Here is a 226,108-nt window from a genome sequence, read left to right as displayed (position 1 = left end):
CGACGTGTACACCACCCCCGGCGGCTGCGACGAGGCCGTGCGGATCTTCCTCGCGCGTGATCTGTCCGAGGCGGAGGGGGAGCGCTTCGCGGCGGAGCACGAGGAGACCGACATGCAGCACGCGCGGGTGCCGGTCGACGAGCTGGTGCGCCTCGTGCTCGCCGGTGACGTGCACAACAACTGCCTGGTCGTCGGGGTGCTCTCCCTGGTGGCCGCGCGCGGCGGGGACGGGCTGGACGCGCTGCGCCCGGCGGACGCGCCCTGGCCGGCCCGCCCGTTCTCCTCCTGAACCCGCGCGGAACCCCATTGGTGTGACCATCGCCTGATCCGATCGGGCGATGTCCCCGTCGTCCCCGCCGCGCTCCGAGCGGAACGTCGCAGAGCGTGAACTAGGCTCTTCAACGCCCGTACCGGAAGATCCGGCGGGCTTGCGCGTGCGGTGTGGGACGGGAGTGTGGCCCGTGACGGATCAGGCGGTGGACACAGGCGGTGCGCGGCTGTCCGCGCCCTCGGCCGACGGGGACCATTTCCTGGGCCGCGCACGGGAGTTGAAGGAGCTGCGCGCCGACATCGAGCGCGCGGGCCTGGACACCATCTCCGGCCGCAAGGCGCCCCGCGCGCGGGTCCTGCTGATCGCCGGGCGCCCCGGTTCCGGCCGCACCACCCTCGCCGCCGAACTGGTCCGCCAGGTCGCGCACCGTTACCCCGACGGGGTGCTGCGCGCCCGGCTCGGCGAGGCCGACGGCACCCCGGTCCCGGTGGAGCGGGCCGCCCGCGAACTGCTGGCCGCGCTGCGGGTGCCCGCCCCGGCCGGCGCCGCCGAGGACGATCTGACCGAGGCCCTGCGCACCGCCCTCGCCGGCCGCCGGGCACTGCTCTTCCTGGACGACGCGGCCGGCGCCGAACAGGTCGACGCGTTGCTCCCGGACGCCCCGGACTGCCTGGTGGTGGCCGTCTCCAAGGGCCCGCTCACCGGCATCGCGGACGTCCGCCCCTGCACCCTGGGCGGCCTCGACACCAAGTCCGCCGTCGAGCTGCTCACCCGCTACACCGGCTCGGTCCGCGTCACCGTCGACCCCCGCTCCGCCGAGAGTCTGGTGGAGGCCTGCCAGGGCCACCCGGCCACCCTGGTGCTGGCCGGCGGCTGGCTCGCCGCCCGCCCCAAGGCCGCCGTCTCCGACCTCGCCAAGCGGATGCACACCTATGGGCAGGACGGCGCGGACGACGCCGACGCCACCCCACTGGCCCGCGTCTTCCGGCTGGTGCACGAGGAGCTGCCCGGCCCCGCCGCCCGGATACTGCGACTGCTCAGCCTGGCCCCGGCCGGCCCGGTCGACGACCACACCGCCTCCGCGCTGGCCGGCTGCTCGGTGGAGGCCGCCCGCGCCACCCTGGACGACTTCGTCGCCCTCGGCCTACTACGGCCGGTGGACTCGCCGCTCGCCGAGTACGAGGTGCCGGGCTGGCTGCACCCGCTGCTGCGCGCCCTGGCCGAGGCCCAGGAACGGCCGGGGGAGCTCCAGCTGGCCCGGGCCCGGATGCTGGAGCGCACGGTACGGCTGCTGCACTCCTGCCGGGCCATCACCGAGACCGACAGCCCGCAGTCCCGCGAGAAGATCCAGGCCCTGCCCCCGGCGGTGCGCTTCGCCGACCCCCGCGCGGCCGCCGAGTGGCTGCGCGTGCGCAGGCCCGCGCTGCTGGCCTCCGCCCGGCTCGCGGTGGCCGACGGAGAACTGGACACCCTGGCGAGGCGGCTGCTGTCGCAGCTGGTCAGGGCCTTCGCGGCGCATGTCGGCACCCAGGCCGCGGCCGCCGACCTGTACGGCGTGCACGGGCTGGTGCTGGATGTCGCGCAGCGGCGCGGGCTGCCCCGGGAGCGGGCCGCGGCGTTGCTGAACCTGGGCGACCTGGACGCCCAGACCGGCCGCACCCGGGACGCGCTGGCCCGCTACCGGGACGCGCTGGACGCCGGACGCGAGGCGAACGACCCGTACGCCACCGGCCGCGCGATGGAATCCGTAGGCGGCGCCCACCAGGAGCTGGGTGACTACGACCGGGCCGCCGACTGGTTCGGGCGGGCGCTAGCCGACCGGCTGGCCCGCGGCGAGCGCACCGAGGCCGCCCGGCTGTACGGCCGGATCGCCACCGCCCACACCTACGCGGGCCGCTACGGCGAGGCGCTGCGGAACTGGCGGGCGGCCTGTGCGGCCTACCGCAAGAGCGGTGAAGTCGCGGCCCACGCAAGGGCGTTGAGCGAGATGGCCCGGGTGCAGGAGTACGCGGGACGGCCGCAGGAATCGCTGCACACCTGCCAGGAGGCGGTGGAGTGGGCGCGGCGCGCGGACGACGTCCGCCTCCAGGCCGCGTTGCAGCTGCGCCTGGCCGACACCGTGGAGCGCCTCGGCGACCCGACGGCGGCCCGCTTGCACCGGGCCACGGCCGGGCGTCTGCTGGGTGAGGAGGGCCCGGAACGGCCATCACAGCAGGACACAAGCCCGGAACAGGACGCGAACGCCTACGAAATCCGAGGTGCATCGTCAGAAGATTGATGCAATGAAAGGCTAGACAGGCGGAACACCTTCATTAAACTGGCTCTGCCGCATGTTCCTGCGGTGTCTCCCGGTATGCCAAGGCATGTCTGGGTACGCCTGTAATGCACCCCCATACCCCTGAGCCAAGGACCGTGATCGACGTGAAGGTCGGCATCCCCCGCGAGGTCAAGAACAACGAGTTCCGGGTGGCCATCACCCCCGCCGGCGTGCACGAGCTGGTGCGCAACGGCCACCAGGTCGTCATCGAGCGGGGCGCCGGCATCGGCTCCTCGATCACGGACGACGAGTACGTGGCCGCCGGTGGCCGGATCCTGGACACCGCCGACGAGGTCTGGGCCGCCGCCGACCTGCTGCTGAAGGTCAAGGAGCCCATCGCGGAGGAGTACCACCGCCTTCGCAAGGACCAGATCCTCTTCACCTACCTGCACCTGGCCGCCTCCAAGGAGTGCACGGACGCCCTGATCGAGTCCGGCACCACGGCCATCGCCTACGAGACGGTCGAGCTGCCCAACCGCTCGCTGCCGCTGCTCGCCCCGATGTCCGAGGTCGCGGGCCGGCTGGCCCCGCAGGTCGGCGCCTACCACCTGATGCGCGCGGGCGGCGGCCGCGGTGTGCTGCCCGGCGGTGTCCCGGGCGTGACCCCGGCCAAGGCCGTGGTCATCGGCGGCGGCGTCTCCGGCTGGAACGCCACCCAGGTCGCCGTCGGCATGGGCTTCGACGTGACCCTGCTCGACCGCGACATCAACAAGCTGCGCGAGGCCGACAAGATCTTCGGCACGAAGGTCAAGGCGATCATGTCCAACGCCTTCGAGCTGGAGAAGGCCGTCCTGGACGCCGACCTGGTCATCGGCGCGGTGCTGATCCCGGGCGCCAAGGCCCCGAAGCTCGTCACCAACGAGCTGGTCGCCCGCATGAAGCCCGGAAGTGTCCTTGTCGACATCGCGATCGACCAGGGCGGCTGCTTCGAGGACTCCCGCCCCACCACGCACGCCGAGCCGACCTTCGAGGTCCACAACTCGGTCTTCTACTGCGTCGCCAACATGCCGGGCGGTGTGCCGAACACCTCCACCAACGCCCTCACCAACGCGACGCTGCCGTACATCGTCTCCCTCGCCAACAACGGCTGGGTCGAGGCGCTGCGCCGCGACGCCGCGCTCGCCAAGGGTCTCAACACCCACGACGGCAAGGTGGTTTACAAGGAGGTCGCCGAGGCCCACGGCCTGGAGCACGTCGAGCTGGCCTCGCTGCTCGGCTGACCTCGGCGACCAGGTGGGTCGCCAAGTCGCTCACCGGCAAAAGGCGATTCGTCAACACGTCTCGTCAACCGCCCACGCCCGGCCGGACCTTGCCCGACAAGGTCCGGCCGGATGTGTGTATGGTCACTTTGCGACTCTCGGTCAACTCGCCTCGAACGTAACCGTTCAACCGATTCGCACCCCGGTGAAACCTGCTGTGCGACGGCCGTACGCCCTTGACAGCGACATGTTTCATTGCCGACACATCCTGCCGGGTCCGGCGGATTGTGTTGCTGCGGACCGCCGACACGCCATAGAGTCGCCAACCGTCGGCATGGTGCCACGCTGACCTTGTCTAGAAGTTTCCTGGTCACCAAGGAGGTAAGACGACTTGTGAATGAGTCGACATTTTCTCCCGGGGGTGGTCAACCAGGAATGCCCGCAGGGGGCCAGGGGCCCGCGGGATTCGAGGCTGTCGGCTCCGTCGCTGTGCGCACCTTCGCAGCCCACCAGAGTCCGGGAGCGCCCATGCCCCGGACAGCACACCAGAGCATGGATGGCCATCACGTGAACGCCATGGCCGGCGACGGAAGTGGCGCGCCCCACAACCACTTCGCCGACTACGACGAACTGCCCGAGGGGCACTTCTACGACCCCGACGCCGAGTACGAGCCCGATCCGGAGTACGCGGCCACGCTCGCGCCCGACGCGGCCCGCCAGCGCCGTGAGCGCATCGGTCCCACCGGACGCCCGCTGCCGTACTTCCCGATCCCGGGCCCGCTGACCGACCACGGCCCCGCGAAGATCATCGCGATGTGCAACCAGAAGGGCGGCGTCGGCAAGACGACGTCGACCATCAACCTGGGTGCCGCGCTCGCGGAGTACGGCCGGCGCGTGCTGCTCGTGGACTTCGACCCGCAGGGCGCGCTGTCGGTGGGTCTCGGCGTCAACCCCATGGAACTCGACCTCACGGTCTACAACCTGCTCATGGAGCGGGGCATGTCCGCGGACGAGGTCCTGCTGAAGACCGCGGTCCCCAACATGGACCTGCTGCCCTCCAACATCGACCTGTCGGCCGCCGAGGTCCAGCTGGTCTCCGAGGTCGCGCGCGAGTCCACGCTCCAGCGGGCGCTCAAGCCGCTGCTGCCCGACTACGACTACATCGTGATCGACTGCCAGCCCTCGCTCGGCCTGCTCACGGTGAACGCGCTGACCGCCGCGCACAAGGTGATCGTGCCGCTGGAGTGCGAGTTCTTCGCGCTGCGCGGTGTCGCGCTGCTGACCGAGACCATCGAGAAGGTCCAGGAACGGCTCAACCCCGAGCTGGAGCTGGACGGCATCCTCGCCACCATGTACGACTCGCGCACGGTGCACAGCCGCGAGGTCCTCGCCCGGGTGGTCGAGGCGTTCGACGACCACGTCTACCACACGGTCATCGGGCGCACGGTCCGCTTCCCGGAGACCACGGTCGCCGGTGAGCCGATCACCACGTACGCCTCCAACTCCGTCGGTGCCGCCGCCTACCGCCAGCTCGCCAGGGAGGTGCTCGCCCGGTGTCACGCCGAGTGAGTCTGCCGGGGGCCGACGAACTCTTCCGTACGACAGGGGGGACGGCGCTGCAGCCGTCGACTCCCCGGCGCGCGGCGGGCGGTGAGGCCCGGGTGCCGGCTCCCGCGCAGGAGAGCGACGACGTGGCCGCCGCCGAGGACGCGCCGCAGGCCGTGCCCGTGCGGAGCGGCGACGGCGAGGGCGTGGAGCACGTGGCTGCGGAAGCGGAGCCCGCCGACGCCGAGTCCCGCGGCCGGCGCCGGCAGTCCGCGGCGGACGGCCCCGCGGCCGCCGCCCAGCCGCGCAAGCGGGGACGGGCGGCCAGCCGCCGGCCCAGCGGGCGCGAGCGGCACGACGAGAAGATCACCGTGTACGTGTCCGCCGAGGAACTGATGGACCTGGAGCACGCGCGGCTGGTGCTCCGGGGCGAGCACGGACTCGCGGTGGACCGCGGGCGCATCGTGCGCGAGGCGGTGGCCGTGGTGCTGGCCGACCTGGAGTCCCGGGGGGACGCGAGCATCCTCGTGCGACGGCTGCGGGGACGTTAGCGGTAGCCTGCGGGGGCCATGACCTCGTTCGACCTCCCCGATCCCGGTACCGCCGGCCGTCGGCGTGCGCTGGGTCGGGGACCGGGCGCCGCGGCGCTCGAAGAGGCCCACGGGACGGTCGTACCGGAAGAACCCCCTGCCGCCGGACCGGAGCCCGGGCCCGGACCGGAGCCCGCGCCCCGACCCGGACCAGGGCCGGGACCCGCGACCGACGAGCCACCCGCGTCCGACGCGACCCCCGACGACGCACCCGACGGCGTCTTCAAGGTCCGCCTCTCCAACTTCGAGGGCCCCTTCGACCTGCTGCTCCAGCTGATCTCCAAGCACAAGCTGGACGTCACCGAGGTCGCCCTGTCGAAGGTGACCGACGAGTTCATGGCGCACATCAGGGCGATGGGCCCGGACTGGGACCTGGACCAGACGACGGAGTTCCTGGTCGTGGCCGCCACCCTGCTCGATCTGAAGGCGGCCCGGCTGCTGCCCGCCGCCGAGGTGGAGGACGAGGCCGACCTCGCGCTGCTGGAGGCGCGGGACCTGCTGTTCGCGCGGCTGCTCCAGTACCGGGCGTACAAGCGGATCGCCGACATCTTCAACGCGCGCGTCGAGGAGGAGGCCCGGCGCCACCCCCGTACCGTCGGTCTGGAGCCCGAGCACGCCGAGCTGCTGCCCGAGGTCGTGATCAGCATCGGCCCCGAGGGGTTCGCCAGGCTCGCGGTCAAGGCGATGCAGCCCAGGCCCAAGCCGCAGGTCTACGTCGACCACATCCACGCCCCGCTGGTCAGCGTGCAGGAGCAGGCGCGGATCGTGGTGGCGCGGCTGCGGGAACTGGGCGAGGCGGGCTTCGGGGCGCTGGTCGAGGACGCCGACGACACCCTGACCGTCGTCGCCCGCTTCCTGGCCCTCCTGGAGCTGTACCGGGAGAAGGCCGTCGCCCTGGAGCAGGAGACGGCCCTCGGCGAGCTGCTGGTCCGCTGGACCGGCGGGGACGGGGACGCGGCCCCGGTGGTCACCGACGAGTTCGACCGGCCACCCCGGCAGACCGAGGAGGAGAAGCAGCCGTGAGCGAGACGACCGAGGCCGCCGCGGGGGACGGCACCGTCGCCGGGCTGGAGCTCAAGCCCGCCCTGGAGGCCGTCCTCATGGTCGTGGACGAGCCCGCGACCGAGGACCAACTCGCCAGGATCCTGGAGCGGCCCAGGCGGCAGATCGCCGACGCGCTGCGCGCGCTGGCCGACGAGTACACCGTGCAGGGCCGCGGCTTCGAGCTGCGCCACGTCGCGGGCGGCTGGCGCTTCTACACCCGCGCCGCCTACGCGCCCGCCGTGGAGCGGCTGGTCCTGGACGGCCAGACCGCCCGGCTCACCCAGGCCGCGCTGGAGACGCTCGCGGTCGTCGCCTACCGCCAGCCGGTCAGCCGCAGCCGGGTCTCCGCCGTGCGCGGGGTGAACTGCGACGGCGTGATGCGGACCCTGCTCCAGCGGGGTCTGGTCGAGGAGGCGGGCGCGGAACCCGAAACAGGTGCGATCCTGTACAGGACGACGAACTACTTCCTGGAGCGGATGGGCCTGCGTGGCCTGGACGAGCTTCCGGAGCTCGCGCCCTTCCTCCCGGAGGCGGAGGCGATCGAGGCCGAGACCCAGGAAGGAGTCCCGTCGTTCGACCCGGACGCGCCCGACGCGCCGGGCGTAGAGGACGCAGACGACTAAGACGGAACTTTGATGCGAAGCAGCGGCAGCGGCAAGAGTGGCGGGCGCGGTAACTACCGCGGCGCCGGCAACAACCGGGACGAGCGGCAGGGGCAGGGCCGTCCCCGCAAGCCCCGCCCCGAGGAGCGCCGCTACGACGTGGGCCCCGGCGCGACCCAGGACGGCCCCAAGTCCGGGCGCGGCGGTGCGGCGCGCGGCGGCGCCAAGGGCGGCCCGAAGCAGCGGCCCCAGCAGGGCGGCCGGACGGCGCCCGCGCGCTCGCGTGAGTACGAGACGCGGGTCGAGGAGCGCAACCGGGAGCGGTACGCGGGCAAGAAGGACGTCAAGCTGCCCAAGACCTTCCCGGGCGCCGAGCAGGAGGGCGAGCGGCTCCAGAAGGTGCTCGCGCGCGCGGGCTACGGCTCCCGGCGCGCCTGCGAGGAGCTGATCGAGCAGGCCCGCGTCGAGGTCAACGGCGAGATCGTCCTGGAGCAGGGCAAGCGGGTCGACCCGGAGAAGGACGAGGTCAAGGTCGACGGCCTGACCGTGGCGACCCAGTCGTACCAGTTCTTCTCGCTGAACAAGCCGGCCGGCGTCGTCTCCACCATGGAGGACCCGGAGGGCCGCCAGTGCCTCGGCGACTACGTCACCAACCGGGAGACCCGGCTCTTCCACGTCGGCCGGCTGGACACCGAGACCGAGGGCGTCATCCTGCTCACCAACCACGGTGAGCTGGCCCACCGCCTCACCCACCCCAAGTACGGCGTGCGCAAGACCTACCTCGCGCACATCGTCGGGCCGATCCCGCGCGACCTCGGCAAGCGCCTGAAGGACGGCATCCAGCTGGAGGACGGCTACGCGCGCGCCGACCACTTCCGGGTGGTGGAGCAGACCGGCAAGAACTACCTGGTCGAGGTGACGCTGCACGAGGGCCGCAAGCACATCGTGCGCCGGATGCTCGCGGAGGCCGGCTTCCCGGTGGACAAGCTGGTGCGCACCGCCTTCGGCCCGATCACCCTGGGCGACCAGAAGTCGGGCTGGCTGCGCCGGTTGTCGAACACCGAGGTCGGCATGCTGATGAAGGAAGTCGATCTGTAGGCGGCACGCCTTGCGTCCGTCCGCCGTCCCCCTTTATTGTCACCATGACGATAAAGGGGGATGATCTTTTATGTCCAAGCGGCCGGCCACCGGAGCGCTCCTCGGCCTCGCCCTCGGGGACGCCCTGGGCTTCCCGACCGAGTTCAACAGGGTGCCGGAAATCATCGCCAAGTGCGGGCCCTGGCGCGGGATGGAGCTGCCTCGGCGCGCCTTCGTCTCCGACGACACCCAGATGACGCTCGCCCTCGGCCGCGGCCTGCGGCGGGCGATGGCGCACGGCCCCCTCACGCCCGCGCGTCTGGAACCCCCGCTGCGCGAGGAGTTCGTGGACTGGTACGAGTCGCCGGACAACAACCGCGCGCCGGGCAACACCTGCCTGACCGCCTGCCGCCTGCTGATGGACGAGGGGCGTGGCTGGCAGGAGGCCAGCCAGGTCGGCTCCAAGGGCTGCGGCGCCAACATGCGCGTCGCCCCGATCGGGCTCGCCCCCGGTCTGAGCGCCGAACAGCGGTCCGGCGCCGCCCAGTTGCAGTCCGGGCTCACCCACGGCCACCCCACCGCGCTGGCCGCCTCCGACCTCACCGCCCACGCGGTCCACCTGCTCGCCCGGGGCACCGAACCGGCCGCGCTGGTCGGGCGGCTGCGTGCCCACGCCCTCGACCGGCGCACCCGCTACGACCACCTCTGGCTCGGCGACCTGTGGACCCGCTCCCAGGACCCCGGCCCCGAGCAGTTCATCGCGCGCGGCTGGGACGAGTGCCTGGCGATCCTGGACCGGATCGAGGCGGCCGTCGCCACCCACTCGCCGGAGACCGACCCGTGCGAGGCCACCGGCGAGGGCTGGATCGCCGAGGAGGCCTTCGCCACCGGGCTGCTGTGCTTCCTGCTCTTCCCCGACGAGCCCCTCACCGCCCTGCGCCGGGCCGCCTGCACCGCCGGCGACTCCGACTCCATCGCCTGCCTCACCGGCGCCTTCGCGGGCGCCTGGCTCGGCGCGGACGCCTGGCCCGCCGACTGGGCCGAGCGGATCGAGTACCGGGAGGACCTGTTGGCACTGGGCACGCTCTGGGACGCTTAGGCCCATGATCGACAACCTCGACATGGATCTCGCGCCCGTCGTCGCCGAACAGCCCGACCCCCTGCTGTTCGCCACCGTCTCCGGGGCCCACCTGTACGGCTTCCCCTCGCAGGACTCGGACGTGGACCTGCGGGGCGTCCACCTGCTGCCCACCGCCGACCTCGTCGGGCTGCGCGAGCCGGAGGAGACCCGGTCGAAGGCATGGGTGCGCTACGGGGTCGAACTGGACCTCGTCACCCACGACCTGCGCAAGTTCGTACGGCTGATGCTGCGCCGCAACGGCTATGTGCTGGAGCAGCTGCTCTCGCCGCTCGTCGTGCACACCGGCGAGGCCCACCGGGAACTGGCCGCCCTCGCGCCGGCCGTGCTCACCAGCCACCACGCCCACCACTACCGGGGGTTCGCGGTCACCCAGTGGCGGCTGTTCGAGAAGACCGGCGAACTCAAGCCGCTGCTCTACACGTTCCGTGTGCTGCTCACCGGCATCCACCTCATGCGCACCGGCGGCATACAGGCCCACCTGCCCACCCTGGCGGCCGAGTGGGACGCGCCCGCGTACGTGCCCGAGCTGATCGCCGCGAAGGCGGAGCGGGAGCACGGGGTGTTCCCCGGGCTCGACCAGGCGCGGGTGGCACAGGACGTGGAGCGGTTGCACCAGGTCCTCGACGAGGCCCAGGCCGCGTCGGTACTGCCGGACGCGGCGGGCGGTCACGAGGCGTTGCACGACTTCGTGGTGCGGATACGGCTGGCCGGCTGAGGGCCGGACGGCCGGGCCGCGGGAAGGACCTGCGAGGCGCGGGTGCGGCCGGTGGCCGGCGGGTCAGGGGCGCGGCGGCGACGCCAGGGCGGAGGCGCGGCGGACCCGGAAGAGGAAGTCCGCCACCCGGGCCTGGTCCGGTTCCGGCGGCAGCGGGGTGCGGCACAGCGCCGCCTCCGCCTCGGCCCCGAGCCGGGCCATCCGCGCCTCCACCTCGGCCCAGGGCACCTCGCCCCGCTTCACGGCCAGCAGCGGCTCGCGGGCGTCGCCCACGTCGATGCGCAGCTCGCCGGTGCGCAGCAGATCGCGGCAACTGATCAGCAGCCGCAGCAGGTGCATGGCGTGCTTCCAGCGCGGGGCGCCCGTCGTGCGCACGTCGGCGTCGAGCTTCCTGCGCTGGCCGAGGGCGTAGCGGGTGAAGGTGCCGTACGCCCTGCGCGAGAGGAACGCGCCGCGCAGGGACAGCAGTTCACGGCCGGTGTCGTCCACCCGCTCCACCAGCGGGGAGTGCAGGCACTCCAGGATGTTCGGGTTGCCCCGCAGCGCCAGCTCGCAGAACCGCTCCAGCTCCCAGGAGAACCGCTCCTCGTCCGGCCCCTCCACATGCGTCGGCGGCTTCTCGAACCGCCAGAACAGGGCGGTGGGCGCGAGGAACACGCCCCGCCGGTCGGTGTCGCTCGCCTCCGTGGCCAGGCCGAAGGCCCGGGAGCCCGTGACACAGGAGTAGACGGTGTGGTCGCGTACCAGGTCCTCGGGCTGCATGCCCGGAGCCTACGCGGCGGTTCAGCCCAGCTGGATCGAGTTTCCCTCGACCTTGATCCGCTTCTCCTCCAGCGGCTTGGTCGCCGGGCCCTCGGCCACCGAACCGTCCGCGATCTTGAACTTGCTGCCGTGGCAGGGGCAGTCGATGGTGCCGTTCTGCACCCGGCTCACCGTGCACCCCATGTGCGTGCACACGGCCGAGAACGCCTTGAACTCGCCCTTCGACGGCTGCGTCACCACGATCTTCCGCTCGTCGAAGACCTTGCCGCCGCCCTCCGGGATGTCGCCGGTGCTCGCCAGCTTCTTCGCGTCGGCCGCCGGGGAGGTGGAGGCGGCCGGGGACGCCGGCCGCGTCGGGGAGGGGCTGTCCGTTCCGTTGCGGGTGTTGTCGGCGGCGGCGCTGGTGCTGCCGCCGTTGTTGCCGCCGCAGCCGGTCGCGAGCGCCGCCGCGCCCGTCGCGATCACCGTGCGCCGCGTCGCGCCCTGGGTCATCTCACCACTCCGTACACATGTCGGGATGCGGATACCGACGCTCCGATGAAAGCGTCGAAACCGGAAGAAACCGGTATGTGCATCGTCTCAGCGATCGGGCGCCCGGCGCTCCGCGGACGCGGGCTGACTACGCTGGACGGGCGAGCACGACAACACCTGTCAGCGAGGAGCGACGCCGTGGCGGTACGAGCGGTCCGGGGGGCCGTCCAGCTGGAGCGGGACGAGGCCGGTCACATGGAGGAGCAGGTCGGCGCCCTGCTCACCGCCGTCCTGGAGCGCAACGGGCTGGTCCCGGACGACCTGATCAGCATCTGGTTCACCGCCACCCCCGATCTGCACAGCGACTTCCCGGCCGCCGCCGCCCGCAAGCTGGGCATCGTCGACGTGCCCCTGATCTGCGCGCAGGAGCTGGACGTCGAGGGCGCCATGCCCCGGGTCGTCCGGATCCTCGCCCATGTCGAGTCGGACCGGCCCCGCGCCGACATCGCCCACGTCTACCTCGGCGCCGCGGCCGCCCTGCGCAAGGACATCGCCCAGTGAGAACCGCACTCGTCATCGGCACCGGCCTGATCGGCACCTCCGCCGCCCTGGCCCTGACCCAGCGCGGGGTCACCGTGCACCTCGCCGACCACGACCCGGAGCACGCCCGGACCGCCGCCGCGCTCGGCGCCGGCACCGACGCGCCTCCCGAGGGCCCCGTCGACCTGGCGATCGTCGCCGCCCCGCCCGCGCACGTGGCCACGGTCCTCGCCGACGCCATGCGCCGCGGACTCGCCCGCGGTTACCTGGACGTGGCCAGCGTCAAGGGCGGCCCCCGCCGGGAGCTGGAGGCGCTCGGCCTGGACCTCACCGCCTACCTCGGCACGCACCCGATGTCCGGCCGGGAGAAGTCCGGGCCGCTGGCCGCCACCGGCGACCTCTTCGAGGGCCGCCCCTGGGTGCTCACCCCCACCCGGGACACCGACACCGAGGTGCTCAACCTCGCCCTGGAACTCGTCTCGCACTGCCGGGCCGTCCCGGTCGTCATGGACGCCGACGCCCACGACCGCGCCGTGGCCCTCGTCTCCCACATGCCCCACCTGGTCTCCAGCATGGTCGCCGCGCGCCTGGAACACGCCGACGAGGCCGCCGTACGGCTGTGCGGACAGGGCATCCGGGACGTGACCCGGATCGCCGCCTCCGACCCGCGCATGTGGATCGACATCCTCTCCGCCAACCCGGGCCCGGTCGCCGACCTGCTCGCCGACGTCGCCGCCGACCTGGACGAGACCGTGACGGCCCTGCGCGCCCTTCAGTCCTGCGACGAGGACAAGCGGCGCGCGGGCAGCGCCGGGGTGGAGAAGCTGCTGCGCCGCGGCAACGCGGGCCAGGTGCGGGTGCCCGGCAAGCACGGCAGCGCGCCGCGGGTCTACGAGACCGTCGTCGTGCTCATCGACGACCAGCCGGGACAGCTGGCGCGGATCTTCGCCGACGCGGGCCGCGCCGGGGTCAACATCGAGGACGTGCGCATCGAGCACGCCACCGGGCAGCAGGCAGGTCTGATGCAGCTCATGGTCGAACCGCACGCGGCCCCGGTGCTCAGCAGCGCGCTGCGCGAGCGGGGCTGGGCGCTGCGGCAGTAGGACGGCGAAGGCGGGCGGTGATGTGCGTCCGGACGAGTGACCCACACCCAGTAACCTTGTGCGGGGCGCTCTCGCACCCCGACCCCCGCTCACCCCGCACACCCAGGAAGGTGCCCTCGTGGAAAACGGCGCCGCCCCGACCGCCAAGCCCGTGATCGTCGCGATCGACGGTCCCTCCGGCACGGGCAAGTCGAGCACGTCGAAGGCCGTGGCCGCGCAGCTCGGCCTGAGCTACCTGGACACCGGGGCCCAGTACCGGGCGATCACCTGGTGGATGGTGAACAACGGCATCGACCTGGCGGACCCCACCGCCGTCGCGGCCGTCGCGGGCAAGGCCGACATCGTCTCCGGCACCGACCCGGAAGCCCCCACCATCACGGTCGACGGGGTGGACGTGGCCGCGGCGATCCGCACCCAGGAGGTCACCTCCAAGGTCAGCGCGGTCAGCGCGGTGCCCGAGGTGCGCGCCCGGATCACCGAGCTCCAGCGCTCGCTGGCGGCCGGCGCCGAGCGGGGCATCGTGGTCGAGGGCCGTGACATCGGTACGACGGTGCTGCCGGACGCCGACCTCAAGATCTTCCTCACCGCCTCCCCGGAGGCCCGCGCCGCCCGCCGCAGCGGCGAGCTGAAGGGCGCGGACCTGCACGCCACCCGCGAGGCGCTGATCAAGCGGGACACCGCCGACTCCAGCCGCAAGACCTCCCCGCTCGCCAAGGCCGACGACGCGGTCGAGGTGGACACCACCGAGCTCACCCTCGCCCAGGTCATCGAGTGCGTCGTCACCCTGGTCGAGGAGAAGCGGACCGGGAAGTGAGCCTGCCCTCCGAAAGAGGTGCCGAGGTCGGGCGGCGCATCGGCGTCGGCCTGATGTACGGCCTGTGGAAGCCGCGGGTGCTCGGCGCCTGGAAGGTGCCCGCCACCGGCCCGGTGATCCTCGCGGTGAACCACTCGCACAACATCGACGGCCCGATGGTCATGGGCGTGGCGCCCCGGCCGACGCACTTCCTGATCAAGAGGGAGGCGTTCGTCGGTCCGCTGGGCGACTTCCTGACCGGCATCGGCCAGCTGAAGGTGGACCGGGCCGCCGCCGACCGCACCGCCATCACCGACGCCCTCGGCGTCCTGGCGGCCGGGGGAGTGCTGGGGATCTTCCCGGAGGGCACCCGGGGCGAGGGCGACTTCGCCTCGCTGCGCGCGGGCCTCGCCTACTTCGCGGTCCGCAGCGGGGCGCCGATCGTGCCGGTGGCCGTCATGGGAAGCTCGGACCGGCCGGGTCGGTTGATAAAGGCGCTGCCTCCGCTGCGCTCCCGGGTCGACGTCGTCTTCGGCGACCCGTTCGACGCGGGCGACGGATCGGGGCGGCGCACGCGCCGGGCGCTGGACGAGGCGACCGAGCGCATCCAGAAGCAGCTCACCGGCCACCTGGAAAACGCCAGGCGCCTGACCGGGCGCCGGGCGACACTTGAGTAGTGGATCAGCCCACCCGGGACCAGCCCGGGGGCCTGTTCCACCGATCACCACGATGAACGACGAGGTACGGACTTCATGAACGACGACATCCAGCCCGACGGCTCGGCCGCGCACGAGTACGAGCACGGGGCTCTCGGCGACGCCGAGTACGCGCAGTTCATGGAGCTCGCCGCGGAAGAGGGCTTCGACATCGAGGACGTCGAGGGCGCCATCGAGGCGGCGGGCCACGGCCCGCTGCCCGTGCTCGCCGTCGTCGGCCGTCCCAATGTCGGCAAGTCGACCCTGGTCAACCGGATCATCGGCCGCCGCGAGGCGGTCGTCGAGGACAAGCCGGGCGTGACCCGCGACCGCGTCACGTACGAGGCCGAGTGGGCGGGCCGCCGCTTCAAGGTGGTCGACACCGGCGGCTGGGAGCAGGACGTCCTCGGCATCGACGCCTCCGTGGCGGCCCAGGCCGAGTACGCGATCGAGGCCGCCGACGCGGTGGTCTTCGTGGTCGACGCCAAGGTCGGCGCGACCGACACCGACGAGGCCGTCGTCCGGCTGCTGCGCAAGGCCGGCAAGCCGGTGGTGCTGTGCGCCAACAAGGTCGACGGCCCGAGCGGCGAGGCCGACGCCGCCTATCTGTGGAACCTGGGCCTCGGCGAGCCCCACCCGGTCTCCGCCCTGCACGGTCGCGGCACCGGCGACATGCTGGACGCCGTCCTGGAGGCGCTGCCCGAGGCGCCCGAGCAGACCTTCGGCACCGCGCTCGGCGGCCCCCGCCGGATCGCGCTCATCGGCCGCCCGAACGTCGGCAAGTCCTCCCTGCTGAACAAGGTGGCCGGCGAGGAGCGCGTCGTCGTCAACGAGCTGGCGGGCACCACCCGCGACCCGGTGGACGAGATCATCGAGCTGGGCGGCGTCACCTGGAAGTTCGTGGACACCGCCGGCATCCGCAAGCGGGTCCACCTCCAGCAGGGCGCCGACTACTACGCCTCGCTGCGCACCGCCGCCGCCGTGGAGAAGGCCGAGGTCGCGGTCGTCCTGATCGACGCCTCCGAGAACATCTCCGTGCAGGACCAGCGGATCGTCACCATGGCCGTCGAGGCGGGCCGCGCGCTGGTCATCGCCTACAACAAGTGGGACACCCTGGACGAGGAGCGCCGCTACTACCTGGAGCGGGAGATCGAGACCGAGCTGGGCCAGGTCGCCTGGGCGCCCCGGGTGAACGTGTCCGCGCGCACCGGCCGCCACATGGAGAAGCTGGTCCCGGCCATCGAGACCGCGCTCGCCGGCTGGGAGACCCGCGTGCCCACCGGCCGGCTCAACGCCTTCCTCGGCGAGCTGGTCGCGGCCCACCCGCACCCGGTCCGGGGCGGCAAGCAGCCGCGCATCCTCTTCGGCACCCAGGCCGGCACCAAGCCGCCGCGCTTCGTGCTCTTCGCCTCGGGCTTCATCGAGGCGGGCTACCGGCGCTTCATCGAGCGCCGGCTGCGCGAGGAGTTCGGCTTCGAGGGCACCCCGATCCACATCTCGGTGCGGGTGCGCGAGAAGCGCGGCACGAAGAAGAAGTAGCGCCGACGGTACGACGTGAAGGGCGGCCCCCGTTCTCGGGGGCCGCCCTTCTTCGTGGGTCCGGCACGCTCATGCGCCCCGGCGCGGTCCCGGCGGCAGCGCGGCGGGCACATGGTGCATCCCGTTGTCCTGCTCGGGCCGTCCGACGGTGCCGACCCGCTGCCACTGCGACTGCTGGCGGGCGTTGTAGGCCCCCGCGCTGTAGGCGCTGTAGGAGCTGCTGAACGAGCCCGCCCGATGGCCGCCGTACGACCATCCCGTCCGGTCCGGCAGACCGAAGGGGACGAACCTCAGCCCCTCCTCCCCGCTGCGGTCGCCCGGCAGCGTGCGAAAGGCCTTGACCCACTCCGCGGAGAGCATGTCGAAGATCGGCGTGGCCGAGGCACCACCCATCCCTTCCTGCCCGGTCCGGGCGGACGGGACGGAGGAGAACGAGGACCGGCGGGGCGAAGTGTCGTATGCGTGCACGTATGTCCAAACGACGGCGCCCCCGAAGAGATGCGGTTTCGTGACCTGCCTTCGGGAGCGCGGTTGGTCAGGTACCCGCGAGCGGCAGCGCCGCCGCCACCAGCCTGCCCTGCGCCGCGGCCCGGTCGAGGGAGTCGCGCAGCAGGTCCTCGCGGGGCTGACGGCCGATCGAGCCCACCGGGGCGGCGAACATCAGCACCTGCTGGTGCTTGTTGGCCGAGGCCCGCCAGCCGTCGGTGACCTGGAGCGGCTGGTGCGCCTGCCACCAGGCCACCGGCTGGCCGCCGTGCGGGCCCGGCTGGAGGACCGCGTGCAGCTGGCCCACCGCCAGCAGCACCGACCAGCCGTGCAGCACCGGCGGTACGGCGGCGATCTCGGTCACCGGCATGAAGCCCTGCTCGATCAGCAGCGGCAGGAAGTCGTCCCCGGTCCCGGTGGTGCCCGGGCGCACGATGGGCGAGGTGGGCTCGACGACCAGCGCGGGGTGCAACTCGCCCTCGATGAGGACGAGTCCGCTGGTCACGCCGAGCACCGCCTGCTCGGGCGCGGACCGCCGCGGCCCGTCGTCGGCGGCCTGCGCGCCGATGGAGCGGACGGCGCCCTGCAACTGCTCCTCGGTGACCTGGACGACCTGCGAGGGCAGGCAGCTGGCGTGGGCGAAGGCGAGGACCGCGGTCTCCTCGCCGACGAACAGGACGGTGCTGGTGCGCTCCTGCTCGGAGTCGCCCGGGGTGCGGCAGGACGTGCAGTCGTAACTGCCCGGGGCGTTCTCTCCGGCGAGCAGCCGGTCGGCTTCTTCGTCGCCGATCTCGGCGCGTACGGCGTCGCTGACGTCGAGCATGCGCGGCACGGGTGGCTCCCTTGGGATGCGTGCTGGACCGGTCGGGTGGCCCCCGGCCGATGAGCCCCAGGGTTCCGGGCTCATGAAGAAGACAACGGGCGTCCTGTGGTGGGAGTCACGCATGGCGGGGCACCGGTTCGAACCAACCCTCGCGCGCGGTCACCCCCGGTGCGGAATCCGCCACTCACGGTCAACTTGGCGCCCGGGCAAGCGACTTGAAGGGGTGAAGTGGGTCACAGGAAGCTGCCGGGCATGGTCGAAAAATCGGTAAATCGGTGTATGTAGTGGGTGGCTGAAAATCGCCGATACCCCGGGTAACGGTCAACTGGCCTGGAAGGACGGTCATTTGGTTGAAGTCCGGCGCCGACTCTCCCTACATTCCTCCGCCGTGTGCAACGAGCACCGCTCGGGTACGTCCGCCACCCGGCACCGGCAGCGCAGCATCGCCGGCACCGGGGGCGCGGGCGGGGCGGGCGCGCGTCACCGCGGTCCTGCGCGGCGAGGCGCGTGCCGTCTGGGGGAGCCCGGGTCGCTGGAAAGGGAATTACATGTCCGAGTGTGCCGATACCACCCGCACCACCGCCCGTGACGACAGCACGCGCCGGGGCCGCACGACGGCCGTACTCGCCGGCGCCGCGCTGCTGGCCCCGCTGGGGCTGCTGGCCGCGACCGGCAACGCCGCCGCCGCGGACAACGGGGTGTGGGACCGCATCGCCCAGTGCGAGAGCGGCGGCAACTGGCACATCAACACCGGCAACGGCTACTACGGCGGGCTCCAGTTCTCCGCCCACACCTGGCGCGCGTACGGCGGCTCCGCGTACGCCTCCACGGCCGACCGGGCCTCCCGGAGCGCGCAGATCGCCGTCGCGACGCGGGTCCAGCAGGCCCAGGGCTGGGGCGCCTGGCCGGTCTGCTCGGGACGCGCGGGAGCGATGGGCTCCGCCCCCTCGCAGGTGAGCGTCGACAAGGGCCCGGCGAAGAAGCCGGCCCCGGCCAGGACGAGGAAGCCGGCCCCGGCCACCACGCCGAAGACCTCGCGGCACCCGTCCCCGTCCCGGGGCACGGGCGGCTACACGGTGCGCGCGGGCGACACGCTGTCCAGGATCGCCGAGCGGCACGGCACGACGTGGCACCGCCTCTACGCCGCGAACAGGTCCGTGATCGGCGCCGACCCGAACGTGATCGTGCCCGGACAGCGTCTGACCCTCTGAGCCGTACGGTGCCGGGACCGGTCCGGTGCCCGGCCCCCGGCCCGACGGCCCGACGGCCCTCCGGTTCCCGCCGGGGGGCCGCGCCGCGTAGCGCCCGCGCGTCATGTGCGGAATCCGTGAAAATCCCCATGCGGTGTCAGCTCCGGTGCCACGGATCGGGATTCCCCGGAATCACGCTCCCGGCCTCTCCGGGTCTTCGCCGCGGAAGTTTCCGGCGGGTAATGGGAAGGGCCGCGGCGACACGAGGGAATTCAGTTCGAATGCCCCGGTGAGCGGTACGGAAACCCCCGAACGTGTGAGGGAGTTCGGCCGGAAGGGACTCCGGAAGCTGTGACAGAAGTGTGACCCTGGTCGGAGGCCGCTCTTACCCGGACGTGCCCGGCTTCCGTCACCGCGCGTCGCGGCCTAGCGTGGCCGCATGGCACCGATTCCCACTCCGCCAGCGGAGCCCCAGGACAGTCCGGACGGGTACGTCGGCCTCGACGCGGCGAGCGCCGAGCGGCTGGCCCGGCAGCGCGGCTGGTCGACCGTGCGGTCGCTGCCGCCGGGCGCGATCATCACCATGGAGTACCGGGCGGGCCGGCTCAACTTCGAGGTGCGTGACGGCCGGGTGGCCCGCGCCTGGAAGGGCTGACGCCCGCGCCCGCGTACGGCGAAGGCCCCGCTCCCGTGAGGGGGCGGGGCCTTCGCCGTGGGGCGGGGGCGGTGTGCGTACCGGACCCGCCGCCGTCCCGGCCGTCAGCCGCCTGTCAGGGGACGGGCCGCCGGCTGGGAGGTGCCGCGGGGTGCCCGGTCGCCGCCCGGCGGGCGGCGGCTGCCCGCCGGGGTGACCGGGCTGCGCTCGGAGCGGGCCGTGTGCGGTCCGGGTGCCAGGTGCACCAGGCCCCGGGAGGCGCGGGTGGAGGAGACCGGCTCGCGGGCCGGCGCGGACTGCTCGGCTTCCGCGCCGCGCGGCGCCTTGAGCAGCACCGGCGCCAGCGGGGCGGCCGGCTCGGGAACGGGCCGGTTGCGCCAGCGGTCGCGCAGGTCGAACAGCCGGGTCTCGGCCTTGGCGATCAGCGGTTCGAACCACGGCAGGGCGAGCAGGATCAGCAGGCCGGCGGCCCAGCCGAGGAGCACGTCGCTGAGCCAGTGCGTACCGAGGTAGACGGTGGTGAGACCGACGCCCAGCGAGGTGATCGCGGAGACCGCGGACAGCCAGCGCCGTGCGCGCGGGGTCGAGGCCAGATAGGCCAGGATGCCCCAGGTCACCACCGCGTTGGCGGTGTGTCCGCTGGGAAATATATCGCCGCCCAGACCCATCTCGTTCGAGCCGATCACGGTCGCGTAGTGCGGACCGAGCCGCCCCATGCCGTACTTGGCGGCGCCGACCGTGGCGTTCAGCAGCAGCAGCGAGGTGGCCAGGGTGAGCAGCGGGCGCAGGGTGTGCTGGCGCCAGGAGCGCCAGCCGAGCCAGGCCGCGACCATCACCGCGGTGGGGCCGCGCTGGCCGAGCACCACGTAGTAGTCGAGGAAGGCGTGGATCTGCGGCCACTGCTGGTACGGCCGGAAGAACATGACCTGCCAGTCGAGCCGGACGAGCCAGGAGGTGGTCACCACGGCCCACACGATCGCCAGGTAGAAGGCGAGGGTCGCGGAGAACAGCACGACCCGGTGCCGGCTCATCACCGGCACATCGATATGGGCCGGCCGTTCCGGCTCCCGGTCCAGCCTGGCGAACACCCGGTCCAGACGCCGGGTGAGGTTCCGTTCGGTACGCACCCAATCGACGTTACAGCGAGTGAGCTGTGTTCCCGGTCGTAACAGCGGCTTTGTGATGACGATGTGATGTGGGAAACCTCTCAAGGGCGGTCGAATTCCGCCGGATTCCGCAATCACGTGAGGCCGCGCTCTGTAATTCCTTTGATCGTGCCGGGTGTTGTTTATATGGCGCTTATAAATGCGTTAACCCGGTCCTGGGTCGCAATTCCCCGGAGCTTCACCGGCCGGTACGCGTCGATCACGGGGGGCCGGAGCCGTTCAGCCAGAACGCCCCGTAGACCGCGGAGATGATCGCCAGCGCCGCCGTGAGCAGGACGGATCGGGAGGTGCGCAGCCGGGCGAGGGCCTCGGCGAGCGGGAGGAGCACCGGGAAGGCGGGCAGCAGCAGCCGGGGCTTGGAGCCGAAGTAGCTCGACGCGCACAGCGCCAGCGCCAGCACGACCCCCGTGTACACCAGCAGTTCGACCGGCTGGCCCCGGCGCACCCCGCTGACGTACAGCCAGAGCAGCAGCGCGACACCGGCGATCAGTCCGACGCCCGCGAGCGCGGACGGGACCGACGTGAACTTGTCGGCCACGAAACACGCGAAGGCGTATCCGCCGTCGAAGCCGTTGCGCCATCCGGCCTGCACGTCCAGATAGCCGAACGGGCCCCTGCCGGTGTGCCCGCCGACCCAGAGCACGTAGCCGGCCGCGCCGAGCGGAGCGATCAGCATCCCGAGGAGGCGACGGAGGGTGAAGGGGGAGGGGACGCGTGTTGACGGTCCCGCGGCGGCGGAAGGGGCGTGCGCCGTTCGCCGCGCGCCGTCCGTGCGCGCCGCGCTTCGCTCCCGCACGAAGGAGATCACGGCCGCGGTCCACACCGCGGCGACCACCGCGCCGCCCACCGGCCGGGTCAGCCCCGCCAGCGCCGCGAGCAGCCCCGCGCTCACCCACCGCCCGGTCAGCAGCGCGTACAGCGCCCAGGCCGCCAGCGCGGTGAACAGCGACTCGCTGTACGCCATCGACTGGACCACCGCGACCGGCAGCACCGCCCACAGCAGCACGGCGCAGACACCGACCCGCCGCCCGTACACGTGCTCGGCGACCGCGTAGATCCCCGCCGCCGCGGCGAGCGAGGCGAGCAGCGACACCACGAGACCAGCGTGCGCGTACGACAGCGGGGTGACCGCGTGCAGGCCCCGCTCCAGCCACGGCAGCAGCGGGAAGAACGCCAGATCGGAGTGGACGTCGCCGTCGGGCAGCCGCACCTGGTAGCCGTAGCCGCCCTCGGCGACCCGCGTGTACCAGAGGGAGTCCCAGCGCGCGGTCAGCAGGGTGAGGGCGCTCTTGCCGCGCGCGGCGCTCCACACCGCCAGCACCACCAGGCCCAGGACGCGGACCGCCGCGTAGCCCACGAGGGCCGGGGCCGCCCGGCGCGGCAGCGGTGCGGGCGGCGGCGGGGCGTGGGGTGCGGCCACGCGCGTCTCGAGATCGGTCACGGGCTCGATTATCGACCGGACGGGGGAACGGACCGGCCGCCGGGGCGCGGTCGAGCGGGCGGGGCGTGGTGCACGACACAGGGGTAGCCTCCCGGGGGTGAGAGGTCCGCCACGTGTGGGCTCGGCGGACTCGCGTAGGCTGACGAGCCATCCCCGTGGACAGCGCGGGCCGGGGACACCACTCCTTCCCGGCCGTACGACAGGCGGTCCCCGTCGCCCCGCTCCACGCGAGGGAACATCTGGGAGGTACGTACATGTCCGGGACGCCCACGGCCGCCCTACGGCCGCGCCGCCGGACGGCCGGGCCCGGTGCCAACCGCTGGGTCGTCCTCGTCGTCCTCTGCGCCAGCCTGCTGCTCGTCGCCCTCGACGCGACCGTGCTGCACGTGGCGGTCCCCGCGGTCACCGAGGACCTGCGGCCCGGCGCCACGGAACTGCTCTGGATCGTCGACGTCTACCCGCTGGTCTGCGCCTCGCTGCTGATCCTCTTCGGCACCCTCGGCGACCGGGTGGGGCGCAGACGCGTCCTGCTGCTCGGCTACGGCCTGTTCGGCGTGGCCTCCGCCGTCGCCGCGACCGCGCACACGGCCGAGGTGCTGATCCTCGCCCGCGCCCTGCTCGGCGTCGGCGGCGCCATGATCATGCCCGCGACCCTGTCGATCCTCCGCCAGGTCTTCCCCGACCGGCGCGAGCGCGCCCTCGCCATCGGCGTGTGGAGCGCGGTCGCCGCCGTCGGCGCGGCGGTCGGCCCGCTGCTCGGCGGCTTTCTGCTGGAGCACTTCTGGTGGGGCTCGGTCTTCCTGATCAACATCCCGCTGATGCTGATCAGCCTTCCGGTCGGGCGGATGCTGCTGCCCGAGTCCCGGGGCACGGCGGACGGCCCCTGGGACGTGACCGGCGCGCTGATGGCGGCGGCCGGCCTGTTCGGCGTCGTCCTCGGCGTCAAGCAGCTCGGCGGCGGCCACGCCCCGGCGAGCCCCTTGACCCTGCTGCCGCTGCCGGTCGGCGCCGCCCTGCTCGTCCTGTTCGTACGGCGCCAGCGGCGGCTGCCGCACCCGCTGGTGGACCTGCGGCTGTTCCGCAGGCCCGCGTTCACCACCGCGGTCGGCTGCATCGTGCTGGCGATGCTCGCGCTGGTCGGCCTGGAGCTGATCGCCGCGCAGTACCTGCAACTGGTCCTCGGTCTGTCGCCGCTCGCCACCGGCCTGCGGCTGCTGCCGCTGACCGTGGCGGCGATGGCGGCGGGCCTGCTGGGCGCGCGGGTGCTGCGCCGGTTCGGACCGCGCCGGATGGTGTGCACCGGCTTCTGTGTGACGGCGGCCGCGGTGCTGACCCTGACCGCGATGGGCCGTGCCGACAACCCGGCGCTGCTGCTGTCCGGCTTCGTGCTGCTCGGCCTCGGCCTGGAGACCACGCTGTTCGGCGCCTACGAGTCGATGCTCAGCGAGGCCCCGGCGGACCGGGCCGGCGGCGCGGCGGCGATCGGCGAGACCTCCTACCAGCTGGGCGCCGGCCTCGGCATCGCGCTCCTCGGCAGCGTGATGAACGCGGCGTACACCCCCCGGCTGCGCGCGGTGCCCGGCGTCTCCGCCGCGGACGCGACCGCCGCCGGGCACTCGCTGGGGGAGGCCTACGACGTCGCGCACCGGCTCGGCGGCGCGGCCGGGTCCGCGCTGCGCCGGGCGGCCCGGGACTCCTTCGTGCACGGGCTGCACGTGACCCTGCTGGTGAGCGCGGGGCTGTTGCTGCTGGGCGCGGTGATGGCGCTGCGGCTGCCGCGGGTCATGCAGTGCGGGGCGGAGGCGGGGCCGGAGCCGGACGACGCCGGGCTGGAGCTGCCCGCCCCGCGCGCCTCGGAGAAGCCGCGGGTCTCCGCCTGACCCCTCTGGACGTACGGGACACTGCGCCGTAACGTCGGCTGCGCCACCATAACTAGCGCTGCTAGTTTTCAGGTGTCGCCGTGTGCCGCAGTGTGCCTGACTGTCCCGGAGGGTGTTCCATGTCCGCGTCCGCGAAGCTGCCCCCGTTCGACGCCGCCGATCCGCTCGGGATCGACGACCTGCTGGACCCGGAGGACCTGGCGATCAGGGACACCGTCCGCGGCTGGGCGGCCGACCGCGTCCTGCCGTACGTCGCCGACTGGTACGAGAAGGGCGAGCTGCCGCGGATCCGGGAACTCGCCCGGGAACTCGGCGGCCTCGGCGCCCTCGGCATGTCCCTGACCGGGTACGGCTGCGCGGGTGCCACGGCCGTGCAGTACGGTCTCGCCTGCCTGGAGCTGGAGGCGGCCGACTCCGGCATCCGCTCGCTGGTCTCCGTGCAGGGTTCCCTCGCCATGTACGCGATCCACCGCTTCGGCAGCGAGGAGCAGAAGCGCGAGTGGCTGCCGCGGATGGCCGCCGGCGAGGTGATCGGCTGCTTCGGCCTGACCGAGCCGGACCACGGTTCCGACCCCGCCTCCATGCGCACCCACGCCAAGCGCGACGGCGCCGACTGGGTGCTCAACGGCCGCAAGATGTGGATCACCAACGGCTCGGTCGCCGGGGTGGCCGTCGTCTGGGCGGGGACCGAGGAGGGCATCCGCGGCTTCGTCGTACCGACCGACACGCCCGGCTTCTCCGCGCCCGAGATCAAGCACAAGTGGTCCCTGCGTGCCTCCGTCACCAGTGAACTCGTCCTGGACGACGTGCGGTTGCCCGCCTCCGCGGTGCTGCCGGAGGTGGTCGGGCTGCGCGGCCCGCTGAGCTGTCTGTCGCACGCCCGCTACGGCATCGTCTGGGGCGCGATGGGCGCCGCGCGCAGCAGCTTCGAGGCGGCCGTGGAGTACGCGAAGACCCGCGAGCAGTTCGGGCGGCCCATCGGCGGCTTCCAGCTGACCCAGGCCAAGCTGGCCGACATGGCGGTGGAACTGCACAAGGGAATCCTGCTCGCCCACCATCTGGGGCGGCGGATGGACGCCGGCCGCCTGCGGCCCGAGCAGGTCAGCTTCGGCAAGCTGAACAACGTCCGCGAGGCCATCGAGATCTGCCGTACGGCGCGCACGATCCTCGGCGCCAACGGGATCTCGCTCGAATACCCGGTGATGCGGCACGCGACCAACCTCGAGTCGGTGCTCACCTACGAGGGCACCGTCGAGATGCACCAGCTGGTGCTGGGCAAGGCGCTCACCGGGATCGACGCGTTCCGGTGAGCCCCCGGGCGGGGCGGGGCCGGTGAGGGCCCCGCCTCAGCTCTGGTTGAAGAAGCCGTCCGAGCGGTGCGCGGACGCGTCACCGCTGATGATCTCCGTGTCGGCCGGGGTCAGCAGGAACACCCGGTTGGAGACCCGGTCGATGGAGCCGCGCAGGCCGAAGATCAGCCCCGCCGCGAAGTCCACGACCCGCTTGGCGTCGCCGGGCTCCATGCCGGTCAGGTTCACGATGACCGGGACCCCCTCCCGGAACAGCTCGCCGATGGCACGGGCGTCCCGGAAGCTGTCCGGGGTGACCGTGGCGATCCGGCGCCCCTTCTCCTGGGCCGTGTCCGTGGCCACCTGCACCCGAGGGTCGGTCACCCAGGCGTCCCTGGACGCGGTGCCCTCGGAGTAGTCGTCGTCGTAATAGCGCTCGTCATCGTTGTCGTCGACGAGGCCGAGCCACGCACTCGCCTTGCGTACCGATCCCATGGACGCCTCCTCTCACAGCGGTCTCTCGTGCTTCCGCACCTTCCCCTATGGTCATCCATGATGCTGACAGCGCGCCAAGTGGATAGTCGCCGCGCGGGGGGTTTGTGACGGTACTGGTGCACAGCCGATCCGTCGAGACACCTTGTCCCCCAAGGGTTGTGACACGTACGGCTGCTGACTGTGAGTGAAATATGATGGTCGGCGGCGGATGGGTGACACGCGGTGCGTCCGGGTGAGACGGCCGCCAAGGTCAACACTCGGGGGGATCGCGGTGTTCGGAATAGTCAGGCCCTGCGCGCACCGGCTCGGGGAGCGCTTCAAGAACGAGTGGATGGCGCACCTGTGCGGGCTCTGCCTCGCGCTGCGCGGCGACCACGGACAGCTGGCGCGGATCGTCACCAACTACGACGGCCTGCTGATATCGGTGTTGACGGAGGCTCAGCTCGGCCGCGTGGAGGGCGGCCGGCGCACCGCCGGGCCCTGCGCCCTGCGCGGGATGCGGACGGCGTCCGTCGCCCAGGGCGAGGGCGCGCGGCTCGCCGCCGCCGTCTCCCTGGTGCTGGCCGCGGCGAAGGTCCGCGACCACGTCGCCGACCGGGACGGGCTGCTGGCCCGCAGGCCCGTGGCCGCCGCCGCCCGCAAGGTCGCGGCGGGCTGGGGGCGGGCCGGAGCGCACAGCGGGGCGGCCGTCGGCTTCGACACCGGCGTCCTGGTGGCCGCCGTCGACCGGCAGCTCGGCATCGAGACCCTGGCCGGGCCCGGCACCCCGATCCTGACGGTCACCGAGCCCACCGAGACGGCCACCGCCGCCGCCTTCGCCCACACCGCGCACCTGGCCGGCCGGCCCGGCAACGCGGTGCCGCTCGCGGAGGCCGGGCGGCTGTTCGGGCGGCTCGCCCACCTGCTGGACGCGGTGGAGGACCAGGCGGCCGACGCCCGCACCGGCGCCTGGAACCCGCTCACCGCCACCGGCACCTCCCGCGACGAGGCCCGGCGGCTCGCCGACGACGCCGTGCACGGCATCCGACTCGCCCTGCGCGACGCCGAGTTCAGCGACGGGAAGCTGGCCCACCTGCTGCTGGTGCACGAGCTGCCGCGATCGGTCGACCGGGCGTTCGGCACGACGTCCTGCGGCCACGCCGCACCCGAGGCCGCCTTCGGTCCGCCGCCCACGGGCCCCTACGCGCCGGGGAAGCCGGGCCCCCAGGGGAACCCGTACGGAAACCCCCAGGGCCGGCCCCCGGGCGACCCGGACGGCGGGCCGCCGCAGGGCCCGGACAAGCGGGGCTTCTGGCTCGGCTGCGCCGCCGCCCTCGGGCTGTGCTGCACCTGCAAGGCGTGCTGCGCCGACGAGTTCGAGGGCCCCTGGTCGCGCAAGCGGCGCGAGGGCTGCTGCTCCGTCTGCTCGGACGTGGACTGCGGCGACTGCAAGGACTGCTGTGACGTCTGCGAGTGCTGCGGCAACTGCTGCAGCTGCTGCGACGGCGACTGCGGGTGCGACTGCTGACCGGTGCTCAGTTCTTGATCTCCGGCGGGGAGATCCGCGACCGGTCGATCGCCGAGCCGGTCGTGCCCCACTTCTTCAGGATCCTGCCGTAGGTGCCGTCGGCGATCAGCCGGTTCACCGCCGCCTGGAAGGCGGGCGCCAGCTCGGTGCCCTTCTTGAAGGCGAAGCCGACGTCCAGGCGGTGGAACTCGTTGAGGAACTTCAGGCCCGGCTGCCGGGCGACGGCATAGCGCAGGCCGTTGATCGTGGACATCACGATGTCGCTGCGGCCCTGCTGCACCGAGGACCAGATCGCGCTCGACTCGGCGTACGTCTGCACCTGGTACGGCTTTTGGCCCGCGTCGGTGCACAGGTGCTTGTTCTCCTCCAGGGTCGCCTCGAACGTCGTCCCCGCGCCGGTCGCCACGTTCAGCCCGCACAGCTGCCGCAGATCGGTGATCTTCGACAGCTTGCTGTCCTTGCGGGTGGCGAAGCCCTGGCCGTCGTTGATGTAGGTGACGAAGTCGATGGTCCTGCGGCGCTCGTCGGTGACCCCGAAGTTGCTCGCGCCGACGTCGTACTTGCCGCTGTCCAGGGCGGGCAGGATCGCCTCGAAACTCGCCTGGTCCACCGTCAGGTCGATGCCGAGGACCTTCGCGACCGCCTTGGTGAAGTCGACGTCCTGGCCGGTCAGCGTCTTGCCGTCGGACAGATAGGTGGTGCCGGGCGGGGTGCCGCCGACGCTGATCGCGACGGTGAGGCGGGTGGTGCCCGCGGGCAGCAGCCTCGCCGCCGCCGGGTCCTTCTTCTCGGCCGACACCACGTCGGTGGTCGGCACCGCGTCCGACTTGGCCGCCACCCCGGAGGCGTCCGCCCCGCCCGTGGTGGCGGAGCCGGCACCGCAGGCGGTGAGGAACAGGGCGGCCGAGGTGATGGCGGCGAAGGGCATGACATATCGATAAATCGGCGTACGCATCGACTGCGGTCTCCTGAGGCGGAAAAGGGCGTGCGAGAGCGCGAGGGGAGGGGAGGAACGCGTGTGAAGGCGGGCTACCGCGGAGAAGGCGCGTGTGAAGGCGGGCTACCGCGGGAGAAAAGCGTGAGGAAAGCGCAGAGCGTGAAGGACGCCCGCCGGACGCGGGCGCACGCAGGGGGTCAGCTCAACAGGAGGAGGACCACACGCGACCGAAGTCGATGTGGGAGCGGGTGACCAGCCACTGCTGTGGATGCATGGGGCAAGTGGAACAGGCATCCGGTTCCGCGTCAACCGGCTTGAGACGTAGCGCTCACAGTGTGGACGCCCTTGACAGTGCGGGCGACCGCTTGCGTACTCTCGGTGCACGGCCCTGCTGAGGGGCTCGGCCGTATCCGCGCCGCCCGGCGGCGCGCCCCGTGTGAAGGCATCACCCGTTCCGACGTTCGACCATCGCGTCACGGAGCCTTCGCATGTCATCCGACACCCTCGCCCAAGCCCCCGCCGCCCCGGAGATACCCGGGCCCGCGGACGTCCCCCGGATCGTGCCCCAGCGCCGCTACGGCCAGTGGACCGCCGCCGCCGTCGTCCTCGTCCTGCTCGCCCTCGCCGTCACCTCCGTCGTCCGCAACCAGGCGTTCCAGTGGGACGTCGTCGCCGCGTACTTCACCACCGGCTCGGTGCTGCGCGGGCTGTGGCTCACGCTGTGGCTGACCGCCGTGGTGATGGTCCTCGGCTTCGCCCTCGGCACCCTGCTCGCCGCCTTCCGGCTGTCCGCCAACCCCGTGCTGCGCGCGGTCGGCTGGGGCTACGTCTGGCTGTTCCGGTCCATCCCGGTGCTGGTGCAGCTGCTGCTGTGGTTCAACATCGGGGCGCTGTACCCGCAGGTGCTCGGCGTGAAGACGGTCAACCTGCTCAGCCCGGTCGCGGTCGCCGTCATCGGGCTCACCCTGCACGAGGCCGCCTACGCCGCCGAGGTCGTCCGCGGCGGCATCCTCTCCGTCGGCCGGGACCAGATCGAGGCCGCCCAGGCGCTCGGCCTGAGCCGGTGGCGCCGCGGGTGGCGGATCGTGCTGCCCCAGGCGATGCGGTCCATCGTGCCGCCCGCCGGCAACATGCTGATCGGCACCCTCAAGGGCACCTCGATCGTCAGCGTCATCGCGGTCAACGACCTGCTGTTCTCGGCCCAGTTGATCTACCACCGCACCTATCAGGTGATCCCGCTGCTGATGGTCGCCACCCTCTGGTACGCGGTCGTCACCACCCTGCTCGGCATCGGCCAGACCTACGTCGAGAAGCACTACGCCCGCGGCACGGAGCAGGCCCGATGAGGCCCCAGCTGGTGATCGTGGGCGCCGGTCCGCGGGGGACCGGCCTCCTCGAACGCATCGCCGCCAACGCCCCCGAGCTGTACGCCGGTTCGGGCCTCGACATCCATCTGGTGGACCCCCACCCGCCGGGCGGCGGGCGCATCTGGCGGCAGGAGCAGTCGCCGCTGCTGTGGATGAACTCGCACGCCGAGGACGTCACCATGTTCACCGACGACACGGTGCGCATGGACGGCCCGGTGCGCGAGGGCCCCACCCTGCACGAGTGGGCCGCACTGGACGGCCGCACCTTCGCCGACCGCCGGATCCAGGGCCGCTATCTGCGCTGGGTGTACGAGCGGGCCCGGGCCGCGCTGCCCCCGGACATCACCGTCCACCACCACCCCACCCGCGCCCTGCGCGTCGGCGGCCCCCGCGACGGGCGCCAGCAGGTCTGGCTGGCGGGCCGGCCCCGCCCGCTCCAGGCCGATCTGGTGGTCCTCGCCCTCGGCCACCTCGACGCCGAACTCGACCCGGAACAGGCCCGGTTGGCCGCCCACGCCCGCACCCACGGCCTGACGCACCTGCCGCCCGACTTCACCGCCGACACCGACCTGTCCGCGCTGCGGCCCGGCGAACCGGTGCTCGTCCGGGGCTTCGGACTGGCCTTCGTGGACCTCATGGTGCTGCTCACCGAGGGCCGCGGCGGCCGGTACGACGGCGACACCTACCTCCCCTCGGGCCGCGAGCCGGTGCTGTACGTCGGCTCGCGGCGCGGGGTGCCGTACCACTCGAAGATCGGCTACGACTGGACCGGCGACCGGCCCCCGCTGCCCCGCTTCCTCGGCCCCGCCGAGACCGACGCCCTGCTGGCCCGGCCGGACGGCTTCGACTTCCGGCGCGATGTGTGGCCGCTGGTGGAGAAGGAGCTGGGCTTCGCCCACTACCACCGGCTGTTCACCGCGCACCCGGAGCGCACGGCCACCGCCTGGGCCGACTTCGAGAAGGGGTACACGGCCGCCGGCGACCCCGCCGAGCTGGCCGCGCTCGTCGCCACCGCCGTCCCCGACCCGGCCGACCGGCTCGACCTCGCCGCGCTCGACCACCCGCTGGCCGGGGTGCGGTACGCCTCGCCGGAGGAGTTCCAGGACGGCCTGCGCGCCCGTGTCGAGGCGGACCTCAGACGGCGTCACGACCCCGCGCACAGCGCGGACCTGGGCGTCTTCCTCGGGCTGCTGTCCGTCTACGGGCAGCTGGTGCGGCTCGGGGACATCGGGCCCTGGTGGCACGGGTTCTTCAGCTTCCTGGCGTCCGGACCGCCCGGCCCCCGGCTGCGGCAGATGCTCGCACTCTCCCGGGCGGGCCTGCTGCGCTTCCTCGGCGCCGACATGACCGTCACCGCCGAGGACGGGGCGTTCCGGGCGGCCAGTCCCACCGTGCCGGGACACTCCGTCACGGCCCGCGCCCTGGTCGAGGCCCGGCTGCCCGCGCCCACCGTGGGCCGCGCCCGCGACCCCCTGCTGCGCGCCCTGCACGCCGACGGTGCCGCCGAGACCCCCGAGGGGCTGCTCCGGGTCGACCCGCGCGACGGCCGCGTCCTCGACGGCGCCGGGCGCCCGCACCCCCGGCGCTTCGCGCTCGGCCCCTACACCGACGCCCGCACCCCCGGCGCCTTCACCCGGCCGCGCACCGGCGGACCCGCCTTCCGGCAGAACGACGCCACCGCCCGGACGGCACTGTCCTTCCTGCGGGCCCGGGCCGGCCACGCCGCCGCCTGAACGCCCTTCACACACAAAGGAATCGATTCATGACCGTCATGGTCGACATCAGGTCGGTGCACAAGAGCTTCGGCTCGCTCGACGTCCTCAAGGGCATCGACCTCCAGGTCCGCACCGGCGAGGTGACCGTCGTGCTCGGGCCCTCCGGCTCCGGCAAGTCCACGCTGCTGCGCACCATCAACCACCTGGAGAAGGCGGACCGGGGCGAGATCACGGTGGACGGCGCGCCGGTCGGTTACCGGCGCACCGGCGACCGGCTGTACGAGCTGCCCGAGCGCGAGGTGCTGCGCCGGCGCACCAAGATCGGCTTCGTCTTCCAGAACTTCCGGCTCTTCCCCCATCTCACCGTCCTGGACAACGTGGTCGAGGCGCCGGTGTCCGCGCTGAAGCGGCCTCGCGCGCAGGCGGTGGCGCTGGCGCACCGGCTGCTCGCCCGGGTGGGGCTGGCGGACAAGTCCGACGCGTACCCCGCGCAGTTGTCCGGCGGGCAGCAGCAACGCGTCGCCATCGCCCGGGCGCTGGCGCTGGAGCCCCGGCTGCTGCTCTTCGACGAGCCGACCTCGGCGCTCGATCCCGAGCTGGTCGGCGAGGTGCTGGACGTCATCCGCGATCTCGCCGCCCAGGGCACCACGATGATCGTCGTCACCCATGAGATCGCGTTCGCGCGGGAGGTCGCCGACACGGTGGTGTTCATGGCCGACGGGCGGATCGTCGAACAGGGGCCGCCCGAGGCGGTGCTGGCCGCACCGCGCGAGGAGCGCACGCGGGCGTTCCTGGCGAAGGTGCTGTGAGGACGGGACCGGCCGGGCGGACGAGCGGGCGGTACCGGCGGGGGATGCTGCATCTGGCCGCCGCCGTCGAGCCGCCCGAGGGCCCCGGCGCCGGGCCGTACGCGGAGCTGGCACGGCTCGCCGAGCACGGCCGGCTGGACTTCGTGACCCTGGGCGACCCGGCCGGGCGGCCCGGGTCCGAGGCGCTGGACCTGCTGGGCCGGGTGGTGCCGGCGACCCGGCGGATCGGGCTGGTGCCCGCCCTCGCCGAACCCTGGCCGGCGCCGGCCGCCCTGGCCGGAGCGGACTGGATCGGCCGGGGCCGGGCCGGCTGGCGGATCGTGGTGCCGCGGGCCGGGGCCCGGCCGCCCGCCCGCCGGGTCGCCGGGCCGGTGTCCCGGCCCCCGCACGGTCACCCCGTCCGCGTGGTCGACGCGGACACGAAGCAGGGCCGGACGGCCGCCGCCCGGTACGCGGACGTGGCCCTGGTGCCCGCCGAGACCCCGGCGCAGGCCGCCGCCGTCTGCGACGAACTGCGGTCGACGGCGACCGCGTCGGGACGCGATCCGGCCGCGCTGCGGGTCCTGGTGAGCCTGCGCGTCGACCTCGGCGGCGGTGAGCAGGCGGCCGAACCGGGGCACGGCGGAGGCGGGCCCCGGCCCAGCCCGATGGGCCCGCTGTACCGGGGCGGGCCGGTCGACCTCGCGGAGCTGGTCGCCGCCTGGCACACCGAGGGGGCCGCCGACGGCTTCCACCTGGTCCCCGTCGAGCCGCGCCGCGATCTGGAACGCCTGGTCAACGGCACGGTGGCGCTGCTCCAGCACCGCGGCCTGTTCCGCACCTTCTATCCCGGCGCCACCCTGCGCGAGCACCTGGGCCTGGCCCGGGGGGAGAACGCCACCCACCGAACCGGCGGACAGAAGGAGGAGATGGCGTGACCACCGGCGCCGCCGACGACGGGAAGCGGCGGCGCCGGAAGCGGGAGGAGTCGGTCACGGCCCCCTGCGGGCCGCTCGCCCTGACCGCCACCCTTGGCCGGAAGACCATCCGGAGGGGCGACTTCCGGACATTCCGGGGAACCGGGTGGCGGACGGTCAGGGTGTTGTGCCGGCGGCCGCCGGGGCCGACGGGCCGCGGGTGCACCGCCGGCCCTTCCACGGGGAGATCCGGCTGGTCGCCGGTGGTGGCCCGGAGGCCGCCGGGCGCGTCCGGCTCGGCAGGGGCGACGGGTGGTGCTGGTCCGCGAGGGCGTCCGGGGGGTGCGGGTCCGCGACTTCGGAGCCGGGACCCGCCGGGCCTTTCGGGGCTTCGAGGCCACCGCGTACGACCCCGGCCGGGCAGTGCCGGGCAGTGCCGGGCGGCTTCGCGGCGTACGACGCGCGGCGCACCGTACGGGTCGGCGACGCGGACGGCCGCGCCCGTGGGTCCGTCCCCGCCGGGGAACCCTCCTTCGCCCCGGGCGGTGTCGGGCGGACGCTGAGGGCGGCGTGCCGGGGGAGGGGCCGCCGTGGGCGGTCCTCGCCGACGCCACCAGCGAAGACGGCGGCTTCCGGTTCCGCTTCCCGTACGTGGACGCGCCGGGCGGCGAGGGCCGTACGACCGCCGGCTCCCCCCGCGCCCGACTCCCGCCCCGCGCCTGCGCCGAGCACGCACCGTGCCCCTTCCCGCCGCCCGGCGACACGCCGGACGTGGCCGTTCGGGCGGGGGAGCGGACGCCGCTTGGGCGCCGGAACGCCACGGCGCGGCGGCCTTTGGGCAAAGGAGGTCTAAAGTCCGACGGCCGAAAGGCACCCTTGTGCCTACCGGGCGTTCGGCCGAATACTCCCGTTCAGCGGTTGTCAGGGACATGTACATCGCAATCCGGTGGCACCCCTGGCTGCGCCTCACCGGGCCCCGACCCCACGCGGGCCCCCTACTTCCCTTGGAGGGAACGAGAAGTGAGGATCAAGCGCACCACTCCCCGCGGCGGTACGGCGAGACGGACCCGGCTGGTCGCCGTGGCCGCGGGCTTCCTGGCCGCGGCCGCGTTCGCCGCCCCCACCGCGAACGCGAGCGAGGCCCACCCGTTCAGCACCGCACAGCTCACCCAGGCGAGCGACTCGGTGATGAAGGCGGACGTCCCCGGCACCGCCTGGGCCGTCGACCCCGCGACCAACCGTGTCGTCGTCACCGTCGACAGCACGGTCTCCCAGGCCGAGATCGCCAAGATCAAGAAGCAGGCCGGCACCGACGCGGGCGCGCTCACCATCAAGCACACGGCCGGCACGTTCAAGCCGCTGATCAGCGGCGGCGACGCCATCTACGGCGGCCAGTACCGCTGTTCGCTCGGCTTCAACGTGCACAGCGGCAGCACGTACTACTTCCTGACCGCCGGACACTGCGGCCAGGTCGCCTCCACCTGGTACAGCAACTCCGGGCACACCACCACGCTGGGCACCAACGTGGGCTACAGCTTCCCGGGCAATGACTTCGCCCTGGTCAAGTACACCAACTCCTCGATCGCGCACCCGAGCGCGGTCGGCAGCCAGACCATCTCCAGCGCGGCCACCCCGAGTGTGGGCCAGACCGTCTACCGGCGCGGCTCCACCACCGGTACGCACAGCGGCAAGGTCACCGCGCTCAACGCCACCGTCAACTACGGCAGCGACGGCATCGTCTCCGGCCTGATCCAGACCACGGTCTGCGCCGAGGGCGGCGACAGCGGCGGCCCGCTGTACAACGGCTCCACGGCCTACGGTCTGACCTCCGGCGGCAGCGGCGACTGCACCTCCGGCGGCACGACCTTCTTCCAGCCGGTCACCGAGGCCCTGAGCTACTACGGCGTCACGCTTCCCTGACCCCCCGCTCCGGCCACGGTCGTGGCGAGCCCCCGCACACATCCGTGTGTGCGGGGGCTTCTTCGTGCCCGGGGCGTGAAGGAAGGGGAAAGGAACAAGCCATGCGCTCCGGTCACGTTGGGGTGAGTGTTACTCGCTCGTAGTGTTTGCGGCGCGAAATTCCCTGGGCGGTGACGGACGGTCAGGCGGGAACAGGTGTACGCAAGCCGTTGCCACGCGCGTCCGGAAGTCGGTCTTGTGTGTCCCCTGTGGGGTTCGGAAGAGTGGGCGCCCGTCAACCAGCCTTCAGGTCGTCGGGTCCCCACAACCCGCATGGCCATCCCCCACAGGAGGACGTGAGTTGAAGCACCGACGCATACCCCGGCGGCGGCTCGTCATGACCGGCGCGGGCATCGCCGCGCTGGCCGTGGCAGGAGTCACCTTGCAGAATGCGAACGCCAGCGAGCCCGCGAAGTCCGTGGCGCAGCCCCGGCCGCTGTCCGCTCCGGCGGCCGCGAACCTGGCCTCCACGCTGAGTTCGCACCTCGGTGGCGGCGCCGCGGGCAGCTACTACGACGCCAAGGCCAAGAGTCTCGTCGTCAACGTGCTCGACGAGACCGCCGCGAAGACCGTCGAGGCCGCGGGCGCCAAGGCCAGAATCGTCGCCCACTCGCTCGCCGAACTCGACGGCGCCCGCGCGACGCTGAAGAAGGACGCGACCATCCCGGGCACGTCCTGGGCCACCGACCCGGTGTCGAACAAGGTGGTCGTCACGGCCGACAAGTCGGTCACCGGCGCGCGCTGGGCCAAGCTGAGCAAGGTGGTCGAGGGGCTCGGCGGCAAGGTCGAACTGAAGCGCTCCCAAACGGAGTTCAAGCCCTTCATCGCCGGCGGCGACGCCATCAACGGCTCCGGCGGCCGCTGCTCGCTCGGCTTCAACGTGGTCAAGGGCGGGCAGCCGTACTTCCTGACCGCCGGGCACTGCACCGCGTCCATCTCCAGCTGGTCGGACGCCGACGGCAACGAGATCGGGCAGAACGCGGAGTCCCACTTCCCGGGCACCGACTACGGTCTGGTCAAGTACACCTCGGGCGCCGACCACCCGAGTGAGGTCGACCTGTACGACGGCTCGACCCAGAAGATCACCGGTGCGGCCGAGGCCACGGTGGGCATGAAGGTCACGCGCAGCGGGTCCACGACCCATGTGCACGACGGCACGGTCACCGGCCTGAACGCCACCGTGAACTACCAGGAGGGCACGGTCGGCGGGCTGATCCAGACCGACGTCTGCGCCGAGCCCGGCGACAGTGGCGGCTCCCTGTTCTCCGGCAGCGAGGCGATCGGTCTGACCTCCGGCGGCAGCGGTGACTGCACCTCCGGCGGCGAGACCTTCTTCCAGCCGGTCACCGCGGCCCTGACGGCCACGGGCACCGAGATCGGCTGACCGTCACCCGGTTCCCCTCCCGACGCCCCGCCCCGGTCTCCCCGGGGCGGGGCGTCGTCGTCTCCGCCCCCGCTCCTCGCGCCGTCCCGTTCCGGCCACCGCTCACTCCTCGCGATTGATCGCCTACTTGTTCGAATGAAGTCGCTGACCGGCGGCGATGGGGTTACAGTATTCGAACGAGCGTACGATGAACGTATCGGATGGAATGGCTGAAAAGGGGTGGGTGTGAGGGAGGTGCGGCATGGCGGGCTTCGCTCATCTGCATGTCGCGTCCGGTTACTCCGCCCGCTATGGCGCCGCGCACCCGGAGCAGCTGGTGCGCAGGGCGGCTGAGCGGGGGGCGGAGGCGCTCGCGCTCACCGACCGGGACACGGTCACCGGCGTCGTCCGATTCGTACGGGCGTGTGCGAAGGAAGGGGTGCGGCCGGTCCTCGGCGTCGATCTCGCGGTGGAGGGGATCGCCCCGCCGCCGCCCGCCCAGCGCCGGCGCACCCCGGCGCGCGGTGGCGCCCACGTGGTCGAGCCGCCGCTGCGGGTCGTGCTGCTCGCCCGGGACCGGGAGGGGTGGGCGCGGCTGTGCCGCATCACCTCGGCCGCCCATGCCGACGCGCTCGGCGGCACGGCCCCCGTGGTGCCGTGGACCGCGCTGCGGGAGCACGGCGGCCCCGGCCTGATCGTCCTGCTCGGCCCGCTCTCGGAGCCGGTGCGGGCGCTGGCGGTGGGCCGGGAGGACGTCGCGGTGCGGCTGCTGGCGCCCTGGCGGGAGATCTTCGGGCGGGAGGTCCGGCTGGAAGCCGTTGCGCAGAAACGTTCGGGCATCGGTCCGGGGTCCCTGCGGCTCGCCGCCCGCACCCTCGCGCTCGCCGACCGCACCGGCACCACCGCCGTCCTGTCCAACGCCGTCCGCTACGCCGACCCCGGCCAGCACCGCCTCGCCGACGTCCTGGACGCCGCCCGGCTGCTGCGGCCCATCGACCGCCGCCGCCTGGACAGCGGGCAGCGCTGGCTCAAGGGCGAGCGGGAGATGACGGTCCTCGCCCGGATGGTCGCCGAGTGCGCCGGAGCCGACGAGCGGCGGGCCCGCCGGCTGCTCGCGGACACCGCCGCCACGGCCGCCGAGTGCACCCTCGACCCCGGCCCCGACCTGGGCCTGGGCACCCCGCACTTCCCGGAGCCCGCCCTGTTCGGCGCCGAACCCGGAGCCGACGGCGCCGCCCGGCTGCTGCGCCGGCGCAGCGAGGAGGGCCTCGCCCGGCGGGGCCTCGACCGGGACCCGGCGGCGCTCGCCCGCCTCGACGAGGAACTCGCCGTGATCTCCCGGCTGCGTTACGACTCGTACTTCCTCGCCGTCGGCCAGGTCGTCGCCGACATCCGGGCGAAGGGCATCCGGGTCGCGGCCCGCGGCTCGGGCGCCGGTTCCCTGGTCTGCCACGCGCTGGGCATCGCCACCGCCAACCCGCTCGACCACCACCTGCTGTTCGAACGCTTCCTCAGCGTGCGCCGGGCCTCGCTGCCCGACATCGACATCGACGTGGAGTCCGCGCGCCGTCTGGAGTGCTACGACGCGATCTTCGAACGGTTCGGCAAGGAGCGGGTGGCGGTCACCGCCATGCCCGAGACCTACCGCGCCCGCCGGGCCCTGCGGGACACCGGCCTCGCCCTCGGCATCGCGCCCGCGGAGGTGGACCGGATCGCCAAGAGCTTCCCGCACCTGCGCGCCGCCGACATCACCGGCGCCCTCGCCGAACTGCCCGAACTGCGCGCGCTGGCGGCCGAGGCGCCCCGGTTCGGGCCCCTGTGGGAACTGGCCGAGGGGCTCGACTCGCTGGTCCACGGCATGGCCATGCACCCCTGCGGTGTGGTCATCAGCGACGCCACCCTGCTGGACCGGCTGCCGGTGCAGCCCACCCCGCAGGGCGACTACCCCATGGCCATGGCCGCGAAGGAGGAGATCGAGGCGCTCGGCAACATCAAGCTCGACGTCCTGGGCGTGCGGATGCAGTCCGCGATGGCCCATGCCGTCGCCGAGATCGAACGGACCACCGGCGAACGCATCGACCTGGACGATCCCGCGCAGGTGCCGCTCGACGACGTCTTCGCGTTCAAGCTGATCCAGGAGAGCCAGACCCTCGGCCTGTTCCAGCTGGAGTCGCCCGGCCAGCAGGACCTGCTGTCCCGGTTGCAGCCGCGCAACCAGCAGGACGTCATCGCCGACATCAGCCTCTTCCGCCCCGGCCCGGTCGCGGGCGGCATGCCCGAGCGGTACATCGCCGCCCGCCACGGCGGCGCGCCGGCGTACGCCCACCCGGACCTGGAGCCGGTGCTCGCCGACACCTACGGCGTGACCATCTGGCACGAGCAGATCATCGAGACGCTGCGGGTGCTGACCGGGTGCGACCGGGCCTTCGCGGAGATCACCCGGCGGGCGCTCGGCGACAAGGAACGGCTGCCCGAGATCAGGGAGTGGTTCCAGCGACGGGCCCGCGCGCGCGGCTACGACGCGGCCGTGCGGGACGAGGTGTGGAAGACCGTCGAGGCCTTCGGGGCGTACGGCTTCTGCCGGGCGCACGCCGTCGCCTTCGCCGTACCGGCCCTGCAGAGCGCCTGGCTCAAGGCGCACCATCCGGCGTTCCTGCTGGCCGGACTGCTCGAACACGACCCCGGGATGTGGCCCAAGCGGGTCCTGGTCTCCGACGCGCGCCGGCGCGGGGTGCCGGTGCTGCCCGTCGACGTCAACCGTTCCCGGGCGCGGCACACCGTGGAGAAGACCGACGGGGGGCAGTGGGGCGTACGGCTCGCGCTGTCCGCCGTGCACGGGATCGGCGAGCAGGAGTGCGCGCGGATCGAGGAGGGACAGCCGTACGGCTCGCTGTCGGACCTCTGGCAGCGGGCCCGGCCCAGCCGGCCGGTCGCCGAGCGCCTCGCGGAGATCGGCGCGCTGGGCTGTCTGCACGACGGCCGGCTCACCCGCCGCGATCTGCTGCTCCAGATCGCCGAGCTCCACCGGGCCGCCCGCGGCCGGTCCGCGGGCACCGGGCAACTCCCCCTGATCGCGGGCGCGGTCGGCGGGGTGGAGCCGAGCGGGCTGCCGGAGATGACCGGGCGCGAGGCGCTCGGCGCCGAGCTGAACAGCCTCGGCATCGACGTCTCCCGGCACCTGATGGAGCACCACCACCGGCTGCTGCGGGAGATCGGCGCGACCGACGCGGCGCACCTGGCCGGGCTGCGGGCCGGGCAGCGGGTGCTCGTGGCGGGGGTGCGGGCCTCGACCCAGACCCCGCCGATCGCCAGCGGCAGACGGATCATCTTCGTCACCCTGGAGGACGGCTCCGGCCTGGTCGACCTGGCGTTCTTCGAGGACTCCCACCCGGCCTGCGCGTACACCGTCTTCCACAGCGGGCTGCTGCTGGTGCGGGGCACGGTCCAGGTGCGCGGCACCCGCCGTACCGTCGTCGGCACCATGGCCTGGGACCTCGACCGGATCGCCGCCGCCCGCCGGGACCACGGCCCCGAGGCCGCGCTCGCCCTCCTCGGCGAGCACCGCCCGCACCCGACGCCCGCCCAGCCGCGGCGCACCCTGGCCAACGGCACCACCGGCGCCCGGCTGCATCCGTACGCCGATCTGCTGCCCGCCGGCAGCCGGTCGGCCGACCTGAAGAAGTTCGGTTACACCAGTCCGGGGAGCGCGGGATGAGCATCCGTCAGCGGCACATCGCCCATCTTCATCTGCACGCCGCGCTGAGCGAGGAGCAGTACGGCGATGTAATCGAACTGGTGTCTGGTATCACGCCCCATGTGCAGGCCGTGCCGCCCGACGCCGTCCAACTGGACCTGACCTCGGCGCTGCGGTACTTCGACCTGTCGCCCTACGACCTGGTCCAGACGACGATGATGCGGCTGAAGGCCCTCTACGGCATCGACAGCAGCGCCGGGCTCGCGGGCAACCGGATGCTGGCGGCCATGGCGGCCGACGCGTCGGCTCCGGGGGAGACCACCTGGGTGCCCGCCGACCGGGCCGCCGAGTGGCTCCACCCGCGCCCGGTCACCGCGCTGCCCGGGATCGGCCGCACCACGGCGGCGACCCTCGGCCGGTACGGCCTGCACCACATCGGCCAGATCGCCGACCTGCCCCCGGCGACCCTGCAACGCCTCCTCGGCACCGGCCAGGCGCGACTGCTGTCCGAACGTGCCCGTGGTCGCGACCCCCGTCCGGTCACCCCGTCGGAACCGGCAGCGCACTTGGTCGCCGACCTTGTGTTCGACCGGGATTGTCTCGACCCGGCACAACAGCATCGAGCGGTACTGGGGCTTGCCGACCGAGTCGGTCAACGTCTGCGCGGTGAAGCCCAGATCACCAGCCGACTTACCCTGACGGCGCGGTACGCCGACCGTAGTTCCACCACGCGCACCCGCACACTGCCGGAACCCACCAATCACTCACCCGTCCTTGCCACGGCAGCGCTGGGACTGCTGACCGCCCTCGGACTGCAGCGAGCACGGGTTCGTTCCTTCGCGATCCGCGCCGACGACCTGCTGTCGGCCGGCACCGCCCACCGCCAGCTCTCCTTGGATCCCGGCGACGACCGTGCCCGCGCCGCTGAAGCCGCCGCGGACCGGGCTCGCCGCCGCTTCGGTTCAGGAGCTGTGCATCCCGCCGCCCTGGCTGGTGATCGCCAGGGCCGGAACCCAGCCCGGAGGTGAGCCGGCTGTCGTGAGTTCGAAGGGATATTGCCGATCTCGGCGAGCATGCTCAGCGGGGCCCGGCCCACTGGGTCAGCTTGGCCGTATGCGGGAGCAAGGGACGGTTGTGACGTAGGCCGTGGTCATCTTTCAGCCAGCAGTGACCTGCTGGGATGTCAGGACTCGGCCGGGAAGTGACATCGCCGCTATCGTGCCTGAGTTGCTTCTGTTGCTCACGGAATCGGCAGGGGCGCGACACAGGGAGTGACAGGGCACTGCTCGCTGACGGTTGGTAGTCCGGGGGAAGGTGTGATGGCCGACAAGGGGGAGGACCCGCAGGCAATTGCCGCTGCGGAGGAAGCGGCGGCCGGTGCGCTTGCCGCGTCCGGTATCGCCCCGATCGCAGGTGTCGGTGCGGCCATGGTCTCGCAGCTGCGTGTCGAGGGCGAGACGCTGGAAACCTTCAAGAACCGAGTGGATGGCCTCCTGACCCGCCTGGAGGAGTCGAAGGCTGCCCCACACAGGATCGCCGGTGGATCCCTGCCGACGGGACGGTTGGGTAACTTCCACGAAGCCGACGCGCTCCATAGTGCTTACAGCAGTGTCCATTCCCAGCTGGAGCACCTGTCGAGGATGCTGGCCTTGCAGATCGAGGGGCTGATGGTCACCGTTGACGCGTCGAAGAGCAACTATCACGACCTCGATGATGACGTTCGCGATCGCCTGCACCGCATCCGTGTCGAGGCGGAGGAGCTGGCTTACGACGAGGCTCGGCTCGGAGTGGATGGGCACAGCAACGGCAAGGCGGAGGGGCCCGACCGGCACAGGCATGGTCCCACGTCGGACTCGCAGGCTGGTGATCTGTGATGTGCGTGATGTCGTGGCAGCACGGCGGGACGTTCTCAACAGGACAGGTGGTGCGGCTCCATGTCTGACTTTGCCGACCGCATGTGGGAGACGGCCGGCCAGGCCCGGTTCCTGGTCCAGGATCCCGAACAATTGTGGGCCATGGTCGAGTCGGCCGACGGGCCGACGGTCAGTGATCTCGGTGTGCTCCTGACGGAGGCGGCCGGGACGATCAAGGAGATCGGTGGCGATCTGCTGACTCACAGCCTGGCAGTCGAGTGGGATGGTGAGGGCGGCGAGGCTTTCCGAACCTGGTGCTACCAGGCCGCACTGGCCACTCTGGGACTGGGCGACTACAGCGAGAATGCGGGCAAGTGGCTGGGGCACGCGGCGGACACGCTGCACGAGGTGAAGCCGCAGCTGGAGATCTTGCGGAACCAGAGTGTCAGCGCGCGCTCGGTCCTGGACTCTCACGCGGCGAAGGCGACTGATGTCGGCAGTCACGGTGGCGGTCCGTCGGACTCCGCGGTGACGAAGGCCAAGACTCGGTTCGCCAACTCCCAGGCGGAGGCAGGCGGCCTGATGATGAAACTCGCCCAGTCGTATACCGCGTCGACGGAGCAGATCAACGCCGTTGAGGCACCGAAGTTTCCGCAGTTGCCGGAGCGGTTTGTGCCAGATTCACGCGGCGGTGAATCCCACATCTCTGCCCCTGCCACTGGCGGCGGGACAAACACGGTGACGCCCGCGCGAGCAGAGGTACCGCGGCGGCAGGAAAACGTCCGCTCCGGCATGAGCGATTCGGGCCAGGTGCCGAGGGCGTCCGTGCCACACCACCTGACAGACGCACATCACCCGGCCGGTCTGCCCGATATCGCACACACACAGCCACGGCCTCATGCGGATCCGACGAACACGGCGATCGACACCGTAAAGAATCTGCCGCCCTCGCCAGCGCCTCCAGCCTCCCCTTCGGCACCGCCCCCCTCGCCAAGCGGCCCGGACGGCCGGCTGCCTTCAGCGCCAGCGCCGCTCCCCCCTGCCCTTGGGGCTGGAACACCGCTCCCGCCAGGCGTTCGGGGCGGAGGCGAGCCTCCCGTGAGCGAGGGCCGACGCCCTCTGGCTACGCCGTCTGGGCCGGGCACATCGACGGATCCGCCTGCCCCAAGGCGTGCATTCGCCGGTCCGTTCGGCCCTGGTGAGACTGGCGGTCAGCCCGGCACCGGGCGCGGGGCCGTCGGTTCCCCCGCCGTTGGGGCCGCCCGTGGCATCACGGGCGGTCGTCCTGTCTCGCCGACTTCAGGACGGCCTGCTGGTGCGATTCCGCGCGGCAACGTCATGGGAGGCACTCCGAACCAGCAGCAGCCTCTCAGGAACCGCGGTGCCGGACCGGGCCACTCTGCCGCAGGGGCCACGCCGGCCCGCGGTGAGAATTCCGCAGGGGAGCGGGAGGGCGCGACAAGAGGGCGCATGCCCGCTTCGTCCAATGGGATCGTCGGCGGCCAACCCGAACCATCGCGAGGGCGTGGCCGGACGGGATTCACCGCGCGCGATGTTCGAGCCGGAGAGGGAACACCCGGAGACGAACGGCTGTCACGCCGAGGTGGAGCACCTGGAGGTGCCTCCACCGCCTCGAAGCGCGAGGACCGGTCCGCTCGCGACAAGCGCTCTGGAAAGGGCCCGACGGAGACATAGGACGAGAAGGATGACCATGCGCAGCCGCAGCAAGCAGGTCGGATGGTGCAGCCGGGCCGCATCCGCAGCCGTCGGGGCCGTGTTGGCGAGCCTCGCCATCACCCCCGCCCACGCAGACACCGTCCGCCAGCGGCAGTGGTACCTCGATGCCATGCACGCCGAGCAGATGTGGAAGACCAGCACGGGCAAGGGAATCACAATTGCCGTGATCGACACCGGCGTCCAGGCAGACATCCCGGACCTGAGTGGTCAGGTCGTCGCGGGCAAGGACTTCTCCAAGCGAGCCGGTGACGAACGCACGGATTACGACGGTCACGGCACCGTCATTGCCACCCTCATCGCCGGCACGGGTGCCAAAGGCGCCACCACGGGCTCGTACGGCCTGGCCCCGGGCACGAGGATCATGCCCATACGAGTCCCGGGCTTCATCGAACGCAACCGCACCGACGGCAATCAGGACGACTTTCCCACCGCAGCGGCGAAGGCCATCCGGTTCGCGGCGGAATCCGATGCCCAGATCATCAACATCTCGGCGGGGAGCACCGCGCAATCTCAGGCGCTGACGGACGCCGTCGCCTACGCGCTTTCCAGAGGCAAGCTGATCTTCGCCGCCGCGGGCAACGACGGCGACACCCTCAACGCACCGCAGTACCCGGCAGCTACACCGGGTGCGGTGGGTGTCGGAGCGATCGACAGAGACGTCAAGGCGACGAAAGAGTCCGAGCACGGCCCCCAGGTCGACCTGGTCGCGCCGGGCGAAGACATTGTTTCCGCCTGTCTCGGCGGAACGGAACTGTGCAATTCACATGGCACCAGCGACGCCACAGCCCTCGCCTCCGCCTCCGCCGCCCTGATCTGGTCCAAACACCCGAACTGGACCAACAACCAAGTCCTGCGGGTCATGCTCGACACCGCGAGCAAACCGACCAGTGGCAAGGAGCGCACCGACTACCTCGGATACGGCGCCATCCGCCCCCGCATCGCGCTGAGCGACCCCGGCGACCCCGGCCCGGCCGACGTCTACCCACTGCCCGACTTCGAGCAAGCGGCATCCAAGGCACCCAACGGGTCGGCCACGGCCTCCGCCAAGGATGACAGCAGCCCATCGCCGACAGCATCCGCGTATGGGAGCGGCGGCTCCGCACTGCCATGGATTCTCGGAGGGGCGGGAGTTGTCGTGGTTGCGGGTGGGGCTTTCGCGGCTGGGGCGGTACGCGGGCGCCGACGTGCGGCGGCGGTAGCCCAGGCTCCCGTAGCCATGCCGCCTGGGCCGGGACAGACGCCGTGGTATGGGGACAGCAACTACGGGGGAAGGCCCTGAGATGGCATGGAACGAGTGGGAGCAACTGAAGGCTGACGCGCTGGCCCGCCGGCAGAACGGGCTGCGGTTGGACAGCGCTGCGGGTGCGGGAGGAAGCGGCGCCGCGGGCGCACCCACAGGACCCTGACCCACGACCCCAGTTACGGCCACATACACGGCGGCTCTGTCATCGTGGACGGTGAGGGAGGCCGGCCCTCGCCGCGGCGGCCCTGGGGCTGCTGGCCTGCCTGGGGCTGCAACGGGCCAGGGTCCGCGCGTTCACCCTGCGCGCCGACGGCCTGCGCCCGGCCGCCGAGGCCTGCCGCCAGCTCTCCCTCGACCCCACCGACCAGCGCGCCCGCGCCGCCGAGGCCGCCGCGGACCGGGCCCGCCGCCGCTTCGGCCCCGACGCGGTCCGCCCGGCCGCCGTGACCCCGGGCCCGGTGCTCCGCCTGTCCCGCGGCGCACGCCCGAGGACGGTCGGCCGGCCGACGGCGGTGTGAACCGCCCCGCGGAGCGGTTCAGTTGGCCCACGGTCGGGGCCTGGGGCGGGTTGCCGGGCGAGGGGGAGACGCGGGCGCCGCGGGAGGGGTCGGCGCGGATCGCGTCCCGGGGGCCGGTGCGGCCCGTCCGGTGACGGGGGGTCAGCCGGCCATGGCCGCCGGAAGTTTTACCCGCGCGTAACTTCACAGTCCGGCTACCCGCTCGTAACTTGACGAATGAACAGCATCCTCGTGATCCGGATCACCGGGACAGGCCGCCGCCGTACCCCTTGACCCGCAAGGAGATCACCCGATGCTGCCCTGGAAGCGCGTGCTCAGACCCCTCGCCGCCCTGTTCCTGTCCGCCGCCGCCGTCACCCTCCCCGCCACGGCCGCGCACGCCGACACCGCCGTCCACACCGGCTGGAACGACTACTCCTGCAAGCCCTCCGCCGCCCACCCCCGCCCCGTCGTCCTGGTGCACGGCACCCTCGGCAACTCGGTCGACAACTGGCTCGGCCTCGCCCCCTACCTGGAGGCCCGCGGATACTGCGTCTTCTCCCTCGACTACGGTCAGCTCCCCGGCGTCCCCGTCTTCCACGGCCTCGGTCCCATCGACCAGTCGGCCGCCCAGCTGTCGGCCTTCGTGGACCAGGTGCGGTCCGCGACCGGCGCCGCCAAGGTCGATCTCGTCGGGCACTCGCAGGGCGGCATGATGCCCCGCTACTACCTGAAGTTCCTCGGTGGCGCGGCCAAGGTCGGCGCGCTCGTCGGCATCGCCCCCGACAACCACGGTGCCACCCTCAGCGGCCTCACCAACCTGCTGCCCTACTTCCCCGGCGCCGAGGACCTGGTCAAGGCCACCACCCCCGGCCTCGCCGACCAGATACCCGGCTCCGCCTTCCTCACCAAGCTCAACGCGGACGGCGACACCGTGCCCGGCGTGCACTACACGGTCATCGCGACCCAGTACGACGAGGTGGCCACGCCCTGGCGCAGCCAGTACCTCAGCGGTTCCGACGTCCGCAACGTGCTGCTCCAGGACCTGTGCCCGCTCGACCTCTCGGAGCACCTGGCGATCGCCCTGACCGACCGGATCGCGTTCCACGAGGTCGCGAACGCCCTCGACCCGGCCCACGCGAGCCCCACCACCTGCGCCTCCGCCGTCGGCTGACGCGGGCGCGCACCGGGGTCAGCCGTCGGGCCACCAGGTGCGTGCGACGTCCTTGCGCACCTCCGGCCGCCCCGCGGGGCGCTCCTCCGCCTCCTCGCGGATGCGGCGGCTGTCCGTCCTCTTCAGGGGCTTGTGCAGGGTCGTACGGCGCATCGGTGCCTCCTTCGGCGACCACCGGGTTCCGTGTCGTCGTTCCGTGGTGTCACGGGGGCGGTCGCTGCTGGTGAGAGTTCCTCATCGATCCGGCACTGTCAGTGGCGTGTGTCACTCTCCGGCCAGGACCGATGAGCGTGAGCACGCAGTGACGACTGCCCCGTCCGTGGACTGGGATGCACAGGCCGCCGGGTTCGACGCCGAACCCGACCACGGCCTGCGCGACCCCGAGGTGCGGGCCGCCTGGGCGGCCCGGCTCCGGTCCTGGCTGCCCGGGCACCCCGCCGACGTGCTCGACCTCGGCTGCGGCACCGGCAGCCTGTCGCTCCTCGCGGCCGGGCAGGGACACCGGGTGACGGCCGTCGACCTCTCCCCGGTGATGGTCGAGCGGGCCCGCGCCAAGCTCGCCGGCCACCGCGCGCGGGTGCTGTGCGGACCCGCCGAGGCCCCGCCGGTGGGACAGCTCCGGTTCGACGTCGTCCTCGTACGGCACGTGCTGTGGGCGCTGCCCGACCCGGCCGGGGCGCTGCGCCACTGGCGGGAGCTGCTGCGCCCGCACGGCCGGTTCGTGCTGGTCGAGGGCGTCTGGGGCACCCTGCACCCCGTCGGCATACCCGCCGGCCGGCTCACCGCGCTGCTCGCGCCGCTGACGGCCGACGTGCGCGTGGAGCGGCTGTCCGGCGACCCGGTGCTCTGGGGCAAGGAGGTGACCGACGAGCGGTACGCGGTGGTGGCGGCCGTGTGAGACGCAAGGGCGAGTCTCAGGCCAGCAGTTCCGCGAAGCCGCCCTCGCGGGCCAGGCGCTCCAGTTCGTCGAGGGCGGCCACGGCCGCCCGCGCCGCCCGCGGGTCCGCCTCGGCCAGCCCGCTCGCCGCGAACTCGTCCTCGTCCAGCCGCCGTACGTCCCCGCCGTCCGCCGAGCGCCACAGGTCCAGGTCCAGGTCCTCCACCACCAGCTCCGCGCCGGTGCGCACCGCGGGCCGGGTGATGTCGCAGTACCAGCCCTTGACGGAGCCGTCCTCGGCGCGCACCTCCTTCACCGCGTACCACCGGTCGCGCCAGTAGTACTCGGTGAACACATCGCCCGGCTCGAATCGGACGAAGCCGAAGTCGCGGACGCCGGAGCCCGCCCAGGGCGCCCGGACCACGATCCGGGTGCCGTCGTCCCCGAGCAGCCCGGCCGGATAACGGATCTTCGTGCGGCCGCCCTTGACCAGGGCGATCGTCAACTCGGTGGCGGTTTCAGGAGAGTTCGCGGACATAGTGGACCTCCGTGGCGCGGATCCGGTAGCCGAGCCACTTGTTGATGGCGATCATGGGGTCGTTGCCGGCGTCGTTGCCCGTGAAGGCCTCGGTGACGCCGGCGGCGCGGGCGCGGTGCAGGGAGTGCAGCTTGGCGAGCTTGGCCAGGCCCCGGCCGCGGTGGGCGCGGGCGGTGCCGGTCATCGCGCTGCAGTAGCGGCCGTCGCCGTCGGTGAACGCCACGCTGAAGGCGACCGGACGGCCGTCGACGCACGCCGTCATGCTCAGCTCGCGGTCCAGCAGGGGGTGGTGCCAGGTCCGGGCGAGCCAGTCCTCGTAGTCCCGGTACTCGTAGGCGATCTCGCCCGGCTCGTCCCGCAGCGTCTCCGCGTCCAGTTCGAACAGCGGGCGCGGATCGTCCGCGAACTCCGCGGCCGCGCGCAGCTCGACGCCCGGCGGTGCGGCCGGGAGCGGCGGGAGCGCGGTGCCCGCCAGGTCCAGGCCCAGGAAGTGCGCGGACCGGCCGGCGCGGTAGCCGTGCCGTTCGGCGAAGGCGCGGTTGCCCGGCTCGTCGAGGACCCAGCTGTACACCTTGGTCGCGCCGATCGCGGCGAGGTACTCCTCGGCCGTGCGCAGCAGCAGCCCGCCCGCGCCGCGGCCCGCGCGGTCCGGGCGGACGTAGACGTTCAGCAGGCCCTGGCCCGGCTCGTCGCTGTCGTACGCCAGCAGCACCTGGGCCGTGCCGGTCACCTCGCCGTCCTCCTCCGCGACCAGCGGGCGGTAGCGGGCGTCGGGATGGGTGTGCAGCGCGTTGTGCCGGACCGAGTCCGGGGTGAAGAGGATGTACGGCAGGGCCAGTCGGCGCACCCGGGCGAAGCCCTCGGTGTCGCCGGGAGCCTCGGGACGCAGGTCACGCACGATCACTGTCATGGGCAGGGACCGTACGGGCAGACGTGCGGGCGTGCCTCTCATTTTTCCGCGGGTGCGGGAGAATCGGGGCCGTGAGCCTGAAGATCCGCATCGATGACAGCGCGCCTCCGTACGAGCAGGTGCGGGCGCAGATTTCCGAGCAGGCCCGGTCGGGGGTGCTGCCGGTGGGGTACCGGCTGCCGACCGTGCGGGGGCTGGCCGAGTCCCTGGGGCTCGCGGTGAACACGGTGGCGAAGGCGTACCGGGCGCTGGAGGGCGACGGGGTGATCGAGACACGGGGGCGCCGCGGCACGTACGTGGCCGCCGCCGGGTCGGCCGCGCAGCGCGAGGCGTCCCTGGCCGCGCAGGCCTACGCCGACCGGGCCCACCGGCTGGGGCTCGGGGAGGACGAGGCGCTGGCGGCGGTACGGGACGCGCTGCGGGCGGCGTACGGGGACTGAAGGCCCCGGCTGCCCACGCCGAAGCCGCCGACTGCCTCACGCCGAGGACGTCGGCCGAGGGCGAGGCGTGCTAGTCGTCCTCCTCGCCGTCCCGGCGCGCGTCCCGCGCCATCGACCACATGCCCATGGACAGCACTCCGAGGACGGCGACCGAGAGCGTCGAGGCGAGCAGCAACTGGACGCGCTCGGTGATGTTCTGCGCCTTCAAGTGGACGACCCCGAAGTCGAGTTCGAAGCTGCCGCCCGGGGTGGCGGACGCGCCGTCGGCGCTCGTGCTTTCAGACATGGGGGCAGCAGACAGGATCGCGGGCAACGCGTCAAATCCACGGATACCGGGGCCTCCGGACGGCACGGAAACCAGGTGCGCGCTACCGGTGTGCCGCCGGCTGCGGCGTCCGTGTCGTCGGCAGGCCCGCCCTTCTCGCCGTCCGTCCGAAGGCCACCGCGTCCGCCACCGCCGCGCCGCCGGGGTCGTTGTTGAAGTAGGCGTACACGTCCTCGCCGTCGGGCCAGGCCGTGGCGATGCGGTCGGCCCAGGTCTCCAGGGAGCGCCGGCCGTAGCGGGGCCAGGGGCGGGCGCGGCCCTGGTGGAAGCGGACGTAGCCCCAGTCGGCGGTGCGCCACAGCGGGGTGACCGGGCGGGCCAGGACGTCCGCCCAGCACAGGGCGGCGCCCCGGGCGGCCAGCACCTCGCGCACCCGCGGTGTCCACCAGGAGTCGTGGCGGGGCTCCACCGCGACCCTCGTACCGGCCGGGAAGCGGGCCAGACAGGCGTCCAGCAGGTCCGGGTCGGCCCGCAGGGTCGGCGGGAGCTGGAGCAGGACGGGGCCGAGGCGGTCACCGAGGCCCGCCGCGTGGGTCATCAGCCGGTGCACCGGCTCCTCGGGGTCCTTCAGCCGCTTGATGTGGGTGAGGAACCGGCTGGCCTTGACCGCGACCACGAAGTCCGGCGGCACCCGCACCCGCCAGGCGGCGAAGGTGTCGTACGACGGCAGCCGGTAGAACGCGTTGTTGATCTCCACCGTCGCGAAGAGGCGGGTGTACTCCTCCAGCCACAGCCGCGCCGGGACCCCGGCCGGATAGACGAGGTCCCGCCAGTCCTTGTACTGCCACCCCGAGGTGCCGACGAACAGGGTCACGCCTTCATCAAAGCACTACAGGTACAGACCCGCGTCCGCGCCGCTGCGGGCGCCCGGCACCGAGGTCGGTGCGGTGCCCCGGCGCAGCGAGAACAGCTCCGCCAGGGTGGCGCCCTCCCGGCCGACGCCCTCCTCGGTGCCGAGCCAGTTCACCGCCTCGTCGCGGGTGAGCGGGCCGACCTCGATACGGGCCAGGCAGCGGCCCGGCCGGACCACGGCGGGGTGCAGCCGCTCCAGGTCCTCGTTGGTGGTGACGCCCACCAGGACGTTGCGGCCCTGGCCGAGCAGGCCGTCGGTGAGGTTCAGCAGCCGGGACAGTGCCTGGCCCGCGGTGTGCCGGGCCTCGCCGCGGATCAGTTCGTCGCAGTCCTCCAGGAGCAGCAGCCGCCAGCGGCCCTTGCCCGTGCCGTCCTCCTCGCCGATCGCGATGTCCATCAGATAGCCGACGTCGGAGAAGAGCCGCTCGGGGTCGAGCACGCAGTCGACCTGGCACCAGTCGCGCCAGGAGCGGGCCAGGGTGCGCAGGGCTGAGGTCTTGCCGGTGCCGGGCGGGCCGTGCAGCAGCAGGAGGCGGCCCGCGATGTCCTCGGGGGTGGTCTTCATCAGCCGGTCCATCGCCTCGGCCACCGGCGCGGTGTAGTTGGGCCGGATCTCGGACCACGTGCCCGCGGAGATCTGCCGGGTGGTGCGGTGCGGGCCGCGGCGCGGGGAGACGTACCAGAACCCCATGGTCACGTTCTCCGGCTGGGGTTCGGGTTCGTCCGCCGCGCCGTCCGTGGCCTGGTCGAGGATGCGCTGGGCCAGTTCGGGGCTGGTCGCGGTCACGGTGACGTCGGCGCCCCGGTTCCAGCGGGAGACCAGCAGGGTCCAGCCGTCGCCCTCGGCGAGGGTGGCGCTGCGGTCGTCGTCCCGGGCGACCCGCAGCACCTGGGCGCCCTCGGGCAGCAGGGTCGCGCCGGAGCGTACGCGGTCGATGTTCGCCGCGTGCGAGTACGGCTGCTCGCCCGTCGCGAAACGGCCGAGGAACAGCGCGTCGACGACGTCGGACGGCGAGTCGGAATCGTCGACGTGGAGCCGGATCGGCAGAGCGTCGTGGGGGTTGGCAGGCATGTCGCCATGATCCGTCACCGATGCCCCGCGCGCACGGCATTTCCACCGCTTGTCCCGGGTGTCCCGAGGATGCGCCGGTCCCTGGAAACCCGTTCCGCCGGAGGCGGCTGACGCCTTGTCACCACACTTGGCATGTACGCGCAATAGGTGAGCGGTAAACCTTTGGCGACGGTCTTATGGAGAGTCAAAAATTCTTGGCATGAACACTTCCAGTCAACGCGCGTAGTTGCTACTCAAGTTGTCGCAGAGTTCCTGCTACTCGGGAGGTTCCATGAGACGTTCCAGACTTGCCGGATTGGTTGCCCCGCTTCTCCTCGCCCTCGGCCTCGGCTTCACGCAGGCGGCGTCGGCGCAGGCGGCCAGCAACAGCGGTGGCTACGTGGCGCTGGGTGACTCCTACGCCTCCGGCGTCGGTGCCGGCAGCTACATCAGTTCCAGCGGTGACTGCGACCGCAGCACCAACGCCGCCGCGTACCTGTGGAACGCCGCGCACAAGCCCGCCTCGTTCGCCTTCAACGCCTGTTCGGGCGCGACGACCGACGATGTGCTGGCCAACCAGCTCGGTTCCCTCAACTCGTCCACCTCGCTGGTGTCCATCAGCATCGGCGGCAACGACGCCGGCTTCGCGGACGTCATGCAGACCTGCGTGCTGAGCTCCGACAGCACCTGTCTGTCCCGGATCTCCACCGCGACCTCGTACATCACCAACACGCTGCCCGGGAAGCTGGACACCGTCTACAACGCCATCCACTCCAAGGCGCCCAACGCCCGTGTGGTCGTGGTCGGTTACCCGCGCTTCTACCTGCTCGGCCAGACCTGCCTCGGCCTGTCCGACACCAAGCGGTCGGCCATCAACAACGCCGCCGACACCCTGGACGGCACCATCCAGTCCCGCGTCCAGGCCCATGGCTTCGTCTTCGGCGACGTCCGCTCCGCCTTCGCCAGCCACGAGATCTGCTCCGGCGACTCCTGGCTGCACAGCCTCAACGTCCTCGACGTCACCGAGTCCTACCACCCCACCGCCGCCGGTCAGTCGGGCGGCTACCTGCCGGCGCTCACCAACGCGGCCGGCTGACCCGAACGGGTGAGCCCCGCACGGGACCGCACCGGGCCCGCCCTTCAGGGTGAACCCGCGGACGGGCCCACGGCATCGATGTGAACTTCCGGAACTTCCCAGGCTCGTCCGCCGCGGCACGGCGAAGCGGCGGACGAGCCCGTGTGCGGTGACAGGGGCGCCGGCCGGGCGGGGCCCCGGCCACCGCGCGGTCCGGGTGCGTGAGATGGCCCACGTTCCACGCTCCCGGCCGGCACCCGCCGCGGCCGGCCCGCCGCCGGGTCCATGGAGTGATCGCTTCCGCATCCCCGGGGGCCGATCGGCGCCCCCGGGGCCCCGCAGGGGCGGCGCCACCCCGGCCGACGCGGGGCGGGCGCCCGACGGGCGTCACGCGCCGTGACCGTCGGGCCCGACGGTCGACCGGGCGCGAGCCGTCGGCCAGCCGGTTGTCCAACTCGCCCTGAAACCGGTCGCATTCGGAGAGTAGCCACCGAGGGTTGATCAACCCCCTTACGGGGAAGGTGAATCCCGTGGGCGAGATACACGTGTGCCCCAGTGGGGAGATAGGGTTACTCTGCCCGGGCCGGGTGGACTCGTACGGGTGGGGAGTGACATGGAACAGATAACAGTGCGCAGCAGGGCCAGGGTCCCTGCGATCACGTGCGGGAGCAGCGCGACCAGTTCGCGCCTCGACCGTCACCTGGCGGTGCTGGGCGGTCCCGCGATACCGCAGCAGAAGACCGTCGAGGCGACCTCGCTGATGCGGGAGCTGACGGCGCGCGACCCCAGGCGGGGGCACAGCGACCGGCGTGCGCGGGTCGGCCGGGTCTCGCTCTTCGCGCCGCTGCGCCGGCTGCGCCGTTCGCTGTTCGGCGGCCACCGAAGCGGCCACTGAGGCCGCCGCGAGGCGGTCGCGGAGCGACCCTCGCCCCGCCACCGGCCCGCCCGCGACAGCCCGATCGGCCCTTGGCCGGTCACTGAACGGTCCCTTTGAGCGCCCACCCGGCGCTCACCGGGCGAACCGGCGGTCCTGGACCCCGTCCAGGGCCCGCGCTCAGGCCGCCACACCGTCCCGGCGCAACGCTGCGATCTCGTCGTCCGTCATCCCCACGGCACGCAGCAGCGCCCCGGTGTGCTGTCCGAGCGCGGGCACGTCGCCCATCCGAGCCTCCTTCCCGCCCGGCAGCGTGACCGGAGGCAGCAGCGCCCGCAACGGCCCCACCGGCGAACCCACCTGACGCCACCGCTCACGGGCCGCCAGCTGCGGATGCTCCGCCAGCTCGCGCAGATCCCGCAGCCGCGCACAGGCGATGCCCGCCTTCTCCAGCCGCGCGACGGCCTCGTCCGCGCCCAGCGCGCCCAGCGCCCGCGCCACCAGGCCGTCCGTCTCCGTCCGGTGCGCGACCCGCGCGGCGTTCGTCGCGAACATCGGATCGGTGCCCAACTCGGGCCGCTCCAGCACCTGTTCGGCCAGCCGGCGCCACTCCCGGTCGTTCTGCACCGACAGCAGCACCCGGCCGCCGTCCGCCGTGGCATAGGCGTCGTACGGGGCGATCACCGCGTGCGCGAGCCCGGTGCGCGCCGGGGGCTCACCGCCGTGCATCGTGTGGTGCAGCGGATGCCCCAGCCACTCGGCCAGCGCCTCCAGCATGGACACCTCCACCGGCCCGCCGCGCCCGGTCACACCCCGCCGCACCAGCGCCGCCAGCACCCCCGAGAACGCGTACATGCCCGCCGCGATGTCCGCCGCCGGGATCCCCGCCTTCACCGGCCGCTCCGGCGTCCCGGTCACCGACACCAGACCCGCCTCGCACTGCACCAGCATGTCGTAGGCCCGCTTGTCCGCGTACGGCCCCGAGGGGCCGTAGCCCGAGATGTCCACGGCGACCAGCCGCGGGTGGGCGGCGCACAGCGTGGCCGCGTCCAGCCCCAGCCGGGCCGCCGCGCCGTGCGCCAGGTTCTGCACGAACACGTCCGCGTCCGCGACCAGCCGCCGTACCACCGCGAGGCCGCGCGGGTCCTTCAGGCCGAGGGCGAGGGACTCCTTGCCGCGGTTGCACCACACGAAGTGCGAGGCGAGCCCGCGCGCCGCCGTGTCGTAGCCCCGCGCGAAGTCGCCCCCGTCCACCCGCTCCACCTTGATGACCCGCGCCCCCAGGTCGGCGAGCTGCCGGGTCGCGAAGGGCGCGGCCACGGCCTGTTCCACGGTGACGACGGTGATGCCCTCCAAGGGCAGCGGCTGCTGGTCCATGGGGTGGATGATCTCCCCTGCCCCGCGGGTTTGTCAGTGCGTCCTCGGTCACTCGCCGCGGCCGTACCGGCGCACCGCGGCCGGCAGGAACACCGCGATCAGCAGGAGGCTCCAGGCGAGCGACCCGGCGACCGGGTGGGCCACCGGCCAGGCGGCGCCGGGCGGCACGGGCGCGTTGCCGAACAGGTCCCGCAGGGCGGTGGTCACCGCGCTGATCGGGTTCCACTCGGCGAGCGTCCGCAGCCAGCCGGGCAGGTGGTCCGTCGGGATGTACGCGTCGGACAGCAGCGGCAGCACGAAGGAGGAGGCGCCGAGCTGTCCGGCCGCGTCCTCGCTGCGGCTGAGCAGTCCCAGGAAGATCCCGGCGCAGGTGCAGGCGAACCGGAAGAGCAGCAGCAGCCCGACCGCGCCGGCCGCGGCGAGCGCCGACCCCTCGATCCGCCAGCCCACGGCGAGCCCCACCAGCAGCAGCGGCACCGTTCCGACGGCCGTCACCACGAGGTCCGCGACCGCCTGTCCGAGCGGTACCGCGGCCCGGCTCACCGGCAGCGACCGGAAGCGGTCCGTCACGCCCCGGTGGGTGTCCGCGGCGGCCTGGAACATGCCGGTCATCAAGCCGCCCGCCGCGGTCGCGACCAGCAACCCCGGCACCAGGAAGGCGCGGTACTCGCGGCCGGGCATCGCGATCGCGCTGCCGAAGACGTAGCCGAAGAACAGCAGCATGTTGACCGGCATCATCTGGGTCAGCACGGCGAGGCCCGGGCTGTTGCGCACCCGGCGCAGCTGCCGTCCCGCCATGGCCAGTCCGTCGTACGCCAACGCGCTCACGCGGCACGCTCCTCGGTCTCGGCGGCCGCTCCGGTCAGCCGCAGGAACACATCGTCCAGGGTGGGCGGGCGCAGACTCGCGTCGAGCAGCGGCACGCCCGCCGCGTCGAGTTCGCGCACCAGGCGGGGCAGGGTGAGCGTCGGGTCGGTGGTGAGGGCGCCCACGCAGCCGCGCGCGTGGTCGAACACCGGCTCGCGGCCGGTGAGCCGGTCCAGCACGGCGGCCGCCCGGTCCAGGGCGGCCCGGTCGGCGACCACGGCCTCGGCGAACGAGCCGATCCGCGCCTTGAGTTCGGCGGGCGAACCGGTGTGCGCGATCCTTCCACGGTCCATCAGGGCGATCTCGTCGGCGAGCTGGTCGGCCTCCTCCAGGTACTGGGTGGTCAGCAGCACCGTCGTGCCCTGTGCCGCGAGTTCGCGCACCGCCTGCCAGATGCCGGCGCGGCCGGCCGGGTCGAGGCCGGTGGTCGGCTCGTCCAGGAAGAGCACCTCGGGGCGGCCGATCAGGCTCGCGGCGAGATCGAGGCGGCGGCGCATGCCGCCCGAGTAGGTGGCGGACCTGCGGTTCGCGGCCTCGGTGAGCCCGAAGCGCTCCAGCAGTTCGTCGGCGCGCGCGGCCGGACCGCGCACCCGGTGCAACCGGGCGAACAGGCGCAGGTTCTCCCGGCCGGTCAGATCGCCGTCGACCGAGGCGTACTGCCCGGTGACCGCGATCCGGCGACGCACCTCGGCGGCCTCGCGGACCAGGTCGTGCCCCGCGATCCGCGCCGACCCGGCGTCCGGTCGCAGCAGGGTGGTCAGCAGGCGCACCGCGGTGGTCTTTCCGGCGCCGTTCGGGCCCAGCAGCCCGCAGACGGTGCCCCGGGCCACCGCCAGATCGAGGCCGCGCAGGGCGGTCACCGCGCCGAAGCGCTTCTCCAGACCTTCACTAAGTACAGCGTACGTAGTTGGCATGGGTCGACCATAGCGCACTCCGTACGGTGTACGTAACTACGATGGTGGCCGAGGTGATGACCGATGGCAGTCCGAGGGGCCGTTCCCGAGGTGATCTGGGCGCGCCCCGAGCGCACCGGGCGGGGGCCGAAGCCGGCGTACACCCGCGACGACATCGCGGCGGCGGCCGTCCGCATCGCCGACGCGCGGGGGCTCGACGCGGTGTCCATGCGGCACGTCGCGGCCGAGCTGGGATGCGGCACGATGTCGCTGTACAACTACGTCCCCCGCAAGGAGGACCTGTACGAGCTGATGGCCGACGCGGCCGCCGCCGAGCACGTCCTGTGGGAGCCGTGCGGCGACTGGCGGGCGGATCTGATGCGGGTGGCGCGCCAGACGCGGGCGCTGATGCACCGGCACCCGTGGCTGCCGCGCCTGATGTCACCGGTCTACGGGTTCAGCCCGCACACCCTGCGCTACCTGGAGCACTGCCTGGCCTGTCTGGAACCCCTGGCGGCCTCCTACGGGACCAAGCTGGAGCTCATCGCCATGGTCAACGGCGTGGTGACGACGTACGTGCGCAACGAACTGGACAGCGCGCAGCGGGTGCGGGCGCTGCCGTGGTCGGAGGAGGAGGAGACCGCGGTGCGGGGGGCCTACCTGGCCCGGCAGGTCGCGTCCGGGGCGTACCCGAGGATGGCGGCGGCGTTCGCGGAGGCCTCGGGGCCGGTGGATCTGGAGGCGGTCTTCGAGCGGGCGCTCGCACGCATCCTGGACGCGTACGAGCCGCGTTAGACCCTCCCCGCCGCCCCGGAACCCCTGCCCGGAGCCGCTACAGCAGGGCGAACTGCCCTTCCGGGCCCTCCTCGGGGAGATCCAGCACCGAGGCGGGCAGGCGGGCGGCCCGCGGCGGCGGCAGGACGCCCGCCCGGCGCAGGTCCGCCGCCGTGATCGCGGACGGCCCCGACTCGGCTCTGAGCGGGCGCAGTTCGGCCAGCAGCGCCAGCACCGTGATCAGCTCCAGCAGCTCCGAGGTCCACGGCTGGGGCCATGTCGCCGGGCCGATCGCCGCCAGTGTGCCGGGGGCGGCCGAAGCCGTGCGCGCGGCGAACCACGCTTCCAGGACGCGGCTGCCGTTCAGCTCGTACTCCCAGGCCGCCGCGGGGACGGGGGAGACGCGGCCCTCGTCCAGGTGGAGGGTCTCCTCCTCGGGGTCGTAGCGCAGGGTCCGGGGGCGCGGCGGCAGGGGCGCGCGGACGTAGGGGCGGCGGCCGCCGGGCAGCTTGGGGCGCTCGCCGTCGCGGCGCATCAGCCAGAGCGTGCGCCGGCCCAGCTCCACACCGGACGACCAGAGCCGCGGATCGTCGGTCAGGGGGACCGTGTGCCCGGAGCGGACGGTGGCGAGAACCCAGGCCAGGAGGTCGAGCGGGGCGACCCGCAGGCCCAGGCGGTCCGACAGGAGGTCCAGCAGGCCGGGGGCCAGGTTGGGTTCCGCGCCCCCGGGGCGGCGGTACAGGGGGTGGACGCGGCCGGTGCGCAGGGTGGGCAGGAGGGAGGCCGCCAGGACCGGGTGCCGCTCGTCGGGGGTCGTCACGGCGAAGACCTGGTGGGCGTCCGCCACGCGCCACAGCTCCGGGCGGGCCGCGTCCAGCAGCCGGTGGTCCGGGATCAGCCACTGCTCGTCGAAGGGGCCCGCGAGGACCCGTACCGGCTCCGCGCAGGGGCCCTCCGCGCGGGCCAGGCGCCGGGTGCCGGCGGCCCGGCCGGGCAACTGGGGCACGGCCGAGTGCAGGGTGCGGGCCCTGGTCGGCTCGAACAGCGCCTCGCGGTCCGGGAGTCCGGCCTTCAGCAGCGCGTCCCAGCGGGCCTTCAGGGAGTCGGGGTCGGGCGCCGTCGGCCAGGCGCGGCCCGGCCGCAGCGGTGCGACGGACCACGGCATGAGGTCCGCCAGCAGCGGAGCGTCGTCGTCGTACGGCACGCTGGGCATCGTACGGGCCGGGGGCACCGGCCGGGTCAGGTGGCGTCCAGGGTCACCGTGAAGGAGAAGCGGTCGCCCCGGTAGTGGATCACCGCCACGTCCAGCACCTGGCCGGCGGTGTCGTAGGTGACGCCCGTGTAGTGCAGGATCGGGCTGAGCAGCGGGACCTGGAGGAGGCGGGCGGTCTCCGGGTCGGCGAGCCGGGCCTCCACGGTGTCCGTGATCCGGGAGATGTCCGCCTTGACGAGGTCCCGCAGCACCTTCGTCATCGGCCAGCGCAGCAGATCGTCCGGGTCGATCCGCGCGGCCAGTTCGGGGCGTACGTGGTTCACCGCGTGGTTGGTCGGCTCGCCGGTCTGCTCGTCGCTGCGCAGCCGGTGGTACGTGGCCACCTCCGTCAGCCCCGGGAAGCAGTCGACGAGCCCGCCCGGCACCGGCGCCGGACCGTGGCTCAGCAGCTTCGTGGTCATCCCGGACTGCTGGGCCACGATGGCGTCCACCGAGCCCAGCAGACGCACCGGGGCGCCGCGCCGGGCATCGGGTTCGATGAACGTGCCGCGCCGCCGGTGCCGGCTGATCAGGCCCTCGTCCTCCAGCTCCTTCAGCGCCTGCCGCATGGTCAGCACGCTCACCCCGTAGTGCTCCGCCAGCCGTTCCTCGGTGGGCAGGCGCAGCGGGTCGGCGGGCGAGCGGCCCAGTATCGAGGCGCGCAGCGACTGCGACACCTGATACCAGAGCGGGAGCTTGCGGTTCAGGACGATCGAGTCCGGGGCGAAGGAGGTCACGCTGATATCCGTACCGTTCGGGAGCAACGGGCGCAACACGCGTGTCACGCGCGGAAGTTGCGCTCCAGGCCGTGCCACACGTCGTCGTAGCGCCGCTGGAGGTGGTCGGCGCGGGCCGCGTGCGGCGTGAGCGTCACCGGCCAGCGGGTCTCGAACATGAAGGCGAGGCCGTCGTCGATCTTCTGCGGCTTCAGCTCGGCCGCGCTGGCCTTGTCGAACGTCTCCCGGTCCGGGCCGTGCGCCGACATCATGTTGTGCAGCGAGCCGCCGCCCGGCACGAAGCCCTCCGCCTTCGCGTCGTAGGCGCCCTCGATCAGGCCCATGTACTCGCTCATCACGTTCCGGTGGAAGTACGGCGGCCGGAAGGTGTCCTCGCCCACCAGCCAGCGCGGCGCGAAGACGACGAAGTCGACGCCGGCCAGGCCGGGGGTGTCCGAGGGGGAGGTCAGGACCGTGAAGATGGAGGGGTCCGGGTGGTCGTAGGAGATGGTGCCGAGCACATTGAAGCGGCGCAGGTCGTAGACGTACGGCACGTGGTTGCCGTGCCACGCCACCACGTCGAGCGGCGAGTGGTCGTACGTCGCCGTCCAGAGGTTGCCGCAGAACTTGTTCACCACCTCCACCGGGCCCTCGGTCTCCTCGTACGCGGCGACCGGTGCGCGGAAGTCCCGTGCGTTGGCGAGGCCGTTGGCGCCGATCGGGCCGAGGTCGGGCAACCGGAACGGGGCGCCGTAGTTCTCGCAGACGTAACCGCGCGCGGAGTCGTCCAGCAGTTCCACCCGGAAGCGCACCCCGCGCGGGACCAGCGCCACGTGCGCGGGCTCCACGTGCAGCCGCCCGAACTCCGTGTGCAGCAGCAGCCCGCCGTGCTCGGGCACGATCAGCAACTCCCCGTCGGCGTCGGAGAAGACGCGCTCCATGGAGGTGTCGGCGTGGTACAGGTGCACGGCCATGCCCGTGCGCTGGGTCGCGTCGCCGTTGCCGCCGAGCGTCCACAGGCCCGCGAGGAAGTCGGTCCCGGCGGCGGGCGCCGGCAGCGGGTTCCAGCGCAGCCGGTTGGGGTCGGGCACGGTCTCGGTGAACGGCGCCGTGCGGATCGACCCGTTGGCGGTCCGGGTGAACGCCGGGTGCGCGGCCGAGGGGCGGATCCGGTACAGCCACGAGCGGCGGTTGTGGGCACGCGGCTCGGTGAACGCCGATCCGCTGAGCTGCTCCGCGTACAGGCCGAGCGGTGCGCGCTGCGGCGCGTTGCGACCCTCGGGCAGCGCGCCCGGCACCGCCTCCGAGGCGTGCTCGTTGCCGAACCCGGTCAGGTACGACAGTCCCTCGGCCGTCTTCCGCGCGTCCCCGCTCATGATCGCCCCCACGCTCCTTCGCGCCACTGAGTGCACCCACTCATTCCTATGCCATACCGTAGGAATACGCGGGGTGCCGCGCAAGGGGGCGGGCCGTCTTCGCTCCCCGATCCGTGCCCTCGTCCCTCCGTCGTGCGCGGGGAACCAGACCTCGGACGGATTCCCGGCCGGGCCCCGGTGTTCTACGCTCCGGGCATGTCGTGGACGAAGGGGACCCGGAGACGGCTCGCCGCGCTCGCGGTGGGCCTCGTGTTCGCAACGGCGGGCTGCGCGGGGGGCGGCACGGCGCACGCGGGCGGGACGAGCGGGGAGGCGGTGTCGCCCTCGCCGGTCGGCAAGGTGCTGTCCGGCACCGACGACGCGGGCCGCCATCTGCGCGAGGCCGGCGGCAAGGACGCCCCCAAGGTCGCCGTGGAGGTCACCCCGGACTCCGCCGACGGCTGGGACGTACGCCTGACCTTCCGCCACTTCCGGGTCTCCACCCCCGGCGCGCGGCCCACCGCGGTGACCGGACGCGGGCTCGCCTGCCTCTTCGTGGACGGCCGGCGCGTCGCCCGGCTGCGCGCCCCCCGCTACCGCCTGCCCGCCCGGCTCGTGCCGCACGGCACGCACCACGTCACGGCCCGGCTGTACGCCGACGACGGCACGGTGTGGGCCGTGCACGGCGAGCCGGTCCAGAGCACCGCCGACATAACGGTGTCGGACACCCGGGCGCCGGCCCCGCCCCGGCCGTCCACCGCGAACACGGCCCCGGTGACCGGCGGCTGAGCGCCCGGGTCCGCGGCCGAGTGGCACCGGAGCGCTTCTCCGTACCCTGGGACGAGGTTCACCGGACCCCGGCGGAAAGGCATCATGAAGCCCGTGCCCCACGCGACCTCGCTCCGCCGCGCCCCCGTCCAGCGGCGCAGCGCCGAACGGCTGGCCAGGATCCTCGACGCCTGCGCCGAACTCCTCGACGAAGTGGGCTACGACGGCCTGAGCACCCGTGCCGTCGCGGTGCGCGCGGGCGTGCCCATCGGCTCCGTCTACCGGTTCTTCGGCAACAAGCGGCAGATGGCCGACGCCCTGGCCCAGCGCAACCTGGAACTGTTCATCGAGCACGTCACGGGGCGGCTGGAGCGGGCCGGGGCGGGGGACTGGCGCGTGGCGATGGACGCCGTCCTGGACGAGTACCTGGCGATGAAGCGCACCGCGCCCGGCTTCTCCCTGGTCGACTTCGGCAACCAGATCCCGGTCGGCGCCCGCCAGACCGAGCCCAACAGCCGGGTCGCGGACCGGCTTTCGGAACTGCTGGCCGGCTATCTCGACCGCACCCCCGACGACGAACTGCGCCGGGCCTTCCTGGTCGCCGTGGAGAGCGCGGACAGCCTCGTCCAACTGGCCTTCCGGCTCGACCCGGAGGGCGACGAGGCGATCATCCACGAGACGCGCGAGCTGCTGCGGGCCTATCTCGGGCGGTTGCTCGACTGAGGGGCGCGCACGGGAGCCCACCGCCACGCCGGCCGGCCGGCGGGGTCGGGCCACGGCGCCCGTGCCTTCCCGTGGCCGCGCAAGCCCGCGCCCGGGAACCGGAGTTGCCGCCCGGCCCTCGTCGGCGCGAGGGGGCGCCCCCGTCGCGGTCGCGCACGGTGTGGTGAGCGGGTACGGCCGGCGCCGCGGCCGTCCCGGCACCCGCTCGGCGCGCGTCGTCACCGCCCCGGCGCCGACACCGGGCGACCGTGCGACGGCGGTCTCCTCGACCCGCCGTTGGCGCGGCGCGGTCCCCGGCGGCGTTCCCGTCGCGCCGCCGTCGGCCTCCCGGCGAGGGCGCCGACGGGCGCGTTGCGCCGCCAGGGGGATATCTGGCGGCGCGCCGGGCGCCGCTGCCGTCGGCCGCCGAGTGCATTGGGCAGAGTCCAGACGAGATCGATTTGTATGAAAATCGTCTGACTCGGAGGAAATGCGCATGCCCACCCGTACATTCCCACGCACCGCCGGTACCCGCGCCGGTGCCACCGTCGTCCTGACCGCACTCGCCGCGGCGGGCGCGTCGTGGGTGGCGGCACCGACCGCCATGGCCCAGGGAGAGAACGGCGACATCAGAGTCCACCGAGTCGGCACCCCCTTCGGCGTCTCGAAGGACGACCCGACCGTGTGCAGGTTCTACCTCGACGCGGTCAACTTCGACGTGCTCCCCGTCATCGCCTACACCATCACCCCCCAGCCCCCGCTGCCCACGGCCGCCACCGTCACCGGCACCATCCAGCTCGCCGGCGGCGCCGGGCACACCGACCCGCTGGGCCTCGCCGACGGCCAGTACCGGATCACCTGGGCCGTGGCCGGCGCGCTCAAGGAGAAGGTCTTCCGGGTCAACTGCCACGAGAACGGCGCCCCGGGCGCGCCCGGCCAGATCGAGGACCACCCGCAGCAACAGCAGCACAACGACGCCTCCTGGGGCCAGGGCGGCGGCGACCACAGCGGCCCGCAGGGCGGGGTGCACGCCGGTGGCGGCGGTCTCATCGACACCGCGGCCGCGTTCTCCCCGGTCGGCGCCGCCGCCGCGGTCGGCCTGGTCGCGGTGGGCTCCGTCGTGTACTTCCGGCTGAACCGCCGGCGGCCCCATGGCGCGGCGTAGGCGCCGACGCAGGCCCTGGTACCGGACCCGCGCCTACCGCCTCACCAGGACGGTCGTGCTCACGGCCGTCCTGGTGACGCTGATCGGCCGGTGCGGGGACGACGGCGCCCCGGACCGCACGGGCGCCGCGGCCGCGGGGGCGCGACCGGCCGGCGCCGACGGGCGGGGCGCGCCGGACACCGCCCGCCCGCTGCCCCGGTCCCGGCCCACCTCCGTGCGCATCCCCTCCCTCGGCATCGACGCCCCGGTCACCGGGGTGCGGCTCGACCGCGACCGGCAGCTGGAGACACCGCCCTTCGACCGGCCGAAGGCCGTCGGCTGGTACGAGGGCGGCGCCACCCCGGGCGAGGCGGGCACCGCGATCGCCGTCGGCCACCGCGACACCCCGACCGGGCCGGCGGTCTTCGCCGCCCTCCCGCAGATCGGACCCGGCAAGCAGATCGAGGCCCGGCGCGCGGACGGCCGCACCGCCGTCTACACCGTCGACCGGGTGCAGGTCTTCGACAAGTCCGGCTTCCCCGACAAGGAGGTGTACGGCCGCTCCCGCCGCCCCGAGTTGCGCGTGCTCACCTGCGGGGGCCTGTACAGCAGGCGTACCGGCTACACGAGCAACGTGGTGGTGTTCGCCCACCTCACCGCGACCCGGTGAGGCCCGCCCCGGTGCGTGTCTGGCGCCGGAAAACTATCGCCGCTAGTTTGGGCGGGGTCCAGTGGGGCGAACGCCGGGAGGAAGCGGTATGAAGGCACACGACGGTCTCTACATCGACGGAGCATGGCGCCCCGCCGGGCACCCGGACGACGTGATCGAGGTCGTGAATCCCGCCGACGAGCAGGTCATCGCCCGGGTCCCGGCCGCCGGCGCCGCGGATGTGGACACCGCCGTGCGCGCGGCCCGCGCCGCCCTGCCCGGCTGGGCCGCCACCCCGCCCGCCGAGCGCGCGGCCCGGCTGTCCGCCCTGCGGGACGTCCTGGCGGCCCGCAAGGACGAGATCGCCGAGACGGTCACCGCCGAACTCGGCGCGCCGCTCGCCTTCTCGCAGGCGGTGCACGCGGGCGTGCCCATCGCGGTCGCCGGGTCCTACGCCGAACTGGCCGCGAGCCGCCCCTTCGAGGAGAAGGTCGGCAACTCCACCGTCCTGCACGAGCCCGTCGGCGTGGTCGGCGCGATCACCCCCTGGAACTACCCGCTCCACCAGATCGTCGCCAAGGTCGCCCCGGCGCTCGCCGCGGGCTGCACCGTGGTCCTCAAGCCCGCCGAGGACACCCCGCTCACCGCCCAGCTGTTCGCCGAGGCGGTGCACGAATCGGGCGTGCCCGCGGGCGTGTTCAACCTGGTCACCGGCCTCGGGCCGGTCGCCGGGCAGGCGCTCGCCGAGCACCCGGACGTGGACCTCGTCTCCTTCACCGGCTCCACCGCGGTCGGCCGCCGGATCGGCGCGCTGGCCGGCGGGGCGGTGAAGCGGGTCGCCCTCGAACTCGGCGGCAAGTCCGCCAATGTGATCCTGCCGAGCGCCGACCTCGCCAGGGCGGTGAACGTCGGCGTCGCCAACGTCATGAACAACTCCGGCCAGACGTGCAGCGCGTGGACCCGGATGCTGGTCCACCGCGACCGCTACGCGCAGGCCGTCGAGCTGGCCGGGGCCGCCGCCGCCAAGTACGGCGACCGCATCGGGCCGGTGGTCAGCGCCAGGCAGCGCGACCGGGTGCGCGGTTACATCGAGAAGGGCGTCGCCGAGGGTGCCCGGCTGGTCGTCGGCGGCCCCGAGTCCCCCCGCGACAAGGGCTACTTCGTCAGCCCGACCGTCTTCGCCGACGTCACACCGGAGATGACGATCGCCCAGGAGGAGATCTTCGGCCCGGTGCTCTGCGTCCTGCCCTACACCGACGAGGAGGACGCCCTGCGCATCGCCAACGGCACGGTGTACGGTCTGGCCGGTGCCGTCTGGGCGGGCGACGAGGCCGAGGCGGTGGCCTTCGCCCGGCGGATGGAGACCGGGCAGGTCGACATCAACGGCGGCCGGTTCAACCCGCTGGCCCCGTTCGGCGGTTACAAGCAGTCCGGGGTCGGCCGGGAACTCGGCAGTCACGGCCTCGACGAGTACCTCCAGACCAAGTCCTTCCAGTTCTGAGGGAGTTCACCCGCCATGGCCGTACGAGCCGCTGTCCTGCCCGCCGTCGGCGCGCCCCTGGAGATAACCGGCATCGAGCTGCCCGACCCGGGCCCCGGCCAGGTCCGGGTCCGCCTCGCGGCCGCCGGGGTGTGCCACTCCGACCTGTCCCTGGCCGACGGCGTGATGCGCGTGCCGGTCCCCGCGGTCCTCGGGCACGAGGGCGCGGGCACGGTGGTCGCCGTGGGCGAGGGCGTCACCCATGTCTCGCCCGGCGCGCCCGTCGTCCTCAACTGGGCGCCGTCCTGCGGAGAATGCCACGCCTGCGGGCTCGGCGAGGTCTGGCTGTGCGCCAACGCCCTCAACGGCTCCGCCGAGGTGTACGCCCGCACCGCCGCCGGCACCGAGCTGCATCCCGGCCTCACCGTGGCCGCGTTCGCCGAGGAGACCGTCGTCCCGGCGGGGGCCGTGCTGCCCCTGCCCGAGGGCGTGCCGCTGACGGACGCCGCGCTCCTCGGCTGCGCCGTGCTCACCGGGTACGGCGCCGTCCACCACAGCGCCCGGGTCCGCCCCGGTGAGACCGTCGCCGTGTTCGGCGCGGGCGGGGTGGGGCTCGCCACCCTCCAGTCGGCGCGGATCGCGGGCGCGGCCCGGATCGTCGCCGTCGACGTCACCCCCGAGAAGGAAGCCCTGGCCCGCGCGGCCGGCGCCACCGACTACGTCCTCGCCTCGGCCGCCACCCCGCGCGAGATCCGCGCGCTCACCGGCGACCAGGGCGTGGACGTCGCCATCGAGTGCGCCGGGCGCGCGGTCAGCATCCGCGCGGCCTGGGAGTCCACCCGGCGGGGCGGCCGCACGACGGTCGTCGGCATCGGCGGCAAGGACCAGCAGGTCACCTTCAACGCCCTGGAACTCTTCCACTGGGGCCGCACGCTCTCCGGCTGCGTCTACGGCAACAGCGATCCGGCCCGTGACCTCCCGGTCCTCGCGGACCACGTCCGTGCGGGCCGGCTGGACCTGTCGGCCCTGGTCACCGAGCGGATCGGCCTGGAGGACATCCCGGCGGCCTTCGAGAACATGCGGGTGGGCAAGGGCGGCCGGGCGCTGGTCGTGTTCTGACCGGCGCGGGCGGCGTACGGGAGTCAGCGCAGCGCGTCCGCCGGGACGCCGAGCAGCGCGGACAGTTCGCGCTCGCCGGTCCCCGTCACCCGGACCGCCCGCTCGCTCCCGATCCGCTCGCACCACCCCGCCTGCAGCGCGTGCCGGCACAGCGCCGCCCCCGCCACCCCCGCCAGGTGGGGCCGGCGCTCGGTCCAGTCGAGGCAGGCCCGGGCCAGCGGGCGGCGCCCGCCGCCGTCCAGCGGGATGCCCGCGGCGGCGAACCACGCCAGCCCCGCCTCCGTCAGCGCGAAACCCGTGTCCTGCCGCAGCAGTCCCCGCGTGGTCAGCGCGTCCGTGAGCGTGATGCCGAGCCGCCCGGCGAGATGGTCGTAACAGGTACGGCCCCGCGCCATCGCGGACCCGGCGCTCGCCTCGCGCAGGGTGCGCACGGGCCGCCCCTGCGCCGGGGGCAGCTGCGCCGCGAGGTCCTCGACCAGCGTCGCCACCCGCGCGTCGGCCAGCCGTACGTACCGGTGCCGGCCCTGCCGCTCCTGCGCGAGCAGCCCGCCCGCGACGAGCTTGCCCAGATGCTCGCTCAGCGTGGAAGGGGCGACCCCGGCGTGCCGGGCCAGCTCGCCCGCCGTCCAGGCCCGGCCGTCCAGCAGCGCCAGCAGACACGCGGCCCGTGTCTCGTCCGCGATCAGAGCGGCCAGTGCCGCGAGCCCGGCCGCCCGGGGATCCTTCGTCCTGCCCATGCCGTCAAGGATGCGCCGGGCACCCTTCGGCCGGCGCCGAAGGGTCCGGGCTACGCGCCCTGCCGGATCAGCTCGTACTGCTGCGCCAGCCCGTCCAGCAGCGCCGTCAGCCCCGTCTCGAACGCCCGCTCGTCGATCTTCTCCTGCTGTTCGGCGAGCAGATGGGCCTGCCCGAGGTGCGGGTAGTCGGCCGGGTCGTACGCGCTGGCGTCGTCCACGAAGCCGCCGGCGAAGGAGCCGAGCGCCGAGCCCATGATGAAGTACCGCATCAGCGCGCCGATGGACGTGGCCTGCGCCGGCGGCCAGCCCGCGTCGACCATCGCGCCGTACGCCGCGTCGGCCACCCGCAGCGCGGCCGGCCGGCGCCCGGGGCCGCGGGCGAGCACCGGGACGATGTTGGGGTGGGCGCGCAGGGCGGCCCGGTAGGAGACGGCCCAGTCGTGCAGCGCGGTCCGCCACGCGCGGCCGTCCTCGAACATCGACAGGTCGACCAGCGCGCTCACCGAGTCGGCGACCGCCTCCAGGATCTCGTCCTTGGTGCGGAAGTGGTTGTACAGCGAGGGCCCGCTCACCCCGAGTTCGGCGGCGAGCCGGCGGGTGGAGACGGCGGCCAGGCCCTCCCGGTCCACGAGCTCCCGGGCCGTCTGGACGATCCGGTCGGTGCTGAGCAGGGGCTTGCGCGGTCGGGCCATGGCGCACATAGTAGGGCTGCGGCTGTAAACTAGCACTGCTAATTTAAATGTGTGGGGTGATCGCGTGGTGAACCTGGAGCTGAGCGAGGAGCAGGCCGCCGTACGGCGGCTCGCGCGGGACTTCGTGGCGCGTGAGATCGCCCCGCACGTGGTCGCCTGGGACCGCGCCGAGGAGGTCGACCGGGGCATCGTGAAGAAGCTCGGCGACGTCGGCTTCCTGGGGCTGACCGTCCCGGAGGAGTACGGCGGCTCCGGCGGCGACCACCTCGCGTACTGCCTGGTCACCGAGGAACTGGGCCGCGGTGACTCCTCGGTGCGCGGCATCGTGTCCGTCTCCCTCGGCCTCGTCGCCAAGACGATCGCCGCCTGGGGGGACGAGGAGCAGAAGCGGCGCTGGCTGCCGGGGCTGACCGCGGGCGAGTACGTCGGCTGCTTCGGCCTCACCGAGCCCGGCACCGGCTCCGACGCGGGCAACCTCACCACCCGGGCGGTGCGCGAGGGGGACGAGTACGTCGTCAACGGCACCAAGATGTTCATCACCAACGGGACGTGGGCGGACGTCGTCCTGCTCTTCGCCCGCTCCACCGACGCCCCCGGCCACAAGGGCGTGAGCGCCTTCCTGGTGCCCACCGACACGCCCGGTCTGAGCCGCCGCGCCATCCACGGCAAGCTCGGCCTGCGCGGCCAGGCCACCGCCGAACTCGTCCTGGAGGACGTGCGCGTGCCCGCCTCCGCGATGCTCGGCCCGGAGGGCAAGGGCTTCTCGGTGGCCATGTCCGCGCTCGCCAAGGGGCGCATGTCGGTCGCGGCGGGCTGTGTCGGCATAGCCCAGGCCGCGCTGGACGCGGCCGTCGCCTACGCGGGGGAGCGCGAGCAGTTCGGCGGCCCGATCGCCCGGCACCAGCTGGTGCAGGAGCTGATCAGCGACATCGCCGTGGACGTGGACGCGGCCCGGCTGCTGACCTGGCGGGTCGCCGATCTGATCGACCGGGGCGAGCCGTTCGCCGTGGAGTCCTCCAAGGCCAAGCTGTTCGCCTCCGAGGCCGCCGTCCGCGCCGCCAACAACGCGCTCCAGGTCTTCGGCGGCTACGGCTACATCGACGAGTACCCGGTGGGCAAACTCCTGCGCGACGCCCGGGTGATGACCCTCTACGAGGGCACCAGCCAGATCCAGAAGCTCCTCATCGGCCGTTCCCTGACCGGGATCTCGGCGTTCTGAGTATCCGGACTGAGTAGCCGAGCGGATGTGGCGCGGGCCACGTCCGCCGATGCTGTCGGTCATGAGTGACACACCGGTCAAGCAGCAGAGCACGGCCGCCTTCTACGGTCAGGCCGTCGCGTCCTTCGCGATCGCCATGGTGGCCACCTCCATCGGCATCTTCCGGCTGAACGCCGACGCCTGGGTGCGGGCCTTCCTGGCCATCGCCGTCCTGTACCTCGTCACCTCCGCCTTCACTCTCGCCAAGGTGATCCGGGACCGGCAGGAGGCCGGGCAGATCGTCAGCCGGGTCGACCAGGCCCGGCTGGACCGGCTGCTCGCGGAGCACGACCCCTTCGCCGAGAAGCTCTGACCCGCCACGGGCCCCTGGGCTGCTGCACTAAGCGCTCGCTCACCGTCGGCGGTATGGTGGTGCTCCTGTCACCGAGAGGGGCTTGTGAAGCGATGAGTACGGCGGAGGAGACGACCGGCGGCGAGGCCGAGCCGTGGGAAGAGGTCACCCCTGACGCGGCCCGGCGGCTGCTGGTCGCCGCCGTGGAGGCCTTCGCCGAGCGCGGCTACCACGCGACGACGACCCGGGACATCGCGGGCCGCGCCGGCATGAGCCCGGCCGCGCTCTACATCCACTACAAGACCAAGGAAGAGCTGCTCCACCGGATCAGCCGCATCGGCCACGACAAGGCGCTGGACATCCTGCGCACGGCGGCCGGCCGCGAGGGCAGCGCCAGGGAGCGGCTGGCCGACGCGGTCAGCTCCTTCGTCCGCTGGCACGCGGGGCGGCGCACCACCGCCCGGGTGGTGCAGTACGAGCTGGACGCCCTCGGCCCCGAGGCCCGCGCGGAGATCCTGGCGCTGCGCCGGCAGGTCGACGCCGAGGTGCGCGGGATCGTCGAGGACGGCGTCGCCGCGGGCGAGTTCGACGTGCTCGACGTCCAGGGCACCACGCTCGCCGTGCTGTCGCTCTGCATCGACGTGGCCCGCTGGTTCAACATCGACGGACCACGGACGCCCGAGCAGGTCGGCGAGCTGTACGCCGACCTGGTGCTGCGGATGGTCGGGGCGAAGTAGGCCGGCGGCTACAGGTAGTACCGCGACACCGACTCCGCGACGCACACCGGCTTGTCCCCGCCCTCGCGCTCCACGCTGAACGCGACGGTCACCTGGACGCCGCCGGTGACGTCCTCGACCCCGGTGATCGTCGCGGTGGCGCGCAGCCGGGAGCCGACGGGCACGGGGGCGGGGAAGCGGACCTTGTTCGTCCCGTAGTTGACGCCCATCTTCACGCCCTCGACCGCCATCAGCTGCGGCCCGAAGAGGGGCAGCAGGGAGAGGGTGAGGTAGCCGTGCGCGATGGTCGTGCCGAACGGCCCGGCGGCGGCCTTCTCCGGATCCACGTGGATCCACTGGTGGTCCCCGGTGGCCTCGGCGAACAGATCGATCCGCTTCTGGTCGACCTCCAGCCAGTTGGTGTACCCCAGCCGCTCGCCCACGGCCGCCTTCAGCTCGGCGGGGGAGGTGAAGATCCTCGGTTCTGCCATGTTCCCGGCCTCTCGCTCGCATTCCTAAGCAACTGCTTAGCATGGTCGGGGGCGGGGACGATGTCAACGGGACGTTCACTAGGCTGTGCGGGGTGCCCCAGATTCCCGAGAAGATCCACGAGCTGACCGTCGGCCAGTTGTCCGCGCGCAGCGGCGCCGCCGTCTCCGCACTGCACTTCTACGAGGCCAAGGGCCTGATCAGCAGCCGCCGCACCAGCGGCAACCAACGGCGCTTCAGCCGTGACACCCTGCGCCGGGTGGCCTTCATCCGCGCGGCCCAGCGGGTCGGCATCCCGCTCGCCACGATCCGCTCGGCGCTCGCCGAGCTGCCGGAGGAGCGGACGCCGACGCGGGAGGACTGGGCGCGGCTGTCGCAGGCGTGGCGCTCCGAACTCGACGAGCGCATCACCCAGCTCAACCGCCTCCGCGACCACCTGACCGACTGCATCGGCTGCGGCTGCCTGTCCCTGGACACCTGTGTGCTGTCCAACCCGGACGACGCCTTCGGGGAGCGGCGCGCGGGCTCGCGGCTGATGACGGAGCGCCCGCGGGGAGTGTGACGGGGACCCGCGCGAGAGGGGGCGGGCCCGGCGCCCCGCGCGGAGGGGGGCGGGCCCCGCGCCCCGCCGGCTCACTCGTACTCCGTGCCGCCCTTGCGGGTCAGGTACGCCGCGCTCACCGCCTTGGCGATCGCCCGGCCCCCGGTCACCGCGCTGTACCGCTCGGTCCGGGGCCGTATCACCACGCCCTCGCGCAGATGCAGCTCCCGCCCGGACACCGTCTCCCGGCCGCTCGCGACCGACAGCACCCGCTCGATGTCGTACGGCCCCTCGTACAGCCGGGGCACCACCGGCAGCTCGCCCTCCAGCAGCGCGGCCGCGTCCAGCCAGCGCACGGCGCCGTCGATCTCGGCGCAGACGTCGAACGCCGCGTAGCCCAGGGTGTCGCGCCGGCCGTCCGCGCCGTACGTCAGGTCCTGCACCCCCGCGCCGTACACCTCGCCGAAGACGCCGACGCGCCGCGCCCCGAGCCGCTCGGCCAGCCGGGCGGCGGCCGCCGCGACGCCGTGTCCGCGCACCGCCCGCCAGTACAGGTTGCGCGGGTCCTCCTTCAGGGCGAGGGACCTGGCGCCGAAACCCTTGGACGAGACGTACACCCGGTCCTGGTCGGCCACGTACGTCAGCAGGCACGCCGAGCCGTGCAGCTTCTCCGTCAGCACCACCGGCTCGCCCGGCGCGAAGACGTCCGGGTGGCGCTGGATGTTCTCGATGTCGACCCAGGGCAGCAGCTCGGGCGCCGGCTCCACCTCGCCGTTCATGGTGGGCGGGACCGGCGGTACCCATTTGGTGATGCCCAGCCGCTCCGCGAAGTCCGTGCCCTCGGCCGCCGCGGCGGCCAGGTCCACCCCGGCGAGCGCCTTCGGCCGGCACACGATCCCCTGCGACAGCTCGCCGCGCAGCCGCACCGCCCTGACCCGGTTCGCGGCGCCGCCCGCCAGCCGCCCGGTCAGCCCCAGCTCCTCGATCAGCCCGTCCGGCAGCACAGCCTGCTCGGGGATGTAGACGGCCGCCTCCCCGGTCCGGAACGCCCCCTTGGCGACCACGGCCCGGTACAGCCCCACCTGGGCCAGCTCCAGCGCGTCCGCGTTCGGATGCTCGTGGACGGTCAGCACCTCGGCGGTCACCCGCAGCGTGGACATGAAAAGCCCCCCGTTCGTCGGTCTCCGGCTCCAACGCCGCCCAGAGTCGCGGACGTCAAACGGGTGGAGCCACCGGATTCCGCGCTGCTACGGTCGCGGGCGCAGCGCATGGGCCACCAACTCCGCGTTGGACGCGGCCCGTTCGCCGTCCGGCAGGTACAGCGTGTCCTCCAGGCCGATGCGGGTGGCCAGTCCGAGGCGGCCGGCCAGCCGGACGAGCGGCCAGGTGCCGCCCTCCTCGCCGTGCAGGAGGACCGGACGGCCGTGGCGGTCGCCCAGTTCCGCCAGCAGCGAGCGGGCCGAGTCCGGTGCCGTGGCCGGGTCCGGGTCCGTCACCTCGGCCAGCACGCGCAGCACCCGCGGGGCGAGCGGAGAGGCGGTGAAGCGGGCCGCGGCACCGGTGCCGGACCAGATGCCCGCCTCGACGGCCACGCCCCGGTCCAGCAGCAGCCGCGCGAGGTCCTCGGCACCCGGCTCGTGCCAGTTGACCGAGGCGAAGTCGGGCAGGAGCGTCCAGGAGCGGACGCGGTCCAGGCGGCGGGCCGGGTCGGGTTCCGCCCAGGCGCCGGTCGTCACGCCGATCGGGACCGGGACGCGGGCGCGCAGCGCCTCGAGGGTCGGGGCGAGGACGCGGGGGGAGAGACTGTCGTGACCGCACGGGGACTTGGGGTGGACATGGATCTCCGTCGCCCCGGCCGCGACGGCGTCCGCGGCGGAACGCGCCATCTCCTCGGGGGACATGGGGACGGCCGTGCCGTCCTGGGGCGTCCGCCGCCCGTTGAGACACACCTGCACCATGACCCGATGGTGCCAGGCCCCACCGACGACCGCCCCACCGGCAAGGGCCCGACGGCCTCCGCGGCAGCGGAGCGCGGGGGTGCGGCATCCCCTGCGCGACCCCCTGATCGAATCCCGTACCGTCAGGCGGAGATCAGCAGTCGGCCCCGCCGGGCGTGGTCCAGCGCGCGCGGGGAGAGCACCGGGAGCGGCACGAGTATCCCGCAGTCCGTGCAGACCGGGCCGGAGGACGGCTCGTGGTCGAGGCCGTACTTCCACACGAGGCGGTCGGCGCCGCACACCGGGCAGCACGACCCCGGCTCCCGCTCCAGCGCGGCGATCAGCCGGCGCAGCACCTCGGCCAGGGGAGCGGAGGGGTGGACCCGCGGGTCGTCGCACCACGCGACGCCGAAGCCGCCCCAGGTCAGCCGGTGCCAGTCGTCCACGCTGCCCGGCCGGCGCAGCCCGTCGTGCTTCTCCCGGCGGCGCCGCTCGGTGAAGCCGGTCTCATAGGCGAGCCAGACGGACCGGGCCTCCTCCAGTTCCTCCAGTGCGGCCACGAGCCGCGCCGGATCGGGGGAGCGGTCCTCGGGTCCGAACCCGGCCCGCGCGCACAGATGGTCCCATGTCGCCCGATGCCCGTAAGGGGCGAACTTCTCCAGGCACTTGCGCAGCGAGTAGCGCCGCAGCGCCAGATCGCAGCCCGGATCGCGTACCTGTCTCGCCAGACTCCGGAAACCGGCCATCGCCCTGCACCTCCGTCACACCTGCACCTGTACTCCGGTCAGTTCGGCGTCGTCGTACGGACGTCGCCTGATAGACGTATCGACAGGCGCTTCGGCTCCATCTCTTCGCGTGGTTCCTCCCGGGGACCTTCCACTGCCCCCGAAAAAGTGACGCATGTTCATCTTCAACTTGGGGGATACCGGCGGTAACGTTCGCGCACCCCACTCGCTAGGAGCCGCCATGCCACGGCGAACCCCACGTATCGCCCTTGACGGAGTGAGAACGTTCCGCCGACTCCCCGGGTTCCTGAAGTCCGCGTCGGTATGCGTACTGATAGCCGGACTTCTCTCCCCGCTCACCCAGACCGCGGCCACAGCCGCCACCGCGGCCGCGTCCAACGACTACTGCGGCGGCCAGTGTTCGGACATCCTGCCGCCGGGCGAGAACGGCAACGCCACCCTCGCGCAGATCCTGCTCAACCAGGCCTTCGGCACCCAGCCCGCGCACGCCGAGGACCAGCTCGGGCCGTACGCCGACCTGGCCACGGGCTACAAGGGACTGTCCGACTCGACCATCAACAGCTTCTTCAACGACGCCTCCTTCGGCGTCCCGTCCGACCAGGTCGCCTCGACCGAGAAGCCGAACGGGCGCGGCGACGTGACGATCGTGCGCGACAAGAAGACCGGTGTGCCGCACATCACCGGCACCACCCGCTACGGCACCGAGTTCGGTGCCGGGTACGCGGCGGCCGAGGACCGGCTGTGGCTGATGGACGTCTTCCGGCACGTCGGCCGGGGCCAGCTGACCTCCTTCGCGGGCGGTGCCGCCGCCAACCAGGGCCTCGAGCAGGAGTTCTACCGCAACGCCCCCTACACCGAGGCCGACCTCCAGGCGCAGATCGACCGGGCGGTGGCCGGCGGCGGCGCCCGCGGCCAGCAGGCCCTCGCCGACGCGAACGCCTACCTGGACGGCATCAACTCCTACATCGACGCCTCCGACAGCGGCCGTTACTTCCCCGGCGAGTACGACCTGACCGGCCACAAGGACGCCGTCACCAACGCCGGCACCATCGACCACTTCAAGATCACCGACCTGGTGGCGCTGGCCTCCGTCATCGGCACCCTCTTCGGCTCGGGCGGCGGCGGCGAGGTCGACAACGCCCTCTCCCTGATGGCCGCCCAGAACAAGTACGGCGTCGAGGAGGGCACCAAGGTCTGGGAGTCCTTCCGCGAGCGCAACGACCCCGAGGCCGTGCTCACCGTCCACGACGGCCAGAGCTTCCCCTACGGCACCAAGCCCGCCACCGCCAAGGGCGAGGCGCTGCCCGACGCCGGCTCGGTGACCCAGGAGCCGCTGGTCTACGACCGCACCGGCAGCGCGGGCACCTCCGCCGCCCGGACCATGTCGCAGACGGCCGCCAAGTCCACGCTCGGCTCCGCCCACCGGGGCATGTCCAACGCCCTCGTGGTGAGCGGCAAGCACACCGCGAGCGGCCATCCGATCGCCGTCTTCGGCCCGCAGACCGGTTACTTCGCCCCGCAGCTGCTGATGCTCCAGGAGATCCAGGGCCCCGGCATCAGCGCCCGCGGCGCCTCCTTCGCGGGCCTGAGCATGTACGTCGAACTCGGCCGCGGCCAGGACTACTCCTGGAGCGCGACCACCTCCGGGCAGGACATCATCGACACCTACGCCGTCGAGCTGTGCCAGGACGACTACCACTACCTGTACCACGGCACCTGCACCGCGATGGACAAGGTGGAGCAGAAGAACTCCTGGTCGCCCACGCTGGCCGACGGCACCGCCGCGGGCTCGTACACCATGCGGGTGTGGCGCACCAAGTACGGACCGGTGGAGTACCGGGCGACGGTCGGCGGCAAGAAGGTCGCCTACACCACCCTGCGCTCCTCCTATCTGCACGAGGTCGACTCCATCATCGGCTTCCAGATGCTGAACGACCCCGGCTACGTCAAGGGCCCCCAGGACTTCCAGAGCGCGACGCAGCACATCAACTTCACCTTCAACTGGTTCTACGCCGACTCCCAGCACACCGCCTACTACAACAGCGGTGACAACCCGGTCCGCGCGGACGGCGTCGACCCCGAGTTCCCGGTGTGGGCGCAGCCCGCGTACGAGTGGCGCGGCTGGGCCCCGGACACCAACACGGCCGACTACACCCCGCCCTCCGCCCACCCCAACTCGATCGACCAGGACTACTACATCTCCTGGAACAACAAGCAGGCCAAGGACTACACCACCGCCTCCTGGGGCGACGGCTCCGTGCACCGCGGCAATCTGCTGGACGACCGGGTCAAGAAGCTGGTCGCGGCCGGCGGGGTGACCCGCACCCAGCTGGTACGGGCCATGGCGTCCGCGGGCGTGAGCGATCTGCGCGCCGAGGACGTGCTGCCCGAACTGCTCCAGGTGATCGGCTCCTCGCCGGTGACCGACTCCACCGCCGCCGGCGCGGTGAGCAAGCTCCAGGCCTGGGTGAGCGCGGGCGCCGGGCGCACCGAGACCTCCGCCGGTTCCAAGACCTACGCCGACGCCGACGCGATCCGCATCCTGGACGCCTGGTGGCCGCTGCTGGTCAAGGCCGAGTTCCAGCCCGGTCTCGGAAGCGATCTGTACAACGCGTTCACCGGCAACCTGTCCGTCGACGAGGCGCCGTCCGCCGGGCACGGCCCGACCGGCTCGCACGCCGGCAGCGCCTTCCAGTACGGCTGGTGGAGCTATGTCGACAAGGACATCCGGTCGGTGCTGGGGAAGAACGTGCAGGGTCCGCTCGCCGAGAAGTACTGCGGCGGCGGGGACCTCGGCGCCTGCCGGGACACCCTGATCAGCACCCTGAAGCAGGCCGCCGGGATGACCGCCGCCCAGGTCTACCCGGGCGACAGCCTCTGCTCGGCGGGCGACCAGTGGTGTGCCGACTCGATCGTCCAGCGCACGCTGGGCGGCATCAAGCACGGCAACATCAGCTGGCAGAACCGGCCGACCTACCAGCAGGTCGTGGAGTACACCGCGCACCGGTGACCCCCGGCCGTCGGACCGGTGCCGGCGGCGGGTCAGGAGACCCGGCCCGCCGCCAGCACCACCCGGGCCAGTTCGGGGTGGAGGATGTCGCTGTGCGCCCCGGCCGGTGGTCCGCCGCGGCGGACCACCGAGGCCGCGTCGATGTTCACGCACCCCGACGCGGGCAGCCCGCCCGCGAGGGCATGGGCCAGATCGAGCGTGACCGTGCCGGGCACCGACTGCACCCCGTCGTGGCCCAGCGCGCCCCAGCGGGGGCCGAGTACGGCCGCGATCTCGTTGCCCAGACAGGACCGGTCGTCCCCCGCCAGCCTCGAGGCCAGCGGGTAGAAGGTGCCGAGGGCCGCGTCGAAGCGGGAGTAGCAGCACACCAGCGGGCCGTCGACGCGTCGCTGCTGGTCCTTCAGCGCCCCCGACCGGTGCGGGTCGTCGGGCAGCCGCTGGGCGAACGCGTAGTGCGAGAAGGCGCCCTCGAACAGCGTCACGGACTTCACCGTGCGCACCGCGGAGGGCAGCCCGCGCAGCGCGAACGACACCAGACGGCCGCCGAAGCTGTGCCCGACCAGGTGCACCCGCACCCCGGGCGCGACCGCCGCCAGCCTGCCCAGCAGCGGCCCGAGCCCATGCTCGCCGATGGTCCCGGCGCGCCCCTTCATCGTGTAGTACGCGGCCTGCCGCAGCAGTTCCTTGGCGCCTTCCCACGGGTTCGGCAGGCCGAACCCCTCGGCGCCGCCCGGCGCCGCGACCGCGGCCAGCGCGTCGGCGAACTCCGCGCAGGCGGTGGCCGGTTCCTCGGTGAACACGGCCGGCAGTCCCGGCTCGTCGGTGTCGGCGGCGGGCCGCTGCGCGCCGTCGAGCAGCAGTCGCACCAGCCGCCCGAACTCCGTCAGTCCGGCGTCGCCCGCCGGCCGTTCGTCCAGCAGCCGGGCCAGCCGGTCGAGGACGGACGTATGGCCGGGGAAGACCGCGAGCAGTGCCCGCCGGGTGTCCTTGTCCAGCGCCGGACCGGGGGCCGCCTCCGCCTCCGTCGCCGGCACCGACTTCGGGAAGTCGGGGATCGGCTCGTCGCTGAACCGCATCGACGGCCAGACCACCCCGACGTACCCGAGGCGCGCGTGCGGCGCGAGACCCGGGAACGGGGCGAAGAAGCCGCGGTAGAGGGCGGTGGCGGCCGAGCGGTCCTCGTTCCAGCCGTGGGCGAAGACGACCAGGTCACGGACGCCGCGCTCCGTGACCTGGGCCAGCAGGCGATCGCGTTCGGACGGGTCCACGTCCCCGTTCGTGTCGAAGGTCAGCTCCCAGTAGGGAGACACGCTCATCCCAGGATCCGCCATGTCAGGCTCCCTCGCCCCGCGGAAACGTCACGTGCCGTAATTGTTCCGCGACGCAGCGAAGTTAACCATGGAGCCTGGTTCACCCGTACAGGAGATGTTCCTCGCGTACCCGCCGGAACGCGGCCAGTTCCCGCCGCCAGGCGTCCACCACCTCGTCGGTGCCGGCCCCCGCGTCGATCATCGTGCGCACCCGGTCCGATCCGGTGAGCTTGTCGATCCAGTCGTCCGGCCGCCAGGCGAACTTCTCCCACACCTTGCGCGCGGTCACCAGCAGCGCGATCCCGGTGCGCACCGGGTCGTAGGCGGCCCGGTCGGTCACATGGACCTGCACCCCGCCGACCGTGGTGCCCGCGAACTTGGAGAAGGTGGGCGCGAAGTACGCCTCCCGGAACCGCACCCCGGGCAGCCCCAGTCCGTTCGCGGCCGCCGCCCAGCGGCCGTCGACGCCCTCGGCGCCGAGCAGTTCGAACGGCCGGGTGGTGCCCCGCCCCTCGGACAGGTTGGTGGCCTCGAACATGCACGTGCCGGAGTACACCAGCGCCGTGTCCGGCGTGGGCATGTTGGGGCTCGGCGGCACCCAGGGCAGCCCCGAGGCGTCGTAGAAGTCCGAGCGCCGCCAGCCCGTCATCCGGACCGTCTCCAGGGGGACCGGCGTGGTGAGGAACTCCTTGTTGAACAGCCGCGCCAGCTCCGCGACGGTCATCCCGTGCGCCTGTGCGATCGGCTGCCGGCCCACGAACGTGGCGAACTCCTTGTGCAGCACCGGACCTTGCGCCTCGCGGCCGGTGACCGGGTTCGGCCGGTCGAGCACCACGAAGCGCTTGCCCGCGAGCGCGGCCGCCTCCATGCAGTCGTACAGCGTCCAGATGTAGGTGTAGAACCGCGCGCCCACGTCCTGGATGTCGAAGACGATCGTGTCCACCCCGGAGGCGGTGAAGACGTCGGCGAGGGCCTGCCCGCTCTTCAGGTACGTGTCGTAGACCGGCAGCCCCGTCTCCGGGTCGTCGTAACGGCCCTCGGAGCCGCCGGCCTGGGCGGTGCCGCGGAAGCCGTGCTCGGGGCCGAAGACCGCGGTCAGCCTGACGCGCGGGTCCTCGTGCATGACGTCGACGATGTGGCGGGCGTCCCTGGTGATGCCCGTCGGATTGGTGACGATGCCCGTCTTCCGGCCGTCGAGGAGCCGGTAGCCGTCGGCCGCGAGGACCTCGAAGCCGGTGCGGAAGGCCGCGCGGCCGTGCGGGGGTGGGGCCGGTACGGCCGCCAGGGTGGCTGTGGCCAGGAGGTTTCTTCGGGAGAGGTGCAAGGGGTGCCTCCGTCCGTGCGGAAGGTGCGGGCCGTGTGGCGCGGGTGGCGCGGTTGCCCGCACCCCTTTGAGGTTGGTGCGGCAACCCTTCCTTCACACATACCGACCGGTTAGTCTGGCCGCGCTGAGCCGAGTCGCGTCGTGTCGTGAGGAGACCGATGGTGCATGCCATGCAGGATGCGGGAGTGGTCGTCACCGGGGCGGGCGGGGGCATCGGGGCCGCCCTCGCCAGGCGGTTCGCCGCGGCGGGGGCACGGGTCGTGGTGAACGACCTGGACGCGGCCAAGGCGGCGGCGGTGGCCGGGGAGATCGGCGCCACCGCCGTGCCCGGGGACGCCTCCGCCGTCGTCGAGCAGGCGCGGGACGCGCTCGGCGGGACCGTGGACGTCTACTGCGCCAACGCCGGGGTCGCCTTCGCGGACGGTGACATCCACGCGTCGCTGGACGAGAAGGCATGGGCACTGACCTGGGACGTCAACGTGATGGCGCACGTCCGCGCGGCCCACGCGCTGCTGCCGCACTGGCTGGAGCGCGGCAGCGGCCGGTTCGTCGCGACGGTGTCCGCCGCCGGGCTGCTCAGCATGGTCGGCGCCCCCTCCTACAGCGTCACGAAGCACGGCGCCTACGCCTTCGCCGAGTGGCTGTCCCTGACGTACCGCCACCGCGGTCTGAAGGTGCACGCGATCTGCCCGGAGGGCGTGCGCACCGACATGCTCGCGGCCAGCGGCAGCGCCGGCGAGGTGATGCTGGCGCCCACCGCGATCGAGCCGGAGGACGTGGCGGACGCGCTGTTCCAGGGCATCGAGGAGGACCGCTTCCTGATCCTGCCGCACGCGCAGACCGCCGAACGCTACCGGGGGCGCGGCGCGGATCCCGAGCGCTGGCTGGCCGGCATGAACCAGATCCAGCAGAAGGTGGAGGAGGTGTCGTGAGCGAGTCCCGCTACGCGTCCAAGCCCTGGCTGGCCCTGCTCGACGAGGCCCAGCGCGCCCCCGTCGACCCCGCCGACTCGCTGGTGCACGCCCTGCGCGCCGCGGTCGCCGAGGCGCCCGAGCGCACCTTCCTGAGCTACTTCGACGGCCGGCTGAGCTATCGCGAGGTGGACCGGCTCACCGACTCCGTCGCCGCCGGCCTCGCCGCGCGCGGACTGGAGCGCGGCGACCGGGTGGCCGTACTGCTCCAGAACTCCCCGCACTTCGTGCTGGCCCTGCTCGGCGCCTGGAAGGCGGGCGCCGTCGTGGTGCCGGTCAACCCGATGTACAAGTCGGCCGAGGTCTCCCATGTGCTGCGGGACGCCGAGGTGGCCGCGCTGGTCTGCTCGCAGCGGGCGTGGGAGTCGTACCTCAGGCAGACGGCCGCCGACTCGCCGGTGCGGATCGTGCTCACCGCGTGCGAGCGGGACTTCCAGACGCACGACGACGCCCGGGTGCTGTCCTTCGAGCGGCTGCCGCAGGCCCCCGACGCCGAGGACCTGACGGCCGTGGCCCGGCGGGGCGGACCGGCGCCCGAGGGCCGGGACCCGGCACCCGACGACATCGCGCTGATCAGCTACACCTCCGGCACCAGCGGCACCCCCAAGGGCGCCACCAACACCCACCGCAACATCATGTACAACGCGGAACGGCAGCGCACCGGGCTCCAGCTCCCGCCGGGACCCGTCTACTTCGCGCTCGCGCCGCTGTTCCACATCACCGGCATGGTCTGCGAGCTGGGCGCCTGCTTGAGCAGCGCGGGCACCCTCGTGCTCGCCTACCGGTTCGATCCCGGCGTCGTCCTGGAGGCGTTCGCCGAGCACCGCCCGCACTTCACGGTCGGCCCCTCCACCGCCTACATGGCCCTGGCCGCCCACCCCGACGCGTCCCCGGAGCACTTCTCCTCCTTCGCGCACCTCGGCTCCGGCGGCGCCCCGCTGCCGCCCGCGCTGGTCGAACGGTTCCGGGAGCGGTTCGGGGCGTACATCCACAACGGCTACGGCCTCACCGAGTGCACCGCCCCCTGCGCCTCCGTGCCCACCACCCTCGAGGCGCCGGTCGACCCCGTCTCCGGGACCCTCGCGGTCGGGCTGCCCGGCCCGGACACGGTGGTGCGGATCGTGGACGACCGGGGCGCGGAGGTGCCGTTCGGCGAGCAGGGCGAGATCGCGGTGCGCGGCCCCCAGGTGATCCCCGGGTACTGGCGGCGGCCGGACGCCACCGCCGAGACCTTCCCGGACGGCGAGCTGCGCACCGGCGACATCGGGTTCATGGACCCGCAGGGCTGGCTCTACGTCGTGGACCGCAAGAAGGACATGATCAACGCGGCCGGGTTCAAGGTCTGGCCGCGCGAGGTCGAGGACGTCCTCTACACCCATCCGGCGGTGCGCGAGGCGGCCGTCGTGGGCGTGCCCGACGGCTACCGCGGGGAGACCGTCAAGGCGTACATCAGCCTCCGTCCGGGGGCCGGGGCGGACCCGGATGAACTCGCCGTGTACTGCAAGGAGAGACTGGCGGCCTACAAGTATCCGCGCCAGGTGGAGATCCTCCCCGAGTTGCCCAAGACGGCGAGTGGGAAGATCCTCCGTCGGGAACTGCGTTCCCGCGACGGCGGTGGACAGCACGGGAACAAGTGACATCACGGAAGGCAGGTGGCGGCAGTGCCCAGGACGACGGACGGCGACGGAGCCCCTGTTCCGCAGCGGCTCCTGGCCGCCGCCACCCGGCTCTTCGCGGAGCAGGGCTACGACCGCACCTCCGTGCAGGAGATCGTGGAGGCGGCCGGCGTCACCAAGGGGGCGCTGTACCACTACTTCGGCTCCAAGGACGACCTGCTGCACGAGATCTACGCGCGGATGCTGCGCGTCCAGCAGGAGCGGCTCGACCACTTCGCCGGCATGGACGCGCCCGTTCAGACGCGGCTGCGGGGGGCCGCGGCGGACGTCGTGGTGTCCACCATCGAGAACCTGGACGACGCCTCGATCTTCTTCCGCTCCATGCACCAGCTGAGCCCGGAGAAGTACAAGCAGGTACGGGCCGAGCGGCGGCGCTACCACGAACGCTTCCGCGCGCTCATCGAGGAGGGCCAGCAGGCGGGCGTCTTCTCCACCGCGACCCCGGCCGACCTGGTCGTGGACTACCATTTCGGCTCGGTCCACCACCTGTCCACCTGGTACCGCCCCGACGGTCCCCTCACCCCCCAGCAGGTCGCCGACCACCTGGCGGACCTGCTGCTGCGGGCGCTGCGCCCGTGAGGTGACGGACGAGGGCCCGGGCCGCCGGGTTCCCCGGCGTCGCCCCGCGCCCGGCCAGGACGACGGTACGGCCGGGCTCCGGCTGCCGTATGCGCACACACGGCAGCCCCGCCCGCTCCCCGATGGCGCGGGGCACGAACGCCACCCCGATCCCGGCCCGGACCAGCTCGACCAAGAGCCCGATCTGGGTGACGTCGCAGGTGATGCGGCGGTCCAGGCCGCAGTGGGCGGCCAGCCGGCGCACGGCCGTCTCCAGGCCGGTGCCCGCCCGGAAGTCGACGAACGGCTCGTCGGTCAGGTCCCGCAGGAGTGTCCGCCCCGCGCGGGCCAGCGGATGCCCGGGGGCGGTGACCAGCACCAGTTCCTCCTGCCAGGCGGCGTGCGCGTGCAGCCCCTCGGGCAACTCCCGGGCGTCCGGCGCGAGATACGCCAGATCCAGCTCACCCGCGCGCAGCGCCTCGGTCAGCTCGGGGACGGTGGCGTCCCGCACGGAGACCTGGATGCCGGGGAACTCCCGGTGGAACGCGGCGAGTTCGGCGGGCAGATCGACACAGGTGAGCGTCTGGATCGTGCCCACGGCCACCCGCCCGGCCGCCAGCCCCGCCACCGCGGCGACCGCGTCCCGCGCCTCGGCGGCGCCGGCGAGCAGCGCCCGGGCCCTGGGCACGAGGGCCCGCCCGGCCTCGGTGAGCACCACCTTGCGGCCCGTGCGGTCGAACAGGTCGGCGCCCAGCTCGCGTTCGAGGTTGCGGACCGACACGCTCAGCGCCGACTGCACGATCAGCTCGGCGCGCGCGGCCGCGGTGAAGCTGCCCTCGGTCACCACGGCCATGAAGTGCCTGAGCTGGCGGATCTCCATCCGCCCATCGTAGGGAACCCGTTCATGAAAGCGATGGCTCCCAGCGAATCCATCTGTTGGACCGGTGGACGGCCCGCGCGCCACGCTGGACGCATGACACGCAGACCCTCGTCCCTGTCCCGCCTCCGCTCCTTCCTCGGCGCCCTGCTGCGCGCCGACCACACCTACTTCGGCGGCTACTAGTTCTCGGCGGTTACTGGAGGTACTTCTTCAGTTCCCGCCGGGCCAGCGACCGCTGGTGGACCTCGTCGGGGCCGTCGGCCAGCATCAGGGTGCGGGCGGAGGCGTAGATCTCGGCCAGCGGGAAGTCCTGGCTCACCCCGCCCGCGCCGTGCAGCTGGATGGCGCGGTCCAGGATGGCGACCACCGCGCGCGGCGTGGCGATCTTGATGGCCTGGATCTCGGTGTGCGCGCCCCGGTTGCCGACGGTGTCCATCAGCCAGGCCGTCTTCAGCACCAGCAGCCGCAGCTGCTCGACCGTCACCCGGGCGTCGGCGATCCAGTTCTGCACCACGCCCTGCCGGGCCAGCGGCTTGCCGAACGCCGTGCGGGAGACCGCCCGGCGGCACATCAGCTCGATGGCCCGCTCGGCCATGCCGATCAGCCGCATGCAGTGGTGGATCCGGCCGGGGCCGAGCCGGGCCTGCGCGATGGCGAAGCCGCCGCCCTCCTCGCCGATCAGGTTGGTCACCGGCACCCGCACCCGGTCGAAGACCACCTCGGCGTGGCCGCCGTGGAAGTGGTCCTCGTAGCCGAACACCCGCATGGCCCGCCGGACGGTCACACCGGGCGTGTCGCGCGGGACCAGGACCATGGACTGCTGACGGCGGATGTCCGCGCCGTCCGGGTCGGTCTTGCCCATCACGATGAAGATCCGGCAGTCCGGGTTCATCGCCCCGGAGATGTACCACTTGCGGCCGGTGATGACGTACTCGTCGCCGTCCCGCTCGATCCGGGTGGTGATGTTGGTGGCGTCCGAGGAGGCCACCTCCGGCTCGGTCATCGCGAACGCCGAGCGGATCTCACCGGCCAGCAGCGGCTCCAGCCACTGCTTCTTCTGCTGCTCGTTGCCGAACTGCGCCAGCACCTCCATGTTCCCGGTGTCGGGCGCGGCGCAGTTCGTCACGGTGGGCGCCAGCTGCGGGGAGCGGCCGGTGATCTCGGCGAGCGGCGCGTACTGGAGGTTGGTGAGCCCCGCGCCGTACTCGGCGTCGGGCAGGAACAGGTTCCACAGGCCCTGCCGCCGGGCCTCCGCCTTCAGCTCCTCGACCACCGGCGGGGTCTTCCAGGGCGAGTCGAGCGCGGCCCGCTGCTCCTCGGCGACCGCCTCGGCCGGGTACACGTGCTCGTCCATGAACGCGAGCAGCCTGGCCCGCAATTCCTCGGTGCGCGCGTCGAACGCGAAGTCCATGACGGTCAGCCTTCCTGAAGAGTGGTCAGTCCGTGGTCGATGAGGACGGGCACGAGAGCGCCCATGCGGTCGAAACCGCGGCCGACCGTCTGGCCGAGGGTGTAGCGGTAGTGGATGCCCTCGACGATCACGGCGAGCTTGAAGAAGGCGAACGCCTCGTACCAGGAGACGGCCGAGACGTCCCGCCCGGAGCGGGCCGCGTACCGCTCGATCAGTTCCGCGGGGGCCGGGTGCCCCGGCGCCTCTGCGGTGGTGGCCACGGGCGAGTCGGGCACGTCGAGGCTGCGGCTGTACATCACCAGCAGACCGAGGTCGGTCAGCGGATCGCCGAGGGTGGACATCTCCCAGTCGAGGATCGCGGTGATCCGGTCGTCGGCCCCGATCAGCACGTTGTCCAGGCGGTAGTCGCCGTGCACGACGGCGGGCGCGGGGGAGGCGGGCAGCCGGCGGCCCAGGGTGGCGTGCAGCTCGTCGATGCCGGGCAGGTCGCGGTTGCGGGAGGCGTCCAGCTGCTTGCCCCAGCGGCGCAGCTGCCGGTCCAGATAGCCCTCCGGCCGGCCGAAATCGCCGAGGCCCACCCCGGCGGGGTCCACGGCGTGCAGCTCGACCAGCGTGTCCACCAGGGACAGCACCGCGCTGCGCACCCGCTCCTCGCCCAGCGCGGCCAGCTGCCCGGAGGTGCGGTACGGGGTGCCCTCCACGAACTCCATCACGTAGAACGGCGCGCCCAGCACCTCCTCGTCCTCGCACAGCAGCACCGGGGCGGGGACCGGCACGGAGGTGGGGTGCAGCGCGCTGATCACGCGGTGCTCGCGCTTCATGTCGTGCGCGGTGGCCAGCACATGGCCGAGCGGCGGCCGGCGGACGACCCACCGCGAGGTGCCGTCGGTGAGCGCGTACGTGAGGTTCGACCGGCCACCCTCGATCAGCCGTCCGCCGAGGGGGCCCCGCACCAGACCGGGGCGCTCGCGCTCCAGCAGGAGGCGCAGCCGGTCCAGGTCGAGTCCGGGCGGGTGGTCGGCGCTCATATTCACTCCAACGAACGGGCGTACAGGACGCGATTCATGATGCCGACCGGTCGGTATGTCGTCCAGTGCGTACGGCGAACATGGCGGGAAACGTGACCGGGGCCACGGCACGCCCGGCGCCCCGCCGGGCCGCGCGGGATCAGCCGCCGGCGGCCCGGAACTCCGCCAGCCGCCGGTACGCCGCCAGCCCGTCCGGCACCCACTCCCACTCGCCGAGCCGCCGTTCGACCTCCTCGTCGGTGAGGAAGCCGTACCACTGCACCTCTTCCTTCTGCGGGTCGACCGGCAGCTCGCAGCGCACCTCGTACACCGCCGACCACCAGGACCGGCCGGCCCCGTCGTCGTAGAGGAACGTGAACAGGTGCGTGGGCCGGGGCAGTCCGGACACCCCCAGCTCCTCCTCGGCCTCCCGCAGCGCCGCCTCGTCGTAGGACTCGCCCGCGCCGACCACCCCGCCGACGAACGGGTCGTACAGCGAGGGGAAGACCGGCTTGGTGGCGGTGCGCCGGTGGACGAACAGCCGCCCGGCCGCGTCCCTGGCCTGGATGAAGACGCAGCGGTGGCGCAGCCCCCGGGCGTACACCTCGCCGCGCGGCAACTGCCCGACGACCCGGTCGTGTTCGTCGACGATGTCGAGGATCTCGTCAGCAGGGTTCATGACCTCATCCAAACACGGGCGCGGTCACGGCGGCCGTCCGGCGGCGCTCGGGGTCACCGCGGCAGGTCAGCGGCGCTGGAGGTCGCGGGCCGGCGGCTCCGCCTCCGTCGCGCCGCACGGCATCGCCGGGTGCATCCCGAGCAGGACGATGCCCGCGACCACGGCCGCGAGCCCGGCCGCCTGCCAGGCCAGCGCGCCGGTGTCGGTGCGCAGCCGGTCGCCGAGGAAGCCCACTCCGCACAGGATTCCGGCCAGCGGCTCGGCGGCGGTGAGCGCGGGCAGCGACATCCGCAGCGGCGCCGTCTCGAACGCGCTCTGCACCAGCACCAGTCCGGTGACCCCGCACGCGAACACCCCGTACGGCTGCCAGCTGGTGAACAGTTCCCCGAAGCCGCCGTCGGAGAAGAGGGTGCCGCTCACCCGGGTCAGCGCGTCCTGCACCCCGTAGAGCAGCCCGGCCGCCAGGGCCAGCAGCACCGGGCCCCAGCTGAGCCGGGAGCGCTTGGCGTACGCGGTGAGCGCCAGCGCCACCCCCACCACCAGGCCGATGATCAGCCAGTGCCGCAGCGGATCGGCGATGGCGGTGCCGGCGCGCGGTTCACCCGCCATGATGAACGCGCTGACCCCGCCGGCGAGCAGCAGCAGCCCCGCCCACCCCTGGCGGCCCAGCGGCTGCTTGGTCTGGTGGCGCGAGAGCGCGAGCGCGAACAGCAGGTTGGTGGCCAGCAGCGGTTCCACCAGGGAGATCTCGCCCTTGCCGAGGGCGACCGCGCCCAGCACCATGCCGGCCACCATCAGCCCGAGCCCGCCCAGCCAGCGTGGCACCCGCATCAGGTCCAGCAGCAGCCGGAACGACAGGAAGTCGCTCAGCGGCGCCTGCTGCGCGGCGTTCTGCTGGAGCACGAAGCCGAGGCCCAGACAGCAGGCCGCGCTCACGGCGAGGAGGAGAACCAGAACGGACACGCTGCGTACCTCGATCATCCGGCCGGACCACGGACGCGTAGGGGCCGACTGTAGCGCTCCCGGGGCGGCATTGCCCCGGAAGGACCCGGAAACGGGCGGTTGCCCCGCCATGGTCGGCGCCCCGGACGCGGGGCGCCATGGCGTACGCCACAGCCACCCGCCCGGAGCTCGCCCGGAGTGCGGCCGCCCGACGGCGCCCTTCCGGACGTATACCCCAATTACCTTGGCCCGCACGGTAGTTGAACCCATCAACAGGCGCGTTCCGCTTGACGTAAACCTTGGCCTGCGGGTTTGCTGTCCGTGATCGGCCGATGGCAGCCCGAGAAACAGGAAGTCCCGCGGTGTCACCACTCCCGCCCCTGCTCGTCGCCCGCCGGGCCCGCACGGACGGGCCGGGACCCACCGCCCCGGCCGCCCCCGGCGCCTACGACGACGCCCTCGACGACCCCGAACTACGCACCGCCCGCGCCGCGTTGGTCCAGGGCCGCAGACAGGCCGCCCGCTCCCTGCTGCTGCACACCGGCGACGACTGGGACCGCCGCGGCCACCGGCTGACCGTGCTCGCCCGCGAGCCGTACGCCGCCGCCTGGGCCCGGGACTGGCTGAAGGCCGAACCCGCCTCCGCCGACGCCGCCGCCCTGCTCGCCCTCGCCCGGGTACGGCGCGCCCTGCGCGGCCGGGAGGACCCCGACCGGGCCCGCGAGACCTGCGCGCAGGCCGCCGCGCTCGCCCCCGGCGACCCCACCCCCTGGCTCGGCCTGCTCCGGCTGGCCCGCACCCAGGGCGCCGACACCGAGGTGCTGGACGCCTTCGCCGAGGTGCGCCGCCGCCACCCCGAGCACCACCACGCCCACCACCTGCTCGTCGCCCGCCTCGCCGAACGCCCCTCGGGCGGCCGGGCCGAGTCCCACGAGGTGTACGACTTCGCCGAGGCGGCCGCCGCCGCGGCCCCCGCCGACTCCCCGCTGGCCGTCCTGCCGGTCGTCGCCCTCGCCGAGCGCCACCGGGTGCTCGCCGCCACCGGGCTCGCCCCGGCCGACCCCACCGCCTCGGCGCACTGGACCGGGCCGCGCGCCCGGCGGATCCTGCGGGCCGGCTTCGACTGGTGGCTGGAGTGGGAGCACGACGAGCACCCCCGCCGGCACATCGACCTCAACCACCTCGCGTTCGCGCTGTCCGCCGCGGGCCGCCCGGCGGAGGCCGCCGTGCTGTTCCGGCGCATCGGCCCGCACGCCACCCGCGTCCCCTGGTGCTACCCGCACCGCGACCCCTGGCTCGCCTTCCGCACGGCCCGCGCCCGCGCCCTGCCGGCACCGGCCTGAGCGCCGCGCCGCGGACGCGAGTCCTTACGAAACCCTGACCAGCGCCCGGAAGCCCTGGTCAGTCGCCGCCCCCGGTGCTCGAATGAAGGGGTGAACCCCGAATCCCCCGAGGAACGCGGCGGTACCCCCGTCGGCCGCCGCGTCTTCCTCGGCACCCTCGGCCTGGGCGCCCTCGGCGTGCTCACCGCGCCCGCCCTGCAACGCGGCCTGGAGTCCCTCGCCGGCAAGGACCCCACGGGCCTGAGCGGCCTGCTCCCCAACGGCGGCGGCTTCCGCTACTACTCCGTCGCCGCGTCGGTACCGGACAAGAACGCCACCGACTACCGCCTCACCATCGGCGGCCTGGTCGACCACCCCCGCACCTACACCCTCGCCGACCTGCGCGCCCTGCCGCAGACCCGGCTGGTCAGGGACGTCCAGTGCGTCACCGGCTGGCGGGTGCCCGGCACCCCCTTCGAGGGCGTGCGCCTCTCCGATCTGCTGGACGCCGCGGGGGTCCGCCCGACCGCCAGGGCCCTGCGCTTCACCTGCTTCGACGGCACCTACACCGAGAGCCTCACCCTCGCCCAGGCCCGCCGCCCGGACGTCCTGGTCGCCCTGCGCATGCAGGACAAGGACATCGGCCACGACCACGGCGGCCCCGTCCGCCTCTACGTCGCCCCCATGTACTTCTACAAGTCGGCCAAGTGGCTCTCCGGCATCACCGTCACCGACCGGGTGCGGCCCGGCTACTGGGAGAACCTGGGCTACGACGTGGACGCCTGGGTCGGCCGCTCGAACGGACGCACCGATGAGCCCACCGGCTGACGCCCCGGCCCGCCCGGCCACCCGGCTGCGCCGCTTCAGCCGGGCCGAACGCTGGGTGCACCGCACCACGGCCGCGCTGATGGGGGTGTGCGTGCTGACCGCGGCCGTCCTCTACATCCCCCAGCTCGCCGTGCTGGTCGGCCGCCGGGAACTGGTGGTCCGCGTCCACGAGTGCGCCGGGATCGCGCTGCCGGTCCCCGTCCTGGTGGGCCTGGCCTTCCGCGCCTTCCGCGCCGACCTGCGGCTGCTGAACCGGTTCGGCCCGCACGACCGGCTCTGGCTGTGGGCGGCCGCGCGCCGCGACCGGCGGCACGGCGCCCGCCCGGCGGGCAAGTTCAACGCCGGGCAGAAGATCTACGCCGCCTGGATCGCCGGCGCCGCCCTCGTGATGCTCGGCACCGGCCTGGCGATGTGGTTCACCCATCTCGCCCCGCTGGTCTGGCGCACCGCCGCCACCTTCGTCCACGACTGGCTGGCCCTCGCCATCGCCGTCGTCCTCGCGGGCCACATCGGCATGGCGCTGGGCGACCCGGAGGCCCGGCGGGGCCTGCGCACGGGGACGGTGAGCGGGGAGTGGGCGAAACGGGAGCACCCGCTGTGGCGTCCGTGAACGCGTCCGCCCCCTCGTTGGCCGCGGAGGCCGTCGAGGGGGCGGATCGTCACCGTCGTACGGGGGCTAGACGACCAGTGACAGCAGCAGGATCAGGGCGCCGCCGACCACCGACAGGATCGTCTCCATGATCGACCAGGTCTTGACGGTCTGTCCGACGCTGAGCCCGAAGTACTCCTTCACCAGCCAGAAGCCGGCGTCGTTGACGAAGCTGAAGAAGAGCGAACCGGCACCGATCGCCAGCACCAGCAGGGCCGTGTGCGCGGTCGACATGTCGGCCGCGAGCGGCGCGACCAGACCGGCCGCCGACACCGTCGCCACCGTCGCCGAGCCCGTCGCCAGCCGGATCACCACGGCGATCAGCCAGGCCAGCAGCACCGCCGGGATCGACCAGTTCTTCGAGACGTCCAGGATCATCTGGCCGACACCGCAGTCGATCAGCGTCTGCTTGAAGCCGCCGCCCGCGCCCACGATCAGCAGGATGCCCGCGATCGGCATCAGGCCCTTCTCCACCGTCGCCTGGAGCCGCTCCTTGCTGAACCCGGCGGGCCGGCCCAGCGTGAAGAAGCCGACGATCACGGCGGCGAGCAGCGCGATCAGCGGGGCGCCGATCACGTCGAAGGCACGCTGGGTGGTGTTGGCGGGGTCGTCGATGATGATGTCCACCAGCGCCTTGACCAGCATCAGCGCCACCGGCAGCAGGATGGTGACCAGCGTGGCGACGAAGCTCGGACGACGCTTCAGCTCATCGGAGGGGCGCTGCGGCAGCATCCGGTCCGGCGGCGGGACGTCCACCCAGCGGGCCGCGACCTTCGAGAACAGCGGACCGCCGACGATCACCGTCGGGATGGCCACCAGGATGCCGAACGCCAGCGTCACGCCCAGGTTGGCGTGCAGCGAGGAGATCGCGACCAGCGGGCCGGGGTGCGGCGGGATCAGGCCGTGCATCACGGACAGACCGGCGAGCGCCGGGATGCCGATGCGCATCAGGGAGTAGTTGCCGCGCTTGGCGACCATCAGCACCACGGGGATCAGCAGCACGATGCCGACCTCGAAGAAGATCGGCAGGCCGATCACGGAGGCGATGAGCACCATCGCCCACGGCATCGCCCGGCCGCCGGCCTTGGCGAGGATCGTGTCCACGACCTGGTCCGCGCCGCCCGAGTCGGTGAGCAGCTTGCCGAGCGTCGCGCCCAGCGCGATCAGCACGCCCGTGCTCGCGACCGTGGAGCCGAGCCCGGTGGTGAAACTGGTGAGCACCTTGTCGAGCGGCGCTCCGGCGGCCGCTCCGAGCGCCAGCGACCCGATGGTCAGCGCCAGGAAGGCATGCAGCTTGAACTTGGTGATGAGCAGGACGATCACCACGATGCCCACCAGGGCGGCTATGCCCAACTGGGCGTGCCCGGCGGAGGTGATCGGCGGAGGGGCGTCCGCTGCCAGCATCTCGACGCTGAGTCTGGTCACGGGAGTTCCTTGCGGTTACGGGGGTTGGGGAGGTGTTACGCGGATGCGGTGGACAGCCCGGCCAGCGCCTGGACGGCACGTTCGGTGATCTCCTGGGGATCTCCGCTGACGTCCACGGCGACACCCGCCTCGTCCGGCCCCAGGGGTTCCAGCGTGGCGAACTGGGAGTCCAGCAGCGCGGTCGGCATGAAGTGCCCCTGACGCTGCCTCATCCGGTCCTCGATCAGCTTCCGGTCGCCCGAGAGGTGCACGAACACCACACCGGGTGCCACGGCCCGCAGCCGGTCGCGGTACGACCGCTTCAGCGCCGAGCTGCTGACCACCCCGCCGAGCCCGGCCCGCCCGTGCGCCCAGTGGCCGATGGCGTCCAGCCAGGGCCAGCGGTCGGCGTCCTCGAGCGGGATCCCGGCCGACATCTTGTCGATGTTGGCCTTCGGGTGGAAGTCGTCGCCCTCGGCGTACGGCACGCCCAGTCGCGCGGCGAGCAGAGGACCGATCGTGGTCTTGCCCGTCCCCGCGACGCCCATCACGACGACGACCTGGGGGGTTCGCATTACTGCCTCGCTGTCTTCCTCGACATCCGACGCCACGGCGGCGTCGCCACACTGAAACCCATTAGGTACGACGAATTCAAGAGACTGTGACATATAAGTCTGACTTTTTGTTCCCGTGACCTACGCCGTACGCTGAGTGCATGAGCACACCGGGCCGGGGGCTGCACGGCCGCGTACTGGACACCCTCGGCCCCGCGATCACCGCGGGCGAGTACCCGCCGGGCAGCATCCTGCGCACCGATGAACTCGCCCAGCACTTCGAGGTGTCACGCTCCGTGATGCGCGAGGCGGTGCGGGTGCTGGAGTCCATGCACCTCGTCGAGTCCCGCCGCCGGGTGGGCGTCACCGTCCGGCCGCGCTGCGAGTGGAACGTCTACGACCCGCAGGTCATCCGCTGGCGGCTGGCCGGCGCCGACCGCCCCCACCAGCTGCGCTCGCTCACCGTGCTGCGCTCCGCGATCGAACCGGTCGCGGCCGGGCTCACGGCCAGGCTCGCCACCGCCGAACAGTGCGCCGAACTCACCGAGTGCGCGCTCGGCATGGTCGCCCACTCACGCGGTCACCGGCTGCGCGAGTACCTGTTCCACGACGTCGCCTTCCACCGCGTCATCCTCAGCGCCTCGGGCAACGAGATGTTCGCCCGCCTCGGCGACGTCGTCGCGGAGGTGCTCAGCGGCCGCACCCGGCACGAGGTCATGTTCGAGGACCCCGACCCCGCGGCCGTCACCCTGCACGTCCAGGTGGCCGAGGCGGTCCGCGCCCGCGACGCGGTCCGCGCCGAGGAACTCACCCGGCAGATCACCGTGGGCGCCCTCCAGGAACTGGACATCCTGGCGCCCTGACCGGCGTGCCGGGCCCGCAGCCGGGTGAAGGGCCCTCAGTCGAGGAAGTCGCCGTCCACGTACACCCACGCCCCGTCCACCCGCTCGAAGCGGCTGCGCTCGTGCAGCGAGCCGCCCCGGTAGGAGGCGCGGAAGGTCACCGTGCCGGTGGTGTGGAACGCGGACCCGCCGTCGGCGTCCAGGATCTCCAGGCCCGTCCACCGCATCCGCGGATCGAGGTCCAGCCGCTCCGGCCGGGTCCGCGGATGCCACGTGCGCAGCAGGTACTCCACGTCCCCCTTGACGAACGCGCAGTACCGCGACCGCATCAGCGACTCGGCGGTCGGCGCGCTCGCGGCCCCCGAGTGGAAACGGCCGCAACAGGCGTCGTACGACTGCGGAAGCCCGCAGGGGCAGGTGCGCGTGCTCATGCGCCCATTGTGCCGGGGGCCGGGGAGGCGCCCGCCGCCGGGCGGGTGCACAGTGGAAGTGCCGGCCCCATGCGCCCCGGGACCGGCCGCGAGGAGGAGGGACGGACGATGACCCGACCCGTGACCAGCCACCATCCTCCGGCCGTCAAGGAGTGGCGGCTGAGCCTGTACCTGTCCGAGCACGATCCGGACACCACGGCCCGGATCGTCCTCGACACCGGCGACAACGTCCTGGAGAGCCACGCCGAGGCCCGGCGCAGCCCCGACGACCACGACGTCCCCGAGATCGGCGACGAACTGGCCGCCGGACGCGCCCTGATCGCCATGGGCCGGCTGCTGGTGCGCGCCGCCAACGGCGACATGCGGGCGCTGGGCGCGGCCGAGGAGGAGAGTCCCGTGCCGCTCTGGCTGCCCCGGGAGTGACGGAGCCCGCCGTGCGGTTCGCCAACCGGCTGGAGGCGGGGCGGCGGCTCGGCCGCCGCCTGGAGTACCTGCGCGGCCAGGACGTGGTGGTGCTCGGGCTGCCGCGCGGGGGAGTGCCGGTCGCCGCCGCCGTCGCCGAGGCCCTGGACGCGCCGCTCGACGTCTGTCTCGTACGCAAACTCGGCGTGCCCTACCAGCCGGAGCTGGCCATGGGCGCGATCGGCGAGGACGGCGTACGCGTGCTCAACCCGGACGTGCTGCGCGTCACCGGAGTGAGCGACGAGGAACTCGCCCGCGTCGAGGAGCGCGAGCGCCGGGTGCTCGCCGAGCGGGCCGGACGCTACCGGGGCGAAGGCACCTTGGCGTCCGTCGCCGGCCGGACCGCCGTGGTGGTGGACGACGGGGTGGCCACCGGCTCCACCGCCCGCGTCGCCTGCCGGGTCGCCCGCGCCCGCGGCGCGGCCCGCATCGTGCTCGCCGTCCCCGTCGCCCCCCGCGACTTCGCCCGCCGCCTCGGCGGGGACGCCGACGAACTGGTCTGCCTGGAGACACCCTGGGACTTCGCCGCCGTCGGCCAGTTCTACGACGACTTCGCCCAGACCGAGGACGACGAGGTCACCGCGTGCCTGCGCCGCCACCGGCACACCGCGACGGCGGGCCGCGAGGTGACGGTGCCGGCCGGAGCCGTCCGGCTGGCCGGCCGGCTCACCGTGCCCGACGGCGCCACCGGCGTCGTGGCCTTCGCGCACGGCAGCGGCAGCAGCCGGCACAGCCCGCGCAACCGGTACGTCGCCGAGGGCCTGCACCGCGCCGGGCTCGGCACCCTGCTGTTCGACCTGCTCACCGACGCCGAGGAGGGGGACCGGGACAACGTCTTCGACATCCCCCTGCTGGCCGGCCGGCTGCTGGCCGCCACCCACTGGCTGCGCGCCGAACCCGCCGTGCGGGACCTCGCCGTCGGCTACTTCGGCGCCAGCACCGGCGCGGCCGCCGCGCTGTGGGCCGCCGCCGAGGGGCGCCCCGCAGCCGTCGTCTCCCGGGGCGGCCGGCCCGACCTCGCCGCGCCCCGGCTCCCCGAGGTCACCGCACCCACCCTGCTGATCGTCGGCGGCGCCGACCCGCTGGTCCTCGACCTCAACCGGGACGCGCGGGCCCGGCTGCGGTGCGAGAACCGGCTGGCGACCGTGCCCGGCGCCACCCACCTCTTCGAGGAGCCCGGAACGCTGGACCGGGTGACCGAACTGGCCCGCGACTGGTTCACCGACCACATGGCGCCCGCACACGTCTGACCCGCGCCCGAGAGACGACCCATGCCCGAGGGAACCGTCACCTTCGCCCTCACCGGTGACGTCATGCTCGGCCGGGGAGTCGACCAGATCCTCCCGCACCCCGGCGACCCGGCCCTGCGCGAGGACTTCGTCCACGACGCCCGCGAGTACGTCGCCCTCGCCGAGGCCGTCAACGGCCCCATCCCCCGCCCGGTGGACGCCGGCTGGCCCTGGGGCGAGGCACTGCCCGTGCTGGAGCGGGCCGCGCCGGACGTGCGCGTGCTCAACCTGGAGACCGCCGTCACCGCGGACGGCGAGTTCGCCCCCGGCAAGGCCGTCCACTACCGGATGCACCCCGCCAACCTGCCCTGCCTCACCGCCGCCCGCCCCGACGTGTGCGCCCTCGCCAACAACCACGTCCTCGACTTCGGCCCGCGCGGCCTGACCGGGACGCTGACCGCCCTGACGGCGGCAGGCCTGCGCACGGCCGGCGCGGGCCGCGACACCGACAGGGCCCGCCGCCCGGCGGCCGTCCCGCTGCGCACGGGCGGCCGGGCCCTGGTCTTCTCCTACGGCCTGCCCTCCAGCGGCATCCCCCACGACTGGGCCGCCACCGCCGGACGGCCGGGAGTCGCCCTGCTCACCGAGGACGCACTGCGGGACCTCGCCGACCGCCTGCGTCGGCTGCGCCGCCCCGGCGACCTCGTCGTCGTCTCCCTCCACTGGGGCCCCAACTGGGGCTACGCCGTCTCCCACGCCGAGACCCGCCTCGCCCACGCGCTCGTCGACGCGGGCGCCGACATCGTCCACGGACACTCCTCGCACCACCCCCGCCCCCTGGAGATCCACCGCGGCCGACTCGTCCTGTACGGCTGCGGCGACTTCGTGGACGACTACGAGGGCATCGGCGGCCAGGAGCGCTACCGCGACGACCTCCGGCTGCTCCACCTGGCCTCGCTCGACGCCGCCACCGGCCGCCTGACCGGCCTGCGGCTCGTGCCCTTCCAGGCCCGCCGCATGCGCCTGGAACCCGCCTCCCCACAGGACACCACCTGGCTGCGCACCACCCTCGCCCCCCGCACCCGGGGCGCCCGCATCGAGGAATCGGCCGACGGCACGCTGACCGTACGGGCCCTCTAGCGCCGTACCCACGAGTCCTTCCGGCGGCCGTTCCCCGCGTCCAGGGCCTAGCCCACTCGGTCGTCGTAGCTCTTGAGGGTCTTCGCGGCACCGGTGGCCGACTTCAGGTAGTCGTTCTCCGACCTCAGGCTCTCGTTCTCCGCCGTCGCCTCCGCCAACTGCGCCACGAGTCCCGAAGCCATGGACAGGAGACCGTCGCGCTCTTCCTGGAGTCCCTTGCACTTCCAGGCGAGGGCCCCGACGGCCCCGATGGCGGTGGCGGCCAGAACACCGGCGCCGGCCTTGACCACGACCCTGGCCTTGCCGAACCGGCCTCCGGTCGGCCCGGCATCGTCCTTGCCGATGCAGACGTGGCCCGTCTGTTGCGAGTGCTGTTGGGCATCACCCAGATGGTCGCTCCGGTACGAGCACGATCCGCACTGGTAACGGGTCATCAGTCGTTCCTCTCCCGCAGGGAGAAGAGCGTGTCACAGATCTCGTGCCCCAGGCGACCACTTGGTCGACTCCCGTACGACGACCAGCCGTTCAAGCCACCCGCGAAGTGCCCGTCTAGCGCCCGCCCTTGCGCAGGAACCGGCGCAGCCGGGTCAGTGGCCAGGTGTTGATCACGTCGTCCGGCGTCAGCCAGCCCCGCTGGGCCGTGCCGATGCCGTAGCGCAGCTGTGCCAGGTGCGGCACCGAGTGCGCGTCGGTGTTCACCGCGAACCGCACCCCGTGCGCCCGCGCCCGCAGGATGTCCTCGTCGCACAGGTCGAGCCGGTCCGGCTGCGCGTTGACCTCCAGCGCCGTGCCCGTGCGCGCGCAGACCGCGAACACCTCGTCCCAGTCCGCGTCCACGCCCGGCCGCCGGCCGATCAGCCGGGTGGTGGGATGCCCCAGGACATTGACGTACGGGTTCTCGCAGGCCCGCACCAGCCGCCGGGTCATCGCCGCGCGGCCCAGGTCGAAGTGCGAGTGCAGCGAGGCCACACACAGATCGAAACCGGCCAGGAACTCGTCGGGCCAGTCCACCTCGCCCTCCGGCCCGATGTTCAGCTCCGTGCCGTGCAGCAGCCGCATCCGGCGGTGCTTCCCGTCCAGCTCCCGCAGCCGCGCCCGCTGGCCGAGGATCTTCTCGTCGGTCATCCGCTGCATGTACAGGTTCGGCGCGTGGTCGGTCACCGCGTAGTACGCGTACCCGCGCCCCGCGGCCGCCTCCACCATCGCCTCCAGCGACGCCAGCCCGTCGGTCAGATCGGTGTGGGTGTGCAGATCACCGCGGACGTCCCGCTCGGTCACCACCTCGGGCAGCTCCCCGCGCAGGGCCGCCTCGATCTCCCCGCGGTCCTCGCGCAGCGTCGGCTCGATCCACGGCAGGCCCAGCCGCGCGTACACCTCCTCCTCGGTGCGCGAGGCCACCGACTCCTCGCTCCGCGCGTCGAACACGCCGTACTCCGACAGCTTCAGCCCCCGGTGCACCGCGATGGTCCGAGTACGGATGTTGTGCGCCTTGGACCCGGTGAAGTACTGCAATCCCGCGCCCCACGACTCCGGCGGCAGCACCCGCAGATCCACCTGGAGCCCCTTGCCGGTGCGCACCGACGTCTTCTTCGCGCCCCGCGCGATCACCTCGGCGGTGCCCGGCATTTCGCACAGCGCCTCCATGAACGGCCCCGACTTCCGCGCCGCCACCAGCACGTCCAGGTCCCCGACCGTCTCCCGCATCCGCCGCAACGACCCCGCGTAGGCACACCGCCGGCAGCCGGTCACCCCGGACAGCGCGGCGATGATCTCCTCGGCGGTGTCCAGCGCGAGCGGCAGCGGCACCCGCGCCCCCGCCTGCCGCAACAACTCGATGCCGTGCCGGATGTTGTCCTGCGTCTTCTCCCCGAACCCCTTGAGATCGGCCAGGGCGTCGGACTCGATCGCGGCGGCCAGCTCGTTCACCGACGAGATGTGCAGGTCCTCGTACAGCCGCAGGGCCTTCTTCGGGCCGAGGGTCGGGATGGTGATCAACTCCCGCACCCCGGCCGGGATCCCGGCCCGCCGTTCCTCGACCACGGCCATCTTCCCGGTGCGCAGGTACTCGGCCACCTTGTCGGCGATCGACCGCCCCACGTTCGGGATCTCCCGCAGCCCGTCCTCGTCCAGCTTGGCGACGTCGGCCGGATACCCGCCGATGGCCCGCGCGGCCTTCTCGTAGGCGCGCGCCTTGAACGCGTCGCCTCCGGTGATCGCGATGAGGTCCGCGTACTCCCGCAGCAACGCCTCGACCTCGTCATTGGCCCGGGCCACGCGACCAAGTCTAGGAACCCACCCGCCCCCCGGCATACGAAAGGGCCCCCGCCGAAGCAGGGGCCCTCACTGGTGTCCGAGGGGGGACTTGAACCCCCACGCCCGATAAAGGGCACTAGCACCTCAAGCTAGCGCGTCTGCCATTCCGCCACCCGGACAAGGTGTCTGTCGTGCGCGAGCTTCCCTCGGTGGGGTCTCCCTCGCGGCGACGAAGGAAACATTACCAGGCTTTCGGGGGTGGCTGATCACCCCCCGCTCCGGGCCGGACCGGCGTGAACGGAGTGTGACGGGCCGGGACCGGTCTTGGGCCCGGGGCGGGGGCGGAGGGAGGATGAGAGGGACCACCAGCAGGGAAGTCGGGAGGAAGCAGCGTGAGCGAGACGGACACGGCCCAGGGCGTCACCGGCGAGGACGAGGTCGTGGACCTCTGCCGCGAGCTGATCCGGTTCGACACCAGCAACTACGGCGACCACTCCGGGCCCGGTGAGCGCAAGGCCGCCGAGTGGGTCGCCGAGAAGCTCGCCGAGGTCGGCCTGGAGCCCAAGATCTACGAGTCGCACCCGGGCCGTGCCTCCACCGTGGCCCGCATCGCGGGGGAGGACCCGTCCCGGCCCGCCCTGCTGATCCACGGCCACCTGGACGTGGTGCCGGCCAACGCCGACGACTGGACCCACCACCCCTTCTCCGGCGAGATCGCCGACGGGTGCGTGTGGGGCCGCGGTGCGGTCGACATGAAGGACATGGACGCCATGACCCTCGCGGTCGTGCGCGACCGGCTGCGCAGCGGGCGGCGGCCCCCGCGGGACGTCGTGGTCGCCTTCCTCGCCGACGAGGAGGCGGGCGGCACCTTCGGCGCCCGGTACCTGGTCGACCACCACCCCGAGCTGTTCGAGGGCGTCACCGAGGCGATCAGCGAGGTCGGCGGCTTCTCCTTCACCGTGAACGAGCAGCGGCGGCTGTATCTGATCCAGACGGCCGAGAAGGGCATGCACTGGATGAAGCTCACCGTGGCCGGCACCGCCGGGCACGGCTCCATGATCCACCGGGACAACGCCATCACCGAGCTGTCCGAGGCCGTCGCCCGGGTCGGCCGGCACAAGTTCCCGGTGCGGGTCACCAAGACCACCCGGGCCTTCCTCGACGAGCTGGGCGACGCGCTCGGCACCGAGCTGGACCCGGAGGACATGGAGGCCACGATCGCCAAGCTCGGCGGCATCGCCAAGCTGATCGGCGCGACCCTGAGCAACACCGCAAACCCCACCCAGCTGAACGCCGGTTACAAGGTCAACGTCATCCCCGGCGAGGCCACCGCGCACATCGACGGACGCTTCCTGCCCGGCTACGAGGAGGAGTTCCTCGGCGACCTCGACCGGCTGCTCGGGCCGCACGTCCGCCGGGAGGACGTGCACGCCGACAAGGCCGTCGAGACGACCTTCGACGGCGCCCTGGTGGAGGCCATGCAGGCCGCCCTGCTCGCCGAGGACCCCGCCGCCAAGGCGATCCCGTACATGCTCTCCGGCGGCACCGACGCCAAGTCCTTCGACGACCTCGGCATCCGCGGCTTCGGCTTCGCGCCGCTGAAGCTGCCGCCGGAGCTGGACTTCGCGGGCATGTTCCACGGCGTGGACGAGCGGGTGCCGGTGGACGGGCTCCGGTTCGGCGTCCGCGTCCTCGACCGCTTCATCGACGCCTCCTGAGGCGCCCGGACATTCGGGTGCGCGTTCGAGATCGACTGAGAAGGGTGAATGCGACCATAAGCTCGTAGCTCCAATACTCCCTCCTCGTTACAGGTGATGCGGTCCCCGCACCTTGGGATCGCCTTGCCAACGAGGAGGAACAATGATCAAGAAGGTCGTCGCCGCTGCGGCTGCCACCGGTGGGCTGGTTCTCGCGGGCGCGGGCCTGGCCGTCGCCGACTCCGGTGCCCAGGGTGCCGCGGTGCACTCCCCGGGTGTCGTCTCCGGCAACGTCGTTCAGGTGCCCGTGCACGTCCCGGTGAACGTGTGCGGCAACACGATCAACGTGATCGGGCTCCTGAACCCCGCCTTCGGCAACACCTGCGTCAACAGCTGATGCCGACTCCCCGAGGGGCCATCCACCCCGAGGGGGCGTCTTTTGCGAGCCGTCGGCCTCGGAGCGCGCGATGCGCCCCGAGGCCGACCGGCCTTTTTCAGACAGCGAAGGCAAAGCGAAGGCAGGGGGGTACGTACCAATGCGACAAAGCACCCGTAAGGGTCTGATGACCATGGCGGCGGCGACCGGGATGATCGCCGCCGCGACCGGCGTGGCCCACGCGGACGCGGGCGCGTCCGGCGCCGCGGCCGGCTCGCCCGGCGTTCTGTCCGGCAACACCGTGCAGGTGCCGGTGCACGCGCCGGTGAACGTCTGCGGCAACACCGTCAACGTCGTCGGGCTCCTCAACCCGGCGATGGGCAACGCCTGCGTCAACTCCGGTGGCGGCCAGGGAGGTCAGGGGCACGGCGGCTCCGGAGGCCCGGGGGGCGCGCACGCGGGCGGACACACCACGGGCTCGCCGGGCGTCGGATCGGGCAACACCGTCCAGGTGCCGATCGACGTCCCGGTGAACGTCTGCGGCAACAGTGTCGACGTCGTCGGGGTGGGCAATCCCGCCCTGGGCAACGACTGCGCCAACGGCGGCGGAACACACGGCGGGGGCCACACCAACCCGCCGGGCCACCCCGGTCACCCGGGCCACCCCGGTCACCCGGGCCACCCCGGTCACCCGGGCCACCCCGGTCACCCGAGTCACCCCGGCCAACCTGGCCGGCCGACTCAGCCGGGCCACCCGGGAACGCCGCACCAGCCGGGCACCCCGCCCGCCGCGAACGCGCACACCCCACAGGGTTCCGCGTCCCTGGCCACGGGTCAGCTCGCGCACACCGGTAGCGAGCTGCCGCTGGGCGTCGCGCTGTCGACCGGCGCGGGCGCGCTGCTCGCGGGCGCGGTGATGTACCGCAAGGCGCGGGCCAGGGCCTAGGGAAGCGGTCGAGCACGCCCGTGGCGGACGGCGGGGACGGAGTGGGCCGGTCACATACCGGCGGGCCCGCTCCGTTCCCATGTCCCCGCCCGGTTCAGCGTTTTCGTCTCACCACGTGGCCCGCACCTGGCGGATGATCCGCCGGCGCAGCCGCACCCTGCGGCTGCCGTCGCGCAGCAGGCTCAGTCGGTCCAACTCCCAGTGTCCGTACTCGGCATGGTCCGTCAGCAGACGTGTGGCGTCCTTGCGGGAGACCCCGCGAGGCACGTACACGTCGACAAATTCGTATTCCGGCATCGCATCTATTGTGCGGGCTGGTGCCCGGTACGGATAGCGTCTGCACTATGTCTGATGCTGCGCAGCCCACCGCTGCCGAGGTACGCGCCGCCGCCGAGGCGGTCAAGACCGCGCTCGACCGTCACCTGGCGGCGGTCGAACGCAGGTCCGGAGACGACGACCCGGCCGTCTTCGAGGCGTTCAACCAGCTGGCCGCGGCCGCCGAGGCGTACGACGAACTGCTGTACGACCGCTACGACGAGGTCACCCCCTTCGAGATCCCCGGTGCCGACGAGACGCCGCCGCCGTACGCCGGCCCCGAGGAGCCCCATGCGATCAGCGTCCTGATCCGCCGCGACTACACCGTCGCGGAGCCCCAGCGGCTGCTGGCCCAGGCCGAGCGGGTCGAGGCCGCGGACTACGAGGACGTCACCGGCGTGGACGAGGACGCGGCCGGCACCGTCCCCGGGGCGCTGGGCCTGCTCTTCGGCGAGTTCGAACCGGACGAGATCGCCTCCCGGCACAAGGAGTTCGGTCTGGAGGAGGGCGACTCCACGCTCTGGGTCACCGCCGCCGAGGAGGCGCCGGAGGCCGGGGAGTGGCTGGAGGCCCCGTTCGAGCACATCGACGCGCAGGTGGTGGTGTGCCGGTTCGACGTCAGCGCGGTCTTCGACGACGAGGAGGACGACGTCGACCCCGCCGACGAGGACGAGGACGACGATCTCGAGTTCGTCGAGGACGAGGAAGTGGACGAGGACGGCGCGGGGGCCGGGTCCGGGGGCCGGGCCCGGGGCGCCGGGAGGTGAGCGGGGCGGTGGTGCCGTAGCGGCCCGGCCGCCACGGCACCACCGGCCCCCGCCCCTCGGTCAGGCGGCCGGCGCCTGGGGGCGCAGCAGGGTGCCCAGCCGGGTCGTACGGGGCTTGGCCGGGACCTCCGCGACCGCGCGCGGCAGGGCCTGCTCCACGCCGTGCACCACGGACAGATGCCGCTCGCCCCGCCCGAACGCCGTGTAGACCCATGGCCTGCTCAGCGCCTTCACGGCATTGCCGGGCAGCACCACGACGGCCGCGGGCCAGCGGCCGCCCACCGCCTGGTGCGCGGTCAGTGCCCAGCCGTGCCGCACCTCGCCCTCCACCCGCTCCCGCGGTACGACCACGGGGGCGCCCGCGCACGACAGGTGCAGCCCCTGCGCGTCGGCCTTCACCACGGTGCCCGGCACGGTCCGGCCCGGGGCGGGGGAGTGGACGATCCGGTCGCCGGGGTCGAAGCCGCCGAACCGGCCGGGGCCGGGGTTGAGGCGTTCCTTCAGGGCGGCGTTGAGGGCGCGGGTGCCGGCCGCGCCGCCGTGGCCCGGAGTGATCACCACGACCTGGTCCGCCGGGACGCCGAACGCGCGCGGCACCGAGTCCGCGACCAGCTGCACCGTGCGGTGCACGGCCTCGCCCGCGTCCCGCACCGGCACGATCACGACCTCCTTGCCGGGCGCCTCCACCTGGTTCAGCTCGCCGACGCCGATGCCGGAGACCAGCTCGCCGACCGGGCCGGGGTCGGGGAGCCGGGAGGGGAGCTGGGGGCAGACGCGGGCCGCGAGCAGATCGGCGAAGACCCGCCCGGGTCCGGCCGACCAGAGCAGCGCCGGGTCCCCGCTGAGCACCAGCCGGGCCCCGTCGGGCAGCGACTCCACCAGCATCGCGGCGCTCTCCACGTCCAGCTGGGGCGCGTCCAGCACGAGCAGCAGGTCCAGCTCCAGCGCCCCGTCCGCGTCCCGCGCGGGGCCCTCGGCCCCGGCCAGCAGCCCCGCGACGGTGCCGACGCCCGCCCGCGCATCCGCTCCCGGGACCAGCGTCGCGAGCCGGTCCCGGCCGCCGGGCGTGTGGCAGACCGCGAAGGCCCGCAGGCCCGCGTCCCGGACGGCGCCGAGCAGCGCCGCCGGTTCCGCACGGGCCGCCTCCCCGCCCGTGTGCAGCACCAGGCCGTGCCCGGCGACCGCGCGGGCCAGCTCCGCCGCGCCGCCCGACAGCGCGGCGACGGCCGCGGTCCAGGACTGCGCCGCCTCCCGGGACGGCGCGTCGACCAGCCGGGCCAGGCCGTCGGCGAGGCTCTCCTCGGCCAGCGCGTACCGCTCCAGGGCGACGAGGACCCGTACCGGGGGCTCCGCCTCCTCGTCCTCCTCCTGCGGGGCCGCCGGGGCGGCCGGCTCGTCCAGTGGGTCCTGGAAGACCAGGGCGTCGCCTTCGGCGAGGGCGCTCTGCACGGCCCCGTCCGGGTCCGGCACGCCCTGCCGGGCCAGTGCCGCGGTGAGCGCGGGCAGGTCCAGGGCGGTGTGCCCGGCGAGGGCCGCCTGCTCCAGCAGCCAGACCGTCACCGCGCGGCCCCGCCGTTCGTCGTCCGGGCCGCAGCCGGGGCCGAGCAGGGCCCGCGCGAAGCCGTCCGCCTGCTCGGGCCGCACCCCGGGAACGCGCAGCAGCTGCCAGGGGTCCTCCCGCAGGGCCGGCCCGGCGCCCTCGCCGAGCGCCGTGGCCGCCTGTAGGGCGAGGGTCTCCGGGGCGCCGCCCTCGGCCAGCACCCGGCGGACGGCCTCGACCGTCTCCTGCGCGGGCCCGCTGGGGGCGGGCGCGGGCCGGGCGCTGCGCACCGGCTCCGCGGCGGGGGCCGGGCGGGCCGGGGCGGCCGCGGGGCCCGCCCCGGTCTGCCGCTCGGGCCCGGGGCCGGGCTCGGGCACCGGTTCGGGCGCGGCGAACACCGTGCCCGCCGGCTTCCGGCCGCCCTCCACGGCCCGGACGGCGGCCAGCAGGTCCGCCGCCTTCCCGCTCAGTTTGGCGCCGCTCTGGATGGGGCCGTCCTTCTCCGCCTTGCGCCGCTCGATCCGCTCCCGTTCGATCCGCTGCGCGGCCAGCTCGGCCTCGGCCTCGGACAACTGGGACGAACCGGCACCCTCGTCGGTGGCCGCCGCTCCCGAGCCGCCGTCCGCCTCGGTCTCCGGCGCGTCGGTCTCCGCGCCGCCGTCGGTCTTCGCGCCGCCGTCGGCCTCCGCCTCGGCGGCACCGGGGGCGCCCTCGGCCGTGTCCTGCGGCGCCGGCACCCCCGATGTGTCCGGCGTCCCCGGCCCGGCTTCCTCCGTGGTCTCCGGCTCCGTGCTCACAGCGTGCTCCAGTCGTGATCGGGATAGCGGTGCAGGGGCGCCGACACGTCGTCCAGCGCCCGGCAGATCTCGTCAGGAAGACTAAGCGCCTCCACTGACAACGCTGCCGTGAGCTGCCGCGCGGTGCGTGCGCCGACGATCGGCGCGGTGACTCCCGGCCGGTCCCGGACCCAGGCGAGCGCCACCTGGAGCGGGGTCACCGCGAGGCCGTCGGCGGCCGTGGTCACCGCGTCCACGATGCGGGTCGCCGTGTCGTCCAGATACGGCTCCACGAACGGCGCCAGGTGCTCGGAGGCGCCACGCGAGTCGTCCGGCACTCCGTGCCGGTACTTTCCGGTCAGCACGCCCCGGCCGAGCGGGGAGGAGGGCAGCAGACCCACGCCCAGGTCCAGCGCGGCGGGCAGCACCTCGCGCTCCACGCCCCGCTGGAGCAGCGAGTACTCCATCTGCGTGCTGGCCAGCCGGGTGCGGGTGCCCGGCGCGGCGAGCTGCCAGGTGGCCGCCTTGGCCAGTTGCCAGCCGCAGAAATTGGACACCCCCGCGTACCGCGCGCGGCCGCTGGACACCGCTATGTCGAGCGCCTGGAGCGTCTCCTCCAGCGGGGTGCCCGCGTCGTAGGCGTGGATGTGCCAGAGGTCGACGTGGTCCGTGCCCAGGCGGGCCAGCGAGGCGTCCAGCGCGGCCAGCAGGTGGCCGCGGGAGCCGTCGAAGCGGCGCTCGGGGTCGGGAACGCTGCCCGCCTTGGTGGACAGGACCAGGTCACGGCGCGGGACCAGCCGTTCCATCAGCCGCCCGAGCAGGTACTCCGCCTCTCCGTCGCCGTAGACGTCGGCGGTGTCGACGAGGGTGCCGCCGGCCTCCCAGAACGCCTTCAGCATGTCCGCGGCGTCGTGCTCCTCGGTGTCCCGGCCCCAGGTCAGGGTGCCGAGTCCGATCCGGGACACGCGCAGGCCGGTACGGCCGAGATGCCTCTGCTCCATGTCCGCGAGATTACTGGCCATAACCGATGCGGTGGGTTGCCTGTGGACAACTCGTACGGGCCCGCACGGAGCGCCGCCCGCGCCCCCGCGCTAAGGTCGGCGCCACAGTGACGTTACTCACGGGTAAGGGGATTCGGCCATGCAGCTCGGCATCAACCTCGGCTACTGGGGCGCGGGAATGGACGGGGACAATCTGGCCGTGGCCAAGGAGGCCGACCGGCTGGGCTACGCCGTGTGCTGGGCCGCCGAGGCCTACGGCTCCGACGCGGCCACCGTGCTCAGCTGGGTCGCCGCCCAGACCGAGCGCATCGACGTGGGCTCCGCCATCTTCCAGATCCCGGCCCGCCAGCCCGCGATGACCGCGATGACGGCGGCCACCCTGGACACCCTCTCCGGCGGCCGGTTCCGGCTCGGCCTCGGCGTCTCCGGGCCGCAGGTCTCCGAGGGCTGGTACGGCGTGAAGTTCGACAAGCCGCTGGCCCGCACCCGCGAGTACGTGGAGATCGTCCGCAGGGCGATGTCCCGGGAGCGGCTGTCGTACGAGGGCGAGCACTGGACGCTGCCGCTGCCCGGCGGCCCGGGCAAGCCGCTCAAGCTGACCGTGCACCCCCAGCGCGAGCACATCCCGCTCTACATCGCCGCGATCGGCCCGAAGAACCTGGAGCAGACCGGCGAGATCGCCGACGGCGCCCTGCTGATCTTCCCCGCCGCCGAGCACCTGGAGGAGACCACCCTCACGCATCTGCGGGCCGGCCGGGAGAAGGCGGGCAAGACCCTCGACGGTTTCGACGTGTGCCCGACCCTGCCGCTCGCTGTCGGCGCCGACCAGGACCTGGCCGCCCTCGCCGACACCTTCCGCCCCTACACCGCGCTGTACGTCGGCGGCATGGGCAGCGCCAAGCAGAACTTCTACAACCGGCTCGCGCGGCGCATGGGGTACGAGAAGGAGGCCGCCGAGATCCAGGAGAAGTACCTCTCCGGGGACAAGCAGGGCGCGGCCGCCGCGATCCCGCAGGACCTCATCGACAAGACCACGCTGCTGGGCTCCGTCGAGCGCATCGCCGACCGGATGAAGGCCTACGCCGACGCCGGGGTCACCACCCTCAGCCTCGCCCCCGCCGGCTTCACGCTGGAGGAGCGGCTCGCCTCCCTGCGCGCCGGCACCGAGGCCCTGGAGCACGCCGGGCTCGCCTGACGCGGAAGTCTTCGCGGCCGTGGTGGGGGCTCGGGGGTCTTCCCCGCCACGGCCGTCACCCGGAACAACGCGCCGGGCGACGAGCGGTTACGGACCTCCGCGTCCTTCTTCGGTCCGGCCTCACCGCCCTGCTGCGCAGGCGCGGCCTCACCCCGGTGCCCGTCCCGCCCGAGACCGACTGCACGACGCTCCTGGAACGGCGCGTGCTCCTCACAGCCACTCGCGCCGCTTGAACAGCCGGTACAGCAGCACCTCCAGCAACGCCATCACCAGGATCACCGCCGGGTACGACCACAGCCAGTGCAGCTCGGGCATGTGGTCGAAGTTCATGCCGTAGATCCCGGCGATCATCGTGGGCACCGCCGCCATCGCCGCCCAGGCGGAGATCTTCCGCATGTCGTCGTTCTGCCGCACGCTCATCTGCGCCAGATGCGCCGACAGCACGTCGGACACCAGCCGGTCCAGCCCCTCCACCGACTCGTTCACCCGCGCCAGGTGGTCGCCCACGTCCCGGAAGAAGGGCCGCGCCTTGTCGTGCACGAACGGCAGGGCGCCGCCGCTGCCCGGCGGGCCGCCGCCCGCCAGCCGGCTCAGCGGCAGCGCCAGCGGCCCGGTGGCCCGCCGGAACTCCAGGACCTGCCGCTTGAAGCCGTAGATCCGCGAGGCCGTGTTGCGGGTGCCCCCGGCCTCCGGCCGGAACACCTCCGCCTCCAGCTCCTCCAGATCCGTCTGCAGCTCCGTCGCCACCTCCAGGTAGCGGTCCACGATGGCGTCGGCGATCGCGTACAGCACCGAGGTGGGGCCCTTGTCCAGCATGTCCGGCTCCTCCTCCAGTCGGTGCCGCACCGCCGCCAGGGGTGAACCCTCGCCGTGCCGCACGGTCACCGCGAAGGAGTCGCCCACGAAGACCATCACCTCGCCCGCCGACACCGTGTCGCTCTCCGGCTCGTACACCACCGGCTTCAGCACCACGAACAGCGAGTCCTCGTACACCTCCAGCTTGGGCCGCTGATGCGCCTTCAGGGCGTCCTCCACCGCCAGCGGGTGCAGCCCGAACTCCCGGGTGACGAGGTCGAACTCCCGCTCGGACGGCTCGTACAGCCCGATCCACACGAACCCGCCCGCGGCCCGCGCCTCGGCGAGCGCGTCGGACAGGTCCTCCGGACCCTCGGTCCGCTGTCCGTGCCGGTAGATGGCACAGTCGACGATCACGGAGCGCATTCTCCCTTCGTGAGGTCACCGGCGCATCGCCCGATGCGCCTACCCTGGTCCGCATGCCCACGCTGATCCTCGTAAGGCACGGACGTTCCACCGCCAACACCTCCGGCGTGCTCGCCGGCTGGACCCCGGGGGTGTCCCTGGACGAGCGGGGCGCCGCGCAGGCCGCCGCACTGCCCGGGCGCCTCGCCGCGCTGCCGGTCTCCGAGGTCGTCACCAGCCCCCTCCAGCGCTGCAAGGAGACCGTGGCGCCGCTGCTCGCCGCCCGCCCCGAGCTGCGCGTCCACACCGACGAGCGGATCGGGGAGTGCCACTACGGCGACTGGTCCGGCCGCAAGCTCGCCGAACTCAAGGACGAGCCGCTGATGGAGGTCGTCCAGGCCCACCCGTCGGCCGCCGCCTTCCCCGGCGGCGAGTCCATGCGGGCCATGCAGACCCGCGCCGCCGAGGCCGTGCGCGAGTGGAACGACCGGGTGGAACGCGACCACGGCGCGGACGCGGTCTACCTCATGTGCTCGCACGGTGACATCATCAAAGCCCTGGTCGCCGACGCCCTCGGCCTCCATCTCGACCTCTTCCAGCGGATCTCCGTGGAGCCCTGCTCCATCACCGCGATCCGCTACACCCGGCTGCGTCCCTTCCTGGTCCGCCTCGGCGACACCGGTGACCTCGCCTCCCTCGCCCCGCGCGAGGAGCACCCGGACGGCGACGCACCGGTCGGTGGCGGTGCGGGCGCACCGTGATCGTCGGCCGCAGTAGGGTGAAGCGATCCGCGCCGTCGCTCATCCGCAGTGGCCCGCACCCCCGAAACTCTCGACTCAATGGAGACAGGACGTGTCCCGTCAGGTGTTCCTCTACGACCCGCCGGACCGCTTCGTGGCCGGCACGGTCGGACTGCCCGGACGCCGTACGTTCTTCCTCCAGGCCACCGCAGGCCCCCGGGTGACCAGCGTGGTCCTGGAGAAGACCCAGGTCGCCGCGCTCGCCGAGCGCATGGACGAACTCCTGGACGAGGTCGTGCGCCGCAGCGGCGGCAGCGCCTCCGTCCCGGCCATGGCACCCGCCGAGGTCGCCGACACCGCGCCGCTGGAGACCCCCGTCGAGGAGGAGTTCCGCGTCGGCACCATGGCCCTGGCCTGGGACGCCGAGGAGCAGCGCATGGTCGTGGAGGCGCAGGCCCTGGTGGAGCTGGACGCCGACACCGAGGAGGACCTCGCGGAGGCCGAGGAGCGGCTGCTCCAGGACGAGGAGAACGGGCCCCCGATGCTGCGGGTCCGGCTGACCGGCGCGCAGGCCCGGGCCTTCGCCAAGCGCGCCCTCGACGTCGTCAACGCCGGGCGGCCGCCGTGCCCGCTGTGCAGCCTCCCGCTCGATCCGGAAGGACACGTATGCCCGCGCCAGAACGGATACCGCCGCGGGGCGTGACGGCCGCCGACCCCGGCGCCGCCGACCTGCTCGCCCGCGGCGAGCTGACCGTACGCGGCCGTATTCGCGACGCCTCCAACGCCGCGCTGTTCTGCACGGTCGCGTACGACGGCCGGGAAGCCTCCTGCGTGTACAAGCCGGTGGCCGGGGAGCGCCCCCTGTGGGACTTCCCCGACGGCACCCTCGCGGCCCGCGAGGTGGCCGCCTACGAGGTCTCCGAGGCCACCGGCTGGGGGCTGGTCCCGCCGACCGTGCTGCGCGAGGGCCCCTACGGCGAGGGCATGTGCCAGCTGTGGATCGACGTGCACGCCGAGGCGGAACTGCTCGCCCTGGTCGAGGCCGAGGAGCCGGAGCCCGGCTGGAAGGCGATCGGGTTCGCGGAGGTCGGCGAGGGCCGCACCGCGCTGCTGGTGCACGCCGACGACGAGCGGCTGCGCCGGCTCGCCGTCCTCGACGCGGTGATCAACAACGCCGACCGCAAGGGCGGCCATCTGCTGCCCACCGCCGACGGCCGGCTCTACGGCATCGACCACGGCGTCACCTTCAACGTCGAGGACAAGCTGCGCACCCTGCTGTGGGGCTGGGCCGGCGAACCCCTCACCGCGGACGCCACCGAGGTGCTCAAGCGGCTGCGCGACGCCCTGGACGGCGACCTCGGCGAACGGCTGACCCCGCTGATCACGGCCGCGGAACTCGACGCCACCCGGGCCCGCGTCGCCGCCCTGCTCACCTCCGGAGTGCATCCGGAGCCCGGCGGGGAGTGGCCGGCGATCCCCTGGCCACCCGTGTGAGCGCACCCGTGAGCACATGGGGGCCGAAGATACAAGAGCGCCCAACCGGCCATCCGGCGCGATCCCGGTCGTAACCGCGACCGGCGGCCGGTTAGGCTCATGTACATGCATGCCTGGCCCGCTTCCGAGGTCCCCGCCCTGCCTGGTCAGGGCCGCGACCTGAGGATCCACGACACCGCGACCGGCGGCCTGGTCACCCTCCAGCCCGGTCCCGTCGCCCGTATCTACGTCTGCGGCATCACCCCGTACGACGCGACCCACATGGGTCACGCGGCGACCTACAACGCGTTCGACCTCGTTCAGCGCGTGTGGCTCGACACCAAGCGGCAGGTTCACTACGTCCAGAACGTCACCGACGTCGACGACCCGCTGCTGGAGCGCGCGGAGCGCGACGGACTCGACTGGGCCGCCCTCGCCGAGAAGGAGACGGCCCTCTTCCGCGAGGACATGACCGCCCTGCGGATGCTCCCGCCGCGGCACTACATAGGCGCGGTCGAGGCCATACCCGGCATCGTCCCGCTGGTGGAGCGGCTGCGTGACATCGGCGCGGCCTACGAACTGGACGGCGACGTCTACTTCTCCGTCGAGTCCGACCCGAACTTCGGCTCGGTCTCGCGCCTCGACGCGGCCGCCATGCGGCTGCTGTCCGCCGAGCGCGGCGGCGACCCGGACCGCCCGGGCAAGAAGAACCCGCTGGACCCGATGCTGTGGATGGCCGCCCGCGAGGGCGAGCCCAGCTGGGACGGCGCCTCCCTCGGCCGCGGCCGGCCCGGCTGGCACATCGAGTGCGTGGCCATCGCCCTCGACCACCTCGGAATGGGCTTCGACGTCCAGGGCGGCGGCTCCGACCTCGCCTTCCCGCACCACGAGATGGGCGCCTCGCACGCCCAGGTGCTCACCGGCGAGTTCCCGATGGCCAAGGCGTACGTCCACGCCGGCATGGTCGCCCTGGGCGGCGAGAAGATGTCGAAGTCCAAGGGCAACCTGGTCTTCGTCTCCCGGCTGCGCCGCGACGGCGTCGACCCGGCCGCGATCCGTCTCGCGCTGCTCGCCCACCACTACCGGGCCGACTGGGAGTGGACCGACCAGGTCCTCCAGGACGCCGTGGACCGCCTCGGCCGCTGGCGCGCGGCCGTCTCCCGCCCCGACGGCCCCTCGGCCGACGCGCTGGTCGAGGAGATCCGCGAGGCCCTGTCGAACGACCTGGACGCCCCCGCGGCCCTCGCCGCGGTGGACCGCTGGGCGGACAGGCAGGAGGCGGAGGGCGGCACGGACACCGGCGCCCCGGGCCTGGTCACGCGGGCGGCCGACGCCCTGCTGGGCGTGGCCCTGTAGCACCGACGCGGCCCTTGCGGGGGCCGCGGGAACGGAGGAGGGGCGGTACGCGCGCTGCGTACCGCCCCTCTCTCAGTCCTCCGGGTCCTGCTCGTCGTCCTCGTCGGCCGGATTGCCCGGGGTGTCCGGCGGCGACGGCCGGGGCTTGCCCCCCGGCGGACTCACGTCCCGCCGCCGCAGATACCGCTCGAACTCGCGGGCGATCGCCTCGCCCGACGCCTCCGGCAGCTCCGCGGTGTCCCGCGCCTCCTCCAGCGTCTGGACGTACTCCGCGACCTCGCTGTCCTCCGCGGCCAGCTGGTCCACGCCCACCTGCCAGGCCCGCGCGTCCTCCGGCAGCTCGCCCTGCGGGATCCGCAGGTCCAGCAGGTCCTCCAGCCGGTTCAGCAGCGCCAGGGTGGCCTTGGGGTTGGGCGGCTGGGAGACGTAGTGCGGCACCGCCGCCCACAGGGACACCGCCGGGACCCCCGCGTGCGTGCACGCCTCCTGGAGGACGCCGACGATGCCCGTGGGCCCCTCGTACTTGGTCTCCTCCAGGTCCATCCGGCGGGCCAGGTCCGTGTCGGACGTGACCCCGCTGACCGGCACCGGACGCGTGTGCGGGGTGTCACCGAGCAGGGCGCCCAGGATGACCACCAGCTCGACCCCCAGCTCATGGGCGAAGCCCAGCAGTTCGTTGCAGAACGAGCGCCACCGCATGGACGGTTCGATGCCCCGCACCAGGACCAGGTCGCGCGGCTTGTCGCCGCCGACGCGGACCACCGACAGCCGGGTCGTCGGCCAAGTGATCTTGCGCACTCCGCCGTCCATGAACACCGTGGGCCGGTTCACCTGGAAGTCGTAGTAGTCCTCGGCGTCCAGCGCCGCGAACACCTCGCCCTTCCATTCGCGTTCCAGATGCGCGACCGCCGTGGAGGCGGCGTCACCGGCATCGTTCCAGCCCTCGAACGCGGCCACCATGACTGGGTCGATCAGCTCGGGAACCCCCTCCAGCTCGATCACCCAGTGCCTCCTTCCGACGTGCCCTCGCTTGACTCACCAACCTTACGGCGTCCCGCGGGGGCGTCCGCAGCCCCCGTGTACGGGGCAGTGAACGGATCACTGCCCCGCGCCCCGCGCTCGAACACCCTTCGAGCCACGGACAAAACCCGCTGTGCGGGCGCGCCGGAAGGGGCGGCCCGTGCGTACGGCGCCGCCCCTTCTCCCGTGCGCTGCGGGACTACTTCCCGTCGAGCATGCCCCGCACCTTGGCGCGGACCTCGTCCGTGGCCAGGCCGCGGATGGTCAGCGTGGTGCGGCGGCGCAGCACGTCGTCCGGGGTCTCGGCCCACTCGTGGTCACGGGCCCAGACGACCTGCGCCCAGATCTCCGGCGCGTCCGGGTGGACCCGCTCGGCCAGCTCCGGGTTCTCGTTCGCCAGCCGGGCGATGTCGAAGGCCAGCGAGCCGTAGTGGGTGGCCAGGTGCCTGGCGGTGTCGGCGGCCATCCGCGGGCCGGGCGCCGGGTGGTCCACCAGCAGCCGGTGCGCGACGGCGCGCGGGTTGGCGACGCCGGGCAGCGGCAGCTTCTTCGGCAGCGAGGAGATCGGCTCGAAGTCGTCGCCCAGCGGGTGGCCCGGCAGCGCCTCCAGCTTCTTCATGATCGTGCGGCCGATGTGGCGGAACGTGGTCCACTTGCCGCCCGCCACGGACAGCATGCCGCCCTTGCCCTCGGTCACCACGGTCTCGCGCTTGGCCTTGGCGGTGTCGCCGGGGCCGCCCGGCAGCACCCGCAGACCGGCGAACGCGTAGGTGATCAGGTCACGCTGGAGCTGCTGGTCCCGGACGGAGAACGCGGCCTCGTCCAGGATCTGGGCTATGTCCTTCTCGTTGACCGCGACGTCCGCCGGGTCGCCCTCGTACTCCTCGTCGGTGGTGCCGAGCAGCAGCATGTCCTCCCAGGGGAGGGCGAAGGTGATCCGGTACTTGTCGATCGGGGTGGCCAGCGCGGCCTTCCACGGCGAGGTCCGCTTCAGGACCAGGTGCGCGCCCTTGGACAGCCGGATGGACGGCGCCGCGTTCGGGTCCTCCATCTTGCGCAGGTGGTCGACCCACGGGCCGGTCGCGTTCAGCACCAGCCGGGCGTCGACGCCGAACTCGTCACCGGACAGCCGGTCCTTCAGCTCGGCACCGGTGACCCGGCCCCGGGTGAAGCGCAGGCCGGTGACCTCGGCGTGGTTGAGGACGACCGCGCCCGCCTCGACGGCCGCGCGGACCGTCATCAGCGCCATCCGCGCGTCGTTCATCTGGTCGTCGCCGTACACGGCCACGGCCTTGAGGTTCTCGGTGCGCAGCTCGGGCACGTCCTGCGCCGCCTTGGCGGGGGAGAGCAGGTGGCCGACGCCGTCGCCGAACGCCGACAGCGCGGAGTAGGCGAAGACGCCCGCGCCGAGCTTCGCCGCGCCGTGCGGCCCGCCCTTGTACACGGGGAGGTAGAAGGTGAGCGGGTTCGCCAGGTGGGGGGCCACCTGGCGGGAGACCGCACGGCGTTCGAAGTGGTTCTCCGCCACCAGCTTCACCGCGCCGGTCTGCAGGTAGCGCAGACCGCCGTGGAGCAGCTTGGAGGAGGCGGAGGAGGTGGCACCGGCGAAGTCGCCGGCGTCGACCAGCGCCACCCTGAGCCCGGACTGCGCGGCGTGCCAGGCGGTCGAGATGCCCAGGATGCCGCCGCCGATCACAAGAAGGTCGTACGACGCCTTGGCGAGCTGCTCCCTGGTCTCGGCGCGGCTCGGGTTGGAGCCGGAGGCCGGGCGCGTCCCCAGGGCAGGTACGGACTGCAAGGTGGACTGACTGGTCATGTGGGGTACTTACTCCTCGTCAGAGCGGTGTGAGCCGAAAAGCCCGCTCAGCTCTCGTCCTCGATCCAGCCCATGGTCCGGTCGACGGCCTTGAGCCAGTTCTTGTACTCACGGTCGCGGGTCTCCGCGTCCATCCGGGGGGTCCATTCGGCGGCCCGGCGCCAGTTGGCGCGCAGCTCGTCGGTGCTGGACCAGAAGCCGACGGCGAGGCCGGCGGCGTAGGCGGCGCCGAGGCAGGTGGTCTCGGCGACCATCGGGCGCACCACCGGTGCGTCGAGGACGTCGGAGAGCGTCTGCATCAGCAGGTTGTTGGCGGTCATGCCGCCGTCGACCTTGAGGGTGGACAGCTCGACGCCCGAGTCCTTGGTCATGGCGTCGGCGATCTCCCGGGTCTGCCAGGCGGTGGCCTCCAGGACGGCGCGCGCGAGGTGCGCCTTGGTGACGTACCGGGTCAGGCCGGCGATCACACCGCGGGCGTCGGAGCGCCAGTGCGGGGCGAACAGGCCGGAGAAGGCCGGCACGAAGTAGGCGCCGCCGTTGTCCTCGACCGAGAGCGCGAGGGTCTCGATCTCGGCGGCGGTGGAGATCAGGCCCATCTGGTCGCGCATCCACTGCACCAGCGAGCCGGTGACGGCGATCGAGCCCTCCAGGGCGAAGACCGTCGGCTGCTCGCCGATCTTGTAGCCGACGGTGGTCAGCAGACCGGCGTAGGAGTTGATGATCTTGTCGCCGGTGTTCATCACCATGAAGGTGCCGGTGCCGTAGGTCGACTTGGTCTCGCCCTCGGAGAAACAGGTCTGGCCGAACAGGGCCGCCTGCTGGTCGCCGAGCGCGGAGGCGACCGGGATGCCGCCGAGCAGGTCGCCGAGCTTGCCGCCCTTGATCTCGCCGTAGACCTCGGCGGAGGAGCGGATCTCGGGCAGGATCTGCGTCGGCACGCCGATGGACTCGCAGATCCGCTGGTCCCACGCCATGGTGTGGAGGTTCATCAGCAGGGTGCGCGAGGCGTTGGTGACGTCGGTGACGTGCTTGCCGCCGTCGACACCACCGGTCAGGTTCCAGATGACCCAGGTGTCCATGGTGCCGAAGAGGATGTCCCCGGCCTCGGCGCGCTCCTTGAGGCCCTCGACGTTGTCGAGCAGCCAGCGGGCCTTGGGGCCGGCGAAGTAGGAGGCCAGCGGCAGGCCGGTCTCGCGGCGGAAGCGGTCCTGGCCGACGTTGCGGCCCAGCTCCCGGCACAGGGCGTCGGTGCGGGTGTCCTGCCAGACGATGGCGTTGTGGACGGGCTCACCGGTGTTCTTGTCCCACAGCACGGTGGTCTCGCGCTGGTTGGTGATGCCGATGGCCTTGATGTCGTCACGGGTGATGCCGGCCTTGGCGACGGCTCCCGCGACGACTTCCTGGACGTTGGTCCAGATCTCGTTGGCGTTGTGCTCGACCCAGCCCGGCTTGGGGAAGATCTGCTCGTGCTCCTTCTGGTCGACGGAGACGATGCGGCCGTCCCGGTCGAAGATGATGCAGCGCGAGGAGGTGGTGCCCTGGTCGATCGCCGCGATGAAGGGGCCTGCGGTGTGGGCGTCGGTCACTGTGTGCTCCTGAAAGGTCCGTGGTGAGGGGGCTGAACGTACGGCGCGTGCGCCGGAACCCGGGGGTTCCTAGAAGGCGGCGTTGTAGATGCCGGCCGCGATGGCGGCGCCGATCAGCGGACCGACCACCGGGATCCAGGCGTAGCTCCAGTCGGAGCCGCCCTTGTTGGGCAGCGGGAGCAGTGCGTGCACGATGCGGGGGCCGAGGTCACGGGCCGGGTTGATCGCGTAGCCGGTCGGGCCGCCGAGGGAGAGGCCGACGGCCACCACGACGAACGCGGTGATCAGGCCGCCGAGCGGGCCGAGGCCGTTGCCCTGGTTGTTCAGGCCCTGCGTGAGGACCGCGAGGATCAGCACGATGGTGCCGATGATCTCCGTCGCGAGGTTCTGCGCGATGTTCCGGATCTCCGGGCCGGTGGAGAAGATGCCGAGCACCGGGCCCGCGCCCTTCTCCTGGGCCTCGACGGCCTTGGCCGAGGTGGCCTGGGCGCCCGGGCCGCCGACGATCTCCTTGTCGGTCAGGTGCGCGTGGAACTGGCCGTAGTAGGCGAGCCACACCAGGACCGCGCCGATCATGGCGCCGAGGAGCTGACCGCCGAGGTAGTACGGGACGTCGCTCCAGTCGCTGTTCTTGATGGCCAGGGCGACGGTGACGGCCGGGTTGAGGTGGGCGCCGGAGAGCGGCGAGGAGATGTACACGGCCGTCATGACGGCGAAGCCCCACCCGAAGGCGATGGCGAGCCAACCGGCGTTACGGGCCTTGGAGGCCTTCAGCGTGACGGCGGCGCAGACGCCGCCGCCGAGCAGGATGAGTATGGCGGTACCGATGGTCTCGCCGATGAAGATGTCGGAGCTGGACACCCGCGACTCCTTTGTCCTTCGTCCAGGGGTAAGCCGAACCCCGGAATCCCACCGGGAGTTCTGGCGCCCTCGGGGGTGAGAGCGATGCCGGCCCTTGGCTTGTCACACTCTAACGCGTATTGCCGGTAGGTGTTCGACAATGCCGACCGATGGACGGGAGTCTTGCTTCGGCGTTACGTATGCGTCAAGAGTTCTGTTATCGAAAACCGGATCGTTATTGATCGCCGCCGGTTATCACTCTTCGCTCGCTGATGTAGTTTTAGCCCCGCTTTGTCCGTTTCAGGGTAGGCCGAGAACCGGAACGCCGCCCGGCGTCCCGGTCCTACCCACAACGAAGCGTGAACTCTCAGAACCGTCCGGCGCCGAGGTCCCTGGAGACCGCGCGGGCGCAGTCGCGCACCGCGGCGATCAGCTCGGGGCGCAGCTCGCCCTCCCGGCACAGCCGCTCCACCGCGCCCGTGATGCCGACCGCGCCCACCGGCATCCGGCGCCGGTCGTGCACGGGCGCGGCGATCGACGCCACGCCCTCCCAGGTCTCCTCCACGTCGGCCGCGTAGCCCCGCGCCCGCGTGATGTCGAGGATGTGCTCGAACTCGCCGGCGTCGCACACCGTGCGGTCCGTGAACGCCTTGCGCTCGGCCTCCAGGGCCTCGCTGTGCGCCACCGGGTCGTACGCGGCCAGCACCTTGCCCAGCGCGGTGCAGTGCAGCGGCTGCATGGCGCCGATCTCCAGCACCTGCCGGCTGTCGTCGGGCCGGAAGACGTGGTGCACGATCAGCACGCCCTGCTGGTGCAGCACCCCCAGGTGCACGCTCTCCCCGCTGGAGCGGGCCAGATCGTCCGTCCACACCAGGGCGCGCGCCCGCAGCTCGTGCACGTCCAGATAGGTGGTGCCCAGGCGCAGCAGCTCGGCGCCCAGCTGATAGCGGCCCGAGGCGTCGTCCTGCTCCACGAACCCCTCCTGCTGGAGGGTGCGCAGGATGCCGTGCGCGGTGCCCTTGGCGAGGCCGAGCGAGGAGGCGATGTCCGACAGGCCGAGCCGTCGCTCGCCGCCCGCGAGCAGCCGCAGCATCGCGGCCGCGCGTTCGAGCGACTGGATGTTCCGTGCCATCGCCGTCCTGCCTCCGTCCCCTTCGACTGCCGATACATGCCGGCGAGTGAGTGCCGTTCGCCACCGCAACCACTACCACCGTTCGGCAATGTCGAACACTACCGGTCCATGTCGACCTCCCGCTAATGGTCGGTCGACTCCTGTTACATCCCGTGTGGTCCGCGCGTGGCACCGGGGCCATTCGCGTCCGTCACGTGGACGCCTGTGCCCATCCAAGCCCACACCCGGTTAGTCTGGCGCCGTGCGGACCCCCCGCCTGCCCTGGGGTCCCGCATAGCCGACAGCCGTCGCACCTTCAGGGAGCCCCTACATGGCCTCGTTGCCAACGTCCCCTACCGCCGACAGCCGGACCCGTGCGTCCGCGCTCCGAGAGGCGCTCGCCACCCGCGTGGTGGTCGCCGACGGAGCCATGGGCACCATGCTCCAGGCCCAGGAACCCACCCTGGACGACTTCCAGCAGCTCGAAGGCTGCAACGAGATCCTCAACCTGACCCGACCGGACATCGTCCGCTCCGTCCACGAGGCCTACTTCGCCGTGGGCGTCGACTGCGTCGAGACCAACACCTTCGGGGCCAACCACTCCGCCCTCGGCGAGTACGACATCCCCGAACGGGTCCACGAACTGTCCGAGGCCGGCGCCCGCGTCGCCCGCGAGGTCGCCGACGAGTTCAGCGCCCGCGACGGCCGCCCCCGCTGGGTGCTGGGCTCCATGGGCCCCGGCACCAAGCTGCCCACCCTCGGACACGCCCCGTACACCACCCTGCGCGACGCCTACCAGCGCAACGCCGAGGGCCTGGTCACCGGCGGCGCCGACGCGCTGCTCGTGGAGACCACCCAGGACCTCCTCCAGACCAAGGCCGCCGTGCTCGGCGCCCGGCGCGCCCTGGACACCCTCGGCCTCGACCTCCCGGTGATCGTCTCGGTGACCGTCGAGACCACCGGCACCATGCTGCTGGGCTCCGAGATCGGCGCGGCCCTCACCGCCCTGGAGCCGCTGGGCATCGACCTGATCGGCCTGAACTGCGCCACCGGCCCCGCGGAGATGAGCGAGCACCTGCGCTACCTCGCCCGCAACGCCCGCATCCCGCTGTCCTGCATGCCCAACGCGGGCCTGCCCGTCCTCGGCAAGGACGGCGCCCACTACCCGCTGACCGCCCCCGAGCTGGCGGACGCGCAGGAGACGTTCGTGCGTGAGTACGGTCTGTCGCTGGTGGGCGGGTGCTGTGGTACGACGCCGGAGCATCTGCGGCAGGTGGTGGAGCGGGTGCGGGGTCTGACCCCGCCCGGGCGTGACCCGCGGCCGGAGCCGGGTGCGGCGTCGCTGTACCAGTCGGTGCCGTTCCGGCAGGACACGTCGTATCTGGCGATCGGTGAGCGGACGAACGCGAACGGGTCGAAGAAGTTCCGTGAGGCGATGCTGGAGGGCCGCTGGGACGACTGTGTGGAGATCGCCCGGGAGCAGATCCGCGAGGGCGCGCACATGCTCGATCTGTGTGTGGACTACGTCGGCCGGGACGGTGTCGCGGACATGGAGGAGCTGGCCGGCAGGCTGGCGACGGCGTCGACGCTGCCGATCGTGCTGGACTCCACCGAGGTGGAGGTGATCCGGGCCGGTCTGGAGAAGCTGGGCGGGCGTGCGGTGATCAACTCGGTGAACTACGAGGACGGGGACGGTCCCGAGTCGCGGTTCGCGCGGGTGACGGCGCTGGCGCGTGAGCACGGTGCGGCGCTGATCGCGCTGACGATCGACGAGGAGGGCCAGGCCCGCACGCCGCAGAAGAAGGTGGAGATCGCCGAGCGGCTGATCGCGGATCTGACGGGGAACTGGGGGATCCGTGAGGAGGACGTCCTCATCGACACCCTGACGTTCACGATCTGCACGGGTCAGGAGGAGTCCCGCAAGGATGGTGTGGCGACGATCGAGGCGATCCGGGAGCTGAAGCGGCGTCATCCCGCGGTGCAGACCACGCTGGGGCTGTCGAACATCTCCTTCGGGCTGAACCCGGCCGCCCGGATCCTGCTCAACAGCGTCTTCCTGGACGAGTGTGTGAAGGCCGGGCTGGACTCGGCGATCGTGCACGCCTCGAAGATCCTGCCGATCGCCCGGTTCAGCGAGGAGGAGGTCACCACGGCGCTGGACCTGATCTACGACCGGCGTGCGCCGGGCTATGACCCGTTGCAGAAGCTGATGCAGCTGTTCGAGGGGGCGACGGCGAAGTCGCTGAAGGCGGGCAAGGCCGAGGAGCTGGCCGCGCTGCCGCTGGAGGAGCGGCTCAAGCGGCGGATCATCGACGGGGAACGCAACGGTCTGGAAGCGGATCTGGATGCGGCGCTGGCCGAGCGGCCGGCGCTGGACATCGTCAACGAGACGCTGCTGGACGGCATGAAGGTCGTCGGTGAGCTGTTCGGTTCGGGGCAGATGCAGCTGCCGTTCGTGCTGCAGTCCGCCGAGGTGATGAAGGCCGCGGTCGCCTATCTCGAACCGCACATGGAGAAGTCGGACGCCGAGGGCAAGGGCACCATCGTGCTGGCCACGGTCCGCGGTGACGTGCACGACATCGGCAAGAACCTCGTCGACATCATCCTGTCCAACAACGGCTACAACGTGGTCAACCTGGGGATCAAGCAGCCCGTCTCCGCGATCCTGGAGGCCGCCGAGGAGCACCGCGCGGACGTGATCGGCATGTCCGGGCTGCTGGTGAAGTCCACCGTGATCATGAAGGAGAACCTGGAGGAGCTGAACCAGCGCGCCCTGGCGTCGAAATACCCGGTCATCCTCGGCGGCGCCGCCCTCACCCGCGCCTACGTCGAACAGGACCTCCACGAGATCTACCAGGGCGAGGTCCGCTACGCCCGCGACGCCTTCGAGGGCCTGCGCCTGATGGACGCCCTCATCGGCGTCAAACGCGGAGTGCCCGGCGCGAAACTCCCCGAACTGCGCCCCCGCAGGGTCCGGGCGACGGCCGCGGCGGAGGTGACCGAGCGTCCCGAGGAGGGGCACGTGCGCTCGGATGTCGCCACCGACAACCCCGTGCCCACCCCGCCGTTCTGGGGCACCCGCGTCAGCAAGGGCATCCAGCTCAAGGAATACGCCTCCTGGCTCGACGAAGACGCCCTCTTCAAGGGCCAATGGGGCCTCAAGCAGGCCCGCACCGGCGAAGGACCGACCTACGAGGAACTGGTCGAGACCGAGGGCCGGCCCCGGCTGCGCGGCCTGCTGGACCGCCTCCAGACGGAGAACCTGCTGGAAGCGGCCGTCGTCCACGGCTACTTCCCCTGCGTGTCCAAGGACGACGACCTGATCGTCCTCGACGAACAGGGCAACGAGCGCACCCGGTTCACCTTCCCGCGCCAGCGCCGCGGCCGGCGGCTGTGCCTGGCCGACTTCTTCCGCCCGGAGGAATCCGGCGAGAGGGACGTCGTCGGCTTCCAGGTCGTCACCGTCGGCTCCCGCATCGGCGAGGAGACCGCGCAGCTCTTCGCGGCCAACGCCTACCGCGACTACCTCGAACTGCACGGCCTGTCCGTCCAGTTGGCCGAAGCCCTCGCCGAGTACTGGCACGCCCGCGTCCGCGCCGAACTCGGCTTCGGCGGCGAGGACCCGGCCGGCATCGAGGACATGTTCGCCCTGAAGTACCGCGGCGCCCGCTTCTCCCTCGGCTACGGCGCCTGCCCCGACCTGGAGGACCGCGCCAAGATCGCCACCCTGCTGGAACCCGAGCGGATCGGGGTCCGGCTGTCCGAGGAGTTCCAGCTCCACCCCGAGCAGTCCACGGACGCGATCGTGATCCACCACCCCGAGGCGAAGTACTTCAACGCCCGGTGACGCACCCACCGAGACGCATGACCGACCCGTCCCCGACCCTCGCCGGGGGCGACAAGCGGGGTACCCCCGGCGCTCCGTGATAAACGAGGCGCTTCGGGCGGCCACGTCGTACACTGGTCGGTCCACCGCAGGCCGGTTCCCCGAGTGGGAACCGGCCTGAACGTCCCTCAAGGAGGTGCGCCCGGATGACCAGCACGGTCCCCGCGCTCGGAACCCGTTCGGCCGAAGGGTCCGCCCTGCAAGCGGTCCTCCTCGACATGGACGGCACCCTGGTGGACACCGAGGGCTTCTGGTGGGACGTCGAGGTGGAGGTCTTCGCCGCCCTCGGCCACACCCTGGACGAATCCTGGAAGCACGTCGTGGTCGGCGGCCCCATGACCCGCAGCGCCGGTTTCCTCATCGAGGCCACCGGCGCCGACATCGCCCTCGCGGAACTCAGCCTCCTGCTCAACGAGGGCTTCGAGGCCCGCATCAGCACCGGCCTGCCGCTCAAGCCCGGCGCCGCCCGCCTGCTCGCCGAACTGCACCAGCACGGCATCCCCACCGCCCTGGTCTCCGCCTCCCACCGCCGCATCATCGACCGCGTGCTCACCGTCCTCGGCCCGCACCACTTCGCCCTGTCCCTCGCGGGCGACGAGGTCACCCGCACCAAACCCTTCCCCGACCCCTACCTGCTCGCCGCCACCGGCCTCGGCGCCCACCCCAGCAGATGCGCCGTCGTCGAGGACACCGCCACCGGCGTCGCCGCCGCCGAGGCCGCCGGCTGCCACGTCGTCGCCGTACCCTCCCTCGCGCCCATCGGCCCCGCCGCACGCCGCACCGTCGTCTCCTCCCTCGAACAGGTCGACCTGGCATTTCTGCGTGGCCTGATGACGGAAATGCGCTAGCCGTTCACCCAGCGTGCGAACACCATTGACCGAGCCCGCCGAATAACCGCGGAAGTACGCCCGAGGCGGAATTCACCGCAGGCCACCCCGGCCGAATTCCGGCACCTCCCCGGATCGTCGCGGATGTGACGTTCGCCACCCCACCGGGTCTCGACAACGCCGGACGAGTATGCAGAACGCCCCCACCCGGCGGGGATACACGGCTCCATGTGTCCCGATTGATGAGAAGCTGCACTAATCCTGCCGCTGTCGGGTTTTCGGTGTGTCCGCACCCGGTTTCACAGCGTGATGGACAGTCAACTCACGCGGCTGTGAACGCCCCAGCCGGTCCGGACTAATCTCATCGCGAGAACATCGCCGAAAACCCCCCGTGCTCCGCCGCGCCACCCATGCATGCCGGAAACACGGACCCGAACAGCTCTGGAGAAACCCCCGCATGAACCGCAAGACTTTGGTGCTGCCGGCGGTGGCCGGCCTGCTCACCCCGGTCCTCGCCGCGTGCGGCGGATCGGGCAGCGGGAGCAAGGGCGGCGACGCCATCGTCGTCGGCACCACGGACCGGTTCACCGTCACCAAGGACGCTCCCGCGCCCCTCGACCCGGCCTACGCCTACGACGTCGGCCCCTGGAACCTCCTGCGCCAGACCGTGCAGACCCTCATGGCCGAGCCCAAGGGCGAGGGCAACCCCGTCCCGGACGCCGCCGAAAGCTGCGGCTTCACCGACAGCGGCAGCGAGCGCTACGCCTGCAAGCTGCGCGACGGCCTCACCTTCGCCAACGGCGACCCGGTCACCGCACAGGACGTCAAGTACTCCATCGAGCGCGCCCTGCGCCTCAAGGCCGACACCGGTGTCTCCTCCCTGCTCAACACCATCGACACCATCGAGACCCAGGGCGACCGCGAGGTGATCTTCCACCTCAACACGGCCGACGCCACGTTCCCGTACAAGCTGTCCACCCCGGTCGCCGGCATCGTCAATCCCAAGGACTACCCCAAGGACTCGCTGCGCGACGGCTTCCACCTGGACGGCTCCGGCCCCTACACCTTCCAGGCCGACGTCAAGGACAACGCGGTCGTCAGCGTCACCTTCACCAAGAACCCCCACTACAAGGGGGCCGTGACGGTCAACAACGACAAGGTCGTGGTCCGCTCCTTCGCCGATGCCGACGCCATGGGCGCCGCGATCGACAAGGGTGACATCGACGTCATGTCCCGCACCATGTCGCCCGCCCAGGTCCAGAAGCTGGACGCCGGCAACGACCAGAACGTCGACCTGGTCGAGATGCCCGGCCTCGAAACCCGCTACCTGGCCTTCAACACCAACGCGCCGACCGTCAAGTCCAAGGCCGTGCGCCAGGCGATGGCCCAGATCATCAACCGCGGCGAGCTCGTCGCCAAGGTCTACGGCACCCAGGCCGAGCCCCTGTACTCCCTGGTCCCCGCCACCGTCACCGGGCACTCCAACTCGTTCTTCAACACGTACGGCAACCCCAGTGCCGCCAAGGCCAAGGACCTGCTCACCAAGGCCGGCATCACCACCCCGGTGAAGCTGACCATGCACTACACCACCGACCACTACGGCTCGGCCACCAAGCAGGAGTTCGAGATCCTGCAGAAGCAGCTCAACGACAGCGGCCTGTTCGACATCACCATCCAGGGCCACCCCTGGTCGCGCTTCCGCCCCGCCGAGCAGAAGGGCCAGTACGACGTCTACGGCATGGGCTGGTTCCCCGACTTCCCGGACCCGGACAACTTCCTCGCGCCGTTCCTCGACAAGGGCAACTTCCTCGGCTCGCCGTACTCCAACAGCACCATCCAGCACACCCTGATCCCGCAGTCCCGCCGCGACGCCAACCGCCTCTCGGCCGCCGACAGCCTCACCGAGATCCAGAACACCGTCGCCGACGACGTTCCGTTCCTCCCGCTGTGGCAGGGCAAGCAGTACATCGCCGCACGCGACGACATCACGGGCGTCTCCTACGCCGTCAACTCCTCCTCGACGCTCCAGCTCTGGGAGCTCGGCCGGGGCGTCAACGGCTGACGAACCGTCAACGACGCAGGGCGCCTTCCCCGACGGGGAAGGCGCCCTGCCTCGTTCCGACCGAACCGCCGCGCGTGCGACGGGAACCCCGCGAACTACTGCGCGCCCGGACGCACCAGACCGCTCTCGTACGCGTACACCGCAGCCTGCACCCGGTCCCGCAGACCCAACTTGGTCAGCACGTGCCCCACATGCGTCTTCACCGTGGTCTCGCTGACGAACAGATCGGCCGCGATCTCCGCGTTGGACAACCCGCGCGCCACCAGCTTCAGCACCTCCACCTCACGATCGGTCAAGGTGTGCAGGGTGTCCGGCACCGGCTCCTCACCGGAGGGCAGATGCGTGGCGTACTTGTCCAGCAGCCGCCGCGTGATGCTCGGCGCCAGCATCGCCTCACCGGCCGCCACCACCCGGATCGCCTGCACCAGCTCGTCCGCCGGCGCGTCCTTCAGCAGAAAGCCACTGGCCCCCGCGCGCAGCGCCTCCACCACGTACTCGTCCAGATCGAACGTGGTCAGCACCAGCACCTTCGCCGGGCCGTTCCGCTCCGGACCGGTGATCTGCCGGGTCGCCTCGACGCCGTCCATCCGCGGCATACGGATGTCCATCAGCACGACGTCCGGCTGCAGGGCCCGCACCTGATCCAGGGCCTGCAGACCGTCACCGGCCTCGCCGACGACCGCGAGATCCTGCTCGGCCTCCAGGATCATCCGGAAACCCGTACGCAGCAGGGGCTGGTCGTCGACCAGTAGGACGCGGATGGCCACGTGACACTCCTTCGCTAGTCCGCGCCCATTCTGCCCTGCTCCACCCCATCGGATCCGACCACCCTCAACGGCAGCGGATACGGCGGGGGAGTGCCCCCGAACTCCGGGCAGTGCGCCTGGTGATCACACCAGCCGCACAGCTTGGTCGGCCGGGGCCGCCAGTCACCGGTCTCGGTGGCCCGCCGGATCGCCTCCCACAGCGCGCGCAGCCGGCGCTCCACCCGCTCCAGATCCGCGGGCACCGGGTCGTACGTCAGCACGTCGCCGCTGCCGAGGTACACCAGCTGCAACCGGCGCGGCACCACGCCCTTCAGCCGCCAGATCACCAGGGCGTAGAACTTCATCTGGAACAACGCGTTCTCCGCGTACTCCGGCCGCGGCGCCTTGCCCGTCTTGTAGTCGACGATGCGCACCTCACCGGTCGGCGCCACGTCCACCCGGTCGATGATGCCGCGCAGCCGGAGCCCCGACTCCAGCTCGGCCTCCACGAACAGCTCCCGCTCGGCCGGCTCCAGGCGCGTCGGATCCTCCAGCGTGAACCAGCGCTCCACCAGCCGCTCCGCCTCACCCAGCCACTGCGCGAGGCGATGCCCGTCCGGATCGTCCGCGAACAGCTCCGCCAGCTCCGGGCGGCTCTCGCGCAGCCGGTCCCACTGACCCGGCACCAGCGCCTTGGCCCGCGGCGCGGTCCGCTCACCGGCCGGGGCGTCGAACAACCGCTCGAGCACCGCGTGCACCAGCGTGCCCCGCGTCGCCGCCTCGCTCGGCTTCTCCGGCAGCCGGTCGATCACCCGGAACCGGTACAGCAACGGACACTGCATGAAGTCACCGGCCCGCGAGGGGGACAGCGAGGTCGGCGCCACGGCCACCCGTCCGGTGGCGGCACCGCCGCCCGCACCACCCGTGGCGCCGTCGGCGTCGCCGGTGGTCGCTTCCGCCGCGGGCGGTTCCGTCGTCGGCCCGGGAGCGCTCGGCGCGGCTCCCGCCTCCTCGAAGCTGGTGTCCATGTCCACAGACCATACGGCCCACCACTGACAGTGACCCAGCCGCTGGCCGTGGCCACCGGGCGAACTCGAGGGGTGCCGGGGCGAAACGTGCCACCACGGCCGCATACCATCGATCGGAGACCCTTCCGTCCCGGCAGGCGCGGAAGACGCTTCGAACGAGGGGACACCGTGGACGTGAGCGGCGCGAGCGGGCAGCCGCGGTCCGGCGACGACAAGCCGACCGAGCACCCCGCAAGTCCAACGCCCCCGCCGACCGCCCCCGAGGCCCCGGCGCCGCCGGACGACGCCCGCCCCGCGCCCACGGACGCCCCGGAGGCCGCCGACGCCGGCTCCGCGAGCCCCGCGCAGGAGGGCGCCCCCGAGACCCCCGACCCGGCGGCTGCCCCCGCCGCCGACGCCCGCCCGGCGGACGGCCCCGGCGGTGACACCTCCGCTCCCGACACCCGGCCCGCAGCCCCGGACGCTTCCCCCGCCGCCCCCGACCCGGCCGCCGACACCCCCGGCGACAACGCCCGCCCCGCGAGCGGCCCCGGAGACGAGACCCCGGCCAGCGGAGCCCGGCCCGCCGCCCCCACCCCGGACGCGCCCCCCGCCGCCCCGCGCGCCGAGCACGACACGGGCCACGACCAGGAGAACCCGGCGCCGGACGGCCGCGGCCGCCAGGACGGCCGGCCCGCCCCGGCAGCCGACGGCGAACCCGGAGCCGTCCCCGCCCGCGGCGGCCAGGACGGCCGGCCCGGACCCGCCGGCGGCGAGCCCGGCACCGCCCCGGACCACACCACCGCGCACCCCGACCCCTCCGGCCACCGCACCCTCGCCCACACCGGGCACCCCGCCGGCCCCGGCATGGCCAAGGGAGAGCCCCCGCGACGGCCGAGGGAACCCGGCGGCGGCATCCTCATGGGACGCCCCTTCGGCGTGCCCGTGTACGTGGCACCGAGCTGGTTCCTCGTCGCCGCACTGATCACCTGGGTGTTCGGCGGCCAGCTCGACCGCGTCCTGCCCCAGCTCGGCGCCGCCCGCTACCTCGTCTCCCTCTTCTTCGCCGTCGCCTTCTACGCCTCCGTCCTCGTCCACGAACTCGCCCACACCGTCGCCGCGATCCGCTTCAAACTCCCCGTCCGCCGCATCCAGCTCCAGTTCTTCGGCGGCGTCTCCGAGATCGAGAAGGAAGCCGAGACCCCCGGCCGCGAATTCGTCCTCGCCTTCGTCGGCCCGCTGCTCTCCCTCGTCCTCGCCGGGGTCTTCTACCTCGCGATGAAACCCGTCCAGCCCGGCACCGTCCCCGGCATCCTGCTCGCCGGCCTGATGGTCTCCAACCTCATCGTGGCGATCTTCAACCTCCTCCCCGGCCTCCCCCTGGACGGCGGCCGCATGCTCCGTGCCGTCGTCTGGAAGATCACCGGCAAACCCATGAGCGGCACCGTCGCCGCCGCCTGGGTCGGCCGCGCCCTCGCCGTCGCCGTCCTCATCGGACTGCCCCTGCTCAACTCCTCCGGCGCCCTCGGCGGCGGCAACCAGGACACCGGCGGCATGAACACCGTCACCGACGCCCTGCTCGCCGCCATCCTCGCCGCCATCATCTGGACCGGCGCCGGCAACAGCCTGCGCATGGCCAGGCTGCGCGAACACCTGCCCGAACTACGCGCCCGCACCCTCACCCGGCGAGCCGTCCCCGTCGAGACCGGCACCCCCCTGTCCGAAGCCCTGCGCCGCGCCAACGCCGCCGGCGCCCGCGCCCTGGTCGTCGTCGACGCCGACGGCCACCCCCTCTCCCTGGTCCGCGAATCCGCCATCGTCGGCGTACCCGAACACCGCCGCCCCTGGGTCGCCGTCAGCAGCCTCGCCCAGGACCTCACCGAAGGCATGCGCGTCTCCGCCGAGCTGGCCGGCGAGGAACTCCTCGACGCCCTGCGCGCCGCCCCCGCCACCGAATACCTGGTCGTCGAGGAAACCGGCGAGATCTACGGCGTGCTGTCCGCCGCGGACGTCGAACGCGCCTTCGTCCGCGCCATGGCCAGGCCCGCCTGACCAACCGCACCCCGCCCCCGCCCGCCACACCGGTCAAGCCCCCCCGCGGGGACCCGGTAGGCTGGTCACATGTCCGAACCGACCGGTGCCGCCCGCAGGCGCGGGCCCTTCAAGGTCGGGGACCAGGTTCAGCTGACCGACCCCAAGGGCCGCCACTACACGTTCACGCTCGAAGCCGGAAAGAACTTCCACACCCACAAGGGTTCCTTCCCGCACGACGAACTGATCGGCGCTCCCGAGGGCAGCGTTGTCCGCACCACCGGCAACGTCGCCTACCTCGCGCTGCGCCCCCTGCTCCCCGACTACGTCCTGTCCATGCCCCGCGGGGCAGCCGTCGTCTACCCGAAGGACGCGGGACAGATCCTCGCCTTCGCCGACATCTTCCCCGGCGCCCGCGTCGTGGAGGCGGGCGTCGGCTCCGGCTCGCTGAGCAGCTTCCTGCTGCGCGCCATCGGCGACCAGGGCATGCTGCACTCCTACGAGCGCCGCGAGGACTTCGCCGAGATCGCCCAGCAGAACGTGGAGCGCTACTTCGGCGGCCCCCACCCCGCCTGGCAGCTCACCGTCGGCGACCTCCAGGACAACCTGTCCGACACCGACGTCGACCGCGTCATCCTCGACATGCTCGCCCCCTGGGAATGCCTGGAGGCCGTCTCCAAGGCCCTCGTCCCCGGCGGCATCCTGTGCTGCTACGTGGCCACCACCACCCAGCTCGCCCGGACCGTGGAGTCCATCCGCGAGATCGGCTGCTTCAACGAGCCGACCGCCTGGGAGACCATGATCCGCAACTGGCACATCGAGGGCCTCGCCGTCCGCCCCGACCACCGGATGATCGGCCACACCGGCTTCCTGCTCACCGCCCGCCGCCTCGCCGACGGCGTCGAGCCCCCCATGCGCCGCCGCCGCCCCGCCAAGGGCGCCTACGGCGAGGACTACGCCGGACCCAACGCCGACGGCGGCAACGGCCGCTGACCCGGCCCGCACCGGCACAACACAAGGGCGCCGTCGCCGAGTTCCCACCCCCACCGGGAACTCGGCCACGGCGCCCGTCCGTTGACACGGCACACCCGGCACCCGGCGGCCCGACCCCGCGGACGGCCGCCACCGGGAAACCCGACCCCGCCGTTCCCCCGCACTGTGACGTGTGGCACCATGCTGGCCACACCCCCCGGCACAGCCCTCACAGGAGACACTCCTCGTGCAGCAATCCGCCGTTCCGGAGCTCGCCCACACCCACACCCGCCCCATCCACTGGCTCGCCACGGCCACCGCCCTCGCCGGCGTCGTCGCCCTCTCCTCGCTCGTCCAGCCCGGCTCCGCCACCGCCGCCCAGCCCACCGCCACCGGCAGCACGGCCCCCGCCCCCGTGGCCACCCCACCCGGCACCGCCGGCGTGACCTTCCCGCTGTCCTGCGGAACCGGAACCGGAACCGGAACCGAGAAGACCGTCGTCGCCAGAAAAGCCACCGGCGACCTCGACGGCGACGGCCGCCCCGAAACCGCCGCCGTCGTCCACTGCGACTCCGCCATGGGCACCCCGCCCGACGGCGTCTACGTCCTCACCCGCGCCGCCGACGGCCACACCCCCCGCGTCGTCGCCACCCTCGTCGCCCCCAAGGAACGACTCACCGTCACCGACCTCGCCATCCACGCCGGAACCGTCACCGCCACCCTGCTCGGCTACTCCTCCGACGCCGTACCGAGCTGCTGCCCCGACGTGAAAACCCCGGCCGCATGGCACTGGAACGGCAAAGCCTTCCTGCGCACCACCCCGGCCGGGGTCCACAGCGTCTGACGACGCCACGTCCGAAAAACGCGGGTCACTCCGCGTCCGGACCGTACACCTCCACCCTGTCCAAAACCCTGCGCACATGAATGCACTCACCCGGACACTCCCTGGCCGAGTCCACCACATCGGTGAGCAACGGCAGCGGCACCGGCACCGTCGCCCCCGCCTCCTGGAGCAGCTCGTCGTCCGCGCCCTTCACATAGGCCAGACCGTCGATGTCCAGCTCGAACACCTCCGGGGCGTACTGGGCACAGATCCCGTCGCCGGTACACAGGTCCTGGTCGATCCACACCTCCAGCGCCTCACCGGCCGGGGCCTCCTGCTGCACGGTCACCTCTCCTGACATCGGTTCGCCGGACACCCCGGCAGACACCCAGCCCACCAGGACCACCCGGCGGGCAGTCGAACACGCCCGACCCTACCCCCGCCCCCCGAACCCGCCACCTCCGACCGCCCACGGGTTTCCACCCCCACCCCGTCGGGTACGAGCGCTCGACCAGGGACAGGACGCCCCACACCCGGGGCGAACACTTCCAGCCAAGCCCGCGGTGACACCGCCAGGCCACACCGTCGCTCTGCGTGAGGACCGCCCGAGCGCCCTGCGGCCTGCCCGCACACGGGCCCGACCCGGCCGGAGCCGACAACTCCGGCCACTCGCGAAGGGTTTCGACCACGCCAACCATGGAACAAGCTGCTTCCCCATCACGTTGAGTGGGTATCCCCTCCGTGCGAGGGAGTGTGCGCCGGGTGACCGACGACACACCTTGACAGTCTTTGTGATCTAGGGGTTTCAATCGACACCCACCCAGGTAGGGTCTGGAAGCGTCCAGCTCCCCTTGGAGGAGGTGAGGACCGTGGCAGCCCACGACGACGACATGAACCGCGGCATCCGCCCGGGACGCGGGTCCGAAGACCCGTCCGGGCAGATCGCCTACCTTGAGCAGGAGATCGCCGTCCTGCGACGCAAGCTCGCCGACTCTCCGCGACACACGAGGATTCTCGAAGAGCGGATCGTCGAGCTGCAGACCAACCTGGCCGGCGTGTCCGCCCAGAACGAACGGCTGGCCAACACCCTGCGCGAGGCCCGCGACCAGATCGTGGCCCTCAAGGAGGAAGTCGACCGGCTCGCCCAGCCGCCGGCCGGCTTCGGAGTCTTCCTGCAAGCCAACGAGGACGGCACCGCCGACATCTTCACCGGCGGCCGCAAACTCCGCGTCAACGTCAGCCCCAGCGTCGAGCTCGACGAACTGCGCCGCGGCCAGGAAGTCATGCTCAACGAAGCGCTCAACGTGGTCGACGCCATGGAATTCGAGCGCGTCGGCGACATCGTCACCCTCAAGGAACTCCTGGAGGACGGCGAACGCGCCCTCGTCCTCGGACACACCGACGAAGAACGAGTGGTCCGGCTCGCCGAACCCCTCCTCGACGTCACCATCCGACCAGGCGACGCACTCCTGCTCGAACCCCGCTCCGGATACGTCTACGAAGTCGTCCCCAAGAGCGAGGTCGAGGAACTCGTCCTCGAAGAAGTCCCCGACATCGGCTACGAAGCCATCGGCGGCCTCGGCAACCAGATCGAAGCGATCCGCGACGCCGTCGAACTGCCGTACCTCTACCCCGACCTCTTCAAGGAGCACGAGCTGCGCCCGCCCAAGGGCGTCCTGCTCTACGGCCCCCCCGGCTGCGGCAAGACCCTCATCGCCAAGGCCGTCGCCAACAGCCTGGCCAAGAAGGTCGCCGAAGTCACCGGCCAAGCCGCCGGCAAGAGCTTCTTCCTCAACATCAAGGGCCCCGAGCTCCTCAACAAGTACGTCGGCGAAACCGAACGCCAGATCCGCCTCGTCTTCCAGCGAGCCCGCGAGAAGGCCAGCGACGGCACCCCCGTCATCGTCTTCTTCGACGAGATGGAATCGCTCTTCCGCACCCGCGGCTCCGGCGTCAGCTCCGACGTCGAGAACACCATCGTCCCCCAGCTGCTCGCCGAGATCGACGGAGTCGAAGGCCTGCAGAACGTGGTCGTCATCGGCGCCTCCAACCGCGAGGACATGATCGACCCCGCCATCCTGCGCCCCGGCCGCCTCGACGTGAAGATCAAGATCGAGCGCCCCGACGCCGAAGCCGCCAAGGACATCTTCGGCAAGTACCTCACCGAACGCCTTCCGCTCCACACCGACGACCTCGACGAACACAGCGGCGACAAGAACGCCACGGTCCAGGCCATGATCCAGACCGCCGTCGAGCAGATGTACGCGGAATCCGAGGAAAACCGCTTCCTGGAAGTCACCTACGCCAACGGCGACAAGGAAGTCCTCTACTTCAAGGACTTCAACTCCGGCGCCATGATCGAGAACATCGTGGGCCGCGCCAAGAAAATGGCGATCAAGGACTTCCTCGAAAAGAACCAGAAGGGCCTCCGCGTCTCCCACCTCCTCCAGGCCTGCGTGGACGAGTTCAAGGAGAACGAGGACCTGCCCAACACCACCAACCCCGACGACTGGGCCCGCATCTCCGGAAAGAAGGGCGAACGGATCGTCTACATCCGCACCCTCATCACCGGAAAGCAGGGCGCGGACACCGGACGCTCCATCGACACGGTGGCGAACACCGGTCAGTACCTGTAAAAGCGGGGCGGCTGCGGGTGCCCACGGCGGGTACCCGCAGCCGACTGCTTTTCTGGCCACGACCGGAGCAGGCAATGACGCAAATGATCTCCCCACCAGCGCAAAGGCGTTCTAGGCTCTTTCCTACCGCCGAGTCGCGCAGTGCGGGCACGGGCACCGCACACGCACCGGAGCGCCAGCGGTACGTGAGCGGCGCCCATCACCGAGGGCGCCGCCGGGCAAGGAGGGCCGCATGACCGTACGGCGAGTAATGGGCATCGAGACGGAGTACGGGATCTCCGTCCCCGGCCACCCCAACGCGAACGCCATGCTCACCTCGTCCCAGATCGTCAACGCCTACGCGGCGGCGATGCACCGGGCCCGCCGGGCCCGCTGGGACTTCGAGGAGGAGAACCCGCTACGCGACGCGCGAGGCTTCGACCTCGCCCGGGAGGCCGCCGACGCCAGCCAGCTCACCGACGAGGACATCGGCCTCGCCAACGTGATCCTCACCAACGGCGCCCGGCTCTACGTCGACCACGCCCACCCCGAATACAGCGCCCCCGAGGTCACCAACCCCCGCGACGCCGTCCTGTGGGACAAGGCCGGCGAACGCATCATGGCCGAGGCCGCCGAACGGGCCGCACAGCTCCCCGGCGCCCAGCCCATCCACCTCTACAAGAACAACACCGACAACAAGGGCGCCTCCTACGGCACCCACGAGAACTACCTCATGCGGCGCGAGACCCCGTTCTCCGACATCGTGCGCCACCTGACGCCGTTCTTCGTCTCCCGCCAGGTCTTCGCCGGCGCCGGCCGCGTCGGCATCGGCCAGGACGGCCACGAACACGGCTTCCAGCTCAGCCAGCGCGCCGACTACTTCGAGGTCGAGGTCGGACTCGAGACCACCCTCAAGCGCCCCATCATCAACACCCGCGACGAACCCCACGCGGACGCCGAGAAGTACCGCCGACTCCACGTGATCATCGGCGACGCCAACCTCTCGGAGATCTCCACCTACCTCAAACTCGGCACCACCTCCCTGGTCCTCGCCATGATCGAGGACGGCTTCATCGCCGTCGACCTCGCCGTCGACCAGCCCGTCCGCACCCTGCACCAGGTCTCCCACGACCCGTCCCTCAAGCGCCTGGTCACCCTCCGCAGCGGCCGCACCCTCACCGCCGTCCAGCTCCAGATGGAGTACTACGAGCTGGCCCGCAAATACGTCGAGGAACGCCACGGAGCCGACGCCGACGAGCAGACCAAGGACATCCTCAGCCGCTGGGAGGACACCCTCACCCGGCTGGAGAACGACCCCATGAGCCTCGCCGGCGAACTCGACTGGGTCGCCAAGCGCGAGCTGATGGAGGGCTACCGCCGCCGCGACGGCCTCGACTGGGACGCCGCCCGGCTGCACCTGGTCGACCTCCAGTACGCCGACGTACGCCCCGAGAAGGGCCTCTACAACCGCCTGGTGGCCCGCGGCCGGATGAAGCGCCTGCTGGACGAGTCCGAGGTCGACAGGGCCCGTACGAAGCCGCCCGAGGACACCCGGGCCTACTTCCGCGGCCGCTGCCTGGAGCAATACGCGGACGACGTCGCCGCGGCCAGCTGGGACTCGGTCATCTTCGACCTCCCCGGCCGCGACTCCCTCCAGCGCGTTCCAACCCTGGAACCGCTACGCGGAACGCGAAATCACGTCAAGGAGCTACTGGACCGCTGCCGTACCGCGGAAGACCTGGTCAGGGTCCTCTCGGGCGGATGAGCGGGGCCAGGGGGGTACTCGGTGCGGCCCCGGGCGGCGGGTGGAAATCCCGCCGCCCGGGAATCATCGAAGTGGCCCCCGCACGTTGGAGAAACTGCGGGGCCGATGTCGGACCCGGCTTGTAGGGTCTGATCATCACCGATCGGCAGGCTAACTGAGCGGGGTGAGGGTTATGGCAACCAAGGACACCGGCGGCGGCCAGCAGAAGGCCACACGTTCCACCGAGGAAGTCGAGGAACAGGCGCAGGACGCCCAGGCATCGGAAGAACTCAAGGAACGCCAGGAGAAGCTGAGCGACGACGTGGACTCCGTCCTGGACGAAATCGACGACGTACTCGAGGAGAACGCAGAGGACTTCGTGAGGTCCTTCGTGCAAAAGGGTGGAGAATAGAGGCGAATTGGTCGCCTTGCCTTCGAAATGAAGGTCACGGGGGGATCGGGTGGCTGAGGAACCGAACGCCAAGGAATGCGGGAAGTGCGGGCGGGATCTGCCTCTCGCGGCATTCGCGAGGGACAGGAACCGGCGGGACGGCCTCCAGGTGTACTGCCGGGAGTGCGTGGCGGCATACAGCGCCGCGCACTACCGGCGCCGCAGGGAGGCCATGGGAAAGACCGTCCGCGAGAAGGTTTCCGTCGAGCCAGGGCACAAGCGCTGCCCGCAGTGCGGCGAGGTGAAGCCCCACGCGGAGTGGGAGCGCAACAAGTCCTCGTCCGACGGCTGGGCCAGCTACTGCCGTACCTGTCGTGCGGGGCGCAACAGAGCCTCCTACTTCAAGCGCAGGTACGGCCTCACCGAAACCGAGCGTGACCTGCTCGTCGCCTCCCAGGGGGGTGTCTGCTGTATCTGTCTGGCGGCGCCGCCCGCGCATGTGGATCACAGTCATGAGACGGGTAGGGTCCGTGGCGTACTGTGCTTCAGCTGCAACGCGGCGCTGGGGCAGTTCAAGGATCAGCCCGAGGTCATAAGGCGGGCTGCTGCATACGTGGAAGGAAACGCGTGGAAGCCAACACTCGTAGCACCGGGCGTCTACCAGCTGCCTTCCTGACGCCAGGATCTTCCTCTTTCATGGACTTCGTCGCCGAGCACCAGCCGGAGCTGCTGCCGGGCAACCGGCAGTTGCCGCCGACCCAGGGGGTGATCGAGGCCCCGCACGGCACCACCATCGTGGCGGTGACGTTCCCCGGGGGCGTGGTGCTCGCCGGTGACCGCCGGGCGACGATGGGCAATGTGATCGCCCAGCGGGACATCGAGAAGGTGTTCCCGGCGGACGAGTACTCCGCGGTGGGTGTCGCCGGTACCGCCGGTCTCGCCGTGGAGATGGTCAAGCTCTTCCAGCTGGAGCTGGAGCACTTCGAGAAGGTCGAGGGCGCCCAGCTGTCCCTGGAGGGCAAGGCGAACCGGTTGTCGACCATGATCCGTTCCAACCTGGGCATGGCCATGCAGGGCCTGGCCGTGGTGCCGCTCTTCGCGGGGTACGACGTGGACCGGGGGAAGGGCCGCATCTTCTCCTACGACGTCACGGGCGGCCGCTCGGAGGAGCACAACTTCGCGGCGACGGGTTCGGGCTCGGTCTTCGCCCGGGGTGCGATGAAGAAGCTGTTCCGTGACGACCTGGCCGAGGAGCAGGCCACGACGCTGGTGGTCCAGGCCCTCTACGACGCGGCCGACGACGACTCGGCGACCGGTGGTCCCGATGTCGCCCGCCGGATCTACCCGATCATCACCGTGATCACCGAGGACGGTTTCCGCCGGCTCAGTGAGGACGAGGCCTCGGAGCTGTCGCGTGCGGTGCTCCAGCGGCGCCTGGAGGAGCCGGACGGTCCCAGGGCGGCCCTGCTGTAGGCGCGGGTCCGGTTGTTTTCGAAGGTGATCACAGTGACGCTGACAGAAAGGGACGGATAACCGGTGTCGACGCCGTTCTATGTCTCACCCCAGCAGGCGATGGCGGACCGGGCGGAGTACGCCCGCAAGGGCATCGCGCGTGGCCGCAGTCTGGTGGTCATGCAGTATGCCGACGGCATTGTGTTCGTCGGCGAGAACCCGTCCCGTGCGCTGCACAAGTTCAGCGAGATCTACGACCGGATCGGCTTCGCCGCGGCCGGTAAGTACAACGAGTACGAGAATCTGCGCATCGGTGGTGTCCGGTACGCCGATCTGCGTGGCTACACCTATGACCGGGACGATGTCACGGCGCGGGGTCTGGCGAACGTGTACGCGCAGACGCTGGGCACCATCTTCTCGTCGGCGGCGGAGAAGCCGTACGAGGTGGAGCTGGTGGTGGCCGAGGTGGGGGAGACCCCCGAGGGTGACCAGATCTACCGGTTGCCGCATGACGGGTCGATCGTGGACGAGCACGGTTCGGTCGCGGTGGGTGGTAACGCGGAGCAGATCAGTGGCTTCCTGGACCAGCGGCACCGGGACGGGATGAGCCTGGCGGAGGCGCTGAAGCTGGCGGTGCAGGCGCTGTCCCGGGACACCAACGGCAGTGAGCGGGAGATTCCCGCGGAGCGGCTGGAGGTGGCGGTGCTGGATCGTACGCGTCCGCAGAAGCGGAAGTTCAAGCGGATCGTGGGCGGTCAGCTGGTGCGTCTGCTGGAGGCGGGTGGTGCCGCCGCGGGTGCGGAGGGTGCCGAGGAGTCGGAGGCGGAGTAGTCCGTCGTTCGTCTGGTTTCGCGGGTGCGTGCCCCGGCCGTGGTTGCGGTCGGGGCACGCGGCTGTTTCAGGCGCTCCGTGGGGGCGCCGTGGAGCCTCGTACGGCGAGGTGGACGGGGATGTCGGCGGCGTCGGGTCGGCGGCCGTCCAGGACGGCCAGGAGGGCGTGCATGCCTTGTTCGCCGAAGCGTTCGGCGTCGAGGCGGACGGTGGTGAGTTCGGGGTCGAGGGCGGTGGCGAGGGCGAGGTCGTCGATGCCGGTGACGGAGATGTCGTCGGGGATGCGCAGGCCGAGGCGGCGGGCGGCCTTGTAGGCGCCGGCGGCGAGTTTGTCGTCGTCGCAGACGATCGCGGTGGGCCGGGGGCCGGGGGTGGTGAGGGCGGTCTCGGTGGCGGCTCGTGCGCCTTCGATGGAGATGGGGGCCCGGGCCGTGCGCAGTTCGGTGTCCGGTGTGGCGGCGAGGCGGGTGGTGAGTTCGCGGGCGCGGACGTCGAAGGTCCAGGAGGGTACGTCGGCGGCGAGGTGCAGGATGCGGCGGTGGCCGAGGGTCAGCAGGTGGTCGGTGAGCTGGCGGACACCGTCGGCGATGTCGAGGTTGACGGTGGCGGCGCCGAGGCTGCCTTCGGGGTCGCTGTCGAGCATGACGAGGGGGAGGCGGTCGCCGCGGATGGCGGTGAGGGCGTCGGCGGCCATGGAGGAGGCGAGGACGCCGTCGAGGGCTGCCTGGGCGGAGGCGAAGGGGTCGCGGGCGGGGCCGATGCCTTCGGGGGAGGGGTAGAGGACGACGCCGAAGCCGTGCTGGGCGGCGACGCGGGCGGCGCCGGTGTAGACGCCGGCGAAGAACTCGGTGGTGAGGGCGGGGACGACGAGCAGGACGGTGCGGGTGCGGCCGAGCCGGAGGTTGCGGGCGGCGAGGTTGGGCCGGTAGTCGAGTTCGCGGGCGGCCTGGCGGACGCGTTCGGCGGTGGCGGCGGAGACGCGGCCGCGCCATTTGTCGCCGAGGACGAGGGAGACGGCGGCCTGGGAGACGCCCGCGGCCTGGGCCACGTCGCGGCTGGTCGGGCGCGTGCTGCTGCGTGCCACTGGGGGCCTGCTCCTTCACCTGGACGCGTGAACTGCGCACATGGTACGTATGTGAGGGGAAGTTATACGTAACACTTGAGGGCGTCGAGGCGCCTGGGGCGAGCCACGGGAGGCGCCGCGACAATGGCCACGGGTTATCTGGAGATACTCCGGGCGCGGCACGCGCTGCGGCTGCTCACCGGGACGCTGGTGGGGCGACTGCCCAATGCGACGGCGGCGATCGCGCTGGTGCTGTTCGTGCGCGCCGCAGGGGGCACGTACAGCCTGGCGGGCGCTCTGGCGGCCGTCTACGGCGTCGCCAACGCGGTGGGGCAGCCGGTGCTGGGGCGGCTGGTGGATCTGTACGGGCAGCCGCGGGTGCAGTTGCCGGCGGCGGTGCTGGCGGCGGTGGCGATGACGGTGTTCGCGTTCTCGGGTACCGATCCGCTGCCGTTGGCGTATGTGGCGGTGGGGGTGTCCGGGCTGTGCGCGCCGCCGCTGGAGGGCGGGCTGCGGGCGCTCTGGCCGTCGGTGCTGCGCCGGGAGGAGCAGGTGCACACGGCGTACGCGATGGACGCGGTGGCCCAGGAGGTGATGTTCACGCTGGGCCCGTTGCTGGTGACGGTGTGCGCGGCGGTGTGGGACGCGCGGGCGGCGTTGCTGGTGCTGAATGTGCTGGGGGTGCTGGGGGCGCTGTCGGTGGTGGTGTCGCCGCCGTCGCGGGCGTGGCGGTCGGCGCCGCGGGAGGCGCACTGGCTGGGGGCGTTGCGTTCGCCGGGTCTGCTGGCGTTGCTGGGCGCGTTCCTGTTCGTGGGGATCGCGCTGGGTTCCATCACGGTGGCGGCGGTGTCGTACGCGGACGGTCATGGCGGGGACGCGGTGTACGGCTGGTTGATGGCGGGGCTGGGGCTCGGTGCGCTGGTGGGTGGTTCGGTGTACGGGGCGCGGCAGTGGTCGGGGGTGCCGGAGCGGCGACTGCGGGTGCTGGTGGCGCTTCTGGCGGTGTGTTATGTGCCGTTGATGCTGGTGCCGGGTGCGGTGGCGATGGTGTTGCTGTCGGTGGTGTCGGGGGTGTTCCTGGCGCCGTGTATCGCGTGTGCGTTCATCCTGGTGGACCGGCATGCGCCGCGGGGGACGGTGACGGAGGCGTTCTCGTGGCTGGTGACGACGTTCACGGTGGGCGCGTCGGTGGGGACGGGTCTGACGGGGCCGGTGGTCCAGGCGGGTGGCACGGTGTGGGGTTTCGCGGTGCCGGGGGTCGCGGGGGCGGTGTCGTTGCTGGTGTTGCTGGGCACGGGGCGGGTGCTGGCAGCTCCGGTGCGGGGGGCGGTGGTTGCGGCTTCATCGGAAAATGATCCAAATCGTGCTGTCGAACCCCGTTTCAGCTCAACGGATCGGGCGTAATGTTCCCTCATGGACCGCCGCATTTTCGGGCTGGAGAACGAGTACGGCGTCACGTGCACGTTCAGGGGACAGCGCCGCCTGTCGCCTGACGAGGTGGCGCGGTACCTCTTCCGCCGTGTCGTGTCATGGGGCCGCAGCAGCAATGTCTTTCTGCGAAACGGCGCCCGGCTCTATCTCGACGTGGGGTCACATCCGGAATACGCGACACCCGAGTGTGACAATGTGATCGAACTGGTCACCCACGACAAGGCCGGGGAGCGCATTCTCGAGGGACTCCTGGTGGACGCGGAGCGACGCCTGCACGAGGAGGGAATCGCGGGCGACGTCTACCTCTTCAAGAACAACACCGATTCGGCGGGCAACTCCTACGGCTGCCACGAGAACTATCTGGTGGCGCGGCACGGGGAGTTCTCCCGGCTCGCGGACATTCTGATCCCGTTCCTGGTCACGCGGCAGTTGCTGTGCGGCGCGGGGAAGGTGCTGCAGACGCCGCGGGGTGCCGTCTACTGCGTGAGTCAGCGTGCCGAGCACATCTGGGAGGGTGTGTCGTCGGCGACGACCCGTTCCCGGCCGATCATCAACACGCGGGACGAGCCGCACGCGGACGCGGAGCGTTACCGCAGGCTGCATGTCATCGTGGGCGACTCGAACATGTCGGAGACCACGATGCTGCTGAAGGTCGGCGCCACCGATCTGGTGCTGCGGATGATCGAGGCGGGCACGGTGATGCGGGATCTGACGCTGGAGAACCCGATCCGGGCGATCCGGGAGGTCAGTCACGACATCACCGGGCGGCGCAAGGTGCGGCTGGCCAGTGGCCGGGAGGCGTCGGCGCTGGAGGTGCAGCGCGAGTACTTCGACAAGGCCGTGGACTTCTGCGACCGCCGTGGCATCCGTACCGGGACGGTCGCGCGGGTGCTGGAGCTGTGGGGCCGAGCGCTGGAGGCGATCGAGACGGAGGAACTGGACCGGATCGCCACCGAGATCGACTGGGTGATGAAGTACAAGCTCATCGAGCGGTACCGGGCCAAGCACAACATGACGATGTCGCATCCGCGGGTCGCGCAGATAGACCTGGCGTACCACGACATCCACCGCCGGCGTGGGCTGTACTACCTGCTGGAGAAGAAGGGGCAGGCGGCGCGGGTCTGCAATGACGTGCGGATCTTCGAGGGCAAGTCGGTTCCGCCGCAGACGACTCGGGCGCGGCTGCGCGGTGACTTCATCCGGCGGGCGCAGGAGCAGCGCCGGGACTTCACGGTGGACTGGGTGCATCTGAAGCTCAATGACCAGGCGCAGCGCACGGTGTTGTGCAAGGACCCGTTCCGTTCGGTGGACGACCGGGTGGAGAAGCTGATCGCCGGAATGTAGGCGGACATCGGGTGAGGTGGTGTGTCCGGTGGTGTGTGCCGGAACGCCACACGGGCGCCGTACCTTTCGGGTGCGGCGCCCTTCTCGGTCGTAGAGTTGCGCGCACGTCATCCGCAAGTCCGACCGATTACGAGGCTCTTCCGTGCGCCGACGTTCACTTCTTTTCGCCGCCGTTCCCGCAGGTCTGGTCACGCTCGCCGGGTGCGGCGGCTCGTCCGGTCACAGTGACGCGGGGGTGTCGCCGTCGCCGTCGGCGCCGAGCGCGCCTCCGCCGCCGAAGATCGTGGACGGGCCGCTGCCGCCGATCACGGCGGGCAAGCGGTTCGGTGAGAAGCCGACCGTGGCGAAGGGGACGGGCGATCCGTCGAAGAACCTCGCGGTGCGGACGGTGATTCCGGGCCGTGGTCGCGCGGTCGCGGAGAACGACTTCATCCAGGCGAACTATCTGGGGCAGATCTGGGACACCGGCAAGGTGTTCGACAATTCGTACGACCGGCATGCCCCGCTGGTGATGCAGCTGGCGCAGGGGAGTCTGATCGACGGCTGGCGGTACGGGCTGACCGGGAGGAGGACGGGTAGCCGGGTGCAGATCGCGGTGCCGCCGACCTGGGGTTACGGCAAGTCGGGTGATCCGCAGGCGGGGATCAAGGGTACCGACACGCTGGTCTTCGTGGTCGATCTGATCGATTCGTTCAACTCGAAGAGTTCGGCGCGCGGCAGGGCCGTGCCGCAGAACGATCACGCGCTGCCGAGGGTGGGCACCAACACCGACGGGGCGGTGCCCACGGTCGTGGTGCCGCACACCGCCGCGCCGGACAAGCTGGTGTCGGCCTATGTGCTGGAGGGCGACGGCCCGGCGCTGAAGGCGGACCAGACGGTGCTGTGCCAGTTCCAGGGGCTGGTGTGGAACGGCGGCAAGACGTTCCAGCGGACCTATGGTTCGGGCCGGCTGAGCCAGTTCTCGCTGTCGCAGATGCAGCAGACGGTGAAGGGGCTGGCGCAGGGGCTGACCGGGAAGAAGGTGGGCAGCCGGGTGCTCGTCGTGGTGCCGCCGCAGCTGGGCTACGGGGACAACCCGCCGAGCGGGGGCCCGATCGGCAAGGGCGCGACGCTGGTGTTCACGGTGGACATCCTGGCCGCCATGTAGCGGGGGTGTCCGTGGCGGGCGGTGGTCCCGTGGGGATGAAAGACTGGCGGGGTTTCGTGTCGTACCTACGCAGGAGCTTTTGACGTGAACATCGAGAAGCCCGAGATCGACTTCCCCGAGGGCCAGGCCCCGGCGGACCTTGAGATCAAGGACATCTGGGAGGGCGACGGAGAGGTCGCGCAGGCGGGCCAGACCGTCACCGTGCACTACGTCGGTGTCGCCTTCAGCACCGGCGAGGAGTTCGACGCCAGCTGGAACCGCGGCACCCCGTTCCGCTTCCCGCTGGGCGGCGGCCGGGTCATCGCGGGCTGGGACCGGGGCGTGCAGGGCATGAAGGTCGGCGGCCGTCGCCAGCTGACCATTCCGGCCCACCTCGCCTACGGCGACCAGAGCCCGACCCCGGCGATCAAGCCGGGCGAGACGCTGATCTTCGTGGTGGACCTGCTCGCCGTCTGAGCCACCCCGAGCCATCGGCCGCATCCGACCGGATCCGACCGTCTGGGGCCCATGCCTGTCCGGGCATGGGCCCTCGGCTTTTGCCACCGCGCCCGGGAGCGGTACGGTCAACGACCGGAAGCACAACAGGGAAGGCGAAGGGCGTCGATGGCCATTGCCAAGGCCGAGCGGCTGATGAACCTCGCGCTGTGTCTGCTCGGCGCACGGCGTCCGCTCAGCAAGCGTGAGCTGCGCGATTCCATCGAGGCATACGTCGAGGCCGCGCGCCCGGACCGGGCCGGGGTGGGCAGCGACGACTCCTTCAACCGGATGTTCGAGCGTGACAAGGACGATCTGCGCGAGCTGGGCCTGGTGATCGAGACCGTCGAGAACATCGAGGGCGAGGTCGGCTATCTCGCCCGCCGGGACAGCAACCGGCTGCCGCCCATCACCCTGGACGCCGAGGAGGCCGCCGCCCTGGGCCTGGCCGCCAAGGTGTGGCAGCAGGCCCGGCTCGCCGGTGCCGCCAGCGGCGCCCTGCAGAAGCTGCGTGCCGCCGGGCTGCCCGAGGAGGTCGACCCGTACGAGGCGCACGGCGCGCTGGAGCCGCGCATCCCGGTGCACGAGGCCGCGTTCGAGCCGCTGATGCTGGCCTGCCGCGACCGCCGGCCGGTGGTGTTCGACTACCGCAAGGCCACCGCCGCCCGCCCCGAGCCCCGGCATGTCGAGCCGTGGGCGCTGGAGTGCTGGCGCGGCCACTGGTACCTGGCCGGTTTCGACCGCGACCGGGGCGCCGAGCGGGTCTTCAGGCTGTCCCGGATCACCGGCAAGGTGCGCTCGCGCGGTACGGGCTTCACCGCGCCCGTGCCCGACGTGGTCACCGTGCGCGAGACGGTGGCGGGCTGGGCCGGCGAGACCGCCGACCGCTCGGCGCTGATCCGGCTGCGCTCCGGCGCCGGCTACCCGCTGCGGGCGAAGGCCGTCAAGGTGCGGGAGCTGGGCGACGGCTGGGACGAGCTGGAGATCCCCTACGGGCACGGCCTGGACGCCTGGCTGGTGGAGTTCGGCCCGGACGTGGTGGTCGTGGAGCCCGCCGAGCTGCGGGCCGATGTGGTGGACCGGCTGCGTGCCGTGGCCAAGGGCTGAGGGGGAGCAGGACTGTGGCAGGCAAACCGGCCAGGGCCGTGAACGCCATCGACCAGACCCGGCGGATGCTCTCCTTGGTGACGTATCTGCGGGAGCGCCCCGGTGCCCGGATCGCCGATGTGGCCCGGGCCTTCGGGATCACGGAGGACGAGCTGGTCGCCGACCTGGATCTGCTGCCCATGTGCGGCACCAGTTTCCGCGGCGGCGACCTCCTGGACATCGACACCGACGGCGAGCGCATCTGGTGGCACAACCCGGCCGCGCTCGGCGAGGACGCCGCCGAGCCGCTGCGGCTGGCCGCCGACGAGGCCACCGCCCTGCTGGTGGCGGCCCGCGCGGTCGCCACGCTGCCCGGGCTGCGGGAGGGCGACCGGCAGGCCCTGCTGCGCGCCACCGCCAAGGTGGAGACGGCGGCGGGCGAGGCCGCGGGCGCCAGCTCCCGGCTGTCGGTGACCTTCGAGTCCGAGGGCGGTGTCTTCGCGGACGTCGACCGGGCCATCTCCGAGCGCCGCCGGCTGTGGATCCGCTACTACTCGCCGGCCCGTGACGAGGTCACCGAGCGCGAGATCGACCCGATCCGGCTGGTCAGCGTCGGCCACACGTATGTGGAGGCCTGGTGCCGCCGCTCGGAGGCCCGGCGCACCTTCCGCCTCGACCGGGTCGCCGAGATCCGCGTCCTGGACGAGCCCGCCGCCCCGCCCGAGGTGGAGCTGCGGGACCTGTCCGAGGGGCTGGTCCAGCCGGCCGCCGAGGACCCCGAGGTGGTGGTCGAGGTCGGCCCGGGCGGCCGCTGGGTCGCCGAGTACTACCCGCACGACAGCGCCGAGGAGCTGCCCGACGGCGGGCTGCGGATCACGCTGCGCACCCCCGACCCGGCCTCCCTGCGCCGGCTCGCGCTGCGGCTGGGCGGCGACGGCCGGATCGTTTCCCCGCCCGAGCTGGCCGAGAGCGCCCGCCGCGCGGCCCGCGAGGCGCTGGCGGCGTACGACGGCACGCCGGACGCGACGGGGAACGCCGTCGAGGGGCGGCGGTGAGGCGCCGGGCGACGGGCCCCGCCCGCCCGTTACGCCGGGAACGGCGCGGGCCCCGGGGCGGCCGGGCGACCGTGCGGCGGGCGCGGTGAGCGGGGGCGGAGTGACCGGCGGCGGAGTGACCGGCGGACCGGTCGGCGGCACGACCGGGACGACGACCGGCGGAGAAGGAGTGGTGGCTGTGAGCGAGTCTGCGGTGTCCGGTGCGAGCGAGATGTCGGTGGCCACCGCCTTCGCGGGGATGCGGAGAGTGAGCCCCGTCGTGTTCCGGGCGGGCTGCCCGGACTGCCGGGGCCGGTTCGAGCTGGCCGCGAGCGCGCTGCGCCTCGCCATCGGGGCGAGCCACCGCACCACGTTCTACTCCTTCACCTGCCCCGAGTGCGGCGCCGCGGTCCGCAAGCCGGCCGGCGAGCGCATCGTCGAACTGCTCACCGGCGGCGGAGTGCGGACCCTGCGGCTCCACTCCACGGTGTAGCCGGCTGCGCTCCGGGTCGCCGGACGGTCTAGGCTCGACCCCATGTTCTGGCCGATGTTCGCGGTAGCCCTGGGATTCCTGGGCCTCGCCGTCCTGGGAGTGCTCGCCGTCCGGGTGTTCGTGGAGGCGCGGCGCCTCGGGCAACAGGTCACGGACTCCGCGCGGCGGATCAACCGGGCCGCCGAGGATCTGGAACGGTCGGCGATGAGCGCGGCCCGGGCCGCGGACGCCCTGTGATGTCTTCTTGTGATGCGCTTTGGGTCACTTCGCCCTGTCACCTAGCCGCTTCGGCCAGGTACGCTGCTGGTCGCGGCCCGGAGATCGAGGCGCGGTCCGCAGAGTGGGAGTACGCACGGGGAGTGTCCCACGTTCACCCCCGGGCGATACGATCGCTGCCGGCACGATGGTCGGACAACTGTCCGATCAGTCGGACAAGCCCCATCGCCCCGCCTCAGTGAGAAGGTGAAGACTTATGTTCCGCAACGCACTTGAGCCGTGGCACCTGGTGCTCCTGGTTCTGGTCATCGTCCTCGTGTTCGGTTCCAAGAAGCTTCCGGACATGGCCCGCTCCCTCGGCAAGTCCGCGCGCATCCTGAAGAGCGAGGCCAAGGCGATGAAGGACGACGGCGGCAACAAGCAGTCGGCCTCCACCGCCCAGTCGTCCGCCGAGGAGCCGGCCCCCGCGCAGCGCACCATCCAGGCCGCGCCCGGCGACGTGACCAGCTCCCGTCCGGTCAACGAGCCGACCGACTCCGCCCAGCGCTGACGCGAGGACCGGGGCCCCGGTCCGCTGCACGAGATGAGGATGTGGGTTGCCCAAGTCCGCCCGCAAGAAGGAGAGGGATCCCGAGGGGCGCATGCCACTCGCGGATCACTTGCGTGAGCTGCGCAACCGGCTCACGAAGGCCGTCCTGGCGATCGTCGTCGTCACGATCGTGTCCGCCTTCTTCTACAAGGACATCATCGACTTGATCACCGCGCCGTTGCTGCGCTCGGTGGGTTGTCACCAGTCCTTCGGCGAGCTGGCGAAGGCGAACGACAACACCCACTGCGCGCACATCACGATCGGTGATCTGCTGGGGCCGTTCACGCTGGCACTGAAGGCCTCGCTGACCGCGGGTGTCGTGCTGGCGTCCCCGGTCTGGCTCTACCAGCTGTGGGCGTTCGTCGCACCGGGCCTGCACCGGCACGAGAAGAAGTACGCGTACGCGTTCGTCGGGTTCGGCGTGCCGCTGTTCCTCGGCGGCGGCTTCCTCGCCTACCACGTGCTGCCCATCACGGCGCGGGTGATGATCGACCTCACCCCCAGCGGGGTGGAGAACCTGCTGTCCCTGGACAAGCTGCTCGACCTGGTCACCCGCATGGTGGTGGTCTTCGGCCTCGCCTTCGAGATGCCGTTGCTGCTGGTCATGCTGAACCTGACGGGCATCCTGACCGGGCGGCGGATGCTCGGCTGGTGGCGCGGCATGGTCGTCGGCATCGCCGCCTTCGCGGCGGTGGCCACGCCCGGCGCCGACCCGATGTCGATGCTGGCGCTGGCGGCGCCGATCTGGGCCCTGTTCTTCATCGCGGTGGCCTTCTCGCTGATCAACGACCGGCGCCGGGCCCGCCGCGCGGACGACGGACTGTCGGACGACGAGGCCTCGGTGCTGGACCTGACGCCCGAGGAGATCGGCGAGGTGGAGTCCGTGAGCGCGAGCGGCGCTCCCGAGCCGCCGGGCTCCGACCGGGTCAACGGCTACGACGACGCGACCTGACCCACACACGCGGACGAGACGCACTGCCCCCGTCCCGGGAGACCCTCCCGGCACGGGGGCAGTCGTCCGTCCGGGCCCGGTGTCCGGCCGGTGTCCGGTCCGATGCCGATCGGCTGTGCTGATCAGCGCACGTTCCGGATAATGATCGTCCTGTTGTCGGTGGGGCCCGGTACGCTCGAAAGCACGATGACAGAGGACCTCTCACCGGCCGAGCGGTACGCGGCAGCCCGCAGGCGGGCAGCCGAGCAGGCCACCGCGCTCGCGTCCTTCCGCGAGATGTACGACTTCGGCCTCGACCCCTTCCAGATCGAGGCCTGCCAGGCACTCGAAGCCGGCAAGGGCGTACTGGTGGCCGCCCCCACCGGCTCGGGCAAGACGATCGTGGGCGAGTTCGCCGTCCACCTTGCCCTGCTCCAGGGCAAGAAGTGCTTCTACACGACGCCCATCAAGGCGCTGTCGAACCAGAAGTACGCCGATCTGAGCCGCCGCTACGGCGCCGACAAGGTGGGCCTGCTCACCGGCGACAACAGCGTCAACTCCGACGCCCCGGTGGTCGTGATGACCACCGAGGTGCTCAGGAACATGCTGTACGCGGGCTCCCAGACGCTCCTGGGCCTCGGGTACGTGGTCATGGACGAGGTGCACTACCTCTCCGACCGCTTCCGCGGCGCCGTCTGGGAGGAGGTGATCATCCATCTGCCCGCCTCGGTGACCCTGGTGTCCCTGTCGGCGACCGTGTCCAACGCGGAGGAGTTCGGCGACTGGCTGGACACCGTCCGCGGCGACACCGAGGTGATCGTCTCCGAGCACCGGCCCGTGCCGCTGTTCCAGCACGTGCTCGCCGGACGCCGGATATACGACCTGTTCGAGGAGGGCGAGGGCCACAAGAAGGCCGTCAACCCCGATCTGGTGCGCCTCGCCCGGATGGAGGCGACCCGGCCGTCGTACCAGGACCGGCGCCGGGGCCGGAACATGCGGGAGGCCGACCGGGAGCGCGAGCGCCGGCAGCGCTCGCGGGTGTGGACGCCGGGCCGGCCCGAGGTCATCGAGCGGCTGGACGCCGAGGGCCTGCTGCCCGCGATCACCTTCATCTTCAGCCGCGCCGGCTGTGAGGCCGCCGTCCAGCAGTGCCTGTACGCGGGCCTGCGGCTCAACGACGAGGAGGCGCGCGAGCAGGTCCGCGCCCTGGTCGAGGAGCGCACCGCCCACATCGCCCAGGAGGACCTGCACGTCCTCGGCTACTACGAGTGGCTGGAGGGCCTGGAGCGGGGCATCGCCGCCCACCACGCGGGCATGCTGCCGACCTTCAAGGAGGTCGTGGAGGAACTGTTCGTGCGCGGCCTGGTCAAGGCCGTGTTCGCGACCGAGACCCTCGCGCTCGGCATCAACATGCCCGCCCGCTCGGTGGTCCTGGAGAAGCTCGTCAAGTGGAACGGCGAGCAGCACGCCGACATCACGCCGGGCGAGTACACCCAGCTGACCGGGCGGGCCGGCCGCCGGGGCATCGACGTCGAGGGCCACGCCGTCGTGCTGTGGCAGCGCGCCATGAGCCCCGAGCACCTGGCCGGGCTCGCGGGCACCCGTACCTACCCGCTGCGCTCCAGCTTCCGGCCGTCGTACAACATGGCGGTCAACCTGGTCGAGCAGTTCGGCCGGCACCGCTCCCGGGAGCTGCTGGAGACGTCCTTCGCGCAGTTCCAGGCGGACCGCTCGGTGGTCGGGATCTCCCGGCAGGTGCAGCGCAACGAGGAGGGGCTGGCCGGCTACAAGGCCTCCATGACCTGCCACCTCGGCGACTTCGAGGAGTACGCGCGGCTGCGCCGGGAGCTGAAGGACCGGGAGACCGAACTGGCCCGGCAGGGCGCCCACCAGCGCCGCGCCGAGGCCGTCGTCGCCCTGGAGAAGCTGCGGCCGGGCGACGTCATCCACGTGCCGACGGGCAAGTACGCGGGCCTCGCGCTGGTGCTGGACCCGGGGCTGCCGGCCGGCCGTTCCAACGGGCACCGCGGGTTCGACCACCAGGACGGGCCGCGTCCGCTGGTGCTGACCGCCGAACGGCAGGTCAAGCGGCTGGCGTCGATGGACTTCCCGGTGCCGGTCGAGCCGCTGGACCGGATGCGGATCCCGAAGTCCTTCAACCCGCGCTCGCCGCAGTCGCGCCGGGACCTCGCCTCCGCGCTGCGCACCAAGGCCGGGCACATCCCGCCGGAGCGGGCCCGCAAGAAGCGCTCGCAGGCCGCCGACGACCGGGAGATCGCCCGGCTGCGCACCGCGATCCGCGCCCACCCCTGCCACGGCTGCAACGAGCGGGAGGACCACGCCCGCTGGGCCGAGCGCTACCACCGGCTGCTGCGGGACACCTCGCAGCTGGAGCGCCGGATCGAGGGCCGCACGAACACCATCGCGCGGACCTTCGACCGGATCGTCGCCCTGCTGACCGAGCTGGACTACCTGCGCGGCAGCGAGGTCACCGAGCACGGCCGGCGCCTCGCGCGGCTGTACGGCGAACTGGACCTGCTGGCCAGCGAGTGCCTGCGCGAGGGCGTCTGGGAGGGGCTGGCGCCCGCCGAACTGGCCGCCTGTGTCTCGGCGCTGGTGTACGAGGCCCGGGTGGGCGACGACGCGCTGGCGCCCAAGCTGCCCTCCGGCAAGGCGAAGGCCGCGCTGGGGGAGATGGTGCGGATCTGGGGCCGGCTGGACGGTCTGGAGGAGGAGTTCCGGATCAGCCAGACCGAGGGCGTCGGCCAGCGCGAGCCGGACCTGGGCTTCGCCTGGGCCGCCTACATGTGGGCGTCGGGCAAGGGCCTGGACGAGGTGCTGCGCGAGGCGGAGATGCCGGCGGGCGACTTCGTGCGCTGGTGCAAGCAGGTCATCGATGTGCTGGGGCAGATCTCCGCGGCGGCGCCCGCGGACGGCTCCACCGTGGCCAAGGCCGCGCGGAAGGCCGTCGACCAGCTGCTGCGGGGCGTGGTGGCCTACTCGTCGGTGGGCTGACCGGCACCTCGCCGGACGACACGAAAACCGGCTCATCCCTCGGGGCGAGCCGGTTTTCGTATGCCTGTACGCCATGACTCAACGTGTTCGAACGGATGTCGAGCGTACGAATGGGGCCGAGCGTACTCCTGGTGCGGGGGTGGCGTCAGGCGGTCGCCGAATATGACACGGGCGTTGAGCCGGTCGGACTAGGCTCGCCCGCGGCGCACCGAGTTGAGGTAATTCGCGCGCCTGTTCCCATTTACGGAGAAGATCCCGTCCTTTCCATGAATCTTCCCCTCGACGTCTCTCCCGACACCCCGTCGATCCGTCCCCAGCCGATCCGTCCCAGAAGGCATCCATGGTGAGTGTTCAGAAGCCGCCCGGTCGCCGTGAACGTCCGTACGCCCGGGTCCTGTTGCCGCCGGCCATAGCGATGGCCGCGGCAGGCGCGGGCGCCGTCGCCCTGGTGCCCGGCGAGGCCCGGGCCGCCGTCGGCCTGTGCGCCGCCCTGGCGCTGCTGCTGGTGCTCGTCACCGGGGCCGAGGCCGCCCGGCGCGGCCGCCTGCTGCGCGCGGAACAGGCCGCGCACGCCCGCGACACCGCGCACCTGGAGGAGCGGCTCGCCGACCACGACGTCCTGATCCACCGCTTCGCCACCGACGTCCTGCCCTGGGCGTTCGCCCGGCTGTCCCGCGGTGAGATGCTCCGCGACGTGCTCGCGAACGTCTACGACGCCGACCCCGAGCTGCGCGTCCTGCCCGACGCCTACCGGGAGATGGTGCGCGTCGCGCTGCGCGGCGCCGACCACGAGATCACCATGCGGATCGCCACCGAGCGCTCCTTCGTCAGCATCGCCCGCCGCGTGCAGGCCATCGTGCACCAACAGGCCGTGGAACTGCGGGAGATGGAGGAGGACCACGGCCGCAACCCCGAGGTCTTCGACGACCTGCTGCGCCTGGACCACGGCAGCTCGCTGATCGGCCGGCTCGCCGACACCATCGGCGTCCTCGGCGGCGGCCGCCCCGGCCGCCAGTGGCCGCTGCCGGTCTCCCTCTACAGCACCCTGCGCGGCGCCATGTCCAGGATCCTGGACTACCACCGCATCCACCTGGCGTCCATCTGCAACATCAACATCAAGGGCACCGCCGTCGAACCGGTCATCCACGCCGCCGCCGAGCTCTTCGACAACGCCACCCGCTACTCGCCGCCCACCACCAAGGTGCACGTCACCGCCGTCGAGGTGCAGACCGGCATCGTCATCGAGATCGAGGACGCCGGGGTCAGCCTCAACGAGGAGTCCCGGATCCGCATCGAGAAGATGATCGAGGACGCCAAGAACGGCGACGACGCGCACAACCTCGGCGACAACCCGCGCCTCGGCCTCGCCGTCGTCGGCCGGCTCTGCAAGCAGTTCGACATGGAGGTCTCGCTGCGCACCTCCGCCTACGGCGGTCTGCGCGCGATCCTCATCGTGCCGCGCGTGATGACCACCACCGAGCCCGGTGTCGGCGTCGCCCACGGCATCGGCGCGACCGGCATCCCGATGCCCGAACTCGGCGCCGTCGAGGGCCCCCGGCGCCGCCCCAAGAAGCGCCGCCCCACCAGCCCCAAGATCCCCGCCGGGATCTCCATGGAGGACGACGTCCCCGAGGTCACCGAGTGGACCGCGGGCGGTCTGCCGCAGCGCCGCAGCCGGGTGAAGGTCCCGCTGAGCCGGCGCTGGGCCGAGGAGGCGGCCATCGAGCGGGCCGAGCGCGAGGGCCGCCCCACCGTCTGGTCGCAGACCAGGCAGGAGCCCGACCCCGAGCCCGAGCCGGACCCCGAGCGCAAGAAGCTGATCGAACGCCCGCCGGGCATGTGGATCGACGACTTCTTCGACGGACTGCGCAAGGGCATGCCCGAGGGCGCCACCGCGCCGGAGCTGACCGACTTCACGCTCCACCCGACCAAGTACCTGCACCTGATCGATGACGCGGCCGCCCCCACCGAGGCCGACGACGAGGGGACCACCCGGTGATCCAGCAGCGAGGCAACTTCGACTGGATGCTCAAGCAGCTCAACGACGGAGTACCCGGCATCCAGATGATCGTGGTGCTCTCCTCCGACGGCCTGCGCATCGCCCGCTACGGCGGCGAACCCGACGCCGCCGACCGGGTCGCCGCCGCCTGCGCGGGCCTGCAGAGCCTGGCCGGCGCCATCATCCAGGAGATCCCCGGCGCCGGCGACATGAAGGTCGTCGTCGTGGAGATCGAGGGCGGCTACTTCTACCTGATGAACGCCGGCGCCAACGCCTACCTCGCCGTGCTCGCCGACGTCACCTGCGAACCGGGCCGGATGAGCGGCATGATGCGCGACCTCGTCGTCCGGATCGGCGCCCACCTCACCAGTCCGCCCCGGCGGGACGGGCAGACCGTATGACCCCTCCACGACGCACCCGGCGCCGGCCGGGCCCGCCGCCCCCACCCGCCCCGTTATCCGCGCCGCCGTCCGGGATCCCGGACGGCCCGCTCCCGCACGGCACCCCCGGCGGCCAGCCCCCGCCCGGGAACCCCGAGCGGCTCTACGCCGTCACCGGGACCGCGGACGGCGGCCGCGCCGAACTCGACCTGGTGACCCTGATCGTCGCCCGCGGCACACCCCCGCCCGGCGCGTCCCCCGAGCACACGGCGGTGCTCGAACTGTGCGCGGCCCCGCTGTCGCTGGCCGAGCTGTCCGCCTATCTCTCCCTGCCGTTCAGCGCGATGACGGTACTGGTCACGGAGATGATCACGGCCGAACTGGTGCAGGCGCGCGCCCCGGTCGTCCGCCGGGCGGCCCCCGATCGTTCCCTCCTCGAAGCGGTGATGCATGGACTTCAAAAGCTCTGACACGATCCCCGGCCCGCGCACCGAGGACCAGCTGCCGCACACCACCCAGACCGCGGTGAAGATCGTCATCGTGGGCGGCTTCGGCGTCGGCAAGACCACCATGGTCGGCTCCGTCAGCGAGATCAGACCGCTGACCACCGAGGAGACCATGACGCAGGCCGGCATCGGGATCGACGACGACTACGGCTCCGAGACCAAGACGGCCACCACCGTCGCCATGGACTTCGGCCGGATCGGCATCACCGGCAAACTCGTGCTCTACCTGTTCGGCACCCCCGGCCAGGAGCGCTTCTGGTTCCTGTGGAACGGCCTGTTCGAGGGCGCGCTCGGCGCGGTCGTACTCGTCGACACCCGGCGCCTGGAGGTCAGCTTCGACGTCATGGGGCGGCTGGAGGAACGCGGCGTGCCCTTCGTCGTCGCCATCAACTCCTTCCCGGACGCCCCCCGTTACCCCATCGAGGAGCTGCGCGCCGCGCTCGACCTCACCCCCGAGATCCCGATCGTCGAGTGCGATGTGCGCCGCCGGGCCTCCAGCAAGGACGTGCTGCTCACCCTGATGCGCTTCCTGCACTCGCTCGCCCTCTCCGGCGCCCTCGTCTGACCCGCCCTTTTTCCGTTCCGGAGCGAACACCGTGACGTCTGAACCCCAGTTGCCGACCGGCACGCCCGACACCCTTCCCGGCCCGCCCCCCGGCTGCCCCGCGCACGGCCCCGGCCCCGGCGGAGCGCACCGGCTCTACGGCCCTGGCGCCGAGGACCTGGACGACCTCTACGAGCGGCTGCGCGAGCAGTACGGCCCGGTCGCCCCCGTGCTGCTCCACGACGACGTGCCGATGTGGGTGGTGCTCGGACACGCCGAGAACCTCCAGGTGGTGCGCAGCCCCTCGCAGTACACCCGCGACAGCCGGATCTGGGCACCGCTGCTGGACGGCCGGGTCAAACCCGACCACCCGCTGATGCCGCACATCGCCTGGCAGCCCATCTGCTCCCACGTCGAGGGCGACGAGCACCTGCGGCTGCGCGACGCGGTCACCTCCGCCATGGGCACCATCGACCACCGCAGCGTCCGCCGGCACATCGGCGGCCACACCCAGCGCCTGGTCAACGGCTTCTGCGAGCGGGGCCGGGCCGATCTGGTCGCCCAGTTCGCCGACCACCTGCCGATGGCGGTGCTGTGCGAGATCCTCGGCATGCCCGAGGAGTACAACGACCGGATGGTGCATGCCGCGCGGGACGCCCTGAAGGGCACCGAGACCGCCAACCAGAGCCACGCCTACGTCATGGACGCGCTGAACCGGCTCACCATGCGCCGCCGCGCCCGGCCCGAGGACGACTTCACCAGCCACCTCGTCACCCACGGGGCCGGGCTCAGCGACGACGAGGTCCGCGAACACCTGCGGCTCGTCCTGTTCGCGTCCTACGAGGCCACCGCCAACCTGCTCGCCAACGCGCTGCGCATGGTCCTGACCGAGCCCGGGTTCCGCGCCCGGCTGAGCGGCGGGCAGATGACCGTGCCGGAGGCGATCGAGCAGTCGCTGTGGGACGAGCCGCCGTTCAGCACCGTCTTCGGCTACTACGCCAAGCAGGACACCGAGCTGGGCGGGCAGCGGATCAGCAAGGGCGACGGACTGCTGTTCGCGCCCGCGCCGGGCAACATCGACCCGCGGGTGCGGCCCGACCTGTCCGCGAGCATGCAGGGCAACCGCTCGCACCTCGCCTTCGGCGGCGGCCCGCACGAGTGCCCGGGGCAGGACATCGGGCGGGCCATCGCCGACGTCGGCGTCGACGCCCTGCTCACCCGGCTGCCCGACGTCCAACTGGACTGTGCGGAGGACGACTTGCGCTGGCGGTCCTCCATCGCCTCCCGGCACCTGGTGGCGCTGCCGGTGCGCTTCGAGTCCAAGCCGCAAGCGGACGCCGACCTGCCGCCCCGGGCCTACACCCCCGGTCTGCCCGCCGATCTCATGCCGCCCGCCCCGCGGCCCCGGCCGGCCGCGGCGCTGCCCGCCGCCGTGCCGCCCGCCCGGCCGGTGACCCCGGCCCCCGTGCCGCCGCCGAAGGGGCCCTGGCAGCGGCTGCTGCGCTGGTGGCGCGGCGAGTGAGCCGGCCGCTCACGCCCAGCCGGTGCCGGACCAGGCCGCCAGGGCGCGCCCGCTGGTGAAGGCGTGCTCCACGCCGGTGACCGGATCGGTGAACTCCAGTGCGCGCGCGAGCAGTTGCAGCGGGCGCCGGAAGTCGCCGGCCGGCACCGGGTCGGCCACCACCGGGTAGAGCGGGTCGCCGAGGATGGGCACCCCGAGCGCGTTCAGATGCACCCGCAGCTGATGCGTCTGGCCGGTGCGCGGCAGGAGGCGGTAGCGGCCGAGCCCCTCCCGCCGCTCCAGCAGCTCCACCCGGGTCTCGGCGTTGGGCTCGCCCTCGACCTCCCGGGCGGCCAGTGCCCCGCGCTTCTTCACGATCCGGCTGCGCACCGTCCGGGGCAGCGCGAGCGAGGCGTCGTACGGGGCGACGGCCTCGTACTCCTTGCGCACCCGCCGGTCCCGGAACAGCGTCTGGTACGCGCCGCGTTCCTCGGGCCGCACCGTGAACAGCACCAGACCGGCGGTGAGCCGGTCCAGCCGGTGCGCGGCCGTCAGCGTCGGGACGCCCAGTTCGTGGCGGAGCCGGGCCAGGGCCGTCTGGGCGACATGGCCGCCGCGCGGGGTGGTGGCCAGGAAGTGCGGTTTGTCGGCGACGACGATGTGCGCGTCCCGGTACACCACGGTCACCGGGAACGGCACCGGGGTCTCGGCGGGCAGGTCGCGGTGGAACCACACGAACATCCCCGGCCGGTACGGCGCGTCCGGCGGCACCGCCCGCCCGTCGGCGCCGATGATCCGCCCGGCGTGGAACATCGCCTCCACCATGCCGGGCGCCGCGCCCGTGAGCCGCTCCACCAGGTGCTCCCGCACGGTGGGCCACGCCCCGTCCGCGGGCAGCCGCACCCGCACGGGGTCGACGCCCTCGCGCTGGGGGAGCGGGGCGGGCGGGGGCGGCGTACGGCGTCTCACCCGGTCAAGGGTACGAGGCGGGGGCGGGGTAAAACCGCTGGGTGACGGGCGCCGCACGGCGGCAGTATGGGGCCATGCCCTTTCTCACCAGCCCAGTGCTGCCCGCCGGCGCTCTCGCCCGTGCCCCCCAGCCCGCCATCGCCGGCGACGGCCTCGTCCTGCGCCCCTGGCGGGCCGAGGACGCGCCCGCCGTGTACGCGGCGTTCCAGGATCCGCTGATGCACCGCTTCCACGGCAAGTCCTGTGAGTCCGAGGCGGAGGCGGCCGGCTGGATCACCGAGTGGCAGCAGCTGTGGGAGGGGGAGGACCAGGCGCAGTGGGCGGTAGCGGAGGCGGACGGCGACGCGCTGCTGGGCAGGGTCGCGCTGCGGCAGATCGAACTGGGCGACGGGACGGCCGAGATCGCCTACTGGACGGTGGCGCGGGCCCGTGGCCGGGGCGTGGCCGCGCGGGCGGCCACGGCCCTGACCCACTGGGCGTTCGAGGAGATCGGCTTCCACCGGCTGGAGCTGATGCACTCCACCGCCAACGAGGCCTCCTGCCGCGTCGCCCGCAAGGCCGGTTACGCCCCCGAGGGCACCCGGCGCAGTGCCTTCCTCCACCCCGACGGCTGGCACGACATGCATCTGCACGCACGGGTGCGGGGGGACTGACCGCCCGCCGGGGCCCCGGCCACGGTTCCGCGGAACCCGGCGGGGGCGGGTGCGGTCCGCCCACGCTCCGCCGCCAGGGCAGGGCGCCGGAATTGTTACCGTCGTCCCATGGGCTGGACGTGCTCGTGGACGGTTTACCGCCCCTCGTAGTCTCCGGCAGGGAGAACGAAGGAGTGGCCGGTGTCCGAAGAGCCGTTCGGAGTCGTCTTGCGCGGTCAGCGGCAGCAACGCCGTCTGACCATAGAGGAGTTGGCCGAGGCGTCGGGGGTGAGCGTCCGGGCGATCGGTGACATGGAGCGGGGGCGCAGCCGGGTCCCGCAGCGGCGCACCGCGATGGCGCTGGCGGAGGGGCTGGGGGTCGGCGAAGCGGAGCGGGAGGCGCTGCTGGCGGCGGCGCGGGCGGCACGGACGGCGCGTGCGACCCGCCCGGAGGCGGGGATGGGGACGGCCGTACCGCCGCGGTCGGTGGGGGACTTCACCGGACGCGACGGCGAGCTGGCGCGGCTGCGGGACGCCGCGGCGCGGGCGGGCACCGGCGAGGGCACGTCGGTGTCGGTCATTTCGGGTCCGCCGGGGTGCGGGAAGACGACGCTGGCCCTCAAAGCGGCAGCGGACCTGGCCCAGGAGTTCCCCGGCGGCTGTTTCGTGGTGGACCTGCACGGCGTGGAGGGCCCCATGGACACGGGCGAGGCGCTGCTGAAGCTGCTGAAGGCACTGGGGGTGTCGGACCGCAGGCTGACACAGGAGGACGCGGCCGGGCGCGCGGGGCTGCTGCGCGCCCTGCTGGGCGAGCGCCGGTGTCTGGTGGTGCTGGACAACGCCCGGGACGAGGGGCAGGTGCGCCCGCTGCTGCCCGCCGGCGGGCGGAGCCTGGTGCTGGTCACCAGCCGGCGGCCGCTGAGCGGTCTGGAGAACGTCGACCGGCTGGCGCTGTCCGAGATGGCGCGGGCCGAGGCGGTCGAGCTGCTGCGGCGGATCCTGGGCGAGCGGCGGGCGGACGCGGAGATCGACGCCGTGGGGCGGGTGGCGGAGCTGTGCGGGCAGCTGCCGCTGGCGCTGCGGGTGGCCGGGAACTGGCTGACGGTGCGGTCGGCGTGGAGCGTGGCCCACCTGGTCCGGCGGCTGGCCGACGAGGAACGCCGTCTGGGCGCGCTCGCGGCCGGGGACGTGCGGGTGGAGGCGGCGTTCGAGCTGTCGTACCGGCAGCTGACCGGGGAGGCCGCCCGGATGCTGCGGCTGCTGAGCCTGGTCCCGGCGGCGGACATGACCGCGGCCTACGGCGCCGCCCTGACCGCCACCGGCGTCTTCGAGGCCGAGGACGTCATGGAGGAACTGGTCGAGGCCGGGCTGCTCCAGGCCACCTTCACCGGCCGCTACCAACTGCACGACCTGCTGCGGCTGTTCGCCCGTACCCGGCCGGCGGGCCCGGAGGGGCCCGGTGAGCGCGAAGCGGCCGAGGACCGGCTGCGCACCTGGCTGCTGGAGACGGCCGTGGTGGCCGGCCGCTGGTACAAACCCGGGTACGGGGCGCCGCCGTCCTCCTGGCAGGGCCTGGTCCCGCTGGAGAGTGCCGAGCAGGCGCGCGGCTGGCTCCAGGACGAGGCACCGGCCTGGCTCGCCGCGCTGCACGGTGCCGCCCGCCGGGGCGAGCACGGCCGGGTCGTGGAGACCGCGGGCGCCATGGAGTGGTTCTGCGACCTGTGGCTCTTCTGGGGGCACTGGCCCGAGGTGTTCCGTCTGTCGAGCGAGGCCGCCGCCGCGCTCGACGACCCGTACCTGCGGGCCTTCCACCTCAACTGCCACGCCTGGGCCCTGAACACCTGCGAGCACCGCCACCGCGAGGCCCTCGAACGGGCCGGCGAGGCGCTGGACTGCGCCCGCCGCGCCGAGGACGTCACCCAGCAGGCCTCGGCACTGGCGCACGCGGCGAACGCGCACCGCAAGCTCGGTGAGGCCGAGGAGGCCGCCGAGAAGTCCCTCGCCGCCATCCACCTGGCGGACGGGGCCGGCGATCCCGAGGTCTGGCTGAACGCCGTGGCGAGCCACGCGGTCTCCCTGCGTTCCGCCGGCCGTGCCGAGGAAGCCCTGCACCAGGACCGGCGCGTCATCGCCTTCCTCGACGCGCCCGACTGCCCGGTGAGCGAGTTCATCGCCGACGTCATCCGCGCCAACACGATCTACGCGATCGGTCTCGACTACGCGGCGCTGGGCCGGTGGCGGGAGGCCGCCGGCCACTACCGCGATGCCGTGGCCGAGGCCCACCGCATCGGTCTGACCAACGGAGCGGGGTACGCGCTGGTGTCCCTGGGGCAGGCCCTGATCGAGCTGGGGGAGGCGGAGGAGGCCCGCTCCCGCCTGCTGGAGGCCCTCGCCCTCGGCGACGAGGCCGACGGCAAGGAGCTGATGACGGCGCGGACACTCCTGGACGCGCTCCCCGCCGAGTGACGGCGACGGGGGCGCTCGGGTGAGGTCCGTGCCGGGGGGCCTCGCTCGGGTGAGGACCGTGCCGGGGGCCGGTAGCGGCGCGCCCCGGGCTCCGCGGCACCCGCTCGCGCCGGCCGGGCGAGCGGTGATCCGGGACCCTGCCGCCTCAGCCGCCCCGGCCGCGCGCGGATGGCGCCGGGCGCGCCGCCCGGGACGGCACTCGGCGACCGAAGCCGCGAGGGGGCGACCGGCGCCGTACGGACGAACCGGCCGCCGCGAGCGGGGCCGCCCGGCACGCCGGTGGCGGACGGCCGGGGCGGCGGTGCGCTCAGGCCGCCGCCGCGCCGCCGTCCTCCTGCTCGGCCTCGATCCGGGCGTTCCACTCGCGCTTGGAGGCCTGCCAGCCGTCCTCGTTGTGGCCGAGCCGCCAGTAGCCGGAGATCGACAGGTCCTGGCGCGGGATCTGCCGCTCCACCCGCAGCATCCGGCGCAGCTCCTTCACGAAGCCGGCCTCGCCGTGCACGAACGCGTGCACCCGGCCCTCGGGGAACTCCAGTTCCCGCACGGCCTCCAGCAGGGCCGCGCCGACCGGGCGGTCCCCGCGGTGCAGCCAGACGATCCCGGCCGGGGAGTCTATCTTCTGCTCCTCCTCGGGCCCGGACACCTCCACGAAGGCGTGTGCCAGGGTCCCGGGCGGCAGGGCCTCCAGCGCACGGGCGATCGCGGGCAGCGCGCTCTCGTCACCGGCGAGCAGATGCCAGTCGGCGTCCGTGTCGGGCGCGTAGGCGCCGCCGGGGCCCATGAAGCGCAGGGTGTCGCCGGGGCGTGCCCGCAGCGCCCAGGGGCCGGCCAGGCCCTCGTCGCCGTGGATCACGAAGTCCAGGGTCAGCTCGCGGTGTCCCGCGTCCCAGCCGCGCACGGTGTAGGTCCGGGTCACCGGCCACTGCTCGCGCGGGAACTCGGCGCGGATCCGCTCCAGGTCGAAGGGCTCCGGGTAGACCACCCCGGCCGGGCCGAACAGCAGCTTCACATAGTGGTCGGTGCAGGTGTCCGCCGCGAACCCGGCAAGACCCTCGCCGCCCAGCACCACGCGCTGCATGTGCGGGGTGAGCCGCTCGGTGCGTACCACCCGGGCGGTGTGGACCTTGCGCGGCTTTCGTTCCGGACGCTCTGCCATCACGGCCTCCTGCGGATTGGTTAGGTATACCTAAGCTAACATTTCCTCCCTCGGCCCGGATCTTCCTTCGTTGTTCAACGTCCGCCCTTTGCTGGAATATTGCCGACCCGCGGGCCCCGGCTCACCCGCCCAGCGTGTCCAGCAGCCGTTGCAGCGAGCCGCCCAGACCCCACCGGGCCGCCAGCTCCTCCAGGCCCGCCGGATCGCGCGGGGCGCGCGGCAGCGCGGTGTCGACCTCGGGCAGCGGCACGTCACCGGCCACCCGCACCACCTTCGGCGCCACCGCGACGTACGGCCGGGCCTCGGTGAGCCGCCGCCGCTGCGACGGTGTGAGCCGGGCCCTGGGGTCGTCCACCGCGGCCATGATCCCGGCCAGGTCGCCGAACTCGGCGAGCAGCTTGGCGGCCGTCTTCTCGCCGATCCCGGCCACGCCCGGCAGGCCGTCGCTCGGGTCGCCGCGCAGCAGCGCCAGATCCGCGTACCCCCGTCCGTCCACCCCGTACTTCTCGCGCAGCACCGATTCGTCGGTGATCTGGAGGGTGCCCACGCCCTTGATCGGGTACAGCACGCGCACCCCGCGGGCGTCGTCCACCAGCTGGTAGAGGTCGCGGTCGCCGGTGACGATGTCGACCGGGCCGGCGGCGCGCCCGGTGAACGTGCCGATCACGTCGTCCGCCTCGTAGTCCGGGACGCCGACCCGGGCGATGCCGATGGCGTCCAGCACGGACTCGATGACGGGCACCTGCGGGGCGAGGGTGTCCGGGACCTCCTCCGCGTCCGGCGCGCCGGTGTGCTCCTCGGCGACCCGGTGCGCCTTGTAGGTGGGGATCAGCTCGACCCGCCACTTCGGCCGCCAGTCGGCGTCCATGCAGGCCACCAGGTGTTCCGGCCGGTGGTCCCGGATCAGTCGGTCGATGAAGTCCAGCAGTCCGCGCACCGCGTTCACCGGGGTGCCGTCCGGCGCCTTCACGGAGTCGGGGACGCCGAAGTAGGCGCGGAAGTAGAGCGAGGCGGTGTCGAGCAGCATCAGTCGTCCGGTCACGCTCGCATCATGCCGCACGCCACCGACAGTCACCTTCGCTCACCTTTCGTCCTGGAACGCGTTGCGTGATGCGCAATGCGGTGAGCCCGGCCACTTGTGAGTTTGCCTCCGCTTGACCTGGGAAGCAGCGCCGCCATGGAGCGGAGTGGTTGCTCATTTCAACTGTCGGCTGGTTTTCGACGGTCGGAGGGCCCGGCGCTCCCCTGTCCCTGTTCCCGAGACAAGAGGTACGCGTGCAAGCCAGGCTTGAGGCGGAACACCTGTTCAAGGTGTTCGGCAGACGACCGGACGACGCAGTGGAGCGCCTGCGGAAGGGCGCCGACCGGGAGGAGCTGCGCGCCGACGGCACCACGGCCGCCGTGATCGACGCCTCCTTCCGTGTCGAGGCGGGTGAGATCTTCGTCGTCATGGGCCTGTCGGGCTCCGGCAAGTCCACCCTGCTGCGGATGCTCAACGGTCTGCTGGAGCCGACCGCGGGAAGCGTGCGCTTCGACGGCGAGGAACTGACCGCGCTGAGCGACCGCGGACTGCGCGAGCTGCGCTCCAGGAAGATCAGCATGGTCTTCCAGCACTTCGCGCTGTTCCCGCACCGCAGCGTCCGCGACAACGCCGCCTACGGCCTGGAAGTGCAGGGCGTGCCCCGCGCCGAGCGCGAGCGCCGCGCCGACGAGGCGCTCGCCCTGTGCGGCCTGGCCGGCTGGGAGAAGTCCTGGCCCGACGAGCTGTCCGGCGGCATGCAGCAGCGCGTCGGCCTCGCCCGCGCCCTCGCCACCGATGCCGACCTGCTGCTCATGGACGAGTCGTTCAGCGCCCTGGACCCGCTGATCCGCCGCGACATGCAGGACCAGCTGCTCCAGCTCCAGAAGACCCTGAAGAAGACCATCGTCTTCATCACCCACGACCTCAACGAGGCCATGCGCCTGGGCGACCGCATCGCCGTCATGCGCGACGGCCGGATCGTGCAGACCGGCACTGCCGAGGACATCCTGCTGCGCCCGGCCAACGACTACGTGGCCTCCTTCATCCAGGACGTCGACCGCTCCCGGGTGCTCACCGCGGCGGCCGTGATGGACACTGAGCTGCGCGGCGACGAGGCCGACTGCGACTGCGAGACGGCGACGCCCGAGACGCCGTTCACCGAGCTGTGCGCGATCAGCGCCCGCGTGGGCCACCCGGTCGCCGTGCTCGACGCCGGCCGCTCCCTCGTCGGGGTCGTGCCCCGGCAGCGCCTGGTGGGCTTCCTCGGCGACGAACAGGGTGAACCGGCCGCCTGCGGCGGCCACGGCAAGGACGGGAAGAAGGTGACCGCCCATGCCTAGGCTCCCCCTCGGCGACTGGGTCGACTCCGGTGTGAACTGGCTGGTCGACCACCTCTCCTGGCTCTTCGACGCCGTCAAGGCCGTCATGGAGGGCATGTACAACGGCATCGACGCGGTGCTCGCCGCCCCCGCGCCGCTGCTGATGGCAGGCATCCTCGCCGTCATCGCCTGGTGGCTGCGCGGCCTGAGCGCCGGCGTCCTCGCGTTCGCCGGCTTCGCCCTGGTGGACTCGCTCCAGCTGTGGGACCAGGCGATGTCCACGCTCGCCCTGGTCCTCGTGGCCACCGTGATCGCCCTGGTGATCTCGATCCCGCTGGGCATCTGGGCGGCCCGCTCCAAGGCGGTCGGCGCCGCCGTACGGCCCGTGCTGGACCTGCTCCAGACCATGCCGTCGATGGTCCTGCTGATCCCGGCCATGCTCTTCTTCGGGCTGGGCACCGCGGCCGGCGTCGTCGCCACCCTGATCTTCGCGCTCGCCCCCGGCGTCCGCATGACCGAACTCGGCATCCGCCAGGTCGACGCCGAACTGGTCGAGGCCGCCGAGGCGTTCGGCACCACCCCGCGCAACATCCTGTGGCGCGTCCAGCTGCCGCTCGCCCTGCCGACCATCATGGCCGGCGTCAACCAGGTGATCATGCTGGGCCTGTCCATGGTCGTCATCGCCGGCATGGTCGGCACCGGCGGCCTCGGCGGCGCCGTCAACGAGGCCATCGGTCAGCTCGACATCGGCTACGGCTTCGAGGCGGGCGTCGGCATCGTCGTCCTCGCCATCTACCTGGACCGCATCACCGGCGCCCTCGGCACCCAGCTCTCCCCGCTGGGCCGCCGGGCCGCCGCCAAGGCGCCCCGCCGCGCCTGGTCCTACCGCCCGCATCCGGCCGTCGCGGTCGCCGGTGTCGTCGTCCTCGCGCTCGTGGCCGGCGGGCTCGGCGTCTTCGGCTCCACCGCCGGCAGCTCCGAGGCCTCCGGCACCGACATCGGCAAGGGCAAGGAGATCAAGATCGGCTACATCCCCTGGGACGAGGGGATCGCCTCCACCTTCCTGTGGAAGGAGATCCTCCAGGAGCGCGGCTTCAAGGTGACCACCACGCAGTACGCGGCCGGCCCCCTCTACACCGGGCTCGCCACCGGGCAGATCGACTTCGAGACCGACTCCTGGCTGCCCACCACCCACGCCGAGTACTGGAAGAAGTACGGCAAGCAGCTGGACGACCTCGGCAGCTGGTACGGGCCCACGTCCCTGGAGCTGACCGTCCCGTCCTACGTGAAGGACGTCAACTCCCTCGCGGACCTCAAGGCGCACGCCTCCGAGTTCGGCGGGAAGATCGTCGGCATCGAGCCGAGCGCCGGTGAGATGAGCCTGCTCAAGAGCAAGGTCCTCAAGGAGTACGGCCTCGACGGCACCTACCAGGTGATCGACGGCTCCACCCCGGCCATGCTCGCCGAACTCAAGCGCGCCTACGCCAAGAAGGAACCGGTCCTGGTCACCCTGTGGTCCCCGCACTGGGCCTACAGCGGCTACGACCTGAAGAAGCTCAAGGACCCGAAGGGCGCCTGGGGCAAGGGTGACGGGGTGCACGCCCTGTCCCGCAAGGGATTCGCCGACGACAACCCGCAGGTCGAGCGCTGGCTGAAGGACTTCTCCATGACCGAGAAGCAGCTCACCGGCCTGGAGGCGCGGATCCAGCAGGCCGGCAAGGGCAAGGAGCAGGACGCCGTCCGCGCCTGGCTGCGCGAGAACCCCGGCCTGGTCGACAAGTGGGCGCCGGTCACCGGCGACCACGCCCAGAGCCGGGCGGCCGGGTGACCTGACCGCACCGGACCGCCACCCGAGGGGCGGACGGCACCGTACGACGACGGGAGTACGGAGCCGTCCGCCCCTCGCGGTGCTTTCCGTAGGGGAAAGCACCCGTTTCCCCTACGGCAAGAATCCGGCCAATCACCCAGCGTGATGACTCTGGCTGCTGGACATGTTCATCCCCAGGGAGGAAGCATCGGGGGACCCCCGCCCAGCCCCCGACACTGGCGTGAACCGGGAGGGTAAGGGGTCCATGGCGAGCAGGGGATGTGACACGCGCATGAAACCGTTTGCCGAACATGCGTAGGGTGCAGTGAAGCCATCGGGAGCCCCGCAGCGGGCACCCGGTACCCGAGGCAGGACGAACGGACGACGAGCGAGGGAGGGAGCCGGAGCGATGGGCGACCACAAAGAGCAGCAGCCCGTACGGGTGGGCGCGGCGGTCCGGCGGCGGCGCCGTGCGCTGGAGCTGACCCTCGCGGTCGTGGCCGAGCGCACCGGCCTGTCCGTGCCCTTCCTCAGCCAGGTGGAGAACGACCGGGCCCGCCCCAGCCGCACCTCCCTGGAGAAACTGGCCGACGCCCTGCGCACCACGGCCGTCGAACTCCTCGCCGCGGCGGACCCCGCGGCCACCGTGGACGTGGTGCGCGCCGAGCCCGTCGCCGAGGACGACTTCGCGCCCCGCACCCGGTCCCTGGTCCGCGGCCACCACCAGCTGCACGCCTCCGAGTTCCTCGGCGACCACGACGCCGGCCGCGAGTTCCAGCACCGCAACGACGAGCTGATGTACATCGTCGAGGGCGCGGTCGAGATCGAGGCCGAGGGCCGCGCCTACCGCCTCGGCCGCGGGGACACGCTGTACCTCACCGGCGGCGTCAGACACCGCTGGCGGGCGACCGTGCCGGACACCCGGGTCGTCGTGGTGGCGGTGGCCGAACACATCGAGGCCGTGCAGGACCGGTCCCGGTGAAGCGCGTCGTCTCCCTCGTCCCGTCCCTCACCGAGGCCGTCGCCGAGACGCTGCCCGGCGTGCTCGTCGGGGCCACCGACTGGTGCAGCCATCCGGCGGACCTGGACGTCGTACGGATCGGCGGGACCAAGAACCCCAAGGTCGAGCGGATCGTCGAGCTGGCACCCGACCTGGTCGTGGCCAACGAGGAGGAGAACCGCGTCCCCGACCTCGACGCGCTGCGCGCGGCGGGTCTCGACGTGCTGGTCACCGAGGTGCGCACGGTCCCGGACGCGTTCACGGAGCTGGCCCGGGTCCTGGAAGCCTGCGGTGCCCCCGAGCGCCCCGGCTGGCTGCGCGAGGCCGAGGCGGAGTGGACCGCGCTGCCCGAGCCCGCGGAGCGCAGGACCGCCGTCGTACCGGTGTGGCGCCGCCCCTGGATGGTGGTCGGCCGGGACACCTTCGCGGGCGACGTACTGGCCCGCCTCGGCGTGCACCACCTGTACGCGGGGCACGCCGAGCGCTACCCCCGCGTCCCCCTGGACGAGCTGCGGGCCGCCGCCCCGGACGTGGTGGTGCTCCCCGACGAGCCCTACCGCTTCACCGCGGACGACGGCCCGGAGGCCTTTCCCGGTCTGGCCTGCGCCCTGGTCAGCGGGCGGCACCTGACGTGGTACGGGCCGTCCCTGGCGCGGGCGCCGCGGGTGCTGGCCGAGGCCCTGCGAGCAGCTCGCCGCTGAGCAGTCCGCGCACGGTGCCGGTGCCCGCCGCCAGCCACGCCACGACCAGCAGCACGTACAGCGCGACGGACAGCGCCTGGTAGCCGGTCAGGCCGGTGTGCCGGGCGAGGGCCGCCGCGCCGGTGACACAGGTGCCCACCGGGAAGGTGCAGGCCCACCAGGTCATCGCGAAGCCCATGCCCCGGCGCCGGGCCCGCACCAGGTGCGCGACGGCCAGCGCCAGCCACATCAGCGCGAAGCCCGTCACGGGCACTCCGTACAGCACGGAGAACACGTCGAGGCCGCGCGCGTACGAGGCCGGTACGACACCCGGCGCGGCGTTCGCGATCGAGCCGACGGCGGTGGTGGACTGCCCGAGCGGGCCGAGGACCAGGAACAGGGTCGGCGTGAGCGCGAGCGGCAGCGGGCCGGCGGTGATCAGCCGGGAGAGGATCAGCGGCAGCGTCACCAGGGTGGCGAACAGGCTCAGCCCGAACATCGCGAGACAGGCCAGCAGCAGGGTCGCGCGGGGCTGGCCGGGCGGCAGGTGCGGGACGAGCTGCGGGCCGAGCGCCGCCGACACCATCGGCGCGACCAGCGGCAGCAGCCACACCGGGGAGGCCTGGGAGGGCTCGATGCGGTGCCGCACGGACATCAGGTACGGCACCGCCACGGCCGCCCACAGGCCGACCGCCGTACCGGCGGTGTACAGCACGGTGTCCAGGGCGACGGCGGTGCCGGTGCCGAGCCAGTCGCGCCCGGCGGTCGGCGCGCCGCCGCCCACCGCGAGCATGGCCATGGACAGACAGCCGTAGAACGGGGCCATGGCGGGGTCGAGGAGATGGGCGCGGGCCTGGTCGCGGTGGTGGACCCAGTGCAGCGTGCGGGCCACCAGCAGGGTCACCAGCATCAGCAGGGACAGCGCCCAGACGGCCGCGAGGACCGTGTGCAGGCCGGCCGGCAGCGCCACCGGCAGCGCGGTGCCGGCCGTGCCGACGGCGGCGGTGCCCATGACGGAGGCGTACCAGTTGGGGCCGAGGTGGCGGACCCGGACGGCGCGGGGCGCGCGGGTGGCGGGAAGGGGCGGGGCTGCGGTGACCATGACATTCACCGTGCCGCCGGGATTCTCCCCTGACCAGGGAGTTTGCTTCTATGGGGACATAAACTGGTCTTATGAGCAAGGCGGAGGGACAGGACGGACGGCAGGAGGGCACCGGGTCGTTGGCGCACCGGGTGCCCGATCTGGCGGCGCTGGAACTGCTGCTGGCGGTGGCGCGGCTGGGCAGTCTCGGCGCGGCGGCCCGGGAGGTCGGCGTCACCCAGCCGGCCGCGAGCAGCCGGATCCGGTCGATGGAGCGGCAGCTGGGGGTGGCCCTGGTGGACCGCTCGCCCCGGGGGTCGCGGCTCACGGACGCCGGGGTGCTGGTGACGGACTGGGCGCGGCGGGTGGTGGAGGCGGCGGCCGCGTTCGACGCGGGCGCGCGGGCGCTGCGGGACCGGCGGGACTCGCGGCTGCGGGTGGCGGCGAGCATGACCATCGCCGAGTACCTGCTGCCGGGCTGGCTGCTCGCGCTGCACGCCGAGCGGCCCGACACGGCGGTGTCGCTGCTGGCCGGCAACTCGGCGCGGGTGGCGGAACTGCTGCTGGGCGGGGAGGCGGACCTCGGCTTCGTGGAGGGGCTGTCCGTGCCCGCGGGACTGGACGCGGCGGTGATCGGGCACGACCGGCTGATCGTCGTGACGGCACCGGGGCACCCGTGGGCCCGTCGGCGGCGGCCGCTGGCGGCCGAGGAACTGGCGGCGACCCCGCTGATCCTGCGTGAGCGGGGATCGGGCACACGGCAGGTGCTGGACGCCGCGCTCGGGGGGCTCGCCCGTCCGCTCATCGAGCTGTCCTCGACCACGGCGGTGAAGGCGTCGGCGGTGAGCGGGGCGGGACCGTCGGTGCTGAGCGAACTGGCGGTGCGGGAGGAACTGGCGCTGCGACGGCTGGTGGCCATCCCGGTGGACGGCGTCTCCCTCTCCCGCGACCTGCGCGCCGTCTGGCCCACGGGCCACCGCCCCGCGGGCCCGGCGAGGGACCTGCTGTCCCTGACGCGCGCCTGAGCACGGAGAGCGCGGCGATTCCCTGAGGGGCGCGGCGCGCTCTGGCCACGAGGAGCCGGCACGTGCGGCGGCGCGTCGGTCTGCTGACGGTGACGACGTCATGCAGCCGACGGCGAGAGCGGTTCCCTGAGGGGCGCGGCGCGCTCGGCCATGACAAGCCGGCACGGTGCGGCGGCGCGTCGGCCCGCTGGCGGCCACGGCCCCACGCAGCCGACGTCAACGGCGGTTCCCTGAGGGGCGCGGGGAACTTGGGAACTGCGCGCCCGGCCGCGACGAGCCCGCACGTGCGACGGCACGTCGCCCGGTCGGCGGTGACGGCACCGTGCAACCGGCGGGCAGGGCGGTTCTGTTTGGGGGCGCGGGGAACCGCGCGCCCGGCCGCGACGGACCCGCACCGTCACGCCGTCTCAGGCCGCCGCGGCCCCCCGCTCAGCCCGCGGCAGCGCCCCGCGGCCGTGACCAACGCCCGCATCACCCGCACGTCCTCGCCCATCTCCGGATGCCATTGCACGCCCAGGGCCCAGCCCCGGTCCGCCGGCAGTTCGAGCGCTTCCACCGTGCCGTCCGCCGCGTGGGCCGAGGGCACGAGGTCCCGGCCGAGGCGGGAGACGCACTGGTGGTGGTAGGTGGGGACGGTCGCCGGGGCCGGGACGATCTCGGCGTAGCGCGTGCCCGGTACGGGCGTGACCGTGTGGCTGCCGAAGACGCCCACCGCCTCCACGTGCCCCTCCAGGTGCTGCACCAGCGTCCCGCCGAGCGCCACGTTCAGAAGCTGCATGCCCCGGCAGATCCCCAGCAGCGGTGTGCCGGAGGCCAGCGCGGCGTCGATCAGGGCGAGTTCCCAGGCGTCCCGGGCCGTGGCCGGCGGGCCCGTACGGGGATCGCGGGCGGCGCCGTAGCGGGAAGGGTCCACGTCCGGGCCGCCCGCGACGACCAGCCCGTCCAGCCGGGCCACCGCCGCCGCGGCCAGCTCGGGGGAGTCCGGCGGCAGCATGCACGCCAGGCCCCCGGCCCGCTGCACCAGCCGCGGATACCCGGCCGGCAGCAGCGCCGCCTCCAGCTCCCAGACCCCCCACCGGGTCCCGGTCTCCAGATACGTGCTCACACCGATCAACGGAGCAGAAAGGTTCACAGCCGTACCTTTGCAGAAGCGGGTCAGGTCAGGAAACCCCGCAGCAGCGCCGCCGTGCCCGCGCAGTGCTCCCGCATCATCTCCCGCGCCCCGTCCGCGTCCCCGTCCAGCACCGCCTCCACCAGCGCGGTGTGCTGCCGCTGGGAGTGCTCCAGATTGCGCACCAGCAGCGGGATGCAGTCCAGCAGCTCGTTGACCGTGGCCCGCACCGCCGCGTACTGCGCGGTCAGCGAGGGGGACCCGCACAGCTCGGCCAGGGTCAGGTGGAGCAGGGTGTCCCGGCGCCGGTAGTCGGCCAGCGGCGCGTCGTGCGTGCCCGCCAGCGCCTCCCGCAGCCGTGCCGCCCGCTCGTCCGTCAGCCCGTGCGCCGCGCACAGCCCGGCCGCCCCCACCTCCAGCACCTCGCGGAAGCGCAGCACGTCCTCGACGTCCACCGCGGCGATCCGCCGCCGCAGCTCGTCCTCGCCGCCCGCGTCCGCGCGCGGCCGCACGAACGTTCCGCCGTACCGGCCGCGCCGCGCCTCGACCAGCCCCTGGTCCTGGAGCACCTTCAGCACCTCGCGCAGCGTCACCCGGCTGATCCCGAGGCGCTCCGCCAGCTCCCGCTCGGCCGGCAGCCGCCCGCCGCCCGGCACCAGGCCGAGCCGGACCACCTGGAGGATCTGCTCCAGCGCCTCCTCGAAGCCGTTGCCCGCCCGCACCGGCCGCAGCACCGCGGCGAGCCGGTCGCCCGCCCCCTGCCGCTCCGTCTCCGGCGACATCCGCCCGCGCCCCCTTCCCAAGCAATGGTTCCGGGCAATACCTTATGGCTCCCCGGCCCGGCCGAAGAAGCGCGTAGGCGCCGAAGGAGGTTCTCCGTGGCAGACCGCACCGCCCCGCTCTCCGTCGAGGAGCTGCACGCCCTGGTGGCGAGCGGTGAGATCGACACCGTCGTCCTGGCCTTCCCCGACATGCAAGGGCGCCTGCAGGGCAAGCGGTTCGCCGCCCGCTTCTTCCTGGACGAGGTCCTGGAGCACGGCTCCGAGGGCTGCAACTACCTCCTCGCCGTCGACACCGAGATGAACACCGTCGACGGCTACGCCATGTCGTCCTGGGAGCGCGGCTACGGCGACTTCGCCATGCGCCCCGACCCCGCCACCCTGCGCCGCATCCCCTGGCACCCCGGCACCGCCCTGCTCGTCGCCGACCTCGCCTGGCACGACGGCACCCCGGTCGCCGCCGCCCCGCGCCAGATCCTGCGCCGCCAGCTCGACCGGCTCGCCGCCCTCGGCTACACCGCGCAGGTCGGCACCGAGCTGGAGTTCCTCGTCTTCAAGGACAGCTACGAGGAGGCGTGGAACGCCGGTTACCGGGGTCTTACGCCCGCCAACCAGTACAACGTCGACTACTCCATCCTCGGCACCGGCCGCGTCGAACCCCTGCTGCGCCGGCTGCGCAACGACATGGCGGGCGCGGGCCTCACCGTCGAGTCGGCCAAGGGCGAGTGCAACCCCGGCCAGCACGAGATCGCCTTCCGCTACGACGAGGCCCTCACCACCTGCGACCAGCACGCGCTGTACAAGACCGGCGCCAAGGAGATCGCGGCCCAGGAGGGCGTCTCGATCACCTTCATGGCCAAGTACAACGAGCGCGAGGGCAACTCCTGCCACATCCACCTCTCGCTCACCGACGCCGACGGCACCAACGCCCTGGCCGGGCCCGAGGGGATGTCCGAGCTGATGCGGCACTTCCTCGCCGGACAGCTGGCCGCGCTGCGCGACTTCTCCCTGCTCTACGCCCCCAACATCAACTCCTACAAACGGTTCCAGCCGGGCTCCTTCGCCCCCACCGCGGTCGCCTGGGGCCACGACAACCGCACCTGCGCCCTGCGCGTGGTCGGCCACGGCCGCTCCCTGCGCTTCGAGAACCGCCTGCCCGGCGGCGACGTCAACCCCTATCTCGCGGTCGCCGGACTGGTCGCCGCGGGGCTGTACGGCGTGGAGCACAAGCTCGAACTCCCCGAGCCCTGCCCCGGCAACGCCTACGCCGCGGACTTCGACCACGTCCCGGCCACCCTGCGCGAGGCCGCCGAACGCTGGGAGCGCAGCGCCATCGCCGAGGCCGCCTTCGGCGAGGAGGTCGTGGCCCACTACCGCAACATGGCCCGCGTCGAACTGGAGGCCTTCGACGCCGCGGTCACCGACTGGGAGCTGCGCCGCTCCTTCGAACGCCTGTGAGCCAGCTGGTGAAAGGTCGAGCCGTGTCCGACGCAGACGAGTTGCAGATCCTCAACCCCGCCACCGAGGAGGTCGTCGCCACCGTTTTGGCCGCGAGCGAGCAGGACGTGGCCGCCGCCGTCGCACGGGCCGTCCGCGCCCAGACCGGCTGGGCCGCGCTCGCCCCCGCCGACCGGGCCCGGCTGCTGCGCCGCTTCGCCGACACCGTCGACGCGCACACCGAGGAACTGGCCCGCCTGGAGGTCCGCGAGGCCGGCCACACCCTCGGCAACGCCCGCTGGGAGGCCGGCAACGCCCGCGACCTGCTGCACTACGCGGCCGGCGGCGCCGAACGCCTGCTCGGCAAGCAGATCCCGGTACCCGGCGGCTGGGACGTCACCTTCCAGGAGCCCCTGGGCGTGGTCGGCGTGATCGCCCCCTGGAACTTCCCCATGCCGATCGCCGCCTGGGGGTCCTTCCCGGCGCTCGCCGCGGGCAACGCCGTCGTCCTCAAGCCCGCCGAGACCACCCCGCTCACCGCCCTGCGGCTGGCCGCACTCGCCCTGGAGGCGGGGCTGCCCGAGCACCTCTTCCAGGTGCTGCCGGGCCACGGGCACATCGCCGGACGCGCCCTGGTGGACCACCCGGACGTGGCCAAGATCGTCTTCACCGGGTCCACCCGCACCGGCCGCGAGGTCATGGAGCGCTGCGCGCGGCTCGTCAAGCCGGTCACCCTGGAACTCGGCGGCAAGAGCCCCAACGTCGTCTTCGCCGACGCCGACCTGAAGACCGCCCTCGACCCGTTCTCCTTCCTGGACAACGCCGGGCAGGACTGCTGCGCCCGCACCCGGATCCTCGTCCAGGAGACGGTGCTCGACGAGGCCCGCGCGTTCCTCGCCGACGCGCTCGCCGCCGTCGTCGTCGGCGACCCGGCCGACGAGAAGACCCAGATGGGCCCGCTGATCTCCGCCGCGCAGCGCGACCGCGTACGGTCGTACGTCCCCGACGGCGCCCCCGCCCTGCGCGGCGGGGCCCCCGACGGACCCGGCTTCTGGTTCCCGCCGACCGTCCTGACGGGGGAGCGGCACGACAGCCCGGCCGCCCACGAGGAGATCTTCGGACCCGTCGCCGTGCTGCTCCCGTTCACCGACGAACAGGACGCCGTCCGCCTCGCCAACGACACCCCCTACGGGCTGTCCGGTTCCGTGTGGACGCGCGACCTCGGCCGCGCGCTGCGCGTCTCGCAGGCCGTGCGCGCGGGCAACCTGTCCGTCAACTCCCATTCCAGCGTCCGCTACTGGACCCCGTTCGGCGGCTACCGGCAGTCCGGCGTCGGCCGCGAACTCGGCCCCGACGCCCTGACCGCCTTCACCGAGACCAAGAACGTCTTCATCAGCACGGAGGGCCCCGCACAGTGACCGACAACAGTGTCTGCCGCCGACTGGTCGGCCGTACCGCCGTCGTGACCGGAGCCGGCAGCGGCATCGGCCTCGCCACCGCCCGCCGGCTCGCCGCCGAGGGCGCCCACGTCGTCTGCGCGGACGTGGACGAACCCCGGGGCAAGGCCGTCGCCGAGGAGGTCGGCGGGCTCTTCGTCAGGACCGACGTCACCGACCCCGAGCAGGTCGAGGCGCTGTTCGAGACCGCCTACGAGACCTACGGCAGCGTCGACGTGGCCTTCAACAACGCGGGCATCTCGCCGCCCGACGACGACTCCATCCTGGAGACCGGCCTGGAGGCCTGGAAGCGCGTCCAGGAGGTCAACCTCACCTCCGTCTACCTGTGCTGCAAGGCCGCCATCCCGTACATGCGCCGCCAGGGCAAGGGCTCCATCATCAACACCGCGTCCTTCGTGGCCCGGATGGGCGCGGCCACCTCCCAGATCTCCTACACCGCCTCCAAGGGCGGCGTGCTCGCCATGTCCCGCGAACTGGGCGTGCAGTTCGCGCGGGAGGGCATCCGGGTCAACGCCCTGTGCCCCGGGCCCGTCAACACCCCGCTGCTGCGGGAGCTGTTCGCCAAGGACCCGGAGCGGGCCGCCCGCCGGCTCGTGCACATCCCGGTGGGCCGGTTCGCCGAGGCCGAGGAGATCGCCGCCGCAGTCGCCTTCCTGGCCAGCGACGACTCCTCCTTCGTCAACGCCACCGACTTCCTGGTGGACGGCGGGATCGCGGGCGCCTACGTCACGCCCCTGTAGGCCCGGCGCTCACAGGAACGCGCGCCCCTCGCCCCGGTAGGTCGGCACGGTCGCCGTCACCTCGTCGCCCGTCACCAGGTGCAGCGCCTCGAACCGCTCGCACAGCTCGCCCGCCTTGGCGTGCCGGAACCACACCCGGTCGCCGATCAGCAGATCGTCGGCGGGCGAGCCGAGCAGCGGCGTCTGCACCTCGCCGGCCCCCTCCTGCGGGTCGTACCTCAGGCCCTGCGGCAGATACGGCACCGGCAGCCGGTCGGCCCCCGGGGCGCCCGAGGCCGGATAGCCGCCGCCGAGCACGGTGACGGCGCCCACGCCCGGCCGCCGTACCACCGGCAGCGCGAACAGCGCCGCCGGACGGCCGGTGAAGGAACGGTAGTTGTCGAACAGGCGCGGCACGTACAGCCCGGACCCGGCCGCTATCTCGGTGACGGCGGCCTCGGCGGCGGTGTGCTGCACACTGCCGGTGCCGCCGCCGTTGACGAACTCCAGACCGGGCACGACGGCCCGCACCGCCCGTACCGCCGCGGCCCGCCGCTCGGCCAGCTCCCGCCGGGCCGCGCTCTGCATCAGCCGGACCGCCCGCGACCGCAGCGGCCGGCCGGCGACCGAGTCGCCGACCCCCGCTATGTGCCCCTCGTACGCCATCAGTCCGACGAGCCGGAAACCGGGCCGCTCGGCCACCGCCCGCGCCACGGCGGCCAGTTGAGCGGGCGAGTGCAGCGGGGAACGCCGCGCGCCCACCCGCACCCGACCGCCCAGCAGCTTCAGCGACGTGTCCAACTCCAGGCAGATCCTGACCACTTCGCCGCCACCATTGCGGGCGGCGTCGATGAGATCGAGCTGCGCGGGGTCGTCCACCATCACCGTGACGGCACCCGCGAGTTCGGGATCGGCGGCCAACTCCGCGAAACCGGCACGGTCGGCGGACGGGTAGGCCAGCAGGATGTCGTCGAACCCCGAACGGGCCAGCCACAGCGACTCGGCCAGCGTGAACGACATGATGCCCTGGAAGCCGTCCCTGGCCAGGACGCGCTCCAGCAGGGCCCGGCAGCGCACGGACTTGCTGGCGACGCGGACCGGCTTGCCGCCGGAGCGGCGGACCAGGTCGGCCGCGTTGGCGTCGAAGGCCTCCAGGTCCACGATCGCGAACGGGGCGTCGAGATGGGCGGTGGCCCGGTCGTACCGGGCCCGGTCGGCGGCACGCGCAGTCATGCCGGAAGCCTGCCAGACGCGATTACCGCAGGGTAGGGGGACGTTCCGGGCAAGTACCCCGGCCTCGCGCACTGGTTCCGCCTCCGCCCCCGGCAACCCGTAGAGTGACGCGCACGTACGACGGACCCGCCCGGCCGCGTCCGGCCGCCGGCCCGGTCGTACCGGCATGCCTGCCCGGGAGTTCCGGGCACGGCCGAGGCAGCGCGACGGCCCGCGTACGAGGAGACGGCCCGGGCACGAGGAAACGGGGGGCGCATGAGCACGGACGCACGCCGCGCCTCCGTACCGCCGCGCCCCGCGTCCCCGCCCGGCCGCGCGGGCAACGGCATCGCGGGCGCCGGACGGGTCGTCCTGCGCGGCGCCGGGGCGGCACCGGGGGAGGACCCCGACGAGGAGCCGTCCGTCTTCGCACCGCGCGGCGGCCGGCCGACGGCGCCGGACAGCGGCCCGGTACCCGAAGCCGCCGGGCCTACCAGCCCCCCGCCGCCCCCGGCCTCGGCCCGCTTCCCCGACGCCCCGCCCCGCGCGGGCCGCGCCGCACACCCCGCCGCCGTACCGGCCGGTCCGGCGGGGCCAGAGCGTGCCGGTACGCCGGGCCCGGACCGCACGGCCCAGGAAGGCGCCCGGCCGCCCCGGCGCCCGGACGCGCCCGAGGAGCCCCCCACCGAGACGACGGCCCGCCTGCGCCCCGTCCCGCCGGCACCCGCCGCGCAGCGCTCCGGCTCCGGCCCGGCCGACGCCGGTTCCGCCCCCGGCCACCCGCCGAAACGTCCCGGTTCCGCGCCCGGCCGCCCCGGGCCCGCCACCCCGCCGGCCTCCGCACCGGCCCAGGACGCCGCCGCGCCCCGGCCCGGCAGGCACCCGCACTCCACCCGCCCCGCCACCACCTGGCACCCGCACTCCGCCCGCCGGGACGCCCGGCCCGTCGTGACGTTCGGCGAGCCCGAGGTGTTCCGGGAGCGGGCCCGCGCGCGGACCGCGGTGGCCGGGGTCTGTCTCGTGCTCGGTCTCGGGCTCATCGGCGGTGCGGTGACCGGGAGTTGGCTGGCCCGGGACGGCGGCGACGGGCCGCACGGGTTCGCCGCCGCCGCGTCCGTCTGGCACAGCGTGCCCGTCGACCGGCTGTTCCCGCCCGTCGTGAGGGGACCCGGCGCCGGGCCCGGCGGAGCCGACCGCACCTGGACGCGGATCGCCGTGGCCCCGGACAGCGGCTGCGCCGACGCCTTCGACCCGCTGCTGCGCCAGGTCCTCGCGCCCGTCGGCTGCGGACGCCTGCTGCGGGCCACCTACACCGACGCCACCCAGAGCCATGTCACCACCGTGGGGCTGCTGTTCACCACGGCCGACCCCGCCGCGATGTCCGCGCTCGCCACCCGGTTCCGCACCGAGCACCTGACCGAGCGCCCCGATCTGGTGCCCCGCGCGTACGGCCCGAAGGGCACCTTGGCCGCCGGGTTCGGCGACGCCCAGCGCGCGTCCTGGACCGTCTCGGTGCGCACCGACGCCCCCGTCGTCGTGTACGCCGTCTCCGGCTGGGCCGACGGCCGCACCGTGGACACCCCGCAGCCCGCCGCCGACGCCGTGCGGTCCGGCGCCACCACCCCGCAGGCCCAGTCCGGCCTCGGCAACGAGGCGAAGGGCCTCGCCGGGCAGATCGAACGGCTGCTGCGGCAGACCGTCGGCACCTCCGCCACGAAGAGATCCTCATGAAGCGTGCCTCCGGGGCCGCGGTGAGCGCCCTGCTCGCCGGCGCCCTCACCCTGCTGCCGTCCGCCGCCGCCCACGCCGACGGCATCCGCGCCCAGCAGTGGGGCCTGACCGCCCTCCACCTCGACCAGGCATGGCGGACCACCAAGGGGCGGGGCGTCACCGTCGCCGTCCTGGACACCGGCGTCCAGGCCGACCACCCCGACCTCGTCGGCAACGTGCTGCCCGCCCACGACATGATCGGCTTCGGCGCCCGGCCCGGCGACCGCACCTGGGGCCGGCACGGCACCGCCATGGCCGGCATCATCGCCGGGCACGGCCACGGGCCCGGCCGCGCCGACGGCGTCATGGGCGTCGCCCCCGAGGCGAGGATCCTGCCCGTGCGGGTGATCCTGGAGGACGGCGACCCCGCCCGCGCCAAGGCCCGCACCACCCGCGGCGGCGCCCTCGCCGAGGGCATCCGCTGGGCCGCCGACCACGGCGCCGACGTCATCAACCTCTCCCTCGGCGACGACTCCGCCTCCGCCCATCCCGAACCCGGCGAGGACGAGGCCGTGCAGTACGCGCTGAAGCAGGGCGTGGTCGTCGTCGCCTCCGCGGGCAACGGCGGCGACAAGGGCGACCACGTCTCCTACCCGGCCGCCTACCCCGGCGTGATCGCCGCCACCGCCGTCGACCGCTACGGCACCCGGGCCGCCTTCTCCACCCGCCGCTGGTACGCCGCGGTCAGCGCGCCCGGCGTCGACGTCGTCATCGCCGACCCCGACCACAAGTACTACGCGGGCTGGGGCACCTCGGCCGCCTCCGCCTACGTCTCCGGCGTGGCCGCCCTGATCAAGTCCGCCCACCCCGGCCTGAGCCCGGCCCAGATCAAGACGGTCCTGGAGGACACCGCCGAGGACCCGCCGGCCGGCGGCCGTGACGACTCCCGCGGCTTCGGCACGATCGACCCGGTGGCGGCCCTGCGCGCGGCCGACCGGCTCGAACCCGAGCAGCTGCGCCCGGCGGCGTACGGGCAGAAGTACTTCGGTCCGGGACCGGCCGCCCCCAAGGCCACCGGCTCCACCACCGACTGGGCGGCCCCCCTCGCGGGCAGCGTCGGCGGGGTGCTGCTGGTCGTGGGCGTGATCCTGTGGCGGGGCCGCGGACGGTCCTGCTGAGGCGGGGCCCGGCCCGCGGCTCCGGCGGGACGGGTGCCCCGATAGGGTCGGTGACCGTGGCGAACAAGAACATCCCCGACTCCGGCTACTCCGACGACGACGGCTCCGCCGACCCCCGGCTCGGTGCCGCGCTCGCCGCGTGGGCGCAGGACCGCACCGCCGTCGGCCCGGTCCTGGAGGCGCTGAAGGGCGCCCGGCTGCTGGTGCCCGTGGTGGCGGTGCTCGGTGAGGTGGAGGAGGACGAGAAGGGGCTGCGTCGCGAGAAGACCAGCGACATGGCCGTGCCCACCCTGAAGGCCGGGAACCGGACCGCGCTGCCCGCCTTCACCTCCACGGACTCCCTCGCCCGCTGGGACCCGGCGGCCCGCCCGGTCGCCGTCCCCCTGCACCAGGCGCTCCAGGCCGCCGCGCACGAGAAGGCCGACACGGTCGTGCTGGACCTGGCCGGACCGGTGCCGTTCGAGCTGACCGGGCCCGCGCTGCTCGCCCTCGCCGAGGGCCGCACCAGCACCGATCCGCTCGCCGACCCGGCCGTCGTCGAGGCCGTGCGCGCGGCGGTGGCGGCGGAGCCCGGCGTGCTGCGCGCCCACCTCGGTCCCGGGCAGGCCGACGGCGTCCTCGCCCTCGTCCTCGACGCGTCCGCGCCGCCCGCGGAGACCGCCCGCTCTCTCGCCGGCCGGCTCGCGGCCGACGAGACACTGAGGGCCCGCCTGGTGCGCGGCCTCGACCTGGCACTGCTGCCGGCCGGGTCGACGCCTCCGGGCGAGCCCCTGTACGTGAAGGAAAAGGAATAGGTCAGCGGTAGACCGGGCCGGTGTACTTCTCGCCCGGTCCCTGCCCCGGCTCGTCCGGGACGATCGACGCCTCGCGGAAGGCCAGCTGGAGCGACTTCAGACCGTCGCGCAGCGGCGCCGCGTGGAAGGAGCTGATCTCGGTGGCGCCGCCGTCCAGCAGGCCGGCGAGCGCGGTGATCAGCTTGCGGGCCTCGTCCAGGTCCTTGTACTTGTCGCCCTCCTCGCTGAGCCCGAGCTTCACGGCGGCGGCGCTCATCAGGTTGACGGCGACCGTCACGATCACCTCGACGGCGGGGACCTCGGCGATGTCCCGCGTCATCGCGTCGAAGTCGGGGTTCTCAGGAGGGGTCTCACTCATGCCCACACCCTAAGGCGGATGACGGCTTTCCTCTCACGCGCTCCGGATTCGTGCTTGTCAAGCGATCCTGCTAACCTGGTTCACGACCAGTCGGACGCCATCAGTGTGTTCGGCCCACAAGTGGAGGCTCCGAACTCCCACCCGACCGCCCTCCGGGACGGCGGGTCATCCGGTCAGGCGGCCGCCATCGTTCCGTACGGACGATGGAGTCGCCCGATTGTGCGCCCCGCGTTCACCGCGTCGGTGCTCCGGTGACAAGGAGCCCCGCCTGTGATCGTCCGGGGCATTTTTTCTGCTTCGGCGCGGTTGGTCTGACGTAAACAGACGTTACGCGGCAGTCCGCCAGGCCGTCGCGTGGTGCTACCGAGGAGGATCCATCAGCGCCGAGCCCCGCATCAACGACCGGATTCGCGTTCCCGAGGTGCGACTTGTCGGTCCCAGTGGCGAGCAGGTCGGCATCGTGCCGCTCGCGAAGGCACTGGAGCTTGCGCAGGAGTACGACCTGGACCTGGTCGAGGTCGCGGCGAACGCCCGTCCGCCCGTGTGCAAGCTCATGGACTACGGGAAGTTCAAGTACGAGTCGGCCATGAAGGCCCGTGAGGCGCGCAAGAACCAGGCGCACACGGTCATCAAGGAGATGAAGCTCCGGCCGAAGATCGACCCGCACGACTATGACACCAAGAAGGGTCACGTCGTCCGGTTCCTCAAGCAGGGCGACAAGGTCAAGATCACGATCATGTTCCGTGGTCGCGAGCAGTCCCGGCCCGAGCTGGGCTACCGACTGCTGCAGCGCCTCGCGGAGGACGTCCAGGACCTCGGCTTCGTGGAGTCGAACCCGAAGCAGGACGGCCGCAACATGATCATGGTCCTCGGTCCGCACAAGAAGAAGACCGAGGCGATGGCCGAGGCCCGCCAGGCGCAGGAGGCCCGCAAGGCCGACGCGAAGGCGAACCCCGGCAAGTCGCAGAACCCTGCCGAGGCTGAGGCGCCGTCCGAGGAGCCTGCCGAGGCGTGATCCCGGGGAGCTCCACGGCTCCCGAGGATGTAACCGAAACAAGAGCGACGCTCCACCGTGCCCGGTTTTCGTGACCGGGCACCGGAGCGCCACCGACGAGGAGAGAACGGCGCTATGCCGAAGAACAAGTCGCACAGCGGTGCCAGCAAGCGCTTCAAGGTCACCGGCTCCGGCAAGGTGCTCCGCGAGCGCGCCGGCAAGCGCCACCTGCTTGAGCACAAGTCGTCCCGCGTGACGCGTCGCCTCACCGGCAACGCCGAGATGGCCCCGGGCGACGCCGCGAAGATCAAGAAGCTTCTCGGCAAGTGACGCCCCGGCGCCCTTCGGGCGCCGCGCGTCTGGACCGGGACCCAATCGTTTCCGGGTCGTGTGAGGACCCCCACGACCCCGCTACAAGGAGTTAACAAGTGGCACGCGTCAAGCGGGCAGTCAACGCCCACAAGAAGCGCCGGGCGATCCTGGAGCAGGCCTCCGGCTACCGCGGTCAGCGTTCGCGCCTGTACCGCAAGGCCAAGGAGCAGGTCACCCACTCGCTGGTCTACAACTACAACGACCGCAAGAAGCGCAAGGGCGACTTCCGTCAGCTGTGGATCCAGCGCATCAACGCCGCTGCCCGCGCCAACGGCATGACCTACAACCGCTTCATCCAGGGTCTGAAGGCCGCGAACGTCGAGGTCGACCGCAAGATCCTGGCCGAGCTGGCCGTCAACGACGCGAACGCGTTCGCCGCGCTCGTCGAGGTCGCGCAGAAGGCGCTGCCGTCGGACGTGAACGCGCCGAAGGCCGCGTGACGCTGCGCTGAGCTTCAGCCGAAAACGCCGGACCCGCAGGCTGTATGGCTTGCGGGTCCTGTCGTTGGGGCCCGCTGCGGATCGTTCGGCCGCGGGCCGTCGTGGCCGCTCGCGCAGTTCCCCGCGCCCCTGACGGGGCGCCGCACCCGGCCGGTACGACAAAGCGAAGAACTCTCCTGAAAGAGAAGAAGAGCATGCCCCCCGTCAGCCCCGAGCTGATCTCCCCCCGCTCCGCCCGTGTCGTCGCCGCGCGGCGGTTGGCCAAGCGGAACTTCCGGGGCAAGGACCGGCTGTTCCTCGCGGAGGGGCCGCAGGCCGTGCGGGAGGCGGCGGCGCACCGGCAGGACGGGCAGGCCACCCTGATCGAGCTGTTCGCCACCGTCGAGGCCGCCGAGCGCTACGCCGACATCGTGGGCGAGGCCCGCGACGCGGGGGCACGGGTGCACCTGGCGTCCGAGGACGTCATCGCGGACATCTCCACCACCGTCACCCCGCAGGGGCTCGTCGGCGTCTGCCGCTTCCTGGACACCCCCTTCGAGGAGATCCTCGCCGCCCGCCCCAAGCTGGTGGCCGTGCTCGCGCACGTGCGCGACCCCGGCAACGCCGGCACCGTGCTGCGCTGCGCCGACGCCGCGGGCGCCGAGGCCGTCGTCCTCACCGACGCCTCCGTGGACCTGTACAACCCCAAGGCGGTGCGCGCCTCGGTGGGCTCGCTGTTCCATCTGCCGGTCGCCGTCGGCGTGCCCGTGGAACAGGCCATCGAGCGGCTCAAGGGCGCCGGGGTGCGTATCCTCGCGGCCGACGGCGCGGGCGACCGCGACCTGGACGAGGAACTCGACAAGGGCACCATGGGCGGGCCGACCGCGTGGGTGTTCGGCAACGAGGCATGGGGGCTGCCGGAGGAGACCCGCGCCCTCGCCGACGCCGTCGTGCGCGTCCCCATCCACGGCAAGGCCGAGAGCCTGAACCTCGCCACGGCCGCCGCGGTCTGCCTGTACGCCTCGGCCCGCGCGCAGCGCGCCCGCGGAGGGTGCCGCTGCGTCACCCGGAGCTAGTAGGGTGGCCAGCTCGGGGCCCTGCGCCGTATGAGAGGTGGGGTACGGGGATGAGTGTGGCCGGCACGAGCACCGGGCCGGAGCGACGGGACGCGCGGGGCGCGCCCCCGTCCGCGTGCGGTGCGGGCGGACTCGACTTCGACCAGCTGCCCGACGGACTGGTGGTCGCCGACGAACGCGGCCGCGTCGTCGGGTTCAACGCGGCCGCGGAGCGCATCACCGCCGTACCCGCCGCCGACGCCCTCGGGCAGCCGCTGGAGAAGGCGCTGCCGTTAGAGGACCTGGAGGGGCGCCGCTGGTGGCAGCTCACCGACCCCTACGGCGGCCTCTCCACCAGGACCCGGCAGCCCGAGCGCAATCTGCTGCTGCCCGGCGGCCGGGAGGTGCTCGTCACCGCCCGCTACGTCCGCGCCGAACCCCTCGGCCCCGTCCGGCGCCTGGTCGTCTGCCTGCGGGACACCGAGGCCCGCCGCCGCACCGAACGCAGCCACGCCGAACTGATCGCCACCGTCGCCCACGAGCTGCGCTCCCCGCTGACCTCCGTCAAGGGCTTCACCGCCACCCTCCTCGCCAAGTGGGAGCGGTTCACCGACGACCAGAAGCGGCTGATGCTGGAGACCGTCGACGCGGACGCCGACCGGGTCACCCGGCTCATCGCCGAACTGCTGGACATCTCCCGGATCGACTCGGGGCGGCTGGAGGTGCGCCGCCAGCCCGTCGACATAGGGGCCGCCGTCTCCCGGCACATCCAGGCGTACGTCGCCGCCGGCCAGCCCGCCGAACGCTTCCTGCTGCGCATCGAGCAGCCGCTGCCCGACCTGTGGGCCGACCCCGACAAGATCGACCAGGTGCTCAGCAACCTGCTGGAAAATGCCGTGCGGCACGGCGCGGGAACCGTCACCATCGACGTCACGCCCACGGCGTCCCCCCGCGAGGGCGAGGACACCGGCACGTCGGTCACGGTGAGCGACGAGGGGCCCGGCATCCCGGAGGAGTCCATGAACCGCGTCTTCACCCGCTTCTGGCGGGGCAGCAAGCGCGGTGGCACCGGACTCGGGCTGTACATCGTCAAGGGGATCGTCGAGGCCCACGGCGGCACCATCACGGTCGGCCGCGCCCGCGGCGGCGGCGCCGAGTTCCGATTTACGCTGCCCGTGAGCGCCCCCGCGTATCTCGCGTAGCGGCCCACGGGCTCTTCGAGCACCTCCGCCCCGTTAGACTCGGCCTTTGGCACCTTTGTGTCCTTCACGCGGCCCTCGCGAGTCGGTGACGGGGACCAACCGCAGGGGGCACCGCCCAGCGACAGCTGGGGGACAAGGACAATCGGAAGCACGGGAAGAGATGTCGGCACCCAATAAGTCGTACGACCCTGTCGAGGTCGAGGCGTTGAAACCGGAAGAGATCGAGCGCATGCGGGACGAGGCGCTCGCCGCCTTCGCCGCCGCGGACTCCCTCGACGCGCTCCACGAGGCCAAGGTCGCCCACACCGGCCCGGCGTCCCCGCTGTCCCTCGCCAACCGCGAGATCGGCGCCCTGCCCCCGCACGCCAAGGCCGAGGCCGGCAAGCGCGTCGGCATGGCCCGCGGCGCGGTGAACAAGGCCCTCGCCGCCCGCCAGGCCGAGCTGGAGGCCGAGCGCGACGCCCGGGTGCTGGTCGAGGAGGACGTCGACGTCACGCTGCCTCACGACCGCGTCCAGGCCGGTGCCCGCCACCCGCTGACCACGCTGTCGGAGCGCATCGAGGACATCTTCGTGGCCATGGGCTACGAGGTCGCCGAGGGCCCCCAGGTCGAGGCCGAGTGGTTCAACTTCGACGCCCTGAACATCGGCCCCGACCACCCGGCCCGCGGCGAGGCCGACACCTTCTTCGTGCAGGCCCCCGACGGCGGAGCCGAGTCCGGGGTGGTGATGCGCACCCACACCTCGCCCGTGCAGATCCGCTCGCTGCTCGACCGTGAGCTGCCGGTCTACGTGATCTGCCCGGGCCGCGTCTACCGCACCGACGAGCTGGACGCCACCCACACGCCCGTCTTCCACCAGGTCGAGCTGCTCGCCGTGGACGAGGGCCTGACCATGGCGGACCTCAAGGGCACCCTGGACCACATGGTGCAGTCGCTGTTCGGCGAGGGCATGAAGACCCGGCTGCGGCCGAACTTCTTCCCCTTCACCGAGCCGAGCGCCGAGATGGACATGCTCTGCTACGTCTGCAAGGGCGAGTCCGTCGGCAACCCCGACCGGCCCTGCCGCACCTGCTCCAGCGAGGGCTGGATCGAGCTGGGCGGCTGCGGCATGGTCAACCCGCGGGTGCTCACCGCCTGCGGCGTCGACCCGGAGAAGTACAGCGGCTTCGCCTTCGGGTTCGGCATCGAGCGGATGCTGATGTTCCGCCACAACGTCGAAGACATGCGAGACATGGTCGAGGGTGACATCCGGTTCACCCGGCCCTTCGGGATGGAGATCTGATGCGGGTCCCGCTTTCTTGGCTGCGGGAGTACGTCGACCTGCCGGCCACCGAGACCGGCCGTGACGTCCAGGCCAAGCTCATTTCGGCCGGCCTGGAGGTCGAGACGGTCGAGCAGCTCGGCGCCGACCTCAAGGGCCCCCTGGTCGTCGGCCAGGTACTGACCATCGAGGAGCTGGAGGGCTTCAAGAAGCCGATCCGCTTCTGCACCGTCGACGTCGGCCAGGCCAACGGCACCGGCGAGCCCCAGGAGATCGTCTGCGGCGCCCGCAACTTCGCGGTCGGCGACAAGGTCGTCGTGGTGCTGCCCGGCGCCACCCTGCCCGGCGGCTTCTCGATCTCCGCCCGCAAGACCTACGGCAAGGTCTCGCACGGCATGATCTGCTCCACCGACGAGCTGGGCATGGGCGACGACGGCACCCACGGCATCATCGTGCTGCCGCCGGAGACCGAGGTCGGCAAGGACGCCATCGAGCTGCTCGAGCTGGTCGACGAGGTCCTGGACATCGCCGTCACCGCCAACCGCGGCGACTGCCTGTCCATCCGCGGCGTCGCCCGCGAGACGGCCATCGCCTACGGCCTGCCGCTGCGCGACCCCGCCCTGATCGACGTGCCCGCGCCCAACGCGTACGGCTACCCGGTCCAGGTCGCCGACCCGTTCGGCTGCGACCGCTTCACCGCCCGCACCGTCACCGGGCTGCGCCCCGAGGCCCGCTCCCCGATCTGGCTCCAGCGCCGGCTCCAGAAGGTCGGCATGCGTCCGATCTCGCTCGCCGTCGACGTCACCAACTACGTGATGATGGAGCTGGGCCAGCCGCTGCACGCCTACGACCGCAGGCTGGTCCAGGGCACCATCGGCGTGCGCCGCGCGCAGGAGGGCGAGAAGCTCGTCACCCTCGACGGCGTCGAGCGCAAGCTGCACGCCGAGGACCTGGTCATCACCGACGAGCGCGGCCCCATCGGCCTCGCGGGCGTGATGGGCGGCGCCAACACGGAGATCGCCGACCACACCGAGGACGTGGAGAACGCGACCACCGACGTGGTGATCGAGGCGGCCCACTTCAACGCCGTCTCCATCGCGCGCACGGCCCGCCGCCACAAGCTGCTGTCCGAGGCCTCCCGCCGCTTCGAGCGGGGCGTCGACCCGCAGGCCGCGGCCGCCGCCGCGCAGCGCACCGTGGACCTGCTGGTGCTGCTCGCGGGCGGCACCGCCGAGGCCGGCGTCACCGAGGTCATCGCGCCGTCCGCGCCGCGCACCATCACCGTCCCGGCCGACCACCCGGACAAGGTCGCGGGCGTCGCCTACGGCCGCGAGACCGTCGTACGCCGCCTCCAGGAGGTCGGCTGCGACGTCTACGGTCAGGACGAGCTGATCGTCACCGTGCCGTCCTGGCGGCCCGACCTGACGGACCCGAACGACCTCGCGGAAGAGGTCATCCGCCTGGAGGGCTACGAGAACCTGCCCTCCACGCTGCCCAAGCCCCCCGCGGGCCGCGGCCTGACCGAGCGCCAGCGGCTGCACCGCCGCATCGGCCGGGCGCTGGCCGGCGCCGGCTACGTCGAGGCGCCGAACTACCCGTTCGTCGGCGAGCAGGTCTTCGACCAGCTCGGCCTGGCCGCCGAGGACCCGGCCCGCCGGGTCGTCAAGCTGGTCAACCCGCTCAGCGACGAGGAGCCCGCGCTGCGCACGACGCTGCTGCCGGGCCTGCTCGGCGCGCTGCGGCGCAACGACGGCCGGGGCTCGCACGACCTGGCCCTGTTCGAGACCGGGCTGGTCTTCCACCCGCGCGAGGAGCGCCGCGCCGCCGTGCACCTGCCGGTGGACCGGCGTCCCACCGACGAGGAGATCGCGGCGCTGAACGCCGCGCTGCCCGAGCAGCCCCGGCACGCCGCGGTCGTCCTCGCGGGCGCCCGCGAGCAGGCCGGCTGGTGGGGCAAGGGCCGCCCGGCCGACTGGGCCGACGCGATCGAGGCCGCGCGCACCATCGCCCGTGAGGCCGGTGCCGAACTCGCCGTGCGCAAGGGCCAGTACGGTCCCTGGCACCCGGGCCGCTGCGCCGAGCTGGTCGTGGTGGCCGACGGCGCGGAGCGGGTCGTGGGCCACGCGGGCGAGCTGCACCCGCGCGTCCTGAAGGCCCTGGGCCTGCCCGAGCGCACCTGCGCGATGGAGCTGAACCTGGACGCCCTGGAGGAGGCCGGCGACGGCATCCCGATGGCGCCGGGCATCTCCACCTTCCCGGTGGCCACGCAGGACGTCGCCCTGGTGGTCGACAAGCCGGTGCCGGCGGCCGAGGTCGAGGCCGCGCTGCGCGCCGGCGCGGGTGAACTCCTCGAGTCCATCCGCCTGTTCGACGTCTACGAGAACGCCGAGCAGCTGGGCGAGGGCCGCAAGTCGCTCGCCTACGCGCTGCGCTTCCGCGCCCCCGACCGGACGCTGACGGTGGACGAGGCGTCGGCGGCCCGGGACGCGGCGGTCGCCCTGGCGGGCGAGCGCACCGGAGCCGTACTGCGCGGCTGACCCACCCGGTCCCCACGAGCGGCCGGCCACGGACCTCCGTGGCCGGCCGCTCGTGTCATGCCAGGGGCGCCCCTCGCCGTACCGGCGCGAGCGGCACGGCGGTCCCGGACGATCGTTTCCTGACGCTCCGTCATGTCTTGCATAAATGCATCCTCACCTGCGCGTTCTCACTCGTTCGGGTGGTCATCGGAGGTGAGCCGGGCCGTTCGGGCCGAGCCGTCGACAGAATCGGACCGGCCTTTCGGGGTCGGTCCGTCTGCTCTGTCAGGGACTCTCCATGGGGGACCAGAGGCATGATCCGCATCAAGGCGCGGGCGCCCACCGCGCGAGGAGCCGTACTTCCCACGATCTGGGGAGCGTTGGCGGTCGGTTACAAGTTCGGCTGCCCGCTCGCGCAGCAGGAGGGGCTCGGCGCCCGCATCGTCACCAGCGCCGTGTTCTTCACCGTGGGCACCGGCCTGATACTCCATGTCCGCCGCGCCCTGCTGCGCGAGCTGCGGCTCGCCCGGCGGGCGGCCCGGGTCGCGCAGAGCGTCGTGCTGCGGCCCCCGCCGCCGCGTCTCGACGGGCTGAACGTGGCCGCCGTGCAGCTGTCCGCGGACCGGGGCGCGAGCGTCGGCGGCGATCTGTACGAGGCCGTCGCCACCGAGCACGGGGTGCGGGTGGTGATGGGCGACGTGCGCGGGCACGGGCTGGCCGCGCTCGGCACCGTCGCCGCCCTCCTCGGCAGCTTCCGCGAGGCCGCCCACGACGAGCCCACGCTGCCCGGCGTGCTGCGCAGGCTGGAGCGCGCCCTCGCCCGGCACCTGCGGGAACGGGCCCGCGCCGAACACCCCGCGACCGGCGCCCCGGACCCCGACCACCCGGTGGCCGAGGAGTTCGTCACCGTGCTGCTCCTGGAGATCGGCGCGGGCGGCGAGCTAACCGCCCTCAACTGCGGCCACCCCTGGCCCTACCGGCTCAGCGGCACCACCGTCGAACCCCTGACCCACGCCGAACCACTGCCCCCGCTGGGCCCCTTCCCGCTCCCCGCGGACCTGGCGCCGCGCCCCTGCGGCGAGCTGGGGCCCGCCGAGTCCCTGGTCCTGTACACCGACGGCGCGGAGGACGCCCGGGACGCCCGGGGCCGGTTCTTCGCCCTGCCGGACGTGCTGCGCACCGCCGTACGCGACCAACCGGCCTCGCCCCAGCGGGTGTTGCGCACCCTCCTGGCCGCCCTGCTGCGCCACACCGGCGGCACGCCCGCCGACGACGTGGCACTCCTGGTACTGCGCAACGAGCGGGGGCCGACCGCCATGGCGTGCGGGACCGTACGACCGGTCACCAGCACGCACCACTGATGTTCCCGCCAGACCACCGCTGTTCGAGGGGGAGCCGGTGGCCTGGCGGGCCTCCTGCGAGGAATCCCAGTCAACCGATCCGGGCACGCGCCGCGACAGCGCGCGCACCCCCCGGGCGCGGGCACTCGGTTCACACCCCGTGTGAACGCGGGGCGACTAGGCTGGCGGCACCAGGCACTCGGGGGTCACCCATGCAGCCCAACACTCTGCTCGACGCCATCCTGGACGAGGCGGGCATCTCGCACGCCGGTCTCGCCGCCCACGTCAACCAGGCCGGCCGCGCGCGGGGCCTCGCGCTCCGCTACGAACACACCGCCGTGGCCCGCTGGTTGAAGGGCCAGCGGCCACGCGGCCAGGTGCCCGACCTGATCTGCGAGGTGCTCGCCGCCCGGCTGCACCGGCCCGTGACCCTGGACGACATCGGCCTCGGCGTGCCCGGCCGCCCCGGCACCGCGGCCACCGGCTCGCTGTCCGGGTTCGTGGAACGGGCCACCGCCCTGTGGCGCTCCGACGAACAGCAGCGCCCCCATGTCCTCGGCGCCCCCGCCGTCACCGGCACCCCCGCCGTGATGCCGGTGTGGGAGTGGGAGAACCCGCCCGAGGACACCGACGTCTCCCGCGGCGGCCCGCACCGGGTCACGGCCGCCGACATCGAGACGCTGCGCGCGGCCCGTACGCACTACGAGCAGATGTACCGCAAGGCCGGGGGCGTGGCGACCCGCGCCCGTATCGTCGGCTTCCTCAACGCCGAGGCGGCACCGCTGCTGCGCGGCGGCTACACCGACGCCACCGGGCGCCAGCTGCACCGCGCCACCGGCGGACTGGTCGCCATCGCCGGCATCTGCGCCTACGACTCCGACGCCCACGGACTCGCCCAGCGCTACTTCCACCAGGCGCTGCGGCTGGCCAAGGCCAGCGGGGACCGGGGCCTCGGCGCGTACGTGATAGCGCTGCTGGTCAACCAGTCGCTGTTCATGCGGGAGTACCGGCAGGCGGTGGCCTTCGCGGAGGCCGCGCTGCGCACCGCCGGACGGCACATCACCCCCGCGCTCGCCTCCGACCTGTACGCGATGCAGGCCAAGGCGTACGCGCACCTGGGGGACGCGGGCAGTGCCCTCGGCTGCATCCGGCGCGCGGAGACCGCCGCCGAACGCATCCGGCGCGGACACGAACCCGACGAGACCGGCTATGTGCAGCCGGGCCTGGTCAACGTCCAGGTGGCCGAGGCGCTGTTGAGCCTCGGGGAACTCGGCGCCGCCCGGGAGCACGCGGCGGCCGCCGTGGACAACCCCGCCCACGACCGGGGAAGAGTGCACCGGCTCGCCATGCTCAGCACCATCGAACTGCGCCAGGGCAACACGGAGGAGGCCGTGGCCACCGCCGTACAAATGGCCGAACAGGCGCGGGGGATGGAGTCCCAGCGGCTGCGCGACCGGCTGCGCGCGGTGCGCGAACACCTGGCACGTTGCGGCTCGCCGGGCACCACGGAGGCCGCCGAACTCATCGACGGGGCGCTGCGCGTGCCACTGTAGGGCCCCTGTGGGCGCACCGTCCCTGCTGCGATATTGCCACCTAATCGGCGAAAGGTGGCAGAACCGTGCAGTGGACGAAACAGAACGAACAAACGGTGTATGAAAACCGCTGGTTCAGCGTCAATCTCGCAGACGTCGAGCTGCCGGACGGCCGGCACCTCGACCACTTCCTCATCCGGCTGCGCCCGGTGGCCGTCGCCACGGTCGTCAACGAGGCCAACGAGGTGCTGCTGCTGTGGCGGCACCGCTTCATCACCGACAGCTGGGGCTGGGAACTCGCCGCGGGCGTCGTCGAGGACGGCGAGGACATCAGGGCCGCGGCCGCCCGGGAACTGGAGGAGGAGACCGGCTGGCGGCCGGGGCCCCTGCACCACCTGATGACGGTGGAGCCGTCCAACGGCCTCACCGACGCCCGGCACCACATCTACTGGTCCGACGAGGGCGAGTACACCGGGCATCCCGTGGACGACTTCGAGTCGGACCGCAGGGAGTGGGTCCCGCTCAAACTCGTCCCCGACCTGATCGCCCGCGGGGAGGTCCCGGCCGCCAACATGGCGGCCGCCCTACTGCTGTTGCACCATCTCCGGCCGGCCGAGGGCTAGTGGGCTAATGGGCGCGCAGCGCCTGCCAGACGGTCACCACGAGCGCGCCGAGCGCGGTCAGCGCGGCGAGCGAGGGCAGCGGCCAGCGCGCGTGTTCCAGCGAGACCATCCGGGAGTTCAGCTCGTCCAGCTCCTTGGCGGTCTCCTCGGTGCGGTGACCGAGCAGCGCGAGCCCGCCCTCGACCCTGGCGTAGGCCACGTCCAGTCGGCGCCGTAACTCTGCGAGTTCTCCATGGACCACGGGATGCTCCGGATCGGTGGTCACGGGTCCACTCCTTTCCGTAGTCGAAGGGGACGTTCCGTACCCCCTTGCACGTGCATGAAGAGTCAACTCGCCTGGTGGGTACGAGGGGAGCGTGTGCGCCGGGCATGTGCGAGCCCGGCGCGCACACGGTGTGTGAAACGCACGTGCCCGGCACCGGATGCGGTGCCGGGCACGTCGGCTGTCGCTGTGCGTGATCGGGCGTCGGCTCGGAAGCCCGTCAGGGCCGCGGCGCCTGCTCGCCGGTGGTGGCGAAGCGCCTGCGGTACTCGGTGGGGGTGGTGCCCAGGTGACGGGCGAAGGCACGGCGCAGGGTCTCGTCGCTGCCGAGGCCGCTGTACCGGGCGGCGGCGGTGATGCTGTGCCCGTCGAGGAGGAGTTGCTGGGCCCGGTCGAGACGCACGCGCTCGACCCAGCGGGCCGGGGTGGTGTGCAGTTCGGTCCTGAACAGCCGGGTCAGGTGCCGGGTGCTGACGGCGGCGGACGCGGCCATGGCGGGCAGGCTGTGGTCGGCGGCGGGGTCGGCGAGCACGGCGGCGGTCAGCGTGCGCAGCAGACCGCCGCGCGCGGTGGGCGTGGCCAGCGCGGTGGAGAACTGGGACTGACCGCCGGGGCGCTGCATGAAGACGACCAGTTCGCGGGCGACGGCACGGGCGGCGTCGGGACCGTGGTCGTCCTCCACCAGCGCGAGGGTCAGGTCGATGCCCGCGCTGATGCCCGCCGAGGTGAGGTAGCGGCCGTCGTGGACGTGCAGGGCGTCCGGTTCGACGCGCACGCGAGGGTGACGGCGGGCGAGGGTGCGGGCGTGGCGCCAGTGGGTGGTGGCCCGGCGGTCGTCGAGCAGGCCGAGCGCGGCCAGGACGAAGGCGCCGGTGCACACGGAGGCGACCCGTGCCGCCCGCGGGGCGAGGGCGCCGGCCGCGGCCAGCAGTTCCGGCCGGGGGCCCGCTTCGGCGAGGTGGTCGGCCCCGGCGATCACCAGGGTGTCGAAGGGCCCGGCATCGGCCGCGGCCGTCGTACCCGCGAGCACGGGGCCGCTGGAGGTGGTGACGTCGCCGCCGTCGGGGGAGACCAGGGTGCAGTCGTAGGGGTGCCCGAGCCGGGCCGCCTGGTGCAGCACCTCCAGCGGACCGCTGACGTCGAGCAGGGTCACGCCGTCGAACACGAGGAAGGCGATCCGATGCGTCATGTCTGAATCCGTGGTTCATATGGCCGGACGGACATGGCGGCAGCCTACGGCACGGACGAGGGTGGAGGGAGCCCACGGATACAGGTACCGAGCGGAGGAGACCCCGATGAGCGAGACGATCGCAGGCGTGCGCATCCCGGACAGCGCCCTGGCGCGGGAGGCGACCGAACTGGTGCGCGAGGCCGCCCCGCCACTGCTGTTCGACCACTCGCGCCGGGTGTTCCTGTTCGGGTCGCTGCGCGGCGCCGAACTCAAGCTGGACTTCGACCCCGAACTGCTCTACGTCGGGGCCATGTTCCACGACCTGGGACTGACGCAACGCTTCCGCCGCACCGACCAGCGTTTCGAGATCGACGGCGCCGACGAGGCCCGCCGCTTCCTGCACGCCCACGGCATCACCGGGGAGCCGGCCGAGCGGGTGTGGACGGCCATCGCCCTGCACACCACCGTGGAGATCCCGCTGCACATGGCGCCCGAGATCGCCCTGGTCACCCGTGGCGTGGAACTGGACGTCCTGGGCATCGGCTACCACGCGGTCCCGGACGAGCAGCGTGCCGCGGTGGTCGCCGCCCATCCCCGCCCCGACTTCAAGAACCGGATCCTCGCCGCGTTCACCGAGGGCCTCAAGGACCGCCCGGACACCACGTTCGGCAACGTCAAGGCCGACGTCCTCGCCCACTTCGTGCCCGGCTTCCGCCGCGGCGACTTCGTCGAGGTCATCAAGGGCTCCGACTGGGCCGAATGACACGCTCCGCACCGCGCCCGGTGCGAAAGCACCCCTTGATGAGAACACACACCGGAACGACGCCCACCGAGGAGCCCTTGTGCGAGCCATCACCGTCCGAGACCGCGAGGCCGGTCTCGCCGGGCTGTCCCTGACGGACCTGCCCCACCCGCACGCGGCCGAGAACGACGTCGTCGTGCGGGTGCACGCCGCCGGGTTCACCCCCGGGGAACTGGACTGGCCGGCCACGTGGACCGATCGCGCCGGCCGCGACCGGACGCCGAGTGTGCCCGGGCACGAGCTGTCCGGGGTCGTCGCGGAACTGGGATACGGCACGACGGGACTGAGCGTCGGGCAGCGGGTGTTCGGCCTGGCCGACTGGGCCCGTGACGGCGCCCTCGCCGAGTACGTCGCGGTGGAGGCCCGCAATCTCGCGCCGCTGCCGGCGGACATCGACCACACCGTGGCCGCCGCGCTGCCGATCTCCGGGCTGACCGCCTGGCAGGGCCTGTTCGACCACGGGCGCCTGGCCGCCGGCCAGACCGTCCTGATCCACGGTGTCGCGGGTGCGGTCGGCTCGATCGCGGCGCAGCTCGCCCGCGAGGCCGGCGCCCGGGTCGTCGGCACCGGCCGGTCCGCTCACCGGGAGGGGGCCCTCGCCCTGGGCGCCGACCGGTTCCTGGACCTGGAGACCGAGCGGCTGGAGGAGGCCGGGGAGGCCGACGTCGTCTTCGACGTGCTCGGCGGCGACGTCCTCGACCGCTCCGCCGCGCTGGTCCGGGCCGGTGGCACGCTCGTCACCATCGCCATGCCGCCCAAGGTCCGGCCCAAGGACGGGCGGGCGGTCTTCTTCGTCGTCGAACCCGACCGGGCCCGGCTCGCGGATCTCGCCGCGCGGGTGCGGGACGGCCGGCTCAAGCCGGTCGTCGGCGCCGTGCGTCCGCTCGCCGAGGCGCCGGCCGCGCTGGCCCCGGCCACCCGTGCCCCGGGCAGGACGATCATCCGCGTCACGGAGGACTGAGCAGCCGGTCGTCCTCGTTCTGGTCCCCGGTGGAGGCGGCACGGCCGTACCGCCGGCCCGGCCGGAAAGGCCACGGGCCCCGAGCCGGACTCCCGGCTCGGGGCCCATGGCCGGGCGGTCAGCCGTAGGAGTAGAACCCCGAGCCGGTCTTGCGGCCCAGGCGGCCCGCCTCGACCATGCGCTGGAGCAGCGGGGGAGCGGCGTACAGCGGCTCCTTGTACTCGGTGTACATCGAGTTGGCGATGGAGACGATGGTGTCCAGGCCGATCAGGTCGGACAGCTTCAGCGGGCCCATCGGGTGGGCGCAGCCCATCTCCATGCCGTTGTCGATGTCCTCGCGGCTCGCGATGCCCGACTCGAACATCCGGATCGCGGAGAGCAGATAGGGCACCAGCAGCGCGTTCACCACGAACCCGGAGCGGTCCTGGGCGCGGATGGCGTGCTTGCCGAGCACCTTCTCGGCGAACATCTGGGCGCGGCTGAGGGTGCCCTCGGAGGTGGTGAGCGCGGGGATCAGCTCGACCAGCTTCTGCACCGGGGCCGGGTTGAAGAAGTGGATGCCGACCACGTGGTCCGGGCGCGAGGTGGCGACCGCGAGCTTCACCAGCGGGATGGAGGAGGTGTTGGAGGCCAGGATCGCGTCCGGGCGGGTCACCACCTGGTCGAGCACCTGGAAGATCTCCGTCTTCACCGGCTCGCTCTCCACGACCGCCTCGATCACCAGGTCGCGGTCGGCGAACTCGCCGAGGTCCGTGGTGAAGCCGAGCCGGGCCTGGGTGGCGTCCCGCTCCTCCTCGGAGATCTTGCCGCGCTCGGCCGCCTTGGAGAGGGAGTTGTACAGCCGGGTCCGGCCGATCTCCAGGGCCTCGCCGGTGGTCTCGGCGACCTTCACGTTCAGGCCGGCCCGGGCGCACACCTCGGCGATGCCGGCGCCCATCTGGCCGCAGCCCACGACTCCGACGCGCTCGATATCTCCCGATGGGAAGGTCACATCGTCCCCTTCGCTGGTTCTCCGGCTCGCTCGCAGACCTCCGGGTTTCGGCGCCTGCTCCGATCGTGCACGTTACCGCGAAGTATCGATGATCGATCGCGTGGGTGCGGGCATTCATCGCCAGGAGGACGATCCGTGATCATGCGGATCCCGAGCGTAAGGGAATGTGCGGATGGGACCCATGTCACGCCGGGCCTTCACCCTGGCGACGGTGTCGGCCCTGGCGGCGGGCGGCTGCGCGGCGGCGACCACCGGGGCCACCCGGGCGGTGCCGACCGCCCGGGGCGCCCGGGGGGCCACCGGCGCGCCCGGCGCCCGCGCCGCCACCGAGATGCGGGGCGTGTGGATGGCGACGGTCGAGAACCGCGACTGGCCCTCCCGCCCGGGCCTCGGCGCCGCCGCCCAGCGCGCCGAGCTGATCGCCCACCTCGACCGGGCGGTGCGCAACCGGCTGAACACGGTGATCCTCCAGGTGCGGCCGACCGCCGACGCCCTGTGGCCCTCGCCGTACGAGCCCTGGTCGCAGTTCCTCACCGGCACCCAGGGCCGCGACCCCGGCTGGGACCCGCTGGGCACCGCAGTCCGCGAGGCCCACGCGCGGGGGCTCCAGCTGCACGCCTGGTTCAACCCGTACCGCATCGCCAACCACACCGACCCGGGCCTGCTCGCCGCCTCGCACCCGGCCCGGACGCACCCCGACTGGGCGGTGCCGTACGGCGGGAAGCTCTACTACAACCCCGGCCTGCCCGCCGTCCGCGCCTTCGTCCAGCGGGCCATGCTGGACGCGGTCGCCCGCTACCCCGTCGACGCGGTCCACTTCGACGACTACTTCTACCCCTATCCCGAGGACGGGCAGACCTTCGAGGACGACGACGCCTACGACCGCTACGGCGGCGCCTTCCCGAGCCGGGCGGACTGGCGGCGGGACAACATCGACCGGCTGGTCGGGGAGATGGCGGCCGGGATCAGACGGGTCCGGCCCGGCACCCGCTTCGGGATCAGCCCCTTCGGGGTGTGGCGCAACGCCGCGACCGACCCGCGCGGCTCCGCCACGGACGCGGGCGCGCAGACGTACGACGACCTGTACGCGGACACCCGCCGCTGGGTCCGCGAGCACTGGATCGACTACGTCGCGCCCCAGCTCTACTGGGAGATCGGCGCCACCGGCGCGGACTACACGACGCTGCTCGACTGGTGGGCCCGGGTCGCCGACGGCACCGGGACCCGGCTCTACATCGGCGAGGCCCTGTACCGGGCCGGGGCCGCGGGGGCCGACGGGCGTCCGGCGGCCTGGCAGGACCCGGCGGAGCTGTCCCGGCACCTCGCACTCGCCGCCCGGCGTCCGCAGGTCGGCGGGCACCTGTTCTTCGCCGCCCAGGACATGGCGACCGACCCCATCGGGGCGATGCGCCGCGTGGTCGCGGACCACTACACGCGGCCGGCGAGCCCGCCCCGCTGAGCTACCGCTGCGGCTCTTCCCTGTGCTTGACCTGGCAGTCGGGTCCGGGCGACATGATCGCCTCGTGCCCGTCCGGGAAGCGGACCCGGTAGGGCGGGTTGCCCTCCTGTCCCATCACTTCGACGACTTCGGACTCCTGGTCGTGTTGGCCGACCACCCTGCCGTGCTGGACAAGGTGGTCCCCTTTGGACGCACGCATCTCCCGGCCCTCCTCACGATCACGACCGCTGGGTGACGGCGATGCACACGAGCACGGCGACGGCGGTCAGGGGAGCGGCCGCCGTGAAGTGCTCGCCCAGCAGCAGCGCCGACCACACCAGTGTGAGCAGGGGCTGAGCCAACTGCAACTGGCTCGCCCGGGGCACCCCGATGGCCGCCATCCCCCGGTACCAGACCACCAGACCGAGGAACTGGGAGCCCAGCGCCACCCACAGCACCCCGGCGACGCCGTGCGCGGTGAAGTGCACGGGCTCGTACGTGAGGGCCAGCGCGGCGGCCGGCAGCGTGAGCGGCAGGCACAGCACCAGCGCCCAGCCGATCACCTGCCAGCCCGGCATGACCCGGGCCAGCAGCCCGCCCTCGGTGTACCCGGCGGCGCACACCAGCAGGGCGGCGAACAGATAGCCGTCGGCGGCGGTGAGCGCGCCGCCGCTCTGCACCACGGTGAACGCCAGCACCGCCGCCGCGCCCGCCACCGCCGCGACCCAGAACCGGCGGGAGGGGCGGTGCCCGGTGCGCAGTGCCGAGCAGACGGCCGTGGTCAGCGGCAGCAGCCCCACCACGACGGCCGCGTGCGCGGTGGTGGAGGTGCGCAGGGCGAGCGTGGTCAGCGTCGGGAAGCCGAGCACCACGCCGAGCGCCACGACGGCGAGGGAGCCGAGCCGGCGCCGCTCGGGGAGCCGTACCCGCAGGGCCAGCAGGGCGCCGCCCGCCACCAGCGCGGCCAGCACGCTGCGCACGGTCACCAGCGACCAGGGGCCGAAACCCTCCAGGCCCCAGGCGGTGGCCGGGAAGGTGAGGGAGAAGGAGGCGACGCCGAGGGCGGCGAGCACGGTTCCGAGCACCCGGTGCTCCGGGGGAGCGGTGACTGCTATCGGGCCCGCGTCGATAGCGCTACTCTGTGTCTTCATGCAAGAGCGTAGCAGTGTGGGAGAACTGGCGGAACGGCTGCGAAGGGAGCTGGACCGCTACTCGACCGGTGAGAAGCTGCCGTCGAGCAGGGCGCTGGTCGAGCGGTTCCGGGTGAGCCCGGTGACCGTCTCGCGGGCCCTCGCCCAGCTGGCCGCCGAGGGCCTGGTCGTCACCCGGCCCGGCGCCGGCGCCTTCCGGGCCCGGCCGCGCGCCGAGCGGGAGCCGGCCGGGGACACCTCCTGGCAGGAGGTCGCGCTGAGCGCCGACGGCAGCGCCGATCTCGTACCGCGCACCGTGGACGCCTCCGGGGTCACGGTCTCGCTGGCCGCGCCGCCGCCCGGGGTGCTGGAGTTCAACGGCGGCTACCTCCATCCCTCGCTCCAGCCGGAGCGGGCCATGGCGGCGGCGCTCGCCCGCGCGGGCCGGCGCCCCGGCGCCTGGGCGCGGCCGCCGCTGGAGGGGCTGCCGGAGCTGCGGGAGTGGTTCGCGCGCGAGATCGGCGGCACGGTGGGCGCCGCCGACGTGCTGATCGCGGCGGGCGGCCAGGCCGCGCTGGCCACCGCCCTGCGCGCGCTCGCCCCGCCCGGCGCCCCGGTGCTGGTCGAGTCGCCCACCTACCCCGGCATGCTCGCCCTCGCCCGGGCGGGCGGACTGCGCCCCGTCCCGGTGCCGGTGGACCGCGACGGCGTCCGCCCCGACCTGCTCGCGGACGCCTTCCGGGCCACCGGCGCCCGGGTGTTCGTCTGCCAGCCCCTGTTCCAGAACCCGACCGGCGCGGTCCTGGCCCCCGACCGGCGCCCCGAGGTGCTGCGCATCGCCCGCGCGGCCGGCGCCTTCGTCATCGAGGACGACTTCGTACGGCGCCTCGTGCACGCCGACGCGGGCCCGCTGCCGCGCCCGCTGGCCGCCGACGACCCCGACGGCGTGGTGGTGCACGTCGGCTCGCTGACCAAGGCGACCTCACCCAGCTTCCGGGTGAGCGCGCTCGCCGCGCACGGACCGGTGCTGGAACGGCTGCGCGCCATCCAGGTGGTGGACACCTTCTTCGTCCCCCGCCCGCTCCAGGAGGCCGCGCTGGAACTGGTCGGCTCCCCGGCCTGGACCCGCCATCTGCGCACGCTGGCGGAGGAGTTGCGGCTGCGCCGCGAGGCGATGACCCGCGCGCTCGCCCTGCACCTGCCCGAACTCGCCCTGCCGCACGTCCCGTCCGGCGGCTACCACCTCTGGCCGCGCCTGCCCGAGGGCACCGACGACGCGGCACTGTCCGCCGCCGCCCTGCGCGCGGGCGTGGCCCTCACCCCGGGGCGCCCCTACTTCAGCGCCGAACCCCCCGGCCCGTACGTGCGGCTGAGCTTCGCGGCGGTGGCCGGCACCGGGGAGATCGCGGACGGGGTGCGGCGGCTGCGGGCGGCCTGGGACGAGGCGCGGTAGGGCCTGCCGGTGGAACCCGAATCGGGTGGCCCCGGACGGCCCGCGCCTGCGATCATCGCGCGATGAGCGAGACACCCCGACTCCCCGATGGCTACGAGTTCTCCGACGACACCGCCCGCGTCGACGTCGGCCTGGTCCACCGCTGGCTGTCCACCGACGCCTACTGGGCGGTGGACCGCCCCCGCGAGACGCACGAGCAGGCCATGGCGTCCTCGCTCAACTTCGGGGTGTACGAGACGGATACGGGCGCGCAGGTGGCGTACGCCCGGGTGGTGACCGACCGGGCGCTGTTCGCGTGGCTCGCCGATGTCTACGTCGACCGCTCGGTGCGCGGCAAGGGTGTGGGCACCGCGTTCGTCGCGGGCATCCGCGACCACCTGCGGCCGTACGGCCTGCGTCGCATCCTGCTCGCCACCGAGGACGCGCACGGGGTCTACGAGAAGCTGGGCTTCCGCCCGCTGGACCGCCCCGAGATGTGGATGATCCACACCCCGCGGTGAACGGCCGGGCACACCTCAGGGCCCGGGGGCGCCTCGTGCCCCCCGCACCCGTGGGCACGACCGTCACCGCATGCCGCGGGGGGTGACGGTCGTCCCGCCGCGCGCCGCTGCTCACGGAGCGGTGCGGGGACGACCGGCCGCTGGATCGGGCCGGCTGGGATGTCGTGCGCGGCCGGCGGACCCGGTGCCGCCGGCGGCGGCCGAACTGCGCCGGGCGCGGGCCGACCCCGGGCGAGGCGGTGGCGCGCGAACCGGCGGCGGGGGACGCCTGACCCGCCGACCCGCCGACCCGCCGACCCGCCGACCCGCCGACCCGCCGACCCGCCGACCCGCCGACCCGCCGACCCGCCGACCCGCCGACCCGCCGACCCGCCGACCCGCCCGGCGCGGCGGCGGATCCCCGGTCGGCCCTCATCTCCCGGCGGCGGTCGGCTCGGCGCCCGCCCCGCCGGGCACGGCGCCCGCGTGGTCACGGTCGCCGACCCCCGGTGGTCCGCGCGGCACCGGTCCACGCCTCGAAGCCGCCGCCCGCCACCGTCTGGAACCCGGCGGCGTGCGCCGGCTCCGGAACCTGGACGTGCGCCCGCTGCCACCGCCCCGCACCGGTCACCCGCCCCGCCGCAGCCTCCGCATCGAGGGCCTGGGCCGACCGCCCCGGCCGCGGCCCCTCGCCCGCGTGGCCGCGACGGTCACCGGGCGAAGAACCGCTGCGCCGCCCGTACGCCCTCGACCAGCGCGTCCACCTCGGCGGGGGTGTTGTAGACGTAGAAGCTCGCGCGGGTGGTCGCCGGGATGCCGTAGCGCCGCACGATCGGCCGGGCGCAGTGGTGGCCGACGCGGACGGCGACGCCCCGGTCGTCCAGGACCTGGCCGACGTCGTGCGGGTGGATGCCGTCCACGGTGAAGGAGACCGCCGAACCCCGGTCGGCGGGGCCGGCGGGCCCGACCACGCGGACGCCCGGGACCTCGGCGAGCAGTTCCAGGGCGCGGGCGGTGAGCGTCTCCTCGTACGCCGCCACCTCGGCCATGCCCAGCCGCTCCAGGTAGTCGACCGCCGCCGCGAGCCCCACCGCCTGCGCGGTCATCGGGACGCCCGCCTCGAAGCGCTGCGGCGGCGGCAGGAAGCTGGTGCGGTCCATCTCCACCACCTCGATCATCGAGCCGCCGGTGAGGAACGGCGGCAGTTCGCCGAGCAGGTCCGCGCGGCCCCACAGCACGCCGATGCCGTTCGGGCCGAGCATCTTGTGCCCGGAGAACGCGAGGAAGTCCGCGCCCAGCGCGCGCACGTCCACCGGGCGGTGCGGTACGGACTGGGCGCCGTCCACGACCACCAGGGTGCCGAACGCATGGGCGCGGTCCGCGAGTTCGCGCACCGGGTTGAGCGTGCCGAGCACGTTGGACTGGTGGGTGACGGCGAGCACCCTGGTGCGCTCGTCGAGGAGTTCGTCGATCCGGGTCAGGTCGAGGCGGCCGTCGTCGGTCAGGCCGAACCAGTCCAGGGTTGCCCCGGTCCGCTCGGCGAGCTGCTGCCAGGGCACCAGGTTGGCGTGGTGTTCCATCTCCGTCACCACGATGCGGTCGCCGGGGCCGATCCGGCCGGCGTTGCCGAGGGCGTAGGCGACGAGGTTGATGCCCTCGGTGGTGTTCTTGGTGAAGACCACTTCGTCGTCGGCCGCGCCGATGAACCGCGCGACGGTGTGCCGGGCGTCCTCGTAGGCCTCCGTGGCCTCGCCCGCGAGCTGGTGCGCGCCGCGGTGCACGGCCGCGTTGCGGGTGAGGTAGAACTCCCGCTCGGCGTCCAGGACCGCCAGCGGTTTCTGGGTGGTCGCCCCGGAGTCCAGGTAGACGAGCGGTGCGCCGCTCGCCAGCGTCCGCCCCAGGATCGGGAAGTCCTTGCGCAGCGCGTCCACGTCGAAGGCCACGGCGTCTCACCTCTCACGGCTTCGTGAATGTTTCTCCGTGAGGCACGGTAATCTCCTCTCACGGAGAACCGCAAGGATTACCATGAGGCCGTGGATCAAGAGACCCCCGTCTACCTGCACCGGATGCCCGTCCCCGGCGAGGACCGGTACGTCTGCCTGGCGCTGGTCAACAGCCGCTTCCGGGTCAGCCACGGCCAGGTCGACCTGCTCGACGGCGCCGAGGCCGCGCACCTGTGGCTGGTCCGGCACGAGGCGCTGCCCGACCGGGTGCCGCTGAACGGGCGGCAGGCCGGCCGGCTGCGCGTGCTCCGGGAGGCGCTGCGGGCCCTGTTCGAGGCGCACGGCAGCGGCGGCCCGCCGCCGGCCGACGCCCTCGACGCCCTCAACGCGGCCCTCGCCGCCGCCCCGTCCACGCCCCGCCTCGGCTGGGGCGCCGACGGCCCGCGCCGGGACGACGTCCCCGACACCGGCAACCCGGCCGCCGCCGCGCTGTTCCTGCTCGCCGAGGACGCCGCCGACCTGCTCACCGGGGGCGACGCGGCCCAGCTCACCGAGTGCGCCGCGCCCGGCTGCGACCGCTGGTTCCTGCGCTCCCACGGCGCCCGCCGCTGGTGCACCACCCAGTGCGGCAACCGGGTCCGGGCCGCGCGGGCGTATGCGGCCCGCAAAGGCACTTCACCTTGAAAACACCTCCGAATAACGTGCCGGAAAGCTTTGGTTTCCCGGGTGGACATGAAATCGATGATTTTCGGCCCGGGGCCGTAGAAAAACGCATCAATGTGCGATGCGGATACAACCGAAGAGAAAGCAGCACCGTCTAACCCGGCGAAATCCAGAGGCGAATTCGTGGGGAGCTGCCGAGAATGGTTCGTCGGAGCGAGCGGGGCGCGGGGCGCCCGGCCGCCGCGTCGCTGGCCGCCCTCGTCGCCTGCGTGGCGCTGTGCGCCGCGGACGCGCTGGCCGGCGGCTACCCGTTCGGCCCGCGCACCCGCAGCGTCAACGACCTGGGCAACCAGTACGTACCGCTGCACGCCCACCTCTGGGACCTGCTGCACGGCAGGGCCGACGGCGGACTGCTGGTCAACTGGCAGTCCGGGTACGGCTCCAGCTTCCTGCCCGACTTCGGCACCTACCTCGCCAGCCCGTTCGCGCCGCTCGTCGCGCTCTTCCCCCGGGACGAGATCGACCTCGCGGTGTACGTCATCACCGTCTTGAAGATCGCCTGCGCGGCGGCCGTCATGGCGTGCCTGCTGCTCGCGCTGCGGCCCGGCCGCTGGTGGGCGGCGGGGCTGCTCGGGGCGTCGTACGCGCTGTGCGGCTGGACGCTGGCGGACGCCGACTACAACCCGATGTGGCTCGACGGGCTGATCGCGCTGCCGCTGCTGTGCCTGGTCGGCGAATGGGCCCTGGCCGGGCGGCGCCGCGTCCTCGGGGTGCTGCTCGTCGCGCTCGTGTGGAGCGCCAACTTCTACACCGCCTACATGGCCACCCTCGGGGCCGCGCTGGTGCTGCTGGTACGGCTGTCGCTCGCCGGGCCGACCCGCCGGCAGGCCCTCGCCGCCACCGGCCGCGCCGTGCTCACCGTCGTCCTCGGCACGGGGCTCGCCGCGCCCCTGGTGGCGGTCGTCTACCTCGGCACCAAGCACGCCTACCCGGGCCGGGTACGGCCGTTCAACCCGGTGCCGACCGAGGACCTGGTCGCCCGGCTGCTGCCGGGGACGTACGGCTGGGGCTCCCCGGCGCTCTACGTCGGCACCACCGCCCTGCTGCTCGCCCTCGCCCTGCCCTTCCACCGGGCCGTCCCGGGCCGCGTCCGGGCGGCCTGGACCGCGCTGGTGCTCGCGGTGGCCCTCTCCCTGCAATGGGCGCCCACCAGCCTCGCCTGGCACGCCTTCGCCACCCCGCAGGGCAGCTCCTACCGGCAGACCTTCGTGCTGGCCGGGCTGCTCGTCATCGCCGCCTGGCACGCCCTGTCGTACGGCCCGCCCCGACCGGCCGCGCTCGGCGCCGCCACCGCGCTGCTCGCCCTGGGCGCCGTCGCCGCCCGCGGCAGCGACGTGATCCACGCGCACACCTGGCCCCTCCTGCTGCTCGCCGCCGGCGGAACGCTCACCGGACTCCTCCTCCTGCGCGGCGCGGGGCGGCACGGCGGACTCGCCGCCCTCGCCGTCCTCGTCCTCCTCGGCGCGCAGCTGGGCGAGAGCGCCGTCACCTCCGCCGTCGCGAACGGGCTGCGCCTCAAGCACCTGGACGACTACGCCCCCTTCGGCCAGCGGCAGCAGCGGCAGGCGGCGGCGATCGCCGGGGCCGACGACTGGCCCCGCCACCGCACCGAGCCCGGCCGCGAACAGACCGTCGCCAACGACCCGATGCTGGTGGGCGGTCAGGGCGCCGCCTACTACAGCAGCCTGACCTCCGACGTCCTCTCCCGCACCCTCACCGCGCTGGGCGGCGGCTGGACCTCGCGCGGCCGGGGGGTGCAGAGCCTCGACAACGCCGTCACCGACGTGCTCTTCTCCGTCGGCGCCCGGGTGCACAGCCCGCCCGACCCGCACCAGACCCACCGTCCCGGGGACACCGCCCCGCCCACCGTCACCCGGCGGGCCGTGCCGCCCCTGGTCACCGTGCGGCCCGGCCCCGGCACCACGCCCTTCGGCGCGTCCCCGTACCGCAACCAGGAACTGCTGCTGGGCAGCCGTGTCTACACCGTGCCCGCCCTCACCGTGCGCGACGACGCCGGGGCCCCGCTGCCCGCCCGCCGGGTCGGCTCGGGCACCGCGCGGACCCGGCCGGCGATCACCGCGAGCTGCCCGCCCGGCACCCAGGTGAACCTGTGGGCACCGCACTTCTCCGGCACCGCCCGGCTCGCCACCGGCACGGACACCGCCGTGTTCCGGTCGGTGAGCGGGCGCAGCCTGGCCGCGATGGAGCCGCTGGGCCGGACCCCGGCCTCCGGGCGGGTGCGGATCGAGCTGGTCCCCGACCGGCCCGGCCGCGTCCCGCCGGGCGCCGTCGGCTGCCTGGACACCGCCCGGCTGGACACCGCCGCCGCCCGCCTCACGGCCACCGGAGCCACGGCGGTCACCGTCTCGGACGGCACCCTGCACGCCCAACTGCCGCCCGGCAGCAGGGGACTCGCCGTCGTCGCCGCGCCCCGCATCGCCGGCTGGCGGTGCGCCGCGGGCGACGGCCCGGCTCGGCCCGCCGGCCAGTACCACGGTCTGATCGCCGTCCCCCTGGACGGCGGCCAGACCAGCCTGACCTGCACCTTCCACCCGCCCGGCCTACGGCTGGGCACGACCGTCGGGCTCGCCTCGCTCGCGGTCCTGCTCCTGCTCACCGCGGGCGCCGCCGTCCGCCGCCGACGCACCTCGGCGCCCGCCCCGACCGCACCACCGGCACCGCGCGAGCGCGCGACGGCCGCGCACTGACCGCGACCCTGGGGGAACCACCATGCTGATATCGATCGTCGCGCCCTGCTACAACGAGGAAGACGTCCTGGACCGCTTCCACGAAGCGGTGCAGCGGGTCGCCGACGAACTCCTGCCGCTCGGCCACGACATGGAGTTCGTGTACGTGGACGACGGCAGCCGCGACCGCACCCTCGCCCTCCTCGAACGGCTCGCCGCCCGCGACGCGCGCGTGCGCTACGTCTCCTTCAGCCGCAACTTCGGCAAGGAGGCGGCCCTGCTCGCCGGGCTGCGGCACGCCTCCGGGGACTCGGTCGTCGTCATGGACGCCGACCTCCAGCACCCGCCGGAGCTGATCGCACGCATGGTACGGCTGCGCGAACAGGGCCACGACCAGGTCATCGCCCGCCGCACCCGCACCGGCGACCGCTTCACCCGCACCCTGACCGCGCGCCTGTACTACCGCCTCGTCAACCGGCTGATCGACGTCGAACTCCGCGACGGCGTAGGGGACTTCCGGCTGCTGTCGCGCCGGGTGGTGGACGCGGTGCTGGCCCTGACCGAGTACAACCGCTTCTCCAAGGGCCTGTTCGCCTGGGTGGGCTTCCCCAGCACCACCTTCGAGTACGAGAACGCCACGCGCGAGGCGGGACGCAGCTCCTGGAACCTGCGCGGACTGCTCAACTACGGCCTGGACGGCGTGCTCTCCTTCAACAACCGGCCGCTGCGCGCCGCCCTCTGGCTCGGCATGGGCCTGCTGCTGTGCGCCGGCCTCTACACGGCGTGGATCGTGGGCGCCGCGCTGGTGCACGGGGTGCAGACGCCCGGCTATGTGACCATCATCACCGCCGTCACCGCCCTCGCCGGGGTGCAGATGGTCATGCTGGGAGTGATCGGGGAGTACACCGGACGCATCTACTACGAGGTGAAGGGCCGCCCGCACTTCCTGGTGAAGGCGACCAACGTGGAACGGACGAAAGACCTCATCCCTTGATAGCTCGGCAGATCGTCACCTTCGCCGTGGTCGGCGTGCTCAACACGGCCGTCTACTACGGCCTTTACCTGCTCTTCCTCAACTGGCTGCCCTATCTCGCCGCGCACGTCCTGGCATTCGCGCTGAGCATGGTCGGCTCCTTTTTCCTCAACGCGCGCTTCACCTATCGCATTCGCCCGACCTGGCGGAAATTCCTGCTGTTCCCGCTGACGAACGCCGCCAATTTCGTCATCACCACGGTGGGCGTGTACGTGATCGTGGACGTCCTGCACGCGGGCAGCCGGTTCGCCCCGCTGCTGGCCTCAGCGGCGGCGATCCCGGTGACCTTCGTGGTGTCGCGGTGGATCATGCTGCCGGGGGCGAAGTTCCGTACGGCCGACGGCTGACCGGTCAGCGGGGCGCTTCGATGCCCCAGGCCGCCGCCCGGGCCGCGGCGGCCGCCCGGTTGGGCAGGCCGAGCTTGGCCAGGATGTGCTCGATGTGCGTGCCCACCGTGCGGGGCGTGACGTACAGCCGTTCGGCTATCTCCCGGTTGGTGCGTCCGGCCGTGAGTTCGGCCAGCACCTGGAGTTCCCGGGGCGAGAGACCGCCGGGCCGCCCGGCCCCCGCGCCCGGGTCGACGGCCGCCGCCAGCGACTCGGTGAGCAGGGTGACCGCGGCCCGGGCCGGATCGGGCGCGCCGCGCGGGCGCCGGGTGCTGACGTTGAGCATGCCGACGTAGCGGCCGTCGGCGGCGAACAGGCACTGGGCGACACCGTCGCGGATGCCGAGGGGGCGCAGCACGTCGCGGAAGCCCGGGGACGCGTCGAGGAGGTGCCGGGGGACGTCCGGGAGCCAGAGACCGCCGCCGCCCGGCCCGCGCAGCACCTGGAACACCGGGTCGTGGTGGAGCCGGGTCTCGATGTACGCGGTGGCGCCGGCCGGATAGGTGCCGGCGAGGGTGGTGTGGCGCCGGCGCACCGGGTCCCAGCGGGTCAGCGAGGCGTGGTCGTACTCCACGACCTCGGACAGCGCCGCCAGGACCGCGTCCGCGCCGCGCGCGCCGTCCGAGGCGCCGCGGGCGGCCGCGCGGACCCGGACGGCCGCGTCCAGGATGTCCGCCGTGCTCCGTCGTGCTGCCATCCCCTCAGCATGATCACGTGCCCGGAACGGGTCAAACGCGCCGGGCGTCGTGCACGATCCGCCCGTCCAGCACGGTGAGGACGACGGGCATGCCGGGGATGTCGTGGGGGTCGGCGGCGAGCAGGTCCCCGTCGAGCACGCAGAGGTCGGCGACCTTGCCCGGCTCCAGGGAGCCCTTCCAGTCGTCGGCGAAGTCCTGCCAGGCCGCGTCGATCGTGTAGGTGCGCAGCGCCTCGGCCAGGGTGATGCGCTGCCCGGGGCCGCTGACCCGGCCGGCGGCCTTGGACTCGCGCAGCATCATGGTGGAGACGCCCTGGCGCCAGTCCGGGTGGGTGACCGGGGCGTCGGAGCCGCTCGCGACCCGCACCCCGGCGTCGAGGGCGTCGCGGTACGGCCACGCGTAGGCGGCCCGGTCTGCGCCGACGAACTCCTCCTCCATGTCGGCGACGGTCCACTTGATGGTGGGGTTCATGTTGACGCCGAGGCCGTGCGCGGCCAGCACCTTCATGCTGTGCGGGGTGAGGAAGTCGCCGTGGATGACGTAGTGGCGGGCGTCTGGGCGCGGGTGGGCGGCGAGGGCGGCGGCGAAGGCGTCCGCCACGGTGTCGATGGCGCGGTCGCCGGTGACGTGGACGCCGATCTGGTGCCCGGCGGCGTGCGCGTGCCGGATCATGGCGTCGATCCCGGCGGCCCGCTCGGCGTCGTCCGCGCCGCCCACGCACAGGGAGCCGCAGCCGCCGCCGTTGTACGGCTCGTGCATCCAGGCCGTCTTGTTGGGGACGATGCCGTCGGCGAAGACCTTCACCCCGAGGATCGCGAGGCGGCGCGGATCGGCGCCGCCCGGCTCGGCGATTCCGCCTGGTCCGCCGAGCCCGTCGACGGCGCGGGCGAACTCCTCGGCGGTGCTCGCCATCCCGGTGGGCAGCAGCAGCACACCGACGCGGGCGGTCAGTTCGCCGTCGGCCAGCAGCCGCCGGTAGACCTCCAGCGTCTGCGTGCCGAGGGCGCCCCGCATGATGCCCTCGCCGCCGGGTCCGAGCCCGGGCTCGGTGTAGCTGGTCACGCCGAGCCGGGCGAGGGCGGCGAGGGCCGACCGGACCGCCTGCGTGCGCTCCTGCCGGCTCAGCGGCGGCAGCGCCCGCTGCACCAGGTCCTGGGCGCCCTCGTGCAGCAGCCCGGTGGGTTCCCCGGCCGCGTCCGTGACGATGGCCCCGCCGGGCGGCGCGACGGTGTGCCGGTCGATCCCGATCAGCTCCAGCGCCCGGGAGTTGACCCAGGTGGCGTGCCCGGAGAAGGAGTACAGGACGACCGGGTGGTCCGGGCTCGCGGCGTCGATGTCCCGCCGCGAGGGCAGCCGCGCCGGATCGGCCAGGCACTCCGCCAGATACCCGGTGTCCCACCCGTGCCCCGTGATCCACTGCCCGTCCGGGGTCCGCCGCACGGCCTCCCGCACCGCCGCGGCCACGTCCGCGAGCGAGGACACCGCCGGGTGCCCGACGTCCACCGAGACCGGGGGCGTCGCCATGCCGAAGGCGCAGCCGTGCAGGTGCGAGTCGTTGATCCCGGGCAGCAGCGTCGCCCCGCGCAACTCCACGACGCGGGTGCGGGGCCCGATCAGCGCGGCGACCTCCTCCCGGTCGCCGACGGCGCTGATCAGCCCGTCGCTCACCGCCAGCGCCTCGGCCACGGAGAACTCCGCGTCGACCGTGACCACCCGGCCACCGACGAACACCAGATCCGCATACCTGTCCACAGAAGGTCCTTCCGTACACGGGCGCCCCACGGCCGCCCGAAACGATCTCCCGAGGACTATGCCGACGCGCCGGCCCGCCGCACATCGGTCATCTCACCGATACCCGGTGCCCGGGGGCGCCGTGCCTTCGGGGCGTGCCGTGGCGGGCCGCCCGGTCGGAATCGGGGCAAGCGAGAACGGGGAAGCGGCGGCCGGCGGCGGGGCCACCGCATGACCATTGCATAAACGTGCATTGCTGCGTATAGTCATGCCATCCAGAGGAGGACGGACATGGCGGTACGTGCGGCGGTTGCCGGGGCGAGCGGGTACGCGGGTGGCGAGGTTCTGCGGCTGCTGCTCGCGCACCCCGAGGTCGAGGTCGGGGCGCTGACCGGGAACTCCAACGCGGGACAGCGGCTCGGCGGGCTCCAGCCCCACCTGTGGCCGTTGGCCGACCGGGTGCTGGGCGAGACCACGGCCGACGCGCTCGCCGGGCACGACGTGGTGTTCCTCGCGCTGCCGCACGGGCAGTCCGCCGCCGTCGCCGAGCAGCTCGGCCCGGATGTGCTCGTGATCGACATGGGCGCCGACTTCCGGCTCCGGGACGCGGGCGACTGGGAGAAGTTCTACGGCTCCCCGCACGCCGGCACCTGGCCCTACGGCCTCCCCGAGCTGCCCGGCGCCCGCGCCGCGCTCACCGGCTCCAAGCGCATCGCCGTGCCCGGCTGCTACCCCACCGCGGCGACCCTCGCCCTCTACCCCGCCTACGCGGCGCGGCTCGCCGAGCCCGAGGCCGTGATCGTCGCCGCCTCCGGCACCTCCGGCGCGGGCAAGGCACCCAAGCCGCACCTGCTGGGCAGCGAGGTCATGGGCTCCATGTCGCCGTACGGCGTCGGCGGCGGCCACCGGCACACCCCCGAGATGATCCAGAACCTCAGCGCGGTCGCGGGGGAGCGGATCACCGTCTCCTTCACCCCGACCCTCGCCCCGATGCCCCGGGGCATCCTCGCCACGTGCAGCGCCAAGGCCGCGCCCGGGGCGACCGCGGAGTCGGTGCGCGCCGCCTACGAGAAGGCCTACGCCGACGAGCCCTTCGTGCACCTGCTGCCCCCGGGCCAGTGGCCCTCGACGGGCGCCGTGCACGGTTCCAACGCCGTTCAGGTGCAGGTCGCCCACGACGAGGCCGCGGGCCGCATCATCGCGATCAGCGCCATCGACAACCTGACCAAGGGCACCGCGGGCGGTGCCGTCCAGAGCATGAACCTCGCCCTGGGTCTCGACGAGACCACCGGGCTTTCCACGATCGGAGTCGCACCGTGAGCGTCACGGCAGCCAAGGGATTCCGGGCGGCGGGCATCGCCGCCGGGATCAAGCAGAACGGCAACCCCGACCTGGCCCTCGTGGTCAACGACGGGCCCCGCCGTGCCGCCGCGGCCGTCTTCACCGCCAACCGCGTCAAGGCCGCGCCGGTGCTGTGGTCGGAGCAGGTCATCAAGAGCGGCCAGGTCTCCGCCGTGGTCCTCAACTCCGGTGGCGCCAACGCCTGTACCGGCCCCAAGGGCTTCCAGGACACCCACGCCACCGCCGAGAAGGCGGGCGAGGTGCTGGGCCGCGGCGCCATCGAGGTCGCCGTCTGCTCCACCGGCCTGATCGGCACCCTGCTGCCCATGGACAAGGTGCTCCCGGGCATCGAGACCGCCGCCGCCCAGCTGTCCGAGCACGGCGGCGAGAAGGCCGCCATCGCCATCAAGACCACCGACACCGTGCACAAGACGTCGGTCGTCTCCGGAGGAGACTGGACGGTCGGCGGGATGGCCAAGGGCGCGGGCATGCTCGCCCCGGGCCTCGCCACCATGCTGGTCGTGATCACCACCGACGCCGACGTGGACGACGCCACCCTGGACAAGGCCCTGCGCGCCGCCACCCGGGTCACCTTCGACCGCGTCGACTCCGACGGCTGCATGTCCACCAACGACACCGTGCTGCTGCTGTCCTCCGGCGCCTCGGGCGCCACCCCCGACTACGACGCCTTCGCGGACGCCGTGCGGCAGGTCTGCGCCGACCTCGGCCGCCAGCTCATCGGCGACGCCGAGGGCGCCAGCAAGGACATCAAGGTCGAGGTGGTCAACGCGGCGAGCGAGGCGGACGCCGTCGAGGTGGGCCGCTCCATCGCCCGCAACAACCTCCTCAAGTGCGCCATCCACGGCGAGGACCCCAACTGGGGCCGCGTCCTGTCCGCGATCGGCACCACCGGCGCCGTCTTCGAGCCGGACCGGCTGAACGTCGCCATCAACGGCGTCTGGGTGTGCAAGAACGGCTCGGTCGGCGAGGACCGCGACCTGGTCGACATGCGCTACCGCGAGGTGCACATCGTCGCCGACCTGGCCGCCGGCACCGAGACCGCGACGATCTGGACCAACGACCTGACCGCCGACTACGTCCACGAGAACAGCGCCTACTCCTCATGACCGCGACGCGCAAGCACACGGCACTGCCCAAGGCCAAGATCCTCATCGAGGCGCTGCCCTGGCTGACCCGGCACCACGGCAAGGTCGTCGTCATCAAGTTCGGCGGCAACGCCATGGTGGACGAGGAACTGAAGGCCGCCTTCGCCCAGGACGTCGTCTTCCTGCGGCACGCCGGACTCAAGCCGGTCGTGGTGCACGGCGGCGGCCCCCAGATCAGCGCCGCCCTCGACCGGCACGGCATCGTCAGCGAGTTCAAGGCCGGCCTGCGGGTCACCACCGAGGAGGCCATGGACGTCGTACGGATGGTGCTCGCCGGACAGGTGCAGCGCGAGCTGGTCGGTCTGCTCAACCAGCACGGCCCGCTCGCCGTCGGCCTCACCGGCGAGGACGCCCACACCATCACCGCCGTCAAGCATCTCCCGCAGATCGACGGCGAGTTCGTCGACATCGGCCGGGTCGGCGAGATCACCGCGATCGACACCGGCGCCATCGAGGCCCTGCTCGCCGACGGCCGCATCCCGGTCGTCTCCTCCATCGCCCGCAGTCAGGACGACGGTCATGTCTACAACGTCAATGCTGATACGGCGGCTGCGGCACTCGCTGCGGCACTGGACGCCGAAACCCTCATGGTCCTCACCGACGTCGAGGGCCTCTACGAGGACTGGCCGCACTCCGACGAGGTGATCAGCCGCCTCACCGCAAGCCAACTGGAGAAGCTGCTCCCGGAGTTGAGCTCCGGCATGGTGCCCAAGATGCAGGGCTGCCTGTACGCCGTCCGCAACGGCGTGCACACCGCCCGCGTCATCGACGGCCGGGTCCAGCACTCCATCCTGCTGGAGATCTTCACCGACGAGGGCATCGGCACCATGGTCGTGCCCGACGAGCCCGAAAAGGACACGCCGTGACGGGCAACCAGGAACTGACCCAGCGCTGGCAGAGCGCGCTCATGAACAACTACGGCACCCCGCGCCTGCCCCTTGTGCGCGGCGCGGGCGCCACCGTGTGGGACGCCGAGGGCCGCGCGTACACCGACTTCGTCGGCGGCATCGCCACCAACGCCCTCGGCCACGCCCACCCGGCGATCGTCGAGGCGGTCACCCGGCAGATCGGCTCCCTCGGCCACGTCTCCAACCTCTTCCTGGCCGAGCCGACCGTCGCCCTCGCCGAGCGGCTGCTCCAGCTCTTCGGCCGCGACGGCCGGGTCTTCTTCTGCAACTCCGGCGCCGAGGCCAACGAGGCCGCCTTCAAGATCGGCCGGCTCACCGGGCGGACGCACGTCGTCGCCACCGAGGGCGGTTTCCACGGCCGTACGATGGGCGCCCTCGCGCTCACCGGGCAGCCCGCCAAGCAGGACCCGTTCCGCCCGCTGCCCGGCGACGTCACCCACGTCCCCTACGGCGACGCCCAGGCGCTGGCCGCCGCCGTCACCGAGGAGACGGCCCTGGTGATCATCGAGCCGGTCCAGGGCGAGAACGGCGTCGTCGTACCGCCGCCCGGCTACCTCAAGGCGGCCCGCGCCATCACCGCCGCCACCGGCGCCCTGCTGGTCCTGGACGAGGTGCAGACCGGCATCGGCCGCACCGGCACCTGGTTCGCCTACCAGGCCCACGAGGGCGTGCTGCCGGACGTGGTCACCCTCGCCAAGCAGCTCGGCGGCGGCCTGCCGCTCGGCGCCACCGTCGCGTTCGGCCGCGCCGCCGACCTGCTGCGCCCCGGCCAGCACGGCACCACCTTCGGTGGCAACCCGGTCGCCTGCGCCGCCGGGCTCGCCGTCCTCGACACCATCGAGGGCGAGGAACTGCTGGAGAACGTCAAGCGGCAGGGCGAGCGGCTGCGCACCGGGATCGAGGCCCTGGACCACCCGCTGGTCGACCATGTCCGGGGCGCGGGCCTGCTCCTGGGTATCGTGCTCACCGGGCCGCGCGCGCCACAGGTGCAGCAGGCGGCCCAGGAGGCCGGGTTCCTGGTGAACGCCCCCGCCCCCGACGTCGTGCGGCTCATGCCCCCGCTGAACCTGCGCGACGACGAGGCGGGTGCCTTGCTCCAGGCGCTGCCCGGCATCCTCGACGCAGGCGGGGACGGACGATCCGGAGAATGAGACGACGATGAGCCAGGCGCAGGACCGCGAGCAGACAGGTGCCGGGCCCGCCGTGCCGCAGACGCGCACCGCACGCCACCGCCGGATCGTGGACATCCTCAACCGGGAGCCGGTGCGGTCGCAGAGCCAGCTGGCCAAGCTGCTCTCCGACGACGGGCTCAGCGTCACCCAGGCGACGCTCTCCCGGGACCTCGACGAACTGAACGCGGTCAAGATCCGCAACAACGACGGCGACCTCATCTACGCGGTGCCCAGCGAGGGCGGCTTCCGCACCCCGCGCGCCCCGCTGGGCGAATCCGCCAAGGAGGAGCGGATGCGGCGCCTGTCCCAGGAGCTGCTGATCTCCGCCGAGGCCTCGGCCAACCTGGTCGTGCTGCGCACCCCGCCCGGGGCCGCCCAGTTCCTCGCCTCGGCCATCGACCAGGCCGAGCTGCACGACATCCTCGGCACCATCGCGGGCGACGACACCCTGCTGCTGATCAGCCGGAACCCCACCGGCGGCCAGGCCCTGGCGGACCACCTGCTCAAGCTCGCCCAGAACGGGCACTGACCGGCATGCGCGGCGCGGCCCCCCGGCGGAGAATGGGCATGTGATCCTCCGCGACGGCCGGACCGGGGGGCGGGCAATCCCCCGGCGGCCGTCGGCCGTATACAAGGGTGTGTCGGGTTTGCGGTTCCCCTTGGGGCGCCTCCCGGACGAGGCGCTGCTGTCCGGGCTGGCCACCGGAGACCAGGAGCTGGCGATCGTCTTCGTGCGGCGTTTCCAGCACCGGGTCTTCGGCGTGGCCATGGCGGTCACCGGGGACCAGCAGCTCGCCGAGGACGTCGCCCAGCAGACGTTCGAACGCGCGTGGCGGCACGCGCAGATCTACGATTCGCGCCGTGGTTCGGTCACCACCTGGCTGACCACCATCGCGCACAACCTCGCCATCGACGCCGTACGCGCCCGGCGCACGGAGCCGGTGGCACCCGAGGACCTCGACGCCCTTCTCGGCACGGTCACCGAGACCCCCGAGCGATGGGTGCTGGCCGACGAGGCCTCCGCCCGGCTGCGGGCCGCCGTGGGCCGGCTGCCCCGGGAACAGGCGCGGGCCCTGATGATGGCGGGTGTCTACGGGATGACGGCCCAGCAGGTCGCCGACGCGGAACAGATCCCGCTCGGCACCGCCAAGACCCGGATCAGGGCGGCGATGGGCAAACTGCGCACCACACTGTCGGCTCCGGAGCGGGGCGACCATGTCCAGTGACGCGAACTGCGAGAAGCTGCGCGAGCTCGGGGCCGAGCTGGCGCTGGGCGTGCTGCCCGGCCGGGAGCGCGCCGAGGCCCTCGCCCACCTGGACGGGTGCGCGGACTGCCGGGAGTTCGTCCGCCAGCTGACCCTGGTCGGCGACCGGCTGATCGGCCTGCTGCCCTGCCAGGAGCCGCCCCTCGGCTTCGAGACCCGGGTGGCGCGCAGCCTGGCGCGGCAGGCGACGGCGCAGCGGCACGCCTCCGGGCACGGCGCGGGGGTCGCGTTCGCGGCGCTGCGCGAGCGGGCGCGCCGGACCCGGGTGCGGCTCGCGGCGGCCGGAGCCGGCCTCGCGCTGGTCGCCGGGTTCGCCGGCTGGGGCATCGGCACCGCGGTCGAGCAGGTCACCGCCACGCCCCCGCACACCATGCAGTCCGAACCCATGCTGGTCGGCGACATGACCTCCGCCTCGGCCCGCGGCCGGTCCGTCGGCGAGGTGTACGCCCGTCCCGGCAACCCCGGCTGGATCTTCATGACCGTCGAACTCGCCGGGCACGGCGGCGCGTACACCGGCCGGGTCTCCTGTGTGCTGGAGCGCTCGGACGGCACGACCGTGCACGTCGGCGACTTCACCGTGCGCGACGGGCACGGCTACTGGGGGGCCACGGCGCCCGTCGACCCGGACTCCGTCTCCGGCGCCCGGCTGATCTCGGCCGACGGCACCGTCCTCGCGCACGCCCGGCTGCAGACCGCGCATGTGCTGTCCCGGGAGACATGAGCCGTCAGGACGCCACCCTGCCGGTGTTCAGCCGGTGCAGCCGGGCGTACGTGCCGTCGAGGTCCAGCAGCTCGGCGTGCGCGCCGTCCTCGACGACCCGGCCCGCGTCGAGCACCACGATCCGGGTGGCGTCCCGGACGGTGAGCAGGTTGTGCGAGATGACGATGGTGGTCCGCCCGGCCATCAGCCGGCGCAGCGGTTCCATGATCCGCCGGCCCGAACCCGCGTCGAGCCCGGTGGTCGGCTCGTCCAGCAGCAGCACGGGCGCGTTCCTGACCATCGCGCGGGCGATGGCCAGCCGCTGGCACTGGCCGCCGGACAGGGTGCGCCCGCGCTGGCCGACGAGCGTGTCGTACCCGTCCGGGAGCCGCTCGACGAACTCGTGCGCGTCCGCCGCGCGCGCCGCCGCCACGATCTCGGCCTCGGACGCGCCGGGGCGGCCGTAGGCGATGTTCTCCCGCACGGTGCCGTGGAAGACCAGGGTCTCCTGGAGCACCACCGCGACGCTCTCGCGCACGTCGGCCAGGCGCAGCTCGCGCAGATCGGTGCCGTCGAGCCGGACCGCGCCCCGGTCGGGGTCGTAGAAGCGCAGCTGGAGCCGGGCGACGGTGGACTTGCCGGCGCCGCTCGCCCCGACCAGCGCCAGCGTCTCGCCGGGCGCCACCCGGAAGGAGACGTCCGCGAGGGCCCAGGGGGTGGTGCCGGGGTAGCGGAACCAGACGCCGTCGAACTCCACCGAGCCGTGTGCCCGGCCGGTCGGGCGGGCGTCCGCCCGCTCGGTGACCTGGGGGCGCTGGTCCAGCAGCTCGATGATCCGCTCGGCGGAGGCGGCGGCCGTGTAGAAGGTGGTGGCGAGTCCGGACATCCCGCGCACCGGGCCGTACATCTTGCCGATCAGGGCGAGGAAGACCAGCAGCCCGCCCAGGGTGAGCCGCCCCTGGGCCAGCTGCCAGGTACCGAGGCCGAGGACCGCGAGCACCCCGGCCACCTCGATGACCTCGACGATCGGGGCGTAGACCGCCCGGATGCGGGTCGAGGCGAGCACCGCCCGCAGCCGGCCCGAGCCTTCCCGCTCGAAGCGGTGCGCCTCCCAGCCCTGCCGGTTGTACGCCTGCACCAGCGCCACGTTGCCGAGCACCTCCTCGGCGATCGCGCTGAGCGAGCCGCCGCGCCGCCTGGTCTCCCGGGACGCCTCCTTGCTCAGCCGCGCGAAGTGCCGCGCCGCGGACCAGAAGAGCGGCACGATGACCAGCGCGAGCAGCGTGAGGTCCCAGCTCAGGTAGAACAACAGGCCGAGGAAGACGGCCAGTTGGAGCACGTAGTACAGGGCGTCGGCCACGCCCGACAGCAGGAACGTCTCGACCGCGTCCACGTCGTTGGTGACGCGGGACAGCACGTCGCCGAGCCGGCGGCGTTCGAAGAAGCCGAGGGACAGCCCCTGGAGATGGCGGAAGACCGCGCAGCGCAAGGAGAGCAGAAAGCGTTCGCCGACCCAGGTGGAGGTCATCCGGTCGGCGAATCCGAGGACGCCCGAGCACACGATCAGCCCCAGGTAGGCGGGGGCGATCCACAGGAAGGGTCCCAGGTCCCGGGGGACCAGCACCTCGTCCACGACGGTCTTGAACAGCCACAGCTCCCCGGCGTCGACGGCCGGTCCGGCCATGCTGAACAGCACGAGGGGCACGAGCCAGCGGCGGCCGCCCCGGGTGTAGGGCCAGAACCGCCGGAACACCTCGCGCGGGGGGACCGCGGGCGCGGCCGCCACGACCGTGTCGGAGGTCTCGCCCACCGACAGCAGACGCCGCAGCACACGCGCCATGGGATGCGTTTCCTCGGAGTGCGGACGGGCGGATCGGGGTCTTCGTCCCCCGGCCCGCCCGTCCTGTGCGGAGGTGGTCGGTCAGTAGCGTCCGAAGCGGTCGTCGTGCCGGTCGCCGTGGTCGTGACGGTCGAAGTCGTCGTGCCGGTCCCGGTCACGGTCACGGTCGCGGTCGCGCCCGCGCCCGCGGTCTCCGCCGCGGTCGTCGTGGTCGCCGCCGTGCCCGCCGTGGCCGCCGTGGTCACGCAGCGGCAGCAGGCTGCTGAAGATTGCCATGGGTTCCTCCCGGAGAATTCGCTTCACACGGGATACGTCGCAGGGCGCGAGAGGGATGGCTTCTCCGGGAAGAAATTTCCCTTTCAACCCACATACCGGTCAAGGCCCCCGGTGCGGAGCACCTCGTCCTGCGCCGTGAGCAGCAGCGCCTCCACCCCGGGCAGCGACTCCAGCCAGGCGAGGCCCGCGCGCGAGCCCCGTGCGAACGCGGCCGTGGCCCAGCAGTCCGCCCAGGTCAGCCGGGGTGCCACCACGGTCGCCGACACCAGGTCGGTGTCCGCGGGCCGGCCCGTGCGCGGGTCCACGATGTGCGCGCCCCGCTCGGCGGTGCCCGACGTGGCGACGGACAGCTCGGCCGCCCCCGCCGACGACACCACCGCGGCGAGCCCCCCGGCCCGCAGCGGATCGGCCACGCCCACCCGCCAGGGCCGCCCCGGCTCCGGCTCGCCCAGCAGCTGGACGTCGCCGCCGCCGTTGACGCCGACCCCGCGCACTCCCGGCACCCGGGCCAGCAGCCGCGCGGCCCGCTCGGCCGCCCAGCCCTTGACGATCCCGGTGGGATCCGGCACGCCCCGGTGGCGGGTGGCGAACCATCCCTCGCTCACCCGTTCCGCCTCCGCCGCCAGTGCCAGTACCTCGGCCACCTCGGGCGCACACTCCGCCACGGTCAGCTCGCCCCGCGCCAGCCGGGACACCTCGCTGTCCGCGCGGTACGTGCTGAACACCGCGTCCGCCCGGTGGAGCCCCGCCACCGCCGCGCCGAGCGCCGCCCGCACCGCGCTCGGCTCACCGCCGCGCACGTCGAAGGAGAAGACGGTCCCCATGACCTCCTCCGCGTGCCGCACCGCGTCACCCATGGGCCTGGTCCAGCGCGGACTGGAGGGACTGCCGGTAGCCGGTGCTGGTGTACGTGGCCCCCGAGACCATGTCGATCCGCGCGCTCTGCGCCGCCAGCGCCTCGCGCCGCAGCTGGGGGAGCGCATAGCTGTTGATCTCCTGGTCGCGCGGGTTGTCCGTGGGGTACTGGACGGCCGTCACGTCGGTGAGCCTGCCGTCCTCGATGGTGGCCCGCACCTGGACCGGGCCCCAGCGGGTCTGCACGGTGCTGCCGGTGACGGTCTTCGAGACGCCTCCGGGGGAGGCGGGCGCGCTCGCCCCGGTCCGCGGGGCCTCAGTCGACGCGCCCACGACGAGACCGGAACCGGCGTGCGGCTTCAGGGACAGCAGCAGCACCACGCCGGAGACCGTGGCGGCGCTCGCCAGGACGATGCGGCGCAGCGGCCGGTTCTTCCTCAACGCGTGCATGGCGTCGGCCTCACAGTTCGAAGGACTCGTGGTGGATGCGGTGGTCCCGCAGACCGGCCGCGCGCAGGGCCTCGTAGACGTCCCGCGCGAATCCGTGCGGCCCGCAGATGTAGACGTCGTGGCCGCGCAGCCCGGGGACGGCCGCCCGCAGCGACTCCGCCGTGAGGGCGGGCCGCTCACCGTGCGGACCGTTCAGCGCGTACAGCACCCTGGCACCGCGCCACCGGGCGATCGCCTCCAGTTCGCCGCCCAGCGCGAGATCCTCCGCCGAGCGCGCCCGGTACAGCAGGGTGACCTCGCCGGGCAGCGTCTCGAACAGGGCCCGCAGCGGTGTGACGCCGACTCCGGCCGCGATCAGCAGGGAGCGCCGGGCCGTGGTCCGGTCGGCGGTGAGCGCGCCGTAGGGGCCCTCCGCCCACACCCGGGTGCCGGGCCTGAGCAGCGAGACGGCCGTGCTGTGGTCGCCGAGCGCCTTCACCGTGATGCGCAGCAGGTCGGGGCGCGGCGGCGCCGACAGGGAGTACGGGGTGGAGGTCCAGGCCATGCCCTCGGCGAGGAACCGCCAGCGGAAGAACTGGCCCGGCCGCGCGCCCAGCCGGTCGAGGTGCCGGCCGCGCATCACGACCGAGTACACGCCGGGCGCCTCCGGCTGCACCGACTCCACCCGCAGCCGGTGCCGCCGGTTCAGCCGCACCGGGGTGAGGACGCGGAACCACACCACGAGCGCCGCGACCCCGAGGTAGAGCGCGTACCAGGCGGCGGCGGCCACCGGCGCGCCGTTGAACTGCTCGCCCAGCGACACCTGGTGGAAGAAGGTCAGGAACACGGCCGCGTACGTGAGCAGGTGGACGTAGTACCAGAACTCGTGCCGGACCCGGCGGCGCACCGCCCGCACGGAGGTGAGACCGACCGCGAACAGGATCACGGTGCCCGCGCCGGCCTTCAGCATGTCCGGGTAGTCCAGCACCACGGTGACCGTCTCGTGCCACAGCGACGCCCGGTCCTGTGCCGCGTACCCGGCGAGGATCAGCACGATGTGCGCCACCAGCAGGCACACCGTGTACCGGCCGGCCATCGCGTGCCAGCGCGCCACCCGGTCCGAACCCACCCGGTTCTCCAGCAGCGGCACCCGCGCCATCAGGCCGACGAGCACCGCGCAGGCGTACCCGCACAGCAGCCCGGCGATCCGCCCGGCGCCGGTGAGCCAGCCGGCCGCTCCGACCACCGAGGCGGTGTCCGTCCACCAGAGCGCGACCACGGCCGCCGCCCCCGCCCACAGCACGGCGAGCAGTGGCCCCGCGGGGGAGCGGCGCCGCGCGGCCCCCGGCAGGGGCGGTGCCGCCCGCCTCGTGTCCACTGCTGTCATCAGGCCGTCCCTTCGTCCGTCGGCCCGCCCACTGTGCGTGCCCAAGCTCTGAGGGGCCTCTGAGAAAGGGCCTCGGGACGCTGTCTTCAGGGCTTTCTCACAGACGTCTCAGAGAGCTCTCAGCAATCCCCTGACCAGGTACTGCGACGGCCCACCCACTCTTTTCAGAGCAAACTCACAGCCCGCGCGGCCCGCCGCCGCCCCGCGCACGCGCGATGCTGGGAGGCGCGATGAACACGACCCGTTCCGGCCACCCGGCCCTCACCCGTCCCGACGGCACCCCGCTGCGCGTCCTCGTCGTCGACGACGACCCCGACCTCGCCGAGGTGCTCACCGGCGCCCTGCGCTACGAGGGCTGGGAGGTGCGCGCCGCCGCCGACGGCACCGCCGCCCTCGCCGCCGCGCGCGAGCTGCGGCCCGACGCCGTCGTCCTGGACGTGATGCTGCCCGACATGGACGGCCTCGCCGTGCTGCGCGGGCTGCACGAGTCGCAGCCCGATGTGTGCGTGCTCTTCCTCACCGCGCGCGACGCCGTCGAGGACCGGATAGCCGGGCTCACGGCGGGCGGCGACGACTACGTCACCAAGCCCTTCAGTCTGGAGGAGGTCGTGGCCCGGCTGCGCGGACTGCTGCGCCGCGCCGGGATGGCCCGCCGCCCGGAGGAGGAGGCCGGGCTGGTCGTGGGCGACCTGGTGATGGACGAGGACGCCCGTGAGGTGACCCGGTCCGGCGAGCTGATCGAACTCTCGCCGACCGAGTTCGAGCTGCTGCGCTTCCTGATGCGCAACCCCCGCCGCGTGCTCAGCAAGGCGCAGATCCTCGACCGGGTCTGGTCCTACGACTTCGGCGGCCGGGCCCACGTGGTCGAGCTGTACATCTCCTACCTGCGCAAGAAGATCGACGCGGGCCGGGCACCCATGATCCACACGGTGCGCGGGGCGGGCTACGTGATCAAACCGGTGGCCGGGTGAAGACCGGCGACCGCCCGGGCCCGCTCGCCCGCCTGCCCCGCTTCCGCACCCTGCGCGCCCGCCTGACCTTCGGTCTCGTGGTCCTGCTGGCGGTGAGCTGCGCCGCCGTCGGGGTGGCCGCCGTGGTCGAGCTGAACGGGTTCCTCACCCAGCGCCTGGACGAACAGCTCGCCCAGGTCGGCACCCGCTTCCCGGAGAGCCTGGAGCACCGCGGCAGGCTGCCCGACGACCACGACGGCGACGAGCAGGCCGACACCCGGCGGATGGCCACCGGCACCTTCGGCGCCCGCCTGCTGGACGGCACCGTCACCAACAAGGGCCTCATCCGCTCCGGCGACCTCTCCGCCGACCTGAACGTCTCCCTGTCCGCGGCGGACGCCGAACGGCTGGCCCGGACACCGGCCGACGGCCGCCCGCACACCGTCGAACTCTCGGCCCTCGGCCACTACCGGGTCGTCGCCACCTCCGGACGCGACGGCGACGTGCTGATGGCCGGCCTCCCGCTGGAGCCCGTCGAGGCCACCGTCCACCGGCTGGAGCTGGTCTCCGCGGTGGTCTTCGGCCTCGCCCTGGTCACGGCCGGGGTGGCCGGCGCCCTCTGGGTCCGCTGGTCCCTGCGCCCCCTCGGCCGGGTCGCCGCCACCGCCACCCGGGTCAGCGAACTCCCGCTCGCCAGCGGCGAGGTCGCCCTGCCGCCGCGCGCCCCCGTCGCCGACCCGCACAGCGAGGTCGGCCGGGTCGCCGCCGCCCTCAACCGCATGCTCGGCCATGTCGAGGACGCGCTCACCCGGCGGCACGCGAGCCAGGAGCGGTTGCGCCGGTTCGCCGCCGACGCCAGCCACGAGCTGCGCACCCCGGTCGCCTCGGTGCGCGGCCACGCCGAACTGGGCCTGCTGCACCCCGGCCCGGTACCGCCCGAGGTCACCCGGGCGCTGGAGCGGATCGCCGCGGAGTCCGCCCGGATGGGCCTGATGGTGGACGACCTGCTGCTGCTCGCCCGCCTCGACGCGGGCCGCCCGCTGGAGCGCGGCCCGGTCGACCTGACCCGGCTGGTCCTGGACGCGGTCACCGACGCCCGCGCCGCGGGCCCCGGCCACCGCTGGACCCTGGACCTCCCCGAGGACCCGGTCACGGTCACCGGGGACGCGCACCGCCTCCACCAGGTGGTCGCCAACCTGCTGGCCAACGCGCGTCTGCACACGCCCCCGGGCACCGAGGTCACGGTCACCCTGGAGCCCCGGCCCGGCGCCGTCCGCCTCCGCGTCCACGACGACGGCCCCGGCATCCCCGAGGAGCTGCGCCCCGCGGTCTTCGAACGCTTCACCCGCGCCGACCACCGCCGCCACGCGGACGCGTCCGCGCCGGGGGCGGGCCTCGGCCTGTCGATCGTGGCGGCGGTGGTGGAGGCGCACGGCGGGACGGTGGAGGCGGACAGCGAACCGGGCGCCACGACCTTCCGCGTCACCCTGCCGGACTGAGGTCAGTACCGGCTGACGCCGGTGGCGCCGCCGGCCGTGCCCAGGACGATGTGCGGCGCCCGCCGCGGCACCACCCACCGCAGGATCCGCCGCATGTCCGCCTCCGGGACGGAGACACAACCGGCGGTCGCCCCGCGCCCGTTGACGTGCAGGAAGATCCCGGCCCCCCGCCCCCGCACCGGCCGGTGGTAGTTGAACCCCACCACCAGCGCGTACGCGTACTGCCCGGCGTACGCGCTCAGGTGCTCCGACTCCGCGGCCCGGCAGTCGCGCGGCAGCGGATCCGTCCAGCGGTTGTACGACGACGACGCGTTGTCCTGGCACCACCAGGAGCTCTCGCGGACGGCCCGGTAGGGGACCCGCGTGCCGCCCGGCGCCGCCTTGGTCCCGAAGCCGAACGGGAGGTCGTACAACCCGGTCGGCGTCGTCTCCGTGCCCTGCGTCCGGGCGGCCCCCTCGACCAGACCCTTCGCCCCGAACCGCGCCGGCGCGGACCCGGCCCGCGCCCATGTCCCGCCCCGCCGGTCCCACCAGGTGACCGTGCCCGTCGTGGAAGCGGTGTCCGGCGCCTGCGCGATGATCAGCTGGGTGCCGCCGCCGGTGTCGGCCAGCCGCTCGGGCAGCGGCAGCGGCCCGCGGGGCGGGGCGGCGCCGAGCAGACCGAGGAGGGAGGCGGAGACGAGGCGGGCGACGGCACCGGGGCGCATGCTCAGACGCTAGCCGGGGGCAGCGGCAGCGGCAGTCCGGGAAGGCCGTCCAGGCTCGTGGCGATGTACTCCTTCTTGGTGAAGTACTCGTTCAGGGAGGCGTCGTCCTCCCGCGCGAAGCGCCTCTCGTGCAGGTCGCGTTCCTCCTCGTACGCCATGAAGGGGACGGCGTACCCGCAGGTGTCCCGCACCAGCTCGGCGTGGACGACGATGATCGCGCGCAGCCCGTGCGGCTCCGGGTCGATGCCGGGGAAGCGGGCGAGCAGCCCCGGGAAGCGCGGGTCGTCGCGGAAGACCGGCTCGCCCCGGCCGTGCACCCGCACGATGTTCGGCGGGCCCTGGAAGGCGCACCACATCAGGGTGATCCGCCCGTTCTCCCGCAGGTGCGCGATGGTCTCGGCGTTGGAACCGGCGAAGTCCAGGTAGGCCACGGTGAGTTCGTCCAGCACGGCGAACGAGCCCCTGAGGCCCTTGGGGGAGAGGTTGACCCGGCCGTCGCCGGCCAGCGGCGCGGTCGCGGTGAAGAAGAGGGGTTGCTCCTCGATGAACGTGCGGAGCCTGCCGTCGATGCGCTCGTAAGTCTTTCCCATGTCCAGGATTATTCCCGTAACTCTTTCGACTGTCTAAGGATTCTCGGGCTCACCCGAAAGGGCGATTGACGAATCATGCAGAGTTCTGCATACTCATGCATGTCAGCAATTGCACGTGAGGAGAAACCCGTGACCGAGCGCGTCGTACTCGCCTACTCAGGCGGTCTGGACACCTCCGTCGCCATCGGCTGGATCGCCGAGGAGACGGGCGCCGAGGTCATCGCCGTTGCGGTCGACGTCGGCCAGGGCGGCGAGGACCTGGACGTCATCCGCAAGCGCGCCCTCGCGTGCGGTGCCGTCGAGGCCGAGGTCGCCGACGCCAAGGACGAGTTCGCCGACGAGTACTGCCTCCCGGCGATCAAGGCCAACGCCCTGTACATGGACCGCTACCCGCTGGTCTCCGCCCTCTCCCGGCCGACGATCGTCAAGCACCTGGTCGCCGCCGCCAAGAAGCACGGCGCCACCACGGTCGCCCACGGCTGCACCGGCAAGGGCAACGACCAGGTCCGCTTCGAGGCCGGCATCGTCGCCCTCGCCCCCGACCTGAAGTGCATCGCCCCGGTCCGCGACTACGCGATGACCCGGGACAAGGCGATCGCCTTCTGCGAGGCCAAGCAGCTCCCGATCGCCACCACCAAGAAGTCCCCGTACTCCATCGACCAGAACGTCTTCGGTCGCGCCGTCGAGACGGGCTTCCTGGAGGACATCTGGAACGCCCCGATCGAGGACATCTACGAGTACACCTCCAACCCCGCCACCCCGCGCGAGGCCGACGAGGTCGTCATCACCTTCAAGGAGGGCGTGCCGGTCGCCCTCGATGGCAAGCCCGTCACCGTCCTCCAGGCCATCCAGCAGCTCAACGAGCGCGCCGGCGCCCAGGGCATCGGCCGGATCGACATGGTCGAGGACCGCCTCGTCGGCATCAAGTCCCGCGAGGTCTACGAGGCCCCCGGCGCGATCGCGCTGATCACCGCCCACCAGGAGCTGGAGAACGTCACCGTCGAGCGCGAACTCGCCCGCTACAAGCGGCAGGTCGAGCAGCGCTGGGGCGAACTGGTCTACGACGGCCAGTGGTTCTCCCCGCTCAAGCGCGCCCTGGACGGCTTCATCAACGAGGCCAACCAGCACGTGTCCGGCGACATCCGCCTGACCCTGCACGGCGGCCGCGCCGTCGTCACCGGCCGGCGCTCGGAGTCGTCCCTGTACGACTTCAACCTCGCCACCTACGACACCGGTGACACCTTCGACCAGGCGGCGGCCAAGGGCTTCATCGACATCTACAGCCTGTCGTCGAAGATCGCCGCGCGGCGTGATCTCGCGGGCGAAGCCTGACGCGGATCCGGCGTGACCCGCACGGGTCCCTCGCACGCATCAGAACTGACAGCCGCCTCCTCGCCTGCAAGGGTGGGGAGGCGGTCGCACAGAGACACTCCCGAGGAGCACGCAAGTGAGCAGCAACAGCGGTGACGTACGGCTCTGGGGCGGCCGTTTCGCCGACGGTCCCGCCGAGGCCCTGGCGAAGCTGTCCGCGTCCGTCCACTTCGACTGGCGGCTCGCGCCCTACGACATCGCCGGTTCCCGCGCCCACGCCCGCGTGCTGCACAAGGCCGGGCTCCTCAGCGCGGACGAGCTGGAGCGCATGATCGCCGGGCTCGACCAGCTGGAGTCGGACGTCGCCGACGGCTCCTACACCGGCACCATCGCCGACGAGGACGTGCACACCGCCCTGGAGCGGGGCCTGCTGGAGCGCCTCGGCCCCGACCTGGGCGGCAAGCTCCGCGCCGGCCGGTCCCGCAACGACCAGGTGGCCACCCTGTTCCGGATGTACCTCAGGGACCACGCCCGGATCATCGGCGGTCTGATCGCCGACCTCCAGGACGCCCTGATCGGCCTCGCCGAGGCCCACCCCGACGTGGCGATGCCCGGCCGCACCCACCTCCAGCACGCCCAGCCGGTGCTCTTCGCCCACCATGTCCTCGCCCACGTCCAGTCCCTGTCCCGGGACGCGGAGCGGCTGCGCCAGTGGGACGAGCGCACGGCGGTCTCGCCGTACGGCTCGGGCGCCCTGGCCGGCTCCTCCCTGGGCCTGGACCCGGAGGCGGTGGCC

The 226,108-nt window shown here is 72.9% G+C and carries 211 protein-coding genes, 1 tRNA gene and 2 pseudogenes (2 of these 214 cut by a window edge); 139 read left to right on the top strand and 75 right to left on the bottom strand.

Annotated elements, in window-relative coordinates; translation table 11 throughout:
• The 10 genes from BLW85_RS10805 to BLW85_RS10760 form a co-directional block, all read left to right on the top strand.
• Window positions 1-289 carry the 3' end of an NUDIX domain-containing protein gene (locus BLW85_RS10805; protein ID WP_070028011.1) on the top strand. 341 nt of this gene lie to the left of the window's left edge, so only the last 289 of its 630 coding nucleotides appear in the window; the start codon falls outside the window, past its left edge; it ends in the stop codon at window positions 287-289.
• Window positions 290-461: 172 nt separating this feature from the next.
• Entirely contained in the window at window positions 462-2,549 is a 2,088-nt protein-coding gene (locus tag BLW85_RS10800) for a tetratricopeptide repeat protein (RefSeq protein WP_074991928.1), read from the top strand.
• Window positions 2,550-2,683: 134 nt separating this feature from the next.
• Window positions 2,684-3,808 carry an alanine dehydrogenase gene (gene ald / locus BLW85_RS10795; RefSeq protein WP_070028009.1) on the top strand — a complete coding sequence of 375 codons (1,125 nt, stop codon included), beginning with the start codon at window positions 2,684-2,686 and terminating at the stop codon, window positions 3,806-3,808.
• A gap of 414 nt (window positions 3,809-4,222) precedes the next feature.
• Window positions 4,223-5,356: a ParA family protein gene (locus tag BLW85_RS10790; RefSeq protein WP_079172313.1), complete on the top strand. Its 1,134-nt coding sequence runs from the start codon at window positions 4,223-4,225 to the stop codon at window positions 5,354-5,356.
• Window positions 5,341-5,883, top strand: a complete 543-nt coding sequence (locus BLW85_RS10785) for a hypothetical protein (RefSeq protein ID WP_070028008.1) — start codon at window positions 5,341-5,343, stop codon at window positions 5,881-5,883. Before BLW85_RS10790 ends, BLW85_RS10785 begins: the two co-directional genes overlap by 16 nt.
• An 18-nt stretch (window positions 5,884-5,901) precedes the next feature.
• Entirely contained in the window at window positions 5,902-6,945 is a 1,044-nt protein-coding gene (locus BLW85_RS10780) for a segregation and condensation protein A (protein ID WP_070028007.1), read from the top strand.
• Window positions 6,942-7,589 carry an SMC-Scp complex subunit ScpB gene (scpB, locus tag BLW85_RS10775; RefSeq protein WP_074991927.1) on the top strand — a complete coding sequence of 216 codons (648 nt, stop codon included), beginning with the start codon at window positions 6,942-6,944 and terminating at the stop codon, window positions 7,587-7,589. The genes BLW85_RS10780 and scpB overlap by 4 nt, the downstream gene beginning before the upstream one ends.
• Window positions 7,590-7,601: 12 nt before the next feature.
• On the top strand, window positions 7,602-8,666 hold the full coding sequence (locus BLW85_RS10770) for a pseudouridine synthase (protein WP_070028005.1): 1,065 nt from the start codon (window positions 7,602-7,604) through the stop codon (window positions 8,664-8,666).
• 70 nt (window positions 8,667-8,736) lie between these two features.
• Window positions 8,737-9,744, top strand: coding sequence for an ADP-ribosylglycohydrolase family protein (locus BLW85_RS10765; protein WP_070028004.1), 1,008 nt, complete (start codon window positions 8,737-8,739; stop codon window positions 9,742-9,744).
• Between the two features lie 4 nt (window positions 9,745-9,748).
• Window positions 9,749-10,501, top strand: a complete 753-nt coding sequence (locus BLW85_RS10760) for a nucleotidyltransferase domain-containing protein (protein ID WP_070028003.1) — start codon at window positions 9,749-9,751, stop codon at window positions 10,499-10,501.
• 63 nt (window positions 10,502-10,564) lie between these two features.
• On the opposite strand, the gene BLW85_RS10755 is transcribed toward BLW85_RS10760, so the two are convergent.
• Window positions 10,565-11,263 carry a nucleotidyltransferase domain-containing protein gene (locus BLW85_RS10755; protein ID WP_074991926.1) on the bottom strand — a complete coding sequence of 233 codons (699 nt, stop codon included), beginning with the start codon at window positions 11,261-11,263 and terminating at the stop codon, window positions 10,565-10,567.
• A 21-nt stretch (window positions 11,264-11,284) separates the two neighbouring features.
• On the bottom strand, window positions 11,285-11,755 hold the full coding sequence (locus BLW85_RS10750) for a Rieske (2Fe-2S) protein (RefSeq protein ID WP_074991925.1): 471 nt from the start codon (window positions 11,753-11,755) through the stop codon (window positions 11,285-11,287).
• Window positions 11,756-11,932: 177 nt separating this feature from the next.
• Between BLW85_RS10750 and aroH the strand changes: the two genes are divergently transcribed.
• The 5 genes from aroH to der all read left to right on the top strand — a co-directional run bounded on the left by aroH (window position 11,933) and on the right by der (window position 16,404).
• A complete protein-coding gene (aroH, locus tag BLW85_RS10745; RefSeq protein ID WP_070028000.1) occupies window positions 11,933-12,295 on the top strand; it encodes a chorismate mutase in 363 nt (120 codons plus the stop codon).
• Complete coding sequence (locus BLW85_RS10740; RefSeq protein ID WP_070027999.1) at window positions 12,292-13,377, top strand: prephenate dehydrogenase; 1,086 nt, start codon at window positions 12,292-12,294, stop codon at window positions 13,375-13,377. The genes aroH and BLW85_RS10740 overlap by 4 nt, the downstream gene beginning before the upstream one ends.
• Window positions 13,378-13,495: 118 nt before the next feature.
• Window positions 13,496-14,191, top strand: coding sequence for a (d)CMP kinase (gene cmk / locus BLW85_RS10735; RefSeq protein ID WP_070027998.1), 696 nt, complete (start codon window positions 13,496-13,498; stop codon window positions 14,189-14,191).
• 53 nt (window positions 14,192-14,244) lie between these two features.
• Complete coding sequence (locus BLW85_RS10730) at window positions 14,245-14,847, top strand: lysophospholipid acyltransferase family protein (RefSeq protein ID WP_070028035.1); 603 nt, start codon at window positions 14,245-14,247, stop codon at window positions 14,845-14,847.
• 75 nt (window positions 14,848-14,922) lie between these two features.
• Entirely contained in the window at window positions 14,923-16,404 is a 1,482-nt protein-coding gene (gene der, locus BLW85_RS10725) for a ribosome biogenesis GTPase Der (RefSeq protein ID WP_074991924.1), read from the top strand.
• 69 nt (window positions 16,405-16,473) lie between these two features.
• Here the strand turns inward: der and BLW85_RS10720 are convergent, their stop codons facing one another.
• A complete protein-coding gene (locus BLW85_RS10720; RefSeq protein WP_074991923.1) occupies window positions 16,474-16,872 on the bottom strand; it encodes a hypothetical protein in 399 nt (132 codons plus the stop codon).
• Between the two features lie 67 nt (window positions 16,873-16,939).
• A complete protein-coding gene (locus tag BLW85_RS10715) occupies window positions 16,940-17,722 on the bottom strand; it encodes a hypothetical protein (RefSeq protein ID WP_070027995.1) in 783 nt (260 codons plus the stop codon).
• Between the two features lie 539 nt (window positions 17,723-18,261).
• On the opposite strand from BLW85_RS10715, the gene BLW85_RS10710 reads away from it, so the two are divergent.
• Window positions 18,262-18,924, top strand: coding sequence for a LysM peptidoglycan-binding domain-containing protein (locus BLW85_RS10710; protein ID WP_070027994.1), 663 nt, complete (start codon window positions 18,262-18,264; stop codon window positions 18,922-18,924).
• A 418-nt stretch (window positions 18,925-19,342) separates the two neighbouring features.
• Window positions 19,343-19,558 carry an I78 family peptidase inhibitor gene (locus BLW85_RS10705; RefSeq protein WP_070027992.1) on the top strand — a complete coding sequence of 72 codons (216 nt, stop codon included), beginning with the start codon at window positions 19,343-19,345 and terminating at the stop codon, window positions 19,556-19,558.
• A 104-nt stretch (window positions 19,559-19,662) separates the two neighbouring features.
• Here the strand turns inward: BLW85_RS10705 and BLW85_RS10700 are convergent, their stop codons facing one another.
• Window positions 19,663-20,685: a phosphatase PAP2 family protein gene (locus tag BLW85_RS10700; RefSeq protein WP_074991922.1), complete on the bottom strand. Its 1,023-nt coding sequence runs from the start codon at window positions 20,683-20,685 to the stop codon at window positions 19,663-19,665.
• Between the two features lie 238 nt (window positions 20,686-20,923).
• Window positions 20,924-22,165 carry a glycosyltransferase family 39 protein gene (locus BLW85_RS10695; RefSeq protein ID WP_074991921.1) on the bottom strand — a complete coding sequence of 414 codons (1,242 nt, stop codon included), beginning with the start codon at window positions 22,163-22,165 and terminating at the stop codon, window positions 20,924-20,926.
• Between the two features lie 254 nt (window positions 22,166-22,419).
• On the opposite strand from BLW85_RS10695, the gene BLW85_RS10685 reads away from it, so the two are divergent.
• Both BLW85_RS10685 and BLW85_RS10680 read left to right on the top strand, forming a co-directional pair.
• A complete protein-coding gene (locus BLW85_RS10685; protein ID WP_070027986.1) occupies window positions 22,420-24,045 on the top strand; it encodes an MFS transporter in 1,626 nt (541 codons plus the stop codon).
• Between the two features lie 119 nt (window positions 24,046-24,164).
• Window positions 24,165-25,355, top strand: coding sequence for an acyl-CoA dehydrogenase family protein (locus BLW85_RS10680; RefSeq protein ID WP_070027983.1), 1,191 nt, complete (start codon window positions 24,165-24,167; stop codon window positions 25,353-25,355).
• Window positions 25,356-25,391: 36 nt separating this feature from the next.
• Here BLW85_RS10680 and BLW85_RS10675 read toward each other — a convergent pair whose 3' ends face one another.
• Window positions 25,392-25,829, bottom strand: a complete 438-nt coding sequence (locus tag BLW85_RS10675) for a cell division protein SepF (protein WP_070027982.1) — start codon at window positions 25,827-25,829, stop codon at window positions 25,392-25,394.
• 271 nt (window positions 25,830-26,100) lie between these two features.
• Here BLW85_RS10675 and BLW85_RS10670 point away from each other — a divergent pair, with 271 nt between their 5' ends.
• A complete protein-coding gene (locus BLW85_RS10670; protein ID WP_074991920.1) occupies window positions 26,101-27,336 on the top strand; it encodes a DUF5685 family protein in 1,236 nt (411 codons plus the stop codon).
• A gap of 7 nt (window positions 27,337-27,343) precedes the next feature.
• Here the strand turns inward: BLW85_RS10670 and BLW85_RS10665 are convergent, their stop codons facing one another.
• Window positions 27,344-28,264 carry an ABC transporter substrate-binding protein gene (locus tag BLW85_RS10665; protein ID WP_070027979.1) on the bottom strand — a complete coding sequence of 307 codons (921 nt, stop codon included), beginning with the start codon at window positions 28,262-28,264 and terminating at the stop codon, window positions 27,344-27,346.
• Window positions 28,265-28,761: 497 nt separating this feature from the next.
• Between BLW85_RS10665 and BLW85_RS10660 the strand changes: the two genes are divergently transcribed.
• The 13 genes and pseudogenes from BLW85_RS10660 (at window position 28,762) to BLW85_RS10600 (ending at window position 46,580) form a co-directional block, all read left to right on the top strand.
• Window positions 28,762-29,619 (top strand): amino acid ABC transporter permease, encoded by an 858-nt coding sequence (locus tag BLW85_RS10660; RefSeq protein ID WP_074991919.1) that lies wholly within the window; start codon window positions 28,762-28,764, stop codon window positions 29,617-29,619.
• The gene (locus BLW85_RS10655; protein ID WP_074991918.1) at window positions 29,616-31,373 is read left to right on the top strand and encodes an FAD/NAD(P)-binding protein; all 1,758 of its coding nucleotides are present in this window, start codon (window positions 29,616-29,618) and stop codon (window positions 31,371-31,373) included. The genes BLW85_RS10660 and BLW85_RS10655 overlap by 4 nt, the downstream gene beginning before the upstream one ends.
• 29 nt (window positions 31,374-31,402) lie before the next feature.
• Complete coding sequence (locus tag BLW85_RS10650) at window positions 31,403-32,164, top strand: amino acid ABC transporter ATP-binding protein (protein WP_070027975.1); 762 nt, start codon at window positions 31,403-31,405, stop codon at window positions 32,162-32,164.
• A gap of 44 nt (window positions 32,165-32,208) precedes the next feature.
• Window positions 32,209-33,081 carry an LLM class oxidoreductase gene (locus BLW85_RS10645; RefSeq protein ID WP_074991917.1) on the top strand — a complete coding sequence of 291 codons (873 nt, stop codon included), beginning with the start codon at window positions 32,209-32,211 and terminating at the stop codon, window positions 33,079-33,081.
• A gap of 291 nt (window positions 33,082-33,372) precedes the next feature.
• Window positions 33,373-33,795, top strand: a pseudogene (locus tag BLW85_RS40880) (DUF1684 domain-containing protein); the annotation flags it as partial.
• 285 nt (window positions 33,796-34,080) lie between these two features.
• Entirely contained in the window at window positions 34,081-34,980 is a 900-nt protein-coding gene (locus BLW85_RS40105) for a S1 family peptidase (RefSeq protein WP_070027970.1), read from the top strand.
• 340 nt (window positions 34,981-35,320) lie between these two features.
• Window positions 35,321-36,403 carry a S1 family peptidase gene (locus BLW85_RS10630; RefSeq protein WP_074991916.1) on the top strand — a complete coding sequence of 361 codons (1,083 nt, stop codon included), beginning with the start codon at window positions 35,321-35,323 and terminating at the stop codon, window positions 36,401-36,403.
• A 241-nt stretch (window positions 36,404-36,644) separates the two neighbouring features.
• Window positions 36,645-40,097 carry a DNA polymerase III subunit alpha gene (locus BLW85_RS10625; RefSeq protein WP_074991915.1) on the top strand — a complete coding sequence of 1,151 codons (3,453 nt, stop codon included), beginning with the start codon at window positions 36,645-36,647 and terminating at the stop codon, window positions 40,095-40,097.
• Window positions 40,094-41,104: a DNA polymerase Y family protein gene (locus BLW85_RS10620; protein WP_074991914.1), complete on the top strand. Its 1,011-nt coding sequence runs from the start codon at window positions 40,094-40,096 to the stop codon at window positions 41,102-41,104. Before BLW85_RS10625 ends, BLW85_RS10620 begins: the two co-directional genes overlap by 4 nt.
• Window positions 41,105-41,395: 291 nt before the next feature.
• A complete protein-coding gene (locus BLW85_RS10615) occupies window positions 41,396-41,950 on the top strand; it encodes a hypothetical protein (RefSeq protein ID WP_074991913.1) in 555 nt (184 codons plus the stop codon).
• A gap of 1,684 nt (window positions 41,951-43,634) precedes the next feature.
• Entirely contained in the window at window positions 43,635-44,945 is a 1,311-nt protein-coding gene (gene mycP, locus BLW85_RS10610) for a type VII secretion-associated serine protease mycosin (protein WP_074991912.1), read from the top strand.
• A 188-nt stretch (window positions 44,946-45,133) separates the two neighbouring features.
• Window positions 45,134-45,427, top strand: a pseudogene (locus tag BLW85_RS40100) (hypothetical protein); the annotation flags it as partial.
• A gap of 292 nt (window positions 45,428-45,719) precedes the next feature.
• Window positions 45,720-46,580, top strand: a complete 861-nt coding sequence (locus tag BLW85_RS10600) for an esterase/lipase family protein (RefSeq protein WP_070027959.1) — start codon at window positions 45,720-45,722, stop codon at window positions 46,578-46,580.
• An 18-nt stretch (window positions 46,581-46,598) separates the two neighbouring features.
• Here BLW85_RS10600 and BLW85_RS40575 read toward each other — a convergent pair whose 3' ends face one another.
• The gene (locus BLW85_RS40575) at window positions 46,599-46,733 is read right to left on the bottom strand and encodes a hypothetical protein (protein ID WP_107409100.1); all 135 of its coding nucleotides are present in this window, start codon (window positions 46,731-46,733) and stop codon (window positions 46,599-46,601) included.
• A 148-nt stretch (window positions 46,734-46,881) separates the two neighbouring features.
• Between BLW85_RS40575 and BLW85_RS10595 the strand changes: the two genes are divergently transcribed.
• Window positions 46,882-47,478 carry a class I SAM-dependent methyltransferase gene (locus BLW85_RS10595; RefSeq protein ID WP_107409099.1) on the top strand — a complete coding sequence of 199 codons (597 nt, stop codon included), beginning with the start codon at window positions 46,882-46,884 and terminating at the stop codon, window positions 47,476-47,478.
• 16 nt (window positions 47,479-47,494) lie between these two features.
• On the opposite strand, the gene BLW85_RS10590 is transcribed toward BLW85_RS10595, so the two are convergent.
• Both BLW85_RS10590 and BLW85_RS10585 read right to left on the bottom strand, forming a co-directional pair.
• On the bottom strand, window positions 47,495-47,995 hold the full coding sequence (locus BLW85_RS10590; protein WP_070027955.1) for a ribonuclease FAU-1 family protein: 501 nt from the start codon (window positions 47,993-47,995) through the stop codon (window positions 47,495-47,497).
• Window positions 47,976-48,905, bottom strand: coding sequence for a GNAT family N-acetyltransferase (locus BLW85_RS10585; protein WP_074991910.1), 930 nt, complete (start codon window positions 48,903-48,905; stop codon window positions 47,976-47,978). Before BLW85_RS10585 ends, BLW85_RS10590 begins: the two co-directional genes overlap by 20 nt.
• Window positions 48,906-48,976: 71 nt before the next feature.
• Between BLW85_RS10585 and BLW85_RS10580 the strand changes: the two genes are divergently transcribed.
• Window positions 48,977-49,345, top strand: a complete 369-nt coding sequence (locus BLW85_RS10580) for a GntR family transcriptional regulator (RefSeq protein ID WP_070027951.1) — start codon at window positions 48,977-48,979, stop codon at window positions 49,343-49,345.
• A gap of 70 nt (window positions 49,346-49,415) precedes the next feature.
• Here the strand turns inward: BLW85_RS10580 and BLW85_RS10575 are convergent, their stop codons facing one another.
• The 3 genes from BLW85_RS10575 to BLW85_RS10565 all read right to left on the bottom strand — a co-directional run bounded on the left by BLW85_RS10575 (window position 49,416) and on the right by BLW85_RS10565 (window position 51,594).
• On the bottom strand, window positions 49,416-49,631 hold the full coding sequence (locus tag BLW85_RS10575; RefSeq protein ID WP_143060437.1) for a hypothetical protein: 216 nt from the start codon (window positions 49,629-49,631) through the stop codon (window positions 49,416-49,418).
• 82 nt (window positions 49,632-49,713) lie between these two features.
• On the bottom strand, window positions 49,714-50,484 hold the full coding sequence (locus BLW85_RS10570; RefSeq protein WP_070027947.1) for a DUF72 domain-containing protein: 771 nt from the start codon (window positions 50,482-50,484) through the stop codon (window positions 49,714-49,716).
• Between the two features lie 15 nt (window positions 50,485-50,499).
• Window positions 50,500-51,594 carry a DUF5925 domain-containing protein gene (locus BLW85_RS10565; protein ID WP_074991909.1) on the bottom strand — a complete coding sequence of 365 codons (1,095 nt, stop codon included), beginning with the start codon at window positions 51,592-51,594 and terminating at the stop codon, window positions 50,500-50,502.
• Between the two features lie 271 nt (window positions 51,595-51,865).
• Here BLW85_RS10565 and BLW85_RS10560 point away from each other — a divergent pair, with 271 nt between their 5' ends.
• Window positions 51,866-52,669 carry an SGNH/GDSL hydrolase family protein gene (locus BLW85_RS10560; protein WP_070027943.1) on the top strand — a complete coding sequence of 268 codons (804 nt, stop codon included), beginning with the start codon at window positions 51,866-51,868 and terminating at the stop codon, window positions 52,667-52,669.
• Between the two features lie 592 nt (window positions 52,670-53,261).
• On the top strand, window positions 53,262-53,543 hold the full coding sequence (locus BLW85_RS10550; protein WP_070027941.1) for a hypothetical protein: 282 nt from the start codon (window positions 53,262-53,264) through the stop codon (window positions 53,541-53,543).
• Between the two features lie 159 nt (window positions 53,544-53,702).
• Here BLW85_RS10550 and BLW85_RS10545 read toward each other — a convergent pair whose 3' ends face one another.
• From BLW85_RS10545 to BLW85_RS10535, 3 genes are read right to left on the bottom strand one after another with little or no spacing between them, the layout of a single operon-like run.
• Complete coding sequence (locus BLW85_RS10545; RefSeq protein ID WP_074991908.1) at window positions 53,703-54,899, bottom strand: CaiB/BaiF CoA transferase family protein; 1,197 nt, start codon at window positions 54,897-54,899, stop codon at window positions 53,703-53,705.
• Between the two features lie 48 nt (window positions 54,900-54,947).
• Window positions 54,948-55,727, bottom strand: coding sequence for an ABC transporter permease (locus BLW85_RS10540; protein WP_070027938.1), 780 nt, complete (start codon window positions 55,725-55,727; stop codon window positions 54,948-54,950).
• Entirely contained in the window at window positions 55,724-56,680 is a 957-nt protein-coding gene (locus BLW85_RS10535; protein ID WP_074991907.1) for an ATP-binding cassette domain-containing protein, read from the bottom strand. Before BLW85_RS10535 ends, BLW85_RS10540 begins: the two co-directional genes overlap by 4 nt.
• 63 nt (window positions 56,681-56,743) lie before the next feature.
• Here BLW85_RS10535 and BLW85_RS10530 point away from each other — a divergent pair, with 63 nt between their 5' ends.
• Window positions 56,744-57,454, top strand: a complete 711-nt coding sequence (locus tag BLW85_RS10530) for a TetR/AcrR family transcriptional regulator C-terminal domain-containing protein (protein WP_070027936.1) — start codon at window positions 56,744-56,746, stop codon at window positions 57,452-57,454.
• A gap of 37 nt (window positions 57,455-57,491) precedes the next feature.
• Here BLW85_RS10530 and BLW85_RS10525 read toward each other — a convergent pair whose 3' ends face one another.
• The 3 genes from BLW85_RS10525 to hmgA are packed head-to-tail and all read right to left on the bottom strand — an operon-like array spanning window position 57,492 to window position 60,777.
• Complete coding sequence (locus tag BLW85_RS10525; protein ID WP_074991906.1) at window positions 57,492-58,646, bottom strand: type ISP restriction/modification enzyme; 1,155 nt, start codon at window positions 58,644-58,646, stop codon at window positions 57,492-57,494.
• 26 nt (window positions 58,647-58,672) lie between these two features.
• Complete coding sequence (locus tag BLW85_RS10520) at window positions 58,673-59,422, bottom strand: GntR family transcriptional regulator (RefSeq protein WP_070027933.1); 750 nt, start codon at window positions 59,420-59,422, stop codon at window positions 58,673-58,675.
• Window positions 59,423-59,466: 44 nt separating this feature from the next.
• Window positions 59,467-60,777, bottom strand: a complete 1,311-nt coding sequence (gene hmgA, locus BLW85_RS10515) for a homogentisate 1,2-dioxygenase (RefSeq protein WP_070027932.1) — start codon at window positions 60,775-60,777, stop codon at window positions 59,467-59,469.
• A 195-nt stretch (window positions 60,778-60,972) separates the two neighbouring features.
• Between hmgA and BLW85_RS10510 the strand changes: the two genes are divergently transcribed.
• The 6 genes from BLW85_RS10510 to BLW85_RS10485 all read left to right on the top strand — a co-directional run bounded on the left by BLW85_RS10510 (window position 60,973) and on the right by BLW85_RS10485 (window position 66,618).
• On the top strand, window positions 60,973-61,545 hold the full coding sequence (locus BLW85_RS10510) for a hypothetical protein (protein ID WP_074996037.1): 573 nt from the start codon (window positions 60,973-60,975) through the stop codon (window positions 61,543-61,545).
• 84 nt (window positions 61,546-61,629) lie between these two features.
• Complete coding sequence (locus BLW85_RS10505; RefSeq protein WP_070027930.1) at window positions 61,630-62,247, top strand: TetR/AcrR family transcriptional regulator; 618 nt, start codon at window positions 61,630-61,632, stop codon at window positions 62,245-62,247.
• A gap of 475 nt (window positions 62,248-62,722) precedes the next feature.
• Window positions 62,723-63,391 (top strand): hypothetical protein, encoded by a 669-nt coding sequence (locus BLW85_RS10500; RefSeq protein ID WP_074991905.1) that lies wholly within the window; start codon window positions 62,723-62,725, stop codon window positions 63,389-63,391.
• Window positions 63,378-64,040 (top strand): class F sortase, encoded by a 663-nt coding sequence (locus tag BLW85_RS10495; RefSeq protein WP_070027927.1) that lies wholly within the window; start codon window positions 63,378-63,380, stop codon window positions 64,038-64,040. Before BLW85_RS10500 ends, BLW85_RS10495 begins: the two co-directional genes overlap by 14 nt.
• An 88-nt stretch (window positions 64,041-64,128) precedes the next feature.
• Window positions 64,129-65,520 (top strand): aldehyde dehydrogenase family protein, encoded by a 1,392-nt coding sequence (locus BLW85_RS10490; protein WP_074991904.1) that lies wholly within the window; start codon window positions 64,129-64,131, stop codon window positions 65,518-65,520.
• A 15-nt stretch (window positions 65,521-65,535) separates the two neighbouring features.
• Window positions 65,536-66,618, top strand: a complete 1,083-nt coding sequence (locus BLW85_RS10485) for a Zn-dependent alcohol dehydrogenase (protein WP_070027923.1) — start codon at window positions 65,536-65,538, stop codon at window positions 66,616-66,618.
• A gap of 23 nt (window positions 66,619-66,641) precedes the next feature.
• On the opposite strand, the gene BLW85_RS10480 is transcribed toward BLW85_RS10485, so the two are convergent.
• Window positions 66,642-67,355: an ArsR/SmtB family transcription factor gene (locus BLW85_RS10480; RefSeq protein ID WP_074991903.1), complete on the bottom strand. Its 714-nt coding sequence runs from the start codon at window positions 67,353-67,355 to the stop codon at window positions 66,642-66,644.
• Window positions 67,356-67,405: 50 nt separating this feature from the next.
• The gene (locus tag BLW85_RS10475) at window positions 67,406-68,047 is read right to left on the bottom strand and encodes a TetR/AcrR family transcriptional regulator (RefSeq protein WP_070027919.1); all 642 of its coding nucleotides are present in this window, start codon (window positions 68,045-68,047) and stop codon (window positions 67,406-67,408) included.
• Window positions 68,048-68,114: 67 nt separating this feature from the next.
• Here BLW85_RS10475 and BLW85_RS10470 point away from each other — a divergent pair, with 67 nt between their 5' ends.
• The 3 genes from BLW85_RS10470 to BLW85_RS10460 all read left to right on the top strand — a co-directional run bounded on the left by BLW85_RS10470 (window position 68,115) and on the right by BLW85_RS10460 (window position 70,334).
• Window positions 68,115-69,266 carry an acyl-CoA dehydrogenase family protein gene (locus tag BLW85_RS10470; protein ID WP_074996036.1) on the top strand — a complete coding sequence of 384 codons (1,152 nt, stop codon included), beginning with the start codon at window positions 68,115-68,117 and terminating at the stop codon, window positions 69,264-69,266.
• Between the two features lie 61 nt (window positions 69,267-69,327).
• On the top strand, window positions 69,328-69,618 hold the full coding sequence (locus tag BLW85_RS10465; RefSeq protein WP_070027918.1) for a YiaA/YiaB family inner membrane protein: 291 nt from the start codon (window positions 69,328-69,330) through the stop codon (window positions 69,616-69,618).
• Between the two features lie 92 nt (window positions 69,619-69,710).
• Window positions 69,711-70,334 (top strand): TetR/AcrR family transcriptional regulator, encoded by a 624-nt coding sequence (locus BLW85_RS10460; protein ID WP_070027917.1) that lies wholly within the window; start codon window positions 69,711-69,713, stop codon window positions 70,332-70,334.
• A gap of 8 nt (window positions 70,335-70,342) precedes the next feature.
• Here BLW85_RS10460 and BLW85_RS10455 read toward each other — a convergent pair whose 3' ends face one another.
• Window positions 70,343-70,804, bottom strand: coding sequence for a MaoC family dehydratase (locus BLW85_RS10455; RefSeq protein ID WP_074991902.1), 462 nt, complete (start codon window positions 70,802-70,804; stop codon window positions 70,343-70,345).
• 92 nt (window positions 70,805-70,896) lie between these two features.
• Between BLW85_RS10455 and soxR the strand changes: the two genes are divergently transcribed.
• Entirely contained in the window at window positions 70,897-71,364 is a 468-nt protein-coding gene (soxR, locus tag BLW85_RS10450; protein WP_074991901.1) for a redox-sensitive transcriptional activator SoxR, read from the top strand.
• Between the two features lie 71 nt (window positions 71,365-71,435).
• Here soxR and BLW85_RS10445 read toward each other — a convergent pair whose 3' ends face one another.
• From BLW85_RS10445 to BLW85_RS10435, 3 genes are all read right to left on the bottom strand, one after another.
• On the bottom strand, window positions 71,436-72,503 hold the full coding sequence (locus BLW85_RS10445; RefSeq protein WP_074991900.1) for an RNA ligase (ATP): 1,068 nt from the start codon (window positions 72,501-72,503) through the stop codon (window positions 71,436-71,438).
• 87 nt (window positions 72,504-72,590) lie between these two features.
• Window positions 72,591-73,301, bottom strand: a complete 711-nt coding sequence (locus tag BLW85_RS10440) for a 3-keto-5-aminohexanoate cleavage protein (protein WP_074991899.1) — start codon at window positions 73,299-73,301, stop codon at window positions 72,591-72,593.
• A 122-nt stretch (window positions 73,302-73,423) separates the two neighbouring features.
• Window positions 73,424-74,026, bottom strand: coding sequence for a hypothetical protein (locus BLW85_RS10435; RefSeq protein ID WP_070027911.1), 603 nt, complete (start codon window positions 74,024-74,026; stop codon window positions 73,424-73,426).
• A 220-nt stretch (window positions 74,027-74,246) separates the two neighbouring features.
• Here BLW85_RS10435 and BLW85_RS10430 point away from each other — a divergent pair, with 220 nt between their 5' ends.
• Window positions 74,247-77,036: a penicillin acylase family protein gene (locus BLW85_RS10430; RefSeq protein ID WP_074991898.1), complete on the top strand. Its 2,790-nt coding sequence runs from the start codon at window positions 74,247-74,249 to the stop codon at window positions 77,034-77,036.
• A 32-nt stretch (window positions 77,037-77,068) separates the two neighbouring features.
• Here BLW85_RS10430 and BLW85_RS10425 read toward each other — a convergent pair whose 3' ends face one another.
• The gene (locus tag BLW85_RS10425; RefSeq protein WP_074991897.1) at window positions 77,069-78,367 is read right to left on the bottom strand and encodes a serine-threonine protein kinase; all 1,299 of its coding nucleotides are present in this window, start codon (window positions 78,365-78,367) and stop codon (window positions 77,069-77,071) included.
• A gap of 79 nt (window positions 78,368-78,446) precedes the next feature.
• Entirely contained in the window at window positions 78,447-79,670 is a 1,224-nt protein-coding gene (locus BLW85_RS10420) for an exo-beta-N-acetylmuramidase NamZ family protein (protein ID WP_074991896.1), read from the bottom strand.
• 158 nt (window positions 79,671-79,828) lie between these two features.
• Here BLW85_RS10420 and BLW85_RS10415 point away from each other — a divergent pair, with 158 nt between their 5' ends.
• From BLW85_RS10415 to BLW85_RS10405, 3 genes are read left to right on the top strand one after another with little or no spacing between them, the layout of a single operon-like run.
• Window positions 79,829-80,602: an SDR family oxidoreductase gene (locus tag BLW85_RS10415; RefSeq protein ID WP_107409098.1), complete on the top strand. Its 774-nt coding sequence runs from the start codon at window positions 79,829-79,831 to the stop codon at window positions 80,600-80,602.
• Window positions 80,599-82,278, top strand: a complete 1,680-nt coding sequence (locus BLW85_RS10410; protein ID WP_070027904.1) for a class I adenylate-forming enzyme family protein — start codon at window positions 80,599-80,601, stop codon at window positions 82,276-82,278. The genes BLW85_RS10415 and BLW85_RS10410 overlap by 4 nt, the downstream gene beginning before the upstream one ends.
• Window positions 82,279-82,302: 24 nt before the next feature.
• The gene (locus BLW85_RS10405) at window positions 82,303-82,896 is read left to right on the top strand and encodes a TetR/AcrR family transcriptional regulator (protein WP_070027903.1); all 594 of its coding nucleotides are present in this window, start codon (window positions 82,303-82,305) and stop codon (window positions 82,894-82,896) included.
• On the opposite strand, the gene BLW85_RS10400 is transcribed toward BLW85_RS10405, so the two are convergent.
• From BLW85_RS10400 to BLW85_RS10380, 5 genes are all read right to left on the bottom strand, one after another.
• Complete coding sequence (locus tag BLW85_RS10400; protein ID WP_070027901.1) at window positions 82,835-83,755, bottom strand: LysR family transcriptional regulator; 921 nt, start codon at window positions 83,753-83,755, stop codon at window positions 82,835-82,837. The genes BLW85_RS10405 and BLW85_RS10400 overlap by 62 nt on opposite strands.
• A 193-nt stretch (window positions 83,756-83,948) precedes the next feature.
• Window positions 83,949-85,166, bottom strand: coding sequence for an acyl-CoA dehydrogenase (locus BLW85_RS10395; protein ID WP_070027899.1), 1,218 nt, complete (start codon window positions 85,164-85,166; stop codon window positions 83,949-83,951).
• A gap of 5 nt (window positions 85,167-85,171) precedes the next feature.
• Window positions 85,172-86,194 (bottom strand): phosphotransferase family protein, encoded by a 1,023-nt coding sequence (locus tag BLW85_RS10390; protein WP_074991895.1) that lies wholly within the window; start codon window positions 86,192-86,194, stop codon window positions 85,172-85,174.
• Between the two features lie 139 nt (window positions 86,195-86,333).
• Window positions 86,334-86,852 carry an NUDIX hydrolase gene (locus BLW85_RS10385; protein ID WP_074991894.1) on the bottom strand — a complete coding sequence of 173 codons (519 nt, stop codon included), beginning with the start codon at window positions 86,850-86,852 and terminating at the stop codon, window positions 86,334-86,336.
• 66 nt (window positions 86,853-86,918) lie between these two features.
• Complete coding sequence (locus tag BLW85_RS10380; RefSeq protein WP_070028031.1) at window positions 86,919-87,815, bottom strand: DMT family transporter; 897 nt, start codon at window positions 87,813-87,815, stop codon at window positions 86,919-86,921.
• A 341-nt stretch (window positions 87,816-88,156) separates the two neighbouring features.
• Here BLW85_RS10380 and BLW85_RS10375 point away from each other — a divergent pair, with 341 nt between their 5' ends.
• From BLW85_RS10375 to BLW85_RS10365, 3 genes are all read left to right on the top strand, one after another.
• On the top strand, window positions 88,157-89,137 hold the full coding sequence (locus tag BLW85_RS10375) for a hypothetical protein (RefSeq protein WP_074991893.1): 981 nt from the start codon (window positions 88,157-88,159) through the stop codon (window positions 89,135-89,137).
• A 90-nt stretch (window positions 89,138-89,227) separates the two neighbouring features.
• Entirely contained in the window at window positions 89,228-89,944 is a 717-nt protein-coding gene (locus BLW85_RS10370) for a molybdopterin-dependent oxidoreductase (protein ID WP_070027894.1), read from the top strand.
• Window positions 89,928-90,554, top strand: coding sequence for a cytochrome b/b6 domain-containing protein (locus BLW85_RS10365; RefSeq protein WP_070027893.1), 627 nt, complete (start codon window positions 89,928-89,930; stop codon window positions 90,552-90,554). Before BLW85_RS10370 ends, BLW85_RS10365 begins: the two co-directional genes overlap by 17 nt.
• 66 nt (window positions 90,555-90,620) lie before the next feature.
• Here BLW85_RS10365 and BLW85_RS10360 read toward each other — a convergent pair whose 3' ends face one another.
• Window positions 90,621-92,018, bottom strand: coding sequence for a GntT/GntP/DsdX family permease (locus tag BLW85_RS10360; protein ID WP_070027892.1), 1,398 nt, complete (start codon window positions 92,016-92,018; stop codon window positions 90,621-90,623).
• 35 nt (window positions 92,019-92,053) lie between these two features.
• Window positions 92,054-92,572, bottom strand: coding sequence for a gluconokinase (locus tag BLW85_RS10355; protein ID WP_070027891.1), 519 nt, complete (start codon window positions 92,570-92,572; stop codon window positions 92,054-92,056).
• Window positions 92,573-92,712: 140 nt separating this feature from the next.
• Here BLW85_RS10355 and BLW85_RS10350 point away from each other — a divergent pair, with 140 nt between their 5' ends.
• The gene (locus BLW85_RS10350) at window positions 92,713-93,414 is read left to right on the top strand and encodes a FadR/GntR family transcriptional regulator (RefSeq protein WP_070027889.1); all 702 of its coding nucleotides are present in this window, start codon (window positions 92,713-92,715) and stop codon (window positions 93,412-93,414) included.
• Between the two features lie 35 nt (window positions 93,415-93,449).
• On the opposite strand, the gene BLW85_RS10345 is transcribed toward BLW85_RS10350, so the two are convergent.
• A complete protein-coding gene (locus tag BLW85_RS10345; protein WP_070027883.1) occupies window positions 93,450-93,824 on the bottom strand; it encodes a YchJ family protein in 375 nt (124 codons plus the stop codon).
• Between the two features lie 108 nt (window positions 93,825-93,932).
• On the opposite strand from BLW85_RS10345, the gene BLW85_RS10340 reads away from it, so the two are divergent.
• The 3 genes from BLW85_RS10340 to BLW85_RS10330 are packed head-to-tail and all read left to right on the top strand — an operon-like array spanning window position 93,933 to window position 96,655.
• Complete coding sequence (locus BLW85_RS10340; RefSeq protein ID WP_070028030.1) at window positions 93,933-94,247, top strand: dsRBD fold-containing protein; 315 nt, start codon at window positions 93,933-93,935, stop codon at window positions 94,245-94,247.
• Between the two features lie 11 nt (window positions 94,248-94,258).
• The gene (locus tag BLW85_RS10335) at window positions 94,259-95,536 is read left to right on the top strand and encodes a phosphoribosyltransferase family protein (RefSeq protein WP_074996035.1); all 1,278 of its coding nucleotides are present in this window, start codon (window positions 94,259-94,261) and stop codon (window positions 95,534-95,536) included.
• A 21-nt stretch (window positions 95,537-95,557) separates the two neighbouring features.
• Window positions 95,558-96,655, top strand: coding sequence for a CapA family protein (locus BLW85_RS10330; RefSeq protein WP_074991892.1), 1,098 nt, complete (start codon window positions 95,558-95,560; stop codon window positions 96,653-96,655).
• A gap of 47 nt (window positions 96,656-96,702) precedes the next feature.
• On the opposite strand, the gene BLW85_RS10325 is transcribed toward BLW85_RS10330, so the two are convergent.
• The 3 genes from BLW85_RS10325 to BLW85_RS10315 form a co-directional block, all read right to left on the bottom strand.
• Window positions 96,703-97,089 (bottom strand): hypothetical protein, encoded by a 387-nt coding sequence (locus BLW85_RS10325; RefSeq protein WP_074991891.1) that lies wholly within the window; start codon window positions 97,087-97,089, stop codon window positions 96,703-96,705.
• A 115-nt stretch (window positions 97,090-97,204) separates the two neighbouring features.
• Entirely contained in the window at window positions 97,205-98,929 is a 1,725-nt protein-coding gene (polX, locus tag BLW85_RS10320) for a DNA polymerase/3'-5' exonuclease PolX (RefSeq protein ID WP_074991890.1), read from the bottom strand.
• A 70-nt stretch (window positions 98,930-98,999) separates the two neighbouring features.
• Window positions 99,000-99,087: transfer RNA gene (locus BLW85_RS10315), tRNA-Leu, on the bottom strand.
• Between the two features lie 213 nt (window positions 99,088-99,300).
• Here BLW85_RS10315 and BLW85_RS10310 point away from each other — a divergent pair.
• The 3 genes from BLW85_RS10310 to BLW85_RS10300 all read left to right on the top strand — a co-directional run bounded on the left by BLW85_RS10310 (window position 99,301) and on the right by BLW85_RS10300 (window position 101,927).
• The gene (locus BLW85_RS10310; RefSeq protein ID WP_070027877.1) at window positions 99,301-100,626 is read left to right on the top strand and encodes a M20/M25/M40 family metallo-hydrolase; all 1,326 of its coding nucleotides are present in this window, start codon (window positions 99,301-99,303) and stop codon (window positions 100,624-100,626) included.
• A gap of 142 nt (window positions 100,627-100,768) precedes the next feature.
• Window positions 100,769-101,002, top strand: a complete 234-nt coding sequence (gene chpH, locus BLW85_RS10305; RefSeq protein ID WP_074991889.1) for a chaplin ChpH — start codon at window positions 100,769-100,771, stop codon at window positions 101,000-101,002.
• Window positions 101,003-101,141: 139 nt separating this feature from the next.
• A complete protein-coding gene (locus BLW85_RS10300) occupies window positions 101,142-101,927 on the top strand; it encodes a chaplin (protein WP_074991888.1) in 786 nt (261 codons plus the stop codon).
• Window positions 101,928-102,035: 108 nt separating this feature from the next.
• On the opposite strand, the gene BLW85_RS10295 is transcribed toward BLW85_RS10300, so the two are convergent.
• Window positions 102,036-102,224, bottom strand: a complete 189-nt coding sequence (locus BLW85_RS10295; RefSeq protein ID WP_005485166.1) for a DUF5703 family protein — start codon at window positions 102,222-102,224, stop codon at window positions 102,036-102,038.
• 47 nt (window positions 102,225-102,271) lie between these two features.
• Between BLW85_RS10295 and BLW85_RS10290 the strand changes: the two genes are divergently transcribed.
• A complete protein-coding gene (locus tag BLW85_RS10290; protein WP_074991887.1) occupies window positions 102,272-103,009 on the top strand; it encodes a hypothetical protein in 738 nt (245 codons plus the stop codon).
• Between the two features lie 60 nt (window positions 103,010-103,069).
• Here the strand turns inward: BLW85_RS10290 and BLW85_RS10285 are convergent, their stop codons facing one another.
• Window positions 103,070-105,346, bottom strand: coding sequence for a helix-hairpin-helix domain-containing protein (locus BLW85_RS10285; protein WP_074991886.1), 2,277 nt, complete (start codon window positions 105,344-105,346; stop codon window positions 103,070-103,072).
• A complete protein-coding gene (locus BLW85_RS10280) occupies window positions 105,343-106,326 on the bottom strand; it encodes an aldo/keto reductase (RefSeq protein WP_070027867.1) in 984 nt (327 codons plus the stop codon). Before BLW85_RS10280 ends, BLW85_RS10285 begins: the two co-directional genes overlap by 4 nt.
• A 139-nt stretch (window positions 106,327-106,465) precedes the next feature.
• Here BLW85_RS10280 and BLW85_RS10275 point away from each other — a divergent pair, with 139 nt between their 5' ends.
• Window positions 106,466-107,521 carry an LLM class F420-dependent oxidoreductase gene (locus BLW85_RS10275; RefSeq protein ID WP_074991885.1) on the top strand — a complete coding sequence of 352 codons (1,056 nt, stop codon included), beginning with the start codon at window positions 106,466-106,468 and terminating at the stop codon, window positions 107,519-107,521.
• 210 nt (window positions 107,522-107,731) lie between these two features.
• Here the strand turns inward: BLW85_RS10275 and corA are convergent, their stop codons facing one another.
• Window positions 107,732-108,733, bottom strand: coding sequence for a magnesium/cobalt transporter CorA (corA, locus tag BLW85_RS10270; RefSeq protein ID WP_074996034.1), 1,002 nt, complete (start codon window positions 108,731-108,733; stop codon window positions 107,732-107,734).
• Between the two features lie 62 nt (window positions 108,734-108,795).
• On the opposite strand from corA, the gene BLW85_RS10265 reads away from it, so the two are divergent.
• From BLW85_RS10265 to mshC, 4 genes are all read left to right on the top strand, one after another.
• Window positions 108,796-109,482, top strand: a complete 687-nt coding sequence (locus BLW85_RS10265; RefSeq protein WP_070027864.1) for a histidine phosphatase family protein — start codon at window positions 108,796-108,798, stop codon at window positions 109,480-109,482.
• Between the two features lie 91 nt (window positions 109,483-109,573).
• The gene (locus BLW85_RS10260) at window positions 109,574-110,164 is read left to right on the top strand and encodes a DUF3090 domain-containing protein (RefSeq protein ID WP_070027862.1); all 591 of its coding nucleotides are present in this window, start codon (window positions 109,574-109,576) and stop codon (window positions 110,162-110,164) included.
• Entirely contained in the window at window positions 110,128-110,955 is an 828-nt protein-coding gene (locus tag BLW85_RS10255; RefSeq protein ID WP_074991884.1) for an SCO1664 family protein, read from the top strand. Before BLW85_RS10260 ends, BLW85_RS10255 begins: the two co-directional genes overlap by 37 nt.
• Window positions 110,956-111,060: 105 nt before the next feature.
• The gene (mshC, locus tag BLW85_RS10250; protein WP_070028027.1) at window positions 111,061-112,290 is read left to right on the top strand and encodes a cysteine--1-D-myo-inosityl 2-amino-2-deoxy-alpha-D-glucopyranoside ligase; all 1,230 of its coding nucleotides are present in this window, start codon (window positions 111,061-111,063) and stop codon (window positions 112,288-112,290) included.
• 72 nt (window positions 112,291-112,362) lie between these two features.
• Here mshC and BLW85_RS10245 read toward each other — a convergent pair whose 3' ends face one another.
• From BLW85_RS10245 to BLW85_RS10225, 5 genes are all read right to left on the bottom strand, one after another.
• The gene (locus tag BLW85_RS10245; protein WP_070027859.1) at window positions 112,363-113,292 is read right to left on the bottom strand and encodes a PAC2 family protein; all 930 of its coding nucleotides are present in this window, start codon (window positions 113,290-113,292) and stop codon (window positions 112,363-112,365) included.
• Between the two features lie 217 nt (window positions 113,293-113,509).
• Complete coding sequence (locus BLW85_RS10240; RefSeq protein WP_074991883.1) at window positions 113,510-115,126, bottom strand: glycerol-3-phosphate dehydrogenase/oxidase; 1,617 nt, start codon at window positions 115,124-115,126, stop codon at window positions 113,510-113,512.
• Window positions 115,127-115,173: 47 nt separating this feature from the next.
• Window positions 115,174-116,712, bottom strand: coding sequence for a glycerol kinase GlpK (glpK, locus tag BLW85_RS10235; RefSeq protein WP_070027855.1), 1,539 nt, complete (start codon window positions 116,710-116,712; stop codon window positions 115,174-115,176).
• A 69-nt stretch (window positions 116,713-116,781) separates the two neighbouring features.
• Entirely contained in the window at window positions 116,782-117,573 is a 792-nt protein-coding gene (locus tag BLW85_RS10230) for an MIP/aquaporin family protein (RefSeq protein WP_070027853.1), read from the bottom strand.
• Between the two features lie 346 nt (window positions 117,574-117,919).
• A complete protein-coding gene (locus tag BLW85_RS10225; RefSeq protein ID WP_070027852.1) occupies window positions 117,920-118,684 on the bottom strand; it encodes an IclR family transcriptional regulator in 765 nt (254 codons plus the stop codon).
• Window positions 118,685-118,994: 310 nt separating this feature from the next.
• Between BLW85_RS10225 and metH the strand changes: the two genes are divergently transcribed.
• From metH to BLW85_RS10210, 3 genes are all read left to right on the top strand, one after another.
• Window positions 118,995-122,510: a methionine synthase gene (gene metH, locus BLW85_RS10220; RefSeq protein WP_074991882.1), complete on the top strand. Its 3,516-nt coding sequence runs from the start codon at window positions 118,995-118,997 to the stop codon at window positions 122,508-122,510.
• A 185-nt stretch (window positions 122,511-122,695) separates the two neighbouring features.
• Window positions 122,696-123,397, top strand: a complete 702-nt coding sequence (locus tag BLW85_RS10215; protein WP_074991881.1) for an HAD family hydrolase — start codon at window positions 122,696-122,698, stop codon at window positions 123,395-123,397.
• A 436-nt stretch (window positions 123,398-123,833) separates the two neighbouring features.
• Entirely contained in the window at window positions 123,834-125,438 is a 1,605-nt protein-coding gene (locus tag BLW85_RS10210) for an ABC transporter substrate-binding protein (protein WP_074991880.1), read from the top strand.
• Window positions 125,439-125,533: 95 nt separating this feature from the next.
• On the opposite strand, the gene BLW85_RS10205 is transcribed toward BLW85_RS10210, so the two are convergent.
• Both BLW85_RS10205 and BLW85_RS10200 read right to left on the bottom strand, forming a co-directional pair.
• A complete protein-coding gene (locus tag BLW85_RS10205; RefSeq protein ID WP_070030260.1) occupies window positions 125,534-126,205 on the bottom strand; it encodes a response regulator in 672 nt (223 codons plus the stop codon).
• A 14-nt stretch (window positions 126,206-126,219) separates the two neighbouring features.
• On the bottom strand, window positions 126,220-127,212 hold the full coding sequence (locus BLW85_RS10200; protein WP_074991879.1) for a RecB family exonuclease: 993 nt from the start codon (window positions 127,210-127,212) through the stop codon (window positions 126,220-126,222).
• Window positions 127,213-127,380: 168 nt separating this feature from the next.
• Between BLW85_RS10200 and BLW85_RS10195 the strand changes: the two genes are divergently transcribed.
• From BLW85_RS10195 to BLW85_RS10185, 3 genes are all read left to right on the top strand, one after another.
• Complete coding sequence (locus BLW85_RS10195; protein WP_074991878.1) at window positions 127,381-129,243, top strand: site-2 protease family protein; 1,863 nt, start codon at window positions 127,381-127,383, stop codon at window positions 129,241-129,243.
• A 69-nt stretch (window positions 129,244-129,312) separates the two neighbouring features.
• Window positions 129,313-130,215 (top strand): tRNA (adenine-N1)-methyltransferase, encoded by a 903-nt coding sequence (locus BLW85_RS10190; protein WP_070030257.1) that lies wholly within the window; start codon window positions 129,313-129,315, stop codon window positions 130,213-130,215.
• Between the two features lie 226 nt (window positions 130,216-130,441).
• Window positions 130,442-131,038 carry a hypothetical protein gene (locus BLW85_RS10185; protein WP_074991877.1) on the top strand — a complete coding sequence of 199 codons (597 nt, stop codon included), beginning with the start codon at window positions 130,442-130,444 and terminating at the stop codon, window positions 131,036-131,038.
• Window positions 131,039-131,063: 25 nt separating this feature from the next.
• Here the strand turns inward: BLW85_RS10185 and BLW85_RS10180 are convergent, their stop codons facing one another.
• On the bottom strand, window positions 131,064-131,366 hold the full coding sequence (locus BLW85_RS10180; RefSeq protein WP_074991876.1) for a ferredoxin: 303 nt from the start codon (window positions 131,364-131,366) through the stop codon (window positions 131,064-131,066).
• 520 nt (window positions 131,367-131,886) lie between these two features.
• Between BLW85_RS10180 and arc the strand changes: the two genes are divergently transcribed.
• The 6 genes from arc (at window position 131,887) to prcA (ending at window position 138,050) form a co-directional block, all read left to right on the top strand.
• Complete coding sequence (gene arc / locus BLW85_RS10170; RefSeq protein ID WP_070030254.1) at window positions 131,887-133,653, top strand: proteasome ATPase; 1,767 nt, start codon at window positions 131,887-131,889, stop codon at window positions 133,651-133,653.
• 232 nt (window positions 133,654-133,885) lie between these two features.
• Window positions 133,886-135,397 (top strand): depupylase/deamidase Dop, encoded by a 1,512-nt coding sequence (gene dop, locus BLW85_RS10165; RefSeq protein ID WP_341867937.1) that lies wholly within the window; start codon window positions 133,886-133,888, stop codon window positions 135,395-135,397.
• Between the two features lie 172 nt (window positions 135,398-135,569).
• Window positions 135,570-135,788 (top strand): ubiquitin-like protein Pup, encoded by a 219-nt coding sequence (locus BLW85_RS10160; protein ID WP_070030252.1) that lies wholly within the window; start codon window positions 135,570-135,572, stop codon window positions 135,786-135,788.
• Between the two features lie 49 nt (window positions 135,789-135,837).
• Window positions 135,838-136,443, top strand: coding sequence for an endonuclease VII domain-containing protein (locus tag BLW85_RS10155; protein ID WP_070030251.1), 606 nt, complete (start codon window positions 135,838-135,840; stop codon window positions 136,441-136,443).
• Window positions 136,395-137,240 (top strand): proteasome subunit beta, encoded by an 846-nt coding sequence (gene prcB, locus BLW85_RS10150; RefSeq protein ID WP_070030250.1) that lies wholly within the window; start codon window positions 136,395-136,397, stop codon window positions 137,238-137,240. The genes BLW85_RS10155 and prcB overlap by 49 nt, the downstream gene beginning before the upstream one ends.
• A 63-nt stretch (window positions 137,241-137,303) precedes the next feature.
• Window positions 137,304-138,050, top strand: coding sequence for a proteasome subunit alpha (prcA, locus tag BLW85_RS10145; RefSeq protein ID WP_074991875.1), 747 nt, complete (start codon window positions 137,304-137,306; stop codon window positions 138,048-138,050).
• Window positions 138,051-138,117: 67 nt separating this feature from the next.
• On the opposite strand, the gene BLW85_RS10140 is transcribed toward prcA, so the two are convergent.
• On the bottom strand, window positions 138,118-139,134 hold the full coding sequence (locus tag BLW85_RS10140; RefSeq protein WP_070030248.1) for a LacI family DNA-binding transcriptional regulator: 1,017 nt from the start codon (window positions 139,132-139,134) through the stop codon (window positions 138,118-138,120).
• A gap of 123 nt (window positions 139,135-139,257) precedes the next feature.
• On the opposite strand from BLW85_RS10140, the gene BLW85_RS10135 reads away from it, so the two are divergent.
• The 16 genes from BLW85_RS10135 (at window position 139,258) to BLW85_RS10060 (ending at window position 155,824) form a co-directional block, all read left to right on the top strand.
• A complete protein-coding gene (locus BLW85_RS10135) occupies window positions 139,258-140,517 on the top strand; it encodes an MFS transporter (RefSeq protein ID WP_070030247.1) in 1,260 nt (419 codons plus the stop codon).
• Between the two features lie 9 nt (window positions 140,518-140,526).
• Window positions 140,527-141,888, top strand: a complete 1,362-nt coding sequence (pafA, locus tag BLW85_RS10130; protein ID WP_070030246.1) for a Pup--protein ligase — start codon at window positions 140,527-140,529, stop codon at window positions 141,886-141,888.
• Window positions 141,889-142,030: 142 nt separating this feature from the next.
• Window positions 142,031-143,035, top strand: coding sequence for an FKBP-type peptidyl-prolyl cis-trans isomerase (locus tag BLW85_RS10125; protein WP_070030245.1), 1,005 nt, complete (start codon window positions 142,031-142,033; stop codon window positions 143,033-143,035).
• A gap of 84 nt (window positions 143,036-143,119) precedes the next feature.
• Window positions 143,120-143,491, top strand: a complete 372-nt coding sequence (locus tag BLW85_RS10120; protein ID WP_070030244.1) for an FKBP-type peptidyl-prolyl cis-trans isomerase — start codon at window positions 143,120-143,122, stop codon at window positions 143,489-143,491.
• Between the two features lie 147 nt (window positions 143,492-143,638).
• Complete coding sequence (locus BLW85_RS10115) at window positions 143,639-144,616, top strand: helix-turn-helix transcriptional regulator (RefSeq protein WP_070030243.1); 978 nt, start codon at window positions 143,639-143,641, stop codon at window positions 144,614-144,616.
• Window positions 144,617-144,630: 14 nt separating this feature from the next.
• The gene (locus BLW85_RS10110; RefSeq protein ID WP_074991874.1) at window positions 144,631-145,650 is read left to right on the top strand and encodes a helix-turn-helix transcriptional regulator; all 1,020 of its coding nucleotides are present in this window, start codon (window positions 144,631-144,633) and stop codon (window positions 145,648-145,650) included.
• Window positions 145,651-145,828: 178 nt separating this feature from the next.
• Window positions 145,829-146,122: a hypothetical protein gene (locus tag BLW85_RS10105; RefSeq protein ID WP_070030241.1), complete on the top strand. Its 294-nt coding sequence runs from the start codon at window positions 145,829-145,831 to the stop codon at window positions 146,120-146,122.
• Between the two features lie 42 nt (window positions 146,123-146,164).
• Complete coding sequence (locus BLW85_RS10100; RefSeq protein ID WP_070030240.1) at window positions 146,165-146,359, top strand: hypothetical protein; 195 nt, start codon at window positions 146,165-146,167, stop codon at window positions 146,357-146,359.
• A gap of 235 nt (window positions 146,360-146,594) precedes the next feature.
• Window positions 146,595-146,888: a Sec-independent protein translocase subunit TatA gene (gene tatA / locus BLW85_RS10095; RefSeq protein ID WP_070030239.1), complete on the top strand. Its 294-nt coding sequence runs from the start codon at window positions 146,595-146,597 to the stop codon at window positions 146,886-146,888.
• A 46-nt stretch (window positions 146,889-146,934) separates the two neighbouring features.
• Window positions 146,935-147,879, top strand: coding sequence for a twin-arginine translocase subunit TatC (gene tatC / locus BLW85_RS10090; RefSeq protein ID WP_208624829.1), 945 nt, complete (start codon window positions 146,935-146,937; stop codon window positions 147,877-147,879).
• Window positions 147,880-148,020: 141 nt separating this feature from the next.
• Entirely contained in the window at window positions 148,021-150,873 is a 2,853-nt protein-coding gene (locus BLW85_RS10085; protein ID WP_070030237.1) for a DEAD/DEAH box helicase, read from the top strand.
• 340 nt (window positions 150,874-151,213) lie between these two features.
• Complete coding sequence (locus BLW85_RS10080; protein WP_239697629.1) at window positions 151,214-152,872, top strand: ATP-binding protein; 1,659 nt, start codon at window positions 151,214-151,216, stop codon at window positions 152,870-152,872.
• Window positions 152,869-153,273 (top strand): roadblock/LC7 domain-containing protein, encoded by a 405-nt coding sequence (locus tag BLW85_RS10075; RefSeq protein WP_070030235.1) that lies wholly within the window; start codon window positions 152,869-152,871, stop codon window positions 153,271-153,273. The genes BLW85_RS10080 and BLW85_RS10075 overlap by 4 nt, the downstream gene beginning before the upstream one ends.
• Entirely contained in the window at window positions 153,270-153,722 is a 453-nt protein-coding gene (locus BLW85_RS10070) for a DUF742 domain-containing protein (protein WP_074991872.1), read from the top strand. Before BLW85_RS10075 ends, BLW85_RS10070 begins: the two co-directional genes overlap by 4 nt.
• On the top strand, window positions 153,703-154,323 hold the full coding sequence (locus tag BLW85_RS10065) for a GTP-binding protein (protein WP_074991871.1): 621 nt from the start codon (window positions 153,703-153,705) through the stop codon (window positions 154,321-154,323). The genes BLW85_RS10070 and BLW85_RS10065 overlap by 20 nt, the downstream gene beginning before the upstream one ends.
• 31 nt (window positions 154,324-154,354) lie before the next feature.
• On the top strand, window positions 154,355-155,824 hold the full coding sequence (locus BLW85_RS10060; protein WP_074991870.1) for a cytochrome P450: 1,470 nt from the start codon (window positions 154,355-154,357) through the stop codon (window positions 155,822-155,824).
• 9 nt (window positions 155,825-155,833) lie between these two features.
• Here BLW85_RS10060 and BLW85_RS10055 read toward each other — a convergent pair whose 3' ends face one another.
• Window positions 155,834-156,772 carry an RluA family pseudouridine synthase gene (locus tag BLW85_RS10055; RefSeq protein WP_074991869.1) on the bottom strand — a complete coding sequence of 313 codons (939 nt, stop codon included), beginning with the start codon at window positions 156,770-156,772 and terminating at the stop codon, window positions 155,834-155,836.
• A gap of 74 nt (window positions 156,773-156,846) precedes the next feature.
• Between BLW85_RS10055 and BLW85_RS10050 the strand changes: the two genes are divergently transcribed.
• Window positions 156,847-157,425, top strand: a complete 579-nt coding sequence (locus BLW85_RS10050; protein ID WP_070030230.1) for a GNAT family N-acetyltransferase — start codon at window positions 156,847-156,849, stop codon at window positions 157,423-157,425.
• A 180-nt stretch (window positions 157,426-157,605) separates the two neighbouring features.
• On the top strand, window positions 157,606-159,870 hold the full coding sequence (locus BLW85_RS10045; RefSeq protein WP_074991868.1) for a helix-turn-helix domain-containing protein: 2,265 nt from the start codon (window positions 157,606-157,608) through the stop codon (window positions 159,868-159,870).
• Between the two features lie 307 nt (window positions 159,871-160,177).
• On the opposite strand, the gene BLW85_RS10040 is transcribed toward BLW85_RS10045, so the two are convergent.
• Window positions 160,178-161,026: a siderophore-interacting protein gene (locus BLW85_RS10040; RefSeq protein WP_107409095.1), complete on the bottom strand. Its 849-nt coding sequence runs from the start codon at window positions 161,024-161,026 to the stop codon at window positions 160,178-160,180.
• A 121-nt stretch (window positions 161,027-161,147) separates the two neighbouring features.
• A complete protein-coding gene (locus BLW85_RS10035) occupies window positions 161,148-162,068 on the bottom strand; it encodes a 5'-3' exonuclease (protein ID WP_070030228.1) in 921 nt (306 codons plus the stop codon).
• Window positions 162,069-162,301: 233 nt separating this feature from the next.
• On the opposite strand from BLW85_RS10035, the gene BLW85_RS10030 reads away from it, so the two are divergent.
• The 4 genes from BLW85_RS10030 to BLW85_RS10015 all read left to right on the top strand — a co-directional run bounded on the left by BLW85_RS10030 (window position 162,302) and on the right by BLW85_RS10015 (window position 166,874).
• Window positions 162,302-163,387: a quaternary amine ABC transporter ATP-binding protein gene (locus tag BLW85_RS10030; RefSeq protein ID WP_070030227.1), complete on the top strand. Its 1,086-nt coding sequence runs from the start codon at window positions 162,302-162,304 to the stop codon at window positions 163,385-163,387.
• Entirely contained in the window at window positions 163,380-165,194 is a 1,815-nt protein-coding gene (locus tag BLW85_RS10025) for an ABC transporter permease/substrate binding protein (RefSeq protein WP_074991867.1), read from the top strand. Before BLW85_RS10030 ends, BLW85_RS10025 begins: the two co-directional genes overlap by 8 nt.
• A gap of 388 nt (window positions 165,195-165,582) precedes the next feature.
• Entirely contained in the window at window positions 165,583-166,155 is a 573-nt protein-coding gene (locus BLW85_RS10020) for a helix-turn-helix domain-containing protein (RefSeq protein WP_070030225.1), read from the top strand.
• The gene (locus BLW85_RS10015) at window positions 166,152-166,874 is read left to right on the top strand and encodes a helical backbone metal receptor (RefSeq protein ID WP_070030224.1); all 723 of its coding nucleotides are present in this window, start codon (window positions 166,152-166,154) and stop codon (window positions 166,872-166,874) included. Before BLW85_RS10020 ends, BLW85_RS10015 begins: the two co-directional genes overlap by 4 nt.
• On the opposite strand, the gene BLW85_RS10010 is transcribed toward BLW85_RS10015, so the two are convergent.
• Window positions 166,786-167,955 (bottom strand): TDT family transporter, encoded by a 1,170-nt coding sequence (locus BLW85_RS10010; protein WP_074991866.1) that lies wholly within the window; start codon window positions 167,953-167,955, stop codon window positions 166,786-166,788. The genes BLW85_RS10015 and BLW85_RS10010 overlap by 89 nt on opposite strands.
• A gap of 71 nt (window positions 167,956-168,026) precedes the next feature.
• Between BLW85_RS10010 and BLW85_RS10005 the strand changes: the two genes are divergently transcribed.
• Window positions 168,027-168,959 carry a LysR family transcriptional regulator gene (locus tag BLW85_RS10005; protein ID WP_070030220.1) on the top strand — a complete coding sequence of 311 codons (933 nt, stop codon included), beginning with the start codon at window positions 168,027-168,029 and terminating at the stop codon, window positions 168,957-168,959.
• A 397-nt stretch (window positions 168,960-169,356) separates the two neighbouring features.
• On the opposite strand, the gene BLW85_RS10000 is transcribed toward BLW85_RS10005, so the two are convergent.
• Both BLW85_RS10000 and BLW85_RS09995 read right to left on the bottom strand, forming a co-directional pair.
• Window positions 169,357-170,073 (bottom strand): gamma-glutamyl-gamma-aminobutyrate hydrolase family protein, encoded by a 717-nt coding sequence (locus BLW85_RS10000; protein ID WP_208624960.1) that lies wholly within the window; start codon window positions 170,071-170,073, stop codon window positions 169,357-169,359.
• Window positions 170,074-170,114: 41 nt separating this feature from the next.
• Window positions 170,115-170,852, bottom strand: coding sequence for a FadR/GntR family transcriptional regulator (locus tag BLW85_RS09995; RefSeq protein ID WP_074991864.1), 738 nt, complete (start codon window positions 170,850-170,852; stop codon window positions 170,115-170,117).
• A 96-nt stretch (window positions 170,853-170,948) separates the two neighbouring features.
• Between BLW85_RS09995 and BLW85_RS09990 the strand changes: the two genes are divergently transcribed.
• Genes BLW85_RS09990 through BLW85_RS09980 form a run of 3 tightly spaced genes read left to right on the top strand, consistent with a single transcriptional unit; the run spans window position 170,949 to window position 174,483 of the window.
• Window positions 170,949-172,307: a glutamine synthetase family protein gene (locus tag BLW85_RS09990; protein ID WP_074991863.1), complete on the top strand. Its 1,359-nt coding sequence runs from the start codon at window positions 170,949-170,951 to the stop codon at window positions 172,305-172,307.
• Window positions 172,308-172,330: 23 nt separating this feature from the next.
• Window positions 172,331-173,704 carry an aldehyde dehydrogenase family protein gene (locus BLW85_RS09985; RefSeq protein ID WP_074991862.1) on the top strand — a complete coding sequence of 458 codons (1,374 nt, stop codon included), beginning with the start codon at window positions 172,331-172,333 and terminating at the stop codon, window positions 173,702-173,704.
• A complete protein-coding gene (locus tag BLW85_RS09980) occupies window positions 173,701-174,483 on the top strand; it encodes a 3-oxoacyl-ACP reductase (RefSeq protein ID WP_074991861.1) in 783 nt (260 codons plus the stop codon). The genes BLW85_RS09985 and BLW85_RS09980 overlap by 4 nt, the downstream gene beginning before the upstream one ends.
• Before the next feature lie 9 nt (window positions 174,484-174,492).
• Here the strand turns inward: BLW85_RS09980 and BLW85_RS09975 are convergent, their stop codons facing one another.
• Window positions 174,493-175,695, bottom strand: coding sequence for an amino acid deaminase/aldolase (locus BLW85_RS09975; protein ID WP_074991860.1), 1,203 nt, complete (start codon window positions 175,693-175,695; stop codon window positions 174,493-174,495).
• Window positions 175,696-175,950: 255 nt separating this feature from the next.
• On the opposite strand from BLW85_RS09975, the gene BLW85_RS39345 reads away from it, so the two are divergent.
• The 3 genes from BLW85_RS39345 to BLW85_RS09960 are packed head-to-tail and all read left to right on the top strand — an operon-like array spanning window position 175,951 to window position 179,356.
• The gene (locus tag BLW85_RS39345) at window positions 175,951-177,405 is read left to right on the top strand and encodes a hypothetical protein (RefSeq protein WP_167381396.1); all 1,455 of its coding nucleotides are present in this window, start codon (window positions 175,951-175,953) and stop codon (window positions 177,403-177,405) included.
• A complete protein-coding gene (gene mycP / locus BLW85_RS09965; protein ID WP_074991859.1) occupies window positions 177,402-178,562 on the top strand; it encodes a type VII secretion-associated serine protease mycosin in 1,161 nt (386 codons plus the stop codon). Before BLW85_RS39345 ends, mycP (BLW85_RS09965) begins: the two co-directional genes overlap by 4 nt.
• Window positions 178,563-178,618: 56 nt before the next feature.
• The gene (locus tag BLW85_RS09960) at window positions 178,619-179,356 is read left to right on the top strand and encodes an SseB family protein (protein WP_070030281.1); all 738 of its coding nucleotides are present in this window, start codon (window positions 178,619-178,621) and stop codon (window positions 179,354-179,356) included.
• A 1-nt stretch (window position 179,357) separates the two neighbouring features.
• Here BLW85_RS09960 and BLW85_RS09955 read toward each other — a convergent pair whose 3' ends face one another.
• Complete coding sequence (locus BLW85_RS09955) at window positions 179,358-179,714, bottom strand: DUF1844 domain-containing protein (RefSeq protein ID WP_070030204.1); 357 nt, start codon at window positions 179,712-179,714, stop codon at window positions 179,358-179,360.
• A gap of 376 nt (window positions 179,715-180,090) precedes the next feature.
• On the opposite strand from BLW85_RS09955, the gene infC reads away from it, so the two are divergent.
• The 10 genes from infC to BLW85_RS09900 all read left to right on the top strand — a co-directional run bounded on the left by infC (window position 180,091) and on the right by BLW85_RS09900 (window position 191,028).
• Window positions 180,091-180,729 (top strand): translation initiation factor IF-3, encoded by a 639-nt coding sequence (gene infC, locus BLW85_RS09945; protein ID WP_106981816.1) that lies wholly within the window; start codon window positions 180,091-180,093, stop codon window positions 180,727-180,729.
• A 114-nt stretch (window positions 180,730-180,843) separates the two neighbouring features.
• Entirely contained in the window at window positions 180,844-181,038 is a 195-nt protein-coding gene (rpmI, locus tag BLW85_RS09940) for a 50S ribosomal protein L35 (RefSeq protein WP_004933563.1), read from the top strand.
• A 98-nt stretch (window positions 181,039-181,136) separates the two neighbouring features.
• Window positions 181,137-181,520: a 50S ribosomal protein L20 gene (gene rplT / locus BLW85_RS09935; RefSeq protein WP_030381833.1), complete on the top strand. Its 384-nt coding sequence runs from the start codon at window positions 181,137-181,139 to the stop codon at window positions 181,518-181,520.
• A gap of 194 nt (window positions 181,521-181,714) precedes the next feature.
• A complete protein-coding gene (locus BLW85_RS09930) occupies window positions 181,715-182,575 on the top strand; it encodes a TrmH family RNA methyltransferase (RefSeq protein ID WP_074991858.1) in 861 nt (286 codons plus the stop codon).
• A 50-nt stretch (window positions 182,576-182,625) separates the two neighbouring features.
• Entirely contained in the window at window positions 182,626-183,756 is a 1,131-nt protein-coding gene (locus BLW85_RS09925) for a sensor histidine kinase (RefSeq protein WP_070030202.1), read from the top strand.
• Between the two features lie 160 nt (window positions 183,757-183,916).
• Window positions 183,917-185,038: a phenylalanine--tRNA ligase subunit alpha gene (pheS, locus tag BLW85_RS09920; RefSeq protein ID WP_070030196.1), complete on the top strand. Its 1,122-nt coding sequence runs from the start codon at window positions 183,917-183,919 to the stop codon at window positions 185,036-185,038.
• A complete protein-coding gene (gene pheT / locus BLW85_RS09915) occupies window positions 185,038-187,554 on the top strand; it encodes a phenylalanine--tRNA ligase subunit beta (RefSeq protein WP_074991857.1) in 2,517 nt (838 codons plus the stop codon). The genes pheS and pheT overlap by 1 nt, the downstream gene beginning before the upstream one ends.
• 293 nt (window positions 187,555-187,847) lie before the next feature.
• Window positions 187,848-188,894 (top strand): PP2C family protein-serine/threonine phosphatase, encoded by a 1,047-nt coding sequence (locus BLW85_RS09910; RefSeq protein WP_074991856.1) that lies wholly within the window; start codon window positions 187,848-187,850, stop codon window positions 188,892-188,894.
• 191 nt (window positions 188,895-189,085) lie between these two features.
• On the top strand, window positions 189,086-190,426 hold the full coding sequence (locus BLW85_RS09905) for an NsdA family TPR-like regulatory protein (protein ID WP_070030190.1): 1,341 nt from the start codon (window positions 189,086-189,088) through the stop codon (window positions 190,424-190,426).
• A 65-nt stretch (window positions 190,427-190,491) separates the two neighbouring features.
• Entirely contained in the window at window positions 190,492-191,028 is a 537-nt protein-coding gene (locus BLW85_RS09900; protein WP_071828526.1) for an NUDIX domain-containing protein, read from the top strand.
• Between the two features lie 4 nt (window positions 191,029-191,032).
• On the opposite strand, the gene BLW85_RS09895 is transcribed toward BLW85_RS09900, so the two are convergent.
• Both BLW85_RS09895 and BLW85_RS09890 read right to left on the bottom strand, forming a co-directional pair.
• The gene (locus BLW85_RS09895; RefSeq protein ID WP_070030185.1) at window positions 191,033-191,293 is read right to left on the bottom strand and encodes a hypothetical protein; all 261 of its coding nucleotides are present in this window, start codon (window positions 191,291-191,293) and stop codon (window positions 191,033-191,035) included.
• A gap of 217 nt (window positions 191,294-191,510) precedes the next feature.
• Window positions 191,511-192,479 (bottom strand): GlxA family transcriptional regulator, encoded by a 969-nt coding sequence (locus BLW85_RS09890; protein ID WP_070030183.1) that lies wholly within the window; start codon window positions 192,477-192,479, stop codon window positions 191,511-191,513.
• A 106-nt stretch (window positions 192,480-192,585) separates the two neighbouring features.
• Here BLW85_RS09890 and BLW85_RS09885 point away from each other — a divergent pair, with 106 nt between their 5' ends.
• Window positions 192,586-193,224: an HD domain-containing protein gene (locus BLW85_RS09885; protein ID WP_074991855.1), complete on the top strand. Its 639-nt coding sequence runs from the start codon at window positions 192,586-192,588 to the stop codon at window positions 193,222-193,224.
• 79 nt (window positions 193,225-193,303) lie between these two features.
• A complete protein-coding gene (locus BLW85_RS09880) occupies window positions 193,304-194,224 on the top strand; it encodes an NADP-dependent oxidoreductase (protein WP_208624828.1) in 921 nt (306 codons plus the stop codon).
• Window positions 194,225-194,342: 118 nt separating this feature from the next.
• On the opposite strand, the gene BLW85_RS09875 is transcribed toward BLW85_RS09880, so the two are convergent.
• Window positions 194,343-195,215: a 3-hydroxybutyryl-CoA dehydrogenase gene (locus BLW85_RS09875; protein WP_071828525.1), complete on the bottom strand. Its 873-nt coding sequence runs from the start codon at window positions 195,213-195,215 to the stop codon at window positions 194,343-194,345.
• A gap of 181 nt (window positions 195,216-195,396) precedes the next feature.
• Between BLW85_RS09875 and BLW85_RS09870 the strand changes: the two genes are divergently transcribed.
• Complete coding sequence (locus BLW85_RS09870) at window positions 195,397-196,674, top strand: glycoside hydrolase family 10-like protein (RefSeq protein WP_177329927.1); 1,278 nt, start codon at window positions 195,397-195,399, stop codon at window positions 196,672-196,674.
• A gap of 1 nt (window position 196,675) precedes the next feature.
• Here the strand turns inward: BLW85_RS09870 and BLW85_RS09865 are convergent, their stop codons facing one another.
• Window positions 196,676-196,873, bottom strand: coding sequence for a DUF1918 domain-containing protein (locus BLW85_RS09865; RefSeq protein ID WP_070030179.1), 198 nt, complete (start codon window positions 196,871-196,873; stop codon window positions 196,676-196,678).
• 19 nt (window positions 196,874-196,892) lie between these two features.
• Window positions 196,893-197,804 (bottom strand): DMT family transporter, encoded by a 912-nt coding sequence (locus BLW85_RS09860; protein ID WP_079172311.1) that lies wholly within the window; start codon window positions 197,802-197,804, stop codon window positions 196,893-196,895.
• Here BLW85_RS09860 and BLW85_RS09855 point away from each other — a divergent pair.
• On the top strand, window positions 197,803-199,236 hold the full coding sequence (locus BLW85_RS09855; protein WP_208624827.1) for an aminotransferase-like domain-containing protein: 1,434 nt from the start codon (window positions 197,803-197,805) through the stop codon (window positions 199,234-199,236). The two genes, BLW85_RS09860 and BLW85_RS09855, sit on opposite strands and share 2 nt — an antisense overlap.
• Before the next feature lie 62 nt (window positions 199,237-199,298).
• On the top strand, window positions 199,299-199,736 hold the full coding sequence (locus BLW85_RS09850) for a GNAT family N-acetyltransferase (protein ID WP_070030177.1): 438 nt from the start codon (window positions 199,299-199,301) through the stop codon (window positions 199,734-199,736).
• A gap of 689 nt (window positions 199,737-200,425) precedes the next feature.
• Here BLW85_RS09850 and BLW85_RS09845 read toward each other — a convergent pair.
• Window positions 200,426-201,658, bottom strand: coding sequence for a cysteine desulfurase (locus BLW85_RS09845; protein WP_074991852.1), 1,233 nt, complete (start codon window positions 201,656-201,658; stop codon window positions 200,426-200,428).
• A gap of 90 nt (window positions 201,659-201,748) precedes the next feature.
• Between BLW85_RS09845 and BLW85_RS09840 the strand changes: the two genes are divergently transcribed.
• The 4 genes from BLW85_RS09840 (at window position 201,749) to BLW85_RS09825 (ending at window position 206,448) form a co-directional block, all read left to right on the top strand.
• Complete coding sequence (locus BLW85_RS09840; RefSeq protein ID WP_074991851.1) at window positions 201,749-202,342, top strand: CGNR zinc finger domain-containing protein; 594 nt, start codon at window positions 201,749-201,751, stop codon at window positions 202,340-202,342.
• 179 nt (window positions 202,343-202,521) lie between these two features.
• Entirely contained in the window at window positions 202,522-205,089 is a 2,568-nt protein-coding gene (locus tag BLW85_RS09835; RefSeq protein ID WP_074991850.1) for a YfhO family protein, read from the top strand.
• Window positions 205,090-205,111: 22 nt separating this feature from the next.
• Window positions 205,112-206,062 (top strand): glycosyltransferase family 2 protein, encoded by a 951-nt coding sequence (locus BLW85_RS09830; RefSeq protein WP_070030170.1) that lies wholly within the window; start codon window positions 205,112-205,114, stop codon window positions 206,060-206,062.
• Window positions 206,059-206,448 carry a GtrA family protein gene (locus tag BLW85_RS09825; protein WP_070030168.1) on the top strand — a complete coding sequence of 130 codons (390 nt, stop codon included), beginning with the start codon at window positions 206,059-206,061 and terminating at the stop codon, window positions 206,446-206,448. The genes BLW85_RS09830 and BLW85_RS09825 overlap by 4 nt, the downstream gene beginning before the upstream one ends.
• A gap of 4 nt (window positions 206,449-206,452) precedes the next feature.
• On the opposite strand, the gene BLW85_RS09820 is transcribed toward BLW85_RS09825, so the two are convergent.
• Window positions 206,453-207,184 (bottom strand): helix-turn-helix transcriptional regulator, encoded by a 732-nt coding sequence (locus BLW85_RS09820; protein ID WP_074991849.1) that lies wholly within the window; start codon window positions 207,182-207,184, stop codon window positions 206,453-206,455.
• A gap of 31 nt (window positions 207,185-207,215) precedes the next feature.
• Window positions 207,216-208,937 (bottom strand): amidohydrolase, encoded by a 1,722-nt coding sequence (locus BLW85_RS09815; RefSeq protein WP_074991848.1) that lies wholly within the window; start codon window positions 208,935-208,937, stop codon window positions 207,216-207,218.
• A gap of 270 nt (window positions 208,938-209,207) precedes the next feature.
• Here BLW85_RS09815 and argC point away from each other — a divergent pair, with 270 nt between their 5' ends.
• The 7 genes from argC (at window position 209,208) to BLW85_RS09780 (ending at window position 215,489) form a co-directional block, all read left to right on the top strand.
• Window positions 209,208-210,236: an N-acetyl-gamma-glutamyl-phosphate reductase gene (gene argC / locus BLW85_RS09810; RefSeq protein WP_074991847.1), complete on the top strand. Its 1,029-nt coding sequence runs from the start codon at window positions 209,208-209,210 to the stop codon at window positions 210,234-210,236.
• Window positions 210,233-211,384 carry a bifunctional glutamate N-acetyltransferase/amino-acid acetyltransferase ArgJ gene (gene argJ, locus BLW85_RS09805; protein WP_070030157.1) on the top strand — a complete coding sequence of 384 codons (1,152 nt, stop codon included), beginning with the start codon at window positions 210,233-210,235 and terminating at the stop codon, window positions 211,382-211,384. The genes argC and argJ overlap by 4 nt, the downstream gene beginning before the upstream one ends.
• Complete coding sequence (gene argB / locus BLW85_RS09800; protein WP_070030155.1) at window positions 211,381-212,289, top strand: acetylglutamate kinase; 909 nt, start codon at window positions 211,381-211,383, stop codon at window positions 212,287-212,289. Before argJ ends, argB begins: the two co-directional genes overlap by 4 nt.
• Window positions 212,286-213,482 carry an acetylornithine transaminase gene (locus BLW85_RS09795; protein WP_071828524.1) on the top strand — a complete coding sequence of 399 codons (1,197 nt, stop codon included), beginning with the start codon at window positions 212,286-212,288 and terminating at the stop codon, window positions 213,480-213,482. Before argB ends, BLW85_RS09795 begins: the two co-directional genes overlap by 4 nt.
• A 7-nt stretch (window positions 213,483-213,489) precedes the next feature.
• On the top strand, window positions 213,490-214,032 hold the full coding sequence (locus BLW85_RS09790) for an arginine repressor (protein ID WP_070030153.1): 543 nt from the start codon (window positions 213,490-213,492) through the stop codon (window positions 214,030-214,032).
• Window positions 214,033-214,141: 109 nt separating this feature from the next.
• Window positions 214,142-214,729, top strand: coding sequence for an RNA polymerase sigma factor (locus BLW85_RS09785; protein ID WP_070030276.1), 588 nt, complete (start codon window positions 214,142-214,144; stop codon window positions 214,727-214,729).
• A complete protein-coding gene (locus BLW85_RS09780) occupies window positions 214,719-215,489 on the top strand; it encodes a zf-HC2 domain-containing protein (protein ID WP_074991846.1) in 771 nt (256 codons plus the stop codon). The genes BLW85_RS09785 and BLW85_RS09780 overlap by 11 nt, the downstream gene beginning before the upstream one ends.
• A 4-nt stretch (window positions 215,490-215,493) precedes the next feature.
• Here BLW85_RS09780 and BLW85_RS09775 read toward each other — a convergent pair whose 3' ends face one another.
• The 5 genes from BLW85_RS09775 to BLW85_RS09755 all read right to left on the bottom strand — a co-directional run bounded on the left by BLW85_RS09775 (window position 215,494) and on the right by BLW85_RS09755 (window position 220,255).
• Complete coding sequence (locus tag BLW85_RS09775; RefSeq protein WP_074991845.1) at window positions 215,494-217,308, bottom strand: ABC transporter ATP-binding protein; 1,815 nt, start codon at window positions 217,306-217,308, stop codon at window positions 215,494-215,496.
• Between the two features lie 81 nt (window positions 217,309-217,389).
• The gene (locus tag BLW85_RS38385; RefSeq protein WP_070030148.1) at window positions 217,390-217,584 is read right to left on the bottom strand and encodes a hypothetical protein; all 195 of its coding nucleotides are present in this window, start codon (window positions 217,582-217,584) and stop codon (window positions 217,390-217,392) included.
• An 83-nt stretch (window positions 217,585-217,667) separates the two neighbouring features.
• Window positions 217,668-218,408: an FAD:protein FMN transferase gene (locus BLW85_RS09765; RefSeq protein ID WP_107409285.1), complete on the bottom strand. Its 741-nt coding sequence runs from the start codon at window positions 218,406-218,408 to the stop codon at window positions 217,668-217,670.
• A gap of 25 nt (window positions 218,409-218,433) precedes the next feature.
• The gene (locus BLW85_RS09760) at window positions 218,434-218,889 is read right to left on the bottom strand and encodes an FMN-binding protein (RefSeq protein WP_070030146.1); all 456 of its coding nucleotides are present in this window, start codon (window positions 218,887-218,889) and stop codon (window positions 218,434-218,436) included.
• A 10-nt stretch (window positions 218,890-218,899) separates the two neighbouring features.
• Complete coding sequence (locus BLW85_RS09755) at window positions 218,900-220,255, bottom strand: ferredoxin reductase family protein (RefSeq protein WP_070030145.1); 1,356 nt, start codon at window positions 220,253-220,255, stop codon at window positions 218,900-218,902.
• Between the two features lie 230 nt (window positions 220,256-220,485).
• On the opposite strand from BLW85_RS09755, the gene BLW85_RS09750 reads away from it, so the two are divergent.
• The gene (locus BLW85_RS09750; protein ID WP_070030144.1) at window positions 220,486-221,226 is read left to right on the top strand and encodes a response regulator transcription factor; all 741 of its coding nucleotides are present in this window, start codon (window positions 220,486-220,488) and stop codon (window positions 221,224-221,226) included.
• Window positions 221,223-222,704 carry a sensor histidine kinase gene (locus BLW85_RS09745; RefSeq protein ID WP_070030142.1) on the top strand — a complete coding sequence of 494 codons (1,482 nt, stop codon included), beginning with the start codon at window positions 221,223-221,225 and terminating at the stop codon, window positions 222,702-222,704. The genes BLW85_RS09750 and BLW85_RS09745 overlap by 4 nt, the downstream gene beginning before the upstream one ends.
• A 2-nt stretch (window positions 222,705-222,706) precedes the next feature.
• Here BLW85_RS09745 and BLW85_RS09740 read toward each other — a convergent pair whose 3' ends face one another.
• On the bottom strand, window positions 222,707-223,411 hold the full coding sequence (locus tag BLW85_RS09740; protein WP_070030140.1) for a L,D-transpeptidase family protein: 705 nt from the start codon (window positions 223,409-223,411) through the stop codon (window positions 222,707-222,709).
• 2 nt (window positions 223,412-223,413) lie between these two features.
• Window positions 223,414-224,001, bottom strand: coding sequence for a pyridoxamine 5'-phosphate oxidase family protein (locus tag BLW85_RS09735; protein ID WP_074991843.1), 588 nt, complete (start codon window positions 223,999-224,001; stop codon window positions 223,414-223,416).
• A 129-nt stretch (window positions 224,002-224,130) separates the two neighbouring features.
• On the opposite strand from BLW85_RS09735, the gene BLW85_RS09730 reads away from it, so the two are divergent.
• Window positions 224,131-225,333: an argininosuccinate synthase gene (locus BLW85_RS09730; protein ID WP_070030137.1), complete on the top strand. Its 1,203-nt coding sequence runs from the start codon at window positions 224,131-224,133 to the stop codon at window positions 225,331-225,333.
• Window positions 225,334-225,448: 115 nt separating this feature from the next.
• Window positions 225,449-226,108: the 5' end (the start) of an argininosuccinate lyase gene (gene argH, locus BLW85_RS09725; protein WP_074991842.1), read on the top strand. Its footprint extends 774 nt past the window's final position; 660 of the gene's 1,434 nt are visible here — the first part of the coding sequence; the start codon lies at window positions 225,449-225,451; its stop codon lies beyond the right edge, outside the window.

Origin of the sequence: Streptomyces misionensis (assembly GCF_900104815.1) — a bacterium.
Taxonomy (GTDB): Bacteria; Actinomycetota; Actinomycetes; order Streptomycetales; family Streptomycetaceae; genus Streptomyces; species Streptomyces misionensis.
The sequence above is the reverse complement of the archived record's forward strand: the minus strand, read 5'-3'. Positions and strand labels throughout refer to the sequence as shown.

Excerpts from the sequence above, each read along its gene's own strand:
- BLW85_RS10575 (WP_143060437.1), bottom strand. The coding sequence starts at position 49,631 with ATGTCTGAAAGCACGAGCGCCGACGGCGCGTCCGCCACCCCGGGCGGC.
- BLW85_RS09775 (WP_074991845.1), bottom strand. The coding sequence starts at position 217,308 with ATGGCGCGTGTGCTGCGGCGTCTGCTGTCGGTGGGCGAGACCTCCGAC.
- BLW85_RS10485 (WP_070027923.1), top strand. The coding sequence starts at position 65,536 with ATGGCCGTACGAGCCGCTGTCCTGCCCGCCGTCGGCGCGCCCCTGGAG.
- BLW85_RS10780 (WP_070028007.1), top strand. The coding sequence starts at position 5,902 with ATGACCTCGTTCGACCTCCCCGATCCCGGTACCGCCGGCCGTCGGCGT.
- BLW85_RS10565 (WP_074991909.1), bottom strand. The coding sequence starts at position 51,594 with ATGCCTGCCAACCCCCACGACGCTCTGCCGATCCGGCTCCACGTCGAC.
- BLW85_RS10495 (WP_070027927.1), top strand. The coding sequence starts at position 63,378 with ATGGCGCGGCGTAGGCGCCGACGCAGGCCCTGGTACCGGACCCGCGCC.
- BLW85_RS09860 (WP_079172311.1), bottom strand. The coding sequence starts at position 197,804 with ATGAAGACACAGAGTAGCGCTATCGACGCGGGCCCGATAGCAGTCACC.
- BLW85_RS10490 (WP_074991904.1), top strand. The coding sequence starts at position 64,129 with ATGAAGGCACACGACGGTCTCTACATCGACGGAGCATGGCGCCCCGCC.
- BLW85_RS10430 (WP_074991898.1), top strand. The coding sequence starts at position 74,247 with ATGCCACGGCGAACCCCACGTATCGCCCTTGACGGAGTGAGAACGTTC.
- BLW85_RS10440 (WP_074991899.1), bottom strand. The coding sequence starts at position 73,301 with ATGGTGCAGGTGTGTCTCAACGGGCGGCGGACGCCCCAGGACGGCACG.
- BLW85_RS10330 (WP_074991892.1), top strand. The coding sequence starts at position 95,558 with ATGCCCGAGGGAACCGTCACCTTCGCCCTCACCGGTGACGTCATGCTC.
- BLW85_RS10290 (WP_074991887.1), top strand. The coding sequence starts at position 102,272 with ATGTCTGATGCTGCGCAGCCCACCGCTGCCGAGGTACGCGCCGCCGCC.
- BLW85_RS09890 (WP_070030183.1), bottom strand. The coding sequence starts at position 192,479 with ATGACGCATCGGATCGCCTTCCTCGTGTTCGACGGCGTGACCCTGCTC.
- dop (WP_341867937.1), top strand. The coding sequence starts at position 133,886 with ATGACCGTACGGCGAGTAATGGGCATCGAGACGGAGTACGGGATCTCC.
- BLW85_RS10275 (WP_074991885.1), top strand. The coding sequence starts at position 106,466 with ATGCAGCTCGGCATCAACCTCGGCTACTGGGGCGCGGGAATGGACGGG.
- BLW85_RS10755 (WP_074991926.1), bottom strand. The coding sequence starts at position 11,263 with ATGCAGCCCGAGGACCTGGTACGCGACCACACCGTCTACTCCTGTGTC.
- tatA (WP_070030239.1), top strand. The coding sequence starts at position 146,595 with ATGTTCCGCAACGCACTTGAGCCGTGGCACCTGGTGCTCCTGGTTCTG.
- metH (WP_074991882.1), top strand. The coding sequence starts at position 118,995 with ATGGCCTCGTTGCCAACGTCCCCTACCGCCGACAGCCGGACCCGTGCG.
- BLW85_RS10325 (WP_074991891.1), bottom strand. The coding sequence starts at position 97,089 with ATGACCCGTTACCAGTGCGGATCGTGCTCGTACCGGAGCGACCATCTG.
- BLW85_RS10085 (WP_070030237.1), top strand. The coding sequence starts at position 148,021 with ATGATCGTCCTGTTGTCGGTGGGGCCCGGTACGCTCGAAAGCACGATG.
- BLW85_RS09750 (WP_070030144.1), top strand. The coding sequence starts at position 220,486 with ATGAACACGACCCGTTCCGGCCACCCGGCCCTCACCCGTCCCGACGGC.
- BLW85_RS10500 (WP_074991905.1), top strand. The coding sequence starts at position 62,723 with ATGCCCACCCGTACATTCCCACGCACCGCCGGTACCCGCGCCGGTGCC.
- BLW85_RS09735 (WP_074991843.1), bottom strand. The coding sequence starts at position 224,001 with ATGGGAAAGACTTACGAGCGCATCGACGGCAGGCTCCGCACGTTCATC.
- BLW85_RS39345 (WP_167381396.1), top strand. The coding sequence starts at position 175,951 with ATGAGCACGGACGCACGCCGCGCCTCCGTACCGCCGCGCCCCGCGTCC.
- BLW85_RS09835 (WP_074991850.1), top strand. The coding sequence starts at position 202,522 with ATGGTTCGTCGGAGCGAGCGGGGCGCGGGGCGCCCGGCCGCCGCGTCG.
- BLW85_RS10025 (WP_074991867.1), top strand. The coding sequence starts at position 163,380 with ATGCCTAGGCTCCCCCTCGGCGACTGGGTCGACTCCGGTGTGAACTGG.
- BLW85_RS10560 (WP_070027943.1), top strand. The coding sequence starts at position 51,866 with ATGAGACGTTCCAGACTTGCCGGATTGGTTGCCCCGCTTCTCCTCGCC.
- BLW85_RS10455 (WP_074991902.1), bottom strand. The coding sequence starts at position 70,804 with ATGGCAGAACCGAGGATCTTCACCTCCCCCGCCGAGCTGAAGGCGGCC.
- BLW85_RS10590 (WP_070027955.1), bottom strand. The coding sequence starts at position 47,995 with ATGTCCGCGAACTCTCCTGAAACCGCCACCGAGTTGACGATCGCCCTG.
- BLW85_RS09820 (WP_074991849.1), bottom strand. The coding sequence starts at position 207,184 with ATGGCAGCACGACGGAGCACGGCGGACATCCTGGACGCGGCCGTCCGG.
- BLW85_RS09755 (WP_070030145.1), bottom strand. The coding sequence starts at position 220,255 with ATGACAGCAGTGGACACGAGGCGGGCGGCACCGCCCCTGCCGGGGGCC.
- BLW85_RS10005 (WP_070030220.1), top strand. The coding sequence starts at position 168,027 with ATGAGCAAGGCGGAGGGACAGGACGGACGGCAGGAGGGCACCGGGTCG.
- BLW85_RS10765 (WP_070028004.1), top strand. The coding sequence starts at position 8,737 with ATGTCCAAGCGGCCGGCCACCGGAGCGCTCCTCGGCCTCGCCCTCGGG.
- BLW85_RS09765 (WP_107409285.1), bottom strand. The coding sequence starts at position 218,408 with ATGGGGACCGTCTTCTCCTTCGACGTGCGCGGCGGTGAGCCGAGCGCG.
- BLW85_RS10790 (WP_079172313.1), top strand. The coding sequence starts at position 4,223 with ATGCCCGCAGGGGGCCAGGGGCCCGCGGGATTCGAGGCTGTCGGCTCC.
- BLW85_RS10650 (WP_070027975.1), top strand. The coding sequence starts at position 31,403 with ATGACCGTCATGGTCGACATCAGGTCGGTGCACAAGAGCTTCGGCTCG.
- argC (WP_074991847.1), top strand. The coding sequence starts at position 209,208 with ATGGCGGTACGTGCGGCGGTTGCCGGGGCGAGCGGGTACGCGGGTGGC.
- BLW85_RS10340 (WP_070028030.1), top strand. The coding sequence starts at position 93,933 with ATGACCCGACCCGTGACCAGCCACCATCCTCCGGCCGTCAAGGAGTGG.
- BLW85_RS10760 (WP_070028003.1), top strand. The coding sequence starts at position 9,749 with ATGATCGACAACCTCGACATGGATCTCGCGCCCGTCGTCGCCGAACAG.
- BLW85_RS10355 (WP_070027891.1), bottom strand. The coding sequence starts at position 92,572 with ATGCGAACCCCCCAGGTCGTCGTCGTGATGGGCGTCGCGGGGACGGGC.
- BLW85_RS09975 (WP_074991860.1), bottom strand. The coding sequence starts at position 175,695 with ATGACTGCGCGTGCCGCCGACCGGGCCCGGTACGACCGGGCCACCGCC.
- BLW85_RS10645 (WP_074991917.1), top strand. The coding sequence starts at position 32,209 with ATGCTGCATCTGGCCGCCGCCGTCGAGCCGCCCGAGGGCCCCGGCGCC.
- BLW85_RS10505 (WP_070027930.1), top strand. The coding sequence starts at position 61,630 with ATGAAGCCCGTGCCCCACGCGACCTCGCTCCGCCGCGCCCCCGTCCAG.
- BLW85_RS10510 (WP_074996037.1), top strand. The coding sequence starts at position 60,973 with ATGTCGTGGACGAAGGGGACCCGGAGACGGCTCGCCGCGCTCGCGGTG.
- pheT (WP_074991857.1), top strand. The coding sequence starts at position 185,038 with ATGCGGGTCCCGCTTTCTTGGCTGCGGGAGTACGTCGACCTGCCGGCC.
- BLW85_RS10200 (WP_074991879.1), bottom strand. The coding sequence starts at position 127,212 with ATGGACACCAGCTTCGAGGAGGCGGGAGCCGCGCCGAGCGCTCCCGGG.
- BLW85_RS09850 (WP_070030177.1), top strand. The coding sequence starts at position 199,299 with ATGAGCGAGACACCCCGACTCCCCGATGGCTACGAGTTCTCCGACGAC.
- BLW85_RS10100 (WP_070030240.1), top strand. The coding sequence starts at position 146,165 with ATGTTCTGGCCGATGTTCGCGGTAGCCCTGGGATTCCTGGGCCTCGCC.
- BLW85_RS09865 (WP_070030179.1), bottom strand. The coding sequence starts at position 196,873 with ATGCGTGCGTCCAAAGGGGACCACCTTGTCCAGCACGGCAGGGTGGTC.
- BLW85_RS10425 (WP_074991897.1), bottom strand. The coding sequence starts at position 78,367 with ATGGCGGATCCTGGGATGAGCGTGTCTCCCTACTGGGAGCTGACCTTC.
- BLW85_RS10225 (WP_070027852.1), bottom strand. The coding sequence starts at position 118,684 with ATGGCACGGAACATCCAGTCGCTCGAACGCGCGGCCGCGATGCTGCGG.
- BLW85_RS09855 (WP_208624827.1), top strand. The coding sequence starts at position 197,803 with ATGCAAGAGCGTAGCAGTGTGGGAGAACTGGCGGAACGGCTGCGAAGG.
- BLW85_RS09885 (WP_074991855.1), top strand. The coding sequence starts at position 192,586 with ATGAGCGAGACGATCGCAGGCGTGCGCATCCCGGACAGCGCCCTGGCG.
- BLW85_RS10160 (WP_070030252.1), top strand. The coding sequence starts at position 135,570 with ATGGCAACCAAGGACACCGGCGGCGGCCAGCAGAAGGCCACACGTTCC.
- BLW85_RS10550 (WP_070027941.1), top strand. The coding sequence starts at position 53,262 with ATGGAACAGATAACAGTGCGCAGCAGGGCCAGGGTCCCTGCGATCACG.
- BLW85_RS10040 (WP_107409095.1), bottom strand. The coding sequence starts at position 161,026 with ATGGCAGAGCGTCCGGAACGAAAGCCGCGCAAGGTCCACACCGCCCGG.
- BLW85_RS10705 (WP_070027992.1), top strand. The coding sequence starts at position 19,343 with ATGGCACCGATTCCCACTCCGCCAGCGGAGCCCCAGGACAGTCCGGAC.
- BLW85_RS10010 (WP_074991866.1), bottom strand. The coding sequence starts at position 167,955 with ATGGTCACCGCAGCCCCGCCCCTTCCCGCCACCCGCGCGCCCCGCGCC.
- BLW85_RS40575 (WP_107409100.1), bottom strand. The coding sequence starts at position 46,733 with ATGCGCCGTACGACCCTGCACAAGCCCCTGAAGAGGACGGACAGCCGC.
- BLW85_RS10600 (WP_070027959.1), top strand. The coding sequence starts at position 45,720 with ATGCTGCCCTGGAAGCGCGTGCTCAGACCCCTCGCCGCCCTGTTCCTG.
- BLW85_RS09870 (WP_177329927.1), top strand. The coding sequence starts at position 195,397 with ATGTCACGCCGGGCCTTCACCCTGGCGACGGTGTCGGCCCTGGCGGCG.
- BLW85_RS10585 (WP_074991910.1), bottom strand. The coding sequence starts at position 48,905 with ATGACAGTGATCGTGCGTGACCTGCGTCCCGAGGCTCCCGGCGACACC.
- pheS (WP_070030196.1), top strand. The coding sequence starts at position 183,917 with ATGTCGGCACCCAATAAGTCGTACGACCCTGTCGAGGTCGAGGCGTTG.
- BLW85_RS10385 (WP_074991894.1), bottom strand. The coding sequence starts at position 86,852 with ATGAACCCTGCTGACGAGATCCTCGACATCGTCGACGAACACGACCGG.
- BLW85_RS09910 (WP_074991856.1), top strand. The coding sequence starts at position 187,848 with ATGATCCGCATCAAGGCGCGGGCGCCCACCGCGCGAGGAGCCGTACTT.
- BLW85_RS10070 (WP_074991872.1), top strand. The coding sequence starts at position 153,270 with ATGACCCCTCCACGACGCACCCGGCGCCGGCCGGGCCCGCCGCCCCCA.
- BLW85_RS10535 (WP_074991907.1), bottom strand. The coding sequence starts at position 56,680 with ATGCCAACTACGTACGCTGTACTTAGTGAAGGTCTGGAGAAGCGCTTC.
- BLW85_RS10525 (WP_074991906.1), bottom strand. The coding sequence starts at position 58,646 with ATGCCCAGCGTGCCGTACGACGACGACGCTCCGCTGCTGGCGGACCTC.
- BLW85_RS09830 (WP_070030170.1), top strand. The coding sequence starts at position 205,112 with ATGCTGATATCGATCGTCGCGCCCTGCTACAACGAGGAAGACGTCCTG.
- BLW85_RS10395 (WP_070027899.1), bottom strand. The coding sequence starts at position 85,166 with ATGGACTTCGCGTTCGACGCGCGCACCGAGGAATTGCGGGCCAGGCTG.
- BLW85_RS10365 (WP_070027893.1), top strand. The coding sequence starts at position 89,928 with ATGAGCCCACCGGCTGACGCCCCGGCCCGCCCGGCCACCCGGCTGCGC.
- pafA (WP_070030246.1), top strand. The coding sequence starts at position 140,527 with ATGGACCGCCGCATTTTCGGGCTGGAGAACGAGTACGGCGTCACGTGC.
- BLW85_RS10300 (WP_074991888.1), top strand. The coding sequence starts at position 101,142 with ATGCGACAAAGCACCCGTAAGGGTCTGATGACCATGGCGGCGGCGACC.
- hmgA (WP_070027932.1), bottom strand. The coding sequence starts at position 60,777 with ATGAGCGGGGACGCGCGGAAGACGGCCGAGGGACTGTCGTACCTGACC.
- BLW85_RS10615 (WP_074991913.1), top strand. The coding sequence starts at position 41,396 with ATGGCCGACAAGGGGGAGGACCCGCAGGCAATTGCCGCTGCGGAGGAA.
- BLW85_RS10675 (WP_070027982.1), bottom strand. The coding sequence starts at position 25,829 with ATGGGATCGGTACGCAAGGCGAGTGCGTGGCTCGGCCTCGTCGACGAC.
- BLW85_RS10665 (WP_070027979.1), bottom strand. The coding sequence starts at position 28,264 with ATGCCCTTCGCCGCCATCACCTCGGCCGCCCTGTTCCTCACCGCCTGC.
- BLW85_RS10730 (WP_070028035.1), top strand. The coding sequence starts at position 14,245 with ATGTACGGCCTGTGGAAGCCGCGGGTGCTCGGCGCCTGGAAGGTGCCC.
- BLW85_RS10295 (WP_005485166.1), bottom strand. The coding sequence starts at position 102,224 with ATGCCGGAATACGAATTTGTCGACGTGTACGTGCCTCGCGGGGTCTCC.
- BLW85_RS09760 (WP_070030146.1), bottom strand. The coding sequence starts at position 218,889 with ATGCACGCGTTGAGGAAGAACCGGCCGCTGCGCCGCATCGTCCTGGCG.
- BLW85_RS09740 (WP_070030140.1), bottom strand. The coding sequence starts at position 223,411 with ATGCGCCCCGGTGCCGTCGCCCGCCTCGTCTCCGCCTCCCTCCTCGGT.
- BLW85_RS10680 (WP_070027983.1), top strand. The coding sequence starts at position 24,165 with ATGTCCGCGTCCGCGAAGCTGCCCCCGTTCGACGCCGCCGATCCGCTC.
- BLW85_RS10390 (WP_074991895.1), bottom strand. The coding sequence starts at position 86,194 with ATGAGCGCCGACCACCCGCCCGGACTCGACCTGGACCGGCTGCGCCTC.
- BLW85_RS10480 (WP_074991903.1), bottom strand. The coding sequence starts at position 67,355 with ATGGGCAGGACGAAGGATCCCCGGGCGGCCGGGCTCGCGGCACTGGCC.
- BLW85_RS10190 (WP_070030257.1), top strand. The coding sequence starts at position 129,313 with ATGTCCGAACCGACCGGTGCCGCCCGCAGGCGCGGGCCCTTCAAGGTC.
- rpmI (WP_004933563.1), top strand. The coding sequence starts at position 180,844 with ATGCCGAAGAACAAGTCGCACAGCGGTGCCAGCAAGCGCTTCAAGGTC.
- BLW85_RS09930 (WP_074991858.1), top strand. The coding sequence starts at position 181,715 with ATGCCCCCCGTCAGCCCCGAGCTGATCTCCCCCCGCTCCGCCCGTGTC.
- BLW85_RS10415 (WP_107409098.1), top strand. The coding sequence starts at position 79,829 with ATGGTGCATGCCATGCAGGATGCGGGAGTGGTCGTCACCGGGGCGGGC.
- chpH (WP_074991889.1), top strand. The coding sequence starts at position 100,769 with ATGATCAAGAAGGTCGTCGCCGCTGCGGCTGCCACCGGTGGGCTGGTT.
- BLW85_RS10710 (WP_070027994.1), top strand. The coding sequence starts at position 18,262 with ATGTCCGAGTGTGCCGATACCACCCGCACCACCGCCCGTGACGACAGC.
- mycP (WP_074991912.1), top strand. The coding sequence starts at position 43,635 with ATGACCATGCGCAGCCGCAGCAAGCAGGTCGGATGGTGCAGCCGGGCC.
- BLW85_RS09925 (WP_070030202.1), top strand. The coding sequence starts at position 182,626 with ATGAGTGTGGCCGGCACGAGCACCGGGCCGGAGCGACGGGACGCGCGG.
- BLW85_RS10465 (WP_070027918.1), top strand. The coding sequence starts at position 69,328 with ATGAGTGACACACCGGTCAAGCAGCAGAGCACGGCCGCCTTCTACGGT.
- BLW85_RS10530 (WP_070027936.1), top strand. The coding sequence starts at position 56,744 with ATGGCAGTCCGAGGGGCCGTTCCCGAGGTGATCTGGGCGCGCCCCGAG.
- BLW85_RS10620 (WP_074991914.1), top strand. The coding sequence starts at position 40,094 with ATGAGCATCCGTCAGCGGCACATCGCCCATCTTCATCTGCACGCCGCG.
- mycP (WP_074991859.1), top strand. The coding sequence starts at position 177,402 with ATGAAGCGTGCCTCCGGGGCCGCGGTGAGCGCCCTGCTCGCCGGCGCC.
- BLW85_RS10685 (WP_070027986.1), top strand. The coding sequence starts at position 22,420 with ATGTCCGGGACGCCCACGGCCGCCCTACGGCCGCGCCGCCGGACGGCC.
- BLW85_RS10445 (WP_074991900.1), bottom strand. The coding sequence starts at position 72,503 with ATGTCCACGCTGCGGGTGACCGCCGAGGTGCTGACCGTCCACGAGCAT.
- BLW85_RS10345 (WP_070027883.1), bottom strand. The coding sequence starts at position 93,824 with ATGAGCACGCGCACCTGCCCCTGCGGGCTTCCGCAGTCGTACGACGCC.
- BLW85_RS10020 (WP_070030225.1), top strand. The coding sequence starts at position 165,583 with ATGGGCGACCACAAAGAGCAGCAGCCCGTACGGGTGGGCGCGGCGGTC.
- BLW85_RS09790 (WP_070030153.1), top strand. The coding sequence starts at position 213,490 with ATGAGCCAGGCGCAGGACCGCGAGCAGACAGGTGCCGGGCCCGCCGTG.
- BLW85_RS10660 (WP_074991919.1), top strand. The coding sequence starts at position 28,762 with ATGTCATCCGACACCCTCGCCCAAGCCCCCGCCGCCCCGGAGATACCC.
- BLW85_RS38385 (WP_070030148.1), bottom strand. The coding sequence starts at position 217,584 with ATGGCAATCTTCAGCAGCCTGCTGCCGCTGCGTGACCACGGCGGCCAC.
- BLW85_RS10655 (WP_074991918.1), top strand. The coding sequence starts at position 29,616 with ATGAGGCCCCAGCTGGTGATCGTGGGCGCCGGTCCGCGGGGGACCGGC.
- BLW85_RS10545 (WP_074991908.1), bottom strand. The coding sequence starts at position 54,899 with ATGGACCAGCAGCCGCTGCCCTTGGAGGGCATCACCGTCGTCACCGTG.
- BLW85_RS10400 (WP_070027901.1), bottom strand. The coding sequence starts at position 83,755 with ATGGAGATCCGCCAGCTCAGGCACTTCATGGCCGTGGTGACCGAGGGC.
- mshC (WP_070028027.1), top strand. The coding sequence starts at position 111,061 with ATGCATGCCTGGCCCGCTTCCGAGGTCCCCGCCCTGCCTGGTCAGGGC.
- BLW85_RS10460 (WP_070027917.1), top strand. The coding sequence starts at position 69,711 with ATGAGTACGGCGGAGGAGACGACCGGCGGCGAGGCCGAGCCGTGGGAA.
- BLW85_RS10080 (WP_239697629.1), top strand. The coding sequence starts at position 151,214 with ATGGTGAGTGTTCAGAAGCCGCCCGGTCGCCGTGAACGTCCGTACGCC.
- BLW85_RS10210 (WP_074991880.1), top strand. The coding sequence starts at position 123,834 with ATGAACCGCAAGACTTTGGTGCTGCCGGCGGTGGCCGGCCTGCTCACC.
- BLW85_RS10350 (WP_070027889.1), top strand. The coding sequence starts at position 92,713 with ATGAGCACACCGGGCCGGGGGCTGCACGGCCGCGTACTGGACACCCTC.
- BLW85_RS10215 (WP_074991881.1), top strand. The coding sequence starts at position 122,696 with ATGACCAGCACGGTCCCCGCGCTCGGAACCCGTTCGGCCGAAGGGTCC.
- BLW85_RS09905 (WP_070030190.1), top strand. The coding sequence starts at position 189,086 with ATGCAGCCCAACACTCTGCTCGACGCCATCCTGGACGAGGCGGGCATC.
- BLW85_RS09780 (WP_074991846.1), top strand. The coding sequence starts at position 214,719 with ATGTCCAGTGACGCGAACTGCGAGAAGCTGCGCGAGCTCGGGGCCGAG.
- BLW85_RS10280 (WP_070027867.1), bottom strand. The coding sequence starts at position 106,326 with ATGGAGCAGAGGCATCTCGGCCGTACCGGCCTGCGCGTGTCCCGGATC.
- der (WP_074991924.1), top strand. The coding sequence starts at position 14,923 with ATGAACGACGACATCCAGCCCGACGGCTCGGCCGCGCACGAGTACGAG.
- BLW85_RS09955 (WP_070030204.1), bottom strand. The coding sequence starts at position 179,714 with ATGAGTGAGACCCCTCCTGAGAACCCCGACTTCGACGCGATGACGCGG.
- BLW85_RS10050 (WP_070030230.1), top strand. The coding sequence starts at position 156,847 with ATGCCCTTTCTCACCAGCCCAGTGCTGCCCGCCGGCGCTCTCGCCCGT.
- BLW85_RS10435 (WP_070027911.1), bottom strand. The coding sequence starts at position 74,026 with ATGGCCGGTTTCCGGAGTCTGGCGAGACAGGTACGCGATCCGGGCTGC.
- BLW85_RS10770 (WP_070028005.1), top strand. The coding sequence starts at position 7,602 with ATGCGAAGCAGCGGCAGCGGCAAGAGTGGCGGGCGCGGTAACTACCGC.
- argB (WP_070030155.1), top strand. The coding sequence starts at position 211,381 with ATGACCGCGACGCGCAAGCACACGGCACTGCCCAAGGCCAAGATCCTC.
- BLW85_RS10265 (WP_070027864.1), top strand. The coding sequence starts at position 108,796 with ATGCCCACGCTGATCCTCGTAAGGCACGGACGTTCCACCGCCAACACC.
- BLW85_RS10065 (WP_074991871.1), top strand. The coding sequence starts at position 153,703 with ATGGACTTCAAAAGCTCTGACACGATCCCCGGCCCGCGCACCGAGGAC.
- BLW85_RS10115 (WP_070030243.1), top strand. The coding sequence starts at position 143,639 with ATGGCCATTGCCAAGGCCGAGCGGCTGATGAACCTCGCGCTGTGTCTG.
- BLW85_RS09995 (WP_074991864.1), bottom strand. The coding sequence starts at position 170,852 with ATGTCGCCGGAGACGGAGCGGCAGGGGGCGGGCGACCGGCTCGCCGCG.
- BLW85_RS10750 (WP_074991925.1), bottom strand. The coding sequence starts at position 11,755 with ATGACCCAGGGCGCGACGCGGCGCACGGTGATCGCGACGGGCGCGGCG.
- BLW85_RS10135 (WP_070030247.1), top strand. The coding sequence starts at position 139,258 with ATGGCCACGGGTTATCTGGAGATACTCCGGGCGCGGCACGCGCTGCGG.
- BLW85_RS10255 (WP_074991884.1), top strand. The coding sequence starts at position 110,128 with ATGCCCGCGCCAGAACGGATACCGCCGCGGGGCGTGACGGCCGCCGAC.
- BLW85_RS10475 (WP_070027919.1), bottom strand. The coding sequence starts at position 68,047 with ATGGCCCGACCGCGCAAGCCCCTGCTCAGCACCGACCGGATCGTCCAG.
- BLW85_RS10240 (WP_074991883.1), bottom strand. The coding sequence starts at position 115,126 with ATGACCAGTCAGTCCACCTTGCAGTCCGTACCTGCCCTGGGGACGCGC.
- BLW85_RS10625 (WP_074991915.1), top strand. The coding sequence starts at position 36,645 with ATGGCGGGCTTCGCTCATCTGCATGTCGCGTCCGGTTACTCCGCCCGC.